The organism is Ruegeria sp. YKSF070 (genome assembly GCF_059612725.1).
On sequence record NZ_JBXWRD010000004.1, the window covers coordinates 1 to 177,374 of the forward strand.

At 63.9% G+C, this 177,374-nt stretch carries 168 protein-coding genes and 4 tRNA genes; 101 read left to right on the forward strand and 71 right to left on the reverse strand.

Annotated features, from left to right (window positions below; genetic code table 11):
* A partial coding sequence (locus tag AC2FL1_RS02910) for a hypothetical protein (protein WP_496875927.1) occupies positions 1–227 on the forward strand: 227 nt, incomplete at its 5' end.
* Here the strand turns inward: AC2FL1_RS02910 and infC are convergent.
* From infC to cobA, 7 genes are all read right to left on the reverse strand, one after another.
* The gene (gene infC, locus AC2FL1_RS02915) at positions 188–811 is read right to left on the reverse strand and encodes a translation initiation factor IF-3 (RefSeq protein ID WP_234145387.1); all 624 of its coding nucleotides are present in this window, start codon (positions 809–811) and stop codon (positions 188–190) included. The genes AC2FL1_RS02910 and infC overlap by 40 nt on opposite strands.
* 69 nt (positions 812–880) lie before the next feature.
* On the reverse strand, positions 881–1,714 hold the full coding sequence (locus tag AC2FL1_RS02920; RefSeq protein ID WP_496875928.1) for a ferredoxin--NADP reductase: 834 nt from the start codon (positions 1,712–1,714) through the stop codon (positions 881–883).
* A 113-nt stretch (positions 1,715–1,827) separates the two neighbouring features.
* Positions 1,828–2,235 carry a DUF934 domain-containing protein gene (locus tag AC2FL1_RS02925; RefSeq protein ID WP_496875929.1) on the reverse strand — a complete coding sequence of 136 codons (408 nt, stop codon included), beginning with the start codon at positions 2,233–2,235 and terminating at the stop codon, positions 1,828–1,830.
* The gene (locus AC2FL1_RS02930) at positions 2,232–2,993 is read right to left on the reverse strand and encodes a phosphoadenylyl-sulfate reductase (RefSeq protein WP_496875930.1); all 762 of its coding nucleotides are present in this window, start codon (positions 2,991–2,993) and stop codon (positions 2,232–2,234) included. Before AC2FL1_RS02930 ends, AC2FL1_RS02925 begins: the two co-directional genes overlap by 4 nt.
* Positions 2,983–4,647: a nitrite/sulfite reductase gene (locus tag AC2FL1_RS02935; protein ID WP_496875931.1), complete on the reverse strand. Its 1,665-nt coding sequence runs from the start codon at positions 4,645–4,647 to the stop codon at positions 2,983–2,985. The genes AC2FL1_RS02930 and AC2FL1_RS02935 overlap by 11 nt, the downstream gene beginning before the upstream one ends.
* 63 nt (positions 4,648–4,710) lie before the next feature.
* Positions 4,711–5,025, reverse strand: a complete 315-nt coding sequence (locus tag AC2FL1_RS02940) for a DUF2849 domain-containing protein (protein ID WP_234176064.1) — start codon at positions 5,023–5,025, stop codon at positions 4,711–4,713.
* Entirely contained in the window at positions 5,025–5,801 is a 777-nt protein-coding gene (gene cobA, locus AC2FL1_RS02945) for a uroporphyrinogen-III C-methyltransferase (protein WP_496875932.1), read from the reverse strand. The genes AC2FL1_RS02940 and cobA overlap by 1 nt, the downstream gene beginning before the upstream one ends.
* 140 nt (positions 5,802–5,941) lie before the next feature.
* Between cobA and AC2FL1_RS02950 the strand changes: the two genes are divergently transcribed.
* From AC2FL1_RS02950 to AC2FL1_RS02975, 6 genes are all read left to right on the forward strand, one after another.
* The gene (locus AC2FL1_RS02950; protein WP_496875933.1) at positions 5,942–6,403 is read left to right on the forward strand and encodes an Lrp/AsnC family transcriptional regulator; all 462 of its coding nucleotides are present in this window, start codon (positions 5,942–5,944) and stop codon (positions 6,401–6,403) included.
* A gap of 53 nt (positions 6,404–6,456) precedes the next feature.
* On the forward strand, positions 6,457–8,193 hold the full coding sequence (locus AC2FL1_RS02955; RefSeq protein ID WP_496875934.1) for a sensor histidine kinase: 1,737 nt from the start codon (positions 6,457–6,459) through the stop codon (positions 8,191–8,193).
* A complete protein-coding gene (locus tag AC2FL1_RS02960) occupies positions 8,190–9,419 on the forward strand; it encodes a sigma-54-dependent transcriptional regulator (RefSeq protein WP_496875935.1) in 1,230 nt (409 codons plus the stop codon). The genes AC2FL1_RS02955 and AC2FL1_RS02960 overlap by 4 nt, the downstream gene beginning before the upstream one ends.
* A gap of 327 nt (positions 9,420–9,746) precedes the next feature.
* Complete coding sequence (locus AC2FL1_RS02965) at positions 9,747–10,748, forward strand: DctP family TRAP transporter solute-binding subunit (protein WP_496827507.1); 1,002 nt, start codon at positions 9,747–9,749, stop codon at positions 10,746–10,748.
* A 72-nt stretch (positions 10,749–10,820) separates the two neighbouring features.
* Positions 10,821–11,492 carry a TRAP transporter small permease gene (locus tag AC2FL1_RS02970; RefSeq protein ID WP_234145395.1) on the forward strand — a complete coding sequence of 224 codons (672 nt, stop codon included), beginning with the start codon at positions 10,821–10,823 and terminating at the stop codon, positions 11,490–11,492.
* Entirely contained in the window at positions 11,492–12,889 is a 1,398-nt protein-coding gene (locus tag AC2FL1_RS02975) for a TRAP transporter large permease (RefSeq protein WP_234218386.1), read from the forward strand. The genes AC2FL1_RS02970 and AC2FL1_RS02975 overlap by 1 nt, the downstream gene beginning before the upstream one ends.
* Before the next feature lie 89 nt (positions 12,890–12,978).
* On the opposite strand, the gene AC2FL1_RS02980 is transcribed toward AC2FL1_RS02975, so the two are convergent.
* From AC2FL1_RS02980 to AC2FL1_RS03005, 6 genes are all read right to left on the reverse strand, one after another.
* Entirely contained in the window at positions 12,979–13,452 is a 474-nt protein-coding gene (locus AC2FL1_RS02980) for a GNAT family N-acetyltransferase (protein WP_496875936.1), read from the reverse strand.
* Positions 13,453–13,495: 43 nt separating this feature from the next.
* Positions 13,496–14,251 carry a triose-phosphate isomerase gene (gene tpiA / locus AC2FL1_RS02985; protein WP_496875937.1) on the reverse strand — a complete coding sequence of 252 codons (756 nt, stop codon included), beginning with the start codon at positions 14,249–14,251 and terminating at the stop codon, positions 13,496–13,498.
* Between the two features lie 98 nt (positions 14,252–14,349).
* Positions 14,350–14,712 carry a HesB/IscA family protein gene (locus tag AC2FL1_RS02990; protein WP_234136236.1) on the reverse strand — a complete coding sequence of 121 codons (363 nt, stop codon included), beginning with the start codon at positions 14,710–14,712 and terminating at the stop codon, positions 14,350–14,352.
* 303 nt (positions 14,713–15,015) lie between these two features.
* Positions 15,016–15,378 (reverse strand): SUF system Fe-S cluster assembly protein, encoded by a 363-nt coding sequence (locus AC2FL1_RS02995; protein ID WP_496875938.1) that lies wholly within the window; start codon positions 15,376–15,378, stop codon positions 15,016–15,018.
* A 143-nt stretch (positions 15,379–15,521) separates the two neighbouring features.
* Positions 15,522–15,794: an NfeD family protein gene (locus tag AC2FL1_RS03000; protein WP_496875939.1), complete on the reverse strand. Its 273-nt coding sequence runs from the start codon at positions 15,792–15,794 to the stop codon at positions 15,522–15,524.
* The gene (locus AC2FL1_RS03005) at positions 15,794–16,684 is read right to left on the reverse strand and encodes an SPFH domain-containing protein (protein ID WP_496876023.1); all 891 of its coding nucleotides are present in this window, start codon (positions 16,682–16,684) and stop codon (positions 15,794–15,796) included. Before AC2FL1_RS03005 ends, AC2FL1_RS03000 begins: the two co-directional genes overlap by 1 nt.
* Before the next feature lie 175 nt (positions 16,685–16,859).
* On the opposite strand from AC2FL1_RS03005, the gene tgt reads away from it, so the two are divergent.
* From tgt to AC2FL1_RS03035, 6 genes are all read left to right on the forward strand, one after another.
* The gene (gene tgt / locus AC2FL1_RS03010) at positions 16,860–17,990 is read left to right on the forward strand and encodes a tRNA guanosine(34) transglycosylase Tgt (RefSeq protein WP_496827518.1); all 1,131 of its coding nucleotides are present in this window, start codon (positions 16,860–16,862) and stop codon (positions 17,988–17,990) included.
* A gap of 275 nt (positions 17,991–18,265) precedes the next feature.
* On the forward strand, positions 18,266–19,342 hold the full coding sequence (locus AC2FL1_RS03015; protein WP_496875940.1) for an alkene reductase: 1,077 nt from the start codon (positions 18,266–18,268) through the stop codon (positions 19,340–19,342).
* Between the two features lie 128 nt (positions 19,343–19,470).
* A complete protein-coding gene (locus AC2FL1_RS03020; RefSeq protein ID WP_496875941.1) occupies positions 19,471–20,037 on the forward strand; it encodes a hypothetical protein in 567 nt (188 codons plus the stop codon).
* Between the two features lie 260 nt (positions 20,038–20,297).
* The gene (gene lon, locus AC2FL1_RS03025; RefSeq protein ID WP_496827524.1) at positions 20,298–22,709 is read left to right on the forward strand and encodes an endopeptidase La; all 2,412 of its coding nucleotides are present in this window, start codon (positions 20,298–20,300) and stop codon (positions 22,707–22,709) included.
* A 146-nt stretch (positions 22,710–22,855) separates the two neighbouring features.
* Positions 22,856–23,359, forward strand: coding sequence for an HU family DNA-binding protein (locus AC2FL1_RS03030; protein ID WP_496875942.1), 504 nt, complete (start codon positions 22,856–22,858; stop codon positions 23,357–23,359).
* 19 nt (positions 23,360–23,378) lie between these two features.
* Positions 23,379–23,453: transfer RNA gene (locus AC2FL1_RS03035), tRNA-Val, on the forward strand.
* A gap of 82 nt (positions 23,454–23,535) precedes the next feature.
* On the opposite strand, the gene AC2FL1_RS03040 is transcribed toward AC2FL1_RS03035, so the two are convergent.
* From AC2FL1_RS03040 to AC2FL1_RS03075, 8 genes are all read right to left on the reverse strand, one after another.
* A complete protein-coding gene (locus tag AC2FL1_RS03040; RefSeq protein ID WP_496827528.1) occupies positions 23,536–24,255 on the reverse strand; it encodes a porin in 720 nt (239 codons plus the stop codon).
* A 176-nt stretch (positions 24,256–24,431) separates the two neighbouring features.
* Complete coding sequence (locus AC2FL1_RS03045) at positions 24,432–25,577, reverse strand: iron-containing alcohol dehydrogenase (RefSeq protein WP_496875943.1); 1,146 nt, start codon at positions 25,575–25,577, stop codon at positions 24,432–24,434.
* Between the two features lie 5 nt (positions 25,578–25,582).
* Positions 25,583–26,959 (reverse strand): aldehyde dehydrogenase family protein, encoded by a 1,377-nt coding sequence (locus tag AC2FL1_RS03050; protein WP_496827532.1) that lies wholly within the window; start codon positions 26,957–26,959, stop codon positions 25,583–25,585.
* Between the two features lie 102 nt (positions 26,960–27,061).
* On the reverse strand, positions 27,062–28,417 hold the full coding sequence (locus tag AC2FL1_RS03055; RefSeq protein WP_496875944.1) for a glutamine synthetase family protein: 1,356 nt from the start codon (positions 28,415–28,417) through the stop codon (positions 27,062–27,064).
* Positions 28,418–28,514: 97 nt separating this feature from the next.
* Entirely contained in the window at positions 28,515–29,549 is a 1,035-nt protein-coding gene (locus AC2FL1_RS03060; protein ID WP_234136248.1) for a TRAP transporter substrate-binding protein, read from the reverse strand.
* Positions 29,550–29,603: 54 nt separating this feature from the next.
* Positions 29,604–30,929 carry a TRAP transporter large permease gene (locus AC2FL1_RS03065; protein ID WP_496875945.1) on the reverse strand — a complete coding sequence of 442 codons (1,326 nt, stop codon included), beginning with the start codon at positions 30,927–30,929 and terminating at the stop codon, positions 29,604–29,606.
* A 1-nt stretch (position 30,930) separates the two neighbouring features.
* Positions 30,931–31,467 carry a TRAP transporter small permease subunit gene (locus AC2FL1_RS03070; protein ID WP_496827538.1) on the reverse strand — a complete coding sequence of 179 codons (537 nt, stop codon included), beginning with the start codon at positions 31,465–31,467 and terminating at the stop codon, positions 30,931–30,933.
* A gap of 16 nt (positions 31,468–31,483) precedes the next feature.
* On the reverse strand, positions 31,484–32,278 hold the full coding sequence (locus AC2FL1_RS03075; protein WP_496827539.1) for an N-formylglutamate amidohydrolase: 795 nt from the start codon (positions 32,276–32,278) through the stop codon (positions 31,484–31,486).
* A 95-nt stretch (positions 32,279–32,373) separates the two neighbouring features.
* On the opposite strand from AC2FL1_RS03075, the gene AC2FL1_RS03080 reads away from it, so the two are divergent.
* The 4 genes from AC2FL1_RS03080 to AC2FL1_RS03095 all read left to right on the forward strand — a co-directional run bounded on the left by AC2FL1_RS03080 (position 32,374) and on the right by AC2FL1_RS03095 (position 34,677).
* A complete protein-coding gene (locus tag AC2FL1_RS03080; RefSeq protein WP_496875946.1) occupies positions 32,374–33,246 on the forward strand; it encodes a MurR/RpiR family transcriptional regulator in 873 nt (290 codons plus the stop codon).
* A 99-nt stretch (positions 33,247–33,345) separates the two neighbouring features.
* Positions 33,346–34,284, forward strand: coding sequence for a pirin family protein (locus AC2FL1_RS03085; protein ID WP_496875947.1), 939 nt, complete (start codon positions 33,346–33,348; stop codon positions 34,282–34,284).
* 186 nt (positions 34,285–34,470) lie between these two features.
* Positions 34,471–34,547 (forward strand) — tRNA-Asp (locus tag AC2FL1_RS03090).
* Between the two features lie 53 nt (positions 34,548–34,600).
* Positions 34,601–34,677, forward strand: a tRNA-Asp gene (locus AC2FL1_RS03095).
* Between the two features lie 211 nt (positions 34,678–34,888).
* Here the strand turns inward: AC2FL1_RS03095 and AC2FL1_RS03100 are convergent.
* Positions 34,889–36,277: a M20/M25/M40 family metallo-hydrolase gene (locus AC2FL1_RS03100; RefSeq protein WP_496875948.1), complete on the reverse strand. Its 1,389-nt coding sequence runs from the start codon at positions 36,275–36,277 to the stop codon at positions 34,889–34,891.
* Between the two features lie 317 nt (positions 36,278–36,594).
* On the opposite strand from AC2FL1_RS03100, the gene hemA reads away from it, so the two are divergent.
* From hemA to ispG, 3 genes are all read left to right on the forward strand, one after another.
* Entirely contained in the window at positions 36,595–37,818 is a 1,224-nt protein-coding gene (gene hemA / locus AC2FL1_RS03105) for a 5-aminolevulinate synthase (protein WP_496827547.1), read from the forward strand.
* Between the two features lie 129 nt (positions 37,819–37,947).
* Positions 37,948–39,153 carry a helix-turn-helix domain-containing protein gene (locus tag AC2FL1_RS03110; protein ID WP_496827549.1) on the forward strand — a complete coding sequence of 402 codons (1,206 nt, stop codon included), beginning with the start codon at positions 37,948–37,950 and terminating at the stop codon, positions 39,151–39,153.
* Positions 39,154–39,225: 72 nt separating this feature from the next.
* Positions 39,226–40,353 carry a flavodoxin-dependent (E)-4-hydroxy-3-methylbut-2-enyl-diphosphate synthase gene (gene ispG, locus AC2FL1_RS03115; RefSeq protein ID WP_496827550.1) on the forward strand — a complete coding sequence of 376 codons (1,128 nt, stop codon included), beginning with the start codon at positions 39,226–39,228 and terminating at the stop codon, positions 40,351–40,353.
* A 7-nt stretch (positions 40,354–40,360) separates the two neighbouring features.
* On the opposite strand, the gene AC2FL1_RS03120 is transcribed toward ispG, so the two are convergent.
* From AC2FL1_RS03120 to AC2FL1_RS03130, 3 genes are all read right to left on the reverse strand, one after another.
* Complete coding sequence (locus AC2FL1_RS03120; protein WP_496827552.1) at positions 40,361–40,615, reverse strand: hypothetical protein; 255 nt, start codon at positions 40,613–40,615, stop codon at positions 40,361–40,363.
* A 108-nt stretch (positions 40,616–40,723) separates the two neighbouring features.
* Positions 40,724–41,482: a DsbA family protein gene (locus AC2FL1_RS03125; protein ID WP_496875949.1), complete on the reverse strand. Its 759-nt coding sequence runs from the start codon at positions 41,480–41,482 to the stop codon at positions 40,724–40,726.
* Positions 41,482–42,828: a M48 family metalloprotease gene (locus AC2FL1_RS03130; RefSeq protein WP_496875950.1), complete on the reverse strand. Its 1,347-nt coding sequence runs from the start codon at positions 42,826–42,828 to the stop codon at positions 41,482–41,484. Before AC2FL1_RS03130 ends, AC2FL1_RS03125 begins: the two co-directional genes overlap by 1 nt.
* Before the next feature lie 22 nt (positions 42,829–42,850).
* On the opposite strand from AC2FL1_RS03130, the gene AC2FL1_RS03135 reads away from it, so the two are divergent.
* The 4 genes from AC2FL1_RS03135 to prfB all read left to right on the forward strand — a co-directional run bounded on the left by AC2FL1_RS03135 (position 42,851) and on the right by prfB (position 49,227).
* Entirely contained in the window at positions 42,851–43,996 is a 1,146-nt protein-coding gene (locus AC2FL1_RS03135) for a pyridoxal phosphate-dependent aminotransferase (protein ID WP_496875951.1), read from the forward strand.
* Between the two features lie 61 nt (positions 43,997–44,057).
* Positions 44,058–45,275 (forward strand): N-acetylmuramoyl-L-alanine amidase, encoded by a 1,218-nt coding sequence (locus tag AC2FL1_RS03140; RefSeq protein ID WP_496875952.1) that lies wholly within the window; start codon positions 44,058–44,060, stop codon positions 45,273–45,275.
* 156 nt (positions 45,276–45,431) lie between these two features.
* On the forward strand, positions 45,432–47,918 hold the full coding sequence (locus tag AC2FL1_RS03145) for a penicillin-binding protein 1A (protein WP_496875953.1): 2,487 nt from the start codon (positions 45,432–45,434) through the stop codon (positions 47,916–47,918).
* Positions 47,919–48,099: 181 nt separating this feature from the next.
* Positions 48,100–49,227: a peptide chain release factor 2 gene (prfB, locus tag AC2FL1_RS03150; protein ID WP_496875954.1), complete on the forward strand. Its 1,128-nt coding sequence runs from the start codon at positions 48,100–48,102 to the stop codon at positions 49,225–49,227.
* 191 nt (positions 49,228–49,418) lie between these two features.
* On the opposite strand, the gene AC2FL1_RS03155 is transcribed toward prfB, so the two are convergent.
* A complete protein-coding gene (locus AC2FL1_RS03155) occupies positions 49,419–49,559 on the reverse strand; it encodes a hypothetical protein (RefSeq protein ID WP_496827566.1) in 141 nt (46 codons plus the stop codon).
* Between the two features lie 132 nt (positions 49,560–49,691).
* Here AC2FL1_RS03155 and AC2FL1_RS03160 point away from each other — a divergent pair, with 132 nt between their 5' ends.
* Entirely contained in the window at positions 49,692–51,098 is a 1,407-nt protein-coding gene (locus tag AC2FL1_RS03160) for an amidase (protein ID WP_496875955.1), read from the forward strand.
* Positions 51,099–51,125: 27 nt separating this feature from the next.
* Complete coding sequence (locus AC2FL1_RS03165; protein WP_496827570.1) at positions 51,126–51,905, forward strand: DUF2189 domain-containing protein; 780 nt, start codon at positions 51,126–51,128, stop codon at positions 51,903–51,905.
* Positions 51,906–51,962: 57 nt separating this feature from the next.
* On the opposite strand, the gene AC2FL1_RS03170 is transcribed toward AC2FL1_RS03165, so the two are convergent.
* Positions 51,963–52,760 (reverse strand): helix-turn-helix domain-containing protein, encoded by a 798-nt coding sequence (locus tag AC2FL1_RS03170; protein WP_496827572.1) that lies wholly within the window; start codon positions 52,758–52,760, stop codon positions 51,963–51,965.
* A gap of 229 nt (positions 52,761–52,989) precedes the next feature.
* On the opposite strand from AC2FL1_RS03170, the gene AC2FL1_RS03175 reads away from it, so the two are divergent.
* The gene (locus AC2FL1_RS03175) at positions 52,990–53,340 is read left to right on the forward strand and encodes a hypothetical protein (RefSeq protein ID WP_496827574.1); all 351 of its coding nucleotides are present in this window, start codon (positions 52,990–52,992) and stop codon (positions 53,338–53,340) included.
* Positions 53,341–53,352: 12 nt separating this feature from the next.
* Here AC2FL1_RS03175 and ilvN read toward each other — a convergent pair whose 3' ends face one another.
* Complete coding sequence (ilvN, locus tag AC2FL1_RS03180; RefSeq protein WP_234145425.1) at positions 53,353–53,913, reverse strand: acetolactate synthase small subunit; 561 nt, start codon at positions 53,911–53,913, stop codon at positions 53,353–53,355.
* A 68-nt stretch (positions 53,914–53,981) separates the two neighbouring features.
* On the reverse strand, positions 53,982–55,733 hold the full coding sequence (locus AC2FL1_RS03185) for an acetolactate synthase 3 large subunit (RefSeq protein ID WP_496827576.1): 1,752 nt from the start codon (positions 55,731–55,733) through the stop codon (positions 53,982–53,984).
* Positions 55,734–56,140: 407 nt separating this feature from the next.
* On the opposite strand from AC2FL1_RS03185, the gene AC2FL1_RS03190 reads away from it, so the two are divergent.
* The gene (locus AC2FL1_RS03190) at positions 56,141–56,989 is read left to right on the forward strand and encodes a HalD/BesD family halogenase (RefSeq protein ID WP_496875956.1); all 849 of its coding nucleotides are present in this window, start codon (positions 56,141–56,143) and stop codon (positions 56,987–56,989) included.
* A 23-nt stretch (positions 56,990–57,012) separates the two neighbouring features.
* On the opposite strand, the gene AC2FL1_RS03195 is transcribed toward AC2FL1_RS03190, so the two are convergent.
* Both AC2FL1_RS03195 and AC2FL1_RS03200 read right to left on the reverse strand, forming a co-directional pair.
* A complete protein-coding gene (locus tag AC2FL1_RS03195; protein ID WP_496827580.1) occupies positions 57,013–57,663 on the reverse strand; it encodes a response regulator transcription factor in 651 nt (216 codons plus the stop codon).
* A complete protein-coding gene (locus tag AC2FL1_RS03200; RefSeq protein ID WP_496875957.1) occupies positions 57,660–59,093 on the reverse strand; it encodes a cache domain-containing protein in 1,434 nt (477 codons plus the stop codon). The genes AC2FL1_RS03195 and AC2FL1_RS03200 overlap by 4 nt, the downstream gene beginning before the upstream one ends.
* Positions 59,094–59,353: 260 nt before the next feature.
* On the opposite strand from AC2FL1_RS03200, the gene AC2FL1_RS03205 reads away from it, so the two are divergent.
* The 3 genes from AC2FL1_RS03205 to AC2FL1_RS03215 all read left to right on the forward strand — a co-directional run bounded on the left by AC2FL1_RS03205 (position 59,354) and on the right by AC2FL1_RS03215 (position 63,852).
* Complete coding sequence (locus tag AC2FL1_RS03205; protein WP_496827584.1) at positions 59,354–60,439, forward strand: TRAP transporter substrate-binding protein; 1,086 nt, start codon at positions 59,354–59,356, stop codon at positions 60,437–60,439.
* 114 nt (positions 60,440–60,553) lie between these two features.
* On the forward strand, positions 60,554–61,480 hold the full coding sequence (locus tag AC2FL1_RS03210) for a TRAP transporter small permease subunit (protein WP_496827586.1): 927 nt from the start codon (positions 60,554–60,556) through the stop codon (positions 61,478–61,480).
* A 17-nt stretch (positions 61,481–61,497) separates the two neighbouring features.
* The gene (locus AC2FL1_RS03215; RefSeq protein ID WP_496827588.1) at positions 61,498–63,852 is read left to right on the forward strand and encodes a TRAP transporter large permease; all 2,355 of its coding nucleotides are present in this window, start codon (positions 61,498–61,500) and stop codon (positions 63,850–63,852) included.
* Positions 63,853–64,066: 214 nt separating this feature from the next.
* Here the strand turns inward: AC2FL1_RS03215 and AC2FL1_RS03220 are convergent, their stop codons facing one another.
* The 3 genes from AC2FL1_RS03220 to AC2FL1_RS03230 form a co-directional block, all read right to left on the reverse strand.
* On the reverse strand, positions 64,067–64,888 hold the full coding sequence (locus AC2FL1_RS03220; RefSeq protein ID WP_496875958.1) for an arginyltransferase: 822 nt from the start codon (positions 64,886–64,888) through the stop codon (positions 64,067–64,069).
* A 73-nt stretch (positions 64,889–64,961) separates the two neighbouring features.
* Positions 64,962–65,399, reverse strand: coding sequence for an RDD family protein (locus AC2FL1_RS03225; protein ID WP_496827590.1), 438 nt, complete (start codon positions 65,397–65,399; stop codon positions 64,962–64,964).
* 57 nt (positions 65,400–65,456) lie between these two features.
* Positions 65,457–65,882 (reverse strand): DUF2852 domain-containing protein, encoded by a 426-nt coding sequence (locus AC2FL1_RS03230; RefSeq protein WP_496827592.1) that lies wholly within the window; start codon positions 65,880–65,882, stop codon positions 65,457–65,459.
* Positions 65,883–66,094: 212 nt separating this feature from the next.
* Between AC2FL1_RS03230 and AC2FL1_RS03235 the strand changes: the two genes are divergently transcribed.
* The gene (locus AC2FL1_RS03235) at positions 66,095–66,250 is read left to right on the forward strand and encodes a hypothetical protein (RefSeq protein WP_496875959.1); all 156 of its coding nucleotides are present in this window, start codon (positions 66,095–66,097) and stop codon (positions 66,248–66,250) included.
* Here the strand turns inward: AC2FL1_RS03235 and AC2FL1_RS03240 are convergent.
* Entirely contained in the window at positions 66,237–66,710 is a 474-nt protein-coding gene (locus AC2FL1_RS03240; RefSeq protein WP_496827596.1) for a YbaK/EbsC family protein, read from the reverse strand. The genes AC2FL1_RS03235 and AC2FL1_RS03240 overlap by 14 nt on opposite strands.
* An 81-nt stretch (positions 66,711–66,791) precedes the next feature.
* Between AC2FL1_RS03240 and AC2FL1_RS03245 the strand changes: the two genes are divergently transcribed.
* From AC2FL1_RS03245 to AC2FL1_RS03265, 5 genes are all read left to right on the forward strand, one after another.
* Entirely contained in the window at positions 66,792–69,593 is a 2,802-nt protein-coding gene (locus tag AC2FL1_RS03245; RefSeq protein WP_496827598.1) for a [protein-PII] uridylyltransferase family protein, read from the forward strand.
* Entirely contained in the window at positions 69,577–69,852 is a 276-nt protein-coding gene (locus tag AC2FL1_RS03250; protein WP_496827600.1) for a hypothetical protein, read from the forward strand. The genes AC2FL1_RS03245 and AC2FL1_RS03250 overlap by 17 nt, the downstream gene beginning before the upstream one ends.
* Before the next feature lie 127 nt (positions 69,853–69,979).
* Positions 69,980–70,756, forward strand: coding sequence for a DUF6778 family protein (locus tag AC2FL1_RS03255; RefSeq protein ID WP_496875960.1), 777 nt, complete (start codon positions 69,980–69,982; stop codon positions 70,754–70,756).
* Positions 70,757–70,795: 39 nt separating this feature from the next.
* The gene (locus AC2FL1_RS03260; RefSeq protein ID WP_496875961.1) at positions 70,796–72,007 is read left to right on the forward strand and encodes an RSP_2647 family RNA methyltransferase; all 1,212 of its coding nucleotides are present in this window, start codon (positions 70,796–70,798) and stop codon (positions 72,005–72,007) included.
* On the forward strand, positions 72,004–72,558 hold the full coding sequence (locus AC2FL1_RS03265; protein ID WP_496875962.1) for an RSP_2648 family PIN domain-containing protein: 555 nt from the start codon (positions 72,004–72,006) through the stop codon (positions 72,556–72,558). Before AC2FL1_RS03260 ends, AC2FL1_RS03265 begins: the two co-directional genes overlap by 4 nt.
* On the opposite strand, the gene AC2FL1_RS03270 is transcribed toward AC2FL1_RS03265, so the two are convergent.
* The 6 genes from AC2FL1_RS03270 to AC2FL1_RS03295 form a co-directional block, all read right to left on the reverse strand.
* Entirely contained in the window at positions 72,550–73,533 is a 984-nt protein-coding gene (locus AC2FL1_RS03270) for an LLM class flavin-dependent oxidoreductase (protein ID WP_496875963.1), read from the reverse strand. The genes AC2FL1_RS03265 and AC2FL1_RS03270 overlap by 9 nt on opposite strands.
* 18 nt (positions 73,534–73,551) lie before the next feature.
* Positions 73,552–74,238, reverse strand: coding sequence for a M48 family metalloprotease (locus AC2FL1_RS03275; protein ID WP_234145440.1), 687 nt, complete (start codon positions 74,236–74,238; stop codon positions 73,552–73,554).
* A 182-nt stretch (positions 74,239–74,420) separates the two neighbouring features.
* Complete coding sequence (locus AC2FL1_RS03280; protein ID WP_234145442.1) at positions 74,421–75,605, reverse strand: vWA domain-containing protein; 1,185 nt, start codon at positions 75,603–75,605, stop codon at positions 74,421–74,423.
* Between the two features lie 4 nt (positions 75,606–75,609).
* A complete protein-coding gene (locus AC2FL1_RS03285) occupies positions 75,610–75,777 on the reverse strand; it encodes a hypothetical protein (RefSeq protein ID WP_011048221.1) in 168 nt (55 codons plus the stop codon).
* A gap of 7 nt (positions 75,778–75,784) precedes the next feature.
* A complete protein-coding gene (locus tag AC2FL1_RS03290; RefSeq protein WP_496875964.1) occupies positions 75,785–77,194 on the reverse strand; it encodes a DUF2927 domain-containing protein in 1,410 nt (469 codons plus the stop codon).
* Positions 77,195–77,398: 204 nt separating this feature from the next.
* Complete coding sequence (locus AC2FL1_RS03295) at positions 77,399–78,244, reverse strand: AAA family ATPase (RefSeq protein WP_234145444.1); 846 nt, start codon at positions 78,242–78,244, stop codon at positions 77,399–77,401.
* A 335-nt stretch (positions 78,245–78,579) separates the two neighbouring features.
* On the opposite strand from AC2FL1_RS03295, the gene dksA reads away from it, so the two are divergent.
* Together dksA and AC2FL1_RS03305 are read left to right on the forward strand one after the other, a co-directional pair.
* Positions 78,580–79,056 (forward strand): RNA polymerase-binding protein DksA, encoded by a 477-nt coding sequence (gene dksA / locus AC2FL1_RS03300; RefSeq protein WP_496827613.1) that lies wholly within the window; start codon positions 78,580–78,582, stop codon positions 79,054–79,056.
* Between the two features lie 72 nt (positions 79,057–79,128).
* The gene (locus AC2FL1_RS03305) at positions 79,129–80,301 is read left to right on the forward strand and encodes an FAD-dependent monooxygenase (RefSeq protein ID WP_496875965.1); all 1,173 of its coding nucleotides are present in this window, start codon (positions 79,129–79,131) and stop codon (positions 80,299–80,301) included.
* A gap of 86 nt (positions 80,302–80,387) precedes the next feature.
* On the opposite strand, the gene xth is transcribed toward AC2FL1_RS03305, so the two are convergent.
* Positions 80,388–81,194 carry an exodeoxyribonuclease III gene (gene xth / locus AC2FL1_RS03310; RefSeq protein ID WP_496875966.1) on the reverse strand — a complete coding sequence of 269 codons (807 nt, stop codon included), beginning with the start codon at positions 81,192–81,194 and terminating at the stop codon, positions 80,388–80,390.
* A gap of 346 nt (positions 81,195–81,540) precedes the next feature.
* On the opposite strand from xth, the gene AC2FL1_RS03315 reads away from it, so the two are divergent.
* Genes AC2FL1_RS03315 through AC2FL1_RS03325 form a run of 3 tightly spaced genes read left to right on the forward strand, consistent with a single transcriptional unit; the run spans position 81,541 to position 83,968 of the window.
* The gene (locus AC2FL1_RS03315) at positions 81,541–81,948 is read left to right on the forward strand and encodes a hypothetical protein (RefSeq protein WP_496827619.1); all 408 of its coding nucleotides are present in this window, start codon (positions 81,541–81,543) and stop codon (positions 81,946–81,948) included.
* A gap of 59 nt (positions 81,949–82,007) precedes the next feature.
* Positions 82,008–83,084 (forward strand): DUF6902 family protein, encoded by a 1,077-nt coding sequence (locus AC2FL1_RS03320; RefSeq protein ID WP_496875967.1) that lies wholly within the window; start codon positions 82,008–82,010, stop codon positions 83,082–83,084.
* The gene (locus AC2FL1_RS03325; protein ID WP_496875968.1) at positions 83,081–83,968 is read left to right on the forward strand and encodes a DMT family transporter; all 888 of its coding nucleotides are present in this window, start codon (positions 83,081–83,083) and stop codon (positions 83,966–83,968) included. The genes AC2FL1_RS03320 and AC2FL1_RS03325 overlap by 4 nt, the downstream gene beginning before the upstream one ends.
* A 4-nt stretch (positions 83,969–83,972) precedes the next feature.
* Here AC2FL1_RS03325 and AC2FL1_RS03330 read toward each other — a convergent pair whose 3' ends face one another.
* The gene (locus AC2FL1_RS03330) at positions 83,973–84,296 is read right to left on the reverse strand and encodes a HesB/IscA family protein (RefSeq protein WP_496827625.1); all 324 of its coding nucleotides are present in this window, start codon (positions 84,294–84,296) and stop codon (positions 83,973–83,975) included.
* A gap of 75 nt (positions 84,297–84,371) precedes the next feature.
* On the opposite strand from AC2FL1_RS03330, the gene AC2FL1_RS03335 reads away from it, so the two are divergent.
* The 7 genes from AC2FL1_RS03335 (at position 84,372) to AC2FL1_RS03365 (ending at position 91,259) form a co-directional block, all read left to right on the forward strand.
* Positions 84,372–85,529 (forward strand): deoxyguanosinetriphosphate triphosphohydrolase, encoded by a 1,158-nt coding sequence (locus AC2FL1_RS03335; RefSeq protein ID WP_496875969.1) that lies wholly within the window; start codon positions 84,372–84,374, stop codon positions 85,527–85,529.
* Between the two features lie 73 nt (positions 85,530–85,602).
* Complete coding sequence (gene argS / locus AC2FL1_RS03340; protein ID WP_496875970.1) at positions 85,603–87,348, forward strand: arginine--tRNA ligase; 1,746 nt, start codon at positions 85,603–85,605, stop codon at positions 87,346–87,348.
* Positions 87,349–87,442: 94 nt separating this feature from the next.
* Positions 87,443–88,534, forward strand: coding sequence for an SPOR domain-containing protein (locus AC2FL1_RS03345; protein WP_496875971.1), 1,092 nt, complete (start codon positions 87,443–87,445; stop codon positions 88,532–88,534).
* Positions 88,531–89,538, forward strand: coding sequence for a beta-N-acetylhexosaminidase (gene nagZ / locus AC2FL1_RS03350; protein WP_496875972.1), 1,008 nt, complete (start codon positions 88,531–88,533; stop codon positions 89,536–89,538). The genes AC2FL1_RS03345 and nagZ overlap by 4 nt, the downstream gene beginning before the upstream one ends.
* Complete coding sequence (locus tag AC2FL1_RS03355) at positions 89,528–90,319, forward strand: segregation and condensation protein A (protein ID WP_496827634.1); 792 nt, start codon at positions 89,528–89,530, stop codon at positions 90,317–90,319. The genes nagZ and AC2FL1_RS03355 overlap by 11 nt, the downstream gene beginning before the upstream one ends.
* The gene (gene scpB, locus AC2FL1_RS03360) at positions 90,316–90,972 is read left to right on the forward strand and encodes an SMC-Scp complex subunit ScpB (protein ID WP_496875973.1); all 657 of its coding nucleotides are present in this window, start codon (positions 90,316–90,318) and stop codon (positions 90,970–90,972) included. Before AC2FL1_RS03355 ends, scpB begins: the two co-directional genes overlap by 4 nt.
* 68 nt (positions 90,973–91,040) lie before the next feature.
* A complete protein-coding gene (locus AC2FL1_RS03365; RefSeq protein ID WP_496827638.1) occupies positions 91,041–91,259 on the forward strand; it encodes a hypothetical protein in 219 nt (72 codons plus the stop codon).
* 10 nt (positions 91,260–91,269) lie between these two features.
* Here AC2FL1_RS03365 and AC2FL1_RS03370 read toward each other — a convergent pair whose 3' ends face one another.
* From AC2FL1_RS03370 to AC2FL1_RS03405, 8 genes are all read right to left on the reverse strand, one after another.
* Positions 91,270–92,349, reverse strand: a complete 1,080-nt coding sequence (locus tag AC2FL1_RS03370) for a 2'-deoxycytidine 5'-triphosphate deaminase (RefSeq protein WP_496875974.1) — start codon at positions 92,347–92,349, stop codon at positions 91,270–91,272.
* Positions 92,350–92,410: 61 nt separating this feature from the next.
* Positions 92,411–92,487: transfer RNA gene (locus tag AC2FL1_RS03375), tRNA-Pro, on the reverse strand.
* Positions 92,488–92,548: 61 nt separating this feature from the next.
* The gene (locus tag AC2FL1_RS03380) at positions 92,549–93,295 is read right to left on the reverse strand and encodes a MerR family transcriptional regulator (RefSeq protein ID WP_496875975.1); all 747 of its coding nucleotides are present in this window, start codon (positions 93,293–93,295) and stop codon (positions 92,549–92,551) included.
* 18 nt (positions 93,296–93,313) lie between these two features.
* Entirely contained in the window at positions 93,314–93,616 is a 303-nt protein-coding gene (gene ihfA, locus AC2FL1_RS03385) for an integration host factor subunit alpha (protein WP_011048203.1), read from the reverse strand.
* An 84-nt stretch (positions 93,617–93,700) separates the two neighbouring features.
* Positions 93,701–94,672 carry a beta-ketoacyl-ACP synthase III gene (locus AC2FL1_RS03390; protein ID WP_234136308.1) on the reverse strand — a complete coding sequence of 324 codons (972 nt, stop codon included), beginning with the start codon at positions 94,670–94,672 and terminating at the stop codon, positions 93,701–93,703.
* 5 nt (positions 94,673–94,677) lie between these two features.
* The gene (gene plsX, locus AC2FL1_RS03395) at positions 94,678–95,793 is read right to left on the reverse strand and encodes a phosphate acyltransferase PlsX (protein WP_496827645.1); all 1,116 of its coding nucleotides are present in this window, start codon (positions 95,791–95,793) and stop codon (positions 94,678–94,680) included.
* 24 nt (positions 95,794–95,817) lie between these two features.
* Positions 95,818–96,024 (reverse strand): 50S ribosomal protein L32, encoded by a 207-nt coding sequence (gene rpmF / locus AC2FL1_RS03400; protein ID WP_011048200.1) that lies wholly within the window; start codon positions 96,022–96,024, stop codon positions 95,818–95,820.
* A 208-nt stretch (positions 96,025–96,232) separates the two neighbouring features.
* Complete coding sequence (locus AC2FL1_RS03405; RefSeq protein ID WP_496875976.1) at positions 96,233–96,772, reverse strand: YceD family protein; 540 nt, start codon at positions 96,770–96,772, stop codon at positions 96,233–96,235.
* Between the two features lie 84 nt (positions 96,773–96,856).
* Here AC2FL1_RS03405 and AC2FL1_RS03410 point away from each other — a divergent pair, with 84 nt between their 5' ends.
* The 3 genes from AC2FL1_RS03410 (at position 96,857) to AC2FL1_RS03420 (ending at position 100,012) form a co-directional block, all read left to right on the forward strand.
* Positions 96,857–97,324, forward strand: a complete 468-nt coding sequence (locus tag AC2FL1_RS03410) for an outer membrane protein assembly factor BamE domain-containing protein (protein ID WP_234145461.1) — start codon at positions 96,857–96,859, stop codon at positions 97,322–97,324.
* An 86-nt stretch (positions 97,325–97,410) separates the two neighbouring features.
* The gene (locus AC2FL1_RS03415; RefSeq protein WP_496827649.1) at positions 97,411–98,151 is read left to right on the forward strand and encodes a GNAT family N-acetyltransferase; all 741 of its coding nucleotides are present in this window, start codon (positions 97,411–97,413) and stop codon (positions 98,149–98,151) included.
* Positions 98,152–98,203: 52 nt separating this feature from the next.
* Entirely contained in the window at positions 98,204–100,012 is a 1,809-nt protein-coding gene (locus tag AC2FL1_RS03420; protein ID WP_496875977.1) for an ABC-F family ATP-binding cassette domain-containing protein, read from the forward strand.
* A 21-nt stretch (positions 100,013–100,033) separates the two neighbouring features.
* On the opposite strand, the gene AC2FL1_RS03425 is transcribed toward AC2FL1_RS03420, so the two are convergent.
* The 3 genes from AC2FL1_RS03425 to tyrS form a co-directional block, all read right to left on the reverse strand.
* Positions 100,034–100,789: a 3-hydroxyacyl-CoA dehydrogenase gene (locus AC2FL1_RS03425; RefSeq protein ID WP_234145464.1), complete on the reverse strand. Its 756-nt coding sequence runs from the start codon at positions 100,787–100,789 to the stop codon at positions 100,034–100,036.
* Positions 100,790–100,818: 29 nt separating this feature from the next.
* Positions 100,819–101,721, reverse strand: a complete 903-nt coding sequence (locus AC2FL1_RS03430; protein ID WP_496875978.1) for a GNAT family N-acetyltransferase — start codon at positions 101,719–101,721, stop codon at positions 100,819–100,821.
* Between the two features lie 250 nt (positions 101,722–101,971).
* Positions 101,972–103,219 (reverse strand): tyrosine--tRNA ligase, encoded by a 1,248-nt coding sequence (tyrS, locus tag AC2FL1_RS03435; protein ID WP_496827655.1) that lies wholly within the window; start codon positions 103,217–103,219, stop codon positions 101,972–101,974.
* 62 nt (positions 103,220–103,281) lie between these two features.
* Between tyrS and AC2FL1_RS03440 the strand changes: the two genes are divergently transcribed.
* Entirely contained in the window at positions 103,282–104,394 is a 1,113-nt protein-coding gene (locus AC2FL1_RS03440) for an anhydro-N-acetylmuramic acid kinase (RefSeq protein WP_496875979.1), read from the forward strand.
* 94 nt (positions 104,395–104,488) lie between these two features.
* On the opposite strand, the gene AC2FL1_RS03445 is transcribed toward AC2FL1_RS03440, so the two are convergent.
* Positions 104,489–105,205 carry an endonuclease/exonuclease/phosphatase family protein gene (locus AC2FL1_RS03445; RefSeq protein ID WP_496875980.1) on the reverse strand — a complete coding sequence of 239 codons (717 nt, stop codon included), beginning with the start codon at positions 105,203–105,205 and terminating at the stop codon, positions 104,489–104,491.
* A gap of 99 nt (positions 105,206–105,304) precedes the next feature.
* Here AC2FL1_RS03445 and AC2FL1_RS03450 point away from each other — a divergent pair, with 99 nt between their 5' ends.
* The gene (locus AC2FL1_RS03450) at positions 105,305–106,180 is read left to right on the forward strand and encodes a DMT family transporter (protein ID WP_496875981.1); all 876 of its coding nucleotides are present in this window, start codon (positions 105,305–105,307) and stop codon (positions 106,178–106,180) included.
* A gap of 89 nt (positions 106,181–106,269) precedes the next feature.
* Here the strand turns inward: AC2FL1_RS03450 and AC2FL1_RS03455 are convergent, their stop codons facing one another.
* Entirely contained in the window at positions 106,270–107,688 is a 1,419-nt protein-coding gene (locus tag AC2FL1_RS03455; protein WP_496875982.1) for a protein adenylyltransferase SelO, read from the reverse strand.
* Between the two features lie 53 nt (positions 107,689–107,741).
* On the opposite strand from AC2FL1_RS03455, the gene AC2FL1_RS03460 reads away from it, so the two are divergent.
* Complete coding sequence (locus AC2FL1_RS03460; RefSeq protein WP_496875983.1) at positions 107,742–108,173, forward strand: cupin domain-containing protein; 432 nt, start codon at positions 107,742–107,744, stop codon at positions 108,171–108,173.
* Positions 108,174–108,426: 253 nt separating this feature from the next.
* Here the strand turns inward: AC2FL1_RS03460 and AC2FL1_RS03465 are convergent, their stop codons facing one another.
* Complete coding sequence (locus AC2FL1_RS03465; RefSeq protein ID WP_496827667.1) at positions 108,427–109,218, reverse strand: LuxR C-terminal-related transcriptional regulator; 792 nt, start codon at positions 109,216–109,218, stop codon at positions 108,427–108,429.
* Between the two features lie 138 nt (positions 109,219–109,356).
* Here AC2FL1_RS03465 and AC2FL1_RS03470 point away from each other — a divergent pair, with 138 nt between their 5' ends.
* From AC2FL1_RS03470 to AC2FL1_RS03490, 5 genes are read left to right on the forward strand one after another with little or no spacing between them, the layout of a single operon-like run.
* The gene (locus tag AC2FL1_RS03470; protein WP_496875984.1) at positions 109,357–110,430 is read left to right on the forward strand and encodes an ABC transporter ATP-binding protein; all 1,074 of its coding nucleotides are present in this window, start codon (positions 109,357–109,359) and stop codon (positions 110,428–110,430) included.
* A 3-nt stretch (positions 110,431–110,433) separates the two neighbouring features.
* Positions 110,434–111,345 (forward strand): ABC transporter permease, encoded by a 912-nt coding sequence (locus AC2FL1_RS03475; RefSeq protein ID WP_496827671.1) that lies wholly within the window; start codon positions 110,434–110,436, stop codon positions 111,343–111,345.
* Positions 111,338–112,141, forward strand: a complete 804-nt coding sequence (locus AC2FL1_RS03480; protein ID WP_496827673.1) for an ABC transporter permease — start codon at positions 111,338–111,340, stop codon at positions 112,139–112,141. Before AC2FL1_RS03475 ends, AC2FL1_RS03480 begins: the two co-directional genes overlap by 8 nt.
* Before the next feature lie 21 nt (positions 112,142–112,162).
* Positions 112,163–113,182 carry an ABC transporter substrate-binding protein gene (locus AC2FL1_RS03485; RefSeq protein WP_496827675.1) on the forward strand — a complete coding sequence of 340 codons (1,020 nt, stop codon included), beginning with the start codon at positions 112,163–112,165 and terminating at the stop codon, positions 113,180–113,182.
* A 56-nt stretch (positions 113,183–113,238) separates the two neighbouring features.
* Positions 113,239–114,921, forward strand: coding sequence for an amidohydrolase (locus AC2FL1_RS03490; protein ID WP_496875985.1), 1,683 nt, complete (start codon positions 113,239–113,241; stop codon positions 114,919–114,921).
* A gap of 59 nt (positions 114,922–114,980) precedes the next feature.
* On the opposite strand, the gene AC2FL1_RS03495 is transcribed toward AC2FL1_RS03490, so the two are convergent.
* The 5 genes from AC2FL1_RS03495 to AC2FL1_RS03515 all read right to left on the reverse strand — a co-directional run bounded on the left by AC2FL1_RS03495 (position 114,981) and on the right by AC2FL1_RS03515 (position 120,320).
* Positions 114,981–116,042: a quaternary amine ABC transporter ATP-binding protein gene (locus AC2FL1_RS03495; protein ID WP_496875986.1), complete on the reverse strand. Its 1,062-nt coding sequence runs from the start codon at positions 116,040–116,042 to the stop codon at positions 114,981–114,983.
* 11 nt (positions 116,043–116,053) lie between these two features.
* A complete protein-coding gene (locus AC2FL1_RS03500; RefSeq protein WP_496875987.1) occupies positions 116,054–117,085 on the reverse strand; it encodes an ABC transporter permease in 1,032 nt (343 codons plus the stop codon).
* A gap of 112 nt (positions 117,086–117,197) precedes the next feature.
* Entirely contained in the window at positions 117,198–118,172 is a 975-nt protein-coding gene (locus tag AC2FL1_RS03505; protein WP_496875988.1) for an ABC transporter substrate-binding protein, read from the reverse strand.
* Between the two features lie 218 nt (positions 118,173–118,390).
* The gene (locus AC2FL1_RS03510) at positions 118,391–119,560 is read right to left on the reverse strand and encodes a M24 family metallopeptidase (RefSeq protein ID WP_496875989.1); all 1,170 of its coding nucleotides are present in this window, start codon (positions 119,558–119,560) and stop codon (positions 118,391–118,393) included.
* On the reverse strand, positions 119,553–120,320 hold the full coding sequence (locus AC2FL1_RS03515; protein WP_496875990.1) for a GntR family transcriptional regulator: 768 nt from the start codon (positions 120,318–120,320) through the stop codon (positions 119,553–119,555). Before AC2FL1_RS03515 ends, AC2FL1_RS03510 begins: the two co-directional genes overlap by 8 nt.
* A 239-nt stretch (positions 120,321–120,559) precedes the next feature.
* On the opposite strand from AC2FL1_RS03515, the gene AC2FL1_RS03520 reads away from it, so the two are divergent.
* The 3 genes from AC2FL1_RS03520 to AC2FL1_RS03530 are packed head-to-tail and all read left to right on the forward strand — an operon-like array spanning position 120,560 to position 124,704.
* Positions 120,560–121,447: a phytanoyl-CoA dioxygenase family protein gene (locus AC2FL1_RS03520; protein WP_496875991.1), complete on the forward strand. Its 888-nt coding sequence runs from the start codon at positions 120,560–120,562 to the stop codon at positions 121,445–121,447.
* Between the two features lie 2 nt (positions 121,448–121,449).
* A complete protein-coding gene (locus AC2FL1_RS03525) occupies positions 121,450–122,232 on the forward strand; it encodes a maleate cis-trans isomerase family protein (RefSeq protein ID WP_496875992.1) in 783 nt (260 codons plus the stop codon).
* Between the two features lie 42 nt (positions 122,233–122,274).
* On the forward strand, positions 122,275–124,704 hold the full coding sequence (locus tag AC2FL1_RS03530; protein ID WP_496875993.1) for a GcvT family protein: 2,430 nt from the start codon (positions 122,275–122,277) through the stop codon (positions 124,702–124,704).
* A gap of 36 nt (positions 124,705–124,740) precedes the next feature.
* On the opposite strand, the gene AC2FL1_RS03535 is transcribed toward AC2FL1_RS03530, so the two are convergent.
* Entirely contained in the window at positions 124,741–125,559 is an 819-nt protein-coding gene (locus tag AC2FL1_RS03535) for a helix-turn-helix domain-containing protein (RefSeq protein WP_496827695.1), read from the reverse strand.
* A gap of 176 nt (positions 125,560–125,735) precedes the next feature.
* Between AC2FL1_RS03535 and AC2FL1_RS03540 the strand changes: the two genes are divergently transcribed.
* The 6 genes from AC2FL1_RS03540 to AC2FL1_RS03565 all read left to right on the forward strand — a co-directional run bounded on the left by AC2FL1_RS03540 (position 125,736) and on the right by AC2FL1_RS03565 (position 132,760).
* Positions 125,736–127,304 carry an ABC transporter substrate-binding protein gene (locus tag AC2FL1_RS03540; RefSeq protein WP_496875994.1) on the forward strand — a complete coding sequence of 523 codons (1,569 nt, stop codon included), beginning with the start codon at positions 125,736–125,738 and terminating at the stop codon, positions 127,302–127,304.
* Positions 127,305–127,379: 75 nt separating this feature from the next.
* Entirely contained in the window at positions 127,380–128,324 is a 945-nt protein-coding gene (locus tag AC2FL1_RS03545) for an ABC transporter permease (RefSeq protein ID WP_496875995.1), read from the forward strand.
* Between the two features lie 10 nt (positions 128,325–128,334).
* Positions 128,335–129,213, forward strand: a complete 879-nt coding sequence (locus tag AC2FL1_RS03550; protein ID WP_496875996.1) for an ABC transporter permease — start codon at positions 128,335–128,337, stop codon at positions 129,211–129,213.
* The gene (locus AC2FL1_RS03555) at positions 129,213–130,184 is read left to right on the forward strand and encodes an ABC transporter ATP-binding protein (protein ID WP_496875997.1); all 972 of its coding nucleotides are present in this window, start codon (positions 129,213–129,215) and stop codon (positions 130,182–130,184) included. Before AC2FL1_RS03550 ends, AC2FL1_RS03555 begins: the two co-directional genes overlap by 1 nt.
* Complete coding sequence (locus AC2FL1_RS03560) at positions 130,181–131,164, forward strand: ABC transporter ATP-binding protein (protein ID WP_496875998.1); 984 nt, start codon at positions 130,181–130,183, stop codon at positions 131,162–131,164. The genes AC2FL1_RS03555 and AC2FL1_RS03560 overlap by 4 nt, the downstream gene beginning before the upstream one ends.
* A 165-nt stretch (positions 131,165–131,329) precedes the next feature.
* Complete coding sequence (locus AC2FL1_RS03565) at positions 131,330–132,760, forward strand: C69 family dipeptidase (protein WP_496875999.1); 1,431 nt, start codon at positions 131,330–131,332, stop codon at positions 132,758–132,760.
* A gap of 33 nt (positions 132,761–132,793) precedes the next feature.
* On the opposite strand, the gene AC2FL1_RS03570 is transcribed toward AC2FL1_RS03565, so the two are convergent.
* Positions 132,794–133,504 carry a helix-turn-helix domain-containing protein gene (locus AC2FL1_RS03570; RefSeq protein WP_496876000.1) on the reverse strand — a complete coding sequence of 237 codons (711 nt, stop codon included), beginning with the start codon at positions 133,502–133,504 and terminating at the stop codon, positions 132,794–132,796.
* A 248-nt stretch (positions 133,505–133,752) separates the two neighbouring features.
* On the opposite strand from AC2FL1_RS03570, the gene AC2FL1_RS03575 reads away from it, so the two are divergent.
* The 11 genes from AC2FL1_RS03575 (at position 133,753) to AC2FL1_RS03625 (ending at position 147,246) form a co-directional block, all read left to right on the forward strand.
* Positions 133,753–135,165, forward strand: a complete 1,413-nt coding sequence (locus tag AC2FL1_RS03575) for an MFS transporter (RefSeq protein WP_496827711.1) — start codon at positions 133,753–133,755, stop codon at positions 135,163–135,165.
* A 65-nt stretch (positions 135,166–135,230) separates the two neighbouring features.
* The gene (locus AC2FL1_RS03580; RefSeq protein ID WP_234145491.1) at positions 135,231–136,628 is read left to right on the forward strand and encodes a NarK family nitrate/nitrite MFS transporter; all 1,398 of its coding nucleotides are present in this window, start codon (positions 135,231–135,233) and stop codon (positions 136,626–136,628) included.
* Between the two features lie 61 nt (positions 136,629–136,689).
* A complete protein-coding gene (locus AC2FL1_RS03585) occupies positions 136,690–140,418 on the forward strand; it encodes a nitrate reductase subunit alpha (RefSeq protein ID WP_496876001.1) in 3,729 nt (1,242 codons plus the stop codon).
* Positions 140,415–141,938 (forward strand): nitrate reductase subunit beta, encoded by a 1,524-nt coding sequence (gene narH, locus AC2FL1_RS03590; RefSeq protein ID WP_234145493.1) that lies wholly within the window; start codon positions 140,415–140,417, stop codon positions 141,936–141,938. The genes AC2FL1_RS03585 and narH overlap by 4 nt, the downstream gene beginning before the upstream one ends.
* On the forward strand, positions 141,938–142,642 hold the full coding sequence (narJ, locus tag AC2FL1_RS03595; RefSeq protein ID WP_496876002.1) for a nitrate reductase molybdenum cofactor assembly chaperone: 705 nt from the start codon (positions 141,938–141,940) through the stop codon (positions 142,640–142,642). Before narH ends, narJ begins: the two co-directional genes overlap by 1 nt.
* A 14-nt stretch (positions 142,643–142,656) precedes the next feature.
* Positions 142,657–143,439: a respiratory nitrate reductase subunit gamma gene (gene narI, locus AC2FL1_RS03600; RefSeq protein ID WP_496827717.1), complete on the forward strand. Its 783-nt coding sequence runs from the start codon at positions 142,657–142,659 to the stop codon at positions 143,437–143,439.
* Between the two features lie 4 nt (positions 143,440–143,443).
* Positions 143,444–144,241, forward strand: coding sequence for a peptidylprolyl isomerase (locus AC2FL1_RS03605; RefSeq protein ID WP_496876003.1), 798 nt, complete (start codon positions 143,444–143,446; stop codon positions 144,239–144,241).
* A 19-nt stretch (positions 144,242–144,260) separates the two neighbouring features.
* Entirely contained in the window at positions 144,261–144,833 is a 573-nt protein-coding gene (locus AC2FL1_RS03610) for a hemerythrin domain-containing protein (RefSeq protein ID WP_496876004.1), read from the forward strand.
* Complete coding sequence (locus AC2FL1_RS03615) at positions 144,823–145,440, forward strand: carbonic anhydrase (RefSeq protein WP_496876005.1); 618 nt, start codon at positions 144,823–144,825, stop codon at positions 145,438–145,440. Before AC2FL1_RS03610 ends, AC2FL1_RS03615 begins: the two co-directional genes overlap by 11 nt.
* A complete protein-coding gene (locus AC2FL1_RS03620; RefSeq protein WP_496876006.1) occupies positions 145,437–146,714 on the forward strand; it encodes a molybdopterin molybdotransferase MoeA in 1,278 nt (425 codons plus the stop codon). The genes AC2FL1_RS03615 and AC2FL1_RS03620 overlap by 4 nt, the downstream gene beginning before the upstream one ends.
* 10 nt (positions 146,715–146,724) lie before the next feature.
* Positions 146,725–147,246, forward strand: a complete 522-nt coding sequence (locus AC2FL1_RS03625; protein WP_496876007.1) for a DUF2478 domain-containing protein — start codon at positions 146,725–146,727, stop codon at positions 147,244–147,246.
* A 25-nt stretch (positions 147,247–147,271) separates the two neighbouring features.
* Here AC2FL1_RS03625 and AC2FL1_RS03630 read toward each other — a convergent pair whose 3' ends face one another.
* Complete coding sequence (locus AC2FL1_RS03630) at positions 147,272–148,567, reverse strand: RNA polymerase factor sigma-54 (RefSeq protein ID WP_496827729.1); 1,296 nt, start codon at positions 148,565–148,567, stop codon at positions 147,272–147,274.
* A 116-nt stretch (positions 148,568–148,683) separates the two neighbouring features.
* Between AC2FL1_RS03630 and AC2FL1_RS03635 the strand changes: the two genes are divergently transcribed.
* The 14 genes from AC2FL1_RS03635 to AC2FL1_RS03700 all read left to right on the forward strand — a co-directional run bounded on the left by AC2FL1_RS03635 (position 148,684) and on the right by AC2FL1_RS03700 (position 162,165).
* A complete protein-coding gene (locus AC2FL1_RS03635; protein ID WP_496876008.1) occupies positions 148,684–149,727 on the forward strand; it encodes an ATP-NAD kinase family protein in 1,044 nt (347 codons plus the stop codon).
* 11 nt (positions 149,728–149,738) lie between these two features.
* Positions 149,739–150,719, forward strand: a complete 981-nt coding sequence (locus AC2FL1_RS03640) for a thiamine pyrophosphate-dependent dehydrogenase E1 component subunit alpha (RefSeq protein WP_234145503.1) — start codon at positions 149,739–149,741, stop codon at positions 150,717–150,719.
* 29 nt (positions 150,720–150,748) lie between these two features.
* Complete coding sequence (locus AC2FL1_RS03645) at positions 150,749–151,756, forward strand: alpha-ketoacid dehydrogenase subunit beta (protein ID WP_496876009.1); 1,008 nt, start codon at positions 150,749–150,751, stop codon at positions 151,754–151,756.
* Between the two features lie 4 nt (positions 151,757–151,760).
* On the forward strand, positions 151,761–152,861 hold the full coding sequence (locus tag AC2FL1_RS03650) for an acetoin dehydrogenase dihydrolipoyllysine-residue acetyltransferase subunit (protein ID WP_496876010.1): 1,101 nt from the start codon (positions 151,761–151,763) through the stop codon (positions 152,859–152,861).
* 66 nt (positions 152,862–152,927) lie between these two features.
* The gene (locus AC2FL1_RS03655; protein ID WP_496876011.1) at positions 152,928–153,260 is read left to right on the forward strand and encodes a carboxymuconolactone decarboxylase family protein; all 333 of its coding nucleotides are present in this window, start codon (positions 152,928–152,930) and stop codon (positions 153,258–153,260) included.
* Positions 153,247–153,768, forward strand: a complete 522-nt coding sequence (locus tag AC2FL1_RS03660) for a peroxiredoxin family protein (protein WP_496876012.1) — start codon at positions 153,247–153,249, stop codon at positions 153,766–153,768. The genes AC2FL1_RS03655 and AC2FL1_RS03660 overlap by 14 nt, the downstream gene beginning before the upstream one ends.
* A gap of 170 nt (positions 153,769–153,938) precedes the next feature.
* Positions 153,939–155,672, forward strand: a complete 1,734-nt coding sequence (locus tag AC2FL1_RS03665) for a sigma-54-dependent Fis family transcriptional regulator (protein WP_496827739.1) — start codon at positions 153,939–153,941, stop codon at positions 155,670–155,672.
* Positions 155,673–155,771: 99 nt separating this feature from the next.
* Positions 155,772–157,400, forward strand: coding sequence for an ABC transporter substrate-binding protein (locus tag AC2FL1_RS03670; RefSeq protein ID WP_496876013.1), 1,629 nt, complete (start codon positions 155,772–155,774; stop codon positions 157,398–157,400).
* A 66-nt stretch (positions 157,401–157,466) separates the two neighbouring features.
* The gene (locus AC2FL1_RS03675) at positions 157,467–158,324 is read left to right on the forward strand and encodes a carbohydrate ABC transporter permease (RefSeq protein ID WP_496827743.1); all 858 of its coding nucleotides are present in this window, start codon (positions 157,467–157,469) and stop codon (positions 158,322–158,324) included.
* The gene (locus tag AC2FL1_RS03680; RefSeq protein ID WP_496876014.1) at positions 158,321–159,244 is read left to right on the forward strand and encodes a carbohydrate ABC transporter permease; all 924 of its coding nucleotides are present in this window, start codon (positions 158,321–158,323) and stop codon (positions 159,242–159,244) included. Before AC2FL1_RS03675 ends, AC2FL1_RS03680 begins: the two co-directional genes overlap by 4 nt.
* 4 nt (positions 159,245–159,248) lie before the next feature.
* A complete protein-coding gene (locus AC2FL1_RS03685) occupies positions 159,249–160,352 on the forward strand; it encodes an ABC transporter ATP-binding protein (protein ID WP_496876015.1) in 1,104 nt (367 codons plus the stop codon).
* 1 nt (position 160,353) lies between these two features.
* Positions 160,354–161,415 (forward strand): ABC transporter ATP-binding protein, encoded by a 1,062-nt coding sequence (locus tag AC2FL1_RS03690; protein ID WP_496876016.1) that lies wholly within the window; start codon positions 160,354–160,356, stop codon positions 161,413–161,415.
* Positions 161,416–161,452: 37 nt separating this feature from the next.
* On the forward strand, positions 161,453–161,797 hold the full coding sequence (locus AC2FL1_RS03695; protein WP_496827751.1) for a Lin0512 family protein: 345 nt from the start codon (positions 161,453–161,455) through the stop codon (positions 161,795–161,797).
* Complete coding sequence (locus AC2FL1_RS03700; protein WP_234170995.1) at positions 161,794–162,165, forward strand: Lin0512 family protein; 372 nt, start codon at positions 161,794–161,796, stop codon at positions 162,163–162,165. The genes AC2FL1_RS03695 and AC2FL1_RS03700 overlap by 4 nt, the downstream gene beginning before the upstream one ends.
* Here AC2FL1_RS03700 and AC2FL1_RS03705 read toward each other — a convergent pair.
* The 5 genes from AC2FL1_RS03705 to AC2FL1_RS03725 all read right to left on the reverse strand — a co-directional run bounded on the left by AC2FL1_RS03705 (position 162,152) and on the right by AC2FL1_RS03725 (position 168,364).
* Positions 162,152–162,916, reverse strand: coding sequence for a FadR/GntR family transcriptional regulator (locus tag AC2FL1_RS03705; protein WP_496827755.1), 765 nt, complete (start codon positions 162,914–162,916; stop codon positions 162,152–162,154). The genes AC2FL1_RS03700 and AC2FL1_RS03705 overlap by 14 nt on opposite strands.
* A complete protein-coding gene (locus tag AC2FL1_RS03710) occupies positions 162,885–163,844 on the reverse strand; it encodes an ABC transporter ATP-binding protein (protein WP_496876024.1) in 960 nt (319 codons plus the stop codon). Before AC2FL1_RS03710 ends, AC2FL1_RS03705 begins: the two co-directional genes overlap by 32 nt.
* Positions 163,841–165,706, reverse strand: a complete 1,866-nt coding sequence (locus tag AC2FL1_RS03715; protein ID WP_496876017.1) for a dipeptide/oligopeptide/nickel ABC transporter permease/ATP-binding protein — start codon at positions 165,704–165,706, stop codon at positions 163,841–163,843. Before AC2FL1_RS03715 ends, AC2FL1_RS03710 begins: the two co-directional genes overlap by 4 nt.
* Positions 165,703–166,650 (reverse strand): ABC transporter permease, encoded by a 948-nt coding sequence (locus AC2FL1_RS03720; RefSeq protein ID WP_496827759.1) that lies wholly within the window; start codon positions 166,648–166,650, stop codon positions 165,703–165,705. Before AC2FL1_RS03720 ends, AC2FL1_RS03715 begins: the two co-directional genes overlap by 4 nt.
* Positions 166,651–166,786: 136 nt before the next feature.
* Entirely contained in the window at positions 166,787–168,364 is a 1,578-nt protein-coding gene (locus tag AC2FL1_RS03725; protein ID WP_496827761.1) for an ABC transporter substrate-binding protein, read from the reverse strand.
* Between the two features lie 101 nt (positions 168,365–168,465).
* On the opposite strand from AC2FL1_RS03725, the gene AC2FL1_RS03730 reads away from it, so the two are divergent.
* Positions 168,466–169,131 (forward strand): DUF1028 domain-containing protein, encoded by a 666-nt coding sequence (locus AC2FL1_RS03730; RefSeq protein ID WP_496827763.1) that lies wholly within the window; start codon positions 168,466–168,468, stop codon positions 169,129–169,131.
* Positions 169,124–170,335 (forward strand): M20 family metallo-hydrolase, encoded by a 1,212-nt coding sequence (locus AC2FL1_RS03735; RefSeq protein ID WP_496876018.1) that lies wholly within the window; start codon positions 169,124–169,126, stop codon positions 170,333–170,335. The genes AC2FL1_RS03730 and AC2FL1_RS03735 overlap by 8 nt, the downstream gene beginning before the upstream one ends.
* 35 nt (positions 170,336–170,370) lie before the next feature.
* Here AC2FL1_RS03735 and AC2FL1_RS03740 read toward each other — a convergent pair whose 3' ends face one another.
* Positions 170,371–171,474: a mandelate racemase/muconate lactonizing enzyme family protein gene (locus AC2FL1_RS03740; protein ID WP_496876019.1), complete on the reverse strand. Its 1,104-nt coding sequence runs from the start codon at positions 171,472–171,474 to the stop codon at positions 170,371–170,373.
* Between the two features lie 120 nt (positions 171,475–171,594).
* Between AC2FL1_RS03740 and pdxR the strand changes: the two genes are divergently transcribed.
* From pdxR to AC2FL1_RS03765, 5 genes are all read left to right on the forward strand, one after another.
* Positions 171,595–173,070 carry a MocR-like pyridoxine biosynthesis transcription factor PdxR gene (gene pdxR, locus AC2FL1_RS03745; RefSeq protein ID WP_496827769.1) on the forward strand — a complete coding sequence of 492 codons (1,476 nt, stop codon included), beginning with the start codon at positions 171,595–171,597 and terminating at the stop codon, positions 173,068–173,070.
* A 179-nt stretch (positions 173,071–173,249) separates the two neighbouring features.
* Positions 173,250–174,503: an NAD(P)/FAD-dependent oxidoreductase gene (locus AC2FL1_RS03750; RefSeq protein ID WP_496876020.1), complete on the forward strand. Its 1,254-nt coding sequence runs from the start codon at positions 173,250–173,252 to the stop codon at positions 174,501–174,503.
* 198 nt (positions 174,504–174,701) lie between these two features.
* Complete coding sequence (locus tag AC2FL1_RS03755) at positions 174,702–175,742, forward strand: ABC transporter substrate-binding protein (protein ID WP_496827773.1); 1,041 nt, start codon at positions 174,702–174,704, stop codon at positions 175,740–175,742.
* 79 nt (positions 175,743–175,821) lie between these two features.
* Entirely contained in the window at positions 175,822–176,910 is a 1,089-nt protein-coding gene (locus AC2FL1_RS03760) for an ABC transporter ATP-binding protein (protein WP_496876021.1), read from the forward strand.
* Between the two features lies 1 nt (position 176,911).
* Positions 176,912–177,374, forward strand: a 463-nt coding sequence (locus tag AC2FL1_RS03765; RefSeq protein ID WP_496876022.1) for an ABC transporter permease, incomplete at its 3' end; no start/stop codon positions are given.

Genomic DNA, 177,374 nt, shown 5'->3' on the forward strand with positions numbered 1-177,374 from the left:
ACACCCGCGCGCGCCTAGCCGCGCGCGCGGACCTCTTCTCAAAGAGCAACATCGCAGAGTTTGCAAAGGCAAACTCTGTTAACAAAATCTCATCAGAGATTTTGGGGGCTCCAGTCTCAGCTCGAGCGACAACGAAAAACCCCGCCGGGATGCGGCGGGGCAGAGGTTTCTTCACCCGTTCACAGGCCTATTTCTGGGGCAGCGGGCCGATCATCATGATCATCTGACGGCCTTCCATCTTGGGCATGTTTTCGATCTTGCCCACTTCCTTGACGTCCTCGGCCACCCGTTCCAGCAATTCGCGACCCAGGTTCTGGTGCGCCATCTCGCGCCCGCGGAACCGCAGCGTGACCTTTACCTTGTCGCCGTTCTCCAGAAACTTGAACACGTTGCGCATCTTTACGTCATAGTCATGGGTGTCCGTGTTGGGACGGAACTTGACCTCTTTGACCTCGATGATCTTCTGCTTCTTGCGCGCTTCGCTTTCGCGTTTCTGCTGTTCGTACTTGTATTTGCCATAGTCCATGATCTTGCAGACCGGGGGCGTGGCATTGGGAGAAATCTCGACCAGATCCAGCCCGGCTTCCTCTGCCATGGCCATGGCCTTGGCGGGATGCACGACACCGACATTTTCACCATCTGCGCCGATCAGGCGGATTTCGGGTGCACGGATCTTGTCATTGACGCGCGGGCCGGTGTCGCGTTGCGGCGGCGCGTTGTGAGGTCTGCGGGCTATGGGAATATTCCTTTGTTGTTGCCAGAAATTCGGTGCCGGAAAGTAAACCGGCCCGCCCCGCGTTTCAAGCGGCATTGGCGGGCGGACCGGTAAAAAAGGGCATATGTGCCGTTCGGGTTCACATATTGCACCCGGGGCGGCGGTTCAGCCGACAAAGGCCTTTTCGATCACGAATTCGCGCGGGTCGGAATTGGCGCCCTCGGTCAGGCCGAACTCTTCGAGAATGGCCTTGATGTCATGGTTGAAGGCCAGGCTGCCGCAGACCATGGCGCGGTCGGTTTCCGGCTTGATCCCACCCTCGATCCCCAGATCGGCGAATACGGTGCCGTCTTTCAGCAGCTCGGTGATGCGGCCCATGCGCGGGCTCTCTTCACGGGTGGTGGTGGGGTAATAGCGGATCTTGTCGGCAAAGCCCTCGCCCATCAGCTCGGCCAACAGCTCGTCCTGGCGGATCTCCTCGATCAGCTGGCGGCCGTATTCCAGTTCCGCCACCTCGCGGCAGGTATGGGTGATGATGACCTCGTCGTAATCCTCATAGGTTTGCGGCTCGCGCAGGAGCGAGGCAAAAGGGGCAAAGCCGGTGCCGGTGGCAAAGAACCAGATGCGCTTGCCGGGCAACAGCGCGTCATGCACCAGCGTGCCAACCGGTTTGGGCCGCAGGATGATCTGGTCGCCGGGCTGGATATGCTGAAGCTTCGAGGTCAGCGGCCCGTCCTGCACCTTGATCGAGTAGAACTCCAGTTCCTCGTCCCAGGCGGGCGAGGCGATGGAATAGGCGCGCAACAGCGGTTTGCCATTGTCCCCCAACAGCCCGATCATCACGAACTCGCCCGAGCGGAAGCGCAGGCTGGCGGGGCGCGTGACACGGAACGAGAACAGCCGGTCGGTCCAGTGTTTCACTTGCGTCACGGTCTGAGCGTCGGGCAGGGTGGGGGCCTTGATGGCGGCGGCTTCGGTCACGGGTCTCATCTCGGTCATGGTTCATGTCACCGGTGCGGTAAGCCGGCGCCTCTCTCTAGTCTTTGACATACATCATGAAAAGGGGAATGTCTCCCCTTTTCATTAGTGTACGAATGAATTTGGACGTCAGGTCAGCCGCGCAGACGGGCCTGATAGTCATGCGCCTGCCAGTCGGCCCGGGCCAGCCATTGCGCCTCGGGCTGGCGTTCGGCAAGGGCTGCGTCGATCTCGACCTCGTCGAAACCGGCACGCCGCGCCATGGCATATTGATCGGCCAGCACATGGCCCTTGGCCCGCAGCCGCCCGGTATAGCCATGCAGGCGCAGGGTGCGCGCGATGGTAAAACCGCGCCCATCGGCGAAAGAGGGGAAATCCACCCGCACCATGCGCACCCGTGCCAGCCGCGCGGCCAGCGCGTCGGGGTCGGCATCTGCGGGCACGTCCAGCGCCACCACATCATTGGCCACATCGCCCAGGGCGGTGAATCCGTCGGTCCAGTCGTCGGGCTGAAAGCCCTGGTCGGTCACGAGTACAGTCATGTCTTTTCTCCACTGCGGACCATCTTTCCGTCGATGAAATGGATGCCGCATTCTTCCTTGGTCTGGTTGCGCCAGCGTCCGGCGCGCGGGTCTTCTCCGGGCGCCACCGGCGAGGTGCAGGGCGCGCAGCCGATCGAGGGGTACCCCTGTGCCACCAGCGGATGCCGGGGCAGGCGGTTTTCCTCCATATAGGCGCGCACGTCCTCGGGGGCCCAATGGGCCAGCGGGTTGACCTTGATCCGGCCGGTGCCGTCCTCGACCTCGAAGAAGTCGAGCGCGGCGCGGGTGCCGGCTTGGAACCGCTTTCGCCCGGTGATCCAGCCGTCATAGCCCGACAGCGCCCGTTGCAGCGGGATCGTCTTGCGCAGGGTGCAGCAGGCATCAGTATCGCGCAGGCGCAGGGCGCCATAGGGGTCGTCGCGGGCGACGTCATCGGCATCGGCGCGGATTACGTGAACATTCTTCAGGCCCAGGCGCTCGCTCACCTCCTGCTGATAGACCAGCGTTTCGGCAAACAGCATCTGGGTGTCGATGAACAACACCGGCACCTGGCGGTCGATCACCGCCGCCATGTGCAACAACACCACCGATTCAGCGCCAAAGCTCGACACCAGCGCGATATTGCCCGCCTCGCGCAGCGCCCCGTGCATGACATCGGTGGCGCTGTGATGCTTGTAGCGGGCGTTGAGCGCCGCGACCTTCTGCGTCAGAACGCTTCGGTCGCGGCCCAGTTCGTTCTGGATCTCGTCAAGCGGCATCGGCGCGGGCCTCGGGATAGAGCGCCGCCTTGAACGGCGCCATGCCAACCCGGCGATAGGTGTCGATAAAGCTCTCCTCGCGGTCAAGCCTTTGATCCAGATAGGTTTCCACGATCCGCTCGATGGCGGGCACGATCTGGTCATAGGCAAAGCCGGGGCCGGTCCGCTCGCCGATGGCGGCGGTTTCGGTGGCGTCGCCGCCAAGGGTGATCTGGTAGTTCTCGACGCCCGCCCGATCGAGGCCGAGGATGCCGATATGGCCCACATGATGGTGGCCGCAGGCATTGATGCAGCCCGAGATCTTGATCTTGAGCGCGCCGATCTCATGCTCCAGCTTCAGCTCTTCGAAGCGGGTGGCAATCTCCTGTGCCACGGGGATCGAGCGGGCAGTGGCCAGCGCGCAGTAATCCATGCCGGGGCAGGCGATGATATCGCTGATCAGGCCGATATTGGCGGTGCCCAGCCCGTTCGCAGCCAGCTTGGCATGGATCGCGGGCAGGTCGGATTTGTGCACATGCGGCAGGATCACGTTCTGCTCGTGGCTGATGCGCAGCTCGTCATAGCCAAAGCGCTCGGCCAGATCGGCCATCACCCGCATCTGTTCGGCGCTGGCATCGCCCGGCGTGGCGCCATGCGCCTTGAGCGAGATGGTGACAATGGCATGATCGTCCCGCTTGTGCGCGGCGATGTTGGTATCGACCCAGGACCGGAACACCGGATCCTTGGCATAGGCCGCGTCGAACGGTGCCAGCGAGGACGTCCGCCAGGACGGAGGAGCGAAATGCCCCTTGATCTCGTCCAGCAGCGCCATGTCGGCGCCCTTGAACTGGCCGCGCACCTGGATGAACCTTTCGTTCACCTTGGCCCGGATCGCCTCGATCCCGTGTTCGAAGACGGTGATCTTGATGCGCGCCTTGTACTTGTTGTCGCGCCGCCCGATCTGGTTCCAGACCGAGACCGTAGCTTCGAGATAGGCGAGCAGGTCGTCAAAGGCGACAAAGGGGCTCAACTCCTGCCCGATCATCGGCGTGCGGCCCAGGCCGCCGCCGACGATCACGCGGGCGCCCAGCACGCCGTCGCGCTCAACCAATTGCAGGCCGATGTCATGCGCCTTGATCACCGCCCGGTCATTCTCGGATCCGGTGATGGCGATCTTGAACTTGCGCGGCATGAACTGGAACTCGGGGTGGTCGGTCGACCATTGCCGCAGCAGCTCGGCATAGGGGCGGGGGTCGGCCACCTCATCCGCCGCGGCACCGGCGAAATGGTCTGCGGTCACGTTGCGGATAGTGTTGCCGCTGGTCTGGATCGCGTGCAGCCCGACCTCGGCCAGAGCGTCCAGCATGTCGGGCACGTCGCGCAGCTTGGGCCAGTTGTACTGTATGTTCTGGCGGGTGGTGAAATGGCCATAGCCCTTGTCCCATTTCTCGGCCAGCAGGGCCAGCTGCCGCATCTGCGCCGAATTCAGCGTGCCATAGGGGATCGCCACCCGCAGCATATAGGCGTGCAGTTGCAGATAGAGCCCGTTCATCAGGCGCAGAGGCTTGAACTCGTCTTCGGTCAGCGAACCGTCGATGCGGCGTTCCACCTGGGCGCGGAACTGGGCGTTGCGCTCGGCAAGAAAGGCGGTGTCGAATTCGGAATAGCGATACATGTCTGGCTGTCCTTGGGTGCAGCCCCGGAGCCGGGGCCTTTTGAGGGGGGAAGGGCCTGTGGCTCAGGCCCGGGGCTGCGGAGAGGTTTCCTGCTTGCCATGGGCATAGTTGGACGGGCCGGTCCGGCGGAAATCCTCTCGAAAATGTACGGGCTCGGGGCCGTTCGGGCCGGGGCGGGCATCGGCCAGATAGGCGCCCACGACGCGGGCGGCCTGGCGTGAGGCGTCCAGCAACCGCAGCTGCGCATGCGCCTCATCGGTGATCAGCTCGGCCTCGGACAGCAGCCGCGACCAGCGGTCGTCGGCGGTCTGATAGATCACGTCGCCGTCGAGCAGGTCATTGGCGGTGACAATCTTGGGGGTGAATGCGCGGGCCATCAGGCAAGCTCCTTGTTGATCGTGCTGAGGGCGGCCGCCGCGTCGCGCGGGGCCAGGCCCAGAAAGGTAAGGGCGGGGCCGTCCATCTCGGCGGCGGCCAGATCGGCGGGCAGGCGGTCGAGCGTGGTGGCCAGTACCCGCTGGTCCGGGCGCGAGGCGTTTTCCACCAGCGTCACCGGTGTCGCGCGGTCGGCGCCGTGCATGATCAGCCGGCCCTGTACAAAGCGGGCCGATTTCTTGCCCATGTAGATCGCGGCCACCGCGCCGGGGCGGGCCAGCGCCGTCCAGTCGTGATCGGCAAAGCCTTGCATGTCATGGCCGGTCAGAAAGCGCACCGCGCTGTTGCGCCCGCGCCGGGTCAGGCTTTGCCCAATGCCCGCCACCGCCGCCGAGGCGGCGGTGATGCCCGGCACGATGCGCCAGCTGATCTCGGCGGCCGAGACCGCGTCGATCTCTTCATCCAGGCGCCCGAACACGGTCGGATCGCCCGACTTCAGCCGCACCACCCGGGCGCCGCGGCTGGCATGATCCACCAGCAGCGCGTCGATATCGCCCTGTTTCCACGAGGGGCCGAACCCGGCTTTGCCCACATCGACCAGCTCAGCGGTTTCACCCGCCAGTGCCAGTACCGCATCGCTGATCAGCCGGTCATGCAGCACCACATCCGCCGCCGCAAACGCCTTGAGCGCGGCAACCGTCAGCAGATCGGGATCGCCGGGACCTGCGCCGACAAAATCGACATGTCCGGGTCCCGGGTATATGCGCGGGGCTGTCATGCGGCCTGTCTCCTGTTTGACTTGCCTCTCAATATAGGAAATATTCCCTATCAAGCTCCATATGCTGCGCCAAATAAGGACATTCGTTCCATCTCGGTGGCGGTAAGGGACGCGGGTTCGGATTTTGAGGAAAAACCAGAATGTCAGTGCGCATTGACGAAACGGACCGGAAAATTCTGGTCGAGCTGCAACGCGATGCCAGCCAGTCGCTGGACGAGATCGCCAGCCGGGTCGGCAGTTCCAAGACCCCGGTCTGGAATCGGATACGCAAGCTCAAGGGGGCGGGCGTGATCGGTCAGCAGACGGTGATTCTCGACCCCGAGGCGCTGGGGTTCGAGGCCTGTTTCTTTGTCCTCATCCGCACCTCTGAACACGAGGTGGGATGGCAGAAACAGTTCCTCAAGGCGCTTCAGGACCGCCCCGAGGTGCAGGAGGCGCACCGGCTGGCGGGAGATATCGACTATATCCTAAAGGTCCGGGTCAAGAATGCCCGCGCCTATGATGCCTTCTATCAGGCGCTGATCTCCGAGGTGCGGGTGCACAATGTCACCGCGCTGTTGTCGATGGAGGAGATCAAATCGACCACCGTCCTGCCGCTGTGAAAGGTCGCGCTGCCCTCTTGCCTTGGCCGCGCTTGGGTGCAAGACCCTAGGATATGCGGCGTTGGTGGGTCATCTCGGGCTTTCTGGCGGCGGTGGCGGTCTTGGCCACCGGTGTCTGGAGCTATGGCTATCGTCAGGCATTGGGGCAGCTTGCGCAGCGGGCCGAGGCAGATCTTGAACTGGCGAGCGACCGGTTGACCGCGCAATTGCAGCGTTACCAGGAAACCGCCGTTCTGCTGGCGGATCATCCGGCTCTGGGCAATCTGGGCGCCGAGACGGGGCGCCAGCAGGCACAGTCGCTGTTTCTTGATGTGGCAGACAAGACCTCGGCGCTTGAGATCCTTTATGCCGATACCCAGGGCCGCGTACTGGCGTCGGCGCGCGGAACGCTGTTCAGCGACATATCCGAGACCGGTTATTTCCGGCGCGCGCTGCATGGCGCGCTGGGTAGCGCGCATGGCGTTCAGCACCCGCTGGGCCTGCGCGCGATATATTATGCCGCTCCCGCGTTCGGCGCTGATGGAAAGGTGCGCGGCGCCCTGGTCGTTGCCGTGGATATCGCGCATCTGGAGTGGGATTGGCGCGGCAACACTCCTGCGGTGTTCTTCACCGATGCCTTCGGCCAGGTCTTTATCTCGAACCGCAGCGAGTTGCTGTGGTGGAGACGGCCCGCCGGTCAGCCCGGCCTGGTACCGGCAAAGGGGCCGTCCTTGCCTTTTGCGGCACATCGGGTGGGGGGGTACGAGATCTGGCAGCTCGACTGGGGGCCATACCTGCCGGCGCGGGCGCTGCACATGACCCGGCCGCTGCCGGTGATCGGCATGACGGGCGAGGTGCTGGTCGATGTGTCGCCCGCCCGTCGTATCGCCGGGTTGCAGGCTGCGGCGGTGGCCGCGATCTGCCTGGCCTTCGGTGCCATGCTCTATCTGGCGACAGAACGCCGTCGTACCCTGGCTGACGCCAACAAGGTGTTGGAAAGCCGGGTGGCCCAGCGCACACGCGCCCTGACCGCCGCCAACAGCGCGCTGCGCCGCGAGGTGGCCGAACGGCAAGAGGCCGAGGCGGCGCTGAAGCGCGCCCAGGCCGAACTGGTGCAGGCGGGAAAACTGAGCGCGCTGGGCCAGATGTCGGCGGGCATCAGCCACGAATTGAACCAGCCGCTGATGGCGATCCGGCAATTCGCCGATAACGGCACCGCTTTTCTGGCACGAGGCAATTCCGACAAGGCGACCGAGAATCTTGGTCGTATCTCGGACATGGCGGCGCGGATGGCGCGGATCATCAAGAATCTGCGCGCCTTTGCCCGTAACGAGAGCGAGCCGGTGAGCCGTGTGGATCTGGTGCAGGTGATCGAGGCTGCGGTGGAACTGACCGAAGCGCGGCTGCGCGAACACGCCGTGACACTCGACTGGAACCCGGGCACCGTCGGCCCGGTGCTGGCGCGCGGCGGCGAGGTGCGGTTGACCCAGGTCTTTGTCAACCTGATCAACAATGCGGTCGACGCGATGATGGATCAGGAGACGCGTCATATCCGCATCGCGATCGAAACCGGTCCCCGCTTGCTGGTGCGGGTGCAGGATTGCGGTCCGGGGCTGAAGGAACCTGAAAAGGTGTTCGAACCCTTCTATTCCACCAAGGCGGTCGGCAGTTCCGAGGGTATGGGGCTGGGCCTGTCGATCTCTTACGGGCTGGTGCAGAGCTTTGGCGGCAATATCCGGGGCAGCAACACCCGCGGCGGCGCCGAATTCACGGTCGAGCTTGACCCCTGGCAAGAGGAGGCGGCGGCATGATCGACAAGGTCCTGCTGGTCGATGACGACGCGGCGGTGCGCGAGGCACTGGGGCAGACGCTGGAACTGGCTGATTACGCGGTGCAGACGGCAGGATCCTTCGTGGCGGCCAAGGATCACATCACCGCCGGATTCCGGGGCGTGATCGTGTCCGATATCCGCATGCCGGGGCGCGACGGGTTCCACCTTCTGTCCTATGCGCAGGACGTCGACCCGGACTTGCCGGTGATCCTGCTGACCGGAGAGGGCGACATTCCCATGGCGGTCCGCGCCATGGGGGATGGTGCCTTTGATTTCTTGGAAAAACCCTGTGCCGCTGCCGACCTGCTGGCAGTGATCGCGCGCGCCATGGCGGCGCGCGTGCAGGTGCTCGAGACACGGGCGCTGAAACGGCAGCTCGATCGGGGCGATCCGGCGGCACGGATGCTGTTCGGCAGCTCGGCCCGGGCCGAGGCGCTGCGCGAGCGGGTGCGCAGCGTCGCCCCAACCGGTGCCGAGGTGCTGGTGACCGGTCCGGCGGGCAGCGGCATTTCCAAGGTGGCCGAGGTGATTCACCTGATGTCGCCGCGCGCGCAGGGCGGTTTTGTCAAACGGGCCGCGGCCGGGCTGGACGCGGCCGAGCTGTCCCGGCTCTGTACCGAGACCGGGCAAGGCTCGCTGTTTCTGGACGAGGTCTCGGCCCTGTCGCAGGCGGCGCAATACGCGCTGCTGGAAGAGATGGAACAGGCCGGTGGCGCAAGGCTGCTGGCGGGCAGCACCGCCGATCTGGCCGCGCTGGTGGGGAAGGGGAGTTTCAGCGCCGAACTTTTCTACCGACTGGAGGGGATGCAGGTGCGCATTCCGGCGCTGGCCGAGCGGCCCGAGGATATCCCGGTGATCTTTCGCCATTACGTGATGCAGGCGGCAGAGCAGGCGGGTATCGCGCCACCCGCTGTCTCGCCGGACCACCTCGCTGCCCTTATGGCGCAGGATTGGCCGGGCAATGCGCGCTCGCTGATGTCGGCAGCGATGCGATTTGTGCTGGGCATGCCCGAAGAGGTGAGCGAGGCCACGGAACTGGGGCTGGCCGAACAGATGGCAAGGGTGGAGCGCACCCTCTTGATCGCCGCGCTGGGGCGTCACAACGGCCGAGCCGCCGAGGCGGCGCAGGCGCTGAAACTGCCGCGCAAGACATTTTACGACAAGCTGGCCCGCTACAGCATCAAGCCCGAGGCCTATCGTCGCTAGCGTTACGGATGCGGCGGGCGCCAAGAAAATTCGACGAATTTTCTTGGCCTGCGCTTCAGACGAGCGGCAACGCGCGATTCGCAGAGTTGTGCGGGAATCCGCACATGGGCGAAATCGGCTGTGCGGAAACTCGCACAGCAGAGGCGGCCTGCCGGCGACTAGCGAATCGATCTACACTTTAAAGTTCTGAAATTAAAAACAAAAATACAATCAAATCCGAACGTCTTCAGAACCGTTGAGTGGCGTCAGGCGATTCGCTTCACTGCCTGCATGTGGCGCCTCTGGCGTCCGAGGAACATGTGACAGACTTTTGGGAGGACAAAAGACATGAAATTCCTGACAACCGCCGCAACCGCGCTGGCCCTGACCGTGACCGCCGGCGCCGCCATGGCCGCCTGCGACGACGGTGAAATCGTGGTCAAATTCGCCCACGTGACCAATACCGACAAGCACCCCAAGGGGATCGCCGCCTCGCTTCTGGCCGAGCGCGTCAATGCCGAGATGAACGGCACCATGTGCATGGAGGTCTATCCGAACTCGACCCTCTACAATGATGACAAGGTGCTCGAGGCGATGTTGCAGGGCGATGTGCAACTGGCTGCGCCCTCGCTGTCGAAATTCGAGAAGTTCACAAAGAAATTCCGTCTCTTCGATCTGCCCTTCATGTTCAAGAACGTGGATGCGGTGGACGCGTTCCAGACCTCGGATGCCGGTCAGGCCCTGCTCGACAGCATGCAGAAGCGTGGCCTTCAGGGCCTTGCCTATTGGCATAACGGCATGAAGCAGATGTCGGCGAGCAAGCCGCTTCTGGTGCCGTCGGATGCCAACGGGCTGAAGTTCCGCGTTCAGTCCTCGGACGTGCTGGTCGCACAGATGGAAGCGATGGGCGCAAGCCCGCAGAAAATGGCCTTCTCCGAAGTCTATGGTGCCTTGCAGCAGGGCGTTGTCGACGGGCAGGAGAACACCTGGTCGAACATCTACGGCCAGAAGTTCTTTGAGGTGCAGGACGGCACCACCGAAACCAACCACGGCATCATCGACTATCTGGTGGTGACCTCGGTCGATTGGCTGGACAGCCTGGACGCCGGCGTGCGCGACCAGTTCCTGACCATCATCAAGGAAGTGACCGATGCCCGCAACGCGGAATCGACCAAGGTCAACAACGAGGCCCGCAACGCGATCCTCGCCGCCGGTGGCGTGGTACGCGAGTTGAGCGCCGAACAGCGCCAGGAATGGGTCGATACCATGAAGCCCGTCTGGGACAAGTTCGTGGACGACGTGGGCCAGGATGCGATCGACGCGGCCCAATCCATCAACGCCTCGATGTAATCCAGGCACAGCCTGACGGGGCGCGGGCAGGACTGTCCGCGCCCTTTTTCATAAAAACAAGGGACGAGGGACATGCATCCGCACAAGAGCGAAAGCTGGGTGGATCGCATTGAAGAGACGATCATTGCCGTGCTGCTGGGCTTCATGACAGTGATCACCTTTGCCAATGTGGTCGCACGCTACGTGTTCAATCACAATATTCTCTGGGCGCTCGAACTGACGGTGTTCATGTTCGGCTGGCTGGTGCTGCTGGGGGCAAGCTATGCCGTCAAGAAGAACGCCCATCTGGGGGTCGACGCGGTCATCAACATGCTGTCGCCCAAGGGGCGCCATGTGTTGGCGATGATATCGGTCACCATCTGCATCCTGTTCACGTTGCTGCTGCTCAAGGGCGCGTGGGACTACTGGTCGAACTTTGCCAATCTGCCGCAGACCACCGGGCGCGTGTTTCCGACCGGCTTCGAGGACAAGTTCCGCCCCAAGGGCTGGTACGAGACCAACGACATCCCGCACCCGGCGATCCTGGGCTGGATGGAGACCGTGTTCAACGAGGGCGACGAATACGAGAAACTGCCGCGGCTGGTGCCCTATCTGGTGCTGCCGCTCAGCATGGGCCTGCTGCTGTGGCGGTTCCTGCAAGTGGCCCGCAGCATCTGGACCGGCGGCCAGGACCGCATGATCGCCAGCCACGAGGCCGAGGACGAACTGGAAGAAGTTCGCGAGCAACTGGGGAAGGATGACTGATGGACGTGGTGCTTCTCTTTGTGATGGTGGTGGGGTTCCTGCTGATCGGGGTGCCCATCGCGGTTGCGCTCGGCTTCAGTTCGGTCCTGTTCCTGCTGATCTTCTCCGACAGCTCGCTGGCCTCGGTGGCGCAGACGCTGTTCCAGGCCTTCGAGGGCCATTTCACCCTGCTGGCGATCCCCTTCTTCATCCTCGCCTCGTCCTTCATGACCACCGGCGGGGTGGCGCAGCGGATCATCCGGTTCGCCATCGCCTGTGTCGGCCATCTGCGCGGCGGTCTGGCCATCTCGGGCGTGTTTGCCTGCATGATGTTTGCCGCCCTCTCCGGTTCGTCCCCGGCGACAGTGGTGGCGATCGGTTCCATCGTCATCGCAGCGATGAAACAGGCGGGCTATACCAAGGAATTCGCCGCTGGCGTGATCTGTAACGCGGGCACGTTGGGCATCCTGATCCCGCCCTCGATCGTGATGGTGGTCTATGCCGCCTCGGTCGAGGTCTCGGTGGGCCGGATGTTCCTGGCCGGTGTCATTCCGGGCATTCTGGCCGGTGTCATGCTGATGGTGGCGATCTATGTCATGGCCACGATCAAGGGCATGCCCAAGGGCGATTGGGCTGGCTGGGGCGAGATCGGCGACAGTTTCCGCGACGCTTTGTGGGGGCTGATGCTGATCGTGGTGATCATGGTCGGTATCTACGGCATCCCCGGCATCACCAGCGCCATCTTCACGCCGACAGAGGCGGCGGCGGTGGCCTCGGTCTATGCCTTCCTGGTGGCCTCCTTCGTCTATCGCGACATGGGGCCGCTGGCGGCTGAGCATAACGGCGGCGTGCGCAAGAGCCTGCTGACCCGGCCGCTGGCACTGGTGGGGGCGTTCTTTCACAAGGACACCCGCAACACCCTGTTCGAGGCGGGCAAGCTGACCGTGACGCTGATGTTCGTGATCGCCAACGCGCTGATCCTGAAACATGTTCTGACCGACGAGCAAGTGCCCCAGCATGTGGCCAACGCGATGCTGTCGGCGGGTCTGGGCCCGATCACCTTCTTGATCGTGGTCAACGTGATCCTGCTGATCGGCGGCCAGTTCATGGAGCCCTCGGGCCTGCTGGTCATCGTGGCGCCGCTGGTGTTCCCGATCGCCATCGAACTGGGGATCGATCCGATCCATCTGGGCATCATCATGGTGGTGAACATGGAAATCGGGATGATCACGCCGCCGGTGGGTCTGAACCTCTTCGTGACCTCGGGCGTGGCGGGGATGCCGATGATGAGCGTGGTGCGTGCCGCGCTGCCCTTCCTGGCCGTGCTCTTCGTCTTCCTGATCCTGGTGACTTATGTGCCCTGGCTGTCGACGGTGCTGCCCAACGCGCTGATGGGGCCAGAGATCATCATCAAGTAACGGATGCGGCTCCAATCGGGAAACCATGCCGGGCAGGGAAACTTGCCCGGCATTATTGTTTTCGGACCGATGCTGTGCGGTTTGTCGCCTCAGCCCTCGGGACGTGGCGGCGCGCGTCGCTTCTGAAATCCGGTCTTGGACTGTTCGAAACCCGCATCAAGATAGAAGCGCAGCACCTCGGGCCGGTGTGAGCCTGTCATTAGCATGAGCTTGTAGCAGCCCGCCTTCCATGCTGCCGCAGTCGCATGGTCGAGCAACCGCTGGCCAAACCCCTGTTGCCTGAAATCGCCATGGGTCACCACATTCTCGATCAGCCCATAGGGGCTGCCGCCCCGCGTCAGGTTAGGAATGACGATCAGGGTGCAGGAGGTAACCAGAGCATCCGCGACCTCTCCGACGAAAACATCGCTGCCCTCGTAGCAGAGCAGTTGCGTCAGGATGTCCCGTGCCCTGTCTGGCGCGGGCGGCGGCGCATCCTCTGGGTTGAGGTGCCGGTAGAGGTCGAGAAGCCGCGGCAGATCTTCGTTCGAAGCCCGCCGGACACTGAGCGTTGGTGATGACATGCGTGCATGATCCCGGACCCGTGCGGCACGGGCAAGCTGTATATCAGCCTGCCGCCTGTTCCAGCGCGGTGACGATGGGCGAGAAATCGGCGGCCGTCAGGCTGGCGCCGCCGACCAGCGCGCCATCCACGTTCGAAACCGCAAAGATCTCGGCCGCGTTGCCCGGCTTGACCGAACCGCCATAGAGCAGGCGGATTGCCTCGGCGGTTTCCGAGCCGAAGCGCCCGATCAGTTGCTGGCGCAGGGTGTCATGCACCTCGGCGATCTGGTCAAGCGTCGGCACCAGCCCGGTACCGATGGCCCAGACCGGTTCATAGGCCACCACGACCTGCGTTCCGTCGATCCCGTCGGGCACTGACCCGGCCAGTTGCGCGCAGACCATGTCGAGCGTCTGGCCCGCCTCGCGCTGGGTCAGGGTCTCGCCGATGCAGATGATGGTGAAAAGCCCGGCCTCAAGCGCCGCGCGCGCCTTGTCGCAGACCTGAGCGTCGGTCTCGCCATGATCGGCGCGGCGTTCGGAATGGCCAAGGATGACAGCGCTGGCACCTGCATCGGCCAGCATCGGGGCGCTGATATCGCCGGTATGGGCGCCTGCGGTGGCGGCGTGGCAATCCTGGCCCCCGATCTGGACCCGGCTGCCACTGACGACCTGAGCGGCACGGTCGAGCAGCGTGGCGGGCGGGCAGATCAGCAGATCGACAGTAGCGGCGAGATGCGCCTCGGCAATCGTCTCAAGCTCTTCGAGCGCCGCGCCGGTGCCGTTCATCTTCCAGTTCCCTGCCGCCAGTTTGCGCCGCATCGCTTTCTCCCGAAATAGCCGTCCAGAATATCATCGACCTCCGATAGCATCGGGGAAGGGGCGTGACAATCGCGGGTGGCTGGTGAGCGGACCGGGGATCAGCGGTTGGAAAGCGACTCGTCGAACTTGATCGACTCCCCGCAGCCGCAGGCATCAACCACGTTGGGGTTCTTGAACTTGAACCCGGATTCCAGCAGCGAGACCTCGTAGTCGATCTCGGTGCCGAACAGGAACATCTGCGCCATGGGCGCGATCAGGATGCGGGCGCCGTCCTGCTCGACCACCTCGTCATGCGGATCGGCCTGATCCACATAATCCATGGTGTATTCCATGCCGGCGCAGCCGCCTTTCTTGACGCCGATGCGCAGTCCGGTATGGCCGCCCTTGTCCATCAGGCGGGCGATCTGGGTCGCCGCTCGGGGGGTCATGGTCACCGCCTGCTTGCCGGGAATGCCGAACATGAAAGTCTCCATTGTCGCGCGTTGCCCTTAATCTAGGGCGCTTGGGGGCTTGGCTCAAGTGTGGCTGAAAGAATGTGGGCCGCCCTCGGGCAAGAGCGGCCCACTCTATTGTGGATCCCACGCTGGGGGGAGGGCAGGACCCGAGGCCGGCCGTGACGACTCGTCCGGGAGGGGATGGGACCCGGACCCCGGTCAGCGGAAAGGCTGGGTGCGGCCTGTAACAGGGCGATCAAGGCAGCGTGAAGATTGAGTAAAGGTTTTGCGACAAGGGCCGGTTGTCTGTGGAAAACCGCCCCGCGCCGATCACATGAAGCCCAGTTCCAGCCGCGCCTCGTCGGACATCATCTCCATGCCCCAAGGCGGATCCCAGGTCATTTCGACCTCGACCGATTTGACACCAGGCACGCTTTCGACCGCTGCCCCGACCCAGCCGGGCATTTCGCCCGCCACCGGGCAGCCGGGCGCGGTCAGGGTCATGATAACCCGCACCTCGTTCTCGCCTGAGATCTCGACGGTATAGATCAGACCAAGCTCGAAGATGTTGACCGGAATTTCGGGGTCATAGACCGTGCGGCAGGCCTCGACCACCGGCTCGTACAGGTCGTGGTCGACGGAAGAGGGCGCAATCAGTGGCGCGCCTTCCATGGGTTCTGTCGCGTGGGTCATCTGGTCCTCGGCTTGTTACCTGAGCGATTATATAGGGAATGGGGCCGGGGGCGTCCAGAGGCAGGGCACCCCTTGTTGCTGGGCGGGGGCCGGAAAAATTGAATTTTTCCGACCTGTTTTCCTTGCCGGAAAACAGATCCGCCTCAGCCGTTGATATCGTCCTTAAAGGTTTTCACCTGGCCAGAAGGCAGGGCAAAGCTGCGCTTGAGCAGCAGCCAGGCGGTCAGTGACAGAGCGGCGAAGATCAACAGCAGCAGCGGCAGCGACGGCGTCACTGCCAGCAGCATCAGCCCGGTCAGCGCCGCGCCGATGGCGAAGCCCAGAAAGATGAAGCCGGGCAGCAGCATCTCGACCACGCCCAGCACCAGCGCACCGGCAAGCCAGAGCCACCAGACCGACCAAAGCGCGTCAATCATCACTTGCCCCCTTTCAGCAGCTTGAAGGCGTCACCAAAGGCTTCGAGCGCGTTGGCGGGCAGGATGATGGTTTGTTTCCCGGCGCCATTGCCCAAGGCATTGAGCGCCTCGACCTGTTTCAGCGCCACCTGGTATTGCGCGGCCTCCAGCCCGTGCGCGGCGATGGCGCGGGCCACGACCTCGGTCGCATAGGCCTCGGCCTCGGCCTGGATGCGGCGGGCCTTGGCGGTCTGCTCGGCGGCATAAAGCTCGGCATCGGCATTGAGTTCAACCGCGCGCTTTGCGCCTTCGGCCTTGGTCACCTGGGCGCGGCGTTCGCGTTCGGCATTCAGCTGTTGCAGCATGGCGTCGCGGGTGGCCTGATCCAGGTTCACATCGAGGATCTCGGCCCGGGTGACCTCGATCCCCCAATCGTCAACCGCATCCTCGACCGAGGATTTGATGGTGGAGATCAGCTGCGCCCGGTTCGATTGCACCTCGTCCAGGTCCATCTTGCCGATCTCGGCCCGCACGATCCCGGCCACGGTGGTGGAGATGGCGCCGTCCACGTCGCGGATGCGATAGACGGTCTTTTCCGGTTCGGTGATGCGGTAGAACACCGATGTGTCCACCTGCACCAGCACGTTGTCCTTGGTGATCGCGTCCTGGCTGGCGGTCGGGAGCTGGCGTTCGAGGATCGAGATCTTGTGCCGGACCACATCGAGGAAAGGCACGATGAAGTTGATGCCCGGCCCCAGCACCGCATGCAGCCGCCCAAAGCGTTCGACCACGTATTTCTCGGATTGCGGGACGATGCGGATGCCCTTGAGAATGACCACGATGATAAAGATCGCGGCAGCAAGAAAGACGATGTTCTGGCTAACGAGGCCGATGATCTGCTCTTCGGTCATGCTGTATCCCTGATATTTGTGTACTATGGTATACATATGGGGCGGATGTTGCCGCCATTCAACATAGGTATGGTCTGTATCGCCCGCCGTGCAAAGGGGAAAGCGGGCGCGCGGCTTGCATTGCCGGCGCGCTTGGGGCAAAGCCTGCCCGGTTGACCCGAGCCGCGAGGATTAGATGAGCGAGCGTTTCTCTTTTGACCTGCATGCTAAGGATGGCAAGGCGCGTACCGGCGTTATCCAGACGCCGCGCGGTGAGGTGCGCACACCGGCCTTCATGCCGGTGGGTACGGCGGCAACCGTCAAGGCGATGATGCCCGAGAGTGTGCGCGCCACCGGCGCCGATATCCTGTTGGGCAATACCTATCACCTGATGCTGCGGCCCACGGCCGAGCGGATCGACCGGTTGGGCGGCCTGCACAAGTTCATGAACTGGGAGCGGCCGATCCTGACCGACAGCGGCGGGTTTCAGGTCATGTCGCTGGCAGGTTTGCGCAAGCTGACCGAAAAGGGCGTGACCTTCAAATCCCATATCGACGGGTCCAAGCACGAGCTGACCCCGGAGCGCTCGATGGAGATCCAGCGGCTGTTGGGCAGTGACATCGTGATGTGTTTCGATGAATGCCCGGCGCTGCCCGCCGACCGCGACCGGATCGCCGAAAGCATGCGGCTTTCAATGCGCTGGGCGGAACGCTCGCGCGCGGCGTTTGGCGACCGTCCTGGGCATGCGCTCTTTGGTATCATGCAGGGCGGGTTGGAGCAGGATCTGCGCGAGGAGAGCGCCGAGGCGTTGAAGGCGATCGGGTTCGAGGGCTATGCGGTGGGCGGTCTCGCTGTGGGCGAGGGTCAGTCGGCGATGTTTGGCTGTCTCGATTATGCGCCCGGCTTCCTGCCCGAAGACAAGCCGCGATACCTGATGGGGGTGGGCAAGCCCGACGATATCGTCGGCGCCGTCAAGCGCGGCATCGACATGATGGATTGTGTGCTACCGTCGCGCTCGGGTCGCACGGGACAGGTGTTCACCCGGCACGGGGTTCTGAACATCAAGAATGCGCGCCACATGGACGACCCGCGCCCGCTGGACGAGGCCTGCACCTGTCCGGCCTGCCGCAACTATAGCCGCGCCTATCTGCATCACGTGTTCCGCAGTCAGGAGATCATCAGCTCGATGCTACTGACTTGGCACAACCTGCATTATTACCAGGAAATCATGGCGGGCATGCGAGAGGCGATTGCGGCGGGCACTTTTGCCGCTTGGGAGGCCGATTTTCACGCGGGCCGGGCGCAAGGTGATATCGAACCGCTCTGACTCGCGACACCCAGCTTTGTAGCTTTGCGTTTGCGACATGTCAGAGTTGTGAAGAAAACGTTATCCCGTATTTTGCTGCTCGGGCGGGAAGATGTTCCTGCCCGTTCGGGCTTGGAACAAAGGCCCGGCGCTGGACGCAATCGGCAGATGTTCTTCTCTTTCGTCCGGACCTGCCCGAACTGTCTGCCCTTGCGGATCGGCGCCGAGGGCATAGTTGGGGCTGCACCGGCTGCGCTGACCATCGCCGCCACCGGACGAACACAGGAGAACCCACGATGACCGAGACACTCTTTTCCCCCCACAAGGCCGGCAATATCGCGTTGAAGAACCGGGTCGTGATGGCACCGCTGACGCGGAACCGGGCCGATGACACAACTGGTGTCGTGTTCGACCGGCACGCGGAATACTACGCCCAGCGCGCCAGCGCCGGGCTGCTGATCACCGAGGGCGCGCAGATCAGCGCCGAGGGCAAGGGCTATATCCAGACGCCGGGCATCCATACGCCCGAACAGGTGGCCGCCTGGCGCAAGGTGACCGATGCGGTTCATGCAAGGGGTGGCAAGATCGTGATCCAGCTCTGGCATGTCGGGCGGATCTCGCACACATCGCTTTTGCCGGACGGGCAGGCGCCGGTTTCGGCCTCGGCGATTGCGGCCAAGGCAAAGACCTTTACCCATGCCGGGTTCGAAAACACATCGGAGCCGCGCGCGTTGGAGACGGATGAGATCGCCCGTGTTGTGGCCGATTACGCCCATGCCACCCGTTGCGCGCGCGAGGCCGGGTTCGACGGGGTCGAGATCCATGCGGCCAACGGCTATCTGGTCGAGCAGTTCCTCAAGGATGGCAGCAACCGGCGGCAGGACGCCTATGGCGGGTCGGTCGAGAACCGCGCACGGTTCCTGTTCGAAGTCGTCGATGCCGTTGTGGGCGCCTGGGATGCGGGCCATGTCGGCATCCGCCTGTCGCCCTTCTCGGATGTGAACGGCATCTCTGACAACAACCCGATCGCCACCTATACGCCGGTGATCGAACGACTGGATACCTATGGGCTGGCCTATCTGCACATGGTCGAAGGTCAGACCGGCGGTGTCCGCGAAGGGGCGTTCGACGATCTGCGCCAGCTCTGGACCGGGACCTATATGGGCAACAACGGGTATGACCGGGCCAGCGCACTGGAACGGACCCGGATCGACGCGGTGGATCTGGTGGCCTTTGGCCGGCCGTACATTGCCAATCCCGACCTGGTCGAGCGCTTGACCGCCGACGCGCCGCTGAATGCAGGCGATACCGCCACCTATTACGGCGGCGGCGAAGAAGGATATACCGACTATCCGGTGTTGCAGACGGCCTGAAACAGGCCGCTCCCTTTGGCCGCCCACCGGGCGGCCAGGGGCAAAAGGTCAGGTTTGCCGGACTTGAAACGGTTCTGGATACATCGCTTTCTGCGCTCTGCATTTATTTGAAAACAAAGGAGATTGCCGTGAAGCGACTGGTATCTGCGGTGATGTGTATTTGGGGCGGAATGGTTGGCGCCGCCGAACTGGATGGTTGCGCGCTGAGCGCGGAACATTATGCCGATCTGGTGGCGCCGCTGCTGGACGGCGCCTGGCAGGCGCATAACGGACCCGGTCTGATGATGAAGATGGGTGCCAACGAGATGAAGCTGCCGATGCCGCGCGCGGGTCACCAGATCATGGCGATGTTGTACCGCGACGGCACCGTCTATGCCGACATGGCGCAGTTCGGCGAGGCCGAGATACGGCTGGCCGATCCCGAAACCGGCATTGCACCGGTCCCGGTTGATGGCGCGCAGCAATATCTCGATTTCGACAGGCTGGGGCTGGTCCCCGATTGCGGCAGCGTTGGGATGCTGCGGCTGGAATTCGACCAGGAACGGATTGACGAGGAGGGCACCCATCTGTGGCTGCATGTGCACTTGGCGGTACTGGACGAGGACCGGATGGGCGGTGTGCTGACCGTACAGGGGCGCGGCAAGGACGGGACCGAGACCCATGCGCGCCGCTTGGTCAGCTTCCTGCGCAACTGAGGGGCCGGGCGGGGCGACGGTCCGGCGCTCCTGCGCCCCGGCGCAGATCGCCCCGCCCGCCGTCCCGCAGGAATCCGCTGCGGCGGTGGTTTTGCAGACTTGCGGTCCGCTGGCAGTCGCGTCATTGTGCGCGGCACCAATTTACGGGTCTGGTTGAAATGGACGGGGACTCACCCCACCTTATCAGCCCGAGACAGGAGATGGCCGGGGGTCGCCTGAGACAGGGACCGGTGCCATCTTGCCAATGATAAGGATAGAGCATGCAAGAGCCTCTGAACGCCTCTTACCCCGTCCTGCCGCTGCGCGACATCGTGGTGTTCCCGCATATGATCGTGCCGCTTTTTGTCGGCCGCGAGAAATCGGTGCGGGCGCTGGAAGAGGTGATGCAGGAAGACAAGCAGATCCTGCTGTCGAGCCAGATCGATCCCGGTATCGACGACCCGGACAGTGACGGCATTTACCGCACCGGCGTGCTGGCCAATGTGCTGCAACTGCTGAAACTGCCCGATGGCACCGTCAAGGTGCTGGTCGAGGGGCAGGCACGAGTCAAGATCACCGCCTTCTTGGAAAACGACGTCTTTTTCGAGGCGCGTGCCGAATATCTGACCGAGATCCCCGGCGACGTGACCACCACCCAGGCGCTGATCCGCACCGTGGGCGATGAATTCGAGCGCTATGCCAAGGTGCGCAAGAACATTCCCGAAGAGGCGCTGGCCGCTGTTGGCGAGACCACCGAGCCCGCCAAGCTGGCCGATCTGGTCGCGGGCCACCTGGGCATCGAGGTTGGACAGAAACAGGACCTGTTGGAAACGCTCAGCGTCAGCGAGCGGCTGGAAAAGGTCTATGGCCTGATGCAGGGCGAGATGAGCGTTCTGCAGGTCGAGAAGAAGATCAAGACCCGGGTCAAATCCCAGATGGAGAAGACCCAGCGCGAATACTACCTCAACGAACAGATGAAGGCGATCCAGCGTGAGCTGGGCGATGGCGAAGAAGGTGCCGGCGAGATTGCCGAGCTGGAAGAGAAGATCGCCGCCACCAAGCTGTCGAAAGAGGCGCGTGAAAAAGCCGAGGCCGAGCTGAAGAAGCTCAAGAACATGTCGCCCATGTCGGCCGAGGCCACGGTCGTGCGTAACTATCTCGACTGGCTGCTGTCGATCCCGTGGGGCGTCAAATCCCGCGTGAAAAAGGATCTGGGCCGCGCCGAGGGCGTGCTGGATGCCGATCACTATGGGCTGGAAAAGGTCAAGGAGCGCATCGTCGAGTATCTGGCGGTGCAACAGCGCTCGGCCAAGTTGAAGGGGCCGATCCTGTGCCTTGTCGGCCCTCCGGGTGTGGGCAAGACCTCGCTGGGCAAATCGGTCGCCCGGGCAACGGGGCGCGAGTTCATCCGCATCTCGCTGGGTGGCGTACGTGACGAGAGCGAGATCCGCGGCCACCGCCGGACCTATATCGGTTCGATGCCGGGCAAGATCATCCAGGCGCTGAAAAAGGCGAAAACCACCAATCCGCTCATCCTGCTCGACGAGATCGACAAGATGGGGCAGGATTTCCGGGGCGACCCGGCAAGCGCGATGCTCGAGGTACTGGACCCGGAACAGAACAACACCTTCATGGATCATTATCTCGAGGTGGAATATGACCTCTCGAACGTGATGTTCCTGACCACGTCGAACAGCTACAACATGCCCGGACCGCTGCTGGACCGGATGGAGATCATTCCGCTGGCGGGCTATACCGAGGATGAAAAGCGCGAGATTGCCAAGCGCCACCTGCTGCCGAAGCAGACCAAGAACCACGGTCTGCGTGCCAAGGAGTTCGATCTGTCCGACGCGGCGCTGACCGACATCATCCGCTATTACACCCGCGAGGCGGGGGTGCGGAACCTGGAACGCGAAGTGGCCAAGATCTGCCGCAAGGCGCTGACGAAGATCCTCAAGAAAGACGCAGAAAAGGTCTCGGTAACGCCCGAGAATCTGGAGGATTTCCTGGGTGTGCGCCGGTTCAGGTTCGGTCTGGCCGAGAAGGACGATCAGGTGGGTGTCGTCACCGGTCTGGCCTGGACCAGCGTAGGCGGCGACCTGTTGTCGATCGAGGCGCTGCGCCTGCCGGGCAAGGGCCGGATGAAGACCACCGGCAAGCTGGGCGAGGTGATGAAGGAGTCGATCGACGCGGCGGCGTCCTACGTGCGCTCGATCGCCCCGGCCATCGGTGTAAAGCCGCCCCGGCTGGATCGCTGGGATATCCACGTGCACGTTCCCGAAGGCGCCACGCCCAAGGACGGCCCCAGCGCCGGTATCGCCATGGTCACCTCGATCGTGTCTGTGCTGACCCAGACGCCCGTGCGCAAGGACATCGCCATGACGGGTGAGGTCACGCTGCGCGGCAATGTGCTGGCCATCGGCGGACTGAAGGAGAAGCTGCTCGCCGCCCTGCGCGGCGGCGTCAAGACCGTGCTGATCCCGGCCGAGAACGAAAAAGACCTGCGCGAGATCCCCGACAACGTGAAGGAGGGGCTGACGATCATCCCTGTCGCGCATGTGTCCGAGGTGCTGAAACACGCGCTTGTTCGCCAGCCCGAAGCGATTGAATGGGACGAGGCCGCCGAGGAAGAGGCCGCCGCCGCCAAATCGGCGCTTCCGGGTGGCGAAGGCGCCTCGGCCACAGCGCACTGAACGAGTTTGCACTTGCTGACAAGGGCGGGCCTTTTGGCCCGCCCTTGTTGTATCCGGACACCTGATTTCAACTATTTTGTGAGTGAATGTAGCCAGATCGGAAACAAATAGCTAAGCTTCCGAAAACAAAACAACGGGGCACCAAAATGGTAAAGCGCAGTACACGGACGACGACCACAGCACGCAAGACCACCACGCGCCGCAGCACACGTTCCACCTCCGGCACCGCCACCGCAAAGGAAAAGACCGCCGCTGCCGAAGCGGAGCCGGTAGACCCCGAGATCGAATCTGTCGAGGCCGCCGAAGCGCTTGATACGCCGCTGCCCCGCGTGGTGCGCGCCGACGAAGCCGAGGATCAGGATAACGGAAACGAGTTGCGCAAGCGCGAGCTGATCGATCTGGTTGTCGCCCGGTCCGACGTGAAGAAGAAATATGTCAAACCCGCCGTCGAGGCGATGCTGGCGATCATGGGCGAGGCGATTTCGGAAGAACGCGATCTGAACCTCCAGCCGCTTGGCAAGCTCAAGGTGAACCGCTCGACCGACAAGGGCAACGGGCAGGTGATCATCTGCAAATTGCGCCGCAGCACCCATGCAGAGGAAGAAGTGGAAAAACTTGATGCGGACCCTCTTGCAGAGGCTGCCGAGTAACGCTAAAAGCCTGCCTCACGGGTGATTAGCTCAGTGGTAGAGCGCTTCGTTCACATCGAAGATGTCAGGAGTTCAAATCTCTTATCACCCACCAGATTTCAAAGCCGCCGGGCAGTAATCCGGCGGTTTTTTGTTTTGGTAGGGATAGTTACACCAACAAGCTTACGTTGTTGGGGTCACAGCCCCGGCAGGCGGTCGAGCAGGGCGCGACGACCAAAGGTGGTGCCCGGCCGGTCGCCCAGGTCAAAGCGCAGGCCGATGCCGACAAAGGCATCGTTGTTGCTGAAATTGGCCACTCGGGCGTTGCCGGTACCAACCTCACCATACAGGTTCACGCCGCTTCCCAACCCGTAATCGGCGCCGATCGCCATGCGGGTCATGTTGGCACCGGTCTTGTTGTCCATGAAATCGACGCTGGCGTTCAGGCTGAGCGGACCGCTGCCCACGTCGCTGCTTATCTTGCCGCCGAGCAGGGTTGCGTTGGTCCCCTGCACGCGGCCACGCGAGAAATAACCCTCCAGCCGAATGGCCGAGAAATCGTAGGCGGCTTCGAGACCGTAGAAGTTGCGGTCGATGCCGCCACCATCCTCGGTGCCCCAGAACCCGCCGACCGCGCCGCCATAGCCGAACTTGTAGATACCATGCAGCGTGGCGCTGCGGCCGCTGCCGCCGACTTGATCGAACTTGTAATAGCCGACGTCAAGTTGGGTTGCGACAGAACTGCCAAGACCAAGCTCGAAAGAGCCTTGCAGCGCCTGACGCGCGCCCTTGGATTTGTTGGTGAACTGATAGTGGTTGATGTCGACATTGGCGCCGACAAGACCAATACTCTGTGCCGAAAGGCTGGCGGGGCTTACGCCGAGCGCCAATACCGCCGCTGCCACGCGGAGTTTCATGCTGCTGCTCCTTAGCCTGATGCGCTGGGATGCGCGGGCGCTTTGCGCGCTCTCTGTTGCGATCATATACATCGCGCCGAATCAGGTAAAGGTCTTTGATTCTGCGAGCGGAATCCAGTTGGCGCCGCTGCCGGTGCCGCCGGGCAGGGGCCTCGCACCCCCGCCCGGCGAGACTATCAGAACAACGATTCCAGAAGCGGACGTGTATTCTCTGCCGTCATCGCCACCGGGTTGCCGCCGGTCGAGGGGTCGTTCAGTGCGTCACGCACCAGCACGTCGATATCGGGGCTGGTGACGCCCAGATCGGTCAGCGTCTTGGGGATACCGAGCGAGATGTTCAACTCGTCGACATAGGCCGCGAACCCGTCAAACCCGCCCGCAATGCCCAGATAGGCGGCGGCCTCGGCCAGCACGCCCTGGGCCGCGGGGCGGTTGAATTGCAGCACGGCCGGCATGCAGACCGCGTTGGTGGTGCCGTGATGGGTGTGGTGATGCGCGCCAATGGGGTGCGACAGCGCATGGATGGCGCCCAGCCCTTTCTGGAAGGCGGTGGCGCCCATGGCGGCGGCTGACATCATATGCGCGCGCGCCTCAAGGTCCGACCCGTCGGCATAGGCGCGGGGCAGGTATTCCTTGACCAGCCGCATGCCTTCCAGTGCGATGCCCTGGCTCATCGGGTGGTAATGGGGCGAGCAATAGGCCTCGACACAATGGGCAAAGGCATCGAGGCCGGTGCCTGCGGTAATGAATTTCGGCATGCCCACGGTCAGTTCCGGGTCGCAGATCACCACCTTGGGCAGCATCAGCGGGTGAAAGATGATCTTTTTCTCGTGGGTTTCCGAATTGGTGATCACGCCCGCGCGGCCCACTTCCGATCCTGTCCCGGCGGTGGTGGGCACGGCGACGATCGGGTGAATGCCCGCCGGGTCGGCGCGGGTCCACCAGTCGCCGATATCCTCGAAATCCCAGAGCGGACGGGTCTGGCCTGCCATGAAGGCCAGCGTCTTGCCCAGATCAAGCCCCGAGCCGCCGCCAAAGGCGATCACCCCGTCATAGCCGCCCTCGCGATAGACTTTCAGTCCGGCCTCGACATTGCGCTCGGTCGGGTTGGGATCAACCTCGGAAAACATCGCCCGGCCCAGGCCCGCGGCCTCCATCAGGTCCAGCGTGCGGGTGGTGATCTCCATCGCGGCCAGCCCCTTGTCGGTGACCAGCAGCGGCTTGGATATACCGGCGGCCTTGCAGGCCTCGGCGATTTCGGCGATCCGCCCCGCACCAAAGCGGATGGTGGTGGGATAGGACCAGTTTCCAACAAGTTTCATGGGCCTCAAGCCTTTTTCAGGTGGTAGGATTTGGGACGGGTCAGGGCGTGAAAGCCCAGCACGGACAGGCCCGCGCCCCGGCCGGTATCCTTGCAGCCGGTCCAGCAAAGCGCGGGATCAAGGTAATCGCAGCGGTTCATGAACACGGTGCCGGTTTCCAGCCGCCTGCCGATCTCGTCGGCGCGGGCGGTGTCGCGGGTCCAGATCGAGGCGGTCAGCCCGAACTGGCAATCGTTCATCAGCGCAATCGCCTCTTCGTCATCGGCGACCGGCATGATGCCCACGACGGGCCCGAAGGTCTCTTCGCGCATGATCTCCATGTCATGGGTGACATTGGTCAGGATCTGCGGCGTCAGATAGGCGCCGCCGTCATCTTGCGCGAACCGTTCGATATGGGCGGTCGCGCCCTTGGCGATGGCATCCTCGATCTGGTCGCGCGCCACCTGGGCAAAGCGCACATTGGCCATCGGCCCGATCGTGGTCTCGGGGTCCAGCGGATTGCCCAGTTTGTAACCCTTTACCAGCGCCACCGCCTTGTCGACAAAGGCGTTGAACAGGCTCGCATGCACATAGATCCGCTCGATCCCGCAACAGCACTGGCCCGAGTTGAACATGGCCCCGTCGATCAGCGTCTCGACGGCGGCGTCCAGATCGGCATCGGCCCGGACATAGCCCGGATCCTTGCCACCCAGCTCGGTCGAGACGGGGATGAAGGTGCCGGCGGCGGCGCGTTCCATCGCCTGACCGCCCCGGACCGATCCGGTGAAATTGACGAAATTCACCTTGCGGCGGGAAATCAGCTCGGCGGTGGTGTCGTGGTCCAGCACGATGTTCTGGAACACGTCCTCGGGGATGCCCGCGGCATGAAACGCCTCGGCCATCCGCTCGCCCACCTGCAGGGTTTGGGCGGCATGTTTCAGGATCACCGTATTGCCCGCCATCAGCGCGGGCGCGACTGTGTTGATCGCGGTCATGTAGGGATAGTTCCAGGGCGCCACCACCAGCACTACACCAAAGGGCTCGCGCTCGATCTTGCGCAGAAAGGCGTCGCTGTCCTCGATCACCAGCGGCGCAAGCGCGCTCTCGGCGATCCCGGCCATATAGGTGGCGCGCTCGTTGAAACCGCCGAACTCGCCGCCATAGCGGACGGGGCGGCCCATCTGATGGGCCAGTTCCACCGCCATGCGATCGGTGGTCTTGCCCACCTCGGCCACGGCCGCCAGCACCAGCGCCACGCGCTCGGCCAGGGGGCGCGCGGCCCAAGCGGCTTGCGCGGCGCGGGCGCGCTCGGCGGCGTCCATGGCCGCCTCGCGCGTGGCCGCGGGCCGCTCCAGATAGACCGATCCGTCGATCGGCGAGATGCATTGCACGGTTCTTGTCATGACCGAACTCCAGTTTCGGGGGGCATAAGCCACCCCTGTCTTCTTTCTGGTTCAAAATACTCCGGGGGGCTTGGGGGGCTGGCCCCCCATTTGCCCACCGCTTCAGGCTTTCTCGAAACCGCGCGCGATTTCCCAATCGGTCACCACACGGTCGAATTCTTCCTGCTCCCACTGGGCGCAGCGGGTGTAGTGATCGATCACCCAATCTCCCATCGCCGCCCGCAGCATGGCCGACCCGCCCAAGGTCCCGATCGCGTCGCGCAGGCTGCGCGGGATCTCTCCGGCTTCGGCATTGTCATAGACATCGCCGCTGGTGGGCGGCGCCAGTTCCAGCTTCTCCTCAATCCCCTGCAGACCCGCCGCCAGCAGGGCCGCCTGCGCCAGATAGGGGTTCAGGTCCGAGCCGCCGATGCGGCATTCCATCCGTACACCCTTGGTGCCTTCGGCGCACATGCGGAACCCGGCGGTGCGGTTGTCCACCGACCAGACGGTCTTGGTGGGCGCAAAAGTGCCCTTCATGAAGCGTTTGTAGCTGTTCACATAGGGCGCCAGGAAGAAGGTGTAGTCGGGCGCATAGCGGATCATCCCGGCGCAGAACTGGCGGCCCAGTTCGCTCAGCCCGTGCGGTGCATCCTTGTCGTAAAACGCAGGCTCGGACCCGCGCCACAGCGACAGGTGCACATGGCTGGCGCTGCCGACCCGGTCATGGTGCCATTTCGGAAGAAAGCTGGCCGCATGGCCGTGCTGATGGGCGATCTCCTTGGTGGCATGTTTGGCGATCGTGTGGTGATCGGCACAGGCCAGCGCGTCGGCATAGCGGATGTTCAGTTCTTCCTGACCCGCCTCGGCCTCGCCCTTGGTGTTCTCGACCGGGATGCCTGCGGCGAAGAGATGGTTGCGCAGCGGGCGCATCACATGCTCTTCCTTGCTGGTCTGCAGGATATGGTAATCCTCGTTATAGCCCGAGATCGGGGTCAGGTTGCGATAGCCGGTCTTGCGGATCTCGTCGAACGTGCCCTCGAACAGAAAGAATTCCAGCTCGGTCGCCATCATCGGCGTCAGCCCCAGCGCCTCGGCGCGGGCGATTTGCGCCTTCAGGACCTGGCGCGGCGAATGCGGCACCGGTTCATGGCTGTGGTGATCCAGCACGTCGCACAGCACCATCACCGTGCCTTCGAGCCAGGGCAGGGGGCGCAGCGTGCTCAGGTCGGGCTTCATCACGTAGTCGCCATAGCCGGCCTGCCACGAGGTGGCGCGATAGCCGTCCGGCGTGGCCATCTCAAGATCGGTGGCCAGCAGGTAGTTGCAGCAATGGGTTTCCTCATAGGCGCTGTCGAGGAAGTTCTGCGCATGGAACCGCTTGCCCATCAGGCGGCCCTGCATGTCGACCAGGCAGACCAGAACCGTGTCGACGGTGCCTGCGGCAACCTGGGCTTTCAGCGTTTCGAATGTGAGCATGTCACGACCTTTGGATTTGGTGGGGTCAAGAATTTTCGTCGAAAATTCTGTCGCGGGGACCGGCCCGCCGCAAGGGGCGGCGGGCCGGGTCTGTGATTTAGCCGTAGCGATAAGGCCGTCCGGCCTTCGCCATGTCGGCGTTGTACTTCTTGAAGATCTCGACAACCTTGGCCTTTGTCTCGGATTCCGCCGCGATCTCGTCCCAGAACTTGACCGCCGCCTCTTCGACCTGCGCCCATTCGGCATCAGGGATCGAGGTCAGCTGCATCTTGGTGCCATTGACACGCAGGCTGGCCTCGCCGCCCCAATACCACCACTGGCGATAGTAATGCGACTGGTCACAGCAGACCCGGAACAGGGTTTGCAGATCCTCCGGCAACTCGTTCCAGCGGTCCATATTGGCAAAGAAGCTGCCCGCCCAGGCGCCCGAGATGTTGTTGGTCAGGAAGTAGTTGGTCACATCGGCCCAGCCGACGGTGTAATCCTCGGTGATGCCCGACCAGGCGATGCCATCAAGCTCGCCGGTCTGTACCGCGACCTCGATATCCTCCCACGGCAGGGTGACCGGCACCACGCCGAACTGGCTCAGGAAGCGGCCCGCGGTCGGGAAGGTAAAGACACGCTTGCCGTTCAGGTCGGCCAGGCTGTTGATCGGGTCCTTGGTGGCGAAATGGCAGGGGTCCCAGGCGCCCGCGCTGATATGCTTGACGCCGACCTTGGAATATTCCGCGTCCCAGATCTCGTTCAGGCCGTACTGGTTGAACAGCACCGGCACGTCCAGCGAGTAGCGCGAGGCGAAGGGGAAATAGCCGCCGAAAACGGTGACCTCGGTGGGCGAGGCCATCGAGTCGTCATCCGATTGCACCGCGTCGATGGTGCCGCGCTGCATGGCGCGGAACAGCTCTCCGGTGGGGACCAGCTGATCGGCATAGAACAGCTCGATCTGCATGCGATCGCCGGCGATCTTGTTGAACATGGCAATCGCCGGGTCGATCACATGGGCGGCCAGTGCCGGGCCGGCATAGGTCTGCATGCGCCATTTGATCGTAGATTGCGCCAGCGCCGGGGTGGCCAGCGGCGCGGCCGCCGCGCCGACGGCGGCGGTGGTGATAAACTTGCGTCTTGTGGTCATCGGTTCTCTCCCAATTGCAAAAGGGTGGATTGGATGCCCCGGTTCATTCCGGGATCACTTGTTGTAGACAGTCTCGGGCAGCCACAGCGCGATCTGCGGAAAGATCATGATGATCGCCAGCGCCAAGGTCATCACCAGCACGAAAGGCAGGATCGAGCCATAGATGTCGCGCAGGGTGATCTCGGGCGGCGCCATTGCCCGCATCAGGAACAGGTTATAGCCAAAGGGCGGCGTCATATAGGCGATTTGCGTGGTGATCGTATAAAGCACCCCGTACCAGATCAGGTCAAACCCCAGCGCACCCACCAGCGGCACGTAAAGCGGCGCCACGATCACCAGCATCGCGGTATCGTCCAGAAAGGTACCCATGATGATGAAGCTGAGCTGCATCAGGATCAGGATGACCCAGGGGTTCAGCCCCAACCGCTCGGTGAACAGATCCTCGATCGCTTTCACCGCGCCCAAGCCATCGAACACCGCGCCAAACGCAAGTGCGGCCAGGATGATCCACATGAACATGCACGAGATACCCAAGGTCGAGCGGACCGAGGTCTCGAACACCTGACGGTTCATCCGACCCTTGAGCACGGCGGCCAGAAAGGCCGTCAGCGCCCCGATGGCCGAGCTTTCCACCAGCGAGGTCCAGCCGTTGACAAAGGGCACCATCATCGCCGCGAAGATGCCCAGCGGTAGCAGGCCCGCGCGCAACAGGCGCAGTTTCTCACCCATCGGCACGTCACGCTCCTCGGTCGACAGCGCCGGGCCAAGGGCCGGGTTCAGCTTGCACCGGATGGCGATGTAGAGGATGAACATGGCGGCCATCATCAGGCCCGGCAGCACGCCCGCCAGCCAGAGCTGGCCCACCGGCTGGCGCGCGATCATCGCGTAAAGCACCAGCACCACCGACGGGGGCACCAGGATCCCCAGACTGGACCCGGCCTGGATCACCCCCGTGACCATCTTCTTGTCATAGCCGCGTTTGAGAAGCTCGGGCAGGGCGATGGTGGCACCGATGGCCATGCCCGCCACCGACAGACCGTTCATTGCCGAGATCAGGACCATCAACCCGATGGTGCCGATGGCAAGCCCGCCGTTAAGCCCGCCCATCCAGACATGGAACATCCTGTAGAGGTCGTCGGCGATCTTGGATTCCGACAGCACGTAACCCATGAAGATGAACATCGGCAGGGTCAGCAGCGGATACCATTTCATCAGCTTCATCGCCGCCGAAAAGCCGATGTCATATCCGCCCCGGTCACCCCACAGCAGCAGCGAGGCCAGCACCGCGACAAAGCCGATGGCGCCGAACACGCGCTGGCCGGTCATCAGCATCACCATCATGGTGGAAAACATCAGGATGGCGATCAGTTCATAGGACATCTCAGATCACCTCGCGCGGGATATGTTCGCCACGGATCCGCAGGATGTCCTTGGCCAGTTCGGACAGGGCTTGCAGCAGCATCAGAAACAGGCCCGCGCACATGATTGTCTTGATCGGCCACAGCACCGGGCGCCAGGCGGTCGGGCTGCGCTCGCCATACTGGAAGGAATAGCTGAGGCTGTCATAGCCGCCATAGAGCAGTACGCCGAGATAGAAGATCAGAAACAGAACGGTGATCGCGTCGGTCCAGGCCTTCCGCCGGTCCGACCATTCACCATAGAGCAGGTCCATCCGCACGTTCGATCCCATCTGGATCGAATAGGGGCCGCCCAGGATGTAATAGGCGACCATGGCAAATTGCGCCATTTCCAGCGTCCAGAGCGAGGGGTTGATATCAAAGCCAAGATCGCTGCCGACCTTGGAGAAGCTGGACCACAGCAGGATCGCCATCATCACGAAGATACCATACATGACCAGCCGCCCGACCCAGCGGTTCATCCGGTCGACGATGCGGATATAGGCGCGCAGCGCGGTCATTTCGGGATGCCTCCGGTCATGCCTCTGCCCCTGCGGGTGCAAGCGTTTCGATCATCCCGGCCAGCATCGGGGCCAACAGCCCGGTGATGCGGTTGACGCCCGAAGGCGTGTCGATCAGGTCGTTTCGGACCTCGATCATCACGTTGGGCAATCCGCGCGCGATGGCATGTTCGCGCAGGGTATGGGTTACGCCGTCGGTGGCGGAATAGGGCTCGTTCAGCGCGGCCTTGAGGCCCGACCCCTGCGCGGCCTTCAGCAGCAGCCGGGCGGCGCGGTCGTCGCTGTCATGCAGGATGCCCAGTTCGACACTGCGCGTGCGTCCCTGATAAACGGGGGTGAAACTGTGCAGGGTGATCAATACCGGTGGGGCGGAGCGCGCGTCGAGTGTCTCGACAAGCAAGTGCCGGAACGGATGATAGACCGCCTCTGCGCGTTGGGCGCGCTGGGCAGGAGTCAGATTCGCATTGCCCGGGATGGTGTAAATCTCGCTTTGCGCGGGCATGGCATCGGCGCGTTCGGGTGGGCGATTGCAGTCATAGACCAACCGGCTGACACGGGAATAGACCAGCGGCCCATCCAGCGCGCCCGACAGTTCCACCGCCAGATCCATGGCACCGATATCCCAGGCCGCGTGCGAGCGCGCCGCCTCGGGCGACAGGCCCAGACCCGACAGCGCCGCAGGGATGAACCGGCTGGCATGTTCGCACACCAGCACAGCGCACCCTGTGCCACGGGCGTTCAGCACCCGCGCGGGCGGACCTTCGACTGCGGACAGCATGGGAGATTCGGCATCGCTTGACATGTGTAGCATTGGTTACAATCCTCAGCTCTCTGTCAATAAAATTTCTGTAGACATGATTACAGAAACAGATAACCTGTAACAAACGCTAGAACAAAGGGCGACCCGTGCCCGGCACATCGAAACTGGTCAAACAACGCATTCAGGACGAGACCGAGCACCTGACCCGGTCCGAACGTCAGTTGGCCTCGATCCTTTTGCAGGACTATCCGATGGGGGGGCTGCAATCGATCACCAAGCTGGCCAGCGCCGCGGGTGTCTCGACACCTACCGTGATCCGCATGGCGCGCAAGCTGGGGTTCGACGGGTTTCCCGCCCTTCAGGACGCGCTGCGCGAGGAAGTGGCGGCGCAGATCAAGAAGCCGATCTCGAAACGCGACGGCTGGGTGGTGGACGAAGACGCCGAACACCCGCTGATGCGCTTTGCACAGGTGGTCTGGGCCAATATGCGCCACACGCTGGAGCGGACCGACACCGCGCTGTTCGACCGCGCCGCCGCGATTCTGGCCGATACGGCACGCCCGCTTTACGTAGTGGGCGGGCGCATCACCCGCTCGAACGCGGATTATCTGTATAACCACATGCAGATCATCCGGCCCAATGTCACCATGCTGGGCAATTCGGCCAATGTCTGGCCGCAGTACCTGCTGGACATGGATCAGAGCTCGGTCCTGGTGATCTTCGACATCCGCCGTTACGAGGCGCATCTGGAAAAGCTGGCCCAGATCGCCAGCGAGCGGGGGGTGACGGTCATCCTGTTCACCGACCAATGGGGCTCGCCCATCGGGCGGGTGGCGAACCTGACCTTCAACGGGCTGGTCGAGGCGCCGTCGAGCTGGGACAGCACCATCGCGCTGCAACTGATCGTTGAGGCGCTGATTGCCGAAGTGCAGGGTGCGCGCTGGGAAGAAAGCAAGGAACGGATCGAGGAGCTGGAGGCGATGTTCTCGTCCACCCGCCTGTTCCGCAGTCCCACCTGAAGTTGTGCAAATTTGCACATAAAGACGTAGTTTTCTCAGAATTGTGCATTTAGTTTCAGATGCTACCTTAGCCTCATCCCAACCGAACGGAGGTCTGAGATGAGCTGGAACCCCTTGCTGGATGCCGATATCCCCCTGGGCAACGATGTGGATGCCATAGAAACGGTGATCGTGCCGCGTGCCCGCGATCTGGGCGGGTTCGAGGTGCGCCGCGCCCTGCCGGCGCCACGCCGCCAGATGGTCGGGCCGTTCATCTTCTTCGACCAGATGGGGCCGGCCGAGTTCCTGACCGGGCAGGGCATCGACGTGCGCCCGCATCCCCATATCGGCTTGGCCACCGTCACCTATCTTTACAAAGGGCGGCTGCATCACCGCGACAGCCTGGGTACCGACCAGTGGATCGAGCCGGGTGCTGTCAATTGGATGATAGCGGGCAATGGCGTCACCCATTCCGAACGCACCGATGGTCCGGCGCGTCAGGCGCCGCTCAGCATGTTCGGCATCCAGACCTGGGTGGCGCTGCCCGAACATCTGGAAGAGACCGGCGCCAGCTTCGAACATGCCCCCGCCAGCGCGTTGCCGCTGCTCGAGGCAGAGGGGAAACAGGTGCGGCTGGTTCTGGGCGATGCCTGGGGCGCCGCGGCGCCGGTCGAAACCACGTCCGAGATGTTCTATGCCGACGCGCAACTTGATCCCGGCGCGGCTCTGCCGCTGCCCGACAATCACGAGGATCGCGGCGTCTATGTCACCCAAGGATCGGTCGAGGTCGCCGGACAGGGATTCGAGGCGGGCCGGATGATGGTGTTCCGCCCCGGTGACCGTCTGAGCCTGAAGGCGGGTCCGCAGGGCGCACGGCTGATGCTGCTGGGCGGTGCCACGCTGGGCGGGCCGCGCCATATCTGGTGGAATTTCGTGGCCAGTTCGAAAGAGCGGATCGATGCTGCGAAAGAGGCTTGGCGCGCCGGCGATTGGCGCCATGGCCGGTTCAGCCTGCCGCCGGGCGATGAGAGCGAATTCACGCCCTTGCCGACGCGCTGACAGGGGCCGGGCAGATGCGAGTTCAGGGCTAAATATTTGAAACAAAACGGGGGCTGGCGCGACTTCCGGTGCGGGCGCGGACATTTTGCGGACGCGCGCCCAAAAAAGTGAGAAACCCGCTTGACGATGCCCGAGCCGCGCCATAATACACCCCAACGTTCCGCAGGGAACGCAAGATCACAGTGTGCGGTTGTAGCTCAGTTGGTTAGAGTACCGGCCTGTCACGCCGGGGGTCGCGGGTTCGAGCCCCGTCAACCGCGCCACTGATGATCCCCTCCCGGAGGCTCCGGGACCGGCCCGGAGGGCAAGAAAATGCGCGGTTGTAGCTCAGTTGGTTAGAGTACCGGCCTGTCACGCCGGGGGTCGCGGGTTCGAGCCCCGTCAACCGCGCCACTTCTCCCCTGCCTCAGTCATTGCCAAAAAAACAGCGATCAATCCGTGATGTGCTGCATCGATTCCGTTTGATCAGAACCGAGTTCCGACATGCTGCGGTCTCTGGCGGCGGGGCGGGCTCTCGCGGGGTCCGACCCCGACGCGCCCAGCCATCGATCCGGATCGTCGAGGCCGACTTTACCAAAGCCGGCCCCACCGGACGTGGCGCTGATCAGCGGGTCAACGTATCCAGGATCCGCGCCCAAGAGCGGATACCCTTGTGAAAGCTTTCCACATCGTATTTCTCGTTGGGCGAATGGATGGCGTCATCGTCATTGGCATAGCCCACCAGCATCGAATCAAGCCCCAGGATCGATTTGAAAAAACCCACGACCGGGATCGAGCCGCCCATGCCTGTGAACACCGCCTCGCGGCCCCATTCGTCAGACAGCGCGCCGCGGGCGGCCTCCATCTCGGGGCGGGCGATATTCATTACCGAGGCTTTCGAACCCTCCAGATCGTTGTCCCAGATCACCCCCGCATCGGGGCTGAGCTGTGCCTCGACATGTTTGCGGATCGCGATGCGCAGCTTGTCGGGGTCCTGATCGCCGACCAGCCGGCAGGTGATCTTGCAATGGGCCTGGGCCGGGATCACGGTCTTGGACCCAGCGCCGTTATAGCCGCCCCACAGCCCGTTGACCTCAAGCGTCGGGCGCGCCCATTGCTGTTCCAGCGTCGAATAGCCCTGTTCGCCATGCGCCTGGCTATAGCCGACCGAGTTGAGGTACTCGGCCTCGTCAAAGCCGCAATTTTCCCATTGCTGCAGCTGCTCGGCGGGCACTTCGTGCACGCCTTCGTAGAAACCTTCGACCGCGACGCGGCCCGTCTCTTCGTCATAGAACGAGGTCACGATGCGTGACAGCTCGCGCAGCGGGTTCAGGCCGGGGCCACCGTAATGGCCCGAATGCAGGTCGATGCGCGGGCCGGTGATGGTGAACTCGTCCTTGAGCATGCCGCGCAGCTGCGCGGCGATCGACGGCACCCCGCGCGACACCATCGAGGTGTCGCAGACCAGCGCGATATCGGCCTTCAACTCTTCGGCATTGGCCTGAAGGAAGGGCACCAGCGAGGGAGAGCCGCTCTCCTCCTCGCCCTCGAAGAAGAAGGTGATGCGGCAGGGCAGGGAGCCATGCACCGCCTTCCAGGCGCGGCAGGCCTCGACAAAGGTCATCAACTGGCCCTTGTCGTCCGACGACCCGCGGCCCCGGATCACGCGCCCGTTCGGGGTGTCCTCGATCTGCGGCTCGAACGGCGGGCTGGTCCACAGGTTCAGCGGGTCGACCGGCTGCACATCGTAATGGCCGTAAAACAGCACATGCGGGGCGTCGTCATGATCAGCGGCCACATGGCCCACCACCATCGGGCGGCCCGGCGTGACCCGCTTTTCGGCGGCAATGCCGATCCCGGCCAGATCGGCCACCAGCCAGTCGGCGGCCTGGTCACAGGCCTCGGCATAGGCAGGATCGGTCGAGATCGAGGGGATGCGCAGCAGCTCCATCAGTCGGTCGATGGCGGCGGGCAGGTCGGTATCGATACGCGAGAGGACGTCGTCGAGGGACATCGGGCGGTTCCTTGTCTAACGGGATATTCGGCGCGGAGCCTAGCAGCACCGCCCGCCCTGTCCAGTGGCCGCTGTTCACCATGGGAAACCGCAACCGGGATTTGCGTCGCCCGCTGCCGTTTTTGACGCCCATCGCGGCGCAGGGCGCCTTGTCCCCGCGAAACCGCCGGTTTAATTGACGCAAGTCAAGGCTGCGACATCGGGGCCGGATGTAACAGTTGAAAAAATGATGCGCCGCAGATATCCATTCACGAACGCGAATGTGGCGTAGAGCCTGACCTGCCGCAACCCGGCCGCACGATACGAAGGAGGATCCGGTGGACTATTCGGTTAAACTCGACGCCGCCATTCAGAAGCTTCACGACGAAGGCCGCTATCGCACCTTCATCGACATCGAACGGCGCAAGGGCCATTTCCCACATGCTGTCTGGACCTGTCCGGACGGCAGCGAGAAAGAGATCACCGTCTGGTGCGGCAACGATTATCTGGGCATGGGCCAGCAACCGGTTGTGCTGGAGGCGATGCAAGAGGCGCTGACCGCCGCTGGCGCCGGCTCGGGCGGCACCCGCAACATTTCCGGCACCACCGTCTATCACAAGCGGCTCGAGGCCGAGCTGGCCGACCTGCACGGCAAAGAGGCGGCGCTGCTGTTCACCTCGGCCTATATCGCAAATGACGCGACGCTAAGCACCCTGCCCAAGCTTTTCCCCGGCCTGATCATCTATTCCGATGCGCTCAACCATGCCTCGATGATCGAGGGCGTGCGCCGCAACGGCGGTGCCAAGCGTATCTTCCGCCACAACGACGTGGCGCATCTGCGCGAGCTGCTGGCCGCCGACGACCCGGCGGCGCCCAAGCTGATCGCTTTTGAATCGGTCTACTCGATGGACGGCGATTTCGGCCCCATCGAAGAGATCTGCGACCTGGCCGACGAATTCGGTGCCCTGACCTATATCGATGAGGTGCACGCGGTCGGCATGTACGGTCCGCGCGGTGGCGGCGTGACCGAGCGTGACAACCTGGCCCATCGCATCGACATCATCAACGGCACCCTGGCCAAGGCCTATGGCGTGATGGGCGGCTATATCGCCGCCAGTGCGAAAATGTGCGACGCCATCCGCTCTTATGCGCCGGGCTTCATCTTTACCACCTCGCTGCCGCCGGCGATTGCAGCAGGCGCTGCGGCCTCGGTCGCCTATCTGAAAGGCGCGCAGGAATTGCGCGACCAACACCAGACCCAGGCCCGCATCCTGAAACTGCGGCTCAAGGGGCTGGGCCTGCCGCTGATCGACCACGGCAGCCATATCGTGCCGGTGATCGTGGGCGACCCGGTCCACACCAAGAAGCTGAGCGATATGCTGCTGGAAGATTTCGGTATCTATGTGCAGCCGATCAACTTCCCCACCGTGCCGCGCGGAACCGAACGCCTGCGCTTTACCCCGTCGCCGGTGCACGGGCCCAACGAGATGGACAAGCTGGTCAAGGCGATGGACGCGCTCTGGTCCCATTGTGCGCTGAATCGCGCCGAATTGGCCGGTTGACGCAACCCGCCCGTGTGCAAGTACTTTGCCCTATGATAGGGTTGAGGTAACAACAGGCACGGACGAATCGTTATGGGGACGATTCCCGGCGCTGTCAGACGTATCTGACAGCTAACTTGGGGCGGCAGGATGATCGGGCGCAGGTCTCAGCGCAAGTCGGCAGATGTAGAAGAGGAGAAGCCGCGCGGCTTCGACGACTTTGAATTGCGTCTGGGCGATGTCATGCGGGGCGAACGCGCCACCATGGGCAAGTCGTTGCTGGATGTGCAGCGCGAGTTGCGGATCAAGGCCAACTATATCGCCGCAATCGAGAATTGTGATCCATCCGCCTTTGATACACCGGGCTTCATCGCCGGTTACGTGCGCTCCTATGCCCGTTATCTGGGCATGCACCCCGATGACTGTTTCACCAAGTTCTGCGCCGAAAGCGGATTCGAGGTGGCGCATGGCATGTCCGCGCAGGCGTCGAGCGTCAAAAAGCCCGGTACTCCCCCGCAGCGCCGCACGGCGGCCAGCGATCCGTTCATCGCGCCCAACACGCCCTTTGCGCCAGGCCGCGATTCGCTCCTGTCGCAGATCGAGCCACGGGCCGTCGGTTCGGTGCTTGTTCTGGTGGCCCTGATCGGCGGCATCGGCTATGGCGGCTGGTCGGTTCTGAAAGAGGTGCAGCAGGTGCAGGTGGCGCCGGTCGAACAGGCGCCGCTGGTGCTGTCCGACCTCGATCCGCTGAACGGCGCCGGCGACACGCTGGAAACCGCGATGGCGTCGCCCTCGGTCGAGGCGCTGGACCGGCTTTATCGTCCGCAGGCGCTGGACGTTCCGGTGCTGGTGGCGCGCGATGCCCCCATCGCTACGCTGGACCCGCGCACCGTGGGCAATTTCCAGACCCCTGAACTGCCCGATGTGCAGCTGAGCGAGACCCAGCGCGCGGTCGAGGCGCTGTTGCCTCAGGTCGTCGAAGATCTTGAGCCGACGCTGAAGCTGGTTGCCGTCAGTCCCGCCTGGATGCGTGTGACCGCCGCCGATGGCAGCGTGATCTTCGAGGGCACGCTGGGCACGGTCGAACAGGGCAATGTCTATGAGGTGCCGCTGACCGAAGAGCCGCCGAAACTTCTGGTGGGCGAATCCGGTGGTGTCTATTTCAGCATGAATGGCGCGCATTACGGTCCGATCGGCGCGCGTGGAACCGTCACCCGCAACGTGATCCTGTCGATGGATGCGGTGGGCGAGCGGTTCCAGGTGGCCGATCTGGAAGCGGATCAGAACAATGCGCTGCGCCAGCTGCTGGTGGCCGAGGCCCAGAGCACCCAACCGCAACAGGTCGCTAACGACTGATCCGCCATTGCCGCCACCGACGCGGCGGCCTATCTAGGGCCCAACGCGTTCCGATGCAGAGGGCCGGCCCCCATGTCCCACAATCCCGTGCGCCCTTGGCGCAATGTCTATCGTCGCAAATCGCGCCAGATCATGGTGGGCAACGTGCCTGTGGGTGGCGATGCCCCGATCTCGGTCCAGACCATGACCAACACGCTGACCACCGATGTGGCCGCCACCGTGGCACAGGTGCAGGCGGCGGCCGAGGCGGGGGCGGATATCGTGCGGGTCTCGGTCCCGGACGAGGCCAGCGCCCGCGCCCTGCGCGAAATCGTGCGCGAAAGCCCGGTGCCGATCGTGGCCGATATCCATTTCCACTATCGCCGGGGGATCGAGGCGGCAGAGGCGGGCGCGGCCTGCCTGCGCATCAACCCCGGCAATATCGGCAGCCCGGACCGGGTACGTGAGGTGATCAAGGCCGCCCGCGACCATGGCTGCTCAATCCGCATCGGGGTGAATGCCGGCAGCCTGGAAAAGCATCTTCTGGAGAAATACGGCGAGCCATGTCCTGAGGCGATGGTCGAAAGCGGGCTGGAACATATCCGCATCCTGCAGGACAACGATTTCCACGAGTACAAGATCAGCGTGAAGGCCAGCGACGTGTTCCTGTCGGCCGCCGCCTATCAGGGCATCGCCGAGGCCACCGACGCGCCGATTCACCTCGGCATCACCGAGGCGGGCGGCCTGGTCAGCGGCACCATCAAATCGGCTATTGGGTTGGGGAACCTGCTTTGGATGGGGATCGGCGACACGATCCGCGTCAGCCTGAGCGCCGATCCGGTCGAAGAGGTCAAGGTCGGCTACGAGATCCTCAAGTCGCTGGGTCTGCGCCATCGTGGCGTCAACATCATCTCGTGCCCCAGCTGTGCGCGGCAGGGGTTTGACGTTATCAAGACGGTCGAGGCGCTGGAAAAGCGGTTGGAGCACATCAAGACACCGATGAGCCTGTCGATCATCGGCTGCGTGGTGAACGGCCCGGGCGAGGCGTTGATGACAGATGTGGGTTTCACGGGCGGCGGCGCCGGGTCGGGGATGGTCTATCTGGCAGGCAAGGCCAGCCACAAGATGTCCAACGAACGGATGATCGACCATATCGTCGAAGAGGTTGAGAAAAAGGCCGCCGAGCTCGAGGCTGCCTCCGCCGCCGAAGCGGCGGAGTAGGTTTCGCTTATCCAGCGCGCGCCATCGGGGCGCCGGGCCGGTTCCTTGATTGGGTCAGATCGCGCGACAGCCGCGCGATCCGGGCTTCCTTCATCGACAGTTCCAGGTCCAGACCTTCGAGCGCGCGGCGCAGGTCCTGAATGCGGTCCGTCTGTTGCCGGATATGGAACTGCGACAGGCGCAGTCTGCGCGCGGTAAGATACCACAGCGCAAAGAAGCCGGCGGCGGGCAGCAGGCCCGCAAGGGGGGCAAGGGTCGTCATGTCCATGCCCCCAACCTAACCGCAAAAAGGTTAAGAACCCGGTGACGCCCATCACGAAGATCTGGACATTTTCGGGGCATTGCGCCGGCCATTGTGTCCGGCGCGAAATCAGCTGCGTTCGGCGCGCAGCGCGTCCACGATCTGCTGCATCTGGTCGGCGGGCATAAAGCCGCGCAGCATCTCGGTTTCCATCACAAAGGAGGGCGTGCCCGAGATATTCAGCCGCTGCGCCAGCGCTCGGGTCTCGGCCAGACGTCGGGTGACCTCTTCGCTTTCCATCTCGGCCAGAATGGCGTCGGTGTCGAGCCCCAGCCCCTCGCCGATCCGACGCAACGCGACCTCGTCGGCCTCGCCGGTAAAGTCGAGCAGCGCGTCATGAACCTGTTTATAGGCATCTGGCCCGGCCACGATCAGGGTGGCCACGGCAAAGCGGGACGAGGCCAGCGAGGCTTCGCCCAGGATCGGGAATTCCTTGATGATCAGACGGATATTGCCGTCCGATTGCAGCAGTTCGGCCACCTCGGGCACGGCGCGGCGGCAATAGCCGCAGCGATAATCCATGAACTCGACCAGGGTGATGTCGCCCTCGGGATTGCCGCCGACCCAGGAATAGCCGTCGTTGAACAACTCCTCGGCATTAACCTGCACCAGTTGCAGATCCTGCTGCGCCTCTTCCTGCGCCTTGCGCTGTTCCAGCAGGTTCACCGCCTCGATGATCACCTCGGGGTTTTCCAGCAGATAGGCGCGTACCTGCTCGCCAAAGGCGGCGCGCTGATCCGGGGTCATGTCGGACAGATCCAGCGCCTGGGCCGGGACCGAGAGAAGCGACAGGGCCGTCACGGCCGGGGCAAAATGGCGGAGCATCATCATTTCCTTTTTACTGAGCGTTCCGATGCCAACAGCACATCCTGCGCCCGTTGCCAACCGGGAGATCCGGTGGGCAGGGCGCCAACAGCGCGTTTGGCGTGAATAAGAGCGTCTTCGGGACGACCCTGAAGCGCATAGCGCTCCGCAGTCACCATCGAGGCCATGCCGTCATTGCCAAGCTTGGCATAGGCCACCGCCAGATCGCGCAACATACGCAGGTCGCGGTATTCGCGGGCGCGGGCACGTTCCAGCACCTCAAGCGCGGCGCGGTCCTGTCCGGCGCTCAGCAGCGCGCGGCCATACCCCGCCAGGATCAGCGCATTGTTGGGCGCCAGATCGACTGCCTGTTCATAGGTGGTGACGGCGGATTGGGTCTGCCGGTGTTCCATCAAGATCTGGCCCTTGAGTTCCACATAGTACGGGTCCTCGGGGCGCAGCGCGATAGCTCCGTCAATGGCGGCGCGGGCGCGGGGCAGGTTGCGGTCGCGATGCCAGGCGATTGCCTCGCGCATCAGGCGGATGTCGCGATGCGCTTCCTCGGGCGCGCGCCCCAATGTCCATTTCGAACTGCGGGAAAAGGCCGACAGCTTGCCGCGCACGCGCGCGAACCAATATTCGGCATTGGGGTTCTCGGGGGCTTTGTCCCCATATGAGAGCAAGAAGGCCTCGGCATTGCGGATGCGGTCGCGGGTCAGCGGGTGGGACTGCATATAGGGGTCCTGCCGCCCGACGCTCAGCAATTCCTGTCCGGCGAAGGTGCGGTGCAGATCGACCAACCCGCGCAGCGAGATATCGGACCAGCGCAGATAGCTGGCGGCGGAATTGTCGGCCGCCGACTCTTCGGCCCTTGTATGTTTCAGGAACCCGCGCAGGGCCGAGCTTTGCGATCCCGCGGCGATCCCGGCGGCGGCCTCGCCGCCGCCCGCCGCCGCCGCGATCAGCGACAGGGCCAGGCCCAGTTTCGACAGGGTCTGTGCGTTTTCGAAATTGCCGATCCGCCGGGCGATATGGCCATTGGCGATATGGGCCGCCTCATGTGCGATCACGGCTTGCAGGATATCGGCGCGGGCGACCTTCTGGATCAGGCCGGAATGGATGAAGATGGCATTGTGATCCAGCACAAATGCGTTGAGCGAACTGTCATCCACGACCAACAGCTTGACCCGGCGCGGGTTCAGCCCGGCGGCGCGCAGGATGGGAAAGGCCAGCTCCTCGAGCCCGTTTTCGATATCGGGGTCGCGCAACAGGGTGATGGCCGATACGCTGCCTGCCGTGACCAGCCACAGCAGTGCCATCAGCAACAGGGCCGGGATTGACGCCAGCCGGGATACGCGGTCAAAAGCCATGGCCGCACATTGGGAGAATGCCGTGAGAAACTCAAGCCGATCCGCCGTCGATCCCTTTATCGTGATGGATGTGATGGAGGCCGCCCGCCGCGCCGAAGAGGCCGGGCGCCGCATCATCCACATGGAGGTGGGTCAGCCGGGCACCGGCGCCCCCAAGGGTGCGGTCGAGGCATTGGCGAAGTCTTTGGAAACAGACGCTTTGGGCTATACCGTGGCACTGGGCTTGCCGGCACTGCGGCAGCGCATCGCGCGGCTTTACGGCGAATGGTATGGGGTCGATCTGAACCCCGAAAGGGTGGTGATCACCCCCGGATCCTCCGGCGGATTCCTGCTGGCCTTTACCGCGCTCTTCGACAGCGGCGACCGGGTGGGGATCGGCGCTCCGGGATATCCCTCGTACCGCCAGATCCTACGGGCGCTGGGGCTGGTGCCGGTCGATCTGCCCACCGCGCCGGAAAACCGATTGCAACCGGTGCCCGCGGACTTCGCCGGGCTCGATCTGGCCGGGCTGATGGTCGCCTCACCCGCCAACCCGACCGGCACCATGCTGGACCATGCCGCCATGGGCGCCCTGATCGAGGCGGCGCAGGCGCAGGGCGCCAGTTTCATCAGCGACGAGATTTACCATGGCATCGAATACGAGGCCAAGGCGGTAACCGCGCTGGAGTTGACCGACGATTGCTATGTGATCAACTCGTTCTCGAAATATTTCTCGATGACCGGTTGGCGCGTAGGCTGGATGGTGGTGCCCGAGGATCAGGTGCGTGTGGTCGAGCGGATCGCGCAGAACATGTTCATCTGCGCCCCCCATGCCAGCCAGGTCGCGGCCCTGGCGGCGCTGGATTGCGACGCGGAATTGCAAACCAATCTCGAGGTTTACAAGGCAAACCGCAAGCTGATGCTGGAGCGGCTGCCCAAGGCGGGGTTCACCCGCATCGCACCACCGGACGGGGCGTTCTATGTCTATGCCGATGTTTCGGATCTGACCGGTGACAGCCGCGCCTTTGCCGCCGAGATCCTGGAACAGGCGGGCGTGGCGGTGACGCCGGGGCTGGATTTCGACCCCAAGCGCGGGGCGGGCACGCTGCGCTTTTCCTACGCGCGCGCCACGGCGGATATCGAGGAAGGGCTGGCGCGGCTCGAAGCCTTCATGAAGGCGCGCGGATGATGGTTTGCGGCATCGGTCCATCGCGGTATCGTGTGGGATACCGGCGAGAGAAAGCAGGGACATGAGCAGGATCATCCTTTTCATCGCGCTGATCTGGGCGGCGCTGCCGGCGCTGGCGCAGGATTTCAGCGGCCTGGCCCGGATCCGGCCCGATGAAAGCCGCATCGAAACGGTGCCGCGCGGCGGGCTGCGGCTGGTGCTGGGGCTAAGCCAGGGGGTACCCTATCGGCTGTTCACGCTGGACGCGCCCCGCCGGCTGGTACTGGATTTTCAGGAGGTGGACTGGACCGGCCTGAGCGCCGGGGCGCTTGACCAGAGCGACAAGGTGCTGGCCGTGCAATTCGGCACCTATCTGCCCGGCTGGTCGCGGATGGTGCTGGAACTGGCCGCGCCGTTGGCCATTGACCAGGTGGCGATGGTGGTGGACGAGGCCACCGGCGGCGCCCAGCTGGAGGTTGCTTTGCGCGCCTCGGACGAGGAAAGCTTTGCTGCCAGTGCCGGCGCGCCGCAGGACCCGCGCTGGGACTTGCCAGCGCCTGAGGCCCTGCCGGCGCTGCCCGAGCGCGGCGCGGATGCGCCGCTTCGGGTGGTGCTCGATCCCGGCCATGGCGGTATCGACCCGGGGGCCGAGATCGAGGGCGTGGTGGAAAAGCACCTGATGCTGCGCTTTGCCCGCGAGTTGCGCGAGGTGTTGCTGCGCTCGGGCGGGTTTGAGGTGGTGCTGACCCGCGACAGCGATCATTTCGTGTCGCTGGAACGGCGCATCGCGCTGGCACACGAGGCGGGGGCGGATGTGTTCATCTCGCTGCACGCGGATTCGCTGAGCGAGGGGTTGGCCCATGGCGCCACCGTGCATGTGCTGGCCGAGGAGGCCTCGGACATCGCATCGGCCAAGCTGGCCGAGCGGCATGATCGCGACGACCTGCTGGCGGGAGCCGATCTGAGCGCCACCGACGACCGGGTGACCGATGTGCTGCTGGACCTGGCGCGGCAGGAGACCCGCCCCCGCACCGAGGCGCTGGCACGCGCACTGGTCGATGGCATGACCCAGCAGGGCGGGCCGATGAACCGCCGCCCCCTGCGCGGGGCGTCGTTTTCCGTGCTGAAGGCCGCCGATATCCCCTCGGTCCTGATCGAGATCGGCTTTCTGTCCAGCCCACGCGACCTGAAGAACCTTCAGGACGCGGAATGGCGCGCGTCCATCGCTGCGGGTATCCGCAACGGGTTGGCGAACTGGCATCAGGCGGATCTTGAACGGCGCGGGCTGGTCCGGCAATAGCGTGGGCCTGTCGGGCGGAACCGGGGCGCTGCCCCGGACCCCGAGGTATTTTTGAACAGAAGAAAGCGATACGCGACGGCAAATTGGCGCCGGGCGTTTTGACCAGGGCGCACAAGGTGCCTATATAGAAGCCACCGCGAAACAAAGGCAGCGTACGTGATCCGGTTCATCCTCTCCTTCTTCGGGGCGATCTTCAGCCTCGTCACCTTGGGTGTCTTCATGGTCGCCCTGACCATCGGGGGCGTTTTCTGGATGTATGGGCGCGACCTGCCCAGCCACGAATCGCTGGCCCAGTACAAGCCGCCTACGATCAGCCGGATCTATTCGGGCGAGGGGCAACTGATCGACGAGTTTGCCAAGGAGCGGCGCCTGTTCACCCCGGCGGACGAGATCCCCGACCTGGTCAAGCAGGCCTTCATCTCGGCCGAGGACAAGAATTTCTATACTCATCAAGGCTATGACATCCGCGGCATCGCTGCCGCCGGGGTCGAGGCGATCCGTTCGCGCGGCAGCAATGTGCGCGGCGCCTCGACGATCACCCAGCAGGTGATGAAGAACTTCCTCTTGTCGGGGGATCGTCGGGCAGAGCGCAAGATCAAGGAGATCATCCTGGCCGCCAGGCTGGAGCAGACGCTGAACAAGGAACAGATTCTCGAACTCTACATGAACGAGATCTTCCTCGGCCAGAACTCCTATGGCGTGACCGCCGCCGCGCAGACCTATTTCAACAAGACGCTCGCGGAGTTGGCCCCGCATGAGGCCGCGACCCTGGCCGCCATGCCCAAGGCGCCGTCGGATTATCACCCGGTCCGCGAATATCAGCGGCTGCTGGACCGTCGCAACTATGTGCTGCGCGAGATGCGCGAGAATGGATATATCGACAAGGCCACCTATGAAAACGAGCGCGCGATGCCGCTGCGCTCGGTTCAGAACGGCGATTTCGAAGGCTTCCGGACCGCGCTGCCGCCGCGTGACTATTTCACCGACGAGATCCGGCGCCAGCTGAGCGAGGATTTCGGCGAGGGAGAGTTCTTTACCGGCGGCTTCACCGTGCGTGCCTCGATCGACGAGGAGATGCAGGTGGAGGCGGCCAAGGCGCTGCGGGAGGCCTTGCAGAAATACGACCGTGGGCGCGGCAAATGGCGCGGCACCGGCAAGAGTATCGAACCGGCCAAGCTGGGCGATGAAGAGGTCTGGCGGGCCGAACTGGCCGCGACAGAGGTGCCGCGCGATGTGGATCTGGGCGGGCGCTGGCATCCGGCGGTGGTGCTGGGCGTTGGCGACCAGGAGCTGACCGTCGGGGTCGAGGACGGCCCGGCCAAGGGGCGCGTGCCGCGCGCCGACATCAAGTGGATGAAGGGCAGCTTCAAGGACAATTTCGCGTTGGGCGACGTGGTGCTGGTGCGCAAGGCGGACGAGGACTGGTCGCTGCGCCAGGTGCCTGAGGTGCAGGGTGGCTTTATGGCGATGGACGTCAACACCGGCCGCGTGCTGGCGATGCAGGGCGGGTTCAGCTATCAGGATTCGGTGTTCAACCGCGCCACCCAGGCGCAGCGCCAGCCCGGGTCGAGCTTCAAACCCTTTGTCTATGCCGCCGCGCTGGACAGTGGCTATAGCCCGGCGACCATCGTGGTCGACGCGCCGATCGAGGTGAATACGCCGCAGGGCCTGTGGCGGCCCAAGAACGCGTCCAACAAGTTCTACGGGCCGACGCCATTGCGTACCGGTATCGAACGGTCGCGGAACCTGATGACCATCCGTCTGGCGCAAGAGGTGTCGATGCCGGTGGTGGCGGGTTATGCCGAACGGTTCGGGGTCTATGATCATATGGGACCGTTCCTGGCCAATGCGCTGGGATCGGAAGAGACCACTCTGTACAAGATGGTGGCGGCCTATGCCATGTTCGCCAATGGCGGCGAGCGGGTGGAACCGACCCTGGTCGACCGGATTCAGGACCGTTTCGGCAAGACCATCTATCGCCATGACCGGCGCGACTGTATAGATTGCCTGTCGGACCGACTGGATCCGGATCAAGCGCCGCGCATCGTGACCAACCGCGAGCGGGTGATGGATGCAATCACCGCCTATCAGCTGACTTCGATGATGCGGGGCGTGGTCGAACGCGGCACTGCGAGCGGCGCAGTGAACCTGCCGGTCCCCACGGCGGGCAAGACCGGCACCACCAACGACGCCAAGGACGTATGGTTCATCGGCTTCACCTCGAACATCGTGGCCGGGTGTTACATCGGTTATGACCGGCCGAGTCCCCTGGGCCGAGGCGCCTCGGGCGGCGGAATGTGCGGCCCTGTGTTCCAGAGCTTTATGACCGAGGCGGTCAAGAAATACGGCGGCGGCCCCTTTGACGTTCCACCGGGCGGCCATTTCATCAAGATCGACCGGTTCTCCGGCGCCCGCCTGCCGGACGACGCGTCGGGCGACTATGTGGTGGCCGAGTATTTCCGCGATGGCGCAGAGCCGATCTTTGGCCTGACCTATGATGGCGGTTTTGCCATGGGGTCGAACCTGCCGCTGTTCGAAGAGGTGCAGCAATCCGGCCGGCAGGTCAGGACTTCGACCGGAGAGGTCACGACGGTCGGGCCAAAGGCCAATTTCGGCACTGTCAGTTCGGGTGGGCTCTACTGAGGGGGCGGTCAGTGCGGCGGAAAGCACTGCAAAGGGGGGGCTGCCCAACGATCAAGAGGCAGATGCGCGCGGGCCGCTGGGGTAAGGCCCTGATGGCCGCAAAAACATCGGGCCTCGCTTGCCCGCGCCCCGGCACTGGTTTATCAGGCTGTTTCACGAGAGAACGAGAGCAGGACAGCCCATGCGCGCCGAAATCCAGAACGTCGTGACCGACATCGAGAAATCCCTGCGCCTGCTGGCACAGCGGATGGATCACGAGACTGCGAAGCACCGGCTTGAGGAGTTCAACGCGCGGGTAGAGGATCCGAACCTGTGGGACAATCCGGAAAACGCCCAGAAGCTGATGCGCGAGCGTCAGACGCTGGTCGATGCGCTGGACACCTATAAGGGGATCGAGACCGATCTGTCTGACAACATCGAGCTGATCGAACTGGGCGAGATGGAAGATGACCAGGACGTGATCAAGGATGCCGAGGCGGCGCTCAAGGCGCTGCGTGAGCGCGCCGCCGAGAAAGAGCTGGAGGCACTCTTGGATGGCGAGGCCGACGGCAATGACACCTTTCTGGAGATCAATGCGGGTGCCGGTGGCACCGAGAGTTGCGACTGGGCCTCGATGCTGGCGCGCATGTATGTGCGCTGGGCCGAAAAGAAGGGTTACAAGGTCGAGCTGCAATCGGAAAGCGCGGGTGACGAGGCGGGTATCAAATCGGCGGCCTACAAGATATCGGGCCACAATGCCTATGGTTGGCTGAAATCGGAATCCGGCGTGCACCGGCTGGTTCGGATCTCGCCCTATGACGCGGCTGCCAAGCGGCACACCTCGTTCAGCTCGGTCTGGGTCTATCCGGTGGTGGACGACAATATCGAGATCGAGGTGAACCCGAGCGATATTCGCGTCGACACCTACCGGTCTTCGGGCGCGGGTGGGCAGCACGTGAATACCACCGACTCGGCGGTGCGGATCACCCACATTCCCACGGGTATCGTGGTGACGAGTTCCGAGAAATCGCAGCACCAGAACCGCGATATCGCCATGAAGGCGCTGAAGTCGCGGCTCTACCAGCAGGAGCTGGACCGCCGCAACGCCGAGATCAACGCCGCGCATGAGGCCAAGGGCGATGCGGGCTGGGGCAACCAGATCCGGTCTTACGTGTTGCAGCCCTATCAGATGGTCAAGGACCTGCGCACCGGACATGAGACCAGCGACACCAAGGGCGTGCTGGATGGTGACCTGGATGGTTTCATGGCTGCAACGCTGGCGATGAAGGTCTCAGGCAAGAGCCGTGCCGACGCCCAGTCCGAGGACTGAGGCGGGCGGGGCGGGGGCGCTGCCCCCGCCCAAAAAAATTCGACGAATTTTTTTGGGCTCCCCCGGAATATTTCTTGCGAAATGAAGGGGCGGGTTCAGCCCTGTTCCAACGCGATCAGGTTGCCCTAGGGTTCGCGCATGTAAAGGGCGGGGCAGGGGCGATCAGGGGTGTCGAGATTGGCGATCTTGCTCTACCGACTGCCGCCCGCGCCCAGGATCGCGCGGGCTGCGGCCTCGACAAGGGCGGTCGCAAAGGCATGATGGCGCAGGCCAGGCCTGTCGGTCCGGGGCGGGGCATCGCGCGCGATGCGGCAGACATGGGCAAGTCGCATGGGCCAATCCTAGGGTAGGGGGTAGGCCAGGAAGCGGGCGCTTGCAAAAAAGATACATGTAAACAGTGGGTTTAAATGCCGCCCGGGCGTCGCTAGGCTCAGGTCGAAGCCAGCCTTGGGAGGCCTCGCCGCATGGATGTGATCCGTTCTTCTGCCAGTGAAATTCTAGGGGCGCTGCGTAGCGGGCAGCTGTCATCCGAGGTGGTGATGGAGGCTACGCTGGCGCGGATCACCGCCGTCAATCCCGAGCTGAACGCCATCGTTGCGCTGCGTTCGGCAGAGGAACTGATGGCCGAGGCACGGGCGGCGGATGCGGTGGCGCCCGAGGCGCGCGGTGCGCTGCACGGCCTGCCGATCGCGATCAAGGATCTGGAAAGCATTGCGGGTGTACCGACAACCATGGGCTCGCTGTTGTTTGCGGATTTTGTCCCGGACAAGGACAGTCTCTTGCCGTCGCGCCTGCGGGCGGCTGGCGCGATCCTGATCGGCAAGACGAACGTGCCGGAGTTCGGGATCGGATCGCATACGTTCAACCCGGTTTACGGCGCGACGGGCAACCCCTATGCGCCGGCCCTGTCCTGTGGTGGGTCATCCGGCGGGGCGGCGGTGGCGCTGGCCACCGGCATGACGGCTTTGGCGGATGGATCCGACGAGATGGGGTCGCTGCGCAATCCGGCGGCCTGGAACAACGTGTACGGCTTCCGTCCGACCTGGGGCACCGTGCCGCTCGACCCTGAGCGCGAACTGTTCCTGCATCAACTGGCCACTCTGGGCCCGATGGCCCGCAGCCCGGCGGATATCGGGATCATGCTGGATGTGATCGCCGGAGCGGATGGGCGCGTGCCTCTGTCGGTGAACAGCCCCAAGACCGCGCCGGTGTCCCCTGCGGATCTGAAGGGTGTCCGCATCGGCTGGCTTGGCGACTGGGGCGGTGCCTATGCGATGGAGCCGGGAATTCTGGAGCTATGTGAAAGCGGGCTGCGTGTGCTTGAGACGCTCGGAGCGATTGTCGAGCCGGTTCCGGCCCCGATGGATGCGGCGGAAATTTGGGAATCCTGGCTCGACCTGCGATCCTGGGGCAAGGCCGGTTCGTTGGAGCCGCTGCTGCGCCAGAACCGGTCGGCGCTGAAAGATACCGCGATCTGGGAGATCGAACGCGGACTCGGCCTCTCGGCGATGGATGTCCACCGCGCCAGTGTCAAACGCTCGAACTGGTACAAGCGGTCGGTCGAGCTTTTCGATGAATTCGATGCACTGGTATTGCCCTCGGCGCAGGTCTGGCCCTTTGACGTGAACGTGCCGTATCCGAAGGAAATCGCGGGCCGGGCCATGGATACCTATCATCGCTGGATGGAGGTTACGATCCCGATTGGCCTGATCGGCCTGCCCTCGCTGGCGGTTCCGGCCGGGTTCGGCCCCCAGGGCGTGCCCATGGGGTTCCAGATCTTTGGCCCGCGCGGCGGCGATGCGAAACTATTGGCGCTGGGCGAGGCCTATCACCAGGCCACGACCTGGCCGCAACGGCACCCTGCCATGTAGACGCGAGATAACAGAGAAGGAGCAGGCATGATCGAGAAACCTTTTGGTGTGCCGCCAATGCATCCGGCCAGCTTCGACATGCTGCGCCATGCACTGGCGGCCGGGCTGCGCGATTACTTGCGGGCGCCGCTGTTCGGGCTGCTGTTTTCGGGTTTCTACGTGATGTCGGGCCTCTTGATGGCCTGGGTGACGGCCTGGACCGGCACCACCTTCTGGCTGGTGTTGGCCGCGATCGGTTTTCCGCTGCTCGGCCCCTTTGCCGCAGTGGGCCTCTATGAGGTATCGCACCGATTGGAGCAGGGCGAGCCGCTGGATTTCGGAGAGATATTCGGCGTCGTGATCTTGCAGAGCCGCCGCCAGTTGCCCTCGATCTGCGCCATCATGGTGCTGGTCTTTCTGTTCTGGTTCTTTCTCGGTCACATGATATTTGCCCTCTTCCTGGGCCTGACGACCATGACCAATGTCTCCAGTTCGATGGAGGTGTTTCTCAGCCCCAACGGGCTGATGATGCTGGCCGTGGGTACTGTGGTGGGTGCGGGATTTGCAACGCTGCTCTACATGATCACGGTGATGTCGATCCCGATGCTGCTGGATCGGGAACTGGATTTCGTGACGGCGATGATCGCCAGTTTCGGCTTTGTTACATCCAACCCCGTGGTGATGCTTGTCTGGGCCGGGATCCTGGCCGTGATGACCTTTGTCGCCATGGTGCCGGGATTTTTGGGTCTGTTTCTGGTGCTGCCCTGGCTGGGCCATGCCTCGTGGCACCTTTACCGTCAGGTTACGCGGGACGAGACCGCGGCCTGACGCTTTGGCGGTGTGGCGGCTGATCCGCCCGCAGTCGTATTGTGGGGCTGCCGGCCCTCAGCGGAACGGTTCGTCCGGGCGCAGCAGGCGCCGGTGAAAGGGCAAGAGCTGTTCTGCGTCCACAAAACCGGCCTGGCGCGCGGTCTTCCAGATGGCCGACTTGTCACGGCCCAGATGTTCGTAGACCAGCCGAGTAATTCGGTGCCCGCTCACCGGTTCGCGCACCGAGCGCGACACGTAACCGACCCAGAAATTGTTTTCGAAAGACGCCACGCGCGACAGATAGTTGAAAGAGAAGGTCATCGCGTTGCGGCGCGAGATCAACAGTGTCACCCCATCATCCTCGCGTGTGACATAGCCGCGGAATTCGCGGGTGCGGGGGTCGTCGGGCAGATCCTGTTGGCGCATCGCCTCAAGCGCCTCATAGCCGCGGATATAGGTCGCGTTGTTCTCGCGAAAGACATAGACCAGCCCCAGCACGAATTTGTTTTCGTTGACGAAGCTACGCCGCGTGAACCGGTAGAAACCACCGGGAAAGTCGTCCTCGTCAAGGCGGGTCACGTCCGGCCCGAAGAATTCGGACAGCACCGGCCCCGACAGGATCTGATCCGAAACCGGTATGGCATCGACCGGATCCAGCAGGATACGCGCATCGACATCGAAGAAGCTGCAGATCCGGTCCAGCACGTCGGGGCGGGGAAAGCTCTCTCCCGACAGATATCGGTTGAACTGGGTGCGGTTGATGCCGAGCTGGCGCGAAAGTTCGGAGATCGAGGGGTAACGGCGGGACAGTCGGCGCAGGTTTTCGCCGAACATGTTGCGGAGTTCCGCCGGTGTCCTTGTAGGTTTTGTCATAGGGTCCCGAAACAGAATTGTTCATTTAGACCGAAACGTGAAGGGGTGAGTGGTTGTTCCCTTCGGTCGATACACACAAATTGATACTATATAGCGTCAAAATAGACGCGAAAGTGTGTCAGGAGGCTACTGGCCCAGACACAAAAAGCAATAGCCAGACACGCATTTTACCATGTTTGACTCGTGTTAATTCGCTCAATCTAAAGAAAACAAGTCATTGGGACGGGATATGTTTGGTGTAGTACTCTGGAGCGACAGTGATGATCAGAAAGCGGTCATCTGGTGCGAGGACCACGGGGACCTCGCATTCTATCGGAAAACGGATGCGCAGGCAGCGGTCTGCCTGGACGTGGGGGACTGGGTTCAGTTCGACCTGGTGACCGAACGCAAGCAGCGTCTGGCCTTGAACCCGCGGCTGGTCGATCAGGGCAGTTATCGCGGCTTGCAGGACCTGCTGCGCGATGCAGGCGCGATGGGCGGGGATGTCGCGGATGGGGCCGTGGCAAAGGTGATTCCGCTTGCCGCCCGATCACGGCGCAAGCCCGGCAGACAGGCCGAAGGCGAAGTCTGCCGCGCCTGAACCCATGCTTTGTCAGTCGCCGCGCAACAGCGCCGCGACACCCGTGCGCGCGATCTCGGCCAGGCCCAACGGCCGCATCAGATCGGCAAAGGCGTCGATCTTGTCCGGCGCACCGGTGATCTCAAAGACGAAACTGTTGAGCGTGCTGTCGACCACGTTGGCGCGGAAGATATCCGCCAGCCGCAGCGCCTCGACCCGCTTGTCGCCGCTGCCAACCACCTTGAGCATCGCCAGTTCGCGCTCGACCGAGCGCCCCTCGACCGTCAGGTCATGCACGTCGCGAACCGAGACGATGCGGCCCAGTTGCGCCTTGATCTGCTCGATCACCTGTGGCGTGCCGGTGGTGACGATGGTTATGCGGCTCAGATGGCCGGTATGATCCACCTCGGCGACGGTGAGGCTTTCGATGTTGTAGCCGCGCCCCGAGAACAGGCCGATGACGCGGGCCAGCACACCCGGCTCGTTCTCGACCAGAAGGGCGATGGTGTGCCGTTCGGCCACGTCCGAGAAGGTCGGGCGCAGGTTATAGGCGGAATGGCTGCTGGAGCCTTTCTTGATGTGTAGGGCAGACATATGCGTCCCTTTCAGAATGGAGAGTACCGGTCGCACCAGGCGCGACCGACAAAATTCGCAGGATTTTGTCAGACCAGAACCGCGCCGCCGGCCTGGATCACGCCTTGGGTCTCGGCGTCGCCCAGCAGCATCTCGTTATGGGCCTTACCCGAGGGGATCATCGGAAAGCAGTTCTCGTGCTTTTCCACCAGACAGTCAAAGATCACCGGCCCGTCATAGTTCAGCATCTCCATGATCGCATCGTCCAGGTCGGCGGGGTCCTTACACAGGATGCCCTTCGCGCCAAAGGCTTCGGCCAGTTTCACGAAATCGGGCAGTGCCTCGGACCAGGATTGCGAATAGCGCTCGCCATGCAGCAATTCCTGCCACTGGCGCACCATGCCCAGGCGTTCGTTGTTCAGGATGAATTGCTTGACCGGCAGCCGGTACTGCACGGCGGTGCCCATCTCCTGCATGTTCATCAGCCAGGAGGCCTCGCCCGCCACGTTGATCACCAGCGCGTCCGGATGCGCGATCTGCACCCCGATCGAGGCCGGCGTACCATAGCCCATGGTGCCCAGCCCGCCGGAGGTCATCCAACGGTTCGGATCCTCAAAGCTCAGATATTGCGCCGCCCACATCTGGTGCTGGCCCACTTCGGTACAGACGTAGCGGTCACGCCCCTTGGTCAGCGCCTCCAGACGCTCCAGAGCGTATTGCGGCTTGATGGTCTTTTCCGAAGGCTTGTAGGTCAGGCAGTTCACCTTGCGCCATTCGGTGATCTGGGCCTGCCATTTCTGCACCGCCTCGGCATTCGTCTTGCGTCCGCGCGCCTTCCAGACCTTCAGGATGTCTTCCAGCACATGGCCCACATCGCCGACGATGGGGATATCGACCCGGATCACCTTGTTGATCGAGCTGGGGTCGATGTCGATATGCGCTTTTTTCGATTTCGGGCTGAACGCGTCGATGCGGCCGGTGATCCGGTCGTCGAAGCGGGCGCCGATATTGATCATCAGGTCGCAGCCATGCATGGCCATGTTGGCCTCGTAAAGCCCATGCATGCCCAGCATGCCCAGCCAGTTCTTGCCCGAGGCGGGATAGGCGCCCAGACCCATCAGGGTCGAGGTGATGGGAAAGCCGGTCGCATCCACCAGCTCGCGCAAGAGCTGGCTGGCGGCGGGGCCGGAATTGATCACGCCGCCGCCGGTATAGAACACCGGGCGCTTGGCCTTTTCGATGGCCGCGACCAGTTCGGTGATTTCTTCCATGTCCCCTTTCACCGGCGGGTTGTAATGGGTCTCCAGCCCCTTGGGGCCCTGGTATTTGCCGGTGGCGAACTGAACGTCCTTGGGAATGTCGATCAGGACCGGGCCAGGCCGGCCCGAGGTCGCCACGTGGAATCCTTCGTGGATGGTCTTGGCCAGCTTGTCGGTGTCCTTGACCAGCCAGTTATGCTTGGTGCAGGGGCGGGTGATGCCAACGGTGTCGGCCTCCTGGAACGCGTCCGAGCCGATCATGAAGGTCGGCACCTGGCCGGTGAGAACCACGATCGGGATCGAGTCGAGCAGCGCGTCGGTCAGCCCGGTCACCGCATTGGTGGCGCCAGGACCCGAGGTCACCAGCACAACACCGGGCTTACCGGTCGAGCGGGCATAGCCTTCGGCCGCGTGCACCGCGCCCTGTTCGTGTCGCACCAGAATGTGGCGAATGTCGTTTTGCAGAAAGATCTCGTCATAGATCGGCAGCACGGCGCCGCCCGGATAGCCGAATACCGTGTCCACGCCCTGATCCTTGAGGGCCTGGACCACCATCTTTGCGCCGGTCATCTCACGTGTCATCTGCTTTGCTCCATTGGCGACATGCGTCTTCTCGTTTCAGCATAAAAAAAGCCCCCGAACTTTCGGAGGCGCATGGGTTCGATTATGGCTTACCGTTACCGGCCCATGCGCGTGGTTCCTACGATTACGACTAGCGCGGTCATTCCCAGCGGCTCCTTCATGCTTGGCGGGGACATTATGGGCGGGGGCAGGGGGCGTCAACACTCAATCGGGTCGAAAACCTGTCGCTGCGGGCAGTTTTGGCGACATTTTGTTGCGCAGAATGCCGCAGGGCGGGACATTTCCGCGAATTTGACCCTTCGTCGCGCGACGGATCTGACCCATTGGCGGCGCGTGATGCCGGAAACAGGCCAGAAATCCGCGACTCGTTTGCCGACCTTGTACGGGCGGCAAAGCAGGAGGACGCGATGGAATTGCATGATTTGATCGATCTGGGGCGCTATCCGATCGACCGGCCCGATGCGCCGGCCTATGCGGTCATGCTGGCCGATCTCAGACGCGAAATCGCCGAGGACGGCTGCGCGGTGCTGCCAGGCTTTGCCCATCCTGCCGGCGTGGCGCGTCTGGTGGCCGAGGCCGATGCGGTGGCGCATCTGGGGCATCGCTCCTTCAGCCGCACCAATGTCTATTTCTCGCAGGACGATCCGAGCCTGCCTGCAACCCACCCGGTTCGGCAATTCTTCGACCGCTCGAACGCCTTCGTGCCGGCCGATAACTTCCCACCCGACAGACCGCTGCGCAGGATCTATGAGGCCGCGCCTTTCATGCCCTTCATCCGTGACGTGCTGTGTGAACCGGAAGACAGGTTCTTTCGCTATGACGACCCGCTGGCGGATGTGATCGTAAACGCGGTCGAAACGGGGCAGGGGTTCCCCTGGCATTTCGACACCAACAATTTCACGGTCACGCTGGCGATCCAGAATGGCAGTGCGGGCGGCGCGTTTGAATATGTGCCCGACCTGCGAACGGCGAGCGACGAGAATTTCGATGGCGTGGCCGAGGTGCTGGCGGGTGTCCGTGAGCGGGTCCGGGTGTTGGACCTGCAACCGGGTGATTTGCAGATCTTCAAGGGCCGATACGCGCTGCATCGGGTCGCCCCGGTCGAGGGGCCGCGACGGCGTTATGTGGGGATCTTCTCGTTCGTCGAGACCGAGGGCATGTGCGGTGGAGTCGAACGGACGCGGCAGCTTTATGGCAGGGTGTTGCCCCGGCATCACCAGCGCGCGGGATTGCGCGCAGACGCGTTGCGGGACTGACCCGAGCCGGTGCCGCTGCCGGGTCAGAGACCGACGCCGGTGCCTTGCAGCACGCCGTGTTCCAGCGCATAGCGGGTCAGCCCGGCGGTCGAGGAAATGCCGAGCTTGCGCTTGATATTCTTGCGGTGGGTTTCCACCGTGCGCACCGAGATATCGAGCGCGATGGCCACTTCCTTGTTCGACTTGCCCTGCGCCAGTTGCAGCAGGATGGTCTGTTCGCGCCCCGTCAGCGCCTCGCGCGCCTCTTCGCCGGCCTTGGGTTCCAGCGACCCCTTGGCGCCGGTACACAAGTAACGCTCGCCCCGCATCACCGCGTCGATGGCCTGCTTGATCTCTTCGGTCGGCACGTCCTTGAGCACATAGCCCATGGCGCCATGGCTGAGCGCGGTCGAGATGTACTCGGGGCTGTCATGCATCGAAAGGATCAGAACGCGGGTGTCGGGCATTTGTTCCAACAGGATTTCGGTGGCGCCCAGCCCGCCGAGACCGGGCATGTTCAGATCCATCAGGATCACATCGGGCAGCAGCGCCAGCGCGCGGCCCACCGCCTCGCGCCCGTCGCCCACGGTGCCGATCACCTGAATGTCGTCATAGCTTTCGAGAATGGCCTGAATGCCTTCGGCCACCATCGGGTGATCGTCGACGATCAGAACGCGGACGGGGGTGTCGGTCATGGCAGGGCCTTTCTCTTCGACGCCGGCTCCTCCTGAGGCGGCAACAGGTGGCTCAGCGGCAGGCTGACCTCGATCACGGTGCCGGTCTGCGTGCCGCGGGATGACAGGATGCGCAAGCTGCCGTCAAGCTGTTCGATTCGTTCCTGCATGTTGCGCAGGCCAAGGCCGGGGCCGGGTTTGCCCTGCGTGGCGCGGATACCGCGGCCATTGTCAGATATCCGCATTGTGGCGCCCTTCTTGTGGCCGCGCAGGTCGATCGAGACCCGGGTGGCACCCGAATGACGCTCGATATTGGTCAGCGCCTCCTGGGCAATACGGTAGAGCGCGATCTTGCTGTTGTGGTCCAGCCGGTTGCGGAACACCACCGTGGTGAAATCGGTCGCGATGCCGGTGCGCTCGCGGAAATCGTCGGTCAGCGATTTCAATGCCGGGCCAAGGCCCAGATCGTCGAGCACGCCGGGGCGCAGGTCGCGGCTGATGCGGCGCACCTCGGTGATCGCGATGCCGAGGTTCTCGATCCCCTTGTCCAGCGGCGGTTCGGCGCCGTCATGATCGCCGCGTGCCAGCCGGCGACGGGCATTGTCCAGCGCATAGCGCACCCCAACCAGGATCTGACTGATGCCGTCGTGCAATTCGCGCGCCACTCGCCCGCGCTCTTCCTCTTGCGCGTCGAATACCCGCTGCGTCAGTTCCTTGAGCTTGGCATCGGCCAGCCGGCGTTCGCGGATGTTCAGAACCATGCCCGAGCCGAACACGACCAGAAGCGCGGCCAGCGCGATGGCGCCGATATAGACAAAGGTGCGGCGGACGCGGGCCTGGGTCTCGGCCCGGGCCGCGGCGACCGAGGCCAGCACATCGTCGATGAACACGCCGGTGCCTACGGCCCAGCGCCAGTCCTGAAGGCCCACCACATAGGCCACCATCTGCGCCTCTTCCCCTGTCGAGGGTTTCTGCCACATGAAGGAATGCCAGCCCGCGCCCTGCCGGGCGAGGCGGATGAATTCATCCACCACCGGCACACCCTTGCTATCGGTCAGCCCCTCCCAGTTGCGGTTGATGAACTCGGTCTGGCGCGGGCTGACCAGGTTCTTGCCCTCGTAGTCGTAGACGAAAAAGAACCCGTCCTGCCCGTAGATCATCGCCGCCAGCATCTGCGCAACTTGCGTCTTGGCCTCTTCATCGTCAGGCGCGGCGGGGCCATAGATATGGGCAAAGCCGTTGCGCGCCTGGGTGACGTAGTTGCGCAGCTCGGCCTTCTTTGCCTGCAACAGCTGCCGCTCCAGCGCCTGTATCTCGCGTTCGGCCAAGGTGCGCGCCTGATAGGCCACCAGCGCCGCGATGGCGGCCACTGCCACTACCAACGGCAGGGTCGCCAGAAGCGAGATCTTCTGGGCATAGTTGGGGCGGATCAGGTTGCGCAGCCGGTGCATGGCGAATCGATACGCAAAACCGGCGGCAAAATCAAAGCATGCGATCAAGTCGTGACCGGCCGCCACGCACTTGTGTGGTCGCGCAGCGCCCGAAAAACAGTGGATTTCAAGGCCAGTGGCCACATTTTTCCGCGCCGCTACGTAGTACTAGGTATTCACAGAGCGGATCATCGCTCGTTACCCTTGCGCCACTGGAAACGATCCGCCCACCGGGATGACTCGGCGGGCGTCCATGACTTGCAAGGGGAGGAAATACTCTTATGGATCGTCGTTCTTTTCTGAAAACCTCGGCCATGGGCGGCGCTGCCGCGGCCGCCACCACCGCTCTGGCCGCTCCGGCCTATGCTCAGGGCAAGCGGACCCTGACCATGGTCACCACCTGGGGCCGCGGTCTGGCCGGTGTGCATGACTCGGCACAGCGCGTCGCCGACAACATCACCGCAATGTCGGATGGCAACCTGACCGTGGACCTGAAGGCCGCCGGCGAACTGGTGGGCGCGTTCGAAGTGTTCGACGCCGTCTCCTCGGGCCAGGCAGATATGTATCACGGCGCCGACTATTACTTCGTCGGTCAGCACCCGGGCTATGCGTTCTTCACCGCCGTGCCCTTTGGCATGACCGCGCAGGAACTGGTGAACTGGTACTATCACGACGGCGGCCACGAGCTGCATGACGAGCTGGGCCAGATCTTTGGCCTGAAATCCTTCCTGGGCGGTAACACCGGCGCGCAGGCCGGTGGCTGGTTCTCGAAAGAGATCAATGGCCCCGAGGATTTCAACGGTCTGAAGTTCCGGATGCCGGGCCTGGGCGGCAAGGCGCTGGGCAAGCTGGGCGCAAGCGTTCAGAACATTCCGGGTTCGGAAGTGTACCAGGCGCTGTCCTCGGGTGCCATCGACGGCACCGAGTGGATCGGACCCTGGGCGGACGAAAAGGCCGGCTTCCAGGAAATCACCAAGACCTATTACACCGCTGGTTTCCACGAGCCGGGCGCGGGTCTGTCGGTTGCCACCAACCGCGACGTGTTCGAGAGCCTTAGCCCCGCACAGCAGAAGATGATTGAGCTTGCTTCGGCTGAGTGCCACCAGTGGAACCTGGCCCAGTTCCTGTCCAACAACGGCTCGGCACTGCAGCGCCTGCAAGCCGGTGGCGTCAAGGTCCTGGAGTTCCCCGACAGCGTCTGGGATGCCTTCGGCAAGGCCAGCCAGGAAGTCATGGCCGAGAACATGGGCGACGAGCTGTTCAAGAAGATCCACGACAGCGCCATGGCGTCGATGAAATCGTCGTCGGCTTGGCTGAACATCTCGTCGGGCGTCTACACCGCACAGCGCGACCGCGTTCTGGGCTGATCCCGCCAAGCGGCCAATACCGGACCCCCGCCCCAGGGCGGGGGGCCTACGCTTTGCTAGGACCTTGCGGCGCTGTTCCGCAGGACGATCCGGCACTCCTGAATCGGGGACATCATGCAGGACGATAACGGTATCTCCTTTTTCGGCGCCCTATGGAACGGCCTGATCTGGCTGTTTCAGAACATCGCCGAGGCATTCTATAATTTCGGCTATGCGGTGACCCATCCGCAGCTCTGGCTGGACTGGTCCGACAAGGCCTCGATCATGCGCTTTGTCTATTACGGCGGCTCGGTCGAGTTCTTCTTCGTGGTCTTCACCTTCGTGCTGATCCTGACGGCGATCGGCATGTATTTCCGTCCCTTCATGTGGCTGATGGTGCGCGGGCTCGAAGGTTTCGCCAACACGGTCGGGCGTTTCTTTGCCTGGGCGGGCCTGCTGATGGTGCTGCAACAGATCATCATCGTGTTCATGCAGCGCGTCTTTGCGCGGCCCGATCTGTCCTTTGGCTTTGGCATCCCGGTGACGCTGGACGTCAGCTGGTGGTCCGAGGAACTGAAGCTTTACAACGCGATGGTTGTCTGCCTTTGCGCCACCTACACATTCGTGCAGGGCGGTCATGTCCGCGTCGACCTGATTTATTCCGGCCTCAGCCACCGCGGCAAGCGGGTGGTCGACATGGCGGGCTCGCTTCTGTTCATGATGCCGATGGCGGTGGTGACCTGGCTTTACGGTTGGTACTTCCTGTGGCGGCACCTGATCGTGCCGAACCCTTCGGCCAGCGACCAGCTTGACCGCCTGCTGATGAAATCTCGGGCGCTGCGCTGGAACGTGGAGACCATCGGGTTCAGTCCCAACGGGTTCAACGGGTATTTCCTGTTCAAGATCCTGCTGATCACCTTTGCGGCCATGGTGTTCATCCACGCAGTCGCCTTTTTCTATCGCTCATGGCTCGAATTCGTCGAAGGCGAGAGCAGTGCGGGTAAATATCTCGACAAGGATACTCTTGGCGAGGGCGAAGAGGCCTATGAAGGCACGCATTAAGAATAGGAACCGGGAACATGCTATTCGGTCTTGATGGCGTCGAAGTCGGCCTCATTATTGTATTTCTCTGCCTCTTCGGGGGCATCCTGTCGGGATTTCCGGTGGCCTTTGCCATCGGCGGCGCCGGCGTCATCTCATTCGGCATCATCGCCGCGCTGGACAGCGCGGGTCTGCTGATCCACCAGGCCATCGACACTTCGTCTCAGGCCTATGCAGAGCTGATCGGAGCCGGGGTCAAACCCGATGCGATCTCGATCTTCAGATACCCTGAACTGCCCCGCATCGCCGAACATGTGTTCAAGGGCGGCTGGGAGACGGCGATGGACCGCAACGTGTCCTTCATCGTCAACCGGATGAACGAGCGGGTGCTGGCCGGCCAGTCCATCGAGACGCTGCTGGCGGTGCTGATGTTCGTGCTGATGGGGATCACGCTGGAACGCTCGAAGATCGCCAACGATCTGCTGACCACCATGGCGCGTGTCTTTGGCCCGCTGCCCGGCGGTCTGGCGGTGTCCATTGTGGTCGTGGGTGCGTTTCTGGCCGCCTCGACCGGGATCGTCGGTGCGACTGTGGTTACCATGGGCCTCTTGGCCCTGCCCACCATGCTGCGCAACAACTACTCGCCAGAACTGGCGACCGGGGTCATCGCGGCGAGCGGCACATTGGGGCAGATCATTCCACCCTCGATCGTGATCGTTCTGCTGGGCACCCTGGCGGGCGACCTCTATTCGACCGCGCAGGAAAGCCGCGCCATTGAGGCGGGCTGTACCGACGCGCTGACCTATCTGGGTGAACCTGCGGTCGTGTCGGTGGGTACCCTGTTCCAGGCGGCGCTGCTGCCGGGTATCCTGCTGGCGCTGCTCTATGCGCTCTATGCCTTTGGCTATGCGCTCCTTAACCCGGACAAGGCGCCGGCGGTTGAATTGGGCGGTGGCTCGGGCGAGCCGATCACCCGCGGCGAGGGCTTTACCTGGCTGCTGGGAGCGCCGGTGGCGTTGATCGCCGGGGTGCTGCTGCTGGGCAGTCTTGGTGTCGTAGGCAGTCAGGACGTGACCGTCTCGACCTTCTCGGACACATCCAAGAGCGCCAGCCTGCGTACCAATGTGGGGCCGGACTGCAAGGCCTCGATGATTGAGCTGCACGGGCAGGAAGCCTGGGACGCGGCCGTCGCCGAACAGGAAGCCATCGACGCCGCAGGCGGGGTGCAGGAATCGCACCGCCTGACTGAAGAGGAGATCGCCGAGGCGCGTGCCACCAAGATCGCCGATGCCGCGCCGATCGGTACCGGTGTCGCGGTGATCGCGGTACTGCTGGGGCTGACGCTGGTTGTGGGCCGGGGCATCGCGCCTTCCCGCGACCCGAAACCGCTGCTCGTGGGCGGGCTGGGGCTGGTCTTGATGTTGCTGGCCGACATGCTGCTCATCGGGCCGCTGACCTCGCCCGGTGTCACGGTGCTGATCCTGCTGCTGCCATTGGCGCTGGGGCTGTATGGCTGCAAGGAGGCGGCGATCCGCTGCACCGGCAATGATCTGATCCGGGTGGTGTTCCCGCCGCTGGTTCTGATCATCGCTGTGCTGGGGTCGATCCTGGGTGGTATCACCAACCCCACTCCGGCGGCGGCGCTGGGCGCGGGCGGGGCCATCATGCTGGCGGCCTATCGCAAGCTGCGGGATGAGGGCCGGTCGGGAAAGGTGATCATATGGTCCACCTTCGCCATCATCATCTGCCTGCTGATCGGGGTGAATTTCGACCTGCGCATCAATCAGGACGGTGTCAGTGTCGAAACCTGGATCGCTTTCGTCTTTGCCTATGCGACCTATATCTATGCGCTGGGCGGACTGCTGTTCGGCTGCTGGGTGCTGTTTGCCGGCGGTGTGCTGTCACCGATCGTGCGTGAGACGGCCAAGGTGACCTCGATGGTGTTCACCATCCTGATCGGGTCGCAGCTGCTCAATCTGGTGGTGATCAGCTTTGGCGGCGAGCATTACATCCAGCAGTTCCTGAAGAGCTTCGACAACGAGTTCAAGGTCTTCCTGATCGTGATGCTGGTGCTCTTCGTGCTGGGCTTCGTGCTCGATTTCCTCGAGATCATCTATATCGTGATTCCGATCGTCGGACCGGTGATCTATGGCGGGTCCTTCGACCCGAAATGGGTGACCATCATGGTGGCGGTGAACCTGCAGACCTCGTTCCTGACGCCACCCTTCGGCTTTGCCCTGTTCTATCTGCGCGGGGTGGCGCCGAAGGAGGTGACCACGGGCCATATCTATCGCGGCATCGTGCCTTTCGTGATCATCCAGGTGGTCGGGATCGCGATCCTGTGGAGCTTCCCCTCGATCGTGACCATCGTTCCGGCGCTGATCCCGAACTGATCTGGGTGTTACCAAACGGAAAAGGGGGCCTTTGGGCCCCCTTTGCTTTTTGAGTTCCGGTCAAGGGGCGCTGCCCCTTCTTGCCCCTCTGGGGCAATTCATCCCCGAGATATTTCAGGCAAGAGGAAGATGCAGGACCGGGGGGGCACCGGCGGTTGAGACGTGGATCGCGTCTGCGGGTGGCTACGCCTTCACTCCCTTGGAAGAAACAATCTCAGTCGCGGGTGGGCCAGCGGTCAGGGAGCTGGATATTCGCGACCTGTTCGGCGATGGGATCGGTCGACAGCGGATGCTGGATGGCGTCATGCGCCTGCGGGTTTTTCATCGCCTGCCAGCGACCGCCCAGATAGATTTCGAGCCCTGAGAAGCGGGACTTGTAACCCATCTTGGGGCTGCCGGGCACCCAATAGCCAAGATAGACATAGGGTAGACCCGCCTCGCGTGCGATGTCGATGTGATCGAGGATCATATGGGTGCCAAGCGAATCCCGGTGCAGGTCTGGGTCGTAGAAGGAATAGACCATGCTGAGCCCGTCATCGAGCACATCGGTCAGGCTGACCGCGGTCAGCGCACGGGTGTCGCGATGGGCATATTCGATCACCCGGCTTCGGATCGGCGTCTCTTCGATCATCGCGGCGAATTCGAACACATCCATGTCGGCCATGCCGCCATCGGCATGGCGGCTGTCGAGATAGCGGCGGAACAGTTCGTATTGTTCGTCGGTGGCCCAGGGCGAGGTCGCGCGCCGGGTCAGATGCGCGTTGCGGCGCAGGGCGCGTTTCTGGCTGCGGCTGGGCTGAAAGGACGCCACGTCGATCCGGGCCGAGAGACAGGCGGCGCAATCGGCGCAGGAAGGGCGGTAGAGCACATTCTGCGAGCGGCGGAACCCCTGTTGTGACAGCGCATTGTTCAGCCGTTCGGCGCCTTCACCCTGGAGCGCGGTGAACAGTTTCCGCTCCATCCTGTCCGGCAAATAGGGGCAGGGTTGCGGAGCGGTCACGTAGAATTGTGGCGCAATGGGCAGGGTGTGGCGCATAGGGGTCCCGTCTGTTCCTCGGCGGATGATAACAACCGATCCGGGACCCGCCAAGTGAACAAAGTCACAAGAGTTAAGCGTAGGCCCGCCGGTTCAGCGCCACGGTACCCAGCACCGCATCGGTCAAGCCCTGGGCGCGCGATCCGGTCAGCATCATCAGGATCGAGATCACTTGAAGGATCGGCAGTGCCATGCTGACGGTATAGCCTGTGGTATGGGCCAGCGCCTGGCCGCCGTTCAACTGAGCGCCATAGGCGTCGCGCAGTTCGATCCCGACAAAGCGCATGCCCCAGGTGGCCGAGCCGCCGGCGATGGTGGCGACACGATAGACAAAGCCCACCACCAGATAAAGCAGCGGCCAGACAAAGGCGCCGACAAAGGCGGTCAACAGTACCACAATGAGGCTGAGCATCAGGATCACGCAGGTGTCGAACACCCAGGCAAAGAAGCGTTTGGCGGGAATGCTTTGATAGAATTCCGGCTGATGGTCGGGGTGGGGAAGGTGGGTCATCGGGGCTGGATCCGTTTGCGATGTATGGCCGCCCCGCATAGGGGCGGCCGATCGGGCTCAGGCGTCGTCGTCGCTCTTGTCGTCGCGGGCCGTGCGGGCACGCTCGTCCATGAACTCGTCGAACTCGGCCTTGTCCTTGGCCTCGCGCAGGCGGTGCAGGAAGGCTTCGAAATCGGCCTGCTCGCGTTCCAGGCGGGCCAGCGTATCGGCCTTGTAGGCGTCAAAGGCGCTGTTGCCGGTGGTCGACATCGCCCGCATGCCGTGATGGCTCCAGGCTTTGCGGCGGGTGCAGGATTTGCTGAACATGCGTTTGCTCCAGATCATGTAGGCGAGAAGGGCGAGGCCGATGGGCCAGAAGAAGACGAAGCCAAGGACCATGGCAGCGATCCAGGCGCCTTTGCCCTTGCTGTCCAGCCAGGCTTCGCTTCGGTGCAGCCAACCCGGATTTGACGGGGCGGCGACGGGGTCGGTCATCATGGTCATCTTTGTCTCCAGATCAGTTGATGTGAATGCCTTTCACATTACCGATGTGGGGCGGTGGGCGAGACAATGCAAGAGGGTATGTGAAAAAGATTTACATCACGATTTAGGCGAGTGTTCGAGCAATACGCAATCAGGAGTTGCGTAATCGGAAAATTTAGGTTTTCATAATTTTCAGAACCTATACTCTTGTCGTTAGGGAAACAGGGGCGACCATGCCGGAAAAGACGGCACATAACACAGGTCAGGACGTACGGTGCCGGGACAATCGGATGCCGGCGGGCTGGTGGCTGTTGCCCAGTATGGCGCTGGGGCTGTTTGGCTGGACCGTGCTGCTCGGCCAGGTTCTCGCGCTGATCAACCCATCCTGACGAAAATGGAGGCCTCGGCGCCGGTCAGGCGCTGAAGCTCTGCCGGGGCAATCGAAAAGACATGGCGCGGCGTGCCTGCGGCGGCCCAGACCACCGGAAAGGCCATCAGCGCGGGATCCATGAAACTGGCCACCGGCGACAGATGCCCGACGGGTGCGACACCGCCGATGGCGAAACCCGTCTTGTTCCGGACAGTATCGGCATCGGCGCGTGACAGGGGAGCGCCGAACAGGGCAGCGGCACGGTTCGGATCGACGTGGTTGCCGCCTGCGGTCAGAAACAGCGCCAGAGCATTGCCGCCCGTTTGCTGAAAGATGATCGACTTGACGATCTGGTTCAGCGCGCAACCGACAGCGGCGGCGGCATCCTCGGCGGTGCGGGCGTTTCCCGTCTCGCGGATCTCGGTGGTCACCTGCGCGGCCTCAAGTGCGGCGCGGACCCGTTTCAGGCTCTTGCTCATGCCGCAGGACTGCCCGCTCCGCTGGCAAAGGTCAAGTTTTGACGCATTGACGGCGGGAGGGGCGGCTGCGCTATTTGGCGCATGACCACACGCCTTGCCATCACCCGACTCCCCCGTGCCTATGACCCCGACCTGGGAGCAGAGGCGCGTGCCCTGCTGCCCGATCTGGGGGGCGATCTGGCCGAACTGGTGGCCGGCGCGGGGGGCACCAGCCCCTATCTGATGGGGCTGATGCGGGCCGAGGCAGCCTGGCTGGCGCCCGCGCTCGAGGATGCCGATGCGGCCGTGGCCGCCGAACTGACCGCGGCCCGCGCATTGCCGCCCGATCAACTCAAACCCGGTTTGCGACAGGCCAAGCGGCGACTGGCGCTGTTGACCGCGCTGGCTGATCTGGCGGGCGCCTGGCCGCTGGAGAAGGTGACCGCGCTGCTTACCGATTTCGGCGCGCTGGCCGCCGATCTGGCCGCCAAGGCCGAGATCGCCGCCCTGATCCGGCGCGGCAAGCTGCCGGGGCAGACCGAAGCGGATGTTGAAACCGCCGCCGGGATGGTGATTCTGGCCATGGGCAAGATGGGCGCGCATGAGCTCAACTACAGCTCGGACATCGACTTGATCGTGCTGTTTGACGAAACCCGCTACGAGCCCGACGATTTCTTTGAGGCACGTCAGGGCATGGTGCGCGCCACCCGCAATTTCTGCGCCACGCTCAGCGACAAGACCGCCGATGGCTATGTGTTCCGCACCGATCTGCGGTTGCGCCCCGATCCGGCGGTCACCCCGGTCTGTCTGGCGATGGAGGCGGCAGAGCATTATTACGAAAGCCTTGGCCGCACCTGGGAACGTGCCGCCTATATCAAGGCGCGGCCCTGCGCGGGCGATCTGGCGGCGGGGGCGCGCTTCCTGGAAACCCTGCGCCCCTTTGTCTGGCGGCGTCATCTGGATTTCGCTGCCATCCAGGACGCCCATGACATGCGCCTGCGCATTCGCGAAAACAAGGGCACCGGCGGCGCCCTGACCATTCCGGGCCATGACATGAAGCTGGGCCGGGGCGGTATCCGCGAGATCGAGTTCTTTACCCAGACCCGGCAGTTGATCGCAGGCGGGCGCGACCGTGACCTGCGCCTACGCGGCACGGTCGAGGGGCTGGCGGCATTGGCGGCCAAGGGTTGGGTGCCGCCCGAGGTGGCCGAGGCGCTCACCCGCCACTACCGCGCCCATCGCGAGGTCGAACATCGTATCCAGATGGTACACGATGCCCAGACCCACCGCATTCCGCAAACCGAAGAGGGCATTGCCCGAGTGGCCTGCCTGATGGGGATCGATGCCGCGGAACTGCGCGCCGACCTGACCCGGCGCCTGACCGAGGTGCACCGGCTGACCGAGGATTTCTTTGCCCCCGATAGCGCCGCCGCCCCGGCGCCCGCCCTGCCGGCAGAGGTGGTGTTCGACGACAATGTGCTGTCGCGCTGGCCTACCTATCCGGCGCTGCGCTCGCAACGGGGGCGGCGCATTTTCGAACGGCTGAAGCCCGAACTGCTGGCGCGGCTGGCGCGCACCGCCAAACCGGACGAGGCGCTGCTGGCGCTCGATGGCTTTCTGGCCGGGCTGCCCGCAGGGGTGCAGCTGTTTTCCCTGTTCGAGGCCAATCCGCAGCTGATCGACCTGTTGGTCGATATCGTCGGCACCAGCCATGCGCTGGCGGCGTTTCTGTCGCGCAATGCATCGGTCTTCGATGCGGTGATTGGCGGTTCGTTCTTCGACGACTGGCCGGGCGGGGCGGCGCTGCGGGCCGATTTGGCCGAGCGTCTGGCCGCCGAGGACGATTACGAGGCCCGGCTCGACATGGCGCGGCGCTGGACCAAGGAATGGCATTTCCGCATCGGCGTGCATCATCTGCGAGGGCTCATCGACGGCGCCCGTGCCGGCGCGCAATATGCCGAACTGGCCGAGGCGGTGATCTCGGCGCTGTTCCCGGTGGTCGAGGCGCAATTCGCCCGCAAACACGGCACCCCGCCCGGGCGCGGCGCCACGGTGCTGGGCATGGGTTCGCTGGGGGCAGGGCGGATCAACGCGCAATCCGATCTCGACCTGATCGTGATCTATGACCCCGAAGACGCCGAAGGCTCGGACGGGCCGCGCCCGCTGGCGACCCGGCCCTATTACGCGCGGCTCACGCAGGCGCTGATTACCGCGCTGACCGCGCCGATGTCGCAGGGCAAGCTCTACGAGGTCGATATGCGCCTGCGTCCCTCGGGGACACAGGGGCCGGTGGCGACCAGCTGGACCAGCTTTACCGAATATCAGCTGAACGAGGCCTGGGTGTGGGAACATCTGGCGCTGACCCGTGCCCGTCCGGTTGCGGGGTCGGAGGCACTGGGTGCGGATATCGAGCGGTTCCGGCAAGAGTTGCTGAGCCGCCCCGCCGACCGCGACAAGGTGCTGCGCGAAGTGGCCGAGATGCGGGCGCGGCTGGCGGCGGCGAAACAGCCCGCCGGGGTGTGGGACGCCAAGACCGGGCCGGGCCGGATGCTGGATATCGAACTGGTAGCCCAGACCGGCGCGCTGTTGTCAGGCAGCGCCGCGCGCGATGTGGCGCAGGGATTGCAGGGGGCGGTCGCCGCCGGATGGCTGGATGTCGCGGATGCGCAGTCGCTGACCCGTGCCTATGACCTATGCTGGTCGGTACAGACGGCGGCGCGGCTGCTGTCGGGCGAGATGATCGACGCGGAGCGGATCGGCGAGGGCGGCGCGGCCTTCCTCTGCCGCAGCACCGGGTTTCAGGATATGGCGTCGCTGGAAGCGGCGCTGGAGACGACATATGCCGAAGCGGCGGCGCTGATCGGCGCGGCGGTGGGAGGAACAAAGGATGCCGAAGACGGGTGACCCGCATGACCCCAAGGGGTTGATCTACGAGGCCTACAGGATCGAGGGGATCACGGGCCCCGAGTGCCGCACCATCTTCCTCGACTGGGCACTCAGCCTGCCGGTGGGAACCGACCAGCGCGATGCGCTTGCGGATCTGCATGGTCGCTATGGGGCCGAGGCACCCGACCACCCGATGACCGCCGTCATGCAGGACGGGTTGAACGCCGAACAGGCGCCCCGTCGGCGCGGTGGCTGGCGCAGCAGACCCAGAAACTGAGTGATCCCATATCGGAAACAATCTCTGAATCGTACGGAATTTGTCGCAAAGTTGCCCTAATTGCGGGGCAAATTCTCCTCAAACGGGCATGGCTGTGGGAGTCGAGACCCGAATAAGGAGAAGAGACATGAAGACCATGCGGATGATCCTGCTCGCCGGTTTGGGCCTGTCAGTTGCAGCCTGCACGGCAGTCGACGTTCCGACCCGGAACGCCCCTTACGAGCAATTGCCGAACACGTCGATCACGACCCCGGCCGGTTATGACTTGCTGCAGCCCCAGTATCGGGTCCAACCTACCGCGGCGGTGGGTCAGGTGGTGATCCCGCACACCGACAGCGTCGCTCGCGCTGCCACGCAGGAGCCGGGTGTTGCCGGGCTGGTGGCAGGACAGGCGCCGGTATCGATCAACTCGGTCACCGTGCTGGTGCCGCGCTCGCTCAAGGTGTCCGAGCGCAACAGCTATCTGCCGCGCGGCGACATCGTGTGGCGCGAGGATCCGATCGGTGACCGTCACGCCCAGGTGCAGAAGATCGTGCAGGACGCGATGGTGCGCGGTGTCAGCCCTCTGAATGGCCCGGTCAATGCCGACCTTGAAATCGTGGTAAAACGCTTTCACGCGCTGACCGAAAAGGCGCGCTATACCACCGGCGGTGTACATGCGATCACCTTCGACATCGTCCTCAAGGACCCGGCCACCGGCGAGCAGCTGATGCCGCCGCGCGAAGTCCGCGCCGATCTCGAGGCCTTTGGCGGCCAGCAGGCGATCAATGCCGAGGCGCGCGGTCAGACCCAAAAGGTCCGGATCACCGACCATCTGACCTGGGTGATCCAGCAAGAGCTGACCAACCCCAAAGGGTACGAGAACGCCTCGTTGGGCATCATCCAGGTGATGAATCGTCTCTGACACTTCCCAGCCAACCGGAATGGGATTAAGAGGGCGCTCATGACAGCGCCCTCTGACGTTTTTGACCGTCCCCGCATCCGCCTGAAGCCCAAGGCAAACGCCCGTGCCATCCGTCACGGGGCGCCTTGGGTATTCGACAACGAGGTGGTCACCGACCGCCGCACGCGCAAGATCGCGCCGGGCACGGTTGCGGTGCTCGAGGATGACAACCGCGCGCCGCTGGGGCTGGTGGCGGTCAATCCCGGCTCGCGCATCCTGGCCCGGATGCTGGACCGCGACCCCGAGGCGGAGTTGAACGCCGCATGGTTCGAGGCGCGGCTGACCCGGGCGCTGGCGCTGCGCGCACGCCTGTTTGACGCCCCCTTTTACCGTCTTGTCCACGCCGAAGCCGACGGGTTCCCCGGTGTCATCATCGACCGGTTCGGTGACGCCTGCGTGATTCAGCCCAATGCCGCCTGGGCCGAGGCGCATCTGGAACTGCTGAGTGCTGCGCTGATCAAGGTGACTGGTGTCAGCACGGTTCTGAAAAATGCCTCGGGGCGTACGCGCGCGCTCGAAGGGCTCGACGATCAAAACGCGGTGCTGGCCGGGGCTGCCCCCACTGCACCGGTGCCGGTGCTGATGAATGGCGCCACTTATATGGCCGACCTGACCGGTGGCCAGAAAACCGGCCTGTTCTACGACCAGCGCCCCAACCATGCCTTTGCCGCGCGGCTGGCGGGGCAGGGCGCGCGGGTGCTCGACGTGTTCTCTCATGTGGGCGGCTTTGCGCTGGCGATGCTGGCCGGCGGCGCGGGCAGCGCATTGGCGGTCGATGGCTCGGCCCCGGCGCTGGCGCTGGCCGAACAGGGGGCGCTGGCCTCGGGTCTGGCCGGGCGGTTCGAGACGCGGCAGGGCGACGCCTTTGACGTGCTGACCGCGTTGGGCGAGGAAGGCGAGACATTCGACGTGGTGATCTGTGATCCGCCCGCCTTTGCGCCCTCGAAACAGGCGCTGGACGCGGGGCTGCGTGCGTATGAACGGGTTGCACGGCTGGCTGCGGCGCTGGTGCGCCCGGGCGGCTATCTGGGCCTCTGCTCCTGCTCGCATGCCGCCGATCTGTCGCGCTTCCGCGAGGCCAGCGTGCGCGGCATCGGCCGCGCCGGGCGCAGCGCGCAGCTGATCCACACTGGCTTTGCCGGGGCGGATCATCCGCAGCTGCCGCAACTGGCCGAGAGCGGTTATCTCAAGGCGGTGTTCTTTCGGCTGTGAAAGCGGTGCTCGACACTTGCGTGATCTATCCCACGGTCATGCGCGAGATGCTGCTGGGCGCGGCGCGGCTGGGGCATTTCACTCCGCTCTGGTCGGCCCGCATCCTTGAGGAATGGGCGCGCGCGGCGGTCAAGCTGGGACCGGCGGGAGAGGCTCAGGCGCGCGCCGAGATCGCCCTGACCCGCGCCGCCTGGCCGAAAGCCGAAGTGCCGCACGCTCCGGGTGTCGAGGCACGCCTGTGGCTGCCCGATCCGGCGGATATCCATGTGCTGGCCACCGCCGTTGCCGGGTCGGCGGATGTGATCGTGACCCTCAACCGCGCCGATTTTCCGCGCAATATCCTGGCCGAGGAAGGGCTGGAGCGGATCGACCCGGATGCGTTCCTTTTGCAATTTTTCAATGACGATCCAGAGGGTTTCGCGCGCATGGCGGCAAAAGTGCTGGATGAGGCCAACCGTCTGTCGGGCGAGACATGGACCCTGCGCAGCCTGATGAAGAAGGCGCGGCTGCCCCGGCTGGGCAAGGCGCTGGAACACCACCGCTCAGAGTGAGCGCAGGATCCCGGCTGCGATCTCGAACGAGCGTTTGCGCGCGGTGTGATCGTGGATTTGCCCGGTCAGGATCACCTCGTCGGGCTGATATCTGTTGATGATGCGGGTCAGATCGGCGCGCACCGTCTCGGGGCTGCCCACCGCCGAGACGCTGAGCGCGGCATTCACCCCGGCCAGCGTGGCGCGATCCAGATGCGCGGCGATATCGTCAACCGGCGTCGGCAGTTTGCCGGGCCGCCCCAGCCTGAGCCGGGCAAAGGCCTGTTGCATGGTGGTGCGCAGGCGCACCCCCTCGGCATCGGTTTCAGCGGCAAAGACATTGATCGCCATCATCGCATGGGGGTGGCCCAGATAGACCGAGGGGCGGAAGCTGCGGCGATAGACCTCCAGCGCCTCTTCCAGCGCCTGAGGCGCGAAATGCGAGGCAAAGGCGTAAGGCAAGCCCAACTGCGCGGCCAGCTGCGCGCCATAGAGGCTGGAGCCCAGGATCCAGACCGGCACATGGGTGTTCTGGCCGGGAAAGGCGCGCACCCGTGCCTCTGGATCCTCGGGGCCAAGAAAGCCGATCAGGTCGATCACATCCTGTGGGAAACTGTCCTGTTGTGACAGACCCCGGCGCAGCGCGCGGGCGGTAGCCATATCGGTGCCGGGCGCCCGACCCAGGCCCAGGTCGAAGCGGTCGCCATAGAGCGACGCCAGCGTGCCAAAGGCCTCGGCCACCATATAGGGCGCATGATTGGGCAGCATGATGCCGCCCGCGCCGATCCGCATTGTCTTGGTCCGGCTTGCAATATGGCCGATCAGCACCGCGGTCGCGGCGCTGGCGATGCCGGGCATGTTGTGATGCTCGGCCAGCCAGTAGCGATGATAGCCCAAGGCCTCGGCATGTGCGGCCAGATCGCCGCTGTTGGCCAGCGCCTGGGGAATATCGCTGCCCTCGGGCACCGGGGCAAGGTCGAGCAAGGAATAGAGCATGCGGGTCGGTCCTGAGGATCAATGCGCCTGCCAGCGCGCTTCGAGCCGGTCAAGTGCGGCGATGCGCTCGGCGGTTTTGGGATGACTGAGCAGCCATGCGGGCGCCACCCCGGCGCGCTGCGCAGTGAGCGCGTCAAGCTTGTGAAACAGCGCCTTTTGCGGCGCCACACCGATGCCGGCCTTGGTCAGCAGGGCGGCGGCATAGGCGTCGGCCTCATATTCGTCGGCGCGACTTAGTCGCGCGGCAAGCAGGGTGGTCAGCATATTGGCGATCCAGACCCCGAAAAAGGGGATGAAACGGCCCAGCAGCATGGCCAGCGCGGTGCGCATGGCGTTCTGGCCGGAAAAGTCGATCATCCGGCGCCGCGAATGGCCCAGCGCCACATGCCCCAGCTCATGCGCAATGACCGAGGTCAACTCTTCGCCGGTGACCTCGCCGCTTTGATATTTTCGATAGAAGCCGCGGGTGATGAAGATGCGCCCGTCTGGCGCGGCCAGCCCGTTGACCGGGTCGATCTCGTAGATATGCACCGGCACCCGCGCCACGCCCAGCGCCGCCGCCAGCCGGTCGGTCAGCCGTTTCAGCGCCGGGTCGGCCAGCTCGGTCGAGCGGGCATCCAGCTCGCGCCGGGTCCGCCAGGCCGAGAAATGGTACATGGCAAAGGCGTAGAGAACCGCCAGCAGGATCGGGGTGACGCGCAACATGGTTCAGATATGGGGCGTTCCGGGGTCCGGGGCAAGCGGCAAGCCGCCGATGACGGGGCGGCACGGTGGGCAGGGCGCCATCCTGGGCAGAGTTCTGCCCTTTTATCCGGTGATGTGGACAGGGTTAACGCTGGGGTCGTGTACTGAATGCATGACGCTGCTGGCCGCCGCGCAGCTGACGGTCAGCGGGTCAGCACCCGCATGCCCTGTTCCAGCCCCGACAGGGTCATCGGCACCATACGGTCCTCGAATATCTCGCGGATCATGCCGATCGAATGGGTATAGTCCCAGTATTTCTCGGGCACCGGGTTGATCCAGAGGTTGCTGGCCCATTGCTCGCGCGCGCGCGCCAGCCAGACCTGGCCTGCCTCCTGGTTCCAATGCTCGTTGGCACCGCCGGGATAGGCGATTTCGTAGGGGCTCATCGAGGCATCGCCCACAAAGATGCATTTGTAATCCGGCCCATAGGTGCGCAGCACCTCATGGGTGGGAATCTGCGCATCCCAGCGGCGGCGGTTGTCGCGCCAGACACCTTCGTAGAGGCAATTGTGGAAGTAGTAATACTCAAGATGCTTGAACTCGGCGCGCGCCGCTGAAAACAGCTCTTCGACCACTTTCACATGAGGGTCCATCGAGCCGCCCACGTCAAGGAACAGCACCACCTTGACCGCGTTATGCCGTTCGGGCCGTTCCTTGACGTCCAGATAGCCGTGTTCGGCGGTGGCGCGGATGGTGCCGTCCAGGTCCAGTTCCATCGCCGCGCCCTCGCGCGCCCAGCGGCGCAGCCGTTTCAGCGCCACCTTGATGTTGCGGGTGCCCAGTTCGACCGTGTCGTCGAGGTTCTTGAACTCGCGCTTGTCCCAGACCTTGACCGCGCGCTGGTGGCGGCTTTCCTTCTGGCCGATGCGCACCCCTTCGGGGTTGTAGCCATAGGCGCCAAAGGGCGAGGTGCCGGCGGTGCCGATCCACTTGTTGCCGCCTTGGTGGCGGCCCTCTTGTTCCTTGAGCCGCTCGCGCAGCGTCTCCATCAGCTTGTCGAACCCGCCCAGCGCCTCGATCTCGGCCTTTTCTTCGGGCGACAGGTGTTTCTCGGCCATCTTCTCCAGCCAGTCGGCGGGGATGTCCACGGCCTCCATCACCTGCTCAAAGGTGATCTCTTCGAGCCCCTTGAAACTGGCGGCAAAGGCGCGGTCGAACTTGTCGATATTGCGCTCGTCCTTCACCATCGAGACGCGGGCCAGGTAATAGAAGGCCTCGACATCGTAAGTGGCCAGCCCCTTTTTCATGCCTTCGAGAAAGGTCAGGTATTCGCGCAGCGACACCGGCACCCCGGCTTTGCGCAAATTCTCGAAAAAGGGCAGGAACATCGGCTCAGACCATCAGACGGTGGATCACCAATGTTGCTATCATCCCAAGGAGCGCGAAGGCAATCGCGTAGCCCGCAGCATATTGCGCGATATCCGCGGTTGTGCCGTTACGTCGCTTGGCGGTCAGCCCGCCAAGCAGGGCGCCAAACAGCGCCGCTGCGATGACAATCATGCGTTTCTTACCCGCCCAGTGCGTTGCGGGGGTTCAGCGCCGCGATCTCCTGCATCTTGGCCCGAACCGCCCAGTCAGAGCCGAACCCGTACCGCGCCCAGCCGACGCTGTCCAGCCGCAGGTCGCGGGCCGCGTCGGTTTTGCCCAACAGGGTCAGCGCCTCGGCCTCGAGCATCATCAGGGTAGCCAGCAGCGCCGCATTCTCGGCCTGGGCGGCCACGTCGCGCATCGGGCGCAACTGGGCCAGCGCCCCGGCACCATCGCCGCGCGAGATGGCAAAGGCGGCGGTCTGGGTCGTCACATAGGCCTGGTGCAGCCGGGTGCCCGGTGTCGATTGCAGCACCTGCATGGCGGTCATGAAATGCCGCTGTGCCAGGTCGGGATCGGCGGTTTGCAGCATGCGGCCCAGCATGTAGTGGCCAAAGGCGCGGCGCTGGTCCACCCAGCCCCAGGACTGGGCCATCTGCGCGGCTCGGCTGGCGGCGTCCAGCCGGGCCTGATAGGCCGTTCCGGGGCCAAGTGCGGCCTGCACCTGATCGATCCAGGCGCGCGGGGTCGAGACGACCGGCTGCGCGGCAACGGTGACGCCGCGCGGGTTGAGCCGGCCCAGAAGGTCGGGCAGCACCGCGGCGACCTGGGCCTGGCTCATGCCGCTGCGCAGCTCCGGCGCATAGGTGGCACGCAGCACCAGCATGTCGAACCCAGTCAGGATGGTGTGGATATTGTCGTCGTTGAACACCGAATCCGGCAGGCGGTAGAGGTCGTTGAGCGGCCCGATTGCCTGCGCCAGTTCCTCGTGCAGGCAGTCGCGCAGTTCCTGCGGGCTGCTGTCATAAGGCACGAAGATGCCCAGCCGCTCGCGCTTGCGCAGGTTGGCCCAGTTGGTCTTGTCCTTGCGGCGGTCACGGCGGAATTCGGCCAGGCTCGATACGTTGGGAACCACGAAACAGGCGGCATGGGGCAGGGCGCGGCCAATCTCCTCGCGGCTGACAGCTTCGATGGTGATATTGGCGCTGGCGTCGCTGACCTGACGGATGTCGATCCCGGCCTCGCCGCGCAGGCGCCCCAGCAGCCGGGTCAGATCCGGTTGCAGGCTGGCGGGCGGCGAACCGGTCACGCGCACGGTGATCGGGGTCTCGAACCGGGTAAACACCGGCAGGTCGCGCCCGCTTTCCAGCTGGAAATGCAGGGCGAGGAAATCGGCCGCGATATTGCCGTTCGACCGTTGCGGCGGCTGTACCCGTGTGGTGCCAAAGCTTTTCATCGGCTCCAGCGTCAGGCCGGGCGTCTGCGCGCGGGTCGGCGTATCCTCGAGCGGGACTGTATCACAGGCGGCAAGGCCGAGGCCCGAGACCAGGGCAAGCGCCCGGAACAGCGGGCGGGAGACGGCACGGGAAAAGGCGCTTTTGACTGTCATCGTGTTACTGCTGCTCAACGTTACCAAACCTGTCAATCTTTGTCGGGGCGTAAGGTTACCGCTCTGACAAGGACATGGTGGCATCCGCAGCCCTCCGGGGGCAAGCGCGCGAAGGACGATTAAGGCCCCGTTTACCACTTTTTTGGAAACAAAAAGGGCGACTCGAAACGAACCGCCCTCGATCTGTCACCAATTTCGCGTGAATCAGCGTTTGCCCCGCGCCATGAAGGCCAGCCGTTCGAACAGGTGCACGTCCTGTTCGTTCTTGAGCAGCGCACCATGCAGTTTCGGCAGCGCATTGGCCCCGTCGCGGCGCAGATCCTCGGCGGTCAGATCCTCGGCCAGCAGCAGTTTCAGCCAGTCGATCACCTCGGACGTCGAGGGTTTCTTCTTCAACCCCTGTGTCTCGCGAATCTCGTAGAACTGGGTCAGTGCGGCGGTCAGCAGCGTTTCCTTGATGCCGGGATGATGTACCTCGACGATGCGGCGCATGGTGGCCTCGTCCGGGAAGCGGATATAGTGAAAGAAACAGCGCCGCAGAAACGCGTCGGGCAGTTCCTTTTCGTTGTTCGAGGTGATGATGACGATGGGGCGCTGCCGGGCGCGGATGGTCTGGCCAGTCTCGTAGACATGGAACTCCATCTTGTCGAGCTCCTGCAACAGGTCGTTGGGGAACTCGATATCGGCCTTGTCGATCTCGTCGATCAACAGAACCACTTTCTCGTCCGCGTCAAAGGCCTGCCACAGCTTGCCCTTCTTGATGTAGTTGCTCACATCATGCACGCGCTCCTCGCCCAGTTGGCTGTCGCGCAGACGGCTGACCGCGTCATATTCATAGAGGCCCTGCTGTGCACGAGTGGTAGACTTCACGTTCCACTCGATCATCCGCAACCCCAGCGCGCCCGCGACCTGTTTGGCCAACTCGGTCTTGCCGGTGCCGGGCTCGCCCTTGACCAGCAGCGGGCGCTCCAGCGTCACGGCGGCGTTTACGGCAATCGTCAGATCGTCGGTCGCCACATATTCGGCGGTCCCCTGGAAACGTGCGGTCATGGCGGCCCTCATCCTGTCGTGCTTGGCCTTCAGGTAAAGCGCGCGTTTCGCTTTGGCAAGGCGCGCCGCCGCGTCGCGCCCGAGACCGGAAACAGGCTGTTTCCCTCCGCAAGGCTTACAAATTGAGCCTTTCCTCTGCATATGTCGTAACGTCAGTTTCCACCCGAGCTCTGTGGTGCCGGCCCGAATTCATAAAAAAACAAGGGTTTGCGCCTAGTTTTCAGCGGGTGCGATGAATTGCCGGTCAGGGCGGATTTTTGGCCGCCGTCACTTGTCTTTGTGTAGTGACATTCCCTGGCTCGTCGGATAAACGCTGCGGCAGAAGGGGGAGCCGAATGTCTGAACATATTACCGAAACGGACGTTGTAGGCCAGACCGAGGGAGCACAGATGAAGCCGGAATCCTTTCTGCCGGAAGACTATCGCCCGGCCGAAGACGAGCCTTTCATGAATGATCGTCAGCTTGAGTATTTCCGCCGCAAGCTGATCAACTGGAAACACGAATTGATGGCGGGCAGCCGCGACACGATCGAAGGGTTGCAAGACAGCACGCGCAACATTCCCGACGTGGCCGACCGCGCCAGCGAAGAGACGGACAGGGCGCTGGAACTCAGAACCCGCGATCGTCAGCGCAAGCTGGTCGCCAAGATCGACGCCGCGCTGCGTCGCATCGATGACGGTGAATATGGCTACTGCCAGGTGACCGGTGACCCGATCTCGCTCAAGCGTCTGGATGCGCGCCCGATCGCGACCATGACGCTCGAAGCGCAGGAACGCCACGAGCGCCGGGAAAAAGTCCATCGCGACGATTGATGTCGCGACCTGCGACAATCAGCGGAAACGCCGGGGCCTTTCGCCCCGGCGTTTTTGCGTTAAAGGGGGCGCATGGGAATGTTCGGAACCAGGATCATCGTGGTGGGCGCCGGGATCGGCGGCCTGGCGGCGGCGCTGGCGCTCAAGGCGCGCGGCGCCGATGTCACGGTGCTGGAACAGGCCGATGCCATCGCCGAAGTGGGCGCCGGGATCCAGGTCAGCCCCAATGGCGCCGCGGTCTTGGGCGCGCTGGGGCTTGGCCCGGCCTTCGAGGAGATTTCGGTCCGGGGTCGCGCGGTGGTGTTGTCGGACTACCGCCGTCCGGGAGAGGTGGTGCGGCTCGACCTGGTGCGCCATGCGGGCGACCAGCGTTATGCCTTCGTACATCGTGCGGACCTCGTCGACCTTCTGGCCGAGGCGGTGCGCCGGGCAGGCGTGCATGTCAGGCTGTTGCAGAAAGTGGACCGTGTCGATCCCGGGTCACCACCGGTCCTGCATATGTGCAATGGGGCCCATCTGACGGCCGATCTGGTGGTGGGGGCAGACGGGCTGCACTCGCGCGCCCGCGCCGCGCTGAACGGGGCGGGCAAACCTTTCTTCACCGGTCAGGTTGCGTGGCGCGCGACCGTACCCAACATGGTCGGCCTGCCGGACGAGGCGCGGGTCTATATGGGGCCGGGGCGACATCTGGTCTGCTACCCGCTGCGGGGTGGAAGCCTGGTCAATCTGGTCGCGGTGCAGGAGCGCAACGACTGGACCGCCGAAAGCTGGAGCCAGTCCGACGACCCCGCCAACCTGCGCGCCGCGTTTGCAGATTTCACCGGCCTGCCCGCCGCCCTTCTGGCGCAGGTCAGCGCGCCAGGCCTCTGGGGTCTGTTCCGTCATCCGGTGGCGGAAACCTGGCATCGGGGCCGGGTCACTCTGGTCGGCGACGCGGCCCACCCGACGCTGCCTTTCATGGCACAGGGCGCCAACATGGCGCTCGAAGACGCCTGGGTGCTGGCCGATGAACTGGGGAAGGCGCCGGGGATCGAACTGGGTTTGGCCGCCTATCAGGCCCGCCGTCAGGCCCGCGCCCGCCGGGTGATCGCGGCGGCTAACGGCAATGCCTGGAAATACCACCTGCGCAGCCCGCTGCGCGGTCCCGCGCATCTGGCCCTGTCGCTGGGCGGCAGGCTGGCGCCCGCCCGCATGGTGCGCCAGTTCGACTGGCTCTACCGCCATGACGTGACAAAGGGCGCGTAAACGGCCCTCTCTTTCTTCTGTTCGAAAATACCTCGGGGGAGTCGCGCTTGCGCGGCGGGGGCAGCGCCCCCGGACCCCCCGGCGGCTCAGATATCCAGCTCGACCCAGACAGGCACGTGATCGGACGGCTTGTCGCCGCCGCGTACCTCCTTGTCGATACCGCAATCGCGCATCAGGTCGGCGGCCTGCGGGGTCAGCAGGAAATGGTCGATGCGGATACCGTCATTGCGGTTCCAGGCGCCGGCCTGATAGTCCCAGAACGAGTAATGACCCGGCCCCTGCACCCGTGCTCGGAACGCCTCGGTAAAGCCCAGGTTCAGGATCCGGCGAAAGGCGGCGCGACTTTCGGGCCGAAACAGCGCGTCCTCGCGCCAGGCCTCGGGGCGCTTGGCGTCCTCGGCTTGCGGGATGATATTGTAATCCCCCGCCATAAGCGCCGGTTCCTCTGCCGCCAACAGCTCTGCCGCGCGGGTCCGCAGCCGCTCCATCCAGCGCAGCTTGTAGTCGTACTTTCCGCCCGGCACTGCGTTGCCTTCCTCGGTCAGTTCGACCGGGTTGCCATTGGGCAGGTAGAGCCCGCAGATCCGCAGCGCCTGTTTGCCCACCACCGTGGCCTCGATCCAGCGCGCCTGTTCGTCGCTCTCGTCGCCCGGTAGCCCGCGCGAGACATCCTCGAGCGGAAGTTTCGACAGGATCGCCACCCCGTTGAAGCCTTTCTGGCCATGCGTTTCCACGTTATATCCGCGCTCTTCGAACAGATCGCGGGGGAAAGCCTCGTCCACCGACTTGATCTCTTGCAGCAGCACGACATCGGGTTGGGCGTTATCCAGCCAGTTTGGGAGCGCCTGGGCGCGGGCCTTGATCCCGTTGATGTTGAACGTGGCGATCTTCATGTCCGGGTCCCCCGTGCTGGCTTTGCCCCGATCTATCCCCGATCCCGGCGGCGGGGGCAAGCGATGCAAGAACCCGCAGATCGGCAAGTTCGGGCGAATTCGTCCCGCCGATTCGCTCTGAAGTTGCCGAACTTTTGCCCCAATTCGCTGAATTTTCGGGTTGTGGATAAATTTTTTTCAATGATTTCCGTGGCCTACAATTTTATTGAATGACTTATTTTTGCCTAATTTCCTTAATGTGGATAACTCATTATTTTGCAACGCATGATTGAAAAATATCTTTTCGAGAGCCGTCGGTCCTGCAACCGTGAGGGGGTCATCAACACCAACTCTGGGGGACAGACCAATGACTGCCATGCTCAAGATCAACCAAATCCAAGGCGAAATCAAAGACGGTGCCAGCATGATGGATGGCGACGTAACGGAAATGTTCTCGTCCGGCTCCGCGCCGACAACCTCGGCCCGCGCCATGATGGGCGAGGGCGTTCAGATGTTCTCGACCAGCTGCCAGGCCACGGGCGCCGACACCGCCACAGGCGAGGGCGTTCAGATGTTCTCGACCAGCTGTCAGGCCACGGGCGCCGACACCGCCACGGGCGAGGGCGTTCAGATGTTCTCGACCAGCTGCCAGGCCTCGGGCACCAACACCAGCGCGGGCGAAGGCACCCAGATGTTCTCGACCAGCTGCGAGAAGGTGGGCGCGGTTGCGGTCAAGCTGGGCGAAGGCACCCAGATGTTCTCGTCGGGCAGCTGAGTACGCAACAGGGAAGGGCCGGGCGTTTGTTGGACGCCGCGAAACACGGGAGAACTCTCATGTCGAACGTCATCCAGCTGAACGCCCGGCGCCCAAGCTTCGGGCCCCTTCGGGGGCTCGCGGCGCTGATCGAAGGCTTTGCCAGCCATCGCCGGTTCGGAGACGATGTATTCTGGCTCAAGGAAAATGCCGAACTGCTGAACATTCTGGAATGCACCGGCCAGGCACCGGGCCAGGTGGCGCTTGAGCCGCATCTGGCCTTTTACACCGACCTGCCAGAGCGGTTGCGCTTCTTTCCGCAATATTACCGGTTCCTGCTGTCGATCTGCCTCGATCTCGAGGATCTGGGGATGCCGGGCGATACCGGGGCTGAACTGGCGGACTGGGTGGCGCGGCAGGGCCTGCCCGAGGCGGAACTGTCCGATTTGCAGCGGGCCGAGGCGCGCCGCCTGCTGGCCCGGCGCGGCGTCGCGATGTCGTCGCGCGATGCGGGTCTGACCGCGCGGCTGCATGATTTCATCGCGCGTTCCGAGACTTTTGCACTGCCCAACAAGAAGGCCGCCTATGAGCTGACCCATATCGTGTTCTACCTGTCCGAATACGGGCGGCGTGCCCCGAACCTGCCGGCCGAGGCGCTTGTCAGCCTCGAATATGCGGGTCTATTGGCCTATCTGGAACAAAACGCGGATCTTTTGGCAGAAATCTGTGTCGCGATGCGCTATGCTGGCGCAAAGCCCTCGCCGATCTGGGAAAACTGGCTGGCGGGCGCACTGGGGGGATTTACCCTTCGCAGCGGAGCGCAGGCCGAGATGCAGGACGATTATCACGAATATCTGGTCTGCGCCTGGGCCGGGCTGGCGGCGGGGCGCGGTGCGCCCGCGCAGGCGGTGGCGCAAGGCCCGGTCTCGTTTCACCGGGCGGCCAATTGGGGCGGACCGCTGCGCGAGATTTCCGAATGTATCTACCGGATGGGCCCGGCGCGCAGTGGCGACTGGGACCGGATGCGTCCGCAGATCGCGGCGCAGCTGAGCGAGACCGGCCATGACATCCTGACCGAGGCCGAGGCCAGCAGCCCGCGGTTCGATGCCTTCTTTGCCGGTTTTGCCCGCAGCAGCCTGATGCGGGTGGCGGGGTGAGGGCGGCGCTGACAGGCGGGGGGCTGGTTCTGGCCTATACGGCGGTGATCTCCTCTGCCGACGCCATCACCAAACTCATCGCCCAGGGGTATGCGGCGCCACAGCTCTACGCGATCTCGGGGCTCATCGTTGCGGCGATCAGCCTCGCGGCGGCGCGGGGGAACCGGGCGCGGGCGCTCAGAACCGTCTGCCCCCACGCCATGATGTTGCGGGCGTTGGCAACGGTGGTGGCCTCGCTCTGCTTCTTTCATACCTTCCGGCTGCTGCCTTTTGCAGATGTCTTTGTCTTTATCGGCCTGATGCCGATCGTGGCGGCGCTGATGTCGGGGCTGATGCTGGACGAACATGCCCGTCCGGCGGCCTGGGCGGCGCTGGTGGCGGGCTTTGTGGGCGTGCTCTGCCTGATGCCGGGGGGCATCGGTGCCATCGGGGCGGGGCATCTCTGGGCGCTGGGCGGGGTGGTGACGGGCACTTTCTCGCTGATCCTGTCGCGCTATATCGGCCGCCATGAAAGCAACGCACTGGCGCAGGTGTTTTATCCGAACCTGGCACTGGGCCTTAGCATGACGGCGGCGCTGCCTTTTGTCTGGGTGCCGATGCCGATGCTGGATCTCGCCTGGGTCGGCGCCTATGCGGCGCTGCTGTTTCTTGCGCGCTGGCTGCTGGTGATCGCGCTGCGACTTCTGGCGGCCTATGTAGTCACGCCGCTGTTGAACCTGCAATTCGTCTGGATGGTGGCGCTGGGCGCGCTGGCCTTCGGCGAATGGCCCGCGCCGATGACCTGGCTGGGCGCTGCCATCGTGATGGTCTCGGGTCTCTACCTACTGTGGGATCAAATGGCCCCAACGCGTGAACGCGAACTGAGCCTGCGCACCGATCCCTGAGGCCTCAGATCGAGAACGAGGTGCCGCAGCCGCAAGAGGCGGTGGCATTGGGATTGTCGATCACGAAACGGGCGCCGATCAGCTCTTCGGAAAAGTCTATGACGGCGTTTTCCAGAAACGGCAGCGACACCGCGTCGACCACCACCCGCTGACCCTGGCCCTCGAGCACCAGATCGTCATCCTTGGGTTCGTCCAAAGCGATCTCGTATTGAAAGCCGGAACAGCCGCCGCCTTCGACCGCGACGCGCAGCGCCTGGCCCTGATCCGCGGCGCCAATCTCGGCCAGCCGGGCAAAGGCGCGGTCGGTGACTTTGGGGGGCAGGCGCATCGCGGTCTCCACGGTTTCTTTCCGGTGTCGCCTGCAATATAGAGGGGGCAGGGACAGGCGACAAGGACGAGACCATTGAAAAGAGCGGGGTTTGCCTCGGATCCGGGCCGCGCGCGCGGGCGGCTGGTGGCCGAAGAGGAAAGCGGCTTTCGCTCCTGTTTCCAGCGTGACCGCGACCGGATCATCCATGCCAGCGCCTTTCGCAGGCTGAAGCACAAGACCCAGGTCTTTGTCGAGCACGAGGGCGACAGTTATCGCACCCGGCTGACCCATTCGATCGAGGTGGCGCAGGTGGCGCGTACCATCGCGGGGGCGCTGGGGCTGAACCCGGAACTGACCGAGGCGGTGGCGCTGGCCCATGACCTGGGTCACACGCCCTTTGGCCATACCGGCGAGGATGCGCTGCATGCGCTGATGGCACCCTATGGCGGGTTCGACCACAACGCCCAGGCCATTCGCATCGTCACCCGGCTGGAACGGCACTACGCTGCCTTTGACGGGCTGAACCTGACGTGGGAAACGCTTGAGGCCATCGCAAAGCATAACGGCCCGGTCACCGGGCCGCTGCCCTGGGCGCTGGCGGAATGCAACGCTGCCTTTGATCTGGAACTGGCCACCCATGCCAGCGCCGAGGCGCAGGTCGCCGCCCTGTCCGACGATATCGCCTATAACAATCACGACCTGCATGACGGGTTGCGCGCCGGGCTGTTCAGTGATGACGAGATCGCCGAACTGCCCATCGTGGGCGACTGTTACGCCGAGGTCGACCGCACCTATCCCGATACCGATGCCTATCGCCGGCGGCACGAGGCGCTGAGACGGGTGTTTGGCGTGATGGTGGCCGATGTGATCGACACGTCGCGTGCGGCGCTGGCCGGATCGGGGGCCGAAAGCGTTGGGGATATTCGCCATCTGGGCCGCCCGGTGATCCGGTTTTCGGATGCGCTCTGGTCCGATCTGCGTCAGATCCGGGCGTTCCTGTTCACCCGCATGTATCGCGCGCCCTCGGTCATGGTGGTGCGCGAGCAGGTGGCGCGGGTGGTCGAGGAACTCTTTCCGATCTATCTGGGCGATCCCCGGCAGATGCCCAGGCACTGGCATGGCGAGATCGACGCCGCCCCGGACGAGACCGCGCTGGCGCGGATCGTGTCCGACTATGTCTCGGGCATGACCGATCGCTTTGCCCTGCAGGACCACGCGCGGCTGACCGGAAGCGACCCGATCCGGCACTGACGGGCGCACGCGGGGCTGCATTGACCTTGGCGGTTTGCGTGGTAAACCGCCAGTCAAGCAAAAGGATGCCGAGATGAACCTCTTTACCGAGATGCGCGGCCTCGTTCTGGAGGCGCTGGAACAGATGCAGGCCGGGGGCGCGCTGCCCCAGGGCCTCGATTTCGCCAATGTGGCGGTTGAACCGCCGCGCGATGCCGCCCATGGCGACATGGCCACCAATGCCGCCATGGTGCTGGCCAAGCCCGCCGGCCAGAAACCCCGCGACATCGCCGAAGCGCTGGCCACCCGGCTGGTCGCCGATGACCGCGTGGCCAAGGCCGAGGTGGCGGGCCCCGGCTTTCTCAACCTGACCCTGGCCGCGCCCGTCTGGCAGCGAGTCGTGGGCACCGTGCTGCAAGACGGCACCGCCTATGGTCGCTCGGACATGGGGCAGGACAAGAAGGTCAACGTGGAATATGTCAGTGCCAACCCCACCGGCCCGCTGCATGTAGGCCACACAAGGGGCGCGGTGTTCGGCGATGCGCTGGCCAGCCTGCTGGATTACGCTGGCTATCAGGTGACGCGCGAATATTACATCAACGATGGCGGCGCCCAGGTCGACGTGCTCGCCCGCTCGGTCTATCTGCGCTATCTTGAGGCGCATGGACAAGCGGTGGAATTCGCCGATGGCACCTATCCCGGTGAATACCTGGTCGAGGTGGGCCAGGCGCTCAAGGACAAGGTGGGCGATGCCTATGTCGGCCAGCCCGAAGAGGTCTGGCTGGAAGCGATCCGCGATTTCGCCACCGATGCGATGATGGATCTGATCCGCGCCGATCTGGCCCAGCTCGGGGTCAAGATGGACGTGTTCTATTCGGAAAAGTCACTCTATGGCACGGGCCGGATCGAGGCGGCGATCGACAGTCTGCGCGCCAAGGGGCTGATCTATCGCGGCACGCTGGAGCCGCCCAAGGGCAAGCTGCCCGAGGATTGGGAGCCGCGCGAACAGACCCTGTTCAAATCCACCGAACATGGCGATGACGTCGACCGCCCGATCATGAAATCGGACGGTGCATGGACCTATTTCGCCCCCGATATCGCCTATCATTATGATAAGGTTTCCAGAGGCTTCGACGCGCTTATTGATGTGTTCGGCGCCGATCATGGCGGCTATGTCAAACGGATGAAGGCCGCCGTTTCGGCCCTGTCGGACGGGCGCGTTCCGCTCGACATCAAGCTGTGTCAACTGGTCAAGCTGTGGAAGAATGGCGAGCCCTTCAAGATGTCGAAACGGGCGGGCAACTTCGTCACCCTGCGCGATGTGGTCGATCAGGTGGGCCCGGATGTGACCCGCTTTGTCATGCTGACCCGCAAGAACGATGCGCCGCTGGATTTCGATTTCGACAAGGTGCTGGAGCAGAGCCGCGAAAACCCGGTGTTCTACGTGCAATACGCCCATGCGCGGGTCTCGTCGGTGTTGCGGCGGGCTGCCGAGGCGGGGATCGACACCTCGGATGCAGCACTGCGAGCGGCCGATCTGGGCCTTTTGGGTCACGAGGCGGAACTGGCCGTCATGCGGAAGCTGGCAGAATGGCCACGCCTGGTCGAGATCGCGGCCCGCACCAACGAACCGCACCGGATCGCCTTCTATCTCTATGAACTTGCAGGAGATTTTCACGCGCTCTGGAACCGCGGCAACGATCTGGTCGAGCTCAGATTTATTCAGGATGGTGATGAAGGCACAAGCCAGGCAAAAATCGCGCTGGCCCGTTCGGTGGCGGTTGTGATTTCAGCCGGTCTTGCTATTCTTGGCGTCACTCCGGCGGAGGAGATGCGGTAACTCGAAACAACACCGCCCAAACCGTCGGCCGAGGCAGTTTCAAGAAAAACCTTTGCGTGATCAAGATATTACGCGACAGGGCAGTGAGGCGGATATGGCGAGTTTCGATTGCACGGGTCACGTGAACCCGAACCATGTGCAGTATAGCTATCAGATGCCCGGCATGGGGCTGGACGTCGAGGACGAGGTCCTTGCCGAGGACATGGGCGAAGATTACGGTCATGCACCCGCGCGACCGGGTCTTGCCCGCGCGATCAGCGTGGCGGGTGCGGTCGGATCGTTGGCGCTGGTCGTGGGCATCGGTATCTGGGGTTACAAGCTGGTGATGCGCGATGTCAGCGGTGTCCCGGTCGTGCGTGCGGTCGAAGGCCCGATGCGCATCCAGCCAGAAAAGCCCGGCGGCACTCCCGCCGATCATCAGGGCCTTGCCGTTAACACCGTGGCTGCAGCGGGCAGCGCCGCGCCGCCCGCCGACCGTCTGGTTCTGGCGCCGCGCCCTGTGTCGTTGAGCGAAGAGGACCTGCCGATGGACGAGTTGCGTCCGACCCAGGCATCGCTTGAGGTCGATGCCGCCGATCCCGAAGCGGTCGAGGCCTTTCGCAATGGCGATATCGACAGGCTGGTGGCGGAGCTGACCGAGGGTACCGCGCCACTGGAAGCGCGCGAGAGCGCCCTGCTGGATGAGGGCACCAGCCGCACCGCCTCGATCGAACAGCCCGAACCCTTGCCCGCCATCGACCCCGCCGACCTGCTGGCCGAGAACCCGCAGCTTGCGCTGGTGGACGAACCCGGCGTGGCCCGGTCGCTGCGTCCCCAGACCCGGCCGCAGCGTTCGGTTCCGGCCGAGACCGAGGCGCGCGCGGCCATGAACGCGGCAGTGACCGCCGCTGTTGGCGCCGCCACCGCGGTGGATCTGGACCCGGCCAGCCTGCCGGTGGGCACACGCCTGGCCCAGCTGGGCGCCTATGACAGCCCCGAGATCGCGCGCGCGGAATGGGACCGGCTCAATGGCCGGTTTGGTGAATATCTCGACGGCAAGCAGCGGGTGATCCAGGAGGCCTCGAGCGGCGGGCGCACCTTCTATCGCCTGCGCGCCGCCGGGTTTGACGATCTTGCCGAGGCCCGGCATTTCTGCTCGGTTCTGGTGGCAGAACGCGCCGATTGCATCCCGGTCACCACCCGGTGAACTTTGGCGCCACCATTCTTGATGCCGAGGGGCTGCGGCTGACTGCCGAAGAAAAGGCCCTGTTTCGCGAGGCCGATCCATTTGGCTTCATTCTGTTTGCCCGCAATGTCGACAGCGCCGATCAGGTCTGCGCGCTGTGCGCGGAGATGCGCGATGCGGTGGGCCGCGACTGCGTGATCACCGTCGATCAGGAAGGCGGCCGGGTGCAGCGCCTGCGCCCGCCGTTGGCACGCAACTGGCTCCCCCCGCTCGATCATGTGGCGCGGGCTGGCACAGGCGCCGAGCGCGCGATGTATCTGCGCGCCCGGCTGATCGCGCATGAGTTGCGCGCGGTGGGGATCGACAGCAATTGCGCCCCGATGCTCGATCTGGCGCGCGACGACACCCATCCGTTCCTGCGCAACCGCTGTTATGGTTCGGAGCCCGAAACCGTGGCCCGGCTGGGCCGTGCCGTGGCGCAGGGGCATCTGGACGGCGGCGTGCTGCCGGTGGTCAAACATATGCCCGGCCATGGCCGCGCCACGCTGGACAGCCACCATGACTTGCCGCATGTGGCGCTTGGGGCCGAGGCGCTGGATAGCACCGACTTTGCCCCGTTTCGCGCGTTGAACGATATGCCGATGGGGATGACGGCGCATCTGGTCTATGACCGGATCGACCCGCGCCCCGCCACCATCTCGCCGGTGATGATGGCGTTGATCCGCGAACGGATCGGGTTTCAGGGCCTGATCATGACCGACGATATCTCGATGAAGGCGCTGGCAGGCACGATCGCCGACAAGACTGTTCAGGCGCTGGCCGCTGGCTGCGACGTGGCTCTGGTCTGCAACCAGACCCTGGCCGAGCGCGCGGCCGCCGCAGGGGCCGCTGGCCGGATGAGTGTCGAGGCCCAGGCGCGAGCAGAACGGGCGCTTGCTCTGCGTCAGCCGCCGGGGGAACTTGACATCCCCGCCACCGAGGCGGAACTATCTCGCCTCATGGGCGGGCAGGTGTATGACGGATAACCTTTTCAGCGATGAACCGACCTCGGTTGCCGACCGGCTGGCCGCCGAGGCGCTGATCGTCGATGTGGATGGGTTCGAGGGGCCGCTTGACCTGCTCTTGACCCTGTCGCGCACGCAAAAGGTGGATCTGCGCAAGATCTCGGTGCTGGAACTGGCGCGGCAATATCTGGCCTTTGTCGAACGCGCCAAGGCGCTGCGTATCGAACTGGCCGCCGATTACCTGGTGATGGCGGCCTGGCTGGCCTTTCTGAAATCGCGCCTGCTGTTGCCCCCCGACCCGGACGAGGATGGCCCCTCGGGCGAGGAACTGGCCGCGCATCTGGCCTTTCAGCTTGAGCGTTTGCAGGCGATGCGCGATGCCGCCGCGCGGCTGATGGGGCGCGACCAGTTGGGGCGCGACTTTTTCCGCCGTGGCAAGGGCGAGGATATCGCCCGCATCCGCACCGTGACCTATTCCGCCTCGCTGCTGGACCTGATGCAGGCCTATGCCCGCATCCGCACCCGCGACGAATTCCGCCCCTTCGTGATGGATCGTGACAAGGTCTATACGATGGAGCAGGCGCTGGAACGGATGCGCGGGCTGATCGGGTTCGCCGGCAGCTGGACCGATATGGCCAGCTATCTGCCCGAAGGTTGGGGCAAGGATCCGGTGCGCCGCCGCTCGGCCACGGCGGCGACTTTTGCCGCCTCGTTGCAGCTGGTCAAGGAGGGCCATCTGGAAATCCGGCAAAGCGAGCTGTTCGCCCCGATCCACCTGCGCAAGAAAGATACCGAGACATGAGCGACGCGCCCGAGGAAAGCACCGAAAGCCTGTTCGAGGCGCCGCCGCTGGCGGAACAGGAACGCATGGTCGAGGCGGTGCTGTTTGCCAGCCCCGACCCGGTGGGCGTGGGCGATCTGGCCGTGCGCATGCCCCATGGCAGCGACCCGGCCCGGGCGCTTGAGATGCTGCGCAAACGCTACGAGGGGCGCGGCGTGCGGGTGGTGCAGGTGGGTGAGGGCTGGGCCATTCGCACCGCGCCCGACCTTGGCTTTCTGATGCAGAAGGAAACGGTCGAGACTCGCAAGCTGTCGCGCGCGGCGATCGAGACGCTGGCGATCATCGCCTATCACCAACCGGTGACCCGAGCGGAGATCGAAGAGATCCGGGGCGTCTCGGTCAGCCGGGGCACCATCGACCAGTTGCTGGAAATGGAGTGGATCCGTCTGGGCCGCCGCCGGATGACACCGGGCCGCCCGGTCACCTTTGTGGTGACGCCGCATTTCCTGGACCATTTCGGGCTGGAAAGCGCGCGTGACCTGCCGGGCCTCAAGGAATTGCGCGCCGCCGGGCTGCTGGAAAACAGGCCACCGCCGGGCGCCTTGCCGATTGCCGAAGCCCGCGAAGAGGGCGAGGAGAACGAAGGCCAATCCGAGCTTTTTGAAGAAGATTGATGCCGAGGCCCTGAAATTTCCCAAATTTGATGCTATGTCTCTGCCCGGGCAGCAAAGAGGAAAATCTCATGAACGTGAACCAGCTGATCGACATGATCGTCCGCACGGTGGTGCGCCGGGCGGTGAATGGCGGCGTCAATGCGGGCTTTGACGCGGTGTCGAATCTGGGGCGCAAATCGCGCAAGGCTCCGCCACCGCAACACCGACCGGAACCCGATCCCGAGCGCGAACGCATCCGCGAAATGCGCCAGGCGCGCCGCGCGGCACGAAACGAACAAGAACTGTAGTGACCGGGGGTTATGCAGGGGTCTTGAAGTGTTTCGACAGCTTCAGCCCCTGGCCCTGATAATTCGACGCGATGCCCGCGCCGTATAGCTGCGTGGGCTGTTCAGCCATCTTTTCATAGACCAGCCGTCCGACGATCTGCCCGTGTTCCAGCACGAAAGGCGCCTCGTGGCAGCGCACCTCGAGCACCCCGCGCGAACCGGCGCCGCCGGCCTGCGCATGGCCGAAGCCAGGGTCGAAGAAGCCCGCGTAATGCACCCGGAACTCTCCCACCATCGCCAGATAGGGGGCCATTTCGGCGGCATAAAGCGGCGGGATATGCACCGCCTCGCGGCTTACGAGGATGTAGAACGCACCGGGATCGAGGATGATACGTCCATCGCGGCTGCGCACCTCCTCCCAGTATTCCGCCGGGTCATAGGCGCCGATCCGATCCAGGTCGATGACGCCGGTATGCGGTTTGGCGCGGTAGCCTACAAGGTCGCTGCCCGGCAGGCGCAGATCGACCGAGAAGCCCAAACCGTCCTGGATGACCGCGGGGCCATCGACCAGCGGGGTTTCGGCATGCAGCGCACGCAGGGCGGTGTCGTCCAGCACCGCCTGTCCGCGCCGGAACCGGATCTGGTTCAGCCGCATGCCGGGCCGCACCAACACGGAAAACGAGCGCGGGCAGATCTCGGCATAAAGCGGGCCGATGTAACCTGACGGAATGCGATCGAACTCGGTACCACCATCGGTGATGGTCCGGGTCAACAGGTCCAGCCGCCCGGTCGAGCTTTTGGCATTGGCGACGGCGTTGATTTCAGTGGGCAGGGCCAGCGATTCCATCAGCGGCACCAGATAGACGCAGCCCTTTTCAAGAACCGCGCCATGGCTCAGGTCGATCCGGTGCATCTCGAACTCGGCCAGACGATCGGCGACGCTGTGTCCGGCCCCCGCCAGAAACGAGGCCCGGACGCGATACGCCACGGCGCCCAGGCGCAAATCCAGGCTGGCGGGTTGGATCTGTTCAGGCAGAACCGGAGGTTCGGCACGGATCTCTCCGCCTGCGATCATTGCCTCGATCTGCTGGTTCGGGCACACGCCGGTCATCCCGTTCCCTCCGCGGTCCAGAGGCCCTGGTCTGCCATTTTTTCGTTACGTCGGTGTGATTTGGTCGGGCTAGCAGGACTCGAACCTGCGACCTTCCGTCCCCCAGACGGACGCGCTACCAGGCTGCGCCATAGCCCGACGATGTGGTGTTCATACCGGTTTTCCCGGCAGGGGCAAGAGGAAAACATACCCTTTTTTCTTATCCCGCCTGCCGGTCCAGCCAGGTCTGCAACTTGGTAGCGAGAGGGAGGATGCCGGCCTGCGCGGAAGCGGGCAGGTCGTGGATTTCAGCCAGTGCCGTCAGCAGGCCCGGCTCTGCCTCGATGTCATCGTCGGCGGGGATATCGGCCACCTCGATGTCAAGCGGACGGGGCGGTGCGTCGGCCTCTTGTGGGGGGGGGTCGTCGACCGCATCCTCCGGGGGCTCGTTCTGAACAGGTTCCACAGCCGGTTCAGGCGCAGACAGAATCTCTACATCTCCGGGGGTTTTGTCCTCTTCGTCGTCCTCAGACGGGACGGGGGACGAATCGGCGACGATCTTTTGCAGAACCTCGGTCGGGACAGGTTCACCAAGGTCCATGTCGAACTGTATGGCGCTGTCCCTGTCAGAGGGCTGAGCATTGAACCGGACCACGTTGCCGCCACTTTGCGGGCCGGGAGAGGCCGAATCCTCCAGATCCTGCGACTGGCCCGAAACATGGGCGACGCCCTGTTCACGCAACAGTTTCTGCACGCCCTTGATGGTCATGCCATCGTCATGCAGCAGCTTTTTGATGCCACCCAGCAACTGCATGTCCGCGGGCCGGTAATAACGGCGCCCGCCGGCACGCTTGACCGGTTTGACCTGGCTGAACTTGCTCTCCCAGAACCGCAGCACATGGGCCTGCACCCCCAGCCATTCCGCGACTTCCGAGATGGTGCGAAAGGCGTCGGGCGATTTGCTCATGAAAACGGACCCTTTGATTTACTTACGGTTTCCGGCGGCAACCCGCTCCTTCATCAGGTGCGAAGGGCGAAAGGTCAGGACCCGGCGCGGCTGGATCGGAACTTCTTCACCGGTTTTGGGATTGCGTCCAACGCGGGCTGATTTGTCCCGCACGCTGAAGGTGCCGAAGGACGAGATTTTCACCTGTTCGCCGCGCACCAGCGCGTCGGACATGTGGTTCAGCATGCTTTCCACCAGCTGTGCGCTTTCATTGCGCGACAGGCCCACTTCGCGGAAAACCGCCTCGCTCAAATCCATCCGTGTAAGAGTTTTGTCACTCATGCCGACCCCCTGTTGCTGACAAAGCATAGGGGGTCAGGAAATTCCCTGTCAATATCAATGAATTGCAAAGCGCAGGATAGGCCGCTACCAGCGCAGAACCACCGCACCCCAGGCTAGGCCGCCGCCGATTGCTTCGGTCACGACCAGATCGCCTGTCTTGATCTGACCGCGCGCCTTGCCCACCGACAGCGCCAGCGGAATCGAGGCGGCCGAGGTGTTGCCATGGTCCTGCACGGTCACCACGACCTTGTCCATCGGCAGGCCCATCTTCTTGGCGGTGCCCTGGATGATACGGATATTGGCCTGATGCGGCACGATCCAGTCCACATCGGCACTGCTCAGTCCGGCCTTGCCCAGAGCGGTCTCGGCGGTCTGGGCCAGCTTCTCGACAGCATGGCGAAAAACCTGATTGCCCTGCATGCGCAGATGGCCGGTGGTCTGGGTCGACACGCCGCCGTCGACATAAAGCAGGTCCTTGTAGCGGCCGTCGGAATTCAGATCGACCGACAGGATCCCCCTGTCCTGCGGCGTGCCTGCGGCCTCTTCATATTCCAGCACCAGCGCCCCGGCGCCATCGCCGAACAGCACGCAGGTCGAACGGTCGGTCCAATCCATGATCCTGCTGAAGGTTTCGGCCCCGATCACCAGTACCCGCTTGGCCTGACCCGACACGATCAGTGCGTTGGCGTTGCTCAGCGCATAGACGAATCCCGCACAAACCGCTTGTACGTCAAAGGCATAACCATTGGTCATGCCCAGCCGCGCCTGAACCATCGTGGCCGCCGACGGAAAAGTGAGGTCGGCGGTAGAGGTTGCCAGGACGATGGCGTCCAGCTGGTCGGCGGTCATCCCTGCATCGGCCAGCGCGGCCTCTGCGGCACGGGTGGCAAGGTCCGAGGTCGTCTCGTCCTTGGCGGCGAAATGGCGCCGTTCAATCCCCGACCGGGTCCGAATCCATTCGTCGGTCGTATCCAGGGTTTTCTCGAATGCCGCGTTGGGAACGATCTGTTCGGGAAGATAGTGCCCGACACCTCTGACAACTGCGCGGCCTGCCATCGATTTTACCTGCTTTCTTGTTCTTCTGCCTGGGCCCCGGCTGGGGCTGGTTCATCTTGGGTAAGGGCGGCGGCGGATGCAACCCGGGCAGCCAGCCGCTCAGCAAAACCTGATTGCGCGAGAGTAAACGCAAGCTTGACTGCCGCCGAGATGCCGGTGGCATCGGCGCTGCCATGCGACTTGATCACGGTACCGTTCAGCCCCAGGAAAACGCCGCCATTCACGCGGCGCGGGTCGATCCGCTTGCTGAGCCGCTGGAGCGAGGTCACCGCGAGCAGCGAGGCCAGCCGCGACAGCGGCGAGTATTTGAAGGCCTCGCGCAACAGCGAGCCGATCATCCGCGCAGTGCCTTCGCCGGTCTTGATCGCCACATTGCCGGTGAATCCGTCTGTGACGATCACGTCACAGCGCTTGCCGGGAATGTCGCTGCCTTCGACAAAGCCTACGAATTCGAAGTTTGCGCGATCCGCGTAGTCCGCGATCAGCGCCTGCGCTTCTTTCAGTTCGGCCTTGCCCTTGTGCTCTTCGGTACCGACATTGAGCAACCCGACACGGGGGCGGGGCAGGTTCATGCCGTTTCGCGCATAGGACGCGCCCATCAGCGCATATTGCAACAGGTCGCGGGCATCGGCGCGGATATCAGCGCCGGCATCGAGCAGTACGTTGAACCCCTGCGGATTGCCAGAGGGGAACAGAATCGCGATGGCCGGGCGGGTCACGCCGGGCAGGCGCCGCAGCCGCAGCATGCTCAGCGCCATAAGCGCGCCGGTATTGCCGCAGCTGACGGCGCCGGCGGCCTCGCCGTTGCGCACCGATTCCAGCGTCGACCACATCGAGGTGTTCTTGCCGTTGCGCACGACTTGGCTGGGCTTGTCCTCCATCGTGACCACATCGACGCAATCACGAAAAACGACGCGTCCGTCCAGAACGCGCCGCTTGGCGACCAGCTTTTTCAGCCTGTCTTCAGGGCCGTGCAGAATGAACCCCACATCGGGGTTCTTCTTTGCCGATTTCGCAATGCCTGCCACCACGACCGAGGGACCCGCGTCCCCGCCCATGGCGTCAACCGAGATGATGATCTGTCCGGACGCATTGCCGGTCTGATCGGGCTGAGCCGTCATGCCGTGGCCTGCTCCAGATCGGGCTTAGGCCGCGTCTTCGTCCAGCTCGATCTCGTCGGCCTGAGCAACGACTTCGCGGTCGTCGTAATGGCCACAGGCGGCGCAGACATGGTGCGGGCGCTTCAGCTCGCCGCAATTGCCGCATTCGTTCGGGTTGGCAGCAACCAGGGCGTCATGCGCACGGCGCATGTTGCGACGCGATTTGGATACTTTGTTCTGTTGGACAGCCATTGTCTCAACCTTTGTCTTAACTGAGGGCCGCAGACAGCGCCGCAGGCCGGTTTCATTCTTCGTTTCCCAGAAGGCGTGACGAGCGTTTAGGCCGCAGCCCCCGCATTGTCCAACCCTAAATCCGATTGAGCGCGCGAAAATACTGCGATTCTCGCCACGTTCAAGGGGTTTTTCTGACCGCTCCCTATGGCAGGTTTCACCGCCCTTGTCATGAGTCTTTTTTGAGGGTTTCGCGCAGTGCCGCCAGCCCGGCAAAGGGTCGCGTTTCCTCGTCCGTCATGGCCTGTTTGCCCGGCTCGGTGAACACCGCCTGGCCCAGATCGACGCCTTCCTTGCGGGGATAGGCGGGCAGGTTCAGCGCCAGCGCTTCGCTCATTACGGCGTTCAGGTCGATCGTCGCGCGTAGCGGTTCGGCCTCGTCATCCTCGGTGGCCATCTCGGCCTCTTCCTCGGCCGGCTCGGTCCAATCGGCAAGAAACAGCCGGGTCAGCCGCGTATCTATCCGGGTGGTGACCGGGTCCAACGTGACCACGCAGGGCTGGATCACGGTGGCGCCCAGCTTGGCCTCAAGCCGCCAGTCCCGCTTGCCCTCGGCCCTGATCGTGCCGTTGAATCGCAGCTTGCGCAGGCCGTCCAGGCCCAGCTCCTGCGCAATCTCGGCCAGTCGGGCAGGGCCGGGACGCAGGTCGAAGGCGGTAACGCTGTTTTGTGGCAGATCTGCGACCCGCAACACGGTTTCGTCGGACATTGGTGCGCTTTCGTCTGTTGAACCGGAGCAAAGGTTTCTGTAATCGGGATAAAAGGCGCGCGAGGCCAAGGCAAGGGGGCAGGAATGTCAAAGACCGCAGGGTTGCTGAAACCGGTGTTCCGCATCGTGGCTATCGGCCTCACCGTCGGTGCGCTGACCGCCTGTACCGCCATCTACCGCAATCACGGCTATGTCCCCACCGCCGAGGAGCTGGCGGCGATCCAGGTCGGAGTCGATACCCGCGACAGCGTGGTGGAGGCCGTCGGCACCCCCAGTTCCTCGGGCCTGCTGAATGAAAGCGGCTATTACTATGTCGCGACCCGCATGCGCCATTATGGTGCCCGCGCGCCGCAGGTCGTCTCGCGCGAACTGGTGGCGATCAGCTTTGACCAGCGCGGCGTGGTCCGAAATATCGAGCGTTACGGGCTGGAAGACGGGCGCGTCATCCCGCTGGAACGGCGGGTGACCAGCTCCAGCGTCGAGGACAAGACCTTTATCCGCCAGCTGCTGGGCAACCTGGGCAATTTCAACCCCGCAAACGTGATCAACTGATCGGCAGTATCTGTCACCCCGGCGTCACATCTTGTGTGCTAGGGATCGGCCCACTAGGTTTGACCTGTTCAGTGGAGGGCCGCGTGATGCCGGATGCCGTACTGTTGAGCAAGGGCCGCTATCGCGCGCGTCTGGCGCTGGGGCCTGCGGATATCGCCGCGGCTCAGGCGCTGCGGACACGCGCCTTTCGCACCGCGACACCCGACCGGGACCGTTTCGACAGCGTCTGCGACCACATTCTGGTCGAGGACATGCGACAGGGTGGCGCCCTGGTGTGCTGTTTTCGCATGTTGACGATGGAGGGCGGCGCCGAGATCGGGCGCAGCTATTCGGCGCAATTCTACGAACTGACGGGGTTGCAGAGTTTCGAGGGGCGCATGGTCGAGATGGGCCGTTTCTGCATCCATCCCGACCATCACGACGCCGATATCCTGCGGGTGGCCTGGGGGGCGATGACCACATTTGTCGACCGGACCGGGGTGCAGATGCTGTTTGGCTGTTCCTCTTTTGCGGGCACCGAGACGGCCGACTATCTCGACGCCTTTGCAATGCTGAAACACCGCCATCTGGCGCCCAAGCGCTGGCTGCCCCGGGTCAAGGCGCCCGATGTGTTCCGATTCGCCGCCCGCCTGCGGCGCAAGCCCGACGCCAAAAAGGCGATGCTGCGGATGCCGCCGCTGCTCAGGACCTATCTGCTGATGGGGGGCTGGGTCAGCGACCACGCGGTGGTGGACCGGCAGATGAACACGCTGCACGTGTTTACCGGGCTCGAGATCGGCGCCATCCCGCCCGCGCGCAAGCGGCTGTTGCGGGCGGTGGCGGGCTAGGGTGCGCACAAGGGGCGTTGACGCCATGCGGGGCGCGGTTTAGCTGGCGGGCATGGCACGTATTCCTCTGTTGCAGATGACCGGTATTTCGCTGACCTTCGGCGGTGAGCCGGTATTTTCCGATCTCGACCTGGTGGTTCAGCCAGGCGACCGCGTGGCGCTTGTCGGGCGCAACGGGTCGGGCAAATCCACCCTGATGAAGGTGATGGCCGGGCTGGTCGAAGCGGACGCGGGCGAGATCGTGATCCCGCCCGGCAAGTCGGTCGGTTACATGGAGCAGGACCCGACCATGACCGGGTTCGCCACGCTGGGCGATTACGCCTCGAGCGGGCTGGAGCCGGGCGAGCTTTACAAGGTCGAGCGCGCCGGTGAGGGGCTGAAGTTCGACCCCGCCCGCGCGGTCGAGACCGCTTCGGGCGGCGAACGGCGCCGCGCGGCGCTGGCCAAACTGATGGCCGAGGCGCCGGAACTGATGCTGCTGGACGAACCGACCAACCATCTGGATATCGAGGCGATCGGCTGGCTTGAACGCGAGTTGTCGTCCACCCGTGCCGCCTTTGTGCTGATCTCGCACGACCGCACCTTTTTGCGTGCATTGACGCGCGCAACACTTTGGATCGACAGGGGAATGGTGCGTCGGCAAGAGCGTGGATTCGAGGATTTCGAAGCTTGGCGCGACAAGGTTTGGGAGGATGAGGACACCGCCCGGCACAAGCTGAACCGGCTGATCAAATCCGAAAGCCGCTGGGCGGTCGAAGGCATCAGCGCCCGGCGCAAGCGCAATCAGGGCCGGGTGCGTGCGCTGCAGGCGCTGCGCGCCGAACGCGCCGCGCAGATCAAGCGTCAGGGTACGGCGGCGATGTCGCTGGATGCGGGTCCGAAATCGGGCCGCAAGGTGATCGAGGCGCAGGGGTTGACCAAGGCGTTCGATGGCAAACCCATCCTGCGCGGGCTGGACCTGACCGTGCTGCGCGGCGACCGGGTCGCCTTTGTCGGTCCCAATGGGGTGGGCAAGACCACCGTGCTCAAGATGTTGCTGGGCCAGCTCGAACCGGACAGCGGCACCGTGCGGCTGGGTACCAATCTGGAAATCGCGGTGTTTGACCAGACCCGCGCCCAGCTCGACCCCGAGATGAGCCTGTGGGACAGCCTGACCAGCGACCCCGAGATGCGCGTCTCGGGCAAGGCCGATCAGGTCATGGTGCGCGGCCAACCCAAACATGTGGTCGCCTATCTCAAGGATTTCCTGTTTGACGAACGCCAGGCGCGGGCGGCGGTGAAATCGCTCTCGGGTGGCGAGAAGGCGCGGCTGTTGCTGGCGCGTTTGATGGCGAGGCCGTCGAACGTGCTGGTGCTGGACGAACCGACCAACGATCTGGATGTGGAAACGCTCGACCTGCTGCAGGAGATTCTGGACGATTACGACGGCACCGTGCTGCTGGTCAGCCACGACCGCGATTTCCTCGACCGCGTCGCCACCACCACCGTTGCGATGGAGGGGGATGGCCGCGCCGTGGTCTATGCCGGAGGCTGGTCGGACTATCGTGCTCAGCGGGGTGAGGACACTGTTAAAGTAGATGTGAAATCAAAGACCTCAGCGCCAAAGGCAAAGCAAGAGGTGAAGCCGAAATCGGGCCTCACCTTCTCGGAAAAGCACCGGCTCGAGGCCTTGCCGGCCGAGATTGCCCGCCTTGAGGCCGAGATTGCCAAGTTGCAAGAGTTGATGGCCGACTCCGAGCTTTACACCCGCGAACCGGTCAAGTTCCAGAAAGCGACCGAAGCGCTGGTGCAGCGGCAAGAGAAACTCTCTGCCGCCGAAGAGGAATGGCTGACGCTGGAAGAAAAGGCCGAGGCCGGGTAACCCCAGCCACGGGCCAAAGGCTCAGCGCATCCGCAGCGCGCCGTCGAGGCGGATCACCTCGCCATTGAGATAGCCCATCTCGACGATGAACCCGGCCAGACGGCCATATTCGCGCGGGTCTCCCAGGCGGGCGGGGTTGGGCACATCGGCGGCCAGACCGGCGCGCACCTCTTCAGGCAGGCCCATCAGCATCGGCGTCAGGAAGATGCCGGGTGCGATGGTCATCACCCGGATCCCGGTCGAGGCCAGATCGCGCGCCATCGGCAGGGTCATGCCCACAACGCCACCCTTGGAGGCGGAATAGGCCACCTGGCCCTTTTGCCCGTCAAAGGCCGCGACCGAGGCGGTGTTGATGATCACGCCGCGCGCGCCATCCGGTTCTGGTTCGTTCTTTGCCATCTCAACGGCGGCCAGGCGCGCGACGTTGAAGCTGCCGACCAGGTTGATGTCGATGGTGCGCTGGAAGGCGTCCAGGGGATGCGCGCCTTCCTTGCCCACCGTCTTGATGCCATAGGCGATACCGGCGCAGTTCACCGCTGCGGTGATCTTGCCCATCTTCTCCATGGCGTGGGCGATGGCGGCGGCGACCGAGTCTTCGCTGGTCACGTCGGTCTGGGCAAAATGCCCGCCGATCTCGGCGGCGACCTTTTCACCGCGTTCAGCATCGCGGTCGAGGATAGTCACCTGCGCGCCGTTCTCGGCGAAATAGCGGGCGGTTGCCTCGCCCAGACCGGAGGCGCCGCCAGTGATCACGGCTGCGGTTGTGTCGAGTTGCATGGGCCTCTCTCCCTGATATGAACATGTGTTCAATAATCCGGAGCGGGGGTCCCTGTCCAGCTTTGATACATGCGCGCGCGATCGAGCCGGGCCAGCGGACGCAACGTTTTGCCCAAGGGGGGCCACCAGGCCCAGGTACCGCCGAGGGGGCGGGCGCGGGCGCCGGTGCCCAGCTTGAACCGGGTCAGGCCGGGGGTCTGCTCGGTCTCCACCGGGCCCAGGTCGAGCCGGGTCGCGCCTTGGGCCGCGAGCCAAGTCATCGCTTGCCACATCAGCAGCGTCTGGGCGCTGGCGGCGCGACCGGCCGGTGTGCTGTGGCCGATGTGATAGCTGGCCGCCGTGCCGTGACGCAGGATCAGCAGGCCCGCGACGGGGGTGCCGCGCTGGCGGGCGGTGAACAGCTGCGTCGCGCCGGGATTGATGCGGGCATAGGCCAGCGTCAGGGCGGTGGGCCAGTTGCGATAGCCGCGCGCGCGCTGTTGCGCGGCCTCGGCGGTGAGCAGCCAATGGGCGGGGTCCAGCGGCAGTGGACCCTGGGTCACGTGCAGGTCCTGGCTGCGCGCGTGACGCAGGCGGTTGCGCCATTTCTGGTGCAGCCCCGCCATCAGGTTACCGGTGAGATCCAGTTCGGCCACATGGGCCGGGGTGATCAATGGCACCGCCCCCAGCCGTTCGAGGCCCGGGCAGGATGCGTCCGGGTTCATCAGGATCAGACTGCGGCGCAGCCCAGCGCGGGCGATCAGACCGGGTAGAGCCTGTGGTGCGAGGTGGGCGCGGCTGAGCAGGGCGATGGGTATCCCGCCAATGCGCCGTGTCAGCACCAGTGTTCCGTCGTCCAGTCGCGCCGCCCGCTGTCCGCAAAGTGTCAGCGTGGCGGCGAATTCGGCGCTTTGTTGCAGGGGGGGCGAAGCGAGGGCGATGGTATCGAACATGGCGTCATTAACCGGTTCGAAACCTAAGACCGGGTTAATGCGATTATGAAACGGGTATTTGGCCAGGGGATCGCCGCCCCGAGACCGACACGGGCCGCCGCCGCCCTGCTGGCGGCGATCCTGTCTGGCGTGCTGCTGTTGGGGGGTATGGCCCTGTTCTGAGCCCTTTGGGGGCAAGGGGGCGCTGCCCCCTCGGCCCTGGCGGGCCTCACCCCCGGAGTATTTGGGGCGAAATGAAGGGGCGGTTGATCTACGCCAGTTGTACCAGCGCGTGGCGCTTCTTGCCCGCGCTGAGCTTGATCGGTTGGGCGAGATCACCCGCCTCGATCATCATCCCGGCATCGGTCAGCGGGGCGTCGTTCAGGCGCGCGCCGTCCTCGGCGATGAGGCGCTTGGCCTCCTTGCCGGATTTGGCGAGGCCCGATTTCACGATCAGTTGCACGATGGATGCGGGCAGGTCGGCGGCGCCAAGGGTGAGGGTGGGCAGGTCGTCGCCTATACCGCCCTTTTCGAACACCTCGCGCGCGGTGGCCTCGGCCGCGGCGGCCGCCTCGGCCCCGTGACAAAGGGCGGTGACCTCGTTGGCGAGGATCACCTTGGCGGCGTTGATCTCGGAGCCCGACAGCGCGCCCAGACGGTCGCATTCGCCTATCGGAAGCTCGGTGTAGAGTTTCAGGAAGCGGCCTACATCGGCATCGGTGGTGTTGCGCCAGAACTGCCAGAATTCGTAAGGCGACCGCATGTCGGGGTTCAGCCAGACGGCGCCGTCCTGGCTCTTGCCCATCTTCTTGCCGTCAGACGTGGTCAGGAGCGGCGAGGTGAGGCCATAGACCTCGTGGTCGATCACCCGGCGGGTCAGGTCGATGCCGTTGACGATATTGCCCCATTGGTCCGAGCCGCCCATTTGCAGGATGCAGCCATAGCGGCGGTTCAGTTCCATGAAATCATAGGCTTGCAGGATCATGTAGTTGAATTCGAGGAAGCTGAGCGACTGTTCGCGGTCGAGGCGGGATTTCACGGACTCAAACGACAGCATCCGGTTGACCGAGAAATGCCGCCCGATGTCGCGCAGGAAATCGAGATAGTTCAGATCGGCCAGCCATTCGTCGTTGTTGAGCATCAGCGCCGCGTTCTCGGCACCGCTGTCATAGTCGATATAGGCGGCAAAGACCTTGCGGATCCCGGCGATGTTCTCGTCGATCTGGGCGGGCGTCAGCAGCGGGCGTTCGTCGGCGCGGAACGAGGGATCGCCCACCTTGGTGGTGCCGCCGCCCATCAGGGTGATCGGCTTGTGCCCGGTCTTTTGCAGCCAGCGCAGCATCATGATCTGGATGAGGCTGCCCACGTGCAGCGATTTGGCGGTGGCGTCAAAGCCGATATAGCCGGGCTGGCATCCCTTGATCAGCGCCTCGTCAAGGCCCTGGTAATCGGTACAGTCGGCGAGAAAGCCGCGCTCCATCATCACTGCGATGAAATCCGATTTGGGATGGTAGGTCATGTCTTGCCTCGGGGTTGGATTGCGGGGCACTTATAGGCGGCAGTTGAACAAAGGAAAAGGCCATGAAGAGGGCCATCGGGCGAGAGGGGCCGGTGACGGCGCTGGGGGCAATGTCTGGCACGTCGCTGGACGGGGTCGATGCGGCGGTGGTCGAGACCGACGGTCTGGCGATTTTTGGGTTCGGGCCGGTGGGCTACCGCGCCTATTCGCCCGAGGAACGCAGCGTGCTGCGCGCCGGGCTGGGGCGTTGGGCCGGGCCCGAGGTGGAGGCGGCGGGCGATCTGGTGACGCGGGCCCATGCCGAGGCGCTGGCCGGGTTCGAGGGCGTCGATCTGGTGGGGTTTCACGGACAGACCCTGGCGCATGAGCCGCGCGGGCGCGGCACCTTGCAGGTCGGCGATGGCGCGGTTTTGGCCGCCGCCCTGGGGCGGCCGGTGGTCTGGGATTTCCGCAGCGACGATGTGCAACTGGGCGGCGAAGGCGCGCCATTGGCGCCGTTCTTTCACTTTGCCTGTGCCAAGTGGATCGGCGCCAGCGAGCCCTTGTGTTTTCTCAATCTCGGCGGGGTGGGCAACCTGACCTATGTGGACCCGTCATTTGAGCGGCCCGAGGTGCCCGGCGCGCTTCTGGCCTTTGACACCGGGCCGGCCAATGCCCCGGTCAACGATCTGATGCAGGCGCGGCTGGGGCTGCCGATGGACGAGGGCGGCGCGGTGGCGCGGGGTGGCACGGTGGAGACCGGCGCGCTGGAGCTGTTCCTGGCCGAGCCCTATTTCTCAAGAATGCCACCCAAGTCTCTGGACCGGAACGATTTTGCCGAGATGATCGGGTTGGTGTCGGAACTCAGCGACAGCGATGCGGTGGCAACGCTGACAGGGATGTGCGCGGCTGCGGTGGCGCAAGGGATGGAGCATTGTCCGCGCCCTCCCGCCCGCGTACTGGTCACCGGCGGCGGGCGGCACAACCCGGTGCTGATGGAGATGCTGCGGGTCTCGCTGGATTGCGCCGTTGAGCCGGTCGAGAGTGTCGGGCTTGATGGTGACATGCTGGAGGCGCAGGCCTTCGCCTATCTGGCTGTACGGGTGGCGCGGGGCCTGTCAACATCGTGCCCCGGCACCACCGGCGTGAGTGCGCTGGTGGGCGGCGGCATGGTCAGCCTGCCCGACGATGCATGACGGGGACGCTGACCCATTGAAAAAATTCGTCGAATTTTTTCGCCCCTAGGAGTATTTCCGACCCGAAAGAAGCCTATGTGCCGTTTGAGAGCTGTCAGTCCGGACGCGTGAAATCGGCCCAGACCGGCAGATGATCCGAGGCGATGGGGGCGGGACGCTCGGCAAAGACGCCATGCGCAACGGCGCTCAGCTCTGGGCTGTGTGCGATCCGATCCAAAGCGCCCACTGGGCGCGGCGCAGGAAAGCTGGGCCGGGCCGGAACGAAGCGCAGCATCGGCGCCAGATGATCCAGCACCGGCTGGCGCGACCATTCGTTGAAATCGCCGGCCCAGACCGTGGGCATCGGCGGCAACCGCTCCAGATCGTGGACCAGATGCACGATCTGGTCCCGGCGCGAGGCCGCGAGCAGGCCAAGATGCAGGCCCAGCACCCGCAGAGATCCGATTGGGGTGTCGAACTCGACCCGAACTGCGCCGCGCGGCTCGAATCCCGGCAGGTCGTGATGGGCGCTCGCAAGCTGGGTGATGCCGGCGCCCTTCCAGATCACCGCATTGCCGTGCCAGCCCAGCGATCCGGCGCCGCCTAGGTCCACCACGTTCCAGCCGGCCTCCTCCAGCACGAAATGCGGCAGGGCGGCGGGACGCGGCGGCAGGCGTTTGTCGGCCTCTTGCAGCACGGCGATATCGGCGCCGAGCGCCCCCAGTACCTGAAGGATACGGCGCGGCTGGCGGCGCAGGTCCAGGCCCACGCATTTCTGAATGTTGTAGCTGGCAAGGCGCAGCGTCGGGGCTATCGTCATCGGTTGCGTCATGGCTCCTGTCCTCCGTCATGCGGCAGCGCGCGGCGCGGTGCAAGGGCCGGATCGCGGGATTTGCTTGACATGTGCAGGACCCCGCCGTTCTGTGCCTGCATGGAACAGAAACGCCCCGTCGACGCGGCCGGAGCCGTGGCCCTTGTCGGAATTGCCGCGCTGTTGGCCTTCAACCAGGTGGTGATCAAGGTGACCGGTGGCGGGTTTGGGCCGGTTCTCCAGGCCGGGCTGCGCTCGGCTGTCGCATTGGTCTTTGTGCTGGTATGGATGCTTGCCCGACGCAAACCGATGGCTTTCCCGCGCGAGGCCTTGATGGGCGCACTGATCACAGGCTTGCTTTTTACCATCGAGTTCATGGCGCTGTTTGCCGCGCTCGATCTAACGTCGGTCTCGCGGGTGTCGATCCTGTTCTATTCGATGCCGGTCTGGCTGGCGCTGGGCGGTCACTTTCTTTTGCCGGGCGAACGGCTGTCCGGAGCGCGGGTTCTGGGATTGGTGCTGGCCATGGGCGGGGTGGTGCTGGCGCTGCTCGAGCGCGATGCCGCGCATGTGAGCCTCTTGGGCGATGCGCTTGCTGTATTTGCTGCCATGTGCTGGGCCGGGATCGCGCTGGGAGTGCGGCTGACACCGATGGCCCGCGTCCCGGCGGAAATGCAGCTGATAAGCCAACTGGTGATCTCGGCGCCGCTGCTGCTGTTGCTTGCGCCGCTGACTGGGGAGAGCCTGCGCGCGCCCGAGCTTCTGCATTGGGCCGGGCTGCTGTTTCAGGCGGTTGGCGTGGTGGGGCTCGGATTCGTGATCTGGTTCCGGCTGCTGGCCGTTTACCAGGCCAATGGCGTGGCCTCGTTCAGCTTCCTGTCACCGGTGCTGGCGGTGATCTTTGGCTTGCTGCTGTTGGACGAGCGGGTGGGCGCCCTGGTCTGGCTTGCGCTTGCTCTGGTCGCGGCCGGGATCGTCTTGATCAACCGGCGCTGAATGGGGCGCCGGAGCGGGGGCGCTGCCCCCACCTACAAAATTCGTCGAATTTTGCAGGCCCCCCGGAGTATTTTGGGCGAAATGAAGGGTCAGGTGCCGCAGAACGTGGCCTGTACGACCTCGTTTTCCGCTGGTGGGCGGGTCAGGTCGATGTAATCCGGTTGATCCTCGTAAGGACGGGAAAGCACGGTATGGAGCCTGTTGAACGGGGCATAGTCGCCGTTTACCGCCGCCGCGATCATTTGCTCGACCCGGTGATTGCGCGGGATGAAGGCGGGATTGGCGGCCCGCATCACAGACAGGGACGCCGCCTCTTGCCTAACGCGCTGCTGCCATCCCGTGGCCCAGCTGTCATAGGCGGTCGGGTCGGTGAACTGATCACGCGCCCTTGGGCCGCCCAGGGCGCGGAACGTGTTGGTGAAATCGGCTCGTTCGCGGGCCATGCGGGTGAGCAGGTCCGTCACCAGCGTCTTGTCGGCCTCGTCGGGCTGATCGATGCCTATCTTGGCGGCAAATACGCCAAGCCATTCGCGTTCCAGCAGGGCGGGCATTGCATGCACGATCCCGGTGGCCTCTTCGACGGCGGCCTCCTTGTCCTCGACCTGCTGGATCAGCGCGGTGGCCAGCTGTGCCAGGTTCCAGACCGCGATATCGGGCTGGTTGGAATAGGCATAGCGCCCATAGCGGTCGATCGAGGAATAGACGGTATCAGGATGGTATGTGTCCATGAACGCGCAGGGGCCATAGTCGATGGTTTCGCCTGAAATCGAACTGTTGTCGGTATTCATCACCCCATGGATGAACCCCACCCCCATCCAGCGCGCGATCAGTCGCGCCTGGGCATCGCGGACGGCGGTCAGCAGGCCCATTGGCCCATCGGCATCCGGATAATGGCGGGCGATGGCATAATCGGTCAGCCGTTTCAGATGTCCGATCTCGCCGCGTGCGGCAAAAACCTGGAACGTGCCCACCCGCAAGTGGCTTTGCGCCACGCGGGTCAGCACCGCACCGGGCAAGGGCTGCTCGCGGCGCACTGTCTCGCCGGTTTCGACCGCCGCCAATGCGCGGGTGGTCGGGATGCCGAGGGCCGCCATCGCCTCGCTCACCACATATTCGCGCAGCACCGGGCCCAGCCAGGCCCGCCCGTCACCGCCACGCGAATAAGGCGTGCGCCCCGCACCTTTAAGCTGGATGTCGCGGCGGATGCCGTCGCTGCCCGGCACCTCGCCCAAAAGGATCGCGCGCCCGTCGCCCAATTGCGGGTTGTAATTGCCGAACTGGTGCCCGGAATAAAGCTGCGCCAGCGGCTCGGCGCCTTGCGGGACGGTGTTGCCGGCAAAGACTTGCGCCATCTCGGTGAGGTCGCCCGGCGTGATGCCCAGCAGGCGCGCCAGATCGGTGTTGAAGGCGACAAGGCGTGGTGCGCGCACCGGGTCGGGCACCTGCGCGGAAAAGAACCCGGCCGGGAGGCGGGCATAACTGTTGTCGAAGGGGATCGTGATTGTCATGCGCCCAAGATATGCTGGAGCGAGCGAAAGACCAGCCCTAAGCGAGGTAGCCGATGCCCGATCATATGAGCGCCGAAGAGATCATCCGTCGCCTCGAACTGGAACCCCACCCCGAGGGCGGCTGGTACCGGCAGACCTGGATCGCCGACACTCCCGGTCGCGCCAGCGGCACCTGCATCTATTTCCTGTTGAAATCGGGTGAGCGCAGCCATTGGCACCGGGTCGACGCGACCGAGATCTGGCTCTGGCATGCAGGCGCTCCGCTGATCCTATCGATGAGTGCGACCGATACCGGCCCCGCCACCGATCACCTGTTGACGCCCGACCTGAACACCGGCGCGCCGCAGCAGATCGTGCCGCCCGGCTGGTGGCAGGCGGCGCGCAGCACCGGCGAATACACGCTGGTCAGTTGCACCGTCTCGCCCGGTTTCCGGTTCGAGGGGTTCGAACTGGCGCTGCCCGGCTTCGACATACCGCGTCGTTGAGAAGCGGCGATCTTGCCGTTCGTGGCGGGAAATGCGGGTTTTGCTGTTTCCAACGTGACATCCCCGCTCCGAAGTCTTGCGACACTGGTGCGATTCCAAGTCCCCGCAGCACGAGGCGAGGTGCCGGGCGCAAGATGAAAACACCCTGGTGGCTAAACCGTTGGTCATCGTAATGACGGTGAATGCGCTTGCAAAGCCGGTCGGGCCCCGTGGCCCGTCCGGTTTCGGCCTGTCCGGCTGGGCATCAATGTCGTCACAACAGATGCCTGAGCAGGCCGAAAAGCTCGCTTTGCGAGGAAATCGCCAGTTTGCGATAGAGGTTGCGACGATGGACCTTGCTGGTCTCGCGGGCGATCTCCAGGGTCAGCGCCGCCGAGCCGTTGGAATGGCCCTGCATGACCAGGGCGGCGATCTGCGCCTCGCGTTTCGTAAGGCCGATCGCCAGCTTTTCCCGTGCATGCGAGCGTATCAGTTCGGCCAGCGACGGTGTTTCCACCGGCGTGTTTTCAGAGCGGCGTGGGTCGAGCAGGGTGACATGTTGGGTCAGCAGTTCCAGCAGGACCGGCGCGTGATGCTTCAGACATTGAATCTCGCGCCGGCGATAGGGGCCCATCTTGTCGAACCGGCTGATCGACAGGTGCAGCCGGGTCCCCGACGGCAGCGGAGCAAGCAGGCCCACCTCGTCGCACAGCCCGGTCTTGCGGTAATACTCCAGATAATACTCGCTGGAGAAAAAGCGGTCCGGCGCGATCTCCGCCAGCCGGTAGAATCCGCCGCCGCGGGGCAGGTCGCGAAACTGAAAGAACGGGTCAAAGGCATAGGTGTTGTCGACATATTCGGTCAGCGCAGAACTGGGCAGCTTCTTGGCCATCAGCCAGGCGTCCAGCATCAACGGCGCCTTGCCGGGATCGAAGCGGAACATAAGGAAGGTCGCAAAAGGCATCCGCGCCCGGAACAATCGGCGATAGGCCGGAAAGAAGGCGGGCGTGCCCACGGTGGCCATCGCCCGGCGCAAGCGCAGAATATCCCGTTCGGTCAGGTTCATCACGGTAAAAATACCTACATTGGGGGCAATATCAGCCGAAAAATACCCCAAGAGGGGTATATCCCCTGGGTCTGTTTGGGGCAATCATCAAGTGAAAGACGTATCCGTCAGGATGCCGCGACCAGATGGGGGGCGCATTTGACCAACGCGATCAGCGCACGTGCCTTGCGCAAGGTGTATCCGGGAAGTCCTCCGGTCGAGGCCCTGGGCGGTGTCGAGATCGACATAGCCGACAACGAGTTCTTTACGCTGCTTGGCCCCTCGGGCTGCGGCAAGACCACCATCCTGAGGCTGATCGCGGGCTTCGAGCATCCGACCTCGGGCACGCTTGAGATGTTCGGGCAGAGCCTACTGGACCTGCCGCCCTACAAGCGCCAGATCAACACCGTGTTCCAGAGCTATGCGCTGTTTCCGCACATGACGGTGGCCGAGAATATCGGTTTCGGGTTGGAGATGCTGGGCAGGCCCAAGGCCGAGATCAGCCAGACCGTGGGCGAGATGATGGAACTGGTGCAGATGTCGCATCTCGCCGACCGGCAGACCGGCCAGATCTCGGGCGGTCAACAACAGCGCGTGGCGCTGGCCCGGGCGCTGGCCCCCAAGCCCCGCGTGCTGCTTCTGGACGAGCCGCTGAGCGCGCTGGATTTCAAGCTGCGCAAGAACATGCAGCTTGAACTCAAGCGGCTTCAGACCGAGACCGGCATCACCTTCATCTTTGTCACCCATGACCAGGAAGAGGCTCTGACCATGTCGGACCGGATCGCGGTGATGTCCGATGGCGCCATCCGCCAGATCGGTTCCCCGCGCGAGATCTACGACCATCCCGCCGACCGGTTTGTCGCCGATTTCATCGGTGATACCAATTTCCTGTCAGCCGATGTGGTCGAGAACAGGGACGGTGCGGCAACGCTGAGACTGGGCTCGGGGCGCACCATCGCGGCACGTGCTGCCCAAGGGGTCAACGGCCGTGTCACCATCGCGGTGCGCCCCGAACATGCCCGCCTCGGCACACCAGACGAAGGGCTGCTTGCCGGGGTGCTGAGCGATGCGGTCTATTTCGGTACCGACACCCATTTCCATGTGACCCTCGAAGACGGGACAACCTTTGTGCTGCGTCAGCAGAACAGCCCCGATACCCAGGCGGGATTTTCCACCGGTGATACGGTGGGGGTGTGCTTTCCCGCCGAGGTTGCCCAGGTGCTGAGGGACTGAGCGATGGCGGAGATACCGGATATCACGGCACGCCGCGCGGCCCGCAACCGATGGCTGCTTTTGATGCCGGCTTTGGCCATCCTGCTCCTTGCCGCCAGCGGACCCTTGCTGATCACGCTGGTCTATTCCTTTCTCAGTCCGGGGGATTATGGCGGCGTCGAATGGCAGCTCTCGTTCGATGCCTGGTTCAACGTCTTCATGCAGCGCGACATTTTCGATGACACGCTGGGCTGGTCGGATGCGCATCTGAGCATCTTCTGGCGGTCGGTGAAACTGTCGGCGCTGACCACGCTGGCCTGTCTCGCCTTCGGCTTTCCCACCGCCTATTTCATCGCCACGCGACCGAAAAAGCAGCGCGACCTGTGGATGCTGCTGATCATCATTCCGTTCTGGACCAACCTGCTGATCCGCACCTTTGCCATCCTCGAGCTGATCCGCAACGAAGGCACGGTGAACACCGTTCTGATCGCGCTCGGCATCATCGACGCGCCGATCCAGATGCTGTTCACCGAATTCTCGATCCTTCTGGGCATGGTCTATGTCTATCTGCCGCTGATGGTCCTGCCCATTTACGCCTCGATGGAGCGGTTCGATTTCCGGCTGGTCGAGGCGGGCTATGATCTATACGCAACCCGGCTCCAGGTGTTGCGCCGGGTGATCCTGCCGCTGGTCAAGCCGGGGGTGATCGCGGGGTCGATCCTTGTTTTCGTACCCTCGCTGGGCGCCTATGTGACGCCGCGCGTGATGGGCGGCGGCAACCAGTTGATGATCGGCAACCTGATCGAGCTGCAATTCGGGCAGGGCCGCAACTGGCCGCTGGGCGCGGCGCTGTCGATCACGCTGCTGGCGATCGTGATGGTGGCGCTGCTGGCATATGTGCGCGCCGCCGGCAATGACGAGGCCCACCATGGCTGAGCGCGTCTTTGACATCCGCAAGCAGACCGGCTTCACCACCATCGCCTTTGCCTGTTTCGCGATGCTCTACATGCCGATCATCCTGTTGGTGGTCTATTCCTTCAACGCCGGCACCTCGATCGCCATCTGGGAGGGCTTCTCGTGGCGCTGGTACGCCTCGGCCTGGGAGAACGAGCAGGTACAGGAGGCGACGCTGCGCTCGCTGGTTGTCGCGCTCTGGGCCTCGGGCATTTCGACCACGGTTGCCGTGCTGGCCGCGCTGGCCACCACCCGCACGCGACGGTTCCGGGGGCAGACCGCGGTGTTTGCCCTGATCAACCAGCCGCTGATGGTGCCCGAGATCGTGACCGCCGTGGCGCTGTTGATCTTTTTCGCGATGATCAAGGTCGCCACCGGCTATACCGGGTTGGCCTATCTGATCATCGCGCATTCGGCCTTTTGCATCCCCTTTGCCTATCTGCCGATCCGGGCGCGGCTTCAGGGCATGGACCTGAGCCTGGAACAGGCCGCCGCCGATCTCTATGCGACCCCGTTTCAGGTGTTCCGCCGGGTGACCCTGCCGCAGCTGTGGCCGGGTATCCTGGCGGGTGCGATGCTGGCCTTTGTCATCTCGCTGGATGACGTGGTGATCACCGAATTCGTGAAATCCGCCGGTCAAGACACGCTGCCCACCTATATGCTGGGCCAGCTGCGCCGCGTGGTGACGCCCGAGATCAACGCCATTTCCACCGCCCTTCTGGGCATCTCGATCACCATGGTGATCGCCTACACGCTGCTGAGCAAATTCAGAAAGTAATACAACAAAGGGAGAGTACTGATGAAAAAGGCACTGACGGCACTGACCCTCGTTCTGGCCGGCCCCGCGCTGGCTGAGGGAGAGTTGAACATCTTCAACTGGGGCAACTATACCTCGCCCGAGATGATCGCCAAATTCGAGGCCGAGACCGGCATCAAGGTCACGATCACCGACTACGACAGCAACGACACCGCGCTGGCCAAGATCAAGGCGGGCGGGCACGGGTTCGACATCGTGGTGCCCTCGGGGACCTATATCCCGATCTTCGTGGGCGAGGGGCTGCTGATGGAAAGCAAGCCCAACCAGATGGAGAATTTCAAGCATATGGACCCGCAATGGGTCGATGTGGAATTCGATCCGGGCCGCAACTACACCGTGCCATGGCAATGGGGCACGGTCGGGATCACCGTCAACACCTCGGTCTATGGCGGTGACATCAACACCGCCGCGCTGATCTTTGATCCGCCCGAAGAGCTGAAGGGCAAGATCAACGTGGTGCCCGAGATGAACGATGTCATGGGCCTGGCGATCCGCTATGCGGGCGGCGAGCAGTGCACTGCCGACAAGGAAATCCTGAAAAAGGCGCGCGACATCCTGCAGGCGGCCAAGCCGCACTGGCTGTCGATGGATTACGGCAATATCGAGAAATACGCCAAGGGCGACCTGGCCGCTGGCGTGAACTGGAACGGCGCCTCGTTCCGGGCCCGCAACCAGAACCCCGACATCGCCTTTGGCTATCCGCAAGAGGGTTTCCCGGTCTGGATGGACAATGCCGCGATCCTGAGCGATGCCAAGAACGTGGAAGAGGCCAAGATCTTCCTCAACTTCATCATGGACCCGGAAAACGCCGCCATGCTGTCGGCCTTTGCCCGCTATGCCAACGGCATCAAGGGGTCCGAGGCCTATATGCCCGAGGACATGAAAACCGCCCCCGAAGTGGTCGTGCCTGACGAGCTGAAAGGCGCGGCCTTCGTGTCCAAGACCTGCCCGCCCGAGGCGACCAAGCTGTATACGGCGATCTGGACCGAACTGCAAAAGTAACCACCCTGCGGCTCCGTCCTCGGACGGGGCCGCTCTTTTTTGACCGGAGCCCGCCCATGCCCGCCGATATCATCATTCACAACGGCTCGCTGATCACCTTTGACGAGGCCCAGCCGCAAGCACAGGCGCTGGCGATCCAGGGCGGCGTGATCGCCGCCGTCGGCAGCGATGCTGAGATCCTGGTGCTGGCAGGGCCAGAGACACGGCTGATCGACGCGCGGGGCGGCACCGTGCTGCCCGGCTTTATCGACAGCCACGTGCATCTCTTTGGCGGCTCGGTCGAACTCGACTGCCTCAGCCTTTACGGGGTCAGGGGGCTGGACGCGATGCGGGAGGCGATCCTGCCCTATGCGCAGGCCAACCCTGATGACGCGCTCGTCTTTTGCGTGATGGCCGACTACGGCATCCTCGGCACCGGCCACACCCTGACACGCCATGATCTGGACAGTATTCTGACCGATCGCCCGCTGGCCATGTTCGCCCCCGATCACCACACCGTCTGGGCCAATACCGCCGCGCTCGAGGCGACCGGCCTGTTGCAGGGTGGCGAGGTCGATGCGGGCTCGCTCATCGTGATGGGCGAGGACGGTCTGGCCAATGGCGAACTGCTAGAGCCCGGCGCTTATGGCCCGGTCCTGAGCCTGACCCGCCATGGTGGGCGCGAGATGCTGGGCCTGACCACCGGCAAGGACCCCGAGCCGCCCGCCACCCCCGACCAGCGCGCCCGCGACAAGGACGTGATCGCGCGCGGGCTGGCCCATTGCGCGGCGCAGGGCATCACCGGGCTGCACCTGATGGATGGCAACCGCTATCAGCTCGAACTGCTGACCGAGCTCGAGGCCGAGGGGCGATTGCTCTGCCGCTGCGAGGTGCCGTTCCACATGAAGGGCACCGACCCGCTGGAGAGGATGACGACCGAGGCGCCAGCGATGCGCGCCGCCTATCGCGGCGACAAGGTGCGTTGCAATCACCTGAAAATGTTCATCGACGGCGTGGTCGAAAGCGGCACCGCGCTGATGCTGCGGCCCTATCCGGGCGAGCTGGGTGCCAATGGCAATACCGGCGACGAGGTGTTTACCCAGGAACATTTCACCGCCTGTTGTGTCGAGGCCGACCGGCTGGGCTTTCAGATCGCGGTGCACGCGATCGGCGATGCCGGGGTGCGCCGCACGATCGACGCGCTCGAAGCGGCCCGGCGCGCCAATGGCACGCGCGACAGCCGCCACCGGATCGAACATATCGAGGTGATCCATCCCGACGACATCCCCCGGCTGGCGGAACTGGATATCGTCGCCTCGCTGCAACCGGGCCATGCGCCACGCGGCCATATCTTCCCGCCCGGCGCGGTGGGGCAGTACCTGCATCCCGACCAAATCGCGGGGGCCTATGCATGGCAGACCATCCGCGAAACGGGCGCGCGGGTCGTGTTCTCCACCGACTGGCCGGTGATCCCGGTCGATGTGATGCCCAGCATCCGCGCCGCCATTGCGCCGCTCGATCTCGGCCCGGATTGGCCGGACCAGAGTCAGTCGCTGATGGACACGCTGGCCAGCTACACACGCGACAATGCCTGGGTCGAGTTCAACGAGGCCAGCAAGGGCAGGCTGCAAGCGGGCATGGTGGCCGATATCGCCGTGCTGAGCCACGATCTGACACAGCTGGCCCCTGACGAAATCACACAGGCCGCTGCCATGGTTACGATCATGGACGGCGCCGTCACCTATCGGCGCGAGGCCTGACCGCGTAACCGGGCAGGGGGCTGCCGCGTCCTGCCGCGGCGGCCACCAGACCCGACCCGTCAGTGTTTGCGTGCGCTTGCGTCCGAGGCCACGCGCGGTACCAGCGCCTTGACCAGATGGGTCATGTCGAGCGTGCCCACCGGGGCACCATCGCGCATCACCACATAGCGATGCGAGGTGTCGCCACCGGACCGGGCAATCATGCTTTCCAGCGTATCGTCATAGCCCACCTCGCCATGGGCGTCGGGCGGCACCGGCTGCCCGTCGAGCGGGGTCATGATCGAGCGGACTCGCAGCACCCGGGCCCGGTTGATGTCGCTGACGAAGTCCTCGATATACGGGTCGTTGGGGTTGAGCAGGATATGCTGCGGCTCGCCCTGCTGGACGATATAGCCGTCCTTGAGAATGACCAGGTGATCGGCCAGTTTCAGCGCCTCGTCCAGGTCATGGGTGATAAAGACGATGGTCTTGTGCAGTTCGGTCTGCAATTCCAGCAGCAGGTCCTGCATGTCGGTGCGGATCAGTGGATCGAGCGCCGAGAACGCCTCGTCCATCAGCATGATGGGCGAGTTCGAGGTCAGCGCGCGCGCGATCCCGACCCGCTGCTGCATGCCGCCCGACAGCTGGTGCGGATAGTGATTGCCATAGCCATGCAGCCCGACCCGATCCAGCCATTTGTCGGCCTCGACCAGATAGTCCCGCTTGGCCACGCCGCGCACCTTCAGCGTGGTGCCCGCGTTCTCGGCCACGGTCTTGTGCGGCAGCAAGGCGAATTTCTGGAACACCATCGACATGACCTCGCGGCGCAGGTTGCGCAGCTGTTCCTCGTCATAGGCCAGCACATCCTCGCCATCGACCCGCACCTCGCCCGAGGTGGGCTCGATCAGGCGGTTGAGGTGGCGGATCAGCGTCGACTTGCCCGACCCGGACAGGCCCATGATCACGGTGATCTCGCCCTCGCGCATGTCGACATTGATGTCGCGCAGCCCCAGAACATGGCGGTGCTGTTTCAGCAGATCGGCCTTGGACATGCCGTCCAGCACATGTTTCAGCGCTGCTTTCGGATTGGCCCCGAAAATCTTGTAAAGGTTGCGGATCGAAACCTTGATATTGTCGCTCATTCCCGTGTCCCTCAGTGCTGTTGCGCGGCGTTGACGCGGTTGAGCGCGGCCTTGGTGACCCGGTCGAGGATCACCGCCAGCAGCACGATGCCCAGGCCCGACACAAGGCCGACACCCAGTTCAAGGTTGCGGATGCCGCGCAGGACCAGAACCCCCAGGCCCGGCGCCGAGACCAGCGAGGCGATGACGACCATGGCAAGGCTCATCATGATGGTCTGGTTCACCCCGGCCATGATGTTGGGCAGAGCCAGCGGGATCTGCACGCCGAACAGCTTCTGCCGGTCGGTCATGCCGAAACTGTCGGCGGCCTCGATCACGTCCTTGTCCACCAGCCGGATCCCCAGATCGGTCAGGCGGATGACGGGAACGATGGCGTAAAGGATGATCGCGATGCCGTAGAGCTTGGGCTCGGTCACCGAAAAGAGAAAGATCAGCGGGATCAGATAGACGAACGAGGGGAGCGTCTGGAGCATGTCCAGCACCGGGATGGTCATGCGTTGCAGCCGGTCATTGCGCGACATGGCGATGCCGATGGGCACCCCGAACAGCACGCAGAGAAAGGCGCAGACAAAGATGATCGCCAGCGTCTGCATGGCGTGGTCATAGTGGTCGACAAAGGCCAGGAACACCAGGCACGCCATGACAAAGCCCACCAGCCGCATCGAGCGTGAGGCGAAATAGACCACCAGCGCCAGCAATGGCATCATGATCCACCATGGCGTCGCCTCGAATGTGGCAAGCGCAAATTCCAGCATCCAGCTCAGCGGTTGGGTCAGTGGGTCCAGCACAAAGCGCAGCGCGCCTTTGGCGGCCAGAAAGCCGTCCTCCACTCCCTTGGTCACATCGCGCGACTTGGCAAAGGCGGCGCAGGCCCTGTTCAGCTCATCAAGCGAGGGAAAGGGCAGGTTGAACAGGCTTGTCTCGGTCTTGCCGCCGGCCTTTGCCAGCAGATCGGCCATCGACAGCGTGGCTTCGCCGGATTTGCCGGCATCGCACCACTCGCGCAAGCCAAGGCTGTTGAACAGAAAGTCATAGGTGGCCATGAGAACGAGCCCCTTTCACGGTTGTCTCGGACATATCCCGCATGGTGTCGGGTGCGCGTCTGCCGGTGTCTGAACCGCCGGGCCGTATGGGCAGCCCGGCGGCAGGTGCGGGTTACTTGATCAGGGCGGCCAGCTTCTCGCGGGCGGCGTCATTGACCCAGCCTGCCCAGATGTCCGAGTTGTTGCTCAGGAAATAGACCGCCGCCTCTTCGGCCGAGGCGCCATTGTCGTCTTTCCAGGCCAGCACGGCATTCATGACGTCGATGTCAAAGCTGAGATTGCGCATCAGTTCGGCCACGTCGGGCGCCCGTTCGGTCAGGGCCGAGGTCGCGACGGTCAGCACCGGCGCAGGCGGAAAGTCGGACACGCCCGGATTGGCATTCTCGGCCGACTGGTTGGCCAGGTGTACATCCGCGTCGATATCGCCGATCGAGATCTGGGTCATCGGGTATTTGCCCAGAACCGCGGTCGGCGCCCAGTAATAGCCGAACCACGGGGTCTTGTCCTCGTAGGCAGCCGCGATCGAGGTGGCCAGCGTCTCACCCGAGCCGTGGTCGAAGATTTCCATCTTGTCGCGCATGCCCAGCGCGGTGATCAGGTTGTCGTTGACAATCCGGCAGCCCCAGCCCACCGGGCAGTTGTTGAACCGGCCGCCGACCAGATCGGGGTTGGCCAGGATGTCGGCCACTGTCTTCAGCTCGGGATGCGCCTCGGCCAGATACGAGGGGATCCACCAGCCTTCGAGGCCACCGGGATTGAACACCTCGGCCAGACGCTCGACTTTGCCTTCGGCCTCGAGCTTGAGATAAGGCTCGCCGGCCGAGTTCAGCCAAAGCTCGGTCACGATGTCGGGCTCGCCGTTCTCGGCAAGCGAGGCGACCGAGGTCACGGTGGCCGAGGGCACCAGTTCTACGGTGCAGCCATAGCCCTGTTCCATCAGGAACTTGGCGGTATGGGTGATGATCTGGGACGAGGGCCAGTTCATCTCGGTCAGCGAGACCTCGCCGCATTCGGCCCAAACGGCCGAAGCAGAGGTCATCGCCGCGACAGCGATGACGCTTCTGGCCAGAGTGAAGGGATTGTTCATGGTCTTCTCCTGTTGGTGATTTGTTTTTTGCCGTCCCTGGCCTTGTCTAAGTGCGGGTTTCGGGACGTTTACACCCGCATCGAGGCTAGTGAGTGGAGAACCTCAAGGCAATTTGAAACAACTGAAAGAAATTACAGATTTTCTGAAGTACCTTCTCCACCCCGCACCCCCGTATACGCAATGGGTGGCGACTTGTGGGTCAGGGGCAAACGGACCGCTCACCGCAAGATCACCAACTCGGTCGCCGCGCGGGTGCTCAGCAATCGGGCGGGCCCGTCGGTCACTACGATGTTCTCTTCATGCACCATCATCAGCCCATTGCCGTAGCTGAGCGAGGGTTCGATGGTCAGGACCATGTTCTCTTGCAACACGGTGGTGTCGAAAGCCGCGTGCGAGGGTTGTTCGGTCAGTTGCATGCCCAGCCCGTGCCCCAGCCGTCCGATATCGCCACCGCTGTCATCCAGCTCGGCAATGACCGCGGACATGGCCTGGAACAGGTCGCGGCAGGTGGCGCCGGGGCGGGCGGCGTCGATCCCGGCCTGAGTTGCGCGCCACAGCACGTCATAGGCCCGCCGCGCCGCATCATCGGCCCGCCCAATCGCCCAGTTGCGGTCGAAATCGCAGAAATACCCGTCCCAGGTGCAGCCTGTGTCCAGCATCAGCACATCGCCCGCCCGCAGCGGCTGCTGCGTCGGGGGCGAGATCACATCCGCATAGCCGCCCTGATCGGCGGCGCCCACCACATAGGGCGCGTCGTCCGCGCCCAGCCCGATTGCCGCGCGGCGGAACTCGCGGAACACGGCGTCCAGCGGCATCCCCTCGGACACGAAATCCGGCACCGCGCCGAACGTGGCGGAGCCGATGGCGCAGATATGCGCCAGCTTCTCGATCTCGGCAGGGGTCTTGACCATGCGCAGCCCCTGCACCAGGCCGGTGGCATCGGCGATCTCGATGCCGGGCAGGGCGGCCAGCAGGCGCTCCCAGTCGCCCAGCGGCATTCTGAGCAGCGTCTCGTGCCCTTTCATCACGCCCAAACGCGCGCCACGCGCGGCCAGCGGCGACAACAGCTCGGTCAACAGGCTGATCCCGTCATCCTGCGGCTGCGGCGCGGGCCAGGTGCGCACATCGTCCAGCCAGCCGCGCCGCATCAACTCGGCGCCGATCTCGGGGATCACCGCGACCGGTTTGCCGCTGGCGGGTACGAACAGGAACCAGGGCCGCGTCGGGCTCTGCCAGAACAGGCTGTGGAACCCGCTGAAATAGCGCAACTCGGGTTCGGTCATCAGCAGCAGACCGTCCAGTCCCTGCGCCGCCATCTTCTCTTGCGCCCGCGCCGTGCGGGCCTCGAATTCTGCGGGGGTGAAACCACGCATTGGATTGTCAGCCATGGGTAAAACCTCCGACAATGGCTCGGGCCGAAAACTCCGCCAGTTCTCCGCGCCAGAACTGGCGACCGAAACAGAATGGGCGCCCGGATGCGTCCCGGATCACTTGGGTCAGTTCGATCCCCGACTGACTTTGCGCCAGTCCCAGCAACCGGGTCTCTTCGGGCTGGGCGCCGCGCATCCGGATCATGATATCCCCGGTATGTGCCACCAGATCGTATCGCGACTCGAGCAGGCGGGTGGTGGATTGATGCAGGTCGTGGGACAGGAAATCGGGGCACCGTCCGGCATCCACATATTCCGTCTCGACAAAGATCGCGTGCCCGTCCTGGCGGAACAGGCGGGTGTATTCATGGATCGCGGCACCCGGTTCCAGCTCCAGCCGTGCGGCCAGTGCGGCGTCGGCCTGGCCCTCCTGCGCCCGGATCACTTCGATTCCCAGCGCGGTACCCCGGCTTTCGGCATTGGCGACAAAGCTGACCATGTTCGAGACGTCATAGCTGACCCGCTTGGGCGAGACGAAGCGCCCGCGCCGGTCCGCGCTGTAAACCAGCCCCTCGGCCTCGAGCGCATCAAGCGCGCGCCGCGCGGTCATCCGGCTGATGCCGGTCTCTTCGGCGATGCGCCGTTCCGAGGGCAGGGCGGCATGTTCCGACAAGCTGCCATTGGCGATCCGCCGCTTGATGTCCTGAACAATCTGCTGAAAGCGCGGGGTTTCGCGCGATGATCCTGTTCGGAGCTGATCGGGTGTTGCGTCGTTCATCTGATTCCCACGATTTTCATCAAGGGTAATTGGTATATACCAGATCGAGCAAGGAAAATTTTTTCACTTGACTGAGCAGGCAGACTCGCCGTTACATCACTTTAATCTGGTATATACCAATTAGGGCCGATTGAACGGGAACTGGATGCGTCCCGGGGCAGGCCTTCGGACACCTGGCACCGAAATATTGCCGACAAGATCAACCCCGGCGCGGTCGGGCCAACAAGGGAGGAAAGTGGATGGGACTGTTGTCACAGGAACAGAAGGACGCGTTCTGGCGCGATGGCGTACTGGTTGTCGAAGATGCGGTTTCTCCTGATGAACTGGCCGCGCTCAGGGCCGAGTTCGCGGGTTGGGTAGAGGAAAGCCGCGCCCATGCCGACGACTACGGCGAGACGCTGGACGGTCGCGCACGGTTCGACCTGCAACCGGGCCACAGCGCCGACAAGCCCGCCCTGCGCCGCATCCAGTCGCCCGAAGAGGTCTCGGAGGTCTACGCCGACACCATGCGCAAGGCGCGCACGGTGGATTACTGCGCCGAGCTGATCGGACCCGGCGTGCGCTTTCATCATGGCAAGGTGAACTCGAAACTGCCGGGATCGGCGACCCAGGTGAAATGGCACCAGGATTTCCCGTTCGAGCCGATGACCAATGACGACATGATCACCTGTCTGTTGTTCCTCGACGATGTGACGCTGGAAAACGGCCCGCTCGAGGTGATCCCGGGCAGCCACAAGGGGCCGATCCATTCGCATTGGCACAACGGCGTGTTCACCGGCGCGGTGGATGACGCGATTGTCGAGGCAGAGCGCGACAGGATCGTCAGATGCACCGGCAAGGCGGGGTCCGTCTGCTTGATGCATGCCAGCCTGCTGCACGGCTCGGCGCCGAACCTGTCGGACCAGCCGCGCACGCTGTATATCACCACTTATTATGCCGAGGACGCGATCGAGCTGAGCCCCAACCACCTGCCCAGCCGGTTCACCCATGAACTGGTGCGCGGCGAGGCCTCGGGCCGGGTGCGCTGCACCGCCTATCAGATGGAGCTTCCGGCGGTGCCCAAGGGGACGTCCTTCTTTGCGCAACAAGAGGGGTCGGATGGTGCCGGCGCCGGGGCGATGATGTAGCCATGCAAAACGCAGCGTCCTCCCCCCCGACGGTCATTGAAACGCTTGCGTTCGAAACCGATGCCGGGCTTGGCCAGCGGGCCCGGATCGGTCTGATCGTGTTGCAGACCGATCAGACCATCGAGCACGAGTTCGCCCACCTGTTCGGGGGGGAGGGCGTTGCGCTCTATCATGCCCGAATTCCCAACGCGATGGAGGTCTCGCCCGAGACCCTGCGCCAGATGCAGGTCGATCTGCCGCGCACGGCCGAGCTGTTGCCTGCCTCGTTTGGATTTGACGCCATCGGCTATGCCTGTACTTCGGGCGCCACGATGATCGGCGAGGCCCGCGTGGACGAGATGATCCGCGCGGTACATCCCGGCGCCGGCACCTCGAACCCGCTCACCGCCTGCAAGGCGGCGCTCTCTGCGCTGGGCCTGAGCCGGATCGCGCTGCTGACGCCCTATCCGCCCGAGGTGACGCTGGAAATGCAGGCCAATCTGCGCGCCTCGGGGTTCGAAACCGTGGCGGTTGCCTCGTTCAACCAGTCCGACGATTTCACCGTGGCCCGGATCTCGGCGCAGAGCATTCTTGATGCCGTCGCGACCATCGGCGCGCGTGACGAGGTGGAGGGTGTGTTCGTCTCCTGCACCAGCCTGCGCGCTCTCGACGTGATCGCCGAGGCCGAGGCGCGGATTGGCAAACCGGTGATCGCCTCGAACCAGGTTCTGGCCTGGCACCTGATGCGGCTGGCGGGGCTTGACGGCGTGCCAGAGGGCGCCGGTCGCCTGTTCGCGACCGGCTGACCCACCGCACCCAATCCCCGAATTCAAGACAGGATCAAGCAAATGACCACTCCGCTTCCCGACAGGGCCCGCGTTGTCATCATCGGCGGCGGCATCATGGGCTGCTCGGTGGCCTATCACCTGGCCAAGAACGGTTGGAGCGATGTCGTGCTGCTGGAACGCAAGACCCTGACCAGCGGCACCACCTGGCACGCGGCGGGGCTGGTCGGGCAATTGCAGGGCAGCCATGCCACCACCGCCTTTGCCAGCTATGGCGTTGAATTGTTGCAAGAGATCGAGGCGGAAACCGGACAGAACCCCGGTTTCCGCCAATCGGGTTCGATATCCATCGCGCTGAATGACGAACGCATGGCCGAGCTGAAGCGCAAGGCCGATTTCGCGCGCCTTTTCGGGGTAGAGGCGCATTACATGGAGACGGCCGAGATCGCCGAGCGCTGGCCGTTGATGAACTCCGATGGCGTGCTGGGCGGCATCCACATGCCCTCGGACGGGTCGGCCAATCCGGTCGACCTGACCCAGGCGCTGGCGCGTGGCGCGCGCAAATACGGCGCCACGATCCGCGAGAATGTGAAGGCCGAGGAGGTGCTGACCGCCAATGGCCGCGTGACCGGCGTGCGCACGGATCACGGCACGATCACCGCCGATTTCGTGGTCAACTGTGGTGGCATGTGGGCGCGCGAGTTGGGGCGTCAGAACGGTGTCGGCGTGCCTCTGCACGCCTGCGAGCATTATTATCTGGTCACCGAGCCGATCCCGGACCTGCCTGCCGACCTGCCAGTGCTGCGCTCTTACTGCGACGGCACCTATTGGAAAGAGGACGCAGGCAAGCTGCTGTTTGGTTTCGCGCATTTCCAGGCCAAACCCTGGGCCACCGGCGGCATCCCCGAGAGTTTCGAGTTCGACAGTCTCCCCTTCGTCGAGGATGACGTGATGGAGGTGCTGGAACTTGCCATGAACCGGGTGCCCATCCTGCAAGAGACGGGTATTCGCACCTTCTTCAACGGCCCTGAAAGCTATTCCCATGATGGCCGCTTCACCCTGGGCGAAGCCCCCGATCTGAAGGGGTATTTCGTGCTGGCCGGGGTCAACTCGACCGGCATCCAGTCAGGGTCGGGCGCGGGCCGGGCGGTGGCCGACTGGATCATGGCGGGCCATCCCACCATGGACCTTTCCGAGATGGACCCGGCCCGGATCGAGGACTGGCAGGCGCGCGACCCCTATCTGCGGGAACGCTGCCCGGAAACGCTGGTGCTGACCTATGCGATGCACTGGCCCGGACGGCAGCGGCAATCCGCGCGGGGCCTGCGACGCACGCCCTTTTACCACGTGATGAAGGCCCATGGCGCCGCCTATGCCGAGGTGCAGGGCTGGGAGCGTCCGGGCTGGTTCGCCCCCGCTGGCGTCGCGCCGATCTATCACCATTCCTTCTTTCGCCCCGGCTGGTTCGACCATGCACAGGCCGAACAGCGCGCGGTGCGCGGCGCGGCGGGCCTTATCGACTATTCCATGCTGGGCAAGCTGATGGTCGAGGGGCGCGACGCCGAGACGTTTCTGCAACGCGCCTGCACCAACGACATGTCCCTGCCGGTGGGGCGGGTGGCCTATACGCTGATGCTGAACGCGCGCGGCGGCATCGAAAGCGACGTTACCGTTGCCCGCCATGGTCCCGACAGTTTCATGGTGATGAGCGCGATCTCGCATACCCGGCGCGACCGCGACCACCTGCGCAAGTTGATCCAGCCGGATGAGGATGTGCGCCTGCGCGATGTCACCCCGTCCTTTGGGGTGCTCTCGCTCTGCGGTCCGAAATCGCGCGCGGTTCTGGCGGCGGTGTCGGATGCAGACCTGTCGGATGCGGCTTTCCCGTTCAACAGTCTTGCCCATTTCCACATCGGCCATGCCCCGGTCTTTGCCCAGCGTCTGTCCTATACCGGCGATCTGGGGTGGGAGATCTTCGTCACCCCCGATTTCGCCGAACATGTGTTTGAGACGCTGATGGAGGCCGGCACCCCCCTTGGCTTGCGTCTGGTGGGCGGCGAGGCCCTGAACGCGCTGCGGATCGAGGCGGGTTTTGTCCATTGGGGCCATGATATGGCCTATACCGAGGCGCCGCATCAGGTCGGGCTGGGCTTTGTCTGCAAACCTGACAAGGCGGTCCCCTTTGTCGGGCGCGATGCCTGTCTTGAGCGCAAGGCCGGGGGCGCGGGTCCGTTCCTCTGTTCGGTCCGGCTGGCCGAGGGCGACGCGCTGCTGCACCATAACGAGCCGGTCCTGATGGGCGATACCGTTGCGGGGTTTGTCACCAGTGCCGCCTTCAGTGCCCAGACCGGCACCGCCATCGGGTTGGCCATGGTCTCGCCGCCCGAGGTTGGCGGGCGCCGCGATCTCGAACAGCGGGCCTGTTCGGTTCTGGTCGAAGGGCGCCGGATACCGGCGACGCTAAGCTTGAGGCCGCTGATGGGGTCGGGGTAAGCGCGCCACCCTCGGGGCGGGCTGTCGGTTGTGCGGCTATCCGGGCCGCCCCGGCATCACAAACCCCTCGGCATTCGCCTCGCGGGCCCCCAGCAGGATCGACCGGGCCCGCTGGTCGAGTTTGGCCGAGTTGATGTCATATCGCCCGACCTGGCGCATTGCGTCGCGCAACGAGGTGAAATCGTTCAGGTAGCGCCACACCACCGGAGAGGTGAAGGGCAGTCTCTGCCGGCTGCTGATTCCGAATGTCGTGCCGCGCAGATATTGCAGCTGCCCCCGCCCGACGGGATGGAGCACCGTTTCGACCAGGGCATCCCGCGCCAACCGTTGATATTCCATCACGAAGATGCGATTGCCCAGCATCGCCACGCGCCCGTCGTATTTCGACAGGTACAGGCTGCCGTCGTCGGGGTCGATCGAACGTTCCAGCGAGCGGCTGCGCACCAGCCCCTCGTGTTCGTCCAGGCAGACCAGCGCGCAGACGATCGAGTTTTCCCAGGTCTGGGTCAGGAAATAGCTGAGGTAATAGCCCAGATACCGGCGCAGCGGCAGGGTCTGACCGCGAAAGGCGGAAAAGAAGCCGCCCCCGTCCGGACGCTGCATCTGCGGGCCGGCCAGCTTGCCAGCGACTGACGGATGCGCCTCGAATTCCTCGGTCGGCAGCAGGAACTCTGCCTGTCTGACCCCGAAATGCACGGCGATCTTGCGCATGTTGGCGGGCGATGGCCGCGCCGCGCCGCTTAGGTATTTACTGAATTGCTGGCGATTCACCCCGATCCGGCGGCAAAGCTCGGAAACCGAAGATTCGGTCGAGCACAACAGTCTGAGATTGGTCGCAAAGCTGTCGGTCTCCATTCCCGCGAACTCCCTTCGGGTTTTAGGCCAGTTTATTGAGCGATTTGTATGCTGAACAGCATAAAGTCGCGTCAGATCGCGTCTGCCCGCTCAATTGCGCGAAATTCCGGCTTGGCGTCTCAATCGCTCCGACTCCGCCGCAGAACCGGCGCGATATCTTGACAGGGAGACAAGAGATGAACGGAGCCAACATTTCCTGGACACGTGTCGGGTTGCCCCGCCGGTCCTTTCTGAAAGGCGCCAGCGCGCTAGGCGGTCTGGCGGCGGCGGGGTTGTTGCCGGCGCGTCCGGCGCAGGCATCGGGCGGGGTGCTCAGAACCCGCACTTATGCCGATATCCGCTCGATGGACCCGGCCTTCAGCCAGGGCGTGGTGGACGAGGAGATCCACGCCGCGATCTACAACAAGCTGATCCAGTACAAGCCGGGCCGCGAATGGGGCTGGCAACTGGATGCCGCCGCGATGATCGAACAGGCGGACGACACCCATATCAACTTTGCCCTGCGCGACGATATCGGGTTCACCAATGGGTTTGGCGCGATGACCGCCGAGGACGTCAAGTTCTCGTTCGAGCGGATCATCGACGATACGCTGGAATCGACGAACAAGCCCGACTGGGGGCCGCTCAGCCATGTCGAGGTGACGGGCGAGCGGACCGGCACCATCGTGCTGAAGAACGCGTTCCAGCCGCTGTGGTCGATCACGCTGCCGTATATCGCGGGCAATATCGTGTCCAAGGCCGCGTTTGACAGCGTCGGCGGCAAGATCGACACCCAGCCAGTGGCGACCTCGGGCCCCTATCTGCATGCGGGCTGGGAGCCGAAGCAGAAAACTACCCTTCGCCGCAACCCCGACTGGAAGGGCGACCCGGCCGCGTTCGACGAGATCCAGATCTACCACATCGACGATGAGAAGGCCGCCGAGATCGCGTTCGAGGCGGGCGAGATCGACTTTACCCGCGTCAGCCTGGACAGTGTCGAGCGGCTGAAGTCGAACCCGATCGCGGGGGCGACGCTGGAGGAGTTCCCGTCGCTCTACTATGTCTGGGTGGGGATGAATCTGGACAATCCGAAGCTGGGCAATCTGAAACTGCGGCAGGCGATCCAGCATGCGATTGACGTGCCGATGATCATGGCGGCAGCTTATTTCGGAGCGGCGGAACCGTCGACCGGGATCATCGCGCCGGGCCTGGCCGGACATCGCGACGCGCCGCTGACCGGTGTGGCGGCGGATCTGGACAAGGCGCAGGCGCTGATGGCCGAGTCAGGCGAGGCCGGGGTTTCGCTGGCCATCGACGTGCTGAACAAATCGGCAAACGTGACGGCGGCGCAGATCATCCAGGCCAATCTGGCGGCCATCGGCGTAACGCTGGAAATCCGTCTGCACGAGGGCGCGACCTTCTGGGAGCTGGGGTCGAACGAGGATCTGGAACTGGTGCTGAACCGTTATTCGATGACGCCGGATCCGTATTACGCGACCTCGTGGTTCATTACCGAGCAGGCGGGCGTGTGGAACTGGGAGCGGTTCCGGTCGGAAGAGTTCGACAAGCTGCATCTGGCGGCGCAGTCCGAGGGCGACCCGGCCGCGCGCGCGGCGATGTATGCCCGCGCACAGGACCTGATGGAGGAAAGTGGCGCCTACAAGTTCCTGACCCACGAGGCGACGCCGGTGATCCATCGCGACACTGTCACCCCGGCGCTGCGTCCCGATGGGCTGCCTCTGTACCGCTATTTCGGCACGGCCTGAGACCTCTCCCTGAGGCCGTTGGGGGCGCAGGTCAGAGCTGTGCCCCCTTCGTTTCCCTGAAAGACGGGGTACCCAATGCTGTCCTTCATCTTCAAACGGATCGGGCTGGCGGCGGTGATCACGGTTCTGGCCGTGTCCTCGCTGTTCCTGATCGTGCACATGATCCCCGGCGATCCGGTGTCCACCATGCTGGGGCCGCGCGCCACGCCCGAGATGCGGGAGGCACTTGAGGCACGGATGGGGCTGGACCGGCCGCTGATCGTCCAGATCGGTCTGTTCTTTGCCAACATGCTGCGCGGCGATCTGGGGATGGATGTGTTTTCCAACCGGCCCGTCACAGAGATCGTGCTGGGGCAGGTACCTTTTACGCTGACATTGATCCTGTTCTCGATCGGCTGGTCCGCGGTTCTGGGGATCGCGCTTGGCTGTTATTCGGCGGTGAACCGCAATTCGCTGGGCGACCGGCTGACCGGTATCCTGTCGGTTTCGGTGATCGCGGTGCCTGCCTTTGTGGTGGCGCTCTATTCGCTTCTGATCTTCGCGGTGAAACTGCAATGGTTCCCGGCCATCGGGGCGGGTGATGCGGGCGACTGGGGCGATCAGCTGCACCATCTGGTGTTGCCGAGCCTGGCCATCGGCCTCAGCTGGGTGGGCTATATCGCACGCCTGGTGCGGGCCTCGATGCTGGAGGTGATGGGCGAAGGCCATATCCGCACCGCGCGCGCCTTTGGCCTGCCCGAGCGGCGGATCGTGTTCGGCTATGCGCTGCGGCTGGCCATCCTGCCCACGGTCACGGTGATCGGGGTCGGCATGGGGTTCCTGCTGTCGGCGGCGGTGTTCACCGAGATCGTGTTCTCGCGCCCCGGCCTGGGCAAGCTGGTGATCGACAGTATCACCACCCGCAACTACCCTGTGGTGATGGGCTCGGTCCTGTTTTCCACCCTGATCTTTGTCGCCTCGACCACGCTGGCCGACATCGTCAACGCCATTCTGGATCCGCGGATCCGGGCCGGGAAATGAGGGCAGGGACATGACCGATACAACGATGCCAAAGCCCCGGTCCGAACTGGGTGAAATCCTCTACCACCTTGTGCGCGACCCGCTGGGGCTGACCGGGCTGGTGATCGTGGTGCTGATCCTCGCTTCGGCCATCTTTGCACCCTGGATCGCACCCTATGACCCGATTGCGCTCAATGTGCCGGACCGGTTGCAGGGACCGGGTGCGGCGCATCTGATGGGCACCGACCAGTTGGGGCGCGACACGTTTTCCCGGGTGATCTGGGGCGGGCGCGTGGCCTTGCAGGTGGCACTGCCGACCATTGGCGGGGCGATTTTCTTCGGCCTGCTGCTGGGGATGATCGCGGGCTATGGACCGAAATGGCTCGACAACCTGATCGTGCTCTTGTTCGACACCATCCGGTCGTTTCCGACCGTGATGTTCGCGCTGGCGGTGGTGGCGCTGGTGGGGCCAAGCCTGAACACGGTGATCGTTGTGATCATGGTGACCTCGATCCCCACCTATGGGCGGGTGGTGCGCACCCTGACCCAGTCGCTGAAAGAAGCCGAATTCATCACCGCCGAGAAATCGCTGGGTGCCTCGACGCCCCGGATCATGGCGGTGCATATCCTGCCCAACGTGCTGGGGCCGCTGGCGGTACTCGCGGCGATGGATATCCCGACCGTGGTGGGGCTTGAGGCTGGCCTGTCCTTTCTGGGCATGGGGGTGAAGCCGCCGACGCCGTCCTGGGGTTCGTTGCTCAATGACGGTTACAACCTCATCCGCAACACGCCGTGGCTGATCATCGCGGGGGGCATTCCGCTCATTCTGACCACCATCGGCTTTACCTTTCTGGGCGAGGCGCTGCGCGATGTGGTCGACCCGAAACTGCGTGGCAAGGGGGGCAAGTGATGGCCGTTCTCGATATTCAGGGCCTCTCGGTCAGCTATGCCACCCCGCGCGGAGAGCTGAAGGCGCTGCGCGATGTGTCCATGACCGTGCCCGAAGGCAAGATCGTCGGCATCGTCGGAGAATCCGGCTGCGGCAAGTCCACGCTGATCTCGGCGATCATCCGGCTGATGGCACCCAATGCGCGGGTCGGCGCGGGCGAGGTTCGGTTCCAGGGCCGTGACCTGCTGGCCGAGACCGAAGCGCAGATGCGCGGCCTGCGCGGCACCGAGATTTCAATGGTCTTTCAGGACCCGATGCAGACCCACAACCCTGTGCTGACGGTCGGGCGCCAGATGATGGACATCCAGTATCGCGACCGGCTGACAAAGGCCGAAAAGCGCAAGCGCGCGACCGAGATGCTGGCGCTGGTGGGCATCCCGGACGCGCAGGCGCGGCTGAACCAGTACCCGTTCGAATTTTCCGGCGGCATGCGCCAGCGCATCGCCATTGCCATGGCGCTGATGGCGAAACCGTCCCTGTTGATCGCCGACGAGCCGACCACGGCGCTGGACGCGACGCTGGAGGTGCAGATCATCGAGCGGTTGCGGGACTTGCAGGACGAGATCGGCTGTGGGGTGCTGTTCATCTCGCACCATCTGGGGGTGATTGCCGAGCTGTGCGACGCGGTGGTGGTGATGTATGCGGGCGAGGTGGTCGAGACCGGTTCGGTGCGCGATGTGTTTCACCAGCCGGCCCATCCCTATACGCGGGCGCTGCTGGAATGTGATCCGGGTCATATCAAGGTCAGGACCCGCAACCTGCCGACCATTCCCGGCAATATCCCCGATCTGGTCAACCTGCCGGGCGGCTGCATCTTTGCCGAGCGCTGTTCGCAGCGACACGCTGCCTGTGCGGCGCGGCCCGCGATGGCGGATGTCACGGGCGGGCATCGGGCGGCCTGTCATCTTGTCGGGGCGGGGGTGACCGCATGAATGCGCTTCTGGAAATCAACGACGTCGTGGTCCGGTTCGGCCTGCGCGGAGGCCTCTTCCGCAGCGCTGGCAGCATCGAGGCGGTCTCGGGCGTCAGTCTGAAGATCGAAGAGGGCCGCACCTATGGCATCGTTGGCGAAAGCGGTTCGGGCAAGACCACGCTGGCGCGCGCCGTGGCCGGACTGCACCATGCCAGCGAAGGTTCGATTCTCTATCGCGGACAAGAGCTGCGTGACCTGCCCGAGGCGCAGTTTCGCAAGCTGCGCCGTGAAATCGTGATGATGTTCCAGGATCCGATCGGCTCGCTGTCTCCGCGTTTGTCGATCAAGTCGCTGATTACCGAGCCGTTCCGCATTCAGGGCATGACGGATCGTGATCTGGATGCCGAGGCAAGGCGCCTGTTGGCCATGGTCGGCCTGCCGCCCGAATTCGCGTCGCGCTATCCCTATCAGATTTCCGGCGGTCAGGCGCGGCGGGTGGGCGTGGCGCGGGCGCTGGCGCTGAACCCGAAACTGCTGATCGCGGATGAACCGACGGCAGGTCTCGATGTGTCGATCCAGGGCGAGATGCTGAACCTGCTGGCCCGGCTTCAGGACGAGTTGGGGCTGGCGATCATGATCATCACCCACAACCTGAACGTGGTCCGCCACATCACCGACAGGGTGGGCATCATGTATCTGGGCAAGCTGGTCGAGGAGGGCGAGACCGAGGCGGTGTTCTCGGCGCCGCAGCACCCCTATACGCTGGCGCTGCTGGCCGCGAATCCCGAACCCGATCCCGATGCGCAGCTGATGCGCATCGCGTTGCAGGGAGAGCCGCCCAGTATCCTGCGGCGGCCTGCCGGGTGCGAGTTCCATACCCGTTGTCCCTTTGTCCAACCGCGCTGCGCGACCGAGGTCCCGGCATGGCAGGAGGGCGCAAGCGCTGCTCATCGTTGTCATTTCCCCGGCGCATGGGCGCAGCAGACGGTTCCCGGATGACTGCCATCCCCTCTGCGGGCGGGGGCACAGCCTTGCCGCCCTGGCCAATCTGAGCGACAACCCGTCGGGCGGTTCCAAAACGAGCGGGGCCCGCGCGGCGCGCGAAACCTGGCGGCAGATCCGGCGTTCCCGCCGCAGCGCTGCCGCAACCGGAGAACATCACGCATGAGCTATGCAATCTATGTCGGCAAATCCCACAGCCGGACCGGCCATGCCTGGCTGGCCGGATACGGAGATGAACCTTCGTCCCACTGGCTTGAGATCGTGGCAGCGGCGGAGCACCCCGAGGGCGCCACCATCGAGGTGGGCGTCGGACCCGAAGCCGACATGCCGGGCCGCAGGATCGCGGTGCCACAGGCGGCCCGGACGCAAGCGCACATGCGGGTCAGCTATTCCTATTATCTGGGCGTGCCCGCGCCGATCACCAATGGCGGCGTGAATGCCGCCGGTGTCGCGGTGCGCGACGTCTGGTCGACCTCGCGGCAGGAACTGCGGGACATGACCCCCGGGGATCAGGCCGGGTTCACCTATAGCGATCTCGCCCGCACCGTGCTTGAGCGCGCCACCAGCGCGCGGGACGCGGTCACGCTCTGCGCCGCGCTGATCGCGGACCATGGCGAGGCGACCTATGGCGGCAATTCCCATATCTTCGCCGATGCCGACGAGGCCTGGGTGATGATCCAGTTCGCCGGCGGGAAGGGGCTGTGGGTGGCCGAGCGGCTTGGCCCCGACAGCATCCGCGCCTCGCGCCCCGGCTATGTGCTCGAGGTGCCGGTGTCCGAGCCTGATCACCCCGATTTCCTGTGGTCGCCGAATTTCGTCAGCTTTGCGCGTGAACAGGGCTGGTACGAGGCCGGGCCGTTCGACGCCAACGCGGTCTATGGCGACGGCAAGGGGCGCTGGGACGGGATCCGCTGGATCGAGGGTGAGATGCAGGCCCGCGCCACCCGGCCCGGCAAGATCGGTCTGGAGGACATGATCTGGGCCGTGCGCACCGAGAAGCTGACCGGCGACACGGCGGGTTATGGCCAGGTCGTGCCGCTGCGTCGCGTCGCGGACCCGGCGCTGATCTGCATGTGGCATGCGGCCTGCGGGGCGCTGGCGGCGCCGTTCTCTCCGGTCTTTCTGGGTCAGGAGGCGATCCCGCCGGAATACGGGCCGCACCGCTATCTGACCACCGGCGAGTCGCACCGGTTCCTGGATTTGCGCAAGGCGGTCAGCGGCGGCCACGACACCGTGTCGCTGGTGCCGCAGATCAACGAGACCAGCGTCGGCGCCTTTCAGGACTGCAAACGCCTGATGTATCTGATGCAGTTGCTGGGTGAGGCCGCGCTTGCGCCGGTGCATCAGGCCTTTGACCGGCGCGAGGCGCGGCTGTCCGAGTTGACTCAGGCGCATTTGCGTGTGGCCGGGGCCGCGCTCGACGCCGGTCATCGGGCCGAGGCGATCGCGGTCCTGTCGGCCTTTTCCAACGGCCAACTGACCGCGGCGCTGGCGCTAGTGCGCGATCTTGCGGCGGGCCTGTCCGTGCAGGCCTCGGGCTTGCCCCGGGCGGCTCAGCCCGGCACGCCGGCGACCTTCAAACAGATCTGGTAGCGGCACGGCGGCGCCTGCCGCCATCCCCGCCGCTCAGGTCCTGTCGTCGTCGATCAGCGGGCTGGGTCTGGCAAAGCGTTCGAGCTGCGCCTGATCGATGATGGTGATCCGGTTGCCCTCGACCAGCACGCCATAGGGCTGAAGGCTCTTGAATGACCGGCTCAGGTTCTCGGGGGTCATGCCCAGAAGCGAGGCCAAACGCCATTTTTCGAAGGGGAGGTCGAATTGGGTCGCCCCGTCGCAGCGGCCTTGCTGACGCAACAGGTAATTGGCCAGCCGTTCCAGCGAGGATCTGAGCTTGAGATCCTTCATCGTCTTGACCTTGCGACGATAGGCCTGGGCCAGTTCCCGGACGATGGCGCGGGCAAACGCGGGATCGGTGTCAAAGACGTTACGCACATCCTGGCTGGGGATCAGGGCGATCCGGCTTTTTTCCAGTGTGCGCGCCGACATCAGGTAGGGGGCGTCCCGCACCGTGGCCGCAAGGATGAAGGTCGAGATCGGTCGCACCGTCGCCAGGCTGCTCTCGCGGTTGTTCCAGCCCGAAAACAGATCGACCGAGCCGGACAGCACGATATGCAGGAAATCGCTGGGCTCGCCCTCGGTGATCAATTCGATCTGAGGCGGGAAATTCTGCACATAGGCGCCGCGCATGAGCGACAGGAAATGCTCATCCGACATGTCCTCGAACAGGTGAAGTCCCCGGATGTCCGGGTAATCCGACTCGGGCATACCTAGGCGCATCTGCATCCACCTCTTGATAAATATCAATATCTCGATTGATAAGAATCAATCATTTGATTGATCCACGTCCCCTTACCCCTTGATACCTCGTATGTCGTAGCATGACAAATTTCTTCAAGCCATTTATTTTGCAGCATTTTTTGGAACACTTGATCTGAATCAAGCAATCTGACCACAAAGAGGCGCCCTCTGCCCCCAGCCAAAGCAGTCCGCCATGCGCAGACTGTCAGAGACTGGAGGGACAGCCGATGGAGCTACAGAACAAGGCCACAGCGCTGTGGTCGAATTTCTTCAACGTGAAGATGGTGCAGATCAGAACGTTCCACATGACGTGGTTCGCATTCTTTTCCTGCTTCTTCGCATGGTTCGGCATCGCGCCGCTGATGAGCGTGGTGCGCGACGAACTGCAACTGACCAAGGACCAGATCGGTTGGGCGATCATTGGTTCGGTCGCGATCACGGTGTTTGCCCGGTTCTTCATCGGCTGGCTCTGTGACCGCATCGGGCCGCGCAAGGCCTATACCTGGCTGCTGCTGCTTGGTGCCTTTCCGGTGATGGGGATCGGGCTCAGCTGGAACTTTGAATCCTTCCTGCTGTTCCGGGTCATGATCGGCGGCATCGGGGCGGCTTTTGTCATCACGCAATACCATACGACGGTGATGTTCGCCCCGAACGTGGTGGGGCAGGCCAATGCGACCTCGGCGGGCTGGGGCAACCTGGGTGGCGGTGTCACGCAGTTTGTCATGCCGCTGCTGTTCTCGGTCTTCGTCGTGGGCTTCGGCTTTTCCGAGGCGATGGGCTGGCGGCTGGCCATGGTCGTGGTGGGTGTCATCATCTTCCTCGTGGGGATCGCTTATTACTTCCTGACCCAGGACGCGCCCGACGGGAATTTCGACGACCTGCGCGCGCAGGGCCGGATGGAAGAGAAGAAGAACGTCACCGGCAACTACATGCAGGCGCTGAAGGACCCGCGTGTCTGGGTGCTGTTCGTCATCTATGGGGCCTGTTTCGGCATCGAACTGACGGTAAACAACGTCGCCGCGCTCTATTTCTTCGACTATTTCGACCTGAGCCTTGTGACCGCCGGTTTCGTTGCCGCCTCGTTCGGCCTGATGAATATCTTCGCCCGCACGCTGGGCGGCCTGTTCGGCGACAACTTCGGATCGCTCTGGGGCCTCAAGGGCCGGGCCTTCTGGCTGTTTGTCTGCATCCTGTTCGAAGGCATCGCGCTGATGATCTTCAGCCAGATGCAGGTCCTGTTCCTGGCCCTTCCGGCGCTGATCGTCTTCTCGCTGTTCACGCAGATGGCCGAGGGCGCGACCTATTCCGTGGTCCCTTTCGTCAACAAGAAGGCGCTGGGCGCGGTGGCCGGTGTGGTGGGCGCGGGCGGCAATGCCGGTGCGGTTCTGGCGGGCTTCCTGTTCAAGAACATGGTGGACTGGTCCGAAGCCTTCCTGATCCTCGGCATCGTGGTGAGCTGCGCCTCGTTCCTGGCCTTCTTCGTCCGCTTCTCGACCAGGCAGGAAGATGAAGAGCGCGCCAATTTCGCCGCCGCCAATATCGAGAACCTGCGCCGCCGCGCCGAAAAGGCCAATGCGGAGCTCGAAGAGGGTCTTGCCGCGATTGCACGCAAGAACGGCGGCGTCCAGCCGGCCCAATGAAACAGCGCCGCCCGCACGGGGTGCGGGCGGCCAAACACAGACACGCCATAGCGGAGGAACCACCCATGGCAACCACAACAGCACAGGCCGCCCAGCAGGGCCACACCCTGATCGACTGGCGCCCCGAAGACCCGCAGTTCTGGAAGGACCGCGGCCATGCGGTCGCAACGCGCAACCTCTGGATTTCGATCCCCAACCTGCTTTTGGCCTTTTCGGTCTGGATGGTCTGGTCGGTCGTCGTGGCCAAACTGCCTGCCATCGGGTTCGACTATTCCACCGGCCAGCTGTTCTGGCTGGCGGCACTGCCGGGTCTGTCCGGCGCGACGCTGCGGATCTTCTACAGCTTCATGATTCCGATCTTCGGCGGGCGGAAATGGACCGCCATTTCAACCGCCTCGCTGCTGCTGCCGGCACTGGGTATCGGCTTTGCGGTGCAGAACCCCGAAACGCCTTACGTGATGTTTCTGGTGCTGGCCCTGATGTGCGGTTTTGGCGGCGGCAACTTTGCCTCGTCGATGGCCAATATCGCCTATTTCTACCCCAAGAAAACCAAGGGCAACGCGCTGGCGCTGAATGCGGGTCTGGGCAATCTGGGCGTGTCGGTCATGCAATTCGTGGTGCCGATGGTGATCACGGCGGGCGTGTTCGGCGCAATCGGCGGTGAGCCGGTCACGCTGGGCGATGGCAGCCAACTCTGGATCCAGAACGCGGGCTTCATCTGGGTGCCCTTCATCGCCCTCAGCGCCATTGCCGCCTGGTTCGGCATGAATGACATCGCCGATGCCAAGGCCTCGTTCTCGGAACAGTCGATCATCTTCTCGCGCAAGCACAACTGGATCATGTGCATCCTCTACACCGGCACCTTTGGCAGCTTCATCGGCTATGCCGCCGGTTTCCCGCTGCTGATGAAGACCCAGTTCCCCGATGTGAACGTGCTGCAATACGCCTTTCTCGGCCCGCTTGTCGGTGCGCTCAGCCGCGCCGCGACCGGTTGGGTCTCGGACAAGTTCGGTGGTGGCCGCGTGACCTTCTGGACCTTCCTCGGCATGATCGTGGCGGTCTGGGGCGTGCTTCAGTTCCTGCCGTCCGAGGCCAACCCGGCCGGCAATTTCTGGGGCTTCTTCGCCTGCTTCATGGCGCTGTTCTTCCTGACCGGTGTCGGCAACGCCTCGACCTTCCAGATGATCCCCTCGATCATGCGCCAGGAAGTACCGCGCCTGATGCCGCAGCTGGACGAGGCCGCGACGCTGAAACAGGCCGAGCGCGAAAGTGCCGCGATCATCGCCTTCACCTCGGCGATTGCGGCCTATGGCGCCTTCTTCATCCCCAAGTTCTACGGCACCTCGATCAGCATGACCGGAGCCCCCAACGGCGCGCTCTGGGGTTTCCTGATCTTCTACGTGATCTGCGTCGCGATCACCTGGATCTTCTATAGCCGCAAGAACGCACCGGTTCCGTGCTGAGCCAGTAACGCCACCGGGCGCGTGACTCCGCGCGCCCGGCCAGCCTCAGGAGATAACACAGATGAGCCACCTGCTCGACAGATTGAACTTCCTCCAGTCCAACGAACTGGAACAGTTCTCCAACGGCCACGGCCAGGTCACGCGCGAAAACCGCGACTGGGAGGACACCTACAGAAACCGCTGGCGGCATGACAAGGTCGTGCGTTCCACCCATGGGGTGAACTGCACCGGATCGTGTTCGTGGAAGATCTACGTCAAGTCGGGGATCGTGACCTGGGAAACCCAGCAGACCGATTACCCGCGCACCCGTCCCGACCTGCCCAACCATGAACCGCGCGGCTGTGCGCGGGGCGCGTCCTACAGCTGGTATCTCTACAGCGCCAACCGGGTAAAGAACCCACTGGTGCGCGGTCGGCTGTTGAAGGTCTGGCGCAAGATGCGCGAGACGATGACCCCGGTCGAGGCCTGGACCCGGTTGCAGAACGATCCGGTGCTGCGCGCTTCGTATGTCGAGACGCGCGGCAAGGGCGGCTTTGTGCGCGCCAGCTGGGACGAGGCGACCGAGATCACCGCGGCGGCGAATGCCTATACCGCCAAGACCTATGGCCCGGACCGCATCTTCGGCTTTTCACCCATTCCCGCCATGTCGATGATCTCTTACGCTGCCGGCTCGCGCTATCTGTCGCTGATGGGCGGTGTCTGCATGTCCTTCTACGACTGGTATTGCGACCTGCCGCCGGCCTCGCCCATGACCTGGGGTGAACAGACCGACGTGCCGGAATCGGCCGATTGGTACAATGCCGGTTACCTGCTGCTCTGGGGCTCGAACGTGCCGCAGACCCGGACGCCGGACGCGCATTTCTATACCGAGGCCCGCTATCGCGGCACCAAGTCGGCGGTCATCTGTCCCGACTATTCCGAGGCCGCCAAGTTCGGTGATGTCTGGCTGAACGTTAAACAGGGCACCGATGCGGCGCTGGCGATGGCCTTTGGCCATGTCATCCTGCGTGAATTCCACCTCGACCGTCAGGCCGAGTATTTCGAGGAATATTGCCGCAAGTATTCCGACTTCCCGATGCTGGTGAAGATCGAGGAGAAGGACGGCAGGATGATCCCGGGCCGCTTCCTGCGCGCCGACGATCTGGACGGCAAGCTGGGCGAGGAAAACAATCCCGAGTGGAAAACCGTGGCTCTTGACGAGACCTCGGGCGCGCTGGTCGCACCGAACGGCTCGATCGGCTACCGCTGGGGCGAGGACGGCGAATGGAACCTCGAGGAGAAGGCGGCGGGCGCCGATACCAAGCTGCGCATGTCGCTGATCCTCGACGAGGATCACGACGACGTGGTCGGTGTGGATTTCCCCTATTTCGGCGCCGATGCGACCGAGGCCTTCACCACCGGCGACAAGCGCCCGAACGTCTTGACCAAGAACATCCCGGTCAAACGCATCAAGACCGCTGCGGGCGACCTGGCCGTGGCCACCGTCTTTGACCTTTTCTGCGCCAACTACGGGCTGGATCGCGGCCTTGGCGGCGACTGGGTGACCAGCGATTTCAACGAGGATGTGCCCGGCACCCCGAAATGGGCCGAGAAGATCACCGGCGTGAAGGCCGACAAGATCATCCATGTAGCCCGCGAATTCGCGCAGACCGCCGAGAAGACGGGTGGTAAATCGATGATCATCATCGGTGCCGCGATGAACCATTGGTACCACATGGACATGAACTATCGCGGTGTCATCAACATGTTGGTGATGTGCGGCTGCGTGGGTCAGTCCGGTGGTGGCTGGGCGCACTATGTGGGGCAGGAGAAACTGCGTCCGCAGACCGGCTGGCTGCCGCTGGCCTTCGCGCTCGATTGGGGCCGTCCGCCGCGACACATGAACTCGACCAGCGCCTGGTATGCCCATACCGACCAATGGCGCTACGAGACCCTGACGGCGGGCGAAATCCTGTCGCCCACAGCGCCCGAGGGCGATTGGGACATCAGCCTGATCGACTACAATATCCGGGCCGAACGCATGGGCTGGCTGCCCTCTGCACCGCAGCTCAAGACCAACCCGCTCGAGGTGGCCAAGGCTGCCAAGTCGGCGGGCAAGGAGATCCCGGCCTATGTGGCCGAGCAGCTCAAGTCCGGCGCGCTGGAAATGTCTTGCGAGGACCCGGACGCGCCCGAGAACTGGCCGCGCAATCTGTTCGTCTGGCGCTCGAACCTGCTGGGCTCCTCGGGTAAGGGGCACGAGTATTTCCTCAAGCACCTTCTGGGCACCGATCACGGTGTTCTGGGCAAGGATCTGGGCGAGGAAGGCCGGCAACTTCCGAAAGAGGCCAAGTGGCACAAGGATGGCCCGCGCGGCAAGCTTGACCTGCTTGTGACCATCGACTTCCGTATGAGCACGACGGCTGTTTATTCCGACATCGTGCTGCCGACGGCCAGCTGGTACGAGAAGAACGACCTCAACACCTCGGACATGCACCCGTTCATCCACCCGCTGCAAGCGGCGGTGGACCCGGCCTATGAAAGCAAGTCGGATTGGGAGATCTTCAAGGCCATCGCCTACAAGGTGCAGGAGGTCGCGCCCGAAATCCTTGGCAAGGAGACCGATATTGTCGCCTTGCCGATCCTGCATGATACGCCCGGCGAGCTTGCGCAGGACCAGGTCAAGGACTGGAAAAAGGGCGAATGCGATCTGATCCCCGGCAAGACCGCACCGAACTATATCGCGGTCGAGCGGGACTATACCGCGATCGGCGACCGGTTCACCGCGCTTGGGCCGCTGATGGACAAGCTTGGCAATGGCGGCAAGGGCATCTCGTGGAAGACCGATCGCGAGGTCCAGCACCTGCGCGACCTGAACGGCGTGTGGGAGGACGGTCCGGCCAAGGGCTGCGCCAAGATCGTCACCGATATCGACGCGACCGAGGTCGTGCTGATGCTGGCACCGGAAACCAATGGCGAGGTTGCGGTCAAGGCCTGGGAGGCGCTGTCGAAGGCCACCGGGCGCGATCACACCCATCTGGCACTGCCCAAGGAGGACGAGAAGATCCGGTTCCGCGACATCGCCGCGCAACCGCGCAAGATCATCTCGTCGCCGACATGGTCGGGGCTGGAAAGCGAAAAGGTCTGCTATAACGCGGGCTATACCAACGTGCACGAGCTGATCCCGTGGCGGACCCTGACCGGGCGCCAGCAGCTTTATCAGGATCACCTGTGGATGCGCGCCTTTGGCGAAGGGTTCCTGTCCTACCGGCCTCCGGTCGATCTGAAGACGATCACCAAGGACGTGCAGGATGCGGGCGACAGTCTGGTGCTGAACTTCATCACGCCGCACCAGAAATGGGGCATCCACTCGACCTATTCCGACAACCTGCTGATGCTGACGCTGAACAGGGGCGGACCGGTGATCTGGATTTCCGAGAACGACGCCAAGAAGGCCGGGATCGTCGATAACGACTGGGTCGAGCTTTACAACACCAACGGGGCGCTGACGGCCCGCGCGGTGGTGAGCCAGCGCATGAAGGACGGAACGACCTTCATGTATCATGCCCAGGAAAAGATCGTGAACACCCCTGGTTCCGAGAAAACCGGCAAACGGGGCGGCATCCACAACTCGGTCACCCGCGCGGTGCCCAAGCCCACTCACATGATCGGCGGCTACGCCCAGCAATCCTACGGCTTCAACTATTACGGCACCGTAGGGGCGAACCGGGACGAGTTTGTCGTCGTCAGAAAGATGAAAAAGGTCGACTGGCTCGACCGGGAAGCCACCCAGAAGGAGGCAGCGGAATGAGAATTCGTGCGCAAATCGGCATGGTGCTGAACCTCGACAAATGTATCGGGTGCCACACCTGTTCCGTCACCTGCAAGAACGTGTGGACCAGCCGCGACGGTGTCGAATACGCTTGGTTCAACAACGTCGAGACCAAACCCGGTACCGGCTATCCGACCGACTGGGAAAACCAGGCGCGCTGGAACGGCGGCTGGGAGCGGACCAAATCCGGCAAGCTGCAACCCAAACAGGGCGGCAAATGGCGCATCCTGGCGAATATCTTTGCCAACCCGGATCTGCCCGAAATCGACGACTACTATGAACCGTTCGATTTCGACTATGACCACCTGAAATCCGCCCCCGAGATGGAGGCGTTCCCGACGGCGCGCCCCCGTTCCAAGATCACCGGCGAGCGGATCGAGAAGATCGAGAAAGGTCCGAACTGGGAAGAGATCCTGGGTGGCGAATTCTCGAAGCGGAGCCAGGACTACAACTTCGAGGGCATCCAGAAGCAGATCTACGGGGAATACGAGAATACATTCATGATGTATCTCCCGCGTCTCTGCGAACACTGCCTGAACCCGGCCTGTGCCGCGTCGTGCCCGTCGGGCGCGATCTACAAGCGCGAAGAGGACGGCATCGTCCTGATCGACCAGGAGAAATGCCGGGGCTGGCGGATGTGCGTCTCGGGCTGCCCCTACAAGAAGGTCTATTACAACTGGTCGACCGGCAAATCCGAGAAATGCACCCTGTGCTATCCCCGGATCGAAAGCGGCAACCCGACCGTCTGTTCGGAAACCTGTGTTGGGCGCATCCGTTATATCGGCGTGATGCTCTACGATGCGGACAAGATCGAAGAGGCGGCGAATGCTCCGGACAAGCAGGACCTCTATGATGCGCAGCTGGGCGTGTTCCTCGACCCCAACGATCCGGTGGTGATCGAGACCGCCCGCGCCGACGGTATCCCCGAGGACTGGATCAAGGCCGCGCAGGAAAGCCCGATCTGGAAAATGGCGATGGAGTGGAAAGTGGCCTTCCCCCTGCACCCCGAATACCGGACGCTGCCGATGGTGTGGTACATCCCGCCGCTCAGCCCGATCCAGAACGCGGCCGAGGCCGGGGCCATCGGCATGGATGGCGCGATGCCGGATGTGAAGAATCTGCGCATCCCGCTGCGATACCTCGCCAACATGCTGACCGCCGGCGACGAGGCCCCCGTGGCCCAGGCGCTGGAACGGATGCTGGCCATGCGCGCCTATATGCGCGCCAAGACCATCGACGGCGTGCGCGACGAGGCCATCGCCGCGCGGGTCGGCCTGTCGGGCCGGGTGATCGAGGACATGTACAAGATCATGGCGCTTGCCGATTACGAGGACCGCTTTGTCATCCCGACGACGCATCGCGAACAGGTCGAAGAGGCCTATGATCTGCGCGGCGGCTGCGGCTTTACCGACGGCAACGGATGCTCGACCGGCGTCTCCAAGGGCTCGCTGTTCGGCGGGTCGAAGAAACCCCTTAAAATGCCCACGGAGGTGATGTGATGGACCGCACGTTGAAGGCGCTGTCGCTGATACTCAGCTATCCGACACGCGAATTGCAGACGGCGATGCCCGAAATCGGAGGCGTTCTTGCCGCCGACAGCCGGCTGACCGCCGCCGCCCGCCGCGACCTGCGCCCGCTGGTCGAGGCGCTGGGCGGGCGCGACATCTACGATCTCGAAGAGCAGTATGTGATGCTCTTCGACCGGTCGCGTACCCTGTCGCTGAACCTGTTCGAACATGTCCATGGCGAAAGCCGGGACCGGGGCGGCGCGATGGTGTCGCTGCTGGAAACCTACCGGGCAGGGGGCTTTGACCCAGTTACCTCGGAACTGCCGGATCACCTGCCGGTGCTGCTGGAATTCCTGTCGATGCGTCCCTTTGCTGAAGTACAGGAAACCTTGGCGGACGCGGCGCACATATTCGAGGCCTTGTCTGCCCGGCTTGTCCGGCGGGAAAGCCCCTATGCGCCCGCGTTCGCCGCTCTTTTGCAGCTCTCGGGTGTGAAAGCCGACCGCGAGGCGGTGGCCGAGCTTCTCGACCAGCCCGAGGTGGACCCCAACGACCTGGAGGCGCTCGACGAGGTCTGGGAGGAAAGCGAGGTTCGCTTTGGCCCCGACCCGAACGCCGGCTGCCCGATCTCGCGCGATATTCTTGCGCGGATGGACCAACCGATCACACCCGCGCCCGAAGTGGCGGCGGAATAAGGGAGGCATGACAGATGCACAACTTCCTCTTCGGGATTTTTCCCTACATCGCCCTGGGCGTCGGGATCATGGGCACCATTGCCCGTTATGAGCGCGACCCCTTCACCTGGAAATCCTCTTCCTCGCAGCTCTTGCGCCGCAAGCAGCTGGTGATCGGATCGGTCCTCTTTCATGTCGGCGTGCTGGTGATCTTCTTCGGTCACCTGGTCGGCCTGCTCACCCCGATCTGGGTATTCGACATCCTCGGGATCAGCCACGGGGCCAAGCAGACGCTGGCCGTGGTTGCCGGTGGCATCGCTGGCGTGATGGCGCTTGCCGGTGGCGGGATGCTGTTCCACCGCCGCTGGACCGATCCGCGCATCCGCCAGACCTCGAGCAACTGGGACATCGCGATCCTGGCCATGCTGCTGGCGCAGCTGGTGCTGGGGCTTGGCACCATCTTTGTCTCGCTCGGGCATCTGGACGGTCACGAGATGGTCAAGTTCATGTCCTGGGCGCAGGGGATCTTCACCTTTGACAGCGGCGCGGCGGGCTATATCGCGGGCGTGGCGCTGGTGTTCAAGCTGCACCTGTTCCTGGGGCTGCTGATCATCATGGTGTTCCCCTTCACCCGCCTCGTGCATATCGTTTCGGGCTTTGCCGCACCGTTCCGCTATCTGCTGAAACGTCCGGGCTATCAGATCGTCCGGTCGCGTCGCAGCGCGCCCTTGCCGGAACGCAACGGTCCGGCAAGCCCCGCGCGCCGGGTCGTCGCGCCCGGAGCCGCCGGTGCCTCGGTGCGCCGTCCGGCGGAGTAGGCAGATGGCTCACGCATTGTTCCCCGATCTGGTCGTCAACGGCGAGACCGTGCCACACGCGGCCGTCGCCGCCGAGACTCAGAACCACGACGCTCCCAAGGGCAAGCCCGGCATCGCCTGGCGCAAGGCCGCGAATGCGGTCGCGATGCGCACGCTGCTGTTGCAGGAGGCGCGGCGCCGTGGCCTGCGGGCCGAGCCTGCCGAAGTGGGGCCGGGGCGTTTCGAGACCGACGAGGAGGCCCTGATCCGGGGCCTTCTCGACACCGCAGTCCAAGTGGCGCCACCTTCCGAGGACGATCTGCGCGCCGAATGGGCGCGTGATCCGTCGCGCTTTCGTGCCCCGCCGCTGTGGGAAGTGTCGCATATCCTGTGTGCCTGTGACCCGCGGGACAAGACCGCAAGCGAACGGGCACAGGCAAGGGCCATCAGCATGGCGGAAAAGGCAAGGAGCAACCCGCGCGGCTTTGCCAAGCTTGCCGCCGAACACAGCGATTGCGGCTCCAGAAGCTCGGGCGGCGCGCTGGGACAATTGGGTCCGGGTGACACGGTGCCGGAGTTCGAGGCGGTACTGCGCAAACTGGCCGAAGGCGAGATCACCAGTGCCCCGGTGCTGACCCGCCATGGCTGGCACATCGTCCGGATGGACGCGGTGGCCGAGGGGGCCGTACTGCCCTTCGACGCGGTGCGTCAGAAGATTTCGGACGCCATGGAGAAGGCGTCCTGGGCCTGCGAGGCCCGCGCTTTCGTCAACCGACTGGTCGCGTCCGCCGAGATCTCCGGGGCGGACCTCCGATCGGTCTAGCCGCCGGGAGGGCGGGCCCATGAAGACCCCTTCGCGCGAGTTGAAGAGAGGCGACTGTCTCGCTCCGATCAATCCGGCGCTTCTCGAAGACCCGCTGGATTTCATCCACGAGGAGCACTTGCGCGAAAGGGAGATCTGCGCGCAGCTCGACGCACTCGCCGGGGCCCAGGCCCCGGATAGGGGCATGGCAGAGACCATTCTGGAGTTTCTGCGCGACGAGCTGCCGCTGCATCTGGCGGACGAGGAAGAGGACCTCTTTCCCTTGCTTCTCCGCCGCTGCCAGCCCGAGGACGAGATCGACAGGGCAATCGCGCGACTTACCTCGGACCATCGCCATGCAGATGACGACACCCCGCGCGTGATCGCCGATCTGGAGCAATTGAGCGCGGGCGAAAGCGCGCTTTCGGAGGAAACGCGCAGCGGGTTCGCACGGTTTGCCGCCCATGCCCGCCGGCACCTGATCCTGGAAAACGCGATCATCCTGCCCTTTGCCCGGCTGCGCCTGACGGCCCGCGATATCGAGACACTCAGGCTGCGGATGATGCAGCGACGCGGTCTCGATCGTTTGAAGGACAAAACCGATGCTGAATGACCTCATCGACCGCAACAGCCTGTGGGCACAGGCGCGAGATGCCGAGGATCCGGGCTATTTCGCCCGGCTGGCCGCGCAGCAGGCCCCGGAATTCTTCTGGATCGGCTGTTCGGACAGCCGCGTTCCCGCCAATGTGGTCGCGGGGCTCGATCCCGGAGAGGTATTCGTGCACCGCAATGTCGCGAATGTGGTCCATTCCAGCGACATGAACCTGCTTTCGGCGCTGGAGTTCGCGGTCGAGGCCTTGAAGGTGCGCGAGATCATCGTGTGCGGGCACTATGGCTGTGGCGGGGTCAAGGCCGCGACCGAGGACATGGCGCAGGGGCTGGCCGAACACTGGCTGGAACCGATCCGGCGGCTGGCCCGGGCCTATGCGGTCGATCTGGCGCGCTGCGACGATATCGACGCGCGCCGGGACAAGCTGGCCGAATTGAACGTCATCGAAGGTGTCCGGCGGGTGTCCGAGACATCGATCATGCAGAGAGCCTGGGGGCGCAGGGAGAGTATCCGCGTGCACGGGCTGATCTATGGGCTCAAGGACGGGCGATTGCGCAATCTCGATTGCTCGATCGGGCCGGGCCATTTTGAAAGGCAGGTCGCAGAATGACCGTTTTGGGAAAGATCGAAACACAGGGCTGCGGTTGTGACGCGCCCGGGCATCTGGCGTCTCTGATCAGCATCGACGCGGCGCTGGAACGGATTGCGGAACACGCGGCCCCGGTCGCGGATACGGAAACGGCGCCGCTGATGCGGGCCGCTGGCCGGGTGCTGGCGGAACCGGTCGTCGCCTCTGTGCAGACCCCGCCTTTCGACAATTCGGCGATGGACGGCTATGCGGTGCAGACGCGGGCCTTCACGGGGCAGGGGCCGTGGACCTTTCCGGTGAGCGACCGGATCCCGGCGGGGGCCGTTCCGGCCCCGGTCGGGGGGGCGGGGGCCGCGCGGATCTTTACCGGGGCGCCGGTCCCGGATGGGGCCGATGCGGTGATCCGTCAGGAAGACGCGTGCCTGAGCGGCGACACCGTCACCTTTCAGAGGCGCCCCGACCCCGGTCTCAACATCCGCCGCGCGGGTGACGACATGGTGCCGGGCCAGATCGCCGTTCGGGCAGGAACCAGGCTGGGCCCGCGCGAGATCGCGGCCTGCGCCGCCGCCGGGGCCGGTCAGGTCACATTGCGCCGCGCCCTGCGCGTGGCGCTGTTGGTAACTGGCGACGAGGTCAGAGACGCCGGCGCGGCGCGCGACGCAGCGGCGATCTGGGACGTGAATACACCGATGCTCGGCGCGGCACTGGGTCGCGCGGGCGTCGCGCTTGTCCATGTCGAGCGGGCGCCCGACCAGCGTGCGGCGCTGGCGCATCGTCTGGCCGCGATGGCGGCCGAGGTCGATCTGATCGTGACCACCGGGGGTATCTCGGTTGGCGAAGAGGACCACGTGAAACCTGCACTCGACGCGCTGGGTGCCGAACTGCATTTCAGCGGGGTGGCGATCAAGCCCGGCAAGCCGGTCTCTTTCGGCAGCCTTGGTCCTTGTAAGTGGCTGGGCCTGCCGGGCAATCCGCTGTCGGCGCTGGTCACATGGCAGGTGTTTGGCGTCGCGCTGATCCGTCGCCTGATCGGGGAGAGTGCCGCGCGCGACACGCGGCGCCAGGTGGTCATCGCCGAGCCCATCCGCCGCAAACCGGGCCGCTGCGAACTGCGGCCTGCCGCCCTGATCGGGTTCGATGCCGAGGGGCGCGAGGTTGCAGGGTTCGAGAGCGCCACCCATTCGGGGCGCGTCGGTGGCTTGCCGGCCTGCGATGGCCTGATCTTCCTGCCCGCCGATTGCGACCGGCTGCCCGCCGGGGCGCTGGTCGAATTCCTTCCGTTTAGTGATATCTGAGGTTCGAGACATGAAACTCGCCTATACGATGGCGCCGGGACGCGGCGATACCGACCTGATCCTCGACCGGCTGGCCAGTGATCTGATTGGCCGGGGGCTGCGGCTGGCCGGCACCGTGCAGATCAACACCGACCGGCCCGACGCGGGGCCCTGCGACATGGATGTGAAGGTCCTGCCGGATGGCCCGGTGCTGCGGATCAGCCAGAACCTGGGCCCGTCGGCACGCGGCTGCCGCCTCGATCCCGAGGCGCTCGAAACCGCGGTGGGGTGGGTGACTGCCCGGCTGACCCCCGCGACCGACCTTGTGATCGTCAACAAGTTCGGCAAGCACGAGGCCGAGGGGCGCGGGTTTCGCGCGGTGATCGCCGAGGCGCTGGCGCTGGACATCCCGGTTCTTGTCGGGCTGAACGATCTGAACCGGGCCGCGTTCGAGGATTTCGCCGGGGGGCTTGCCACCCGGTTGCCACCCGAACCCGGCGCTTTGGCGCGATGGGCCGGGCAGGCGGCGCATGGGTTGGCTGCCTGCGCATGAGCTCAGATTGCGCGGCCAGTCACGCTCATGACGGGGCCCCCCGCCTGCGTGCATAGGCGCCGGGGATATCGAGCATTTTCCGGTATTTGGCAACGGTCCTACGTGAAACCACCAGTCGCGCCCGGCTCAGTTGACGGGCCAGTTCCTCGTCTGACAGCGGCGAGCGATGGTCCTCGGACCGGATCAGAATCTGAAGCCGTTGCAGAACCTGTTCGCGAGTCCGGTCGGGGGCGTCCTCACTGACCGGGCGCGCGAGGAAATGCGCCGCGGGAAACACGCCCAGATCGGTCCGGATACCGCAATTGGCCAATGCCCGGCTGATCGTGCTCTTGTTGACGCCAACCTCTTCGGCAAGCCGGGCCATGGTCAGCGGCAACCGGTCGCGCGTCCGTCCGGTCCGGATGAACTTGGTCTGACGCGCGGCAATGCTCTGCCCCGCGGCCAGCAGGGTATTGGCCCGTTTCTGCATCGCCTGCACCATGTTGGCCGCACCGCGATAGCAGTCGCGGTAATAGCTTTGCGCGCCGGCATCTGTTTCCACCGCCATCGTGGCTGAGAACAGGGCGTCATCGGTCAGAAGCTGCGGCAGGGCCGCCTCGTTCAGCGCCGCCGTGCACTGGCCGTCGCTATCGCAGGTAAAGATCAGCTCGGCTTCGCCCGGCGCGGGCAGGGTATCGGGTTGCCGGGCCAGCGGCGCCGGGTTCAGGGCGCGAATGTCATCGAGCATGTCGATGGCGTCCTCGCGATCGACATCGCAGGCGATGCAGATGGCGTCGATATCCTGACGCGCGATCAGGTCGAGCCTGTCGAGTAACCGTTCGATCAGCGGGTCGAACCGGTTCCGGGCCAGCAGTTGCAGCCGAAAGCTGTCGGCAAGCGACCAGGCAAAGACACCGGCAGGCTCAACCGCCGCCTGAAGGACCGGCACCAGCGCGTCCAGCTCGGCCAGGCTGCACCGCAGGTATCCGGCGGTCTCGGCGGGGCTATCGGGCAGGAACCCGCGATCGTCGAGGCTGTGCACCAGTTCCTGCGCCAACAGGGTCTGCCGGGGCGACAGGCGAACAAGCGACACCTGCCGCAGCAGATCGTCGGTTGCGCTGTCGCGCTGGGCGATATCGGGGCGCACCGCGCCGACGCCGCCGGTCGACAGGGTCGGCAAAGAGGCCCGCAGAAAACCGTTGCGGCTTTGCTCGCGCCGGATGGTGTCCAGAACCTCTTCGGCATCCATTGCCAGCAAGGCCAGCGAACCGCGCATCGCCTGGGTCAGGGCGAGTTTCTGGGTCTGTGTCTGGCGTTGCAGTTGCCGCATCGCGTGCGCCATTCCGTTCCGGATGCAAGGGATCGGGGCAGCTTGGCCCGCTCACCCCGCTTAGTCAAAGCCTGTTTGCCCGGTTTGGCACGATCGTTGCTTGTGAGTAGCGAAAGGAGACCGCCCCCATGACCAAAGTCGGCATCATCGCCAACCCCGTTTCGGCCCGCGACATCCGGCGGATCGTCAGCCATGCGGGCAATCTGCCGATCAACGACCGGGCCAATATCGTGCTTCGCATGCTGACCGGGCTTATGGCCACCGGCGTCGAAGAGGTCGTGATCATGCCCGAGAACGGCGGCATCCGCACCCAGTTGATGCGGACCATCGGTCGTGAAGCGCGGCTGGGGCATCTGCGGTTTCCGCGTGTCAGCTATCTGGACATGCCGGTGACCTGCACCTCTGACGACAGCGCCGAGGCGGCGCGGCAGATGCATGATCAGGGGGTTGGTGCAATTGTCGTGCTGGGGGGCGACGGCACCAACCGTGTCGTTGTCTCGCGCTGTGGCAACACGCCGGTGGCCGGGGTGTCGACCGGCACCAACAATGCCTTCCCCGAGCTGCGCGAACCAACGATCACCGGCCTGGCGGTAGGGCTGGCGGTCACCGGGCAGGTGCCTTGCGAATACGCCTATTCCTATAACAAGCGACTGGAGGTGCGCGTCAACGAGCAGCGCGAGATCGCACTGGTCGATGTGGCCGTGGTGTCCGAACGCTTCATCGGGGCGCGGGCAATCTGGAAAACAGCGAATTTCCGCGACCTTTTCGTCACCTTCGGTCGGCCCGACGGGATCGGCATGTCGTCGATCATCGGGCTATTGGCGCCGCTCGACCGGCAGACACCCGAGGGCAGGCGCGTGCGTCTGATGCCGCTGGAGACGGCCAAGACCCGGCTGACAGCGCCCATCGCGCCGGGCCTGATCGAAGAGGTCGGCATCGGCGGCGTCGAACGCATTCTGCCCGATACCGTCTATCTGCCCAGTGTGTCGGCAGGGTCCTTCGCGCTCGATGGCGAACGCGAACTGACCTTCAGCGAGACTTGCGATGTCAGCATCCGTCTCCAGACCGACGCCTTTCGCACTGTCAACGTGCCCGATTGCATGGCCTACGCGGCCCGGCACGGGCTTCTCACCCGCGCAGCGTCCGAGACGCTGCGTACTGCTCAGCCATAAGGGAGGATCTCATGAGCAACCCGTTCCCACTGGAAAAAGACGGGCTTCTTGAAGCCTATCGCCGGATGAAGACGATCCGCGAATTCGAAGAACGTCTGCATGTCGATTTCGGCCGGGGCGACATTCCGGGCTTTGTCCACCTTTACGCGGGCGAAGAGGCCGCAGGCGTCGGTATCATGATGCATCTGCAGGATCATGATCGCATCGCCTCGACCCACCGGGGCCATGGCCACTGCATCGCCAAGGGCGTGGACGTCAAGGGCATGATGGCCGAAATCTACGGCAAGGCGACCGGGTCCTGCGCGGGCAAGGGCGGATCGATGCATATCGCCGACCTGTCCAAGGGCATGATGGGTGCGAACGGCATCCTCGGCGCCGGTGCGCCGCTGGTCTGTGGTGCCGCGCTGGCAGCGCAGAAGCTCGGCCATGACGGCGTGGGCATCACGTTTTTCGGCGACGGCGCGTCGAACCAGGGCACGGTGCTGGAATCGATGAACCTCGCCGCGATCTGGAACCTGCCAGCGATCTTTGTCGTGGAAAACAACGGTTATGCGGAATCGACCTCGGTCGACTACGCCGTCGCGTCCGACAGCTATGTCGACCGCGCGACCGGTTTCGGCATGCCGGGCATCACCGTCGACGGCACCGACTTCTTTGCAGTCTACGAAGCGGCGGGCGAGGTGGTGAAGCGCGCCCGCGAAGGCGGCGGGCCGACCCTGCTGGAATGCAAGATGATCCGTTTCTTCGGCCATTTCGAGGGCGACGCCCAGACCTACCGCGCGCCAGGCGAGAACGAGGACAACCGCAAGAACCGCGACTGCCTCAAGATCTTCCGCGCCAAGGTGACCGAGGCCGGTGTTCTGACGGATGCCGAGATGGACGCCATCGACGCCGAGGTCATGACCCTGATCGAGGACGCCGTGGCCGAGGCCAAGGCCGCCCCGCTGCCCACCCCCGCCGAACTGACCACCGATGTGTACGTGTCCTACTGACACGCGTTGACACGAGAAAGGAGAGAGAAATGGCACGTACATTGAGCATGAAAGACGCGATCAACGAGGCGCTGGATCAGGAGATGACCCGCGATCCCACAGTGATCATGATGGGCGAGGATATCGTCGGCGGCGCCGGTGCGGCGGGCGAGGATGACGCCTGGGGCGGCGTTCTGGGGGTGTCCAAGGGGCTGTATCACAAGCATCCCAAGCAGATGATCGACACGCCGCTTTCCGAAAGCGCCTATGTCGGCGCGGCCATCGGTGCGGCGACCTGCGGCCTGCGCCCTGTGGCGGAACTGATGTTCATCGACTTCATGGGCGTCTGCCTGGACCAGATCTACAACCAGGCGGCAAAGTTCCGCTACATGTTCGGCGGCAAGGCGGAAACGCCGGTGGTGATCCGTGCGATGTGCGGTGCGGGGTTCCGCGCGGCGGCCCAGCACAGCCAGATGCTGACCCCGATCTTCACCCATATCCCGGGTCTCAAGGTCGTCTGCCCGTCGAACGCCTATGACACCAAGGGCCTCTTGATCCAGGCGATCCGCGACAACGATCCGGTGATCTTCCTTGAGCACAAGAACCTTTACGCGTCGGAATGCGACGTTCCCGAAGAGCCCTATGCCATCCCCTTCGGCGAGGCCAATATCGCGCGCGAGGGCAGCGATGTGACCATCGTGACCTATGGGCTGATGGTGCCGAATTCGCTGGCCGCCGCCGAGACGCTGAAGAAGGAAGGCATCGACGTCGAGGTGATCGACCTGCGCACGCTTAGCCCCATCGACATGGATACGGTGATCGAAAGCGTCGAGAATACCGGCCGCCTGATCTGTGTGGACGAGGCCAACCCGCGCTGTTCCATCGCCGCCGATGTTTCGGCCAGCGTGGCGCAGGACGCGTTCAAGGCCCTGAAGGCACCGATCGAAATGGTCACCGCGCCCCATGCGCCGGTGCCTTTCTCGCCCGCGCTTGAAGACCTCTACATCCCGTCGCCCGACCGGATCGCGGCGGCGGTGCGCAAGACCATGGGGGCCTGAGGGGATGAGCGATCTGATCACACCGATCCTCATGCCCAAATGGGGCCTTTCCATGCGGGAGGGCACCCTTGCGGCCTGGCATGTCGAGGAAGGCACCGAGATCAGTCCCGGCGACGAGATCATGGATGTCGAGACCGACAAGATTGCGAATGTCGTGGAGGCCGCCGATGGCGGCCTCCTGCGGCGCCGCGTCGGTCAGGCGGGCGAGGTCTATCCGGTGCGCGCGCTCTTGGGGGTTCTGGCTCCGGCCGAGGTATCGGATGCCGAGGTTGACGCCTATGTCGACGCTTTCGAGATGCCGGTTGTGGAAGAGGATGAAGACACCGGCCCGGCGCATGAATTCGCCGACCTGGCCGTCGGGCGCATCCGGTACACAACGCGCGAGGGCGAGGGCGTGCCGGTCATCCTGATCCACGGCTTCGGCGGCGATCTGGACAACTGGCTGTTCAACATCGACGCGCTGGCCGAAAAGGCGCCGGTGCATGCGCTGGACCTGCCGGGACATGGACAGTCGGTCAAGGCGGTGGACAATCCGGGCCTTGACACGATGGTCGATGCGGTGGTGCAACTGATGGACCATCTGAACATCGAAACCGCCCATCTGGTCGGCCATTCGATGGGCGGGCTGGTCTCGGGGCAGGTGGCGATCGACTATCCGGGCCGTGTCGCCTCGCTCAGCCTGATCTGTTCCGCCGGTCTGGGAGACGAGATCAACGCCGGCTATATCGATGGCTTTGTCGGGGCCGCCAGCCGTCGCGATCTGAAACCGGTGCTCAAGGACCTCTTTGCCGACCAGAGCCTGGTCAGCCGCGCGATGGTCGACGACCTGCTGAAATACAAGCGTCTGGACGGGGTGCAAAGCTTTCTTGAGGCGCTGAGGGGCAACCTCTTTGCCGACGGCCGGCAAGCCGCCGGGATCGCCGCGGGCCTGTCCGGCTTCAGCGGCCCGGTCCAGGTGATCTGGGGCGCCGAGGACGCGGTGATCCCGCAAACTCACGCCAACTCCATCCCCGGTGCCCGCGTCACCGTTGTCGAGGGCACGGGCCACATGGTCCAGATGGAAAACGCCTCCCGGGTCAATGAGTTGATCTTCGATCATCTCTGACCCACCCGTGCCCGCCCGGACTCCTCTATGCCGGGCGGGCCTCCAATCTTCCCGAAAGGCTTCCGAATGAGTGCACAAAAAGAGAAGTTGGCACATGCCAACAAACGGCTGATGGGTCTGTTCAAGGCCGATCAGAAAACCATGATGGCCTTCAAGACCCTCAGCGATACGGCGGTGCGCGAGGGCCAGGTGTCGACAGCGATGAAAGAGATGATCGCGGTTGCCGTTGCCGCGGCCCGGGGATGCGAGGATTGCATCCTATACCATGTCAACGAGGCCAAGTCCCACGGGGCCGATCGCGACACGCTGATCGAGGTTCTGGCGGTTGCCATCGAGATGTCGGGGGGGCCGGGCACCGTCTACGCGGCAAAGGCCCTGGACGCCTTTGATCAGCTTTGACGATATTCTGGCCTTTGCCGAGGATGATATGAACACAGCAAGGAGACTGCCATCGATCCCCGTGCAGCAGCTTTCGGGCGGAGAGGTCGGACAGATCGATCTCGCCGCCCGCTCGGCGGGGAAAACCGTTGTGCTGGTTGGGGTTCCCGGGGCATTCACGCCGACCTGTTCGGACGATCATGTGCCGGGCTATCTGCGCGACGCGCAGGCCTTTGGTGCGGCCGGGGTGGACGAGATCATCATTCTTGCCACCAGCGACTTCTTTGTGGTCAAGGCCTGGGCGGACCGGATGCAACCGCCCGATGCGGTGCAGTTCGTGGCCGATGGTGGTCTGGGCTTTACCCGTGCGTTGGGACAGATCCTTGATCTGACGGATCTGGGGCTGGGCCTGCGCACGCAGCGCTATGCGGCGGTGATCCGCGATGGCGACGTGGTCTGGATGGCGGTCGAACCCGACGCGGGCGGGGTGACGGTCAGCGGTTCGGCCAACGTGCTCGCCGCGCTATGAGGTGATCGCCCGACTGGGCCGTCTGCCCTGCGGCGGCGGCCCGTCGGTATCGGTTCTACGACCTCAAAAGACTCGCTTTGCCCTTTGTTTATTGATAGTTTCGGGCCTGTCACCGGCAGCGCCCCAGCGCAAGCCGGTGCCAGAGCCGACGCTTTGGGAGGGGCGCCGTCATGGATCAGTCAATCGCTTTTGCGCGCCATGTGCAGGAAATCGTTTCCGCCGCCGAAGGCAAACAGACCTCGCGCGACCCCGAGGTTGTGCAATCCTGGCTGCGCTGTCTGAACGACTACAATCTCGACCCTGAACACAAGGGCGAGGCGCGCATTCTCCCCGAGAACGTCCTGCGCCAGCACCAGCAGGAAGCCGAGGATCTGATGTCGATCGCGCGGTTCGGGATGGAGGACCTCTATCGCCGCGTCAACTCGATGGGCTATGTCCTGCTGTTGGTGAATGCCAAGGGCGTGACGGTGGATTTCATCGGCGACGAAAAGGTCGACCGAGAATTGAAACGCGCGGGCCTCTATATCGGGTCCGAGTGGAGCGAAGAGAATGCCGGCACCTGCGGCGTCGGCGCCTGCCTGACATCGGGCGAGGCGATCGTCATTCACCAGACCGACCATTTCGACATGGCGCATACGCCGCTTAGCTGTACCGCCGCGCCGATCTATCATTCGGACGGGTCGCTGATCGGCGCGCTGGATGTGTCTTTGCTGATGTCGCCCACCGAGAAATACAGCCAGGCCCTGACTTTGGAAGTCGTCAAGTCCTGTGTGCGCCGCATCGAACTGGCCAACCTGATGAGTTCGCGCCGCTCGGACTGGATCCTGCGTCTGAACCGCACTTCCGAATTCCTGGGGGTCGATCCCAGCTGCGCGATTTCGGTGGCGCCGGATGGAACGATTTCGGGCCTGACCCATGGCGCGCACAAGTTGTTCGGCCAGATACAGGGACAGGAAAAACCGAACCCGCAATGTTTCATCGGGAAACCGTTTGAGGAAATTTTTGAATTTGATTTCAACGATATACCTTGTCTGATCGGGGCCGAGACGCCGGGCGAACAGGCGCTGGAACTGTCTGACGGCCAGGTCATTTTTGCCGATGTGCAGGCGCCGCAACGCCGAGAGCGCGCGCCGTCGCGCTCCGCCTTGCCTGAACCGCTGGCCGCGATCCATGGCGGTGACCGCGTCATGCGGGGCCTTGCCGAAAAGGCGGCGAGGATCGTCGACAAGCAAATCAGCATCATCCTTGAGGGCGAGACCGGTGTCGGCAAGGAATACGTGGCCAAGGCCCTGCACGCCTCGCGCAAGAAGAAGGGGCCCTTCATCGCGATCAACTGCGCGGCCTTGCCCGAGGCCCTGATCGAAAGCGAGTTGTTCGGCTATGCGCCCAATTCCTTTACCGGTGCCCATGCCAAGGGCAAGAAGGGCCTGATCGAACAGGCCAACGGCGGCACGCTGTTTCTGGACGAGATCGGTGACATGCCGCTGGTGTTGCAGGCGCGTCTGCTGCGGGTGCTGGCCGAGAAAGAGGTGATGCCCGTCGGCGCGACCAAGCCGGTTCCGGTGGATATCCGGGTGATTTCCGCCTCACATCGCAAGCTCAAGTCCCTGGTGGATGCCGGGCAGTTCCGCCAGGATCTCTATTATCGGCTGAACGGCGTGGTTCTGGGCATTCCGGCCTTGCGGGACCGGACCGACAAGCCCTGGATCATCCGCCAGATCGCCGCACTGGTTTCGGATGGGGTGCCGATGCGCTTCTCCAGGGCGGCGGAAGAGGCGCTGATGAGCTATGACTGGCCCGGAAACATCCGCGAAATGATCAGCGTGTTCGAACTCTGTCTGGCGCTGAGCAATGATGGCATGGTCGGTGCCGAGGATCTTCCCGAGCAGATAATCTCTCAATAACAATGGCTTGTGCCGTGGTTTTCTGACTTTTTCAGGAACTGGCACGCTCGTTGCTTAACTCCCTTTGGCAATAACCGAATGCCGAACAGGGAGGACACAATGAAAATCAATTCACACAGCCTGACGCACCCGACGCGTCGGGCATTCCTGCAAAATTCGTCTGCCGCCGTGGCTGCGGCAGGTTTGGGCGGGTTGGGGTCGTTCATCGCGTCGCCGTCCTTTGCCAATGGCTTTGCCGCGGGCATGACCGGTGGGCCGACCGGTTTCGACGGGGCGGAACGGTTCCAGTACAACAACACCATGTCCGAAGGCCGGGCGATCGAGGGGATCAAGGCGCTTCAGGCTGCGGGCAATGCGCCTACCAAGATCTCGATGCTGCTGACCGATGGCGCCATCGGCCAGATCACCAACCCGTTCCCCGAAGGCGCGCCTTCGGCCAAGGAGGTCTGGGAGCGCGAGACCGGGATCGAGATCGACATCATCGGCGCCCCGGCCGAAGATATCTTCAAGAAGGTGATGCAGGATGTGACCACCGGTGGCGGCACCTTCGACATCTATACCGGCCCGTGGAATTCGACCGGTGATCTGGTTTCGTCGGGCGGGGCGGTGAACTGCTCGGACTTCGTGGCCAAGTACCAACCCGACTGGGCTGACCCCGAGCGCGGTACACCGACGCCGGAAATGGAAAAGCTGCTTTATACCTATGCGGGGGACTATTACTCCTTCTCGCTGGACGGCGATTTCCAGACTTGGTTCTACCTGAAAGGGCTGTACGAGGATCCGCGTGTACAGGATGCCTTCCTGTCCGAAACCGGCGTCGCGCTGAAGACGCCCGACACATGGGAAGAGGTGGATCGCATATCGAAATTCTTCACCGGCAAGGATTTCGGCAATGGTCCGATGTATGGCAACGGCAACCTGATGAGCCCGTTCTGGGGCCTGGCCACCTTCTATGCGCGTTTTGCCTCGATGGATTTCCCGAACTACCATTTCTTTGACGAGGACGGGAACCCGAACCTGAACAGCGATCTGGGCATCCAGTGCGCCGAGGAGCATGTGCGCTCTTTCGAATGGTGTCCGCCCGATGCGCTGACCTTCACCTGGGCCGAGGCCTATGCCACCATGTGGAACCTGCAGATCCCGCATACGGCGATCTACACCAACCTGGTGAAATTCGGTGACGGGTACAACGCCGACGGCACCGCCAAATCCAAGGCGACGGGCATGATCGGCAGCCACTTGCCGGTGGGGCGCCGCTTTGGCGACCAGCTGAACCGCCGGTCGGTTCTGTATTACCACATCACGGCCTGGATCTCGTCGCAGTCGCAGCATCCCGAGGCGGTCTATCTGTTCCTGCAATGGCTCAGCTCGACCCGCACCTATACCTGGATGGCGGGCAATCCGGGCGGCTATTTCGATCCGATGCAGCAGGCCAATTTCAAGGAACCGCTGGTCGCTTCGACCTATCACCCCTATGCGATGGAAACGATCCCGCAGACCATCGCGCGCTCGGTCCCGTCGATCAACTTTGCCGGCCAGACCGCACTGGACAACGCGCTGGACGAAGAGATCCAGGCCGCCATTACCGGGCAGAAATCCGCCCGCGAAGCGATGGATGCGGCACAGTCCAAGTGGGAACGGATCATCAAGCGCCAGAAACGCAACGGTATCGTCGACGCCATCAAGGCCAGCCGGGCCACCTGGCCCAGCATCGTCGATCCGGCCTGATCCGCCGGCGTGCCGGGGGCGGCAGGTCTTGCCCCCGGCACCCTGCGCAAATTCTGGGAGAATCCTATGAAACCGTCCCCCGGCGCCTTGGCGCTGAAGTACCTTCTTGTCCTGCTGGCCTGTGCGGTCGTGCTCTATCCACTGCTCTGGATGGTCACGATGGCCTTCAAACCCTATCCGGAATGGACCACCGTCGCCGGCCTGACATGGTTGCCCAAAGAGCCGACCTGGCAAAATTTCGAGTTCATCTTCTATGGCGAGGCCGAGGGTCTGGTCGTCAGCCTGGACCGCACCATCGTCGGACCGCTGATCGCCAGCCTTGTGACCTCGATCTGCGGCACATTGCTGGCGGTGGTCTGCGGGACGCTGTCCTCTTATGCGGTGGTGCGGTTCGGGCTGGCGCAATCGCTGCCGCTTTCGGTGCTGCAATTGCGCCTGTTTCCGCCACTGGCCGTCATGATCCCCGTCATGGTGATGTGGGCCTTTATCGGCGCGGTCGACACCTGGTGGGGGCTGTCCTTGATCTATGGCATCGTGACACTGCCCTTTGCCTTCTGGCTGATGAAGACCTTCTTCGAGGAGGTGCCGGTTGAAATCGAGGATGCGGCGCGCGTGTCGGGCTGCTCCTATTGGCGGGTGTTCTACCGTATCACCCTGCCGATCGTGAAACCGGGGCTGGCGACCTGTGCGCTCTTCGTCTTCATCCTGAACTGGTCCGATTACCTGCTGGCGCTTCTCCTGACGCAGAAGGAATGGGTGACGCTGCCGGTCTACATGGCCACGCTGACCTCGGCGATGGGCGGGCAGATGTACGGGATGAAGGCCGCGCTGGGCGTCATCGCCGCCATTCCGCCAGTCGTATTCGGCCTGATGATCCAGAAACACCTGGTGCGTGGCCTGACCTTCGGAGCACTGAAACAATGACCGATCAAACCAACACCGCCCAAAGGCGCGGCTACTGGCAACACGTGGCGCGCGACGGCAACAAGATGGGCTTCTGGTTCATCCTGCCCACTTTCCTGCTGCTCTTGTTCATTGTGGTTTTCCCACTGTTCATGCAGCTGTATCTGAGCATCACCTGGTGGACGCCACTGGAGGGCATCCCCTGGTACCGTGCCTGGGAGATATTCAACTGGGGCGAAAACTATTGGTTCCTGCTCACTGATCCGCGGTTCTGGGGCGCGCTCTGGCGCACCGCGCTGATCATGATCGTGGCGGTCCCGGCCCAGTTCTTTCTGGGTATGGCGCTGGCCTATCTGTTCATCGACAGTTTTCCGGGGCGCAAGCTGTTCTATTCGATCATGCTGACTCCGATGATGATCGTGCCGGCGGTCGTGGGGCTGATGTTCTTTCTGCTGTTCCAGGGCACCGGGCCGGTCAACGCCCATCTGGGCCTTCCGGCTGATTTCTCGTGGCTGACGGATGTGAACCGGGCGATGATCTCGGTGATCATTGCAGATATCTGGCAATGGACCCCGCTGATGTTCCTGATCCTGCTTGCAGGCATGCTGGGGGTGCCGTCCGATCAGCTTCTTGCGGCGCGCCTGTTGGGCGGGTCGAACTGGCAGAACTTCGTCAAGATCATCCTGCCGCGGATGAAAACCGTCATCATCATCGCGCTGGTGCTGCGCGCGGTCGAGTGTTTCAAGATCTTCGATCTTGTCTTCATCATGACCAAGGGCGGGCCGGGCGTGCAGACCGAAACCATCTCGGTCTTTCTCTACAAACAGACCTTCGGCGAACTGGAATGGTCCTATGTGGCCGCGATCGGCCTGACCATCCTGTTTGTGCTGTCCGTCATCGCCGCCAAGGGTCTTGCCTACATGGCCAGGAAACAGGGGTAAGGGCATGTCATCCATCCAGATAAAGAACGTGACCAAGCGGTTCGGCGATTTCACCGCCGTGCGCGACCTGTCCATCGACATCGAGGAGGGGGAGTTCGTGGCCCTGTTGGGGCCGTCGGGCTGCGGCAAGACAACCACGATGAACATGATCGCCGGGCTGGAAGACCCGAGCCAGGGCCAGATCCTGTTCGACGGGCAGGACCTGTCCGGCCTGCGCATTCAGGACCGCAACATTGGTTTCGTTTTTCAGAACTACGCGATCTTCACCCATCTGAGCGTCTACCGGAACCTGTCCTATGGGCTTGAGGTCAAGAAGGTCGCCAAACCCGAGATCGAACGCCGGGTCCGGGCCATGGCCGACCGGATGAGCATCGCGCACCGGCTGGATCAACCGGCCTCCAGCCTCTCGGTGAACGAGATGCAGAAACTGGCGATCGGGCGCTCGGCCATTGTCGAGCCGCGGATCTTTCTGCTGGACGAACCGCTGTCCAATCTCGATGCCGGGTTCCGCGCCTATATGCGGGCCGAACTGAAGGTGCTTCAGCACGAGTTCGGCCAGACGATGATCTATGTCACCCATGACCAGATCGAGGCGATGAGCCTGGCCGACAAGATCGCCATCATCGACCAGGGCAGGCTGATGCAATACGGCGCGCCGCTGGATATCTACAACGATCCCCAGAACCGCTTTGTCGCGAATTTCGTCGGCAGCCCCCGGATGAACCTGGTCGATGGCGAACTGCGCGATGAACGCGGGCAATTGCGGCTGATGCTGCATGGCGGCGCGGAAATTCCGCTGGCGGGCAAGGTGCGGGCCGATTTCACCGGAGCATCCGGCGTGCATGGCGGTTCGTTCGGGGTGCGCCCGCAAGACATCTATTTCGGCGAGAAACGCAACGGCGACGACATCCCCATGCATGGCAAGGTCGAAGTTTTGGAACGGGTAGGGCCCAAGCGGCTGGCCTACCTTCAGGTGCAGGAAACCATGTTCCTCGCCTTTGACGATCTGGACCGGCTTAGCGTCGGCGACGAGGTGCTGTTCTATCTGCCGTCTGACAAGAGCATGGCCTTTGACATCGAAACGGGTCGTAGGCTGGGAGGGGTGTGAAATGGAAGCGATCAAGATAACCGAGGCGGTCAAACGCTATCCCGAATTCACATTGGGGCCGATCGACCTGACGGTCGAGCAGGGCGAGTTCTTTGGCATTTTCGGGCCGCCATCGACTGGCAAGACTTCGATCCTGAAGCTGATGCTGGGTCTTTTGAAACCGGATGAGGGGCGAGTCGAGCTTGCCGGGCGCGACGCGGCGGATCTGGACGTGTCCGCACGTGGCATCTCGATGGTGTTCCAGAACCTTGCCCTGTTCCCGCATATGACCGGGCGCGAGAACATCATCTTTCCGCTGAAGGAGCGCGGCGCCTCGGAGGCGGAGATATCGGAAAGGCTCGATCTTGTTTCCGAGGTTCTTCACGTCAGCCATATCCTGCACAAGAATCCCGCGCAGATGTCGGGGGGCGAACGCCAGCGCATCGCGCTGGGCCGCGCGTTTGCCGCGCAGAGCCGGGCAATGCTGCTGGATGAACCCATCGCCGCGCTCGATGCCCGCCTGCGCGAGGAGATGCGCGTCGAGCTGAAGCGCCTGCAACGCGAGAACAACCAGACCTTTGTCTATGTCAGCCATGACGAGGAAGAGGTGATGGCCATTTCGGACCGCGTGGCGGTGATTATTGATGGCAGGATTGCCCAGATCGGCACCCCGGACGAGGTGTATGACGAACCCGGTTCGCTAGCCGTGGCCGAGGTCATCGGGTCACCGCCGATGAACTTCTTTCATGGCGCATTTTCCGAGGACGGGCTGCATTTCCAGAGCGAGGTTCTGGCGCGCGATGTCACGATCGTTGGCCGGACGCAGATGGGCGGAACCGGTACCCTGGGTGTGCGCCCCGAGGATATCTGGCTGGGCGAGACCGAGGGCAACCCCTCGTTCCAGGTGCACGTCAGTTCGGTCGAGCCGCTGGGGGGTTACACTATTGTAAACGCACGGGCAGGGGGGCAGATCGTCAAGCTTCGCGTGCCGGGGCAGGTGACGCTGCGCGAGGACAGTTTGCAGACCGTCAGTCTGGATATGCGCCGCCTGCATCTGTTTGGTGCCGACGGACAAAGGTTGTGAGCAAGAGATCGTGACGGAACAACAGGAGAAGATCATCATGCCAAAGACCCAGTTCGCCGTTCAGATGGGCATGGGAACGGATCTCAAGGGGCAGGATTACACCAAGGCCGCCGCCCGCGCGGTTCATGATGCCCTGCATCGCAATTTTCTGACCGCCGGCGCGGCGTTCGATCTGCCGCTGGACGAGATGATCGTTGATATCCGCGTCGGGGTGGGCCGCCCTGAAGCGGTCGATCTGGAAATCGTCAAGGCCGAGGCGCCGGTGGGCCGTGTCAGCGCCGAGGCCGTCAAGGGCGGGTTGGATGTCGAGATGATGGGACAGACGACGCTGATCGCCAATGCCATCGTGACCGTGTCCTGGGATGTCGAGGTGGCGCAATGAAACCGCTGATCTGCGAACTTGGCATGGGGGCCGACGTGCATGGGCACGATTATACCAAGGCGGCGCTGCGCGGCATTTCCGATGCCATCCGGCACAGTTCCCTGACGCTGTTTTACACCTTTGGTCATCCGTCGGGGATGAGGGTCGAAGTGACGGTCGGCGTGCCCGAACCCGCTCTGGTGGATGTCGAGGCGGTGGCGGCGGCGCTCCCCTTTGGAACGGTCGAGGTAACGGTGGTGGCCGGTGGGCTGGACGATCGCGGCATGGGTGGGGCCGAGGACATCACGCTGGCGGCGGTGGCGGTCAAGGCGTGGTATGATACATCTGGCCACCCGTTCAGGCCCGCCGGACGACCTATTCCGAGATGAACCGGTTCTCCATCTCGACCTCTTGCCGGCGCATCAGGGTCCAGGCGGTCTGCATGTGATCCGACATGATCGACCTGGCCTGTGTGGCCTCGCCGTTGCGCAATGCCTCGATCAACTGCCGCTGGTGATCACGGCCCTGCTTCCAAAGCTCGATATTGGGCGGTGAGTAGAGGCGGCGATAGACCGTGAGGTCGCTCAGCAGGTTGACCATGAAATCGATGATGAAGCCCAGCAGCGGGTTTGCCGCCTGCTCGGCCAGGATGGCGTGAAAGCGCAGCGAGGCGACATGCTGACGGCGTTCCTCGTCCAGCGAGGTGGCCGGTTCCGAATACGAGGCGATGTTGCGTTCCAGCATTTCCAGAACCTCGTCGGACAGCTTGCCCGCCAGCGAGGCGGCAAGCTCGGGCTCCAGCGTCAGGCGCAGCTGATAGATGTCGCCGATGGTCAGGTCCTTGAAATAGAAGTAATTGCCCAGCAGCGCCTTGGCGCGTTGCCGGCTCACCTCGTGCACGAAACTGCCGCCGCCGGGCCCGGTGCGGGTCTTGATCAGCCCCTGTGCCTCGAGCACGCGCATCGCCTCGCGGATGGTACCCTTGGCCATCCCGAAACGCTCGATCAACTCGGCCTCGCCCGGCAGCCGGTCGCCGGCCTGCAACCCCTGTTCGACCACCCAGTCCTTGATCGCCTCGGCGACCTGCACGGGGCGGCTGAGCCTGGGTTCAGCCTTCGAGGGGGTGGTGGCAGGCGGCAAGTTGATCCTCTCCCATTTCTGTCAGTTTCGGCACCGTCGTGCGGCAGGTCTCGGTGGCGCGCGGACAGCGCCCGGCAAAGGCGCATCCCGGCGGTGGATTGAGCGGATCGGGCAGTTCCGATCCTTTCTGTTCCGGCGCCTTCAGGGGCTTGCCCACCACCGGCGCGCTGTCCGCCAGCAGTTTTGTATAAGGATGGCGGGGGTTTGCAAAGATGCTCTCGGCTCGGCCGATCTCGACCACGGCGCCGAAATACAACACAATGATGCGGTCGCTGACCGCCTCGACCACGGCCAGGTCATGCGTGATGAAGAGATAGGTCAATCCGAATTCGGCCTTCAGCTCGGCCAGCAGGTTCAGCACCTGCGCCTGTACCGACACATCCAGCGCCGAGACCGGCTCGTCCAGGATGATGATGCGCGGATTGGCGGCCAGCGCCCGCGCGATGCCGATCCGCTGCGCCTGCCCGCCCGAGAACTCGTGCGGGTAGCGGTCCAGGAACTCTTCGCGCAGATTGACCGAGGCAAAGATCTCGCGAATCCGTTGGTCCCGCTCGAGGCGCGGCATCCGGTGCAACCGCTTGAGAGGCGCTTCCATCACCTGACGAATGGTCTTGCGCGGGTTGAGTGAACTTTGCGGGTCCTGAAACACGTACTGGATCAGCCTGCCAAAGACCGCCGGGTCCGCATTGTCGAGCGCGCGCCCCTCGATCTCGATATGGCCCTCGGTGGGGTCCAGCAGCCCCACCAGCATCCGCGCCAGGGTGGATTTGCCGCAGCCGGATTCACCCACCACGCCCAGGGTTTCGCCGGTGGCGACCTCAAAGCTCATGGGTCGCACCGCGCGCACGCCGGGCGGCGCGGGGCGGAACAGGGGCTTTCCCAGCGGGAAGGTCTTGGCCAGATTGTGCACCTTCAACGCGGTCATCAGATCGCCTCCTCTGGATAGAGACAGCGGACCGCGCGGGATGCAGTGCCTGCAAGTGCGATCTCGCCATTGCGGCAGCGGTCCTGTGCCTTGTCACAGCGCGGGGCAAAGGCGCAGCCGGCCGGCAGGTTGTCGACCACCGGCGGCAGGCCGGGAATGGCCGCCAGTTCACGCCGCCCGCCACCCAGTTCGGGCACGCAGACGATCAGCCGCTTCGAATAGGGATGGGCGGGCGCGTCGAGCACGGCCCGGGTCGGCCCCTCTTCGACGATGCGGCCCGCATACATCACCGCAACCCGGTCGCAGAGCTGCGCAACGACACCGAAATCATGGGTGATGAACACGATCGCCAGCCCCCGGTCGCGGCGCAGATCATCCAGCAGCGACAGGATCTGCGCCTGCACGGTCACATCGAGCGCGGTGGTGGGTTCATCGGCGATGATCACATCCGGTTCGTTGGCCAGCGCCATGGCGATCCCTACCCGCTGGCGCATGCCGCCCGACATCTCGTGCGGGTAGTTGTCCACCCGCGCCTCGGCATTGGGGATGCGCACATCCTTCAAGAGCTGGATGGCGCGGGCGCGGGCGTCGGCCTTCGATATCCGGTGATGCGACTGGATCGCCTCGGCCAGCTGCTGTCCGATCCGGTACAGCGGATGCAGGGTGGAGAGCGGATCCTGAAAGATATAGGCGACCCGGTCGCCGCGCTTTTGCCTCAGGGCTTCATAGGGCGCGCCAATCAGATCCTCGCCCTGAAACCGCACCGCGCCGCCGGTGATCACACCGGGGGGCGAGGCGACCAGCCCCATGACGGACAAAGCCGTAACCGACTTGCCCGAACCACTTTCGCCGATCACACCCAGGCACTCGCCAGGCTTCACTGCCAGCGACACGCCGCCCACGGCGCGATAGATGCGTTTGCCCACGTGGAACTCGGTTTGCAGGTTCTGAATGGCCAGCAGGTCGTCGGTGGCGGCGGGGATGTCACCCTTGCGATCCACCAGAGTGGTGGCGCGCGGGCGGCTGAGCGCGCCTGACCGCAGCCGCGGGTCCAGCGCGTCGCGCACCCCGTCGCCCAGCAGGTTGACGGACATGACGATGAGAAAGATCATCACTCCCGGCACGATCGAGGTATGCGGATGCGAGATCATCGCCGAGCGCGCCTCGCCCAGCATCGAGCCCAGATCGGCCTGCGGCGGTTGCGAACCCAGCCCGAGAAAGCTGAGCCCGGCGGTCTCCAGGATCATCCAGCCCACGGTGGTGGACATGGCGATGATGATGACCGGCAGGACATTGGGCAGAAGCTCCGTGAGTATGATCCTTGCATGGCCCATACCTGCCAGCCGGGCGGCATCTATGAACTCGCGACCTGCGAGGCCCACGGTAATGCCCCGGATGTTGCGCGCGAAGAAAGGGACATTGACGGCCGCCACCGCGATCAGCGCGTTCATCAGCCCGGGGCCAAGGGCGGCGACGATGGCAAGCGCCAGCAGGATATAGGGAAAAGCCATCAGCATATCGACGCCACGCATGATGATATTGTCGGTGCGCCCGCCGAAATAGCCCGCGATGATTCCGATGGCCGATCCGATGGTGGCCGCGATCAGCGCCGCCGCGATGCCCACGGCAAGGCTGAGCCGGGTGCCATGCAGCAGGCGGCTGAGAAGGTCGCGGCCCAGATGGTCGGTGCCCAGCAGGTGGCCGTCGGTAAAGGGGCGTTTGAACCGGTCGGCGGTGGCGGTCACATCCGGGTCCTGCAAGGGCAGGATCGGCGTGATCAGCACCAGGAACAAGATCGCCACCAGCACCACCGCACCCATGGCCGCCAGCCGGTTGCGGAACAGAAGCTTGAGAAACGCGCTCATGTCTTGATCCTCGGGTCCAGCAGGCTCTGCGCCACGTCGACCGCAATGTTGAACAGCACGTAGCAGGCGGCGACGAAGACGACACCGCCCTGCACCAGCAAGAGGTCGCGCTTGAGGATCGCGTCGACCAGCATGCGCCCCACACCGGGCCATTGGAACACGATCTCGATATAGACGGCGCCCGACAGGACGAACCCGGCCTGGATACCCAGAACCGGGATGATGGAAACCATCGCGGCGCGCAGCGCATGTCCCATGATCACCCGCCGTTCGGGCACGCCCTTGGCGCGGGCGGTGCGGATGAAATCCTGCCGCAAGACCTCGAGCATGGCCGAACGCGACAACCTCGCGATCACACCGGTGGCGACAGCGGCCAGCGCCAGCGCGGGCATGATCAGGTGGTTTACCAGGTCGGGCAGGTCACCGCCGCCATAGATCGCGTACATGCCGCTGACCGGCAGCCAGCGCAGGTTTACCGCGAAGAGAAGGATCATCATCATGCCCAGAAAGAAGGACGGCACCGAGATGCCGATTAGAACCACGAAGGTGATTGCCTTGTCGGCCAGCCCGTATTGACGGGCGGCCGAGACGACACCGGCCAGAATGCCCAGGACCGAGCACAGGACAAACGAGGTCCCGGCCAGAATCAGCGTGGCATTGAACCGCTCGACCACCTCGTCGAGCACGGGCCGGTTGAGCGAGAAGGAGCGTCCGAAATCCCCGGTCAGCATGTTGCCGAGCCAGATGAAATACCGCTGTACCATGGGCTTGTCCAAACCGAGGTCCCGGTTCAGCTTTTCGACATTCTCAGGGGTCGCGTAAGAGCCCAGGATCGCGGTCGCCGGATCGCCGGGGATCAGCGACATGATCAGAAACACGATGATCGTAATGCCCAGCAGAACCGGGAGGGCCGAGATCAGTCGTTTCAGAATATAGCCGCCCATCCGCGTCCCCGCTCTTTCATCATGCCGTTTTCCGGCACGGAAAACGGATCGGAAAAATTGAATTTTTCCGGGCCGGAATTATTGCAAAATTCCGGCGGTGCGCTCCGGGCGTGCGTGGCGCCCGGAGCAGATTGCGTCAGTTTTTCACGACGCCTTGCAGGTGCAACAGGAAGGACGGTTCCAGACCGAAATTCGTGACCCGGTCATTGGTCACCGCGTTCTGTTTCCAGTTGGCGACAAAGACCCAGGGTGCATCTTCCTGAACGATGGTCTGCATCTCGCGGTAGAGCCGGGCGCGCTCTGCCTGATCGGTCGCGGTGCGCGCCGCTTCCAGCAGTTCATCCACTTTCGGATTGGCGTAATAGCCCGAGTTGAAGCCGCCCTTGTCGGGCCAGGCCTCGGACCGCAGCGCCAGATAGGGCAGGGTGTCGGGATCGTTGGTCATCCAGGCCATTTCGGCCATGTCCGCCTTGCCTTCCAGACCCGGGTTTACTTCGCCCAGGAATGTGTTCCACTCGTAGGTCTCGATCTTGACGTCGAACCCGACCGCTTCGAGATCGGCCTGAATGGCGGTCCCCATCGGCACCGGATCAAGCATCCCCGAGCCGCCTTCGGTGACATAGAAGGTCAGTTCCGCTCCCTCGGCCCCCGCCTCGGCGATCAGCGCCTTGGCCTTTTCCGGGTCATAGGGATAGGGGTCGAGCGCCTCGTTATAGGCCCAAGCAAAGGCGGGCGGCGTCGGCCCGGCGGCCACGGTCGCGGTACCTTCGAGCACGTCGTTCACGATCGCTTCCTTGTTGATCGCGTAATTGGCGGCCTGACGGACCCGCTTGTCGGCAAACGGGCCTTCCTTGGCGTTCAGGATCAGGAACCACACATGCGGACCCGCCTGCTCGGCCACGCTGAAGCCATCGCCCTGGAACTGGCCCAGCGAGGTGGGCGGCACCTCGACCATCATGTCGATCCCTCCGGCCAGCATCTCGGCCACGCGGGTATTGGCATCGGTGATCGGACGGAACACCACGGCCTGGGTGCCTGCCGGATCGCCCCAATAGGCGTCATTGCGCTCCACCACGACCGCCTCGTTCGAGCGCCATTCGGCGAATTTGAACGGCCCGGTGCCCGAGGGATTGCGGCCGAACTCCTTGCCATGCGCGGCAACCGCGGCGGGCGAGACGATCAGGCCGGTGGGATAGGCGAGATTGGACAGGAAGGGCGCGTAAGGCGCGTTCAGGGTGAACCTGACGGTCATGTCATCGACAACCTCGGTCGCCGTCACCGCGCCAAAGAAGAACGACAGCGGGAACGGCCCGGTGTCGTGATAGGGGTGCGATTCGTCCAGCATCCGGTCAAAGTTGAACTTCACCGCCTCGGCGTTGAGCGGCGTGCCATCGTGAAAGGTCACACCCTCGCGCAGGGTAAAGGTGTATTGGGTGCCGTCCTCGCTGATCTCCCAACTGGTCGCCAGGGCCGGTTCGACCTCCAGCGTACCAGACTTGTAGCGGGTCAAGCCCTCGTAAACATTCACCAGAATGCGAAAGTCGTTGACCGCTGTCACCGCCGCCGGGTCCAGCGACTTCGGCTCTGCGATCTGGCCGACGATCAGAACGCCGGGCGGGGTCTGCGCGGTCGCAGGTCCGCCAAGGCCGCCCGCGACAAGGGCTGCCCCGACGGCGGCCATCAGGCCTCTGCGGGTCCAGGAAAATAGCGTCATCTCATGTTCTCCCTGTTGATATTCTGCGGGCTTATTTATCATGATAAATTGCAATCGTCAATTTATCATGATAATTCGACGAAGTCCGATTAAGGTGAGGCATGACGTTTTCGATTCTCGCACGCGACCCCGCAACCGGCGCCATCGGAGGCGCCGCCGCAACCGGAAGTCTTTGTGTCGGCGGCTGGGTGCTGCGCGGGGACCTGCGTGCCGGCATGTCCGCCAGCCAGGGTGCCGCCCCCTCGACCTTCTGGGGAGAGGAGGTCTTGCAGCGCATGCGTGACGGGGCGGGCCCCGAGCGGGCGGTGGCCGAGGTCACCGCTCCCGACCGGGGGCGTGCCTATCGACAACTTGCCGCGATGGATCTGTCCGGCGCCGCCGCCAGCTTCACTGGCGCCAGCAACCAGGACGTCAAGGGCGCGCTGACCTTCGAGGACGGGATTGCCACCGGGAACATGCTTGGAAACGAAACCGTTCTTGGCGCCATGACGACTTCTTTCGCCGGTTCGGATCGCGATTTCGCGCAACGTCTGCTGACCGCCCTGTCCGCCGCGCGTGACGCGGGTGGTGATTTCCGTGGCCTGCTCTCTGCCGCGCTTCTCGTGCTGCACCCCGACAGGCCGCCGCTGACCCTGCGGATCGACCACCACCCCGAGGATCCGATCGGCGCCTTGCAGGAGTTGCATGGCAAGGCCACCACCGGCGAATACGCGGACTGGGCGCGGCAGGTGCCGGTTATGACCGACAGGGAGCGGGTGCTTGACTGACTGGGGAAAGCGGGCCGAGGCCCTGTTGGCGGATCTTGCCGCCTGTTCCGAGCCGGGGCGGGGGGTGACCCGCCTGCCGTTCACGCCGCAGCATCGCGCGGCGCTGGACCTGTTGGAGGCGCGGATGCGGGCGGCGGGCCTTGCGGTGACGCTGGATGATGCCGGTACCCTGATCGGCCGCCGTGCGGGGCCTCCGGGGGCGCTTACGCTTCTGATGGGGTCGCATCAGGACTCGGTGCGCCAAGGCGGTGCATTTGACGGCATCATGGGCGTGGTGCTGCCGCTGCTGGCCCTAGAAAAACTGGCAGAAGAGGGGATTGAACTGCCGTTCTCGGTCGAGGTTCTGGCCTTCGCCGACGAAGAGGGGGTGCGCTTTCCCACCGCCCTTGTCGGGTCACGCGCCCTGGCTGGAACCTTTGATCCCGAGGTTCTGTCGATGCAGGATGCTCAGGGGATCAGCCTGCGCATGGCGATGTCGGAGTTCGGGCTCGACCCCGACCGGATCGCCACGCTGGCCCGCGATCCCGCGGCGGTGCTTGGCTTTGTGGAAACCCATATCGAACAGGGCCCGGTGCTGGAGACCGAGGATCAGGCCCTTGGAGTGGTGACCGCCATCTGCGGGATCGAGCGCCACCAGATCGTGCTGACCGGCGAGACCGGCCATGCCGGAACCCTGCCGATGGAGGGACGTCGCGACGCGCTGGTCGGGGCGGCTGCCCTTGTGACCGATGTGGCCCGGTTGGGCGAGACCACCCCCGGCCTGCGCGCCACGGTCGGCGCGCTCACGGTTGAACCGAACGTGGTCAACGCGGTGCCGCGCCGGGTCAGGATGAACGCTGAATTCCGCTCGCCCGATGATGACACCCGCCGCCGGGCGGGTGAATCCCTGCACCGGTTTGCCCGCGACCTTGCGGCGAAGCGCAACCTGCGGATCGAGGCGGAACTGACCTATGCGCAGGCGGCGCAGCCCTGCGATAGCGCGCTTGGCGCGCGGCTGACCACCGCCACGCAGACAGTCGGGATTCGCGGTCTGTCGCTGCCATCGGGTGCGACGCATGACGCATCGGCCATGGCTGATCTCTGCCCGATGGCCATGTTGTTCGTCAGATGCCGGGATGGCGTCAGTCACAAGCCCGAGGAATACGCTTCGGCCGCGGACATGGGGCGGGCGATTGACGCGCTGGCCGCGTTTCTGACTGCCTGAGGCGACAGGGCCGTTGCCGCGCCGCCGGGCAGGGATCAGTCCGCGCTGCTGACCCGGTATTCCGACCGGTCCAGCCAGTTGGGGTTGATCTCGACCCCCCAACCGGGGGCGTCGGTGACCGTGGCCTGGCCATCGGTGATGACATAGGGATCGGTCAGGAACAGCCCCTGTTGCCAAGGATAGTAATCCAGACCCTCGATCGAGAACTCCAGGTATTTCCCGGCATTGGGGATCGCGCGCAAGAGGTGCATGGTGAACAGCGTGACCATCGACAGGTTGGCCGCGTGCGGCGTGACCGGCATCCCGGCGGCATGGGCCATGCGGGCCACGCGCAGGGTGCGCGACAGGCCACCCAGATAGCAGATATCGGGCTGGAGCACATCGACCACCCGGTCGGCGATCATGGTCTGCCAGCGCTCCATCATGCAATCCTGCTCGCCGCCGGTAACGTCAATATCGAGCGTCTCGGTCACTTCACGCGTCTGCTCGAACTCCCAATAGGGACAAGGCTCTTCGTAATGCGAGATGCCGTGCTGTTCCAGCATTCGCCCCACCTCGATGGCGCGGGCCGGGGAGTAGCAGGAATTGGCATCGACCAGCAGCGCCACATCGTCGCCCATGGCGCGGCGCATGGTCGGCACGATCTCTTCGGTGCGGCCGGGCCATTCGTCCTGGTTGCGGCCGACCTCGGCGCCGATGCGGAATTTGAAGGCGTCGAACCCCTTTTCGTCGCGCAGCCGGGTGAGCCGCGCGGCCTCGTCCACCGGCGAGATGTCACGTTTCATCGACGAGCCATAGGCGCGCACCGGTCCGGGCGTGCCGCCGATCAACTCGCAGACCGGCTTGCCCTCGCGCCGCCCGCGCAGGTCCCAAAGCGCGGTGTCGACCCCGCCCATCGCCCGGCGCAGGTAAGAGCCGGGGAACTTGTGCTCGCGATCGCGCACGATGTCGAGCATGGCGTCGATGTCGTCACATGCCATTCCCAGGGCATAGGGTGCCACCTGCCGGTGCAGCACCTGCGCGGTGATGTCGGCGTAATAGGGCGCCACTTGCCCCCAACCCTGCGCGCCATCCTCGGCGGTGGCCCGGACGAAGCAAACGAATTCGGTGGAAAAGGTTTCGAGTTTGGCAAGCTTCATGTCGTTGTTCCGGGTTTGGCCGGCCGGGGCTGGCGGTTCTTTTGAAAAAGCTGGCGAAAAATCGGGTTAGCAGGTATATCCATTTCGACATTTTCGCCAGACCAATTAAGGGGGCTGCCCGTGAAACATGCCGCAGGCGCCTTGTTGTCCTCGATCCGGCTGGACCGGACGCTGAGGCGAAGTGTCAGCGTTCAGCTCTACATGGCGCTGCGCGACATGATCCTGTCGGGTGCGCTGCGCGCGGGCGAGCGGCTGCCCGCCACGCGGACGCTGGCCAAGGAGGTGGGCGTGTCGCGCACCACGGTGATTGACGCCATCGACCGGCTGGTCGCCGAAGGCATGCTGGTGTCGCGCATCGGGGCGGGGACATATGTCAGCGAAACACTTGAGGACCAGAGCGTAACCGCCCCCAGTCAGCGGGCGGTCAGTGCCGGTCGCAAGCCCAGGCTGTCTTATGTCATCAGCCACGCGCAGGGCGCCTATGCCCAACGCGCGTGGTTGCCGCACAAGCCGCGCGCCTTTGTCACCGCGTTGCCCGCGCTCGATGCCTTTCCGATGGCGCATTGGGCGCGGCTGTCGGCGCGGCACCTGCGCGGCGGGCGCGGCGACGTCATGGGCTATGGCCAGCCAAAGGGGTTGGCCGCATTGCGCCGGGCGATTGCAACCCATCTGAGCGCGCTCAAGGGCATACGCTGTGACCCCGAGCAGGTGTTCATCACCTCGGGCGCGCAACATGCGTTTTCGCTGATCGGGCGGCTCTTGCTCAATCCGGGCGACCGGGTCTGGATGGAGAATCCCGGCGCCTCGGGCGCGCGCAATGCGCTGTTGTCCGAAGGGGCCGAACTGGTGCCGGTGGATGTGGATGCGCAGGGCATGGTGGTGTCCGACGGGCTGGCCAAGGCGCCGCATTTCCGACTGGCTTTTGTGACCCCCTCGCACCAGCAGCCGCTGGGCCATGTCATGTCGCTGCCCCGGCGGCTGGAGCTTTTGCAAGCGGCTGAACAGGCGCAAGCGCTGATCATCGAGGACGATTACGACGGCGAGTTCTACTTCGGCAACGCTCCGCGCCCGGCGCTGCACAGTATCGACGCCAATGGGCGGGTTCTCTATGTCGGCACCTTCTCGAAATCGCTGTTTCCCTCGCTGCGGCTGGGGTTCGTGCTGGTGCCCGAGCGGATGGTCGCGGCCTTTGATGGCATGTTCGATACCTGGGCCAGCGGGCCCTCGACCGCGACGCAGGCGATCGTGGCCGAGTTCATGGACGAGGGGCATTTCGCCACCCATATCCGGCTGATGCGCCAGCTGTACAAGGCGCGCTACGAGGCCTTGATGGAGGCCGCGCGCGGTCTGCCTGAAAGCATCCGCCTGCAAGAGACGACCAGCGGGTTTCACACGTCGGCCTATCTGGATGCGCGCGTGGATGAGGCCGAGGTGGTCGCGCAGGCCTTGCAACAGGGTGTCACGCTCGCACCGCTGCGGCGGTACTGCCTGACCCCAATCCCGCAATCTGGTCTCGTGTTCGGCTTTGGCTGCGCCACGCCCGAGGATATCGCAAGGGGGATGGGTATCCTGGGCGGGCTTCCTGCCTTGCGTTAGGATTGGTCTGAAAGTTTTGTCATATTGGATATGAATTGCGAGCCAATATTGGCCTAGCGTTTCAGTCAGAGCCAGCGGATGGGGACTGTCCTGACGCGGCTGAAGGGAGCATCGCGGTCAACCCAATGCCACTTTCGAACATCAGGCAGACGCCATTCTGGCACGATCAACGCGGTGCCATGCCAGCCTTGCAAACGCAGCCATCGGCCAAGGTCGATGTGCTGATCGTCGGGGCGGGCTATACCGGGCTGAGCGCGGCACTGACCACGGCGCGCGGCGGTCGTTCGACGCTGGTCGTGGATGCCGAGGATCCGGGATACGGGTGCAGCAGCCGCAATGGCGGTCAGATCAGCACCAGCGTGAAACCCTCGCTGGAAACGCTGACCGCGAAATTCGGGTTGGAACGGGCGCGCGGCATCCGGGCCGAGGGCGCCAATGCGCTGCGCTGGATCGGTGAATTCGTCGAGAGCGAAGGCCTCGATTGCGACTTTAGACGGGCCGGGCGCTTTCACGCGGCGCATACGCCAGGCCACTATGAGGAGCTGGTGCGCGATGCCGAGAAACTGCGCCAGCAGGAAGGCATCGAGAGCTTTGCCGTGCCGCGCGCCGAGCAGCGCAGCCAGTTGGGGACCGACCGCTACTTCGGCGGTGTCGTGTTCACGGCCCATTGCTCGCTGCATCCGGGCAAGTTTCACCGCGAGTTGCTGCGCCTGGCGATCGGGGCCGGGGCGCAGGTGGTGGGCCAGTGCCGGGTTGGCGCGATCACCCGTTCCGGGTCGGGCTTTCGCGTCGAGACCGCCAAGGGCGTGGTCGAGGCGCGCGACGTGATCGTGGCCACCAATGGCTATACCACCGCGCTGACGCCCTGGTTGCAGCGCCGGGTGATCCCGATCGGCAGCTATATCATCGCCACCGAGGAGCTGCCCGAGGCGACCATTGACGAACTGTTCCCCGGCGACCGGATCGCCAGCGACACCTGCAAGGTCGTCTATTACTATCGCGCCTCGCCCGACCGGCGGCGGGTGCTGTTCGGTGGCCGCGTCTCGGCCTCTGAGACTACTGCGCTGGCCGGGGCGGCCCGGCTGAGGCAGGACATGTGCCGCATCTTTCCCCAGCTTGAGGGTGTGGCGCTGAGCCATGCCTGGAGCGGAACAGTCGCCTACAGTTTCGACGAACTGGCCCATACCGGGGTGCAGGACGGCATTCACTACGCCATGGGCTATTGCGGATCGGGTGTGTCGATGGCGCCCTATCTGGGCATGCGCGCAGGGCAAAAGGTGCTGGGCCTCGCCGAGGGACAAACCGCGTTTGACGGTCTGCCCTTTCCCACCCGGCCCCTCTATCGCGGCAAGCCCTGGTTCCTGCCCGCGGCGGTGGCCTGGTATCGCTGGAAGGATCAACGACAGTTTCGAAAGGCTCTGCGCATGACCTGACGCACCGGGCAGGGCGGCGCACCCCCGGCCCTGGCTCCGGTATTAACGGATCGAAACCAAGGTTTAGGATTCGAAATTTCATTTGTCCCGCCGGTGCCCGCACTATCGTGACAGGTGGAAGACGACTTGGGCGTCTTGCCCGCTGCCTGCCGATCTAGACGGGGCAGGACCCGGAAAACCACCAAAGGGAGGAAATCAATGAAAACGAGAACAATTCTGACGATCTCTGCCGCAGTCATGGCGACGGGCGCATTTGCGCAGGACAAGAGCGTGACCATCGCGTCCTGGGGCGGCTCCTATCAAGAGGCGCAGAGCAAGGCGCTGTTCGAACCCGCCGCCGCCAATACCGGTATCGAGGTCAAGCAGGAGACCTATGGCGGCATGTCCGATGTGCGGCTTCAGGTCAGCTCGGGGCAGGTGACGCTGGATATCGTGGCCAGCGGTTCCGGTTCTGCGGCGCGGGCTGCGGCCGAGGGGCTGCTGGAGAAGCTTGATTACAACGTGATCGACGTTTCGACCTTCTATCCGGGTCTCTACACCGATTACTGCATCGGCGGTGACGTGTTCTCGACCGTCTATGCCTGGAACACCAACACCTATGGCGAGAGCGGACCGCAGAGCTGGGCGGATTTCTGGGATGTCGAGAAGTTCCCCGGCAGCCGGGCCTATCGCGGTGGCGTCGCCGGTGCGCTGGAACCGGCGCTGATGGCCGATGGCGTGGCGCCCGAGGATGTCTATTCGGTGCTCGACAGCGAAGAGGGCATCGAGCGTGCGATCGACAAGATCCGCGAGCTGAAGCCGCATATCTCGGTGTTCTGGACGTCCGGCGCCCAGCACGCGCAGCTGATGAAGGACGGTGAGGTCGACATGACCACCGGCTGGAACGGGCGGTTCGACAATGCGGCCAAGGACGGCGCCAAGGTTGCCTATAGCTTCAACCAGGCGCTGCTGGACTATGACTGTTTCGCTGTGCCCAAGGGCGCGCCGAACCGCGATACGGCGATGGAATTCCTCAACGAGATCTCCAAGCCCGAGTACCAGGACGATCTGCCGAAATACATCACCTATGGGCCGACCAACAAGGCGGCCTATGCGACCGGTGAAATCACGGCCGATGTGGCGGCTGGCCTGCCCTCTTCGCCGGAGAATGCGGCGATGCAGCTGCCGGTTTCGCTGGATTGGTACGCCAAGTGGGAAACCGTCGCGGCCGAGATGTACCAGGAGATGCTGACCGAGTGACGCGCGCGTCCCGATCTGATACCACGGCGGGCGCTCCGGCGCCCGCTTGTTTCTCGCAAGCGGAATACGAGGGTTTGTCTTGACCTCCAGAACCAACGAAGCCTTGCCTATCTCGGTGAAGAACGTGACCAAGACCTATGGTCCGGTGCATGCGCTGAACGACGTGTCGCTTGAGGTGCAGAGCGGCGAGTTCCTGACGCTTTTGGGCCCGTCGGGGTCGGGCAAGACGACGCTGTTGATGGTGCTGGCAGGGTTCACCCGGCCCGATTGCGGCAGCCTGAAATTCGGAGACCGCGAGGTGATCCGCACGCCGCCGCATCTGCGCGATGTGGGCATGACGTTTCAGAGCTATGCCCTTTTCCCGCATATGACGGTCGCCGGCAACGTGGGCTATCCGCTGAAGCTGCGCAAGGTGCCCAAGGCTGAGATCGCCCAGCGGGTCGAGGCGGCGCTGGAAACCGTGCAACTGGGAGGGTTTGGCGAGCGGCGCATCGACCAGCTGTCGGGCGGCCAGCGCCAGCGCGTGGCCGTCGCCCGCGCCATCGTGTTCGAGCCGCGCATCCTGTTGATGGACGAGCCGCTGTCTGCGCTCGACAAGAAGCTGCGCGACCAGATGCAGATCGAGCTGCGGCACCTGCATGAAAAGCTGGGCATGACCACGGTCTATGTCACCCACGACCAGCGCGAGGCGCTGACCATGTCAGACCGGATCGCGGTGGTGAACCATGGCCGCATCATGCAGCTGGCCACCCCGCGAGATCTGTACGAGCGTCCTGCCAATCGCTTCGTGGCCGATTTCATCGGGGAATCCACCTTTTTGCCGGTGTCGCGCAAGGGCGATACCGTGTTGTTCGACGGCAAGCCGCTCTTGCATGACAATCCGCCGCCCGAGACGGCCAGCCTGCTGTTGATGATCCGCCCCGAACGGGTGGTGCTGTCGCGCGAGGGACCGCGCGAGGGGGTCAACAACTTTGCCGCCACCGCGACCGAGGTGGTCTATCAGGGCGACAGTTTCCTGCTGCATGCGGCGCTGGCCAATGGGGCGCAGATCGTGCTGCGCGGCGCCATGCGGGGCGCCAATGTCACCGCCCTGCCTGCCGTGGGCGAGGCGCTGACCCTGTGCCTGGCGCCCGAGGATACCGTGCTGATCGACGGAAGCGAGGCCTAGGATGGAGGCGGTACGCACCAACGAGGCAGGGCTGAGGCGCGACGAGTGGCTGGAGCGGATGAAGCTCTTTGGCCTCGGCTCGCCCGCGATCCTGCTGATCCTTGTCATTCTTGTCATACCGGTGGGCTGGCTGTTCTATGTCTCGTTCATCGGCGCGGACGGCACCTTCTCGCTGGAAAACTACGAGCGGATGCTGAAGCGGAAATCCTATGCCCGCATCTTTCAGACCACGTTCGAGGTCAGTTTCCTGACCACAGGCCTGTGCATCCTGATCGGCTATCCGCTGGCCTATTTCATTGCCGGCCTGCCGAACCGGATCGCCAACCTGTGCCTGATCACGGTGCTGTTGCCTTTCTGGACCTCGCTGTTGGTGCGCACCTATGCCTGGCTGGTGCTGCTGCAGAAACGCGGGCTGGTGAATGAATGGGCGATCTCGCTGGGACTGTGGGACGAGCCGATCAAGA

Excerpts from the sequence above, each read along its gene's own strand:
- infC (WP_234145387.1), bottom strand. The coding sequence starts at position 811 with ATGCCGCTTGAAACGCGGGGCGGGCCGGTTTACTTTCCGGCACCGAAT.
- AC2FL1_RS02920 (WP_496875928.1), bottom strand. The coding sequence starts at position 1,714 with ATGACCGAGATGAGACCCGTGACCGAAGCCGCCGCCATCAAGGCCCCC.
- AC2FL1_RS02925 (WP_496875929.1), bottom strand. The coding sequence starts at position 2,235 with ATGACTGTACTCGTGACCGACCAGGGCTTTCAGCCCGACGACTGGACC.
- AC2FL1_RS02930 (WP_496875930.1), bottom strand. The coding sequence starts at position 2,993 with ATGCCGCTTGACGAGATCCAGAACGAACTGGGCCGCGACCGAAGCGTT.
- AC2FL1_RS02935 (WP_496875931.1), bottom strand. The coding sequence starts at position 4,647 with ATGTATCGCTATTCCGAATTCGACACCGCCTTTCTTGCCGAGCGCAAC.
- AC2FL1_RS02940 (WP_234176064.1), bottom strand. The coding sequence starts at position 5,025 with ATGGCCCGCGCATTCACCCCCAAGATTGTCACCGCCAATGACCTGCTC.
- cobA (WP_496875932.1), bottom strand. The coding sequence starts at position 5,801 with ATGACAGCCCCGCGCATATACCCGGGACCCGGACATGTCGATTTTGTC.
- AC2FL1_RS02950 (WP_496875933.1), top strand. The coding sequence starts at position 5,942 with ATGTCAGTGCGCATTGACGAAACGGACCGGAAAATTCTGGTCGAGCTG.
- AC2FL1_RS02955 (WP_496875934.1), top strand. The coding sequence starts at position 6,457 with ATGCGGCGTTGGTGGGTCATCTCGGGCTTTCTGGCGGCGGTGGCGGTC.
- AC2FL1_RS02960 (WP_496875935.1), top strand. The coding sequence starts at position 8,190 with ATGATCGACAAGGTCCTGCTGGTCGATGACGACGCGGCGGTGCGCGAG.
- AC2FL1_RS02965 (WP_496827507.1), top strand. The coding sequence starts at position 9,747 with ATGAAATTCCTGACAACCGCCGCAACCGCGCTGGCCCTGACCGTGACC.
- AC2FL1_RS02970 (WP_234145395.1), top strand. The coding sequence starts at position 10,821 with ATGCATCCGCACAAGAGCGAAAGCTGGGTGGATCGCATTGAAGAGACG.
- AC2FL1_RS02975 (WP_234218386.1), top strand. The coding sequence starts at position 11,492 with ATGGACGTGGTGCTTCTCTTTGTGATGGTGGTGGGGTTCCTGCTGATC.
- AC2FL1_RS02980 (WP_496875936.1), bottom strand. The coding sequence starts at position 13,452 with ATGTCATCACCAACGCTCAGTGTCCGGCGGGCTTCGAACGAAGATCTG.
- tpiA (WP_496875937.1), bottom strand. The coding sequence starts at position 14,251 with ATGCGGCGCAAACTGGCGGCAGGGAACTGGAAGATGAACGGCACCGGC.
- AC2FL1_RS02990 (WP_234136236.1), bottom strand. The coding sequence starts at position 14,712 with ATGTTCGGCATTCCCGGCAAGCAGGCGGTGACCATGACCCCCCGAGCG.
- AC2FL1_RS02995 (WP_496875938.1), bottom strand. The coding sequence starts at position 15,378 with ATGACCCACGCGACAGAACCCATGGAAGGCGCGCCACTGATTGCGCCC.
- AC2FL1_RS03000 (WP_496875939.1), bottom strand. The coding sequence starts at position 15,794 with ATGATTGACGCGCTTTGGTCGGTCTGGTGGCTCTGGCTTGCCGGTGCG.
- AC2FL1_RS03005 (WP_496876023.1), bottom strand. The coding sequence starts at position 16,684 with ATGACCGAAGAGCAGATCATCGGCCTCGTTAGCCAGAACATCGTCTTT.
- tgt (WP_496827518.1), top strand. The coding sequence starts at position 16,860 with ATGAGCGAGCGTTTCTCTTTTGACCTGCATGCTAAGGATGGCAAGGCG.
- AC2FL1_RS03015 (WP_496875940.1), top strand. The coding sequence starts at position 18,266 with ATGACCGAGACACTCTTTTCCCCCCACAAGGCCGGCAATATCGCGTTG.
- lon (WP_496827524.1), top strand. The coding sequence starts at position 20,298 with ATGCAAGAGCCTCTGAACGCCTCTTACCCCGTCCTGCCGCTGCGCGAC.
- AC2FL1_RS03030 (WP_496875942.1), top strand. The coding sequence starts at position 22,856 with ATGGTAAAGCGCAGTACACGGACGACGACCACAGCACGCAAGACCACC.
- AC2FL1_RS03040 (WP_496827528.1), bottom strand. The coding sequence starts at position 24,255 with ATGAAACTCCGCGTGGCAGCGGCGGTATTGGCGCTCGGCGTAAGCCCC.
- AC2FL1_RS03045 (WP_496875943.1), bottom strand. The coding sequence starts at position 25,577 with ATGAAACTTGTTGGAAACTGGTCCTATCCCACCACCATCCGCTTTGGT.
- AC2FL1_RS03050 (WP_496827532.1), bottom strand. The coding sequence starts at position 26,959 with ATGACAAGAACCGTGCAATGCATCTCGCCGATCGACGGATCGGTCTAT.
- AC2FL1_RS03055 (WP_496875944.1), bottom strand. The coding sequence starts at position 28,417 with ATGCTCACATTCGAAACGCTGAAAGCCCAGGTTGCCGCAGGCACCGTC.
- AC2FL1_RS03060 (WP_234136248.1), bottom strand. The coding sequence starts at position 29,549 with ATGACCACAAGACGCAAGTTTATCACCACCGCCGCCGTCGGCGCGGCG.
- AC2FL1_RS03065 (WP_496875945.1), bottom strand. The coding sequence starts at position 30,929 with ATGTCCTATGAACTGATCGCCATCCTGATGTTTTCCACCATGATGGTG.
- AC2FL1_RS03070 (WP_496827538.1), bottom strand. The coding sequence starts at position 31,467 with ATGACCGCGCTGCGCGCCTATATCCGCATCGTCGACCGGATGAACCGC.
- AC2FL1_RS03075 (WP_496827539.1), bottom strand. The coding sequence starts at position 32,278 with ATGCTACACATGTCAAGCGATGCCGAATCTCCCATGCTGTCCGCAGTC.
- AC2FL1_RS03085 (WP_496875947.1), top strand. The coding sequence starts at position 33,346 with ATGAGCTGGAACCCCTTGCTGGATGCCGATATCCCCCTGGGCAACGAT.
- AC2FL1_RS03100 (WP_496875948.1), bottom strand. The coding sequence starts at position 36,277 with ATGTCCCTCGACGACGTCCTCTCGCGTATCGATACCGACCTGCCCGCC.
- AC2FL1_RS03110 (WP_496827549.1), top strand. The coding sequence starts at position 37,948 with ATGATCGGGCGCAGGTCTCAGCGCAAGTCGGCAGATGTAGAAGAGGAG.
- ispG (WP_496827550.1), top strand. The coding sequence starts at position 39,226 with ATGTCCCACAATCCCGTGCGCCCTTGGCGCAATGTCTATCGTCGCAAA.
- AC2FL1_RS03120 (WP_496827552.1), bottom strand. The coding sequence starts at position 40,615 with ATGACGACCCTTGCCCCCCTTGCGGGCCTGCTGCCCGCCGCCGGCTTC.
- AC2FL1_RS03125 (WP_496875949.1), bottom strand. The coding sequence starts at position 41,482 with ATGATGCTCCGCCATTTTGCCCCGGCCGTGACGGCCCTGTCGCTTCTC.
- AC2FL1_RS03130 (WP_496875950.1), bottom strand. The coding sequence starts at position 42,828 with ATGGCTTTTGACCGCGTATCCCGGCTGGCGTCAATCCCGGCCCTGTTG.
- AC2FL1_RS03140 (WP_496875952.1), top strand. The coding sequence starts at position 44,058 with ATGAGCAGGATCATCCTTTTCATCGCGCTGATCTGGGCGGCGCTGCCG.
- prfB (WP_496875954.1), top strand. The coding sequence starts at position 48,100 with ATGCGCGCCGAAATCCAGAACGTCGTGACCGACATCGAGAAATCCCTG.
- AC2FL1_RS03155 (WP_496827566.1), bottom strand. The coding sequence starts at position 49,559 with ATGCGACTTGCCCATGTCTGCCGCATCGCGCGCGATGCCCCGCCCCGG.
- AC2FL1_RS03160 (WP_496875955.1), top strand. The coding sequence starts at position 49,692 with ATGGATGTGATCCGTTCTTCTGCCAGTGAAATTCTAGGGGCGCTGCGT.
- AC2FL1_RS03165 (WP_496827570.1), top strand. The coding sequence starts at position 51,126 with ATGATCGAGAAACCTTTTGGTGTGCCGCCAATGCATCCGGCCAGCTTC.
- AC2FL1_RS03170 (WP_496827572.1), bottom strand. The coding sequence starts at position 52,760 with ATGACAAAACCTACAAGGACACCGGCGGAACTCCGCAACATGTTCGGC.
- AC2FL1_RS03175 (WP_496827574.1), top strand. The coding sequence starts at position 52,990 with ATGTTTGGTGTAGTACTCTGGAGCGACAGTGATGATCAGAAAGCGGTC.
- ilvN (WP_234145425.1), bottom strand. The coding sequence starts at position 53,913 with ATGTCTGCCCTACACATCAAGAAAGGCTCCAGCAGCCATTCCGCCTAT.
- AC2FL1_RS03185 (WP_496827576.1), bottom strand. The coding sequence starts at position 55,733 with ATGACACGTGAGATGACCGGCGCAAAGATGGTGGTCCAGGCCCTCAAG.
- AC2FL1_RS03190 (WP_496875956.1), top strand. The coding sequence starts at position 56,141 with ATGGAATTGCATGATTTGATCGATCTGGGGCGCTATCCGATCGACCGG.
- AC2FL1_RS03195 (WP_496827580.1), bottom strand. The coding sequence starts at position 57,663 with ATGACCGACACCCCCGTCCGCGTTCTGATCGTCGACGATCACCCGATG.
- AC2FL1_RS03200 (WP_496875957.1), bottom strand. The coding sequence starts at position 59,093 with ATGCACCGGCTGCGCAACCTGATCCGCCCCAACTATGCCCAGAAGATC.
- AC2FL1_RS03205 (WP_496827584.1), top strand. The coding sequence starts at position 59,354 with ATGGATCGTCGTTCTTTTCTGAAAACCTCGGCCATGGGCGGCGCTGCC.
- AC2FL1_RS03210 (WP_496827586.1), top strand. The coding sequence starts at position 60,554 with ATGCAGGACGATAACGGTATCTCCTTTTTCGGCGCCCTATGGAACGGC.
- AC2FL1_RS03215 (WP_496827588.1), top strand. The coding sequence starts at position 61,498 with ATGCTATTCGGTCTTGATGGCGTCGAAGTCGGCCTCATTATTGTATTT.
- AC2FL1_RS03220 (WP_496875958.1), bottom strand. The coding sequence starts at position 64,888 with ATGCGCCACACCCTGCCCATTGCGCCACAATTCTACGTGACCGCTCCG.
- AC2FL1_RS03225 (WP_496827590.1), bottom strand. The coding sequence starts at position 65,399 with ATGACCCACCTTCCCCACCCCGACCATCAGCCGGAATTCTATCAAAGC.
- AC2FL1_RS03230 (WP_496827592.1), bottom strand. The coding sequence starts at position 65,882 with ATGACCATGATGACCGACCCCGTCGCCGCCCCGTCAAATCCGGGTTGG.
- AC2FL1_RS03235 (WP_496875959.1), top strand. The coding sequence starts at position 66,095 with ATGCCGGAAAAGACGGCACATAACACAGGTCAGGACGTACGGTGCCGG.
- AC2FL1_RS03240 (WP_496827596.1), bottom strand. The coding sequence starts at position 66,710 with ATGAGCAAGAGCCTGAAACGGGTCCGCGCCGCACTTGAGGCCGCGCAG.
- AC2FL1_RS03245 (WP_496827598.1), top strand. The coding sequence starts at position 66,792 with ATGACCACACGCCTTGCCATCACCCGACTCCCCCGTGCCTATGACCCC.
- AC2FL1_RS03250 (WP_496827600.1), top strand. The coding sequence starts at position 69,577 with ATGCCGAAGACGGGTGACCCGCATGACCCCAAGGGGTTGATCTACGAG.
- AC2FL1_RS03255 (WP_496875960.1), top strand. The coding sequence starts at position 69,980 with ATGAAGACCATGCGGATGATCCTGCTCGCCGGTTTGGGCCTGTCAGTT.
- AC2FL1_RS03260 (WP_496875961.1), top strand. The coding sequence starts at position 70,796 with ATGACAGCGCCCTCTGACGTTTTTGACCGTCCCCGCATCCGCCTGAAG.
- AC2FL1_RS03270 (WP_496875963.1), bottom strand. The coding sequence starts at position 73,533 with ATGCTCTATTCCTTGCTCGACCTTGCCCCGGTGCCCGAGGGCAGCGAT.
- AC2FL1_RS03275 (WP_234145440.1), bottom strand. The coding sequence starts at position 74,238 with ATGTTGCGCGTCACCCCGATCCTGCTGGCGGTTCTCTACGCCTTTGCC.
- AC2FL1_RS03280 (WP_234145442.1), bottom strand. The coding sequence starts at position 75,605 with ATGTTCCTGCCCTTTTTCGAGAATTTGCGCAAAGCCGGGGTGCCGGTG.
- AC2FL1_RS03285 (WP_011048221.1), bottom strand. The coding sequence starts at position 75,777 with ATGATTGTCATCGCAGCGGCGCTGTTTGGCGCCCTGCTTGGCGGGCTG.
- AC2FL1_RS03290 (WP_496875964.1), bottom strand. The coding sequence starts at position 77,194 with ATGACAGTCAAAAGCGCCTTTTCCCGTGCCGTCTCCCGCCCGCTGTTC.
- AC2FL1_RS03295 (WP_234145444.1), bottom strand. The coding sequence starts at position 78,244 with ATGACCGCACGTTTCCAGGGGACCGCCGAATATGTGGCGACCGACGAT.
- dksA (WP_496827613.1), top strand. The coding sequence starts at position 78,580 with ATGTCTGAACATATTACCGAAACGGACGTTGTAGGCCAGACCGAGGGA.
- AC2FL1_RS03305 (WP_496875965.1), top strand. The coding sequence starts at position 79,129 with ATGGGAATGTTCGGAACCAGGATCATCGTGGTGGGCGCCGGGATCGGC.
- xth (WP_496875966.1), bottom strand. The coding sequence starts at position 81,194 with ATGAAGATCGCCACGTTCAACATCAACGGGATCAAGGCCCGCGCCCAG.
- AC2FL1_RS03315 (WP_496827619.1), top strand. The coding sequence starts at position 81,541 with ATGACTGCCATGCTCAAGATCAACCAAATCCAAGGCGAAATCAAAGAC.
- AC2FL1_RS03320 (WP_496875967.1), top strand. The coding sequence starts at position 82,008 with ATGTCGAACGTCATCCAGCTGAACGCCCGGCGCCCAAGCTTCGGGCCC.
- AC2FL1_RS03330 (WP_496827625.1), bottom strand. The coding sequence starts at position 84,296 with ATGCGCCTGCCCCCCAAAGTCACCGACCGCGCCTTTGCCCGGCTGGCC.
- argS (WP_496875970.1), top strand. The coding sequence starts at position 85,603 with ATGAACCTCTTTACCGAGATGCGCGGCCTCGTTCTGGAGGCGCTGGAA.
- AC2FL1_RS03345 (WP_496875971.1), top strand. The coding sequence starts at position 87,443 with ATGGCGAGTTTCGATTGCACGGGTCACGTGAACCCGAACCATGTGCAG.
- AC2FL1_RS03355 (WP_496827634.1), top strand. The coding sequence starts at position 89,528 with ATGACGGATAACCTTTTCAGCGATGAACCGACCTCGGTTGCCGACCGG.
- scpB (WP_496875973.1), top strand. The coding sequence starts at position 90,316 with ATGAGCGACGCGCCCGAGGAAAGCACCGAAAGCCTGTTCGAGGCGCCG.
- AC2FL1_RS03365 (WP_496827638.1), top strand. The coding sequence starts at position 91,041 with ATGAACGTGAACCAGCTGATCGACATGATCGTCCGCACGGTGGTGCGC.
- AC2FL1_RS03370 (WP_496875974.1), bottom strand. The coding sequence starts at position 92,349 with ATGACCGGCGTGTGCCCGAACCAGCAGATCGAGGCAATGATCGCAGGC.
- AC2FL1_RS03380 (WP_496875975.1), bottom strand. The coding sequence starts at position 93,295 with ATGAGCAAATCGCCCGACGCCTTTCGCACCATCTCGGAAGTCGCGGAA.
- ihfA (WP_011048203.1), bottom strand. The coding sequence starts at position 93,616 with ATGAGTGACAAAACTCTTACACGGATGGATTTGAGCGAGGCGGTTTTC.
- AC2FL1_RS03390 (WP_234136308.1), bottom strand. The coding sequence starts at position 94,672 with ATGGCAGGCCGCGCAGTTGTCAGAGGTGTCGGGCACTATCTTCCCGAA.
- plsX (WP_496827645.1), bottom strand. The coding sequence starts at position 95,793 with ATGACGGCTCAGCCCGATCAGACCGGCAATGCGTCCGGACAGATCATC.
- rpmF (WP_011048200.1), bottom strand. The coding sequence starts at position 96,024 with ATGGCTGTCCAACAGAACAAAGTATCCAAATCGCGTCGCAACATGCGC.
- AC2FL1_RS03405 (WP_496875976.1), bottom strand. The coding sequence starts at position 96,772 with ATGTCCGACGAAACCGTGTTGCGGGTCGCAGATCTGCCACAAAACAGC.
- AC2FL1_RS03410 (WP_234145461.1), top strand. The coding sequence starts at position 96,857 with ATGTCAAAGACCGCAGGGTTGCTGAAACCGGTGTTCCGCATCGTGGCT.
- AC2FL1_RS03415 (WP_496827649.1), top strand. The coding sequence starts at position 97,411 with ATGCCGGATGCCGTACTGTTGAGCAAGGGCCGCTATCGCGCGCGTCTG.
- AC2FL1_RS03420 (WP_496875977.1), top strand. The coding sequence starts at position 98,204 with ATGGCACGTATTCCTCTGTTGCAGATGACCGGTATTTCGCTGACCTTC.
- AC2FL1_RS03425 (WP_234145464.1), bottom strand. The coding sequence starts at position 100,789 with ATGCAACTCGACACAACCGCAGCCGTGATCACTGGCGGCGCCTCCGGT.
- AC2FL1_RS03430 (WP_496875978.1), bottom strand. The coding sequence starts at position 101,721 with ATGTTCGATACCATCGCCCTCGCTTCGCCCCCCCTGCAACAAAGCGCC.
- tyrS (WP_496827655.1), bottom strand. The coding sequence starts at position 103,219 with ATGACCTACCATCCCAAATCGGATTTCATCGCAGTGATGATGGAGCGC.
- AC2FL1_RS03440 (WP_496875979.1), top strand. The coding sequence starts at position 103,282 with ATGAAGAGGGCCATCGGGCGAGAGGGGCCGGTGACGGCGCTGGGGGCA.
- AC2FL1_RS03445 (WP_496875980.1), bottom strand. The coding sequence starts at position 105,205 with ATGACGCAACCGATGACGATAGCCCCGACGCTGCGCCTTGCCAGCTAC.
- AC2FL1_RS03450 (WP_496875981.1), top strand. The coding sequence starts at position 105,305 with ATGGAACAGAAACGCCCCGTCGACGCGGCCGGAGCCGTGGCCCTTGTC.
- AC2FL1_RS03455 (WP_496875982.1), bottom strand. The coding sequence starts at position 107,688 with ATGACAATCACGATCCCCTTCGACAACAGTTATGCCCGCCTCCCGGCC.
- AC2FL1_RS03460 (WP_496875983.1), top strand. The coding sequence starts at position 107,742 with ATGCCCGATCATATGAGCGCCGAAGAGATCATCCGTCGCCTCGAACTG.
- AC2FL1_RS03465 (WP_496827667.1), bottom strand. The coding sequence starts at position 109,218 with ATGAACCTGACCGAACGGGATATTCTGCGCTTGCGCCGGGCGATGGCC.
- AC2FL1_RS03475 (WP_496827671.1), top strand. The coding sequence starts at position 110,434 with ATGGCGGAGATACCGGATATCACGGCACGCCGCGCGGCCCGCAACCGA.
- AC2FL1_RS03480 (WP_496827673.1), top strand. The coding sequence starts at position 111,338 with ATGGCTGAGCGCGTCTTTGACATCCGCAAGCAGACCGGCTTCACCACC.
- AC2FL1_RS03485 (WP_496827675.1), top strand. The coding sequence starts at position 112,163 with ATGAAAAAGGCACTGACGGCACTGACCCTCGTTCTGGCCGGCCCCGCG.
- AC2FL1_RS03490 (WP_496875985.1), top strand. The coding sequence starts at position 113,239 with ATGCCCGCCGATATCATCATTCACAACGGCTCGCTGATCACCTTTGAC.
- AC2FL1_RS03495 (WP_496875986.1), bottom strand. The coding sequence starts at position 116,042 with ATGAGCGACAATATCAAGGTTTCGATCCGCAACCTTTACAAGATTTTC.
- AC2FL1_RS03500 (WP_496875987.1), bottom strand. The coding sequence starts at position 117,085 with ATGGCCACCTATGACTTTCTGTTCAACAGCCTTGGCTTGCGCGAGTGG.
- AC2FL1_RS03505 (WP_496875988.1), bottom strand. The coding sequence starts at position 118,172 with ATGAACAATCCCTTCACTCTGGCCAGAAGCGTCATCGCTGTCGCGGCG.
- AC2FL1_RS03510 (WP_496875989.1), bottom strand. The coding sequence starts at position 119,560 with ATGGCTGACAATCCAATGCGTGGTTTCACCCCCGCAGAATTCGAGGCC.
- AC2FL1_RS03515 (WP_496875990.1), bottom strand. The coding sequence starts at position 120,320 with ATGAACGACGCAACACCCGATCAGCTCCGAACAGGATCATCGCGCGAA.
- AC2FL1_RS03520 (WP_496875991.1), top strand. The coding sequence starts at position 120,560 with ATGGGACTGTTGTCACAGGAACAGAAGGACGCGTTCTGGCGCGATGGC.
- AC2FL1_RS03525 (WP_496875992.1), top strand. The coding sequence starts at position 121,450 with ATGCAAAACGCAGCGTCCTCCCCCCCGACGGTCATTGAAACGCTTGCG.
- AC2FL1_RS03530 (WP_496875993.1), top strand. The coding sequence starts at position 122,275 with ATGACCACTCCGCTTCCCGACAGGGCCCGCGTTGTCATCATCGGCGGC.
- AC2FL1_RS03535 (WP_496827695.1), bottom strand. The coding sequence starts at position 125,559 with ATGGAGACCGACAGCTTTGCGACCAATCTCAGACTGTTGTGCTCGACC.
- AC2FL1_RS03540 (WP_496875994.1), top strand. The coding sequence starts at position 125,736 with ATGAACGGAGCCAACATTTCCTGGACACGTGTCGGGTTGCCCCGCCGG.
- AC2FL1_RS03545 (WP_496875995.1), top strand. The coding sequence starts at position 127,380 with ATGCTGTCCTTCATCTTCAAACGGATCGGGCTGGCGGCGGTGATCACG.
- AC2FL1_RS03550 (WP_496875996.1), top strand. The coding sequence starts at position 128,335 with ATGACCGATACAACGATGCCAAAGCCCCGGTCCGAACTGGGTGAAATC.
- AC2FL1_RS03555 (WP_496875997.1), top strand. The coding sequence starts at position 129,213 with ATGGCCGTTCTCGATATTCAGGGCCTCTCGGTCAGCTATGCCACCCCG.
- AC2FL1_RS03560 (WP_496875998.1), top strand. The coding sequence starts at position 130,181 with ATGAATGCGCTTCTGGAAATCAACGACGTCGTGGTCCGGTTCGGCCTG.
- AC2FL1_RS03565 (WP_496875999.1), top strand. The coding sequence starts at position 131,330 with ATGAGCTATGCAATCTATGTCGGCAAATCCCACAGCCGGACCGGCCAT.
- AC2FL1_RS03570 (WP_496876000.1), bottom strand. The coding sequence starts at position 133,504 with ATGCGCCTAGGTATGCCCGAGTCGGATTACCCGGACATCCGGGGACTT.
- AC2FL1_RS03575 (WP_496827711.1), top strand. The coding sequence starts at position 133,753 with ATGGAGCTACAGAACAAGGCCACAGCGCTGTGGTCGAATTTCTTCAAC.
- AC2FL1_RS03580 (WP_234145491.1), top strand. The coding sequence starts at position 135,231 with ATGGCAACCACAACAGCACAGGCCGCCCAGCAGGGCCACACCCTGATC.
- AC2FL1_RS03585 (WP_496876001.1), top strand. The coding sequence starts at position 136,690 with ATGAGCCACCTGCTCGACAGATTGAACTTCCTCCAGTCCAACGAACTG.
- narH (WP_234145493.1), top strand. The coding sequence starts at position 140,415 with ATGAGAATTCGTGCGCAAATCGGCATGGTGCTGAACCTCGACAAATGT.
- narJ (WP_496876002.1), top strand. The coding sequence starts at position 141,938 with ATGGACCGCACGTTGAAGGCGCTGTCGCTGATACTCAGCTATCCGACA.
- narI (WP_496827717.1), top strand. The coding sequence starts at position 142,657 with ATGCACAACTTCCTCTTCGGGATTTTTCCCTACATCGCCCTGGGCGTC.
- AC2FL1_RS03605 (WP_496876003.1), top strand. The coding sequence starts at position 143,444 with ATGGCTCACGCATTGTTCCCCGATCTGGTCGTCAACGGCGAGACCGTG.
- AC2FL1_RS03610 (WP_496876004.1), top strand. The coding sequence starts at position 144,261 with ATGAAGACCCCTTCGCGCGAGTTGAAGAGAGGCGACTGTCTCGCTCCG.
- AC2FL1_RS03615 (WP_496876005.1), top strand. The coding sequence starts at position 144,823 with ATGCTGAATGACCTCATCGACCGCAACAGCCTGTGGGCACAGGCGCGA.
- AC2FL1_RS03620 (WP_496876006.1), top strand. The coding sequence starts at position 145,437 with ATGACCGTTTTGGGAAAGATCGAAACACAGGGCTGCGGTTGTGACGCG.
- AC2FL1_RS03625 (WP_496876007.1), top strand. The coding sequence starts at position 146,725 with ATGAAACTCGCCTATACGATGGCGCCGGGACGCGGCGATACCGACCTG.
- AC2FL1_RS03630 (WP_496827729.1), bottom strand. The coding sequence starts at position 148,567 with ATGGCGCACGCGATGCGGCAACTGCAACGCCAGACACAGACCCAGAAA.
- AC2FL1_RS03635 (WP_496876008.1), top strand. The coding sequence starts at position 148,684 with ATGACCAAAGTCGGCATCATCGCCAACCCCGTTTCGGCCCGCGACATC.
- AC2FL1_RS03640 (WP_234145503.1), top strand. The coding sequence starts at position 149,739 with ATGAGCAACCCGTTCCCACTGGAAAAAGACGGGCTTCTTGAAGCCTAT.
- AC2FL1_RS03645 (WP_496876009.1), top strand. The coding sequence starts at position 150,749 with ATGGCACGTACATTGAGCATGAAAGACGCGATCAACGAGGCGCTGGAT.
- AC2FL1_RS03650 (WP_496876010.1), top strand. The coding sequence starts at position 151,761 with ATGAGCGATCTGATCACACCGATCCTCATGCCCAAATGGGGCCTTTCC.
- AC2FL1_RS03655 (WP_496876011.1), top strand. The coding sequence starts at position 152,928 with ATGAGTGCACAAAAAGAGAAGTTGGCACATGCCAACAAACGGCTGATG.
- AC2FL1_RS03665 (WP_496827739.1), top strand. The coding sequence starts at position 153,939 with ATGGATCAGTCAATCGCTTTTGCGCGCCATGTGCAGGAAATCGTTTCC.
- AC2FL1_RS03670 (WP_496876013.1), top strand. The coding sequence starts at position 155,772 with ATGAAAATCAATTCACACAGCCTGACGCACCCGACGCGTCGGGCATTC.
- AC2FL1_RS03675 (WP_496827743.1), top strand. The coding sequence starts at position 157,467 with ATGAAACCGTCCCCCGGCGCCTTGGCGCTGAAGTACCTTCTTGTCCTG.
- AC2FL1_RS03680 (WP_496876014.1), top strand. The coding sequence starts at position 158,321 with ATGACCGATCAAACCAACACCGCCCAAAGGCGCGGCTACTGGCAACAC.
- AC2FL1_RS03685 (WP_496876015.1), top strand. The coding sequence starts at position 159,249 with ATGTCATCCATCCAGATAAAGAACGTGACCAAGCGGTTCGGCGATTTC.
- AC2FL1_RS03690 (WP_496876016.1), top strand. The coding sequence starts at position 160,354 with ATGGAAGCGATCAAGATAACCGAGGCGGTCAAACGCTATCCCGAATTC.
- AC2FL1_RS03695 (WP_496827751.1), top strand. The coding sequence starts at position 161,453 with ATGCCAAAGACCCAGTTCGCCGTTCAGATGGGCATGGGAACGGATCTC.
- AC2FL1_RS03700 (WP_234170995.1), top strand. The coding sequence starts at position 161,794 with ATGAAACCGCTGATCTGCGAACTTGGCATGGGGGCCGACGTGCATGGG.
- AC2FL1_RS03715 (WP_496876017.1), bottom strand. The coding sequence starts at position 165,706 with ATGAGCGCGTTTCTCAAGCTTCTGTTCCGCAACCGGCTGGCGGCCATG.
- AC2FL1_RS03720 (WP_496827759.1), bottom strand. The coding sequence starts at position 166,650 with ATGGGCGGCTATATTCTGAAACGACTGATCTCGGCCCTCCCGGTTCTG.
- AC2FL1_RS03725 (WP_496827761.1), bottom strand. The coding sequence starts at position 168,364 with ATGACGCTATTTTCCTGGACCCGCAGAGGCCTGATGGCCGCCGTCGGG.
- AC2FL1_RS03730 (WP_496827763.1), top strand. The coding sequence starts at position 168,466 with ATGACGTTTTCGATTCTCGCACGCGACCCCGCAACCGGCGCCATCGGA.
- AC2FL1_RS03740 (WP_496876019.1), bottom strand. The coding sequence starts at position 171,474 with ATGAAGCTTGCCAAACTCGAAACCTTTTCCACCGAATTCGTTTGCTTC.
- AC2FL1_RS03750 (WP_496876020.1), top strand. The coding sequence starts at position 173,250 with ATGCCAGCCTTGCAAACGCAGCCATCGGCCAAGGTCGATGTGCTGATC.
- AC2FL1_RS03755 (WP_496827773.1), top strand. The coding sequence starts at position 174,702 with ATGAAAACGAGAACAATTCTGACGATCTCTGCCGCAGTCATGGCGACG.